This window comes from Mycobacterium sp. DL99 (assembly GCF_004762045.1).
GTDB lineage: Bacteria > Actinomycetota > Actinomycetes > Mycobacteriales > Mycobacteriaceae > Mycobacterium.
The window spans coordinates 934,108-1,141,925 of record NZ_SJOM01000007.1 but is presented as its reverse complement, the minus strand read 5'-3'; the positions used below and the strand labels follow the sequence as shown (position 1 = coordinate 1,141,925).

General features: G+C 66.2%; 222 protein-coding genes, 1 tRNA gene, 4 pseudogenes and 1 riboswitch. Of the genes and pseudogenes, 110 read left to right on the top strand and 117 right to left on the bottom strand.

Going from position 1 to position 207,818, the window contains the following annotated elements; all coding sequences use genetic code 11:
• From EYZ64_RS31985 to EYZ64_RS05585, 23 genes and pseudogenes are all read right to left on the bottom strand, one after another.
• Positions 1-474, bottom strand: a pseudogene (locus tag EYZ64_RS31985) (hypothetical protein); the annotation flags it as partial.
• Positions 474-650 (bottom strand): zinc finger domain-containing protein, encoded by a 177-nt coding sequence (locus EYZ64_RS32730; protein WP_502702937.1) that lies wholly within the window; start codon positions 648-650, stop codon positions 474-476. The gene EYZ64_RS32730 and the pseudogene EYZ64_RS31985, both read right to left, overlap by 1 nt.
• Before the next feature lie 118 nt (positions 651-768).
• Entirely contained in the window at positions 769-1,104 is a 336-nt protein-coding gene (locus EYZ64_RS32610; protein WP_353653664.1) for a YkgJ family cysteine cluster protein, read from the bottom strand.
• 142 nt (positions 1,105-1,246) lie between these two features.
• Positions 1,247-1,894 (bottom strand): hypothetical protein, encoded by a 648-nt coding sequence (locus EYZ64_RS05675; RefSeq protein ID WP_210115469.1) that lies wholly within the window; start codon positions 1,892-1,894, stop codon positions 1,247-1,249.
• A 25-nt stretch (positions 1,895-1,919) separates the two neighbouring features.
• Positions 1,920-3,485, bottom strand: coding sequence for a DNA cytosine methyltransferase (locus tag EYZ64_RS05670; RefSeq protein WP_135452592.1), 1,566 nt, complete (start codon positions 3,483-3,485; stop codon positions 1,920-1,922).
• Positions 3,482-3,655, bottom strand: coding sequence for a hypothetical protein (locus EYZ64_RS31980; protein ID WP_167857719.1), 174 nt, complete (start codon positions 3,653-3,655; stop codon positions 3,482-3,484). Before EYZ64_RS31980 ends, EYZ64_RS05670 begins: the two co-directional genes overlap by 4 nt.
• On the bottom strand, positions 3,652-3,930 hold the full coding sequence (locus tag EYZ64_RS05665) for a hypothetical protein (RefSeq protein ID WP_135452590.1): 279 nt from the start codon (positions 3,928-3,930) through the stop codon (positions 3,652-3,654). Before EYZ64_RS05665 ends, EYZ64_RS31980 begins: the two co-directional genes overlap by 4 nt.
• Before the next feature lie 148 nt (positions 3,931-4,078).
• Positions 4,079-4,606, bottom strand: a complete 528-nt coding sequence (locus EYZ64_RS05660; protein ID WP_135452588.1) for a hypothetical protein — start codon at positions 4,604-4,606, stop codon at positions 4,079-4,081.
• The gene (locus EYZ64_RS05655) at positions 4,603-5,520 is read right to left on the bottom strand and encodes a lambda exonuclease family protein (protein WP_135452586.1); all 918 of its coding nucleotides are present in this window, start codon (positions 5,518-5,520) and stop codon (positions 4,603-4,605) included. Before EYZ64_RS05655 ends, EYZ64_RS05660 begins: the two co-directional genes overlap by 4 nt.
• A gap of 97 nt (positions 5,521-5,617) precedes the next feature.
• Entirely contained in the window at positions 5,618-5,845 is a 228-nt protein-coding gene (locus EYZ64_RS05650) for a hypothetical protein (RefSeq protein WP_135452584.1), read from the bottom strand.
• The gene (locus EYZ64_RS05645; RefSeq protein WP_210115468.1) at positions 5,842-6,099 is read right to left on the bottom strand and encodes a WhiB family transcriptional regulator; all 258 of its coding nucleotides are present in this window, start codon (positions 6,097-6,099) and stop codon (positions 5,842-5,844) included. Before EYZ64_RS05645 ends, EYZ64_RS05650 begins: the two co-directional genes overlap by 4 nt.
• Positions 6,096-6,707 (bottom strand): hypothetical protein, encoded by a 612-nt coding sequence (locus EYZ64_RS05640; protein WP_135452582.1) that lies wholly within the window; start codon positions 6,705-6,707, stop codon positions 6,096-6,098. Before EYZ64_RS05640 ends, EYZ64_RS05645 begins: the two co-directional genes overlap by 4 nt.
• Before the next feature lie 289 nt (positions 6,708-6,996).
• Positions 6,997-7,290 carry a hypothetical protein gene (locus EYZ64_RS05635; protein WP_135452579.1) on the bottom strand — a complete coding sequence of 98 codons (294 nt, stop codon included), beginning with the start codon at positions 7,288-7,290 and terminating at the stop codon, positions 6,997-6,999.
• Positions 7,287-7,676: a hypothetical protein gene (locus EYZ64_RS05630; RefSeq protein WP_135452577.1), complete on the bottom strand. Its 390-nt coding sequence runs from the start codon at positions 7,674-7,676 to the stop codon at positions 7,287-7,289. Before EYZ64_RS05630 ends, EYZ64_RS05635 begins: the two co-directional genes overlap by 4 nt.
• Entirely contained in the window at positions 7,673-8,014 is a 342-nt protein-coding gene (locus tag EYZ64_RS05625) for a hypothetical protein (RefSeq protein WP_286174636.1), read from the bottom strand. Before EYZ64_RS05625 ends, EYZ64_RS05630 begins: the two co-directional genes overlap by 4 nt.
• On the bottom strand, positions 8,011-8,229 hold the full coding sequence (locus EYZ64_RS05620) for a hypothetical protein (RefSeq protein WP_135452574.1): 219 nt from the start codon (positions 8,227-8,229) through the stop codon (positions 8,011-8,013). The genes EYZ64_RS05625 and EYZ64_RS05620 overlap by 4 nt, the downstream gene beginning before the upstream one ends.
• A 57-nt stretch (positions 8,230-8,286) precedes the next feature.
• On the bottom strand, positions 8,287-9,309 hold the full coding sequence (locus EYZ64_RS05615) for a hypothetical protein (RefSeq protein ID WP_135452572.1): 1,023 nt from the start codon (positions 9,307-9,309) through the stop codon (positions 8,287-8,289).
• A gap of 97 nt (positions 9,310-9,406) precedes the next feature.
• Complete coding sequence (locus EYZ64_RS05610; protein WP_135452570.1) at positions 9,407-10,000, bottom strand: hypothetical protein; 594 nt, start codon at positions 9,998-10,000, stop codon at positions 9,407-9,409.
• Between the two features lie 494 nt (positions 10,001-10,494).
• A complete protein-coding gene (locus tag EYZ64_RS05605) occupies positions 10,495-10,689 on the bottom strand; it encodes a helix-turn-helix domain-containing protein (protein ID WP_167857718.1) in 195 nt (64 codons plus the stop codon).
• A gap of 88 nt (positions 10,690-10,777) precedes the next feature.
• Positions 10,778-11,575, bottom strand: a complete 798-nt coding sequence (locus EYZ64_RS05600) for a DUF6551 family protein (protein WP_135452566.1) — start codon at positions 11,573-11,575, stop codon at positions 10,778-10,780.
• Entirely contained in the window at positions 11,562-12,455 is an 894-nt protein-coding gene (locus EYZ64_RS05595; RefSeq protein WP_135452564.1) for a hypothetical protein, read from the bottom strand. Before EYZ64_RS05595 ends, EYZ64_RS05600 begins: the two co-directional genes overlap by 14 nt.
• A gap of 328 nt (positions 12,456-12,783) precedes the next feature.
• A complete protein-coding gene (locus EYZ64_RS05590) occupies positions 12,784-13,686 on the bottom strand; it encodes a hypothetical protein (RefSeq protein WP_135452562.1) in 903 nt (300 codons plus the stop codon).
• A gap of 58 nt (positions 13,687-13,744) precedes the next feature.
• Positions 13,745-14,071 (bottom strand): helix-turn-helix domain-containing protein, encoded by a 327-nt coding sequence (locus EYZ64_RS05585; protein WP_135452560.1) that lies wholly within the window; start codon positions 14,069-14,071, stop codon positions 13,745-13,747.
• Positions 14,072-14,287: 216 nt separating this feature from the next.
• Between EYZ64_RS05585 and EYZ64_RS31975 the strand changes: the two genes are divergently transcribed.
• Positions 14,288-14,857 carry a hypothetical protein gene (locus EYZ64_RS31975; protein WP_167857717.1) on the top strand — a complete coding sequence of 190 codons (570 nt, stop codon included), beginning with the start codon at positions 14,288-14,290 and terminating at the stop codon, positions 14,855-14,857.
• Between the two features lie 625 nt (positions 14,858-15,482).
• Here EYZ64_RS31975 and EYZ64_RS05575 read toward each other — a convergent pair.
• A complete protein-coding gene (locus tag EYZ64_RS05575) occupies positions 15,483-16,739 on the bottom strand; it encodes a tyrosine-type recombinase/integrase (protein WP_135452557.1) in 1,257 nt (418 codons plus the stop codon).
• A 312-nt stretch (positions 16,740-17,051) separates the two neighbouring features.
• Between EYZ64_RS05575 and EYZ64_RS05570 the strand changes: the two genes are divergently transcribed.
• Complete coding sequence (locus tag EYZ64_RS05570; protein ID WP_135452556.1) at positions 17,052-17,408, top strand: DUF732 domain-containing protein; 357 nt, start codon at positions 17,052-17,054, stop codon at positions 17,406-17,408.
• A gap of 30 nt (positions 17,409-17,438) precedes the next feature.
• Here the strand turns inward: EYZ64_RS05570 and EYZ64_RS05565 are convergent, their stop codons facing one another.
• Positions 17,439-18,449 carry an oxygenase MpaB family protein gene (locus EYZ64_RS05565; protein WP_135452555.1) on the bottom strand — a complete coding sequence of 337 codons (1,011 nt, stop codon included), beginning with the start codon at positions 18,447-18,449 and terminating at the stop codon, positions 17,439-17,441.
• Positions 18,450-18,530: 81 nt separating this feature from the next.
• Between EYZ64_RS05565 and EYZ64_RS05560 the strand changes: the two genes are divergently transcribed.
• A complete protein-coding gene (locus tag EYZ64_RS05560; RefSeq protein ID WP_135452554.1) occupies positions 18,531-19,115 on the top strand; it encodes a TetR/AcrR family transcriptional regulator in 585 nt (194 codons plus the stop codon).
• Between the two features lie 15 nt (positions 19,116-19,130).
• On the opposite strand, the gene EYZ64_RS05555 is transcribed toward EYZ64_RS05560, so the two are convergent.
• Positions 19,131-19,571: a hypothetical protein gene (locus EYZ64_RS05555; RefSeq protein WP_135452552.1), complete on the bottom strand. Its 441-nt coding sequence runs from the start codon at positions 19,569-19,571 to the stop codon at positions 19,131-19,133.
• 179 nt (positions 19,572-19,750) lie between these two features.
• Positions 19,751-20,203, bottom strand: a complete 453-nt coding sequence (locus tag EYZ64_RS05550; protein WP_167857715.1) for a hypothetical protein — start codon at positions 20,201-20,203, stop codon at positions 19,751-19,753.
• 193 nt (positions 20,204-20,396) lie between these two features.
• Here EYZ64_RS05550 and EYZ64_RS05545 point away from each other — a divergent pair, with 193 nt between their 5' ends.
• From EYZ64_RS05545 to phoU, 4 genes are all read left to right on the top strand, one after another.
• A complete protein-coding gene (locus tag EYZ64_RS05545) occupies positions 20,397-21,401 on the top strand; it encodes an acyl-ACP desaturase (protein WP_135452548.1) in 1,005 nt (334 codons plus the stop codon).
• Positions 21,398-22,582 (top strand): tRNA dihydrouridine synthase DusB, encoded by a 1,185-nt coding sequence (dusB, locus tag EYZ64_RS05540; RefSeq protein WP_135452546.1) that lies wholly within the window; start codon positions 21,398-21,400, stop codon positions 22,580-22,582. The genes EYZ64_RS05545 and dusB overlap by 4 nt, the downstream gene beginning before the upstream one ends.
• Positions 22,583-22,819: 237 nt before the next feature.
• Positions 22,820-25,132, top strand: coding sequence for an LCP family glycopolymer transferase (locus tag EYZ64_RS05535; RefSeq protein WP_135452544.1), 2,313 nt, complete (start codon positions 22,820-22,822; stop codon positions 25,130-25,132).
• Between the two features lie 85 nt (positions 25,133-25,217).
• Entirely contained in the window at positions 25,218-25,886 is a 669-nt protein-coding gene (phoU, locus tag EYZ64_RS05530) for a phosphate signaling complex protein PhoU (RefSeq protein WP_135452542.1), read from the top strand.
• 1 nt (position 25,887) lies between these two features.
• Here the strand turns inward: phoU and EYZ64_RS05525 are convergent, their stop codons facing one another.
• Positions 25,888-26,406, bottom strand: coding sequence for a MarR family winged helix-turn-helix transcriptional regulator (locus EYZ64_RS05525; protein ID WP_135452539.1), 519 nt, complete (start codon positions 26,404-26,406; stop codon positions 25,888-25,890).
• A gap of 81 nt (positions 26,407-26,487) precedes the next feature.
• Here EYZ64_RS05525 and EYZ64_RS05520 point away from each other — a divergent pair, with 81 nt between their 5' ends.
• The gene (locus tag EYZ64_RS05520) at positions 26,488-27,462 is read left to right on the top strand and encodes a quinone oxidoreductase family protein (protein ID WP_135452537.1); all 975 of its coding nucleotides are present in this window, start codon (positions 26,488-26,490) and stop codon (positions 27,460-27,462) included.
• Between the two features lie 15 nt (positions 27,463-27,477).
• On the opposite strand, the gene pstB is transcribed toward EYZ64_RS05520, so the two are convergent.
• The 6 genes from pstB to EYZ64_RS05490 form a co-directional block, all read right to left on the bottom strand.
• Positions 27,478-28,254, bottom strand: a complete 777-nt coding sequence (gene pstB, locus EYZ64_RS05515; RefSeq protein WP_135452535.1) for a phosphate ABC transporter ATP-binding protein PstB — start codon at positions 28,252-28,254, stop codon at positions 27,478-27,480.
• A gap of 9 nt (positions 28,255-28,263) precedes the next feature.
• A complete protein-coding gene (gene pstA / locus EYZ64_RS05510; RefSeq protein WP_135452532.1) occupies positions 28,264-29,178 on the bottom strand; it encodes a phosphate ABC transporter permease PstA in 915 nt (304 codons plus the stop codon).
• A complete protein-coding gene (pstC, locus tag EYZ64_RS05505; RefSeq protein WP_135452530.1) occupies positions 29,178-30,230 on the bottom strand; it encodes a phosphate ABC transporter permease subunit PstC in 1,053 nt (350 codons plus the stop codon). Before pstC ends, pstA begins: the two co-directional genes overlap by 1 nt.
• 55 nt (positions 30,231-30,285) lie before the next feature.
• Positions 30,286-31,413, bottom strand: a complete 1,128-nt coding sequence (gene pstS / locus EYZ64_RS05500; protein WP_135452528.1) for a phosphate ABC transporter substrate-binding protein PstS — start codon at positions 31,411-31,413, stop codon at positions 30,286-30,288.
• Positions 31,414-31,534: 121 nt separating this feature from the next.
• Positions 31,535-32,413: a mycothiol synthase gene (gene mshD / locus EYZ64_RS05495; protein WP_135452526.1), complete on the bottom strand. Its 879-nt coding sequence runs from the start codon at positions 32,411-32,413 to the stop codon at positions 31,535-31,537.
• On the bottom strand, positions 32,410-33,210 hold the full coding sequence (locus EYZ64_RS05490) for a winged helix-turn-helix transcriptional regulator (RefSeq protein WP_167858081.1): 801 nt from the start codon (positions 33,208-33,210) through the stop codon (positions 32,410-32,412). The genes mshD and EYZ64_RS05490 overlap by 4 nt, the downstream gene beginning before the upstream one ends.
• Positions 33,211-33,370: 160 nt before the next feature.
• Here EYZ64_RS05490 and lmeA point away from each other — a divergent pair, with 160 nt between their 5' ends.
• The 9 genes from lmeA to EYZ64_RS05445 all read left to right on the top strand — a co-directional run bounded on the left by lmeA (position 33,371) and on the right by EYZ64_RS05445 (position 38,299).
• Complete coding sequence (gene lmeA, locus EYZ64_RS05485; RefSeq protein ID WP_135452524.1) at positions 33,371-34,186, top strand: mannan chain length control protein LmeA; 816 nt, start codon at positions 33,371-33,373, stop codon at positions 34,184-34,186.
• A complete protein-coding gene (locus tag EYZ64_RS05480; RefSeq protein ID WP_135452522.1) occupies positions 34,183-34,605 on the top strand; it encodes a thioredoxin family protein in 423 nt (140 codons plus the stop codon). Before lmeA ends, EYZ64_RS05480 begins: the two co-directional genes overlap by 4 nt.
• Positions 34,606-34,634: 29 nt before the next feature.
• A complete protein-coding gene (locus tag EYZ64_RS32605; protein ID WP_350222965.1) occupies positions 34,635-34,724 on the top strand; it encodes an Ms5788A family Cys-rich leader peptide in 90 nt (29 codons plus the stop codon).
• Between the two features lie 91 nt (positions 34,725-34,815).
• Entirely contained in the window at positions 34,816-35,298 is a 483-nt protein-coding gene (locus tag EYZ64_RS05475) for a DUF4395 domain-containing protein (protein ID WP_135452520.1), read from the top strand.
• 47 nt (positions 35,299-35,345) lie between these two features.
• Positions 35,346-36,182 (top strand): sulfurtransferase, encoded by an 837-nt coding sequence (locus EYZ64_RS05470; protein WP_135452518.1) that lies wholly within the window; start codon positions 35,346-35,348, stop codon positions 36,180-36,182.
• Between the two features lies 1 nt (position 36,183).
• The gene (locus tag EYZ64_RS05465) at positions 36,184-36,486 is read left to right on the top strand and encodes a DUF1416 domain-containing protein (RefSeq protein ID WP_003884652.1); all 303 of its coding nucleotides are present in this window, start codon (positions 36,184-36,186) and stop codon (positions 36,484-36,486) included.
• A 234-nt stretch (positions 36,487-36,720) separates the two neighbouring features.
• Positions 36,721-37,392 carry a heme-binding beta-barrel domain-containing protein gene (locus tag EYZ64_RS05455; protein WP_135452516.1) on the top strand — a complete coding sequence of 224 codons (672 nt, stop codon included), beginning with the start codon at positions 36,721-36,723 and terminating at the stop codon, positions 37,390-37,392.
• On the top strand, positions 37,392-37,643 hold the full coding sequence (locus tag EYZ64_RS05450) for a hypothetical protein (RefSeq protein ID WP_135452514.1): 252 nt from the start codon (positions 37,392-37,394) through the stop codon (positions 37,641-37,643). The genes EYZ64_RS05455 and EYZ64_RS05450 overlap by 1 nt, the downstream gene beginning before the upstream one ends.
• A 260-nt stretch (positions 37,644-37,903) precedes the next feature.
• Positions 37,904-38,299, top strand: coding sequence for a hypothetical protein (locus EYZ64_RS05445; RefSeq protein ID WP_167857714.1), 396 nt, complete (start codon positions 37,904-37,906; stop codon positions 38,297-38,299).
• 246 nt (positions 38,300-38,545) lie between these two features.
• Here EYZ64_RS05445 and EYZ64_RS05440 read toward each other — a convergent pair whose 3' ends face one another.
• Positions 38,546-39,424, bottom strand: a complete 879-nt coding sequence (locus EYZ64_RS05440) for an aminodeoxychorismate lyase (protein WP_135452512.1) — start codon at positions 39,422-39,424, stop codon at positions 38,546-38,548.
• A gap of 69 nt (positions 39,425-39,493) precedes the next feature.
• Here EYZ64_RS05440 and ygfZ point away from each other — a divergent pair, with 69 nt between their 5' ends.
• Both ygfZ and EYZ64_RS05430 read left to right on the top strand, forming a co-directional pair.
• The gene (gene ygfZ, locus EYZ64_RS05435) at positions 39,494-40,588 is read left to right on the top strand and encodes a CAF17-like 4Fe-4S cluster assembly/insertion protein YgfZ (RefSeq protein ID WP_135452510.1); all 1,095 of its coding nucleotides are present in this window, start codon (positions 39,494-39,496) and stop codon (positions 40,586-40,588) included.
• Positions 40,589-40,850: 262 nt separating this feature from the next.
• On the top strand, positions 40,851-41,024 hold the full coding sequence (locus EYZ64_RS05430; protein ID WP_082940115.1) for a DUF3073 domain-containing protein: 174 nt from the start codon (positions 40,851-40,853) through the stop codon (positions 41,022-41,024).
• 82 nt (positions 41,025-41,106) lie between these two features.
• On the opposite strand, the gene purM is transcribed toward EYZ64_RS05430, so the two are convergent.
• Positions 41,107-42,198 (bottom strand): phosphoribosylformylglycinamidine cyclo-ligase, encoded by a 1,092-nt coding sequence (gene purM / locus EYZ64_RS05425; RefSeq protein ID WP_135452508.1) that lies wholly within the window; start codon positions 42,196-42,198, stop codon positions 41,107-41,109.
• An 84-nt stretch (positions 42,199-42,282) separates the two neighbouring features.
• Positions 42,283-43,815, bottom strand: coding sequence for an amidophosphoribosyltransferase (gene purF / locus EYZ64_RS05420; RefSeq protein WP_135452505.1), 1,533 nt, complete (start codon positions 43,813-43,815; stop codon positions 42,283-42,285).
• 211 nt (positions 43,816-44,026) lie between these two features.
• Between purF and EYZ64_RS05415 the strand changes: the two genes are divergently transcribed.
• Entirely contained in the window at positions 44,027-45,379 is a 1,353-nt protein-coding gene (locus EYZ64_RS05415; protein WP_135459827.1) for a DoxX family protein, read from the top strand.
• Positions 45,380-45,437: 58 nt separating this feature from the next.
• A complete protein-coding gene (locus tag EYZ64_RS05410; protein WP_135452502.1) occupies positions 45,438-45,821 on the top strand; it encodes a DUF4259 domain-containing protein in 384 nt (127 codons plus the stop codon).
• On the opposite strand, the gene EYZ64_RS05405 is transcribed toward EYZ64_RS05410, so the two are convergent.
• Positions 45,818-46,207, bottom strand: coding sequence for a sterol carrier family protein (locus tag EYZ64_RS05405; protein ID WP_135452499.1), 390 nt, complete (start codon positions 46,205-46,207; stop codon positions 45,818-45,820). The two genes, EYZ64_RS05410 and EYZ64_RS05405, sit on opposite strands and share 4 nt — an antisense overlap.
• An 18-nt stretch (positions 46,208-46,225) precedes the next feature.
• Between EYZ64_RS05405 and EYZ64_RS05400 the strand changes: the two genes are divergently transcribed.
• Both EYZ64_RS05400 and EYZ64_RS05395 read left to right on the top strand, forming a co-directional pair.
• A complete protein-coding gene (locus EYZ64_RS05400; protein WP_135452497.1) occupies positions 46,226-47,434 on the top strand; it encodes an MCE family protein in 1,209 nt (402 codons plus the stop codon).
• Between the two features lie 82 nt (positions 47,435-47,516).
• Positions 47,517-48,785 carry a hypothetical protein gene (locus tag EYZ64_RS05395; RefSeq protein WP_135452495.1) on the top strand — a complete coding sequence of 423 codons (1,269 nt, stop codon included), beginning with the start codon at positions 47,517-47,519 and terminating at the stop codon, positions 48,783-48,785.
• Here EYZ64_RS05395 and EYZ64_RS05390 read toward each other — a convergent pair.
• Genes EYZ64_RS05390 through purL form a run of 3 tightly spaced genes read right to left on the bottom strand, consistent with a single transcriptional unit; the run spans position 48,706 to position 53,374 of the window.
• Complete coding sequence (locus tag EYZ64_RS05390; RefSeq protein WP_135452493.1) at positions 48,706-49,356, bottom strand: Rv0804 family intramembrane glutamic endopeptidase; 651 nt, start codon at positions 49,354-49,356, stop codon at positions 48,706-48,708. The genes EYZ64_RS05395 and EYZ64_RS05390 overlap by 80 nt on opposite strands.
• On the bottom strand, positions 49,356-51,083 hold the full coding sequence (locus EYZ64_RS05385; protein ID WP_135452491.1) for an alpha/beta hydrolase: 1,728 nt from the start codon (positions 51,081-51,083) through the stop codon (positions 49,356-49,358). The genes EYZ64_RS05390 and EYZ64_RS05385 overlap by 1 nt, the downstream gene beginning before the upstream one ends.
• Positions 51,080-53,374, bottom strand: a complete 2,295-nt coding sequence (purL, locus tag EYZ64_RS05380; RefSeq protein WP_167858079.1) for a phosphoribosylformylglycinamidine synthase subunit PurL — start codon at positions 53,372-53,374, stop codon at positions 51,080-51,082. The genes EYZ64_RS05385 and purL overlap by 4 nt, the downstream gene beginning before the upstream one ends.
• Before the next feature lie 114 nt (positions 53,375-53,488).
• Between purL and EYZ64_RS05375 the strand changes: the two genes are divergently transcribed.
• Positions 53,489-54,469, top strand: coding sequence for a hypothetical protein (locus EYZ64_RS05375; RefSeq protein WP_167857713.1), 981 nt, complete (start codon positions 53,489-53,491; stop codon positions 54,467-54,469).
• A gap of 21 nt (positions 54,470-54,490) precedes the next feature.
• Here EYZ64_RS05375 and EYZ64_RS05370 read toward each other — a convergent pair whose 3' ends face one another.
• Both EYZ64_RS05370 and EYZ64_RS05365 read right to left on the bottom strand, forming a co-directional pair.
• Complete coding sequence (locus EYZ64_RS05370) at positions 54,491-54,838, bottom strand: VOC family protein (RefSeq protein ID WP_135452487.1); 348 nt, start codon at positions 54,836-54,838, stop codon at positions 54,491-54,493.
• Positions 54,839-54,853: 15 nt separating this feature from the next.
• Positions 54,854-56,116, bottom strand: coding sequence for a M18 family aminopeptidase (locus tag EYZ64_RS05365; RefSeq protein ID WP_135452485.1), 1,263 nt, complete (start codon positions 56,114-56,116; stop codon positions 54,854-54,856).
• Between the two features lie 50 nt (positions 56,117-56,166).
• Here EYZ64_RS05365 and EYZ64_RS05360 point away from each other — a divergent pair, with 50 nt between their 5' ends.
• Both EYZ64_RS05360 and EYZ64_RS05355 read left to right on the top strand, forming a co-directional pair.
• On the top strand, positions 56,167-57,177 hold the full coding sequence (locus EYZ64_RS05360; RefSeq protein ID WP_135452483.1) for a Dyp-type peroxidase: 1,011 nt from the start codon (positions 56,167-56,169) through the stop codon (positions 57,175-57,177).
• Complete coding sequence (locus tag EYZ64_RS05355) at positions 57,174-57,971, top strand: family 1 encapsulin nanocompartment shell protein (protein WP_135452481.1); 798 nt, start codon at positions 57,174-57,176, stop codon at positions 57,969-57,971. Before EYZ64_RS05360 ends, EYZ64_RS05355 begins: the two co-directional genes overlap by 4 nt.
• A gap of 238 nt (positions 57,972-58,209) precedes the next feature.
• Here the strand turns inward: EYZ64_RS05355 and purQ are convergent, their stop codons facing one another.
• The 3 genes from purQ to EYZ64_RS05340 are packed head-to-tail and all read right to left on the bottom strand — an operon-like array spanning position 58,210 to position 59,766.
• Positions 58,210-58,884 (bottom strand): phosphoribosylformylglycinamidine synthase subunit PurQ, encoded by a 675-nt coding sequence (gene purQ / locus EYZ64_RS05350; RefSeq protein WP_135452478.1) that lies wholly within the window; start codon positions 58,882-58,884, stop codon positions 58,210-58,212.
• Entirely contained in the window at positions 58,881-59,120 is a 240-nt protein-coding gene (gene purS, locus EYZ64_RS05345) for a phosphoribosylformylglycinamidine synthase subunit PurS (RefSeq protein ID WP_075919398.1), read from the bottom strand. The genes purQ and purS overlap by 4 nt, the downstream gene beginning before the upstream one ends.
• 10 nt (positions 59,121-59,130) lie before the next feature.
• Positions 59,131-59,766: an ATPase gene (locus EYZ64_RS05340; protein WP_135452476.1), complete on the bottom strand. Its 636-nt coding sequence runs from the start codon at positions 59,764-59,766 to the stop codon at positions 59,131-59,133.
• A gap of 46 nt (positions 59,767-59,812) precedes the next feature.
• On the opposite strand from EYZ64_RS05340, the gene EYZ64_RS05335 reads away from it, so the two are divergent.
• Positions 59,813-60,451, top strand: coding sequence for an MBL fold metallo-hydrolase (locus EYZ64_RS05335; RefSeq protein ID WP_167857712.1), 639 nt, complete (start codon positions 59,813-59,815; stop codon positions 60,449-60,451).
• 27 nt (positions 60,452-60,478) lie between these two features.
• Here the strand turns inward: EYZ64_RS05335 and EYZ64_RS05330 are convergent, their stop codons facing one another.
• The 4 genes from EYZ64_RS05330 to EYZ64_RS05315 all read right to left on the bottom strand — a co-directional run bounded on the left by EYZ64_RS05330 (position 60,479) and on the right by EYZ64_RS05315 (position 63,982).
• Entirely contained in the window at positions 60,479-62,122 is a 1,644-nt protein-coding gene (locus tag EYZ64_RS05330) for an FAD-binding dehydrogenase (RefSeq protein WP_135452472.1), read from the bottom strand.
• Positions 62,123-62,143: 21 nt separating this feature from the next.
• On the bottom strand, positions 62,144-62,848 hold the full coding sequence (locus EYZ64_RS05325; protein ID WP_135452470.1) for a DUF2334 domain-containing protein: 705 nt from the start codon (positions 62,846-62,848) through the stop codon (positions 62,144-62,146).
• A gap of 80 nt (positions 62,849-62,928) precedes the next feature.
• Positions 62,929-63,417 (bottom strand): glutathione peroxidase, encoded by a 489-nt coding sequence (locus EYZ64_RS05320; protein WP_135452467.1) that lies wholly within the window; start codon positions 63,415-63,417, stop codon positions 62,929-62,931.
• A 10-nt stretch (positions 63,418-63,427) separates the two neighbouring features.
• Complete coding sequence (locus EYZ64_RS05315) at positions 63,428-63,982, bottom strand: TetR/AcrR family transcriptional regulator (protein ID WP_135452465.1); 555 nt, start codon at positions 63,980-63,982, stop codon at positions 63,428-63,430.
• 84 nt (positions 63,983-64,066) lie between these two features.
• Between EYZ64_RS05315 and EYZ64_RS05310 the strand changes: the two genes are divergently transcribed.
• Entirely contained in the window at positions 64,067-64,513 is a 447-nt protein-coding gene (locus EYZ64_RS05310) for a DoxX family protein (protein WP_135452463.1), read from the top strand.
• Here EYZ64_RS05310 and EYZ64_RS05305 read toward each other — a convergent pair.
• Both EYZ64_RS05305 and EYZ64_RS05300 read right to left on the bottom strand, forming a co-directional pair.
• Positions 64,442-66,589: a S9 family peptidase gene (locus tag EYZ64_RS05305; RefSeq protein ID WP_135452461.1), complete on the bottom strand. Its 2,148-nt coding sequence runs from the start codon at positions 66,587-66,589 to the stop codon at positions 64,442-64,444. The two genes, EYZ64_RS05310 and EYZ64_RS05305, sit on opposite strands and share 72 nt — an antisense overlap.
• A complete protein-coding gene (locus tag EYZ64_RS05300; RefSeq protein WP_135452459.1) occupies positions 66,586-67,473 on the bottom strand; it encodes a phosphoribosylaminoimidazolesuccinocarboxamide synthase in 888 nt (295 codons plus the stop codon). Before EYZ64_RS05300 ends, EYZ64_RS05305 begins: the two co-directional genes overlap by 4 nt.
• A gap of 30 nt (positions 67,474-67,503) precedes the next feature.
• Here EYZ64_RS05300 and EYZ64_RS05295 point away from each other — a divergent pair, with 30 nt between their 5' ends.
• Complete coding sequence (locus EYZ64_RS05295; RefSeq protein ID WP_135452457.1) at positions 67,504-68,127, top strand: hypothetical protein; 624 nt, start codon at positions 67,504-67,506, stop codon at positions 68,125-68,127.
• A 103-nt stretch (positions 68,128-68,230) separates the two neighbouring features.
• Positions 68,231-69,130, top strand: a complete 900-nt coding sequence (locus EYZ64_RS05290) for a type IV toxin-antitoxin system AbiEi family antitoxin domain-containing protein (RefSeq protein WP_135452455.1) — start codon at positions 68,231-68,233, stop codon at positions 69,128-69,130.
• On the opposite strand, the gene EYZ64_RS05285 is transcribed toward EYZ64_RS05290, so the two are convergent.
• From EYZ64_RS05285 to purB, 3 genes are read right to left on the bottom strand one after another with little or no spacing between them, the layout of a single operon-like run.
• Entirely contained in the window at positions 69,075-69,674 is a 600-nt protein-coding gene (locus tag EYZ64_RS05285; protein ID WP_135452453.1) for a DUF1707 SHOCT-like domain-containing protein, read from the bottom strand. The two genes, EYZ64_RS05290 and EYZ64_RS05285, sit on opposite strands and share 56 nt — an antisense overlap.
• 32 nt (positions 69,675-69,706) lie before the next feature.
• Positions 69,707-70,918 carry a cytochrome P450 gene (locus tag EYZ64_RS05280; RefSeq protein WP_210115467.1) on the bottom strand — a complete coding sequence of 404 codons (1,212 nt, stop codon included), beginning with the start codon at positions 70,916-70,918 and terminating at the stop codon, positions 69,707-69,709.
• Positions 70,915-72,333, bottom strand: a complete 1,419-nt coding sequence (gene purB, locus EYZ64_RS05275) for an adenylosuccinate lyase (RefSeq protein ID WP_135452449.1) — start codon at positions 72,331-72,333, stop codon at positions 70,915-70,917. Before purB ends, EYZ64_RS05280 begins: the two co-directional genes overlap by 4 nt.
• Before the next feature lie 50 nt (positions 72,334-72,383).
• Between purB and relZ the strand changes: the two genes are divergently transcribed.
• Positions 72,384-74,114 (top strand): bifunctional ribonuclease/(p)ppGpp synthase, encoded by a 1,731-nt coding sequence (gene relZ, locus EYZ64_RS05270; RefSeq protein WP_135452447.1) that lies wholly within the window; start codon positions 72,384-72,386, stop codon positions 74,112-74,114.
• On the opposite strand, the gene EYZ64_RS05265 is transcribed toward relZ, so the two are convergent.
• Both EYZ64_RS05265 and EYZ64_RS05260 read right to left on the bottom strand, forming a co-directional pair.
• The gene (locus EYZ64_RS05265) at positions 74,111-75,550 is read right to left on the bottom strand and encodes an APC family permease (RefSeq protein WP_135452445.1); all 1,440 of its coding nucleotides are present in this window, start codon (positions 75,548-75,550) and stop codon (positions 74,111-74,113) included. The genes relZ and EYZ64_RS05265 overlap by 4 nt on opposite strands.
• A gap of 10 nt (positions 75,551-75,560) precedes the next feature.
• On the bottom strand, positions 75,561-76,199 hold the full coding sequence (locus EYZ64_RS05260; protein WP_135452442.1) for a TetR/AcrR family transcriptional regulator: 639 nt from the start codon (positions 76,197-76,199) through the stop codon (positions 75,561-75,563).
• Positions 76,200-76,324: 125 nt separating this feature from the next.
• On the opposite strand from EYZ64_RS05260, the gene EYZ64_RS05255 reads away from it, so the two are divergent.
• Positions 76,325-77,158, top strand: a complete 834-nt coding sequence (locus tag EYZ64_RS05255; RefSeq protein WP_135459825.1) for an alpha/beta hydrolase — start codon at positions 76,325-76,327, stop codon at positions 77,156-77,158.
• Here the strand turns inward: EYZ64_RS05255 and purD are convergent.
• Positions 77,155-78,423 carry a phosphoribosylamine--glycine ligase gene (purD, locus tag EYZ64_RS05250; protein WP_135452440.1) on the bottom strand — a complete coding sequence of 423 codons (1,269 nt, stop codon included), beginning with the start codon at positions 78,421-78,423 and terminating at the stop codon, positions 77,155-77,157. The two genes, EYZ64_RS05255 and purD, sit on opposite strands and share 4 nt — an antisense overlap.
• Positions 78,424-78,532: 109 nt before the next feature.
• On the opposite strand from purD, the gene EYZ64_RS05245 reads away from it, so the two are divergent.
• Both EYZ64_RS05245 and EYZ64_RS05240 read left to right on the top strand, forming a co-directional pair.
• Entirely contained in the window at positions 78,533-79,759 is a 1,227-nt protein-coding gene (locus EYZ64_RS05245; RefSeq protein WP_210115624.1) for a cytochrome P450, read from the top strand.
• Positions 79,760-79,808: 49 nt separating this feature from the next.
• On the top strand, positions 79,809-80,438 hold the full coding sequence (locus EYZ64_RS05240) for a TetR/AcrR family transcriptional regulator (RefSeq protein ID WP_135452437.1): 630 nt from the start codon (positions 79,809-79,811) through the stop codon (positions 80,436-80,438).
• A gap of 14 nt (positions 80,439-80,452) precedes the next feature.
• On the opposite strand, the gene EYZ64_RS05235 is transcribed toward EYZ64_RS05240, so the two are convergent.
• Positions 80,453-81,148, bottom strand: coding sequence for a M15 family metallopeptidase (locus EYZ64_RS05235; RefSeq protein ID WP_135452435.1), 696 nt, complete (start codon positions 81,146-81,148; stop codon positions 80,453-80,455).
• A gap of 111 nt (positions 81,149-81,259) precedes the next feature.
• On the opposite strand from EYZ64_RS05235, the gene EYZ64_RS05230 reads away from it, so the two are divergent.
• The 4 genes from EYZ64_RS05230 (at position 81,260) to EYZ64_RS05215 (ending at position 84,150) form a co-directional block, all read left to right on the top strand.
• The gene (locus tag EYZ64_RS05230; RefSeq protein WP_135452432.1) at positions 81,260-82,489 is read left to right on the top strand and encodes a DUF6973 domain-containing protein; all 1,230 of its coding nucleotides are present in this window, start codon (positions 81,260-81,262) and stop codon (positions 82,487-82,489) included.
• Positions 82,490-82,589: 100 nt separating this feature from the next.
• Positions 82,590-82,949 carry a hypothetical protein gene (locus EYZ64_RS05225; RefSeq protein WP_135452430.1) on the top strand — a complete coding sequence of 120 codons (360 nt, stop codon included), beginning with the start codon at positions 82,590-82,592 and terminating at the stop codon, positions 82,947-82,949.
• A gap of 10 nt (positions 82,950-82,959) precedes the next feature.
• The gene (locus EYZ64_RS05220) at positions 82,960-83,670 is read left to right on the top strand and encodes a sensor domain-containing protein (protein ID WP_135452428.1); all 711 of its coding nucleotides are present in this window, start codon (positions 82,960-82,962) and stop codon (positions 83,668-83,670) included.
• Positions 83,671-83,697: 27 nt separating this feature from the next.
• The gene (locus EYZ64_RS05215) at positions 83,698-84,150 is read left to right on the top strand and encodes a hypothetical protein (RefSeq protein ID WP_286174632.1); all 453 of its coding nucleotides are present in this window, start codon (positions 83,698-83,700) and stop codon (positions 84,148-84,150) included.
• A gap of 66 nt (positions 84,151-84,216) precedes the next feature.
• On the opposite strand, the gene EYZ64_RS05210 is transcribed toward EYZ64_RS05215, so the two are convergent.
• The 5 genes from EYZ64_RS05210 to EYZ64_RS05190 are packed head-to-tail and all read right to left on the bottom strand — an operon-like array spanning position 84,217 to position 88,973.
• Positions 84,217-85,443, bottom strand: coding sequence for a hypothetical protein (locus EYZ64_RS05210; protein ID WP_135452426.1), 1,227 nt, complete (start codon positions 85,441-85,443; stop codon positions 84,217-84,219).
• Positions 85,433-85,876 (bottom strand): carboxymuconolactone decarboxylase family protein, encoded by a 444-nt coding sequence (locus tag EYZ64_RS05205; RefSeq protein WP_039325318.1) that lies wholly within the window; start codon positions 85,874-85,876, stop codon positions 85,433-85,435. The genes EYZ64_RS05210 and EYZ64_RS05205 overlap by 11 nt, the downstream gene beginning before the upstream one ends.
• Before the next feature lie 11 nt (positions 85,877-85,887).
• Positions 85,888-86,736 (bottom strand): NAD(P)-dependent oxidoreductase, encoded by an 849-nt coding sequence (locus EYZ64_RS05200; protein ID WP_135452424.1) that lies wholly within the window; start codon positions 86,734-86,736, stop codon positions 85,888-85,890.
• Positions 86,733-87,485, bottom strand: coding sequence for an SDR family oxidoreductase (locus EYZ64_RS05195; RefSeq protein WP_135452422.1), 753 nt, complete (start codon positions 87,483-87,485; stop codon positions 86,733-86,735). The genes EYZ64_RS05200 and EYZ64_RS05195 overlap by 4 nt, the downstream gene beginning before the upstream one ends.
• A gap of 18 nt (positions 87,486-87,503) precedes the next feature.
• A complete protein-coding gene (locus EYZ64_RS05190; RefSeq protein WP_135452420.1) occupies positions 87,504-88,973 on the bottom strand; it encodes an aldehyde dehydrogenase in 1,470 nt (489 codons plus the stop codon).
• 188 nt (positions 88,974-89,161) lie between these two features.
• Between EYZ64_RS05190 and EYZ64_RS05185 the strand changes: the two genes are divergently transcribed.
• The 9 genes from EYZ64_RS05185 (at position 89,162) to EYZ64_RS05145 (ending at position 96,518) form a co-directional block, all read left to right on the top strand.
• Positions 89,162-89,773 (top strand): TetR family transcriptional regulator, encoded by a 612-nt coding sequence (locus EYZ64_RS05185; protein WP_135452418.1) that lies wholly within the window; start codon positions 89,162-89,164, stop codon positions 89,771-89,773.
• Positions 89,770-90,972 carry a cytochrome P450 gene (locus EYZ64_RS05180; protein ID WP_135452415.1) on the top strand — a complete coding sequence of 401 codons (1,203 nt, stop codon included), beginning with the start codon at positions 89,770-89,772 and terminating at the stop codon, positions 90,970-90,972. The genes EYZ64_RS05185 and EYZ64_RS05180 overlap by 4 nt, the downstream gene beginning before the upstream one ends.
• Positions 90,973-90,998: 26 nt before the next feature.
• Positions 90,999-91,808 (top strand): SDR family oxidoreductase, encoded by an 810-nt coding sequence (locus EYZ64_RS05175; protein ID WP_135452413.1) that lies wholly within the window; start codon positions 90,999-91,001, stop codon positions 91,806-91,808.
• An 8-nt stretch (positions 91,809-91,816) separates the two neighbouring features.
• Entirely contained in the window at positions 91,817-93,175 is a 1,359-nt protein-coding gene (gene cyp51, locus EYZ64_RS05170; protein WP_135452410.1) for a lanosterol 14-alpha demethylase, read from the top strand.
• A gap of 10 nt (positions 93,176-93,185) precedes the next feature.
• Entirely contained in the window at positions 93,186-93,392 is a 207-nt protein-coding gene (gene fdx / locus EYZ64_RS05165; RefSeq protein ID WP_135452408.1) for a ferredoxin Fdx, read from the top strand.
• A gap of 2 nt (positions 93,393-93,394) precedes the next feature.
• Positions 93,395-93,934 (top strand): nuclear transport factor 2 family protein, encoded by a 540-nt coding sequence (locus tag EYZ64_RS05160; RefSeq protein ID WP_135452405.1) that lies wholly within the window; start codon positions 93,395-93,397, stop codon positions 93,932-93,934.
• A 93-nt stretch (positions 93,935-94,027) separates the two neighbouring features.
• Complete coding sequence (locus EYZ64_RS05155; RefSeq protein WP_135459823.1) at positions 94,028-95,161, top strand: NDMA-dependent alcohol dehydrogenase; 1,134 nt, start codon at positions 94,028-94,030, stop codon at positions 95,159-95,161.
• Between the two features lie 74 nt (positions 95,162-95,235).
• On the top strand, positions 95,236-95,661 hold the full coding sequence (locus EYZ64_RS05150; RefSeq protein WP_135452403.1) for a nuclear transport factor 2 family protein: 426 nt from the start codon (positions 95,236-95,238) through the stop codon (positions 95,659-95,661).
• Positions 95,662-95,690: 29 nt separating this feature from the next.
• Complete coding sequence (locus EYZ64_RS05145; protein WP_135459822.1) at positions 95,691-96,518, top strand: SDR family NAD(P)-dependent oxidoreductase; 828 nt, start codon at positions 95,691-95,693, stop codon at positions 96,516-96,518.
• Between the two features lie 7 nt (positions 96,519-96,525).
• Here EYZ64_RS05145 and EYZ64_RS05140 read toward each other — a convergent pair whose 3' ends face one another.
• Entirely contained in the window at positions 96,526-97,494 is a 969-nt protein-coding gene (locus EYZ64_RS05140; protein WP_135452401.1) for an acyl-ACP desaturase, read from the bottom strand.
• 154 nt (positions 97,495-97,648) lie between these two features.
• On the opposite strand from EYZ64_RS05140, the gene EYZ64_RS05135 reads away from it, so the two are divergent.
• On the top strand, positions 97,649-98,065 hold the full coding sequence (locus EYZ64_RS05135; RefSeq protein WP_167857710.1) for an HIT family protein: 417 nt from the start codon (positions 97,649-97,651) through the stop codon (positions 98,063-98,065).
• Here the strand turns inward: EYZ64_RS05135 and EYZ64_RS05130 are convergent.
• Together EYZ64_RS05130 and EYZ64_RS05125 are read right to left on the bottom strand one after the other, a co-directional pair.
• Positions 98,025-99,458 (bottom strand): sensor histidine kinase, encoded by a 1,434-nt coding sequence (locus EYZ64_RS05130; protein WP_135452396.1) that lies wholly within the window; start codon positions 99,456-99,458, stop codon positions 98,025-98,027. The genes EYZ64_RS05135 and EYZ64_RS05130 overlap by 41 nt on opposite strands.
• A 29-nt stretch (positions 99,459-99,487) precedes the next feature.
• Positions 99,488-100,207: a response regulator transcription factor gene (locus EYZ64_RS05125; protein WP_135452394.1), complete on the bottom strand. Its 720-nt coding sequence runs from the start codon at positions 100,205-100,207 to the stop codon at positions 99,488-99,490.
• 96 nt (positions 100,208-100,303) lie between these two features.
• On the opposite strand from EYZ64_RS05125, the gene EYZ64_RS05120 reads away from it, so the two are divergent.
• The 3 genes and pseudogenes from EYZ64_RS05120 to EYZ64_RS32725 all read left to right on the top strand — a co-directional run.
• Positions 100,304-101,119 (top strand): hypothetical protein, encoded by an 816-nt coding sequence (locus tag EYZ64_RS05120; RefSeq protein ID WP_135452392.1) that lies wholly within the window; start codon positions 100,304-100,306, stop codon positions 101,117-101,119.
• 27 nt (positions 101,120-101,146) lie between these two features.
• A tRNA-Thr gene (locus tag EYZ64_RS05115) sits at positions 101,147-101,221 on the top strand.
• A gap of 126 nt (positions 101,222-101,347) precedes the next feature.
• Positions 101,348-101,431, top strand: a pseudogene (locus EYZ64_RS32725) (HNH endonuclease); the annotation flags it as partial.
• Here EYZ64_RS32725 and EYZ64_RS05110 read toward each other — a convergent pair.
• The gene (locus tag EYZ64_RS05110) at positions 101,428-101,799 is read right to left on the bottom strand and encodes a DoxX family protein (RefSeq protein ID WP_135452389.1); all 372 of its coding nucleotides are present in this window, start codon (positions 101,797-101,799) and stop codon (positions 101,428-101,430) included. The pseudogene EYZ64_RS32725 and the gene EYZ64_RS05110 overlap by 4 nt on opposite strands.
• Before the next feature lie 139 nt (positions 101,800-101,938).
• On the opposite strand from EYZ64_RS05110, the gene EYZ64_RS05105 reads away from it, so the two are divergent.
• A complete protein-coding gene (locus EYZ64_RS05105) occupies positions 101,939-102,742 on the top strand; it encodes an enoyl-CoA hydratase/isomerase family protein (RefSeq protein ID WP_167857709.1) in 804 nt (267 codons plus the stop codon).
• A gap of 7 nt (positions 102,743-102,749) precedes the next feature.
• Here EYZ64_RS05105 and EYZ64_RS05100 read toward each other — a convergent pair whose 3' ends face one another.
• The 3 genes from EYZ64_RS05100 to EYZ64_RS05090 all read right to left on the bottom strand — a co-directional run bounded on the left by EYZ64_RS05100 (position 102,750) and on the right by EYZ64_RS05090 (position 105,430).
• On the bottom strand, positions 102,750-103,829 hold the full coding sequence (locus EYZ64_RS05100; RefSeq protein WP_135459821.1) for a glycoside hydrolase 5 family protein: 1,080 nt from the start codon (positions 103,827-103,829) through the stop codon (positions 102,750-102,752).
• Positions 103,830-103,975: 146 nt separating this feature from the next.
• Entirely contained in the window at positions 103,976-104,677 is a 702-nt protein-coding gene (locus EYZ64_RS05095; RefSeq protein ID WP_135452385.1) for a cutinase family protein, read from the bottom strand.
• Positions 104,678-104,776: 99 nt separating this feature from the next.
• Positions 104,777-105,430, bottom strand: coding sequence for a M15 family metallopeptidase (locus tag EYZ64_RS05090; protein ID WP_286174631.1), 654 nt, complete (start codon positions 105,428-105,430; stop codon positions 104,777-104,779).
• A 101-nt stretch (positions 105,431-105,531) separates the two neighbouring features.
• Between EYZ64_RS05090 and EYZ64_RS05085 the strand changes: the two genes are divergently transcribed.
• The 4 genes from EYZ64_RS05085 to EYZ64_RS05070 are packed head-to-tail and all read left to right on the top strand — an operon-like array spanning position 105,532 to position 109,988.
• A complete protein-coding gene (locus EYZ64_RS05085) occupies positions 105,532-107,901 on the top strand; it encodes a xanthine dehydrogenase family protein molybdopterin-binding subunit (RefSeq protein WP_135452382.1) in 2,370 nt (789 codons plus the stop codon).
• A 2-nt stretch (positions 107,902-107,903) separates the two neighbouring features.
• Entirely contained in the window at positions 107,904-108,608 is a 705-nt protein-coding gene (locus tag EYZ64_RS05080) for an SRPBCC family protein (RefSeq protein ID WP_135452380.1), read from the top strand.
• Positions 108,605-109,489: an FAD binding domain-containing protein gene (locus tag EYZ64_RS05075; RefSeq protein WP_135452378.1), complete on the top strand. Its 885-nt coding sequence runs from the start codon at positions 108,605-108,607 to the stop codon at positions 109,487-109,489. Before EYZ64_RS05080 ends, EYZ64_RS05075 begins: the two co-directional genes overlap by 4 nt.
• Positions 109,482-109,988, top strand: coding sequence for a (2Fe-2S)-binding protein (locus EYZ64_RS05070; RefSeq protein WP_135452376.1), 507 nt, complete (start codon positions 109,482-109,484; stop codon positions 109,986-109,988). The genes EYZ64_RS05075 and EYZ64_RS05070 overlap by 8 nt, the downstream gene beginning before the upstream one ends.
• Here the strand turns inward: EYZ64_RS05070 and EYZ64_RS05065 are convergent.
• Genes EYZ64_RS05065 through EYZ64_RS05055 form a run of 3 tightly spaced genes read right to left on the bottom strand, consistent with a single transcriptional unit; the run spans position 109,974 to position 113,765 of the window.
• Positions 109,974-110,432 carry a hypothetical protein gene (locus EYZ64_RS05065; protein WP_135452374.1) on the bottom strand — a complete coding sequence of 153 codons (459 nt, stop codon included), beginning with the start codon at positions 110,430-110,432 and terminating at the stop codon, positions 109,974-109,976. The genes EYZ64_RS05070 and EYZ64_RS05065 overlap by 15 nt on opposite strands.
• Before the next feature lies 1 nt (position 110,433).
• The gene (locus EYZ64_RS05060; protein WP_135452371.1) at positions 110,434-113,304 is read right to left on the bottom strand and encodes an MMPL/RND family transporter; all 2,871 of its coding nucleotides are present in this window, start codon (positions 113,302-113,304) and stop codon (positions 110,434-110,436) included.
• Entirely contained in the window at positions 113,283-113,765 is a 483-nt protein-coding gene (locus EYZ64_RS05055; RefSeq protein WP_135452369.1) for an MmpS family transport accessory protein, read from the bottom strand. The genes EYZ64_RS05060 and EYZ64_RS05055 overlap by 22 nt, the downstream gene beginning before the upstream one ends.
• A 205-nt stretch (positions 113,766-113,970) precedes the next feature.
• Between EYZ64_RS05055 and EYZ64_RS05050 the strand changes: the two genes are divergently transcribed.
• Both EYZ64_RS05050 and EYZ64_RS05045 read left to right on the top strand, forming a co-directional pair.
• A complete protein-coding gene (locus EYZ64_RS05050) occupies positions 113,971-114,450 on the top strand; it encodes a MarR family winged helix-turn-helix transcriptional regulator (protein ID WP_135452367.1) in 480 nt (159 codons plus the stop codon).
• 64 nt (positions 114,451-114,514) lie between these two features.
• Positions 114,515-115,402: an NAD(P)-dependent oxidoreductase gene (locus tag EYZ64_RS05045; protein ID WP_135452364.1), complete on the top strand. Its 888-nt coding sequence runs from the start codon at positions 114,515-114,517 to the stop codon at positions 115,400-115,402.
• A 65-nt stretch (positions 115,403-115,467) separates the two neighbouring features.
• Here the strand turns inward: EYZ64_RS05045 and EYZ64_RS05040 are convergent, their stop codons facing one another.
• Together EYZ64_RS05040 and EYZ64_RS05035 are read right to left on the bottom strand one after the other, a co-directional pair.
• Complete coding sequence (locus EYZ64_RS05040) at positions 115,468-116,301, bottom strand: SDR family oxidoreductase (protein ID WP_135452362.1); 834 nt, start codon at positions 116,299-116,301, stop codon at positions 115,468-115,470.
• A gap of 2 nt (positions 116,302-116,303) precedes the next feature.
• Positions 116,304-117,212 (bottom strand): enoyl-CoA hydratase, encoded by a 909-nt coding sequence (locus EYZ64_RS05035; RefSeq protein ID WP_135452359.1) that lies wholly within the window; start codon positions 117,210-117,212, stop codon positions 116,304-116,306.
• Positions 117,213-117,479: 267 nt separating this feature from the next.
• On the opposite strand from EYZ64_RS05035, the gene EYZ64_RS05030 reads away from it, so the two are divergent.
• From EYZ64_RS05030 to EYZ64_RS05005, 6 genes are all read left to right on the top strand, one after another.
• Positions 117,480-117,863 carry an intersectin-EH binding protein Ibp1 gene (locus tag EYZ64_RS05030; RefSeq protein WP_135452357.1) on the top strand — a complete coding sequence of 128 codons (384 nt, stop codon included), beginning with the start codon at positions 117,480-117,482 and terminating at the stop codon, positions 117,861-117,863.
• A 56-nt stretch (positions 117,864-117,919) separates the two neighbouring features.
• Complete coding sequence (locus EYZ64_RS05025) at positions 117,920-118,258, top strand: hypothetical protein (protein ID WP_450071180.1); 339 nt, start codon at positions 117,920-117,922, stop codon at positions 118,256-118,258.
• A gap of 95 nt (positions 118,259-118,353) precedes the next feature.
• Positions 118,354-118,743: an intersectin-EH binding protein Ibp1 gene (locus EYZ64_RS05020; RefSeq protein ID WP_135452355.1), complete on the top strand. Its 390-nt coding sequence runs from the start codon at positions 118,354-118,356 to the stop codon at positions 118,741-118,743.
• Between the two features lie 45 nt (positions 118,744-118,788).
• On the top strand, positions 118,789-118,953 hold the full coding sequence (locus tag EYZ64_RS05015) for a hypothetical protein (protein ID WP_090426445.1): 165 nt from the start codon (positions 118,789-118,791) through the stop codon (positions 118,951-118,953).
• The gene (locus tag EYZ64_RS05010) at positions 118,954-120,429 is read left to right on the top strand and encodes an alpha,alpha-trehalose-phosphate synthase (UDP-forming) (RefSeq protein WP_135452353.1); all 1,476 of its coding nucleotides are present in this window, start codon (positions 118,954-118,956) and stop codon (positions 120,427-120,429) included.
• Between the two features lie 155 nt (positions 120,430-120,584).
• Positions 120,585-121,904, top strand: coding sequence for a cytochrome P450 (locus EYZ64_RS05005; protein WP_286175254.1), 1,320 nt, complete (start codon positions 120,585-120,587; stop codon positions 121,902-121,904).
• Here EYZ64_RS05005 and EYZ64_RS05000 read toward each other — a convergent pair.
• Entirely contained in the window at positions 121,901-122,371 is a 471-nt protein-coding gene (locus EYZ64_RS05000; RefSeq protein WP_286174626.1) for a nitroreductase family deazaflavin-dependent oxidoreductase, read from the bottom strand. The genes EYZ64_RS05005 and EYZ64_RS05000 overlap by 4 nt on opposite strands.
• Positions 122,372-122,604: 233 nt before the next feature.
• Between EYZ64_RS05000 and EYZ64_RS04995 the strand changes: the two genes are divergently transcribed.
• Positions 122,605-124,026 (top strand): wax ester/triacylglycerol synthase family O-acyltransferase, encoded by a 1,422-nt coding sequence (locus tag EYZ64_RS04995; RefSeq protein ID WP_135452351.1) that lies wholly within the window; start codon positions 122,605-122,607, stop codon positions 124,024-124,026.
• Here the strand turns inward: EYZ64_RS04995 and EYZ64_RS32600 are convergent.
• The 14 genes and pseudogenes from EYZ64_RS32600 to EYZ64_RS04925 all read right to left on the bottom strand — a co-directional run.
• A pseudogene (locus EYZ64_RS32600) lies at positions 123,931-126,093 on the bottom strand (aminotransferase class III-fold pyridoxal phosphate-dependent enzyme); the annotation flags it as partial. The gene EYZ64_RS04995 and the pseudogene EYZ64_RS32600 overlap by 96 nt on opposite strands.
• Positions 126,090-127,478, bottom strand: coding sequence for a cytochrome P450 (locus EYZ64_RS04985; protein ID WP_135452349.1), 1,389 nt, complete (start codon positions 127,476-127,478; stop codon positions 126,090-126,092). The gene EYZ64_RS04985 and the pseudogene EYZ64_RS32600, both read right to left, overlap by 4 nt.
• 498 nt (positions 127,479-127,976) lie before the next feature.
• The gene (locus EYZ64_RS04980; protein WP_135452347.1) at positions 127,977-128,462 is read right to left on the bottom strand and encodes a mammalian cell entry protein; all 486 of its coding nucleotides are present in this window, start codon (positions 128,460-128,462) and stop codon (positions 127,977-127,979) included.
• Positions 128,462-129,160 (bottom strand): Rv1363c family protein, encoded by a 699-nt coding sequence (locus EYZ64_RS04975; RefSeq protein WP_135452345.1) that lies wholly within the window; start codon positions 129,158-129,160, stop codon positions 128,462-128,464. The genes EYZ64_RS04980 and EYZ64_RS04975 overlap by 1 nt, the downstream gene beginning before the upstream one ends.
• Positions 129,160-130,860: an MCE family protein gene (locus EYZ64_RS04970; protein ID WP_135452343.1), complete on the bottom strand. Its 1,701-nt coding sequence runs from the start codon at positions 130,858-130,860 to the stop codon at positions 129,160-129,162. The genes EYZ64_RS04975 and EYZ64_RS04970 overlap by 1 nt, the downstream gene beginning before the upstream one ends.
• A complete protein-coding gene (locus EYZ64_RS04965) occupies positions 130,860-132,056 on the bottom strand; it encodes an MCE family protein (protein WP_135452341.1) in 1,197 nt (398 codons plus the stop codon). The genes EYZ64_RS04970 and EYZ64_RS04965 overlap by 1 nt, the downstream gene beginning before the upstream one ends.
• The gene (locus EYZ64_RS04960; protein WP_135452338.1) at positions 132,053-133,438 is read right to left on the bottom strand and encodes an MCE family protein; all 1,386 of its coding nucleotides are present in this window, start codon (positions 133,436-133,438) and stop codon (positions 132,053-132,055) included. Before EYZ64_RS04960 ends, EYZ64_RS04965 begins: the two co-directional genes overlap by 4 nt.
• On the bottom strand, positions 133,435-134,493 hold the full coding sequence (locus EYZ64_RS04955) for an MCE family protein (protein ID WP_135452335.1): 1,059 nt from the start codon (positions 134,491-134,493) through the stop codon (positions 133,435-133,437). Before EYZ64_RS04955 ends, EYZ64_RS04960 begins: the two co-directional genes overlap by 4 nt.
• Complete coding sequence (locus EYZ64_RS04950; protein ID WP_135452332.1) at positions 134,486-135,535, bottom strand: MCE family protein; 1,050 nt, start codon at positions 135,533-135,535, stop codon at positions 134,486-134,488. The genes EYZ64_RS04955 and EYZ64_RS04950 overlap by 8 nt, the downstream gene beginning before the upstream one ends.
• Positions 135,535-136,740, bottom strand: a complete 1,206-nt coding sequence (locus EYZ64_RS04945) for an MCE family protein (RefSeq protein WP_135452330.1) — start codon at positions 136,738-136,740, stop codon at positions 135,535-135,537. Before EYZ64_RS04945 ends, EYZ64_RS04950 begins: the two co-directional genes overlap by 1 nt.
• A 15-nt stretch (positions 136,741-136,755) precedes the next feature.
• Complete coding sequence (locus tag EYZ64_RS04940) at positions 136,756-137,598, bottom strand: ABC transporter permease (protein ID WP_135452328.1); 843 nt, start codon at positions 137,596-137,598, stop codon at positions 136,756-136,758.
• Positions 137,595-138,359 carry an MlaE family ABC transporter permease gene (locus EYZ64_RS04935; protein ID WP_135452326.1) on the bottom strand — a complete coding sequence of 255 codons (765 nt, stop codon included), beginning with the start codon at positions 138,357-138,359 and terminating at the stop codon, positions 137,595-137,597. Before EYZ64_RS04935 ends, EYZ64_RS04940 begins: the two co-directional genes overlap by 4 nt.
• 272 nt (positions 138,360-138,631) lie before the next feature.
• On the bottom strand, positions 138,632-139,549 hold the full coding sequence (locus EYZ64_RS04930) for a 3-oxoacyl-ACP reductase (RefSeq protein WP_135452324.1): 918 nt from the start codon (positions 139,547-139,549) through the stop codon (positions 138,632-138,634).
• A gap of 12 nt (positions 139,550-139,561) precedes the next feature.
• On the bottom strand, positions 139,562-139,753 hold the full coding sequence (locus EYZ64_RS04925; protein WP_036391771.1) for a ferredoxin: 192 nt from the start codon (positions 139,751-139,753) through the stop codon (positions 139,562-139,564).
• Positions 139,754-139,918: 165 nt separating this feature from the next.
• On the opposite strand from EYZ64_RS04925, the gene EYZ64_RS04920 reads away from it, so the two are divergent.
• Genes EYZ64_RS04920 through fadD17 form a run of 3 tightly spaced genes read left to right on the top strand, consistent with a single transcriptional unit; the run spans position 139,919 to position 143,722 of the window.
• Positions 139,919-141,097, top strand: coding sequence for an acyl-CoA dehydrogenase family protein (locus tag EYZ64_RS04920; RefSeq protein ID WP_135452322.1), 1,179 nt, complete (start codon positions 139,919-139,921; stop codon positions 141,095-141,097).
• Between the two features lie 13 nt (positions 141,098-141,110).
• Positions 141,111-142,208 (top strand): acyl-CoA dehydrogenase family protein, encoded by a 1,098-nt coding sequence (locus EYZ64_RS04915; RefSeq protein ID WP_135452320.1) that lies wholly within the window; start codon positions 141,111-141,113, stop codon positions 142,206-142,208.
• A 2-nt stretch (positions 142,209-142,210) separates the two neighbouring features.
• The gene (fadD17, locus tag EYZ64_RS04910; RefSeq protein WP_135452318.1) at positions 142,211-143,722 is read left to right on the top strand and encodes a long-chain-fatty-acid--CoA ligase FadD17; all 1,512 of its coding nucleotides are present in this window, start codon (positions 142,211-142,213) and stop codon (positions 143,720-143,722) included.
• Here the strand turns inward: fadD17 and EYZ64_RS04905 are convergent.
• Complete coding sequence (locus EYZ64_RS04905; RefSeq protein ID WP_135459816.1) at positions 143,719-144,882, bottom strand: NADH:flavin oxidoreductase; 1,164 nt, start codon at positions 144,880-144,882, stop codon at positions 143,719-143,721. The genes fadD17 and EYZ64_RS04905 overlap by 4 nt on opposite strands.
• A gap of 37 nt (positions 144,883-144,919) precedes the next feature.
• Between EYZ64_RS04905 and EYZ64_RS04900 the strand changes: the two genes are divergently transcribed.
• Complete coding sequence (locus tag EYZ64_RS04900; protein WP_135452316.1) at positions 144,920-145,894, top strand: NAD-dependent epimerase/dehydratase family protein; 975 nt, start codon at positions 144,920-144,922, stop codon at positions 145,892-145,894.
• On the opposite strand, the gene EYZ64_RS04895 is transcribed toward EYZ64_RS04900, so the two are convergent.
• A complete protein-coding gene (locus EYZ64_RS04895; RefSeq protein WP_135452314.1) occupies positions 145,880-146,434 on the bottom strand; it encodes a helix-turn-helix domain-containing protein in 555 nt (184 codons plus the stop codon). The genes EYZ64_RS04900 and EYZ64_RS04895 overlap by 15 nt on opposite strands.
• Before the next feature lie 42 nt (positions 146,435-146,476).
• Between EYZ64_RS04895 and EYZ64_RS04890 the strand changes: the two genes are divergently transcribed.
• Positions 146,477-147,202, top strand: a complete 726-nt coding sequence (locus EYZ64_RS04890; protein WP_135452311.1) for a helix-turn-helix domain-containing protein — start codon at positions 146,477-146,479, stop codon at positions 147,200-147,202.
• On the opposite strand, the gene EYZ64_RS04885 is transcribed toward EYZ64_RS04890, so the two are convergent.
• The gene (locus EYZ64_RS04885; protein ID WP_135452309.1) at positions 147,139-147,534 is read right to left on the bottom strand and encodes a VOC family protein; all 396 of its coding nucleotides are present in this window, start codon (positions 147,532-147,534) and stop codon (positions 147,139-147,141) included. The two genes, EYZ64_RS04890 and EYZ64_RS04885, sit on opposite strands and share 64 nt — an antisense overlap.
• A 127-nt stretch (positions 147,535-147,661) precedes the next feature.
• Here EYZ64_RS04885 and EYZ64_RS04880 point away from each other — a divergent pair, with 127 nt between their 5' ends.
• A complete protein-coding gene (locus tag EYZ64_RS04880) occupies positions 147,662-149,215 on the top strand; it encodes a succinic semialdehyde dehydrogenase (RefSeq protein WP_135452307.1) in 1,554 nt (517 codons plus the stop codon).
• A 60-nt stretch (positions 149,216-149,275) separates the two neighbouring features.
• Positions 149,276-150,337 carry an agmatine deiminase family protein gene (locus tag EYZ64_RS04875; protein WP_502703006.1) on the top strand — a complete coding sequence of 354 codons (1,062 nt, stop codon included), beginning with the start codon at positions 149,276-149,278 and terminating at the stop codon, positions 150,335-150,337.
• Between the two features lies 1 nt (position 150,338).
• Here EYZ64_RS04875 and EYZ64_RS04870 read toward each other — a convergent pair whose 3' ends face one another.
• Positions 150,339-151,526 carry a PucR family transcriptional regulator gene (locus tag EYZ64_RS04870; protein ID WP_135452303.1) on the bottom strand — a complete coding sequence of 396 codons (1,188 nt, stop codon included), beginning with the start codon at positions 151,524-151,526 and terminating at the stop codon, positions 150,339-150,341.
• 145 nt (positions 151,527-151,671) lie between these two features.
• Here EYZ64_RS04870 and EYZ64_RS04865 point away from each other — a divergent pair, with 145 nt between their 5' ends.
• The 3 genes and pseudogenes from EYZ64_RS04865 (at position 151,672) to phaZ (ending at position 155,687) form a co-directional block, all read left to right on the top strand.
• Positions 151,672-153,189 (top strand): long-chain-fatty-acid--CoA ligase, encoded by a 1,518-nt coding sequence (locus EYZ64_RS04865; protein WP_135452301.1) that lies wholly within the window; start codon positions 151,672-151,674, stop codon positions 153,187-153,189.
• Between the two features lie 2 nt (positions 153,190-153,191).
• Positions 153,192-154,879, top strand: a pseudogene (locus tag EYZ64_RS04860) (PHA/PHB synthase family protein).
• Position 154,880: 1 nt separating this feature from the next.
• Positions 154,881-155,687, top strand: a complete 807-nt coding sequence (gene phaZ, locus EYZ64_RS04855; RefSeq protein WP_135452299.1) for a poly(3-hydroxyalkanoate) depolymerase — start codon at positions 154,881-154,883, stop codon at positions 155,685-155,687.
• Between the two features lie 54 nt (positions 155,688-155,741).
• On the opposite strand, the gene EYZ64_RS04850 is transcribed toward phaZ, so the two are convergent.
• The 3 genes from EYZ64_RS04850 to EYZ64_RS04840 form a co-directional block, all read right to left on the bottom strand.
• The gene (locus EYZ64_RS04850) at positions 155,742-156,578 is read right to left on the bottom strand and encodes a class I SAM-dependent methyltransferase (protein WP_135452297.1); all 837 of its coding nucleotides are present in this window, start codon (positions 156,576-156,578) and stop codon (positions 155,742-155,744) included.
• Positions 156,579-156,686: 108 nt separating this feature from the next.
• Positions 156,687-157,808: an NAD(P)H-dependent flavin oxidoreductase gene (locus EYZ64_RS04845; protein WP_135452295.1), complete on the bottom strand. Its 1,122-nt coding sequence runs from the start codon at positions 157,806-157,808 to the stop codon at positions 156,687-156,689.
• Positions 157,808-159,493, bottom strand: coding sequence for an acyl-CoA synthetase (locus tag EYZ64_RS04840; protein ID WP_210115463.1), 1,686 nt, complete (start codon positions 159,491-159,493; stop codon positions 157,808-157,810). Before EYZ64_RS04840 ends, EYZ64_RS04845 begins: the two co-directional genes overlap by 1 nt.
• Positions 159,494-159,526: 33 nt before the next feature.
• Between EYZ64_RS04840 and EYZ64_RS04835 the strand changes: the two genes are divergently transcribed.
• Positions 159,527-160,327: a crotonase/enoyl-CoA hydratase family protein gene (locus EYZ64_RS04835; RefSeq protein WP_135452291.1), complete on the top strand. Its 801-nt coding sequence runs from the start codon at positions 159,527-159,529 to the stop codon at positions 160,325-160,327.
• A 505-nt stretch (positions 160,328-160,832) separates the two neighbouring features.
• Here the strand turns inward: EYZ64_RS04835 and EYZ64_RS04830 are convergent.
• Both EYZ64_RS04830 and EYZ64_RS04825 read right to left on the bottom strand, forming a co-directional pair.
• Positions 160,833-161,285 (bottom strand): SRPBCC family protein, encoded by a 453-nt coding sequence (locus EYZ64_RS04830; RefSeq protein WP_135452288.1) that lies wholly within the window; start codon positions 161,283-161,285, stop codon positions 160,833-160,835.
• A 179-nt stretch (positions 161,286-161,464) separates the two neighbouring features.
• Positions 161,465-162,046 (bottom strand): TetR/AcrR family transcriptional regulator, encoded by a 582-nt coding sequence (locus tag EYZ64_RS04825; RefSeq protein WP_135452286.1) that lies wholly within the window; start codon positions 162,044-162,046, stop codon positions 161,465-161,467.
• Between the two features lie 21 nt (positions 162,047-162,067).
• Here EYZ64_RS04825 and EYZ64_RS04820 point away from each other — a divergent pair, with 21 nt between their 5' ends.
• From EYZ64_RS04820 to EYZ64_RS04810, 3 genes are read left to right on the top strand one after another with little or no spacing between them, the layout of a single operon-like run.
• A complete protein-coding gene (locus EYZ64_RS04820) occupies positions 162,068-162,457 on the top strand; it encodes a hypothetical protein (RefSeq protein ID WP_135452284.1) in 390 nt (129 codons plus the stop codon).
• Complete coding sequence (locus EYZ64_RS04815) at positions 162,454-162,948, top strand: hypothetical protein (RefSeq protein WP_135452282.1); 495 nt, start codon at positions 162,454-162,456, stop codon at positions 162,946-162,948. Before EYZ64_RS04820 ends, EYZ64_RS04815 begins: the two co-directional genes overlap by 4 nt.
• 60 nt (positions 162,949-163,008) lie before the next feature.
• On the top strand, positions 163,009-163,458 hold the full coding sequence (locus tag EYZ64_RS04810) for a DUF1707 domain-containing protein (protein ID WP_135452280.1): 450 nt from the start codon (positions 163,009-163,011) through the stop codon (positions 163,456-163,458).
• Here EYZ64_RS04810 and EYZ64_RS04805 read toward each other — a convergent pair.
• A complete protein-coding gene (locus tag EYZ64_RS04805; protein ID WP_135452278.1) occupies positions 163,425-164,072 on the bottom strand; it encodes a response regulator in 648 nt (215 codons plus the stop codon). The genes EYZ64_RS04810 and EYZ64_RS04805 overlap by 34 nt on opposite strands.
• Positions 164,073-165,041: a histidine kinase gene (locus tag EYZ64_RS04800; protein WP_135452276.1), complete on the bottom strand. Its 969-nt coding sequence runs from the start codon at positions 165,039-165,041 to the stop codon at positions 164,073-164,075.
• 156 nt (positions 165,042-165,197) lie between these two features.
• On the opposite strand from EYZ64_RS04800, the gene EYZ64_RS04795 reads away from it, so the two are divergent.
• Positions 165,198-165,686, top strand: coding sequence for a CBS domain-containing protein (locus EYZ64_RS04795; RefSeq protein ID WP_235849386.1), 489 nt, complete (start codon positions 165,198-165,200; stop codon positions 165,684-165,686).
• Between the two features lie 12 nt (positions 165,687-165,698).
• Positions 165,699-166,985, top strand: coding sequence for an ArsB/NhaD family transporter (locus tag EYZ64_RS04790; protein ID WP_135452274.1), 1,287 nt, complete (start codon positions 165,699-165,701; stop codon positions 166,983-166,985).
• 36 nt (positions 166,986-167,021) lie between these two features.
• Here the strand turns inward: EYZ64_RS04790 and EYZ64_RS04785 are convergent, their stop codons facing one another.
• Positions 167,022-167,891, bottom strand: coding sequence for a type IV toxin-antitoxin system AbiEi family antitoxin (locus EYZ64_RS04785; RefSeq protein ID WP_135452272.1), 870 nt, complete (start codon positions 167,889-167,891; stop codon positions 167,022-167,024).
• Positions 167,892-168,005: 114 nt separating this feature from the next.
• Complete coding sequence (locus EYZ64_RS04780) at positions 168,006-169,430, bottom strand: FAD-dependent monooxygenase (RefSeq protein ID WP_135452269.1); 1,425 nt, start codon at positions 169,428-169,430, stop codon at positions 168,006-168,008.
• Positions 169,431-169,527: 97 nt separating this feature from the next.
• On the opposite strand from EYZ64_RS04780, the gene EYZ64_RS04775 reads away from it, so the two are divergent.
• Genes EYZ64_RS04775 through EYZ64_RS04745 form a run of 7 tightly spaced genes read left to right on the top strand, consistent with a single transcriptional unit; the run spans position 169,528 to position 176,495 of the window.
• Positions 169,528-172,380, top strand: a complete 2,853-nt coding sequence (locus EYZ64_RS04775; protein ID WP_135452267.1) for a Na+/H+ antiporter subunit A — start codon at positions 169,528-169,530, stop codon at positions 172,378-172,380.
• Positions 172,377-172,838, top strand: coding sequence for a Na(+)/H(+) antiporter subunit C (locus tag EYZ64_RS04770; protein ID WP_135452265.1), 462 nt, complete (start codon positions 172,377-172,379; stop codon positions 172,836-172,838). The genes EYZ64_RS04775 and EYZ64_RS04770 overlap by 4 nt, the downstream gene beginning before the upstream one ends.
• The gene (locus EYZ64_RS04765; protein ID WP_135452263.1) at positions 172,835-174,433 is read left to right on the top strand and encodes a Na+/H+ antiporter subunit D; all 1,599 of its coding nucleotides are present in this window, start codon (positions 172,835-172,837) and stop codon (positions 174,431-174,433) included. The genes EYZ64_RS04770 and EYZ64_RS04765 overlap by 4 nt, the downstream gene beginning before the upstream one ends.
• Positions 174,430-174,963 carry a Na+/H+ antiporter subunit E gene (locus EYZ64_RS04760; protein WP_135452261.1) on the top strand — a complete coding sequence of 178 codons (534 nt, stop codon included), beginning with the start codon at positions 174,430-174,432 and terminating at the stop codon, positions 174,961-174,963. Before EYZ64_RS04765 ends, EYZ64_RS04760 begins: the two co-directional genes overlap by 4 nt.
• Positions 174,960-175,244, top strand: coding sequence for a monovalent cation/H+ antiporter complex subunit F (locus EYZ64_RS04755; protein ID WP_036442168.1), 285 nt, complete (start codon positions 174,960-174,962; stop codon positions 175,242-175,244). The genes EYZ64_RS04760 and EYZ64_RS04755 overlap by 4 nt, the downstream gene beginning before the upstream one ends.
• Entirely contained in the window at positions 175,241-175,594 is a 354-nt protein-coding gene (locus tag EYZ64_RS04750) for a monovalent cation/H(+) antiporter subunit G (RefSeq protein WP_135452259.1), read from the top strand. The genes EYZ64_RS04755 and EYZ64_RS04750 overlap by 4 nt, the downstream gene beginning before the upstream one ends.
• On the top strand, positions 175,581-176,495 hold the full coding sequence (locus EYZ64_RS04745) for an SAM-dependent methyltransferase (RefSeq protein WP_135452257.1): 915 nt from the start codon (positions 175,581-175,583) through the stop codon (positions 176,493-176,495). Before EYZ64_RS04750 ends, EYZ64_RS04745 begins: the two co-directional genes overlap by 14 nt.
• Positions 176,496-176,596: 101 nt before the next feature.
• Here the strand turns inward: EYZ64_RS04745 and EYZ64_RS04740 are convergent, their stop codons facing one another.
• On the bottom strand, positions 176,597-176,818 hold the full coding sequence (locus tag EYZ64_RS04740) for a hypothetical protein (protein ID WP_286174618.1): 222 nt from the start codon (positions 176,816-176,818) through the stop codon (positions 176,597-176,599).
• Positions 176,819-176,970: 152 nt separating this feature from the next.
• On the opposite strand from EYZ64_RS04740, the gene EYZ64_RS04735 reads away from it, so the two are divergent.
• Positions 176,971-177,636: a phosphatase PAP2 family protein gene (locus EYZ64_RS04735; RefSeq protein ID WP_135452255.1), complete on the top strand. Its 666-nt coding sequence runs from the start codon at positions 176,971-176,973 to the stop codon at positions 177,634-177,636.
• Entirely contained in the window at positions 177,633-179,045 is a 1,413-nt protein-coding gene (locus EYZ64_RS04730) for a sensor histidine kinase (protein WP_135452253.1), read from the top strand. Before EYZ64_RS04735 ends, EYZ64_RS04730 begins: the two co-directional genes overlap by 4 nt.
• Here EYZ64_RS04730 and EYZ64_RS04725 read toward each other — a convergent pair.
• Positions 179,009-179,695 (bottom strand): response regulator transcription factor, encoded by a 687-nt coding sequence (locus EYZ64_RS04725; RefSeq protein ID WP_135452251.1) that lies wholly within the window; start codon positions 179,693-179,695, stop codon positions 179,009-179,011. The genes EYZ64_RS04730 and EYZ64_RS04725 overlap by 37 nt on opposite strands.
• Positions 179,696-179,717: 22 nt before the next feature.
• Positions 179,718-180,344: an LON peptidase substrate-binding domain-containing protein gene (locus EYZ64_RS04720; protein WP_135452249.1), complete on the bottom strand. Its 627-nt coding sequence runs from the start codon at positions 180,342-180,344 to the stop codon at positions 179,718-179,720.
• Between the two features lie 61 nt (positions 180,345-180,405).
• Between EYZ64_RS04720 and EYZ64_RS04715 the strand changes: the two genes are divergently transcribed.
• Complete coding sequence (locus tag EYZ64_RS04715) at positions 180,406-181,407, top strand: Lrp/AsnC family transcriptional regulator (RefSeq protein ID WP_135452247.1); 1,002 nt, start codon at positions 180,406-180,408, stop codon at positions 181,405-181,407.
• Here the strand turns inward: EYZ64_RS04715 and EYZ64_RS04710 are convergent.
• From EYZ64_RS04710 to napA, 5 genes are read right to left on the bottom strand one after another with little or no spacing between them, the layout of a single operon-like run.
• Positions 181,385-181,813 (bottom strand): hypothetical protein, encoded by a 429-nt coding sequence (locus tag EYZ64_RS04710; protein ID WP_135452244.1) that lies wholly within the window; start codon positions 181,811-181,813, stop codon positions 181,385-181,387. The two genes, EYZ64_RS04715 and EYZ64_RS04710, sit on opposite strands and share 23 nt — an antisense overlap.
• Positions 181,814-181,824: 11 nt before the next feature.
• Positions 181,825-182,979, bottom strand: coding sequence for a glutamate--cysteine ligase (locus EYZ64_RS04705; protein WP_167857708.1), 1,155 nt, complete (start codon positions 182,977-182,979; stop codon positions 181,825-181,827).
• A complete protein-coding gene (gene sodC / locus EYZ64_RS04700; protein WP_135452242.1) occupies positions 182,936-183,646 on the bottom strand; it encodes a superoxide dismutase[Cu-Zn] in 711 nt (236 codons plus the stop codon). Before sodC ends, EYZ64_RS04705 begins: the two co-directional genes overlap by 44 nt.
• A gap of 10 nt (positions 183,647-183,656) precedes the next feature.
• Positions 183,657-184,127, bottom strand: a complete 471-nt coding sequence (locus tag EYZ64_RS04695) for a LytR C-terminal domain-containing protein (protein ID WP_210115462.1) — start codon at positions 184,125-184,127, stop codon at positions 183,657-183,659.
• Between the two features lie 49 nt (positions 184,128-184,176).
• The gene (gene napA, locus EYZ64_RS04690) at positions 184,177-184,488 is read right to left on the bottom strand and encodes a nucleoid-associated protein NapA (protein ID WP_036442184.1); all 312 of its coding nucleotides are present in this window, start codon (positions 184,486-184,488) and stop codon (positions 184,177-184,179) included.
• A gap of 138 nt (positions 184,489-184,626) precedes the next feature.
• On the opposite strand from napA, the gene EYZ64_RS04685 reads away from it, so the two are divergent.
• From EYZ64_RS04685 to EYZ64_RS04650, 8 genes are read left to right on the top strand one after another with little or no spacing between them, the layout of a single operon-like run.
• Positions 184,627-185,220, top strand: coding sequence for a peptide deformylase (locus EYZ64_RS04685; protein WP_135452237.1), 594 nt, complete (start codon positions 184,627-184,629; stop codon positions 185,218-185,220).
• Positions 185,220-186,125, top strand: coding sequence for an N-acetylglutamate synthase, CG3035 family (locus EYZ64_RS04680; RefSeq protein WP_135452235.1), 906 nt, complete (start codon positions 185,220-185,222; stop codon positions 186,123-186,125). The genes EYZ64_RS04685 and EYZ64_RS04680 overlap by 1 nt, the downstream gene beginning before the upstream one ends.
• A gap of 17 nt (positions 186,126-186,142) precedes the next feature.
• Positions 186,143-186,955: an exodeoxyribonuclease III gene (locus tag EYZ64_RS04675; protein ID WP_135452233.1), complete on the top strand. Its 813-nt coding sequence runs from the start codon at positions 186,143-186,145 to the stop codon at positions 186,953-186,955.
• A 45-nt stretch (positions 186,956-187,000) separates the two neighbouring features.
• A complete protein-coding gene (locus tag EYZ64_RS04670) occupies positions 187,001-188,569 on the top strand; it encodes an AAA family ATPase (protein ID WP_135452231.1) in 1,569 nt (522 codons plus the stop codon).
• A complete protein-coding gene (locus EYZ64_RS04665; protein WP_135452229.1) occupies positions 188,566-189,183 on the top strand; it encodes a potassium transporter Kef in 618 nt (205 codons plus the stop codon). Before EYZ64_RS04670 ends, EYZ64_RS04665 begins: the two co-directional genes overlap by 4 nt.
• The gene (locus EYZ64_RS04660; protein WP_135452227.1) at positions 189,180-191,045 is read left to right on the top strand and encodes a VWA domain-containing protein; all 1,866 of its coding nucleotides are present in this window, start codon (positions 189,180-189,182) and stop codon (positions 191,043-191,045) included. Before EYZ64_RS04665 ends, EYZ64_RS04660 begins: the two co-directional genes overlap by 4 nt.
• Positions 191,035-191,673 (top strand): phosphohydrolase, encoded by a 639-nt coding sequence (locus tag EYZ64_RS04655; RefSeq protein WP_135452225.1) that lies wholly within the window; start codon positions 191,035-191,037, stop codon positions 191,671-191,673. The genes EYZ64_RS04660 and EYZ64_RS04655 overlap by 11 nt, the downstream gene beginning before the upstream one ends.
• Positions 191,666-192,982: a phenylacetate--CoA ligase family protein gene (locus tag EYZ64_RS04650; RefSeq protein WP_135452222.1), complete on the top strand. Its 1,317-nt coding sequence runs from the start codon at positions 191,666-191,668 to the stop codon at positions 192,980-192,982. Before EYZ64_RS04655 ends, EYZ64_RS04650 begins: the two co-directional genes overlap by 8 nt.
• Here the strand turns inward: EYZ64_RS04650 and EYZ64_RS04645 are convergent.
• Genes EYZ64_RS04645 through EYZ64_RS04630 form a run of 4 tightly spaced genes read right to left on the bottom strand, consistent with a single transcriptional unit; the run spans position 192,960 to position 197,071 of the window.
• Positions 192,960-193,697, bottom strand: a complete 738-nt coding sequence (locus EYZ64_RS04645; protein ID WP_135452220.1) for an LOG family protein — start codon at positions 193,695-193,697, stop codon at positions 192,960-192,962. The two genes, EYZ64_RS04650 and EYZ64_RS04645, sit on opposite strands and share 23 nt — an antisense overlap.
• Positions 193,694-194,335 carry a class I SAM-dependent methyltransferase gene (locus tag EYZ64_RS04640; protein WP_135452218.1) on the bottom strand — a complete coding sequence of 214 codons (642 nt, stop codon included), beginning with the start codon at positions 194,333-194,335 and terminating at the stop codon, positions 193,694-193,696. The genes EYZ64_RS04645 and EYZ64_RS04640 overlap by 4 nt, the downstream gene beginning before the upstream one ends.
• A gap of 19 nt (positions 194,336-194,354) precedes the next feature.
• Positions 194,355-195,260: an LppU/SCO3897 family protein gene (locus tag EYZ64_RS32190; RefSeq protein WP_210115461.1), complete on the bottom strand. Its 906-nt coding sequence runs from the start codon at positions 195,258-195,260 to the stop codon at positions 194,355-194,357.
• A 53-nt stretch (positions 195,261-195,313) separates the two neighbouring features.
• Positions 195,314-197,071, bottom strand: a complete 1,758-nt coding sequence (locus EYZ64_RS04630) for an MFS transporter (RefSeq protein WP_167857707.1) — start codon at positions 197,069-197,071, stop codon at positions 195,314-195,316.
• A gap of 205 nt (positions 197,072-197,276) precedes the next feature.
• Positions 197,277-197,386, top strand: a riboswitch (TPP riboswitch).
• Between EYZ64_RS04630 and thiC the strand changes: the two genes are divergently transcribed.
• The 9 genes from thiC to EYZ64_RS04585 all read left to right on the top strand — a co-directional run bounded on the left by thiC (position 197,377) and on the right by EYZ64_RS04585 (position 205,840).
• Entirely contained in the window at positions 197,377-198,999 is a 1,623-nt protein-coding gene (gene thiC / locus EYZ64_RS04625) for a phosphomethylpyrimidine synthase ThiC (protein WP_135452214.1), read from the top strand. (Overlaps the previous riboswitch by 10 nt.)
• Positions 199,000-199,006: 7 nt before the next feature.
• Entirely contained in the window at positions 199,007-199,843 is an 837-nt protein-coding gene (gene thiD / locus EYZ64_RS04620) for a bifunctional hydroxymethylpyrimidine kinase/phosphomethylpyrimidine kinase (protein WP_135452213.1), read from the top strand.
• The gene (locus EYZ64_RS04615) at positions 199,840-200,466 is read left to right on the top strand and encodes an alpha/beta hydrolase family protein (RefSeq protein ID WP_135452212.1); all 627 of its coding nucleotides are present in this window, start codon (positions 199,840-199,842) and stop codon (positions 200,464-200,466) included. The genes thiD and EYZ64_RS04615 overlap by 4 nt, the downstream gene beginning before the upstream one ends.
• Positions 200,463-201,017 (top strand): septum formation family protein, encoded by a 555-nt coding sequence (locus EYZ64_RS04610; protein WP_167857706.1) that lies wholly within the window; start codon positions 200,463-200,465, stop codon positions 201,015-201,017. The genes EYZ64_RS04615 and EYZ64_RS04610 overlap by 4 nt, the downstream gene beginning before the upstream one ends.
• 46 nt (positions 201,018-201,063) lie before the next feature.
• On the top strand, positions 201,064-202,443 hold the full coding sequence (locus tag EYZ64_RS04605; protein ID WP_135452211.1) for a cytochrome P450: 1,380 nt from the start codon (positions 201,064-201,066) through the stop codon (positions 202,441-202,443).
• The gene (locus EYZ64_RS04600) at positions 202,440-202,709 is read left to right on the top strand and encodes a DUF3303 domain-containing protein (RefSeq protein WP_135452210.1); all 270 of its coding nucleotides are present in this window, start codon (positions 202,440-202,442) and stop codon (positions 202,707-202,709) included. Before EYZ64_RS04605 ends, EYZ64_RS04600 begins: the two co-directional genes overlap by 4 nt.
• A 106-nt stretch (positions 202,710-202,815) precedes the next feature.
• A complete protein-coding gene (locus EYZ64_RS04595; protein ID WP_135452209.1) occupies positions 202,816-203,754 on the top strand; it encodes a DUF5996 family protein in 939 nt (312 codons plus the stop codon).
• A gap of 315 nt (positions 203,755-204,069) precedes the next feature.
• The gene (locus EYZ64_RS04590; protein WP_135452208.1) at positions 204,070-205,554 is read left to right on the top strand and encodes a flavin-containing monooxygenase; all 1,485 of its coding nucleotides are present in this window, start codon (positions 204,070-204,072) and stop codon (positions 205,552-205,554) included.
• A 16-nt stretch (positions 205,555-205,570) separates the two neighbouring features.
• Positions 205,571-205,840: a DoxX-related protein gene (locus tag EYZ64_RS04585; protein ID WP_135452207.1), complete on the top strand. Its 270-nt coding sequence runs from the start codon at positions 205,571-205,573 to the stop codon at positions 205,838-205,840.
• On the opposite strand, the gene EYZ64_RS04580 is transcribed toward EYZ64_RS04585, so the two are convergent.
• Positions 205,807-207,054 carry a TetR/AcrR family transcriptional regulator gene (locus EYZ64_RS04580; RefSeq protein ID WP_135452206.1) on the bottom strand — a complete coding sequence of 416 codons (1,248 nt, stop codon included), beginning with the start codon at positions 207,052-207,054 and terminating at the stop codon, positions 205,807-205,809. The two genes, EYZ64_RS04585 and EYZ64_RS04580, sit on opposite strands and share 34 nt — an antisense overlap.
• A 96-nt stretch (positions 207,055-207,150) precedes the next feature.
• On the opposite strand from EYZ64_RS04580, the gene EYZ64_RS04575 reads away from it, so the two are divergent.
• Both EYZ64_RS04575 and EYZ64_RS04570 read left to right on the top strand, forming a co-directional pair.
• A complete protein-coding gene (locus tag EYZ64_RS04575) occupies positions 207,151-207,375 on the top strand; it encodes a hypothetical protein (RefSeq protein WP_135452205.1) in 225 nt (74 codons plus the stop codon).
• A gap of 12 nt (positions 207,376-207,387) precedes the next feature.
• Positions 207,388-207,714, top strand: coding sequence for a hypothetical protein (locus EYZ64_RS04570; RefSeq protein ID WP_135452204.1), 327 nt, complete (start codon positions 207,388-207,390; stop codon positions 207,712-207,714).
• Positions 207,715-207,818 lie beyond the last annotated feature (104 nt).

The window sequence follows — 207,818 nt, the reverse complement described above, 5'->3', positions numbered from 1 at the left end:
TTCGGATGGGATCGGAATGCCATCGGGATCCGGTTCAGGTGGCATTCCAATCAGGACCGCTGCGACCGCCTCAGCGTCCTTGCGGCGAGTCCTCAACAACTCCTCCGCAAGCACCTCACGCAACACCGGCGACTCCGTGTGCTCAGCGCACCGCAACGCGTTCGTCCAGATGTACTTGTGCTTCATCACCCCGTCGTTGCGCATGTACGACCGGATCAACGCCTCTTCGGTGTCCTCGTCGTAGAACACAAACCTGTGCTCCGACAGCTCATCCAAAGCGGCCTGGATGTCGTTGAGGCCGGTCTGCTCGCAGCCCTTGGCCCACTTCGACACCTGCAGAGGCAGAACACCAGCGTTGTTCACGTTGGTTTGGGACAGCAGAAGCATGTACAGGCGTTGCGCGGCGATGCTTCGTTGACGAAAGTCCTTGTCACGCCAGATCGCACATAGGACGCGGCCGTGATCCCTGGCCATCAGACATCACCGCCAGCACGCCTCGACTTGTAACGCTGCAGCGACCCCATCTGGGTCCTTCGGGCATGAGCGTCGGTCGTGCGATTGGTGGTCAGTGACCGGCACCTCTGGTCCGGCTGCGCGCCACAAGTGGGGCACTCGACCCTGGCCCAGTCGTATGGGATTTCAGTCGACATTCAGTCCTCCTCTCGGTTCGGGCAGTCCGGTTTATGTCCCTGCTTCACGGGATGACATCCGCACTTGATGCACCGGCCCATGCGCATCAACTGGTGAGGCTGGTACGGCAACCACATGTCAGCCATCAGCCACGTCCAATCGCAGAGACCGGCCGATAAGCGAATGAGCTCCGGCGTCCATCAGCAGCCCAGGAGTGACCTCGCAGCCATGAGGGCACGGCATGGATTCGACTGCGCCCCATAGTCGGCAGATCAGTGGTCGGTCTTCGTAGACGCTGCAGCGGTCATCGACGAGGGCCGGGCATTCGAGTGACCCGTCGATGAGGACTCCTCGTTTCAAGAGTCGGCGGCGTTCCTCTTCCGACATTCCGATGGGTCCGCACGCCTCGGCGCATAGGCCCTTGCAGGCGACGGTTGGAACTGATCGGTAGATACGTTCGAGGCTGTCGGCCATCAGTTGTTCTCCTCGTCTTCTGGTGGCTCGTATCCGGGGCAATCACAGTCGGAGTGCTCCCATCCCCACTCGAACGCGACGGGTACCTGCGCGGTGCATCGGGGTGTGTGGTCCTCGCGTGGATGCGAGCACAAAGCACACGTCATGCGGGCACCTCCATGAGCCACCTGGGCTGATGAATCCCACACGGGCCCACCTCGCCGCAGAATCCGCACCGTGGAGTCCAGTCCTTCACGTACGCGACCGGGGCATCGCGCCGCAGCGGGTCCCGGTACGCGGTACGAGCGGCAGCCGCCATCAGTGAGATCGTGAGATCCAACGGCGCCGACTCAGGCGACAGGCGTGGCGCCGCAACCTTGGCCCGTAACCCGCTGCCCGACTTAACGAGCAGCCCCCAGCCGTCTGGCAGCTCGTCCCGCTTGACGATCGATACGTCTGGCACGACCAGCCACCAGTGGTGCATGTACCGCTTGAACGCATCAGCCTTCGACGGGTCCCTCAACTCGGTCAGCCAATCCGACCGAGACACCTTGACTTCGTGGCCATGTAGCGCCAACGAGGTGCCGTATGGCTGGCCGGGGTATCGGTCGGCCGCGATGAAGTCCGCCACCCGCTTGGTACCGCCAAGCCCGTATCCCAGCGATGATGAGACGTGCTCTGCTCGCACCCACCGGTCCGCGATGGTTCCCCGGCGAAGGTTGGTGTACCGCTGAAGCAGGAGATCCAACATGTCACGTTCGGTGGCGCTCACCATTTCCTCCAGGCGCTCCGGTGATAGCGGCGACGACACCGAAACCACCCCATCCACTCCGCAGTCATGCGACGACCCCCAACGATTCAGCGACCACCCCGACGAGATCCCGTGCAGCAGGTGGGGTGACAGCGTTGCCGGCCAACCGAACCTGCTCCCGACGGTTGCCGAGCATCCGATACCCGTCCGGGAAGTCCATGGCTCGGGAGTACTCGCGAGGTTCGAGCATCCTGAACCGGACGTCGTCCAGGTTGTTGGTGAAGCCGGTTGCGATGCCGTCGGTTTCGCGTGTAGTCCGGGCGGGGATCGGCTCAGCAGTGGAGGTGGCTCGTTCCCGCCAGGTTCCGCCCGATGGGGTGATCAGGCCATGGCGTTCCACCGTGGTTACTGTCGGCAAAGCCTCACTGGCCGGAACGGTGCCACCGGTGCCGTAGTAGCTGGTGACCAAGCCGTGATGGTTGCCGGATGCGGTGACGGTGGCCAGCGGGTCGGTGACAGCCCGTGCGGTGCTGCCGCCGCCGCGTAGCTCAGCGATGAACGCCAACCCCGTCTCGTTGCGCGCGGTCGCGGTCCGCAGCGGCTCATCGGTCAGCCGAGCAACCTTCCCGTCTCGGCCCTCCACTGGGACAACGAGTGCCTTTCCGCCTGTCGTGTGAACAGTGCGCAACGGATCATCGATGGGCCACGCACGCATGTATCCGCCTGCGCGGCCGTGCGCCGGATGCTTTGGGTCGGCAGAGTCGTAGGTGTTGCCGGCCGCCTCAACGATCAGCGGCACCCAGTAGCGGTCGATGCCAGCACGGATCCGGGCCATCGTCTTGTCCGCCAGGGGACGGGTCCGGTCCCCAATGCGGGTACCTTGCAAGCCCCAATCGATGATCTCGGCGGCCGGACGAGCGTGTGGTTCGACAACCTGGTTGCGGCACTTCACATGCGGGCAGACGTACACGTACTGGCTGCGGTACTTGCCGATTGTGTTGCCGGGTTTCTTCCAGGACTGCATCGCCCGCACCGGCCCACACTCTGGGCACACTGCGTGCGGCCGGGTCAACCGGTGCAGATCCGGCGCCCGGTTGCCTTTACGCCAGAACACGCAATAGAACCGATCCCGCGACTGCGGCGCACCCGGCCCCAACATCTGGGCGTGCATCGAATTCAGCATCACCACCTGATGCGCATAGCCAAGCGAGTCCATAGCGGACAGCCACGCCAAGTACGGCGGCCAGTCGGTCACCTCGACGACGTTCTCCACGATCACCGCTTCGTACTGGTGGTACTCGGTGAACCGGACAACGTCCCACATGGTGGCGCGGGATCGTTCGGCAGCCGCGTCAGGCAGCGTCTCCCCGAACAGATCGGGCTGCTTGTCCAGGCGCTTCTTCCCCTGCGCGATGGAGTGTTTCGTGCAGCTCGGACTGAACCAACCGAGGTCGGAGTGCGGAAACAGTCGCGGTTCGTACTGGCTGATGTCAGCGCAGATGTGTTCGGCGTCGGGGTGGTTAGCTGCGTGGGTGTCGATGGCCAGGTCCCAGTGGTTGGCCGCCGCGACCAGCTTCACCCCGGGCACTTCCAGTGCACCAGTGCTGGATCCGCCGGCGCCGCAGAACATGTCGATGAGCGTCAGGGTCATTGCTGTTCCTCTACCTGCTTGGCCAGCCGCGCCACCAACCGCGACAACTGGATTCCGAACCCGATCGTCAAATCAGGTGTGCGTACCGAGTACTTCGGTATCTGATCCACGACGGCCTGGAGGGTGTCGGCGAGGGTTTCGGCTTCCTCAGATACAGGACGCTCGCTCATGCGCCGGCCTCATCGATCGCACGGACCGTAGCGCAGGGATAGGTCGAATCGATGCCGCAGTGGCGGCAGTACGCCCACCGCGGATCCGCCGGGTTTGTCGGTCGATGCAGTGTCCGAACAGCGTTGAGCGCCCGGGTTTGCCGTTCCGCGAGCTGCTTCGTGGCCAGTACTTCATCGGCAGCGGACAGGATGTTGAGCACTGCGCCTCGTTGGATGGCGTCAAGGGTGTCGACGTGTTCGCCGAGAGGTTCCGATTGGTCCTCGGTTGCGTTCATGCTGCGGGCCTTTCAGTGATTACTGCTCGATGCCCAACCAGGGCGTGATGACGACGAACAAACGCCGCAGCGTCGTCCGAATCGGGGTATTCAGATGCGACTGGCCGACCGAGAATGTCGGCACACGCGCGACACGAAACGGTGAACATCACGACGCCTCCGCCGACAGTTCCGCGACCAGCACCGAGATTTCTTGGCGCCGTTCCTCGCTGGCCGTTTTCCACTCGGCACGCAACGCGGCGATCTGGTCCGCGTTCGGGTTGACCGGCACATCGGGCAGCGGGTCAACCGTGTAGTTGCCTTTCTTGCCCTGCTTCACAGTGATACTCGCGGTCACCGGACCGTCAATGTGTGACAGCGCCTTGATGCGGACACCACCCATCTTCTGTGGCCCGAACTTCACATCAGGGTCTCGGAACAGCAACATTTTTCGGCCGATGTACCGGGTGGACGCATCAACGCCGCCCCACGCCTCATTCAGCACACGGGCCATGGATAGGCATGGCCGATATGGGACGTTGAACTCGTCCAGGGTTAGCTCGATGCGGCTCTTGCCCTTTTCGTTTCGGTACACCTTGACGCCGGTGATGGTCACTACCTTTGGCCCTCCGAGAAGGTGGTCACCTGATACCCGGTCAGCGTCCGGTTCGATGTAGTCGCCGACATTGATGCTCATGAGAACTCCAACTCTGGCTCCTCGGGGATGCGGTCGGTCATCGGCATGTGCGCTGATGCTTCGTCGTAAATGCGTTGCGTCTCTCGGGCGTTGGCCTCGAATCTGCGCGCAGCCTGGGTGATGACGTTCTGCCAATCCGGGATCGGGTAGACCCGTTTGACGAACAGCTTCATGCCGCCCACGAATGACACGAAGTCAATCCACTTGCGGCCCGACACGAGTAGCGCGGCCTGCAACTGTGGCATGTACTCCGCCGGCACCGAGTCGCTATTGAAGGTCCGCATGTGCACGTGCTGGCGCGGGCATTTGACCTCCACAAGCCCGTCAGCACCGACCATGCCGTCCGGGCTGTACCCGATGCGCATGGTGCCGTCGTCGCGAATCAGAATGCCCGTCTCGGTAACTTCGGTGTCCCGATACCGTGCGTAGTACTCGCGGGCGATCGGCTCATGGTCGATGCCGCGCCACATGTCGGGGCCGATGAATGTCGGGTGTGTGTGGCCGGTGATGCGTTCAGCCGCCAAGACCTCGGTCAGCCTGCGCGAGTCGTCGTTGCTGGCCACTTCAAGCACCGTTGACGATGGCTGGTTTCGGGCGTACTCGGCGCGCTCGGGATGCAGAGTCTTGATCGCGCTACCCGAACGTTTCGACAAACACGGACTATCAGCTACGGCACCACATTCCGGGCAATCATGATCGATAGCCGAGAGCCTTCGAACCGTGATGAGCTGCCCAACCGCCGATGCTGTGACGATTCCCCTGCGCAGGGTGTCCCATTCTTCGGAACGTTGCTCACAGTCGTGGACGGTCAGAGTGTCCGGCACGGGCTTCGGCGTGAATTCGTGGTGTCCGAACTGGCCGTGAGGGTCAGCGGATGAGTTGGTGCGGGGCTTGCCGCAGACGGCGCACGTCATGCCGCCTCACCTGCCTGCTGGTACTCGGCGGTGTCGGTGTCACGTGAGGTGTTGATGCCAAGCCACAACAACTCCTCCGCGCTGTACTCAGATAGCCTCATTGGGTGGTCCTGTCTGCGTAACGCTGAAGCCAGCCGGCCACCGCATCGATACGGGACATGGCGCGGTTGAGGATTTGCAGGTTTTGTTCCAACGCCCACCGCTCGGGCTCCGGAATCCGGGGGCCCTCTGTGAGCAGTTCATGGATGAGGCAGCGGGCATCGTCTGCGGCTGCTGCGGCGGCTTTCGCGTCGTTGTGGGCGTTGATAATTCGGGAGTCGATCATGCGGCCAGCTCCTTCTTCATCCGCCTGCGGTCACGTTCGGTCGCGCCGCCGTAGATGCCGAACCGTTCATCGCGGTCCAACGCCCACTGCAAGCACGGCGCTTTCACTGGACACGTGCCGCAGATGGCTTTCGCCTCGCGGGCACTGCCACCCTTCTCCGGGAACCACGCTTCAGGGTCGGACTCTTTGCACGGAGCTTCGTCGGCCCAACCTTCTTGGCCGGTAACCATTTCCGGAATCTTGCCGAGGATCATGCGGCACGCCCCTTGAACATGTCGTAGCGGAATAGTTGGCGTTCAAGGGATTCCAGTTCAATCCCCATCGCGTCTGCGATCTGTTGGTTGTTCAATCCGACGTGGTCCCGCAGCTCCAGGTACCGGTCAGGGAACGACTGTTTGGAGTCGGCGCCGAAGTCTGGGAGCTCGTCGGGGTCATCGAAATGCTCCCAGGCAAGCGGCGGCGCCCAGCCCTGTATTTCCGCCCAGCGCGCGGAAATACGGCTAGGGCCAGGAATCATGTGCAACTCATCGAATAGCTCCGCAAGCTGCGCCGCCCACCTCGATGTGATCCACTTCTGCGCAGCGAAGCGATTCACCACCTGAACCGAAGTCCCGAGCTTCTCGGCGATATGTCCCTGAGACCAGCCCATCGTGCACAGGGCTTCGATACGTCGGGCCGACCCAGTTGCAGGCAGCAGGCCGCTGCCGGCGACGGGACGGGGCGGGATCTGCACGCCCATGATGGCGTTGTGGGCGTGCATCTTGAGGTGCGCGCGACGGCCACGTTCGACGTTGGCGATGGTCGTGTGTGACAGCCCTGTGGCTTCGATCAACGCGGGCCTGTCGTAGCGCGTTCGCAGCATTGAGAGGTGTCGTTGCGCCAGCTCTACGGGTACGTATCCGTGGGGTGCCTTGCGGGCGTGTTTGGTGCAGAGCCCGTTTCGGTGCTTCCTGTTGTCACATTTGGGCCTGGCGCACTTCATTCCTGCCCCCGTTCAGCTGGTTCGAGGAACCCCCAAGCCAAAACAGAGATGGCGGCGAGGAGAAGGCAGGCGGCGAATAGGTATCCGAGACCGGGATGGAAGAGGGCGGCGAGTCCAATCCCGGTTGCGGTGGCACCGAAGATCCATGCGGCCCACCACAATGCGCGGGTCATTCCTCCACCGCTTCAGCGAGTGCGGGGTAACGATCCAGGAGTCCGCGCGCGACGCGAACACACACGCTGGGCACCTGAGCCACCGAGTTAAGGCCGGTCTCGATCAGCCACATCGCCTCGGCCAACTTCTGGATGCGCTTCTCCCGCTTGGCTTCAGCAGCCTGCTCACGCTCAAGTGCATGTAGCCCAGTGAGTACTACGCCCGCAGCGCTACCATTGGGTGCGTCAGGCCACGCAATCCTGATCGTGGCAGCAGCGTCCCGGATCCTTTCGGGTGTCAACTCGCTCATCGGTCAGCCCCGATCTCGGCAGCATGGGCGGCAGCGAGCAGAGCGGCGGCGTAGGAACTGGTCTCAGACACCGACCGGAACCGCGTCCGAGTCATCCCCTTCTCATCGGGGACCTCTTCGGCTACTGGCAGCCCGAAAGCGTCTCCGTGGAGCGGCGTCACGGACAGCCCGTAGTCCTCCATCTCCTCCTGGCTGGCGAGTTCCACGACCGCCACGTCAGGCAGCGACAGCAGGACATCAGCGACGTGGCCGATGTGTTCCATGTGGGTGCCAGTCCAGTCGCAGCCGTCCGGATCGCCACACATCCCCATGGGTTTCCGGGCGACGCCGACGAAGTAGTGCTGATGAATCACGCGCTCAAAGCGCTGCCTCAGTTGATCGCTCATCCGAGTACCCCCGCGCATCCACCCGGACCAGCCAGCGGCGGCATGGGTGAACCGTCGGGGATGATGCAGCGCAGCGGCTGCCACCAGTACCCGATGCGGAATGTGTTGAGTCGGCTGCCGTCGGGGAAGGTGCGGCCTTCGCAGTAGCCGCCGTAGCCACTCGCTGAGAGTCCGGGGCCGTTGCCGGGGCACCAGAACGGTGGGTTGGGCACATACGGATCGGGGAGTGCTTTCGCTTCCGTGGCGGCGGCGATACCCGTACCCGCCACGACCAACACGGCTGCCGATGCTCCGAGGATGCGGCGTGCGGTACGCCAATGCACAGTCCTGCGAATCACGCCGACACCGCCGGCCTGGTGAGCTCCACCAACCGGGCGGGCGCGTTGTGGAACCGAGCCACGATCACGGAACCCACCCGGGCGTCATCGACACGATGCCTGCCCTCGTAGTCGCCGGGGTCGCGGACCACCAATCCGGGCCAGTTGGGGACGACAGACGGCCCGGTCCGCGCGTGCCTCCCATGGACGGATGCTGATACGGTTGATGTGGACATGTTGGTTTCTCCTTCTGTTCATGGCCCTTCCCTGGATGCCCCCGGGGTAGGGCCGATCTACTTCTCTGCTTCTTCGAGGACCGCGAACTGGGCTGCGCGGTTGAGGAGTTCTTCACTGAGCCGCTTCTCCTGCGGCCACAGCAGGCTGTTCGCGGCGAACGTCAGCAGCAGCGAATCGGGCCACAGGTGCATCTCGGCTGGATCCGGGTGGGTGAGGTTCGGTTCCCCCAGGGAGGGCTGGTCTGTGCTCACCCCCCTGGGGGATTCACCCGCAACCACCGGAGGCACGGGAATGAGATCGGCATGCTGCGGACAGTTCGGGTCCCATTCCCATCCGCAGGCAGGTTCGTGGCTGATACCAATGACGCCGCTGCAGCCTCCGCAATCCCCATGCCCTACCCAGCACGGGCAGTCGGTGAAGCGCTCCGGGGGCGGCGACGGAAGAATGTCGCTATCACCCCCGGAGCCTTCGTCACTCACCGCACGGGGGACCGTGAAGGAGTCGGTGGGTGACGGGTCTGCCGCTGCGCTGACGGCGGCAGAGTCTAGGTGTTCCTGAGCGTGCTCACGCGCCCAGTCCTCAACTACAGGCTCCGCACCGGTTGTATAGACGCCGCAAGGGCACTCAGCACGAAACCAGCCTGGAGAGCGCGCGCAGATCTCCTCTGCGATGTCAATGTCGTCCACGGTGTACGCCGATTCGTCCGCACCCTCGGCTTCGTCGCAGATGTCTTCGGCAAGCAGTTCGCACTGCTCAGTCGGGCATGTGCACTCGGCGCGCAACTCCCCCGGCGCAACCACGTCGCGTTGTTCCTCGAACTCGGTCAACCACTGCGCACCAACCGATCCCACAAACTCGCGGCAAGTGCACGGCACACGCTCCGGGCCGATCCGCTTCCCGCACTCCCCCACCAGCTCCACATGATCCGCCCGGGCATGACCACACCCCGCACACAGTGCTGACGCATCCACACGAGCACGCGCCGAAGACTCCAGATGCGAACCCAGCATCGTGAACCCGGTACCGACAGCCACTTTCAACTCATGGGCGAGATCAGACAGATTCTCAAGAATGCTCATCGTTCCCCTTCGTCGTCAGCTTCAGGGATCTCAGTCCCGCAGCCGGGGCATCGAATGTCCGCCTGCCACAGCGGTTCACCACAGATCGCGCAAGTTCTCATGCGTCCACCTCCGGAATCCAGACGAGGCGAGCCGGGAACTGTTCAGGGTCAAAGTCGTAGAAGCTCTGGCATGCGCCACCGAGTGCGTCCACAATGACGATCTCGTGGCCGTACCGGTCAATCGCTTCTGCGAGATAGTCCGGGGTTTCGATGGTGCGGGCTTTCAACCACTCGGACACCTTGGCCTCGGCATCGAGCGCGCGACGCTTCCACTCGATCGCCTTGTTCGCCAGATCGTGGGACTCCTGCCGTTCCCGCAGGCGCTCCACCTCGTCAGCGAGTTCGGCCACGAGCTGCGGTGCGGCAGCGATGAACTCGGCATCGGAATCCGTGGGCGGCCAGCAGCACTCCTTGCTCGCATGAGACGCGCCGCGAACCTTCAGAACATTGATCCGATGAAAGTTCCCGTTGTCCACAGTGATCTCACGGACGAACCACTCGTCCTCCGAATGCCCAGGCATCGAGTGTGTGCGGGTTTCCCATTTCCCCGGCGTGATCCCGGCGAGCAGTTCGCGGGCCTGCTGCGTGATGTCAGAGCCATGGCCGGCCTCCGGTTGCATCGCCGCTGCGAAGTGACGTGTCAGGGGCACCTGGCCCTCCTTGTTGTCACACCGCACGTCGGTGACCTGGCGATATAGGCCATCTGCGCCCGGGCGCGGACTGTTCACGCCTGCCTCGCCGGACCCCTGGACGCCCCACCCGGGCGATAGTTATGTCAACCTCGCCCGGGTGGGGCCGCGAACGAAGCACCAACTCGGAAGCTGGTTCGACCGAGAAGAACTCGCCTTCGTCAACTGCCAAATCCCAGCAGACAGTGATGGATCCCAGCGGCGACACCGAATGGACGGTCCCCGAAAGGGACCGGTACCCCAGGCGGTGAACCCGATCCCCCGCGATGAGGTCGACGGACGCAATTGCGCGGCCACTCACACCGCCACCGCCTTAACCAACGGCGTCCGCTGCGCAAACCCCATGAGAACCCGCTGCGGCACAACCGCATACATGCACGGAGGACAATCAGAAGCGATCAGGGGAGCCCTGAACGGGGTACCGCAACGATCGCACCAGAACGAAAACAGGTTGATCACGAGGCCGGCTCCCACGTCCTCGACCTCATCCAGGCATCAATGTCATCCCGATTCAGCCGGAAATCCCTGCCCGACTTACCAATCGCATACGCGACCAGCTCACCGTTCTTCACAGCGGCACGGATCTGATGCACCGACTGCTTGGCATACTCAGCGGCTTCCTTCTGGTTCAGCCAGGGTGTGAGAGTCATGGTCATGGTCACCTCAGTTTCGACTCGTAGAGCGGCTTTTTCGGCTTCGGCCAGTGTTGAATGCGCGGACGGGGAGCGGAATGAAAGGTCATGCCACCCCGATCACGCCGAGGTTCCACCAGGGGTCAACCCGAACTCCGTTGCCGCGGTTGTAGAACTCGATCATCGTGTGCGCGTGGCACTGGTTGGCGGGGTTGCCGCTGGTCTCCCGCCAGTCCTTCGCCTTTCGGCGTAGCTCAACGATGCCGACCTTCTTCAAGCGCATGATCAACTTCTCTTCGTTGATCGCTTCTCCGTACCGATCCTTGATCAGGCCTAGCGCGGAGATGATGTCTCGGTTGAATCCGTCGTACCCGTAGGAGTCTCGGATGACGCGCAGAGCGAATGCGAGACCTCCGGGTCCAGATTTCTTGTAGGTCGTGATGAGCGCGGTTACGCAAGTGATCTCTTCAAGCTGCTTGCTTGTCCCGATGACGAGGCTTGCAGCTCGCGCGATTCGATCGATGTCTGATTCGATGGGGCGGCCAGCGGTGAGTGCTACCTTGAACTTGGCCATTGGGTTCTGCGCTTTGACACTATTCAGGCGGAGGAAGAGGTTGGCTTCATCTGCGGCCGTGAGGTTCTCGTACACGTGGCACTGCACCTGCTGGTCGGATCCGAGCCACTGAATGGCCGCGGCCCTGCGGTGCTGACCATCCACGACGTAGTACCAACCGTCACGGTGGGATACGTGCAGCATTCCCATCACGTCGGGGTTGAACTCGGCGGCTAGGCGGTCGACCCACGATTGGTTGAGGGCGCGCTGGGCGACTGGGCTGATCTTCATTTGATCCAGTCGGACCCAGCCAAGGTGGGATGTGAACTCGATGCGGTCAGGCGTTGCCATTGCGGATCCCCTTGAGTGATTTACGAATGAGTCCGATGGCGCTGCCGGCTTGGTCGGCCAAGCGGATCGCATCGGATTTGTTGATTTGGTCTGCGCGGATGTAGCGCATGAGGTCTGCGAAGTTGGCGAGGCTGCCGACGATTTCGGCGAGCATCTCGGTGTCAGACTTCTTGAACGGGCGTGGCAAGGCAGGTTCGGGCGTCGGTGCCGGTTCGACTTCGGCGTCGATCAGCGGATCGTCCGCATTGATCGGTTCCTTGCTCTGTGCTTTAGCTTTCGCCTTGCGGGCCACGTTGGCGCGGGACAGGTTGCCCTCGGCCTTAGCCTCGGTGATGACTTCCTCAAACTGCTCATCTGAGACGTTGTCCGTCAGGTCGTAGATGCCGCCGTGGGTATTAGTAAGTTCGTGAACCCCAGCGAAGTCGGTCGGCTTCGGCTTAACCTTCTCGTAAGTTACGACTTGATCCCTTGTGGCCGATCCGCGCGCCTTGCCTTCCGCTGTGGTTTCCACTTCCCCGCGCGCCTGCCCCTCGCGAATGGCTACCCCAAGCCCACGCTCGGCCCGACGCACGAACTCGGCGGCATCCAACTGGATGTCCTTGCCTAGCCGAACCTGCTTGGCGATGTCGTGGATCGCCGTGGCCTTCTGCTTGAACTTCACAATCTCTGGAAGGTCCTGCGCGGCAATAGCAGCCAACAATCCAGTCCGCGCATGGTTCAGCATCGTGGTGACGGCACGCGTCTGCATCTCAGGCGTATCAAGGCGACTGATCGCCACCACCTTGGTATCCACATCCGGGGGCAGCACCTCGGGCGTGCGGGCCGCGTTCCGCTCGATTCGCCGCGAGGTCACAACCTCGCCTTCGATGACCGTCGTCATGACGACACCAACATCCGCATCAGGTTGGACACGATGGCGCGCGTCTGCGACCGGTTGAAATCCCCAGGCCGAGCGGCTAACTGCTCCCCCAGAACGCGCCAAGCCTCATCACGTCCAGCTCCCGTCAGGTACTTGACGGCACAGTCGTGATGCCACCACGTCATAAACAACTTTGTGATCGCTGAACCGTCTCGGGTCACCTCCCCGCATCTCGGGCACGGGCGAGACGGCGGATCGATCACGATCACGCCCTCCGTCTCCTCGTTCTTGAGGACCTTCGGCATACGTCGCCCCGTCGACGAAGTCACAGAAAGGTTTTCGATGGGATTCACTTGGTCAACTCCAACTGGTCCCGGGACACGATGATCAGGCCGGTGCTGTGCTCGTTGACCGGAAGCCCCTCAGCCGCAAGGGCATCACGCAGGGCGATCTCCATCTGAGGACGCACACGGGGCTGGAACCGGCGTCGACCGCCGTAGTTGCCCTGATCGTGGTCATAGATGTATGGCCGGCCCTTGGCTGTCGGCTTGCGGTGGTCGTAGCCATCCCGGATCGACCCGTCCGCCCGAACCCGGGTGTTGTGCTGGTTGATCAGGTACCCGCGGGAGTACAGGTGCTCTTCGAACTTGCGGGCCGGGACCTCGGAGAAGTACTTCTTCCCGAAGTCGGTGAGGTGAATGCCATCCCCAGCTTCGATAGCGCGGCGGTGGCGCTGCTCTACCTCAAGCTTCTTCTCGGCCTTTTCGCGCGCCTCGTGCTCAAGTTCGACTCTCTCTTCGGCACTAACGAGGCGGCGAGCGTATTCCAGCGGCGTGAGTCGGCGAACTTCCCCGGACTGCTCGGCGTTCAACAGGTAGTTGCGAACATCGCGGGCCACTGTGCTGTCACGGAGCAGCATTCCGACTCGGAGCACCGCGCGACGCGGATAGAGCATGAAGGCACTCACACGACCGGGGTTCAAGTTGAACCTCAGTGCAAAGTCGTCACGGTCGACCACAGTCAAGCCGTCGGCGTCGAGCTCTTCGCGGTTGCGCTTGACGACCGTCTTGATGGTGTCGAGAGGCACCTGGTAGAACTCGGCGACCATGTCCGTCGTCACGTGCATGTCGTCAGGCAGCATGCGGAGCACGCCCACCCGATCAATCACGTCGGTCCGGCTGGCCAGGCGGTCACGCTCGGCGCGCGCCGTGGCGTCGGTCAAATCGACCGCGATACTCTGTAGATCTGACATTCGAGCTTTCCTCTCGGTTGTCGCCGCACCCCTCGCCTTGCACGCGGGGGGTGCTTTGTTATGCGGCGGACTGTTGCTTCCGTTTGCCCGCGTGACTCTTTGTCTGGACGCTCTGTCCTGTTTTCTCGGACACCACGGTCAAAAAAAGCATGTCCACGGGCATGCCGAGCTTGTGTGCGATACGGAGCGCGGCCTCGTCGCTCAGGGTCTTCGCTTCCCCCCGAAGTAGTCGGCCGAGGTACGTGTGCGATGACCAGCCCGCGGCTTCTGCGAGCTCCCTCTGGGGTGTGCCCTGAACGAGCACCACTGAGGCGAACTTCTTGTGGTCTCGGACTTCCATATACAGCTCTCCCAGCGGTTTCTTGGGTTTGGTGCGGGATGCCATTGAACTGTACCTCCTAGTTGTACGTGGTGTCCAGTATTTCCGGACAATCATGCGGTTCCGGTGCCCACCGTGTCAAGAACTTTCACGCCTGTAATTCCGCAGGTAGGGGCTGACCTGCAACTATGGGGTGATGAATCTTGGGATCAATTGGTGCCCTAGAGGACAATCTGTCCGGTGCCCTAGGTGCTGGCCAACTTCGTTGACAGGTGGTGATCTGTGGCCATGCACCCACTAGGCCGCCTGATCGCCCAGCGGATGGACCACCCGGACCATCGCTGGAGCGTGCGCGACGTCGAACGTCGCGCACGGGAACAGGGCGAGTCCCTCAACAAGACAACCGTGAGCGATCTTCGCCGTGCGATGTCACCAAGCATCAACCGGTCAAACATCTACGGGCTTGCCGCCGGCCTCGGCGTCACTCCCCTCGCGGTCGCCAACGCGGCTCTCGAATCGTGGGGCATAGAAACCCGACCCGTGGAGGTGACGGATTCGCTGGCGACTATCGCCGTCGATCCGTCACTGAGTGATCGCGACCGGCGTCAGTTGCGAACGATCATCACGGACATGCGGGACCACAACTCCGCGAGAGGAACCGATGATGACGAGCGCCCCGTTCAACCTGCCGATCCGACCCCGGCGGCGGGAGCACCGCATGAAGCGCCCGAAGGCAAGGAGGATGGGCTACAAGACCCGCAGGGGGGTGACCGGCCTTTTGGGCGTCGGGGGTCGGGGCGGCGAAGTCCGGGCCAGGAACCGCGCGAACGTGGGACCAAGAAGGCCAACTAACGCCATCAGCTCGGCTGGCTTGTATTCCGACCTGGGGACCCGCTCCAGGATCTCATCAACCTGCCACTCCAGCCACGGCATCAGCTCCGCGGCCTCTTCTGGATCCGATGGCATGTAGTCGAACGTGGCGCGAATCTGGTACATGATCCTGTGCTGGTCCGCGTCAAGTGGTCGTTCGCCACTGATCTCTTCAGGTGACATAGCAGCTACAGGGGATGGGCAGTGTGGGCGAATATTAACGCGAGCTTCGATTTCAATCGCATTGGGCACCTTACGGTTTCGTGATCAGTATTGGACCCCCCGCCCCACCTGAGAATCTAGGCCCCACCAGCTGTTGATTAGCTGGTAACCGCCAGTTCTTAAACACTCCACAACGCCGATCGGGCGTGTCGTTTCCCGGCGGCGAATCTGCCCGAGTTAGCGACAACAACAAAACTGCGGGGGGGGGGGCTTCAATGCCGTTCTTTTCAACCACCTATTCGCAGTTGCACCGCAGATTCCCAACCCTGGGATACCCTTGCCGGTAATCAGATTCTCCGCACGCCCGTCCACGAGTGACAGGTATTGCCCAGCGCAACGTGGGCGAACCTTGCCTTCGCAAAACTGCCACTGATCAATGGCGCAATCAGGCCATCAGTTCAGCCAGACTCCCCATCGCTTCCAGGTGCCTCGCCTGATCCGCGTGCGCGTAGATCCGTTGCGCGTCAACGGTCGCGTGCCCCACCAACTCCATGCGAGTCTGCTCATCCACCCCCGCCGCGCGCAGCAGCGATGAGGTGGTGTGGCGGGCGATGTGCAGCGGCATCGTCTCACCCTCTTCGATCACACCTGCATCAACCAGAAGTGACTGCCACGCCCGGTGATCGGTCCGTGGCGAGATCGGTCGCCCGTCCGGGTGATGCCACACCAGGCCGTGCGGGTTGTAGCCCTGCCGCTCATGCAGGTAGCGAAACTTGGCCAACAGGGGCGCGATGATCGGCACCACCCGCCCGCCGGCCTCCGTCTTGGGGCGGGTCCACAGCAGAGACAGGTGGCACACCTCGTACTCGAAATCGGCGGGCAGGTCCCATTTGCGTTTCGGGCAGGCCGCGGCTCGGTGCTTCCCGCATGGCCACCCCTTCTCCCCTCGCGTGCCGCAGCCGTGGGCCTGGGTGATGGACTGCAACTGCCAGGAGATATCCATCAGGCCGGTGTCGAGGTCCACGTAGGACCACCTCAGGCCGAGCACTTCACCCTGGCGGGCGCCGGTGAGGAACGCTGCGGCCCATCGAGTCGCCTCCGATTCGTCACGTGTCTCGTACGCGGTGGAGATGACGTGCTTGGCCAGGTCGACTGCGAGGCTGGTGCGCTTGCCCTTGGCGTATTTCGGTGGGTCGATCATGTCGGCCGGGTTGCGGGTCAGCGCTCCCTCGCGCACGGCGTCCTTGAGTGCCTTCTTCAGGATCACGTGCGCCTTCACCGCTGCGCGGCGCCGGCCGATCGCCGTGTGCATGGCCCGGATGTGATTGGTGGTCAGCTTGTCCAGCCGCCTGGAACCGATGGCAGGCACGATGTGCAGCCGGATGGTGGTTTCGTAGTCGCGGCGGGTGGTGGGGCGGATCTTCTCCGGGTGGATCTCGGTGATCCACCGTTGTAGCCACTTCTCGACGGTGGTGGAGCTGGTGTAGGCAACGCGGCCTTCGTCGACGTCGGCGCGGAGTCTCTTCAGTTTGTCGGCGGCCTGAGCGAAGCTGCGCGAGGAAACCTGTTTGCGGCGGCGTTCGCCGTTGGGTCCGTCGGGAAGCTCGACGCGGCCGATCCACATGCCGTCGGCACGTTGGAAGAGTCCGCCGTCCCCTCGTGTTCGGCGGATCTCCCTGCCGTCCGCGCCGAGCTTGGCCATAGCGCCCCCTTGTGTTTCACCAACTGTACCCAATCGCTGTACCCAAGATAGTGCGCTCATGTGAGCGCAAGTGCGCTTTTGTAATGCTATGACCTGCAGGTTTGCGGATGGGTCTTCAGTCAATACTACGTCTGCTGCGGTCTTTTAATCCGCAGGTCGTAGGTTCGAGCCCTACTGGGGGCACCACACACCCGCCGCGAGGCGGGTCCGGTGCGGTTCACAGGTGACGCGTGGCTCAACCCACACGCACCACGGGCCACTCCCGTTTATCGTTGTAGCCGGGGATCGGCAGTTGGAATGAAGGAGTCACCGATGTTGTCCCGGCGCCCGCGCACTCGAGTCATGGCCACCGCGATCGGTGCTGCCGCGCTGGCCGCAAGCGCCGCATTCGGGGTGGCACCGGCCCACGCAGACGCTCAGGATGACCAGTTCTTCACCATCGTCAAAGACCTGAACATCCCCACCACCTCGGCCGAGGAAGCCGGCCAGGTCGGTCGCGGAGTCTGCGACGCGCTCACCAAGGGCAAGATCGAACCCGCACGGACGGTGCGGGGAGTCATCAGCCAGCTGATGAACCAGGCCGGTATCGACAAACACCAGGCCGCGAATCTGGTGCGGGGTGCGGTCAAGGTCTACTGCCCGCAGAACGCCCCGTTCGTCGGGCGCTGAGGCCCACGAACGAGGCTCTGGCGCAAGGCACTAGACCTTGGGGCTGTAGTGCATCCCGTTGTCGCGGTGCCCGATCGGCGGCAGGTTGCGGGCCGGGGTGTGCACCAGCGGAGCGTCGGCCGGGATGCGGCCGGTGACGCGGTCCCACGCGCTGCGGGCCCGTGGATGCATGCGCTGCCGGGCGGGCACCAGTTTGAAAACCTTGCCGATCACCTTGCCCAGCAGTCGATGTATCTTCTCGTCGCGCTCAGACCAGGTGTATCCCATCAGCTCTCGCACTGCCGGGTGGTACAGGCCGATGGTGAACCACACGAACAACGGGTGCACCACATGCTTACGCTGCAGCGCCCACATCCAATCCGGCATCTTCGACGCGAACGGCGGCTTCGGCAGCTCACTCAGATCCAACACATCGCGGGCCGCCTGGTTGTTCTCTAATACGTTGCAGCACATGTGTTCCCAGTAAACCTGGAAGTCCTCCCAGGTTTCCGGCACGGGGCGCATGGTCATCCCGTACATCGAGTACCACTGCTTGTGTTCCTCGAACAGCTGCCGCTTGTCAGCCTCGGAGATCCCGCCCGCGAGCCGGTCCGCGACGATGATCGTGCCGACGAAGAACGTCGAATGCGCCCAGTAGAAGACCTCGGGATTCAACGCGTGGTAGCGGCGCCCCTGAGCGTCGATCCCTTTGATGTTCACGTGGTAGTCGCGCACCTCGGCACCGGTCTGCGGCGCACGGTCTCCGTCGAACACCACGCCACCGATGGGATACAGCGAGCGCAACAGGCGGGGCCAACGTTCCTGGAAGAAGATCGAGTGCTCCGTCACCGCCGCGCCGAGCTGCGGGTGCATGTTCTGCATCGACCCGGCCCACGGCCCCTGGAGCATGCCCCGCCAGTCGCCGAAGTACTTCCACGTGAGCGAATCCGGCCCGAGCGGGATCGGCGGCGCCTCATAGCCACCCGGGGCGGCCGGACAACCCGCCGCCACGGCAGCGGATCCGCTGGTCACGGGGCATGTCTCAGAAGTATCTTGTGTCACAGGTGCGCTTTCTGCCGGCAAGACGATGTCCTGTTGTCAAATGTGACTACAGACGTTGTCATCAAGAGCTTAGGAGTAGATGTGCCATCCGGTCAACGACGCGGCCGATGGTCGGGTGTTCCGCTTCAGGAGCGCGCGGCGCGTCGACGCGACGAACTGATCGCCGCAGGCGTCACCTTGCTGGGCAAAGCCGACGGCCCGGCCCTGACGGTCCGTGCGGTGTGCCGCGCGGCCGAACTCACCGAACGGTACTTCTACGAGAGCTTCACTGACCGCGACACGTTCGTCCGGGCCGTCTACGACGACGTCTGCGCTCGGGCGATGTCAGCCCTGACCACTGCAGTCACTCCCCGCGAGGCGGTGGAACGATTCGTCGCACTCATGGTCGACGACCCCACCCGGGGCCGGGTGTTGCTGCTCGCCCCGGAATCCGAACCGGTGTTGACCCGCTCGGGCGCGGAGTGGATGCCCGACTTCATCGGACTGCTGCAACGCAAACTCACCCGCATCGCCGACCCGGTGCGTCAGGCCATGGTCGCGACCAGCCTGATCGGGGCCCTGACCGCGTTGTTCACCGCATATCTCGACGAGAGACTCCCGGCCAGCCGCGAACAGTTCATCGACTACTGCGTCGACATGCTGCTCGGGCGGGTCGGCAGTTTCTGACGGAACTCCCCGGAACTACTCGTCAGGGGTGCTGGCCTCGGCGATCGGCTCCTGCTGGGCCGCGGCCGCCTCATCTTCGGCGGCCTTGGCCTCACGGCCCGCCGGGCTGGCGACCGACGCGCCCGGATGGGTCTCGGTGGCATGGTCGCCGTCGCAGTTGAGCGCCACCTGCGTCACGTCTTCTTTGTATTCGAAGTAGGTGTCGGACGTCTGCGGCACCAGCGGCCGGACAGTCCAGGCATTGGTGACGATGCACTCGTCGCGCGGCAACCGGCTACCCACGGTGACAGCGACATGCGCCGTACCTCCGCCGCCCTCGATGGCGGTGACAGCGTCGCTGTATTTCTGCCCCACGACGTCCGGCGCCGCCTGGGCCGCCCCCGCACCCACCACCGCGAACGCAAAACCCGCCGCGGATACACCGATGACACTTCCGAACCCGATCGCGATCTTCATCTAGGCCGACCTTCCCCGTCCGGTGATCTCTCCCGGAGAGGTGGGGTGCCAGGGTTCTCGCCCGTGCTTTCAGCTGCCCCTCGTTCCGCGGCAGGGTGCCACAGAAGACTCTTTGGGAGCTGACGTGGATTTTAGTCGGCGGTGGGGCTCACTTCGAGTAATTAACCCCTACTTAACCGCTACTCGTCGGGCGTGCTGACCTCGGCGAGCTCGGCCTGCTCGGCGAGCTGGGCCTGCTGCTCGGCGTACTCCTGCTTCGCAGCCTCCAGATCTTCAGCCGCCTTGGCCTCACGGCCAGCCGGGCTCGCGACCGAGGCGCCCGGGTGGTTGGCGCTGGCGTGGGCGCCGTCGCAGTTCAAAGCAACCATGACCTCGCCGGAGGCGTGATTGCCGTCCCGCACGAACGGGGCGTCCCAGGCGTTGGTGACGATGCACTCGTCCTGCGACAGCTTGCTGCCGACGGTGACCGCAACCTTCGCGCTGGCGCCGCTGTTCTCGATCGCGCTCGAAGCGTCCGAGTAGGTCTGGCCGACCACATCAGGTGCGGCAGCCGCGACACCTGCCCCGAACAGCAGGGACACGACCGCACCGGTGGCGACTGCAGCTCCGGCACCAACGACAAGCTTTTTCACGTGTGCCCAACCTCCGAGCGTGGGTATCCGACAGATGTTCGTGCGGATCCTACAGTCGACACGGGCGCGCCGCAGGGCTCGCGAAAGTACCCGCGGGGCAACTTGATGTCACCGGGTTACACAGATATATTGACTGCAACCAACAGGTACAGATAACTGAGCGTCCGCAGGACGCGAGGAGGGTTGAGGGCACATGACGCAGGAATACACCGACCTGCAGCTCCTGCACGAACTCGAGCCTGTCGTCGAAACCAGCATCAACCGCCACATGCGGATGCGTAAGGACTGGAATCCGCACGACTTCATCCCCTGGTCGGACGGCAAGAACTACTACGCTCTCGGCGGCCAGGATTGGGATCCCGAGCAGTCCAAGCTGTCCGAGGTCGCCAAGACCGCGATGGTGCAGAACCTGCTCACCGAGGACAACCTGCCCTCGTACCACCGCGAGATCGCGATGAACATGGGCATGGACGGCGCCTGGGGCAACTGGGTCAACCGCTGGACCGCCGAGGAGAACCGCCACGGCATCGCCCTGCGCGACTACCTCGTCGTGACCCGCGCCGTCGACCCCGTCGAGCTGGAAGAACTGCGCGTCGAGCAGGTCACCCGCGGCTTCTCCCCCGGCCAGAACCAGCAGGGCGACCTGTTCGCCGAGAGCCTGTTCGACTCGGTGATGTACGTGTCGTTCCAGGAGCTCGCGACCCGCGTCAGCCACCGCAACACCGGCAAGGCCTGCGACGACCCGATCGCCGATCAGCTGCTGCAGCGCATCTCCGCCGACGAGAACCTGCACATGATCTTCTACCGGGACGTCTCGGCGGCCGGTCTGGACATCTCCCCCAACCAGGGCATGGCGTCGCTGCACCGCGTGCTGGACAACTTCAAGATGCCCGGCTACACCGTGCCCGACTTCCGCCGTAAGGCCGTCATCATCGCCGTCGGCGGTGTCTATGACCCGCGCATCCACCTGGACGACGTGGTGATGCCGGTTCTGCGCAAGTGGCGCATCTTCGAGCGTGAGGACTTCACCGGCGAGGGCGCGCGACTGCGCGACGACATCGGCCGCATCATCGAGGAGCTCGAGGATGCCTGCGACAAGTTCGAGGTCGCCAAGGAGCGCCGCCTGGAGCGCGAGCGCAAGGTGGCCGAGAAGAAGGCCATGAAGAACCTGCTGGTTTCGTCCTCGTCGACTGCATGACTCTGACCGCACCGCCGCCCACAACGGCAGCACCGGCCCGATCCCAACTGCGGATCGGGCCGTTCGCGTTGCCCAGTCCCGTCGTCCTGGCTCCCATGGCCGGCGTGACGAACGTGGCGTTCCGCACGCTGTGCCGCGAGCTCGAGATCGCCCGCGCCGGCACCGTCAGCGGCCTCTACGTGTGCGAGATGGTCACCGCGCGGGCCCTGGTCGAGCGCCACCCCGTCACCCTGCACATGACGACCTTCGGCCCCGACGAATCGCCGCGGTCGCTGCAGCTCTACACCGTGGACCCGGAAACCACCTACCTGGCGGCCAAGATGATCGCCGACGAAGGCATGGCCGATCACATCGACATGAACTTCGGCTGCCCCGTGCCCAAGGTCACCAAGCGTGGCGGCGGGTCGGCACTGCCCTACAAACGGCGGCTGTTCGGCCAGATCGTGGCCGCCGCGGTGCGCGGCGTCGAGGGCACCGACATTCCCGTGACGGTGAAGTTCCGGATCGGCATCGACGACGAGCATCACACCCACCTGGACGCCGGGCGGATCGCCGCCGAGGAGGGGGCGGCGGCCGTGGCGCTGCATGCCCGCACCGCGGCGCAGCGCTACTCCGGAACCGCCGACTGGGACCAGATCGCGGCGCTCAAAGCGCATGTCACGAGCATTCCGGTGCTCGGCAACGGCGACATCTTCGAGGCGGACGACGCGCTCGCGATGATGGCTGCGACCGGCTGCGACGGCGTGGTGATCGGCCGTGGCTGTCTGGGCCGGCCATGGCTGTTCGCCGAACTCTCGGCAGCCTTCAACGACCGCCCCGCCGCCACCCCGCCGAACCTGGGCGAGGTCGCCGACATCGTGCGCCGCCACGGCGAACTGCTCAGCGAGCACTTCGGCGAGGACAAGGCCATGCGCGAAATCCGCAAGCACGTGGCTTGGTACATGCACGGATTCCCGGCTGGCGCCGACCTGCGGCGTGGGCTGGCCCTGGTCAAGACCCGTGCCGAACTCGACGCACTGCTCGACCAACTCGACGGCGACGCACCGTTCCCGCCGGCGGCCACCGGTCCCCGCGGGCGCCAGGGGTCGGCCGCCTCGGTGTCGCTGCCCGAGGGGTGGCTCGACGATCCCGACGACTGCGCGGTGCCGGTCGGGGCCGATGTGATGCATTCCGGAGGCTGACCTGCAGTCGCACCGAGATGACATCGAGACGGCACTGTCACCAGGTTGGGTCTAGCTCAGCCTCAGGATGCCTCAGTACGATGAAACCCCTGCCGCGGCTGGCTTCAAGTAGCCAGTCCGGCAGTGTGCTGCTAGAAGAGATGGGGAGAAAACCTCAGCAGCACCCAGATCACACCGCGGGAACGATGCGCACCGACGCGCACGCGCGAGCTCGAAGAGTCGGAGGCCGGTAAGGACATGAGTGACGCTGATAACGCCACTCCCGGCCGTCGACACCGCTCGCCGGAGGAGCCGTCGGACAACCAATGGATTACCCGATCCCGGCAGCCTTTGCCAGGCGCCGCGCCGTGGGAGCGCCAGGATGCGCCGCTACCCGATGATTCACCCCTGGATGAGCCCACCGGCAGTCATGCCGACGGGGTAACTGTCGCCGATCTGATCGCCAAGGTCGCCGGGACCGGGTTCACACCGACGCGCCACCGGCTGGAGCCAGACGAGCCCGACGAGCCAGAGCTGGACGAGTCGGAGGTTGAGCCAGAGCCCGAATTCGACCTGGAACCAGAACCCGAACCCCAACCGCAGCACGCACTGGATCCGGCCCCGGAACCCGAGCCGGCGTACCCACCGGCCTATGTCCGCCCGCAGGTGCCCGACCCGACCGACGTGATTCCGGCGGTGCGGATCGAACCCGAGGCCGATGAACCCCACGATTCCCACGACGCCGAGGATTTCCCGGCGCCGTACGAGGAACCATTCGAGGAACCGTTCGATGACTCGCTGGATCACCGCGAGATCGAGACCGACAACACCGACACCGATGTGCTGCCGGTCCTGCCGGTGTACGACTACGACGCACCCCAGGAGCGCCCGGCGTGGCGGGTCCGCCCGACACCGCCCGACGAGCACGACCCCGAGGACACCGACGAGATCGAGGGACTGCGGCAACCGCTCGACCGCCGGGTCATGCTGGCCGGCCGCGCCGCCGCCGCGATGCTCGCGGTCCTGACCCTGGTGCTCACCGGCGGGGCCTGGCAGTGGCAGTCCTCGAAGAACAACAGCCTCAACAAGGTCGCGGCACTGGATCTCAATTCACGCGACATCCTCGACCCCAACGCCCAGTTCGGTGACGAGAACTTCCTGATCGTCGGCACCGACAGCCGCGCCGGCCAAAACAGTGGCATGGGCGCGGGCAACACTCAGGACGCCGATGGCGTGCGGTCCGACACCGTGATGCTGGTGAACATCCCGGCGAGCCGGAAACGCGTTGTCGCCGTGTCGTTCCCGCGCGACCTGTCGATCACCCCGATGAAATGCGAGCCCTGGAACCCCGAGACGGCGACATACGGTCCCCAATACGACGAAGAATCAGGGACGAACGGCCCCGACGAGGTCTACACCGAGACCAAGCTGAACTCGGCATACGCGTTCGGTGGCCCGAAGTGCCTGGTGAAGGTGATCCAGAAGCTTTCCGGTTTGTCGATCAACCGATTCATGGCCGTCGACTTCGCTGGATTCTCCAAGATGGTCGATGCGCTCGGAGGCATCGAGGTGTGCAGCACCACGCCGTTGGAGGACGAGATTCTCGGCACGGTATTGGCGAACCCCGGCCGTCAGATGGTCGACGGCCACACCGCTCTGAACTACGTCCGGGCCCGGCACGTCACCACCGAGGTCACCAGCGACTACGGCCGGATCAAACGTCAGCAGCTGTTCCTGTCATCACTGCTGCGGTCCCTTATCTCCAAGGACACCTTCTTCTCGCTGCGCAAGCTGAACAGCGTGGTCAACATGTTCATCAGCGACAGCTACGTCGACAACATCAGGACCAAGGACCTCGTCGACCTCGGGCAGTCCGTCCAGGGCGTCAACGCCGGGCGCATCTCGTTCGTCACGGTGCCGACCGTCGGTTACGCCGACGAGTACGGCAACGAGGTCCCGCGCACCGACGACATGCGTTCCCTCTTCGACGCGATCATCAACGACGATCCGCTGCCCGGTGAGAAGAACCCGGACAACACCCCGGTGCCCGGCACCCCGGAATCGACGACGTCGTCCGTCCAGGCGGCCGCCCCGTCGGAGACTCTCCAGTCGACCGTTCCCGCGCCCGCACCGGCGACGACGGACAGCGGTGAGATGGTCAACGCCGTCACCACCGAACCGCAGCAGGTCACGGTGCAGGTGTCGAACTCGACCGGCCAGAGCGGTCTGGCCTCCACGGCGGCCACCGAGCTGCAGGAACACGGCTTCAACGTCAACACCCCTGACGACTATCCGAGCACGCTTCCGGCGACCACGGTGTTCTTCTCGCCCGGTAACGAGGAGGCTGCCGCGACGGTGGCCAGCTCGTTCACCAACCCGACCATCGAGCGGGTGTCGGGCATGGGCAGCGTGGTGCAGGTGGTGCTGGGCTCCGACTTCTACACGGTCAACGCGCCGACCCCGAGCGGGTCGGAGGTGCAGGTGCACGTGCTGAAGGGCACCAGCAGCGCCCCGACACACCTCCCCGAGGATCTGACCGTCACCAACGCCGCCGACACCACCTGCGAATAGTCTCCAGAGCCCGAGCGGACGGCATTCACCGTTCGTTCATCATTGCATCGTGACTCCAGGCCTGCTGACCGCATAATCTTGCATCATGCGTACCCATTACAACGAGCAATTGCGTTCACTGACGGACCAACTCGGCGAGATGTGCGAGTTGGCGGGTACCGCAATGGAGCTAGCTACCCAGGCACTGTTGCAGGCCGATCTCGCACTTGCCGAGCAGGTCATCAGTGACCACGACAAGATGACCACGCTGAGCACCCAGGCTGAGGAGTCTGCGTTCGTGTTGCTCGCGTTGCAGGCGCCCGTGGCCGGCGACCTGCGCTCGGTGGTCGGCTCCATCCAGATCGTCGCTGACGTGGACCGGATGGGCGCGCTGGCGCTGCATGTGGCCAAGATCGCACGCCGTCGCCACCCCCAGCACGTGCTGCCGGAGGAAGTGAATGGGTACTTCGCCGAAATGGGCCGGGTTGCCGTCGAATTAGGACACGCCGCACGCGAGGTATTGCTCACCCAGGACCCGGAGAAGGCCGCCCGGATCCAGGAAGAAGACGATGCGATGGACGATCTGCATCGCCACCTGTTCTCGGTGCTGATGGACCGGGAGTGGAAGCACGGGGTGACCGCTGCCGTCGACGTGACGTTGCTGAGCCGCTTCTACGAGCGCTTCGCCGACCATGCCGTCGAGGTGGCCCGGCGGGTCATCTTCCAGGTCACCGGCTCCTACCCGGACGGGGAATCGGTTACTCCGACGCAGTGACTCAGGGCCGGTCGGTGGGCGGCACCAGACGGACCCCGTCCTTGTGCGCCCCGGCCAGGTCTCCGAGCACCTTGACCAGCACCTGAAGGTCCGCAGCGCTGTAGCGCAGCAGGAAATCGCGGGTTCCGCGGTCCATCTCCTCGTGCAGCTGCCGGTGCACGTCGGCGACGAGTTCTCCGTCGGCGGTCAGGCCGAGCTCGATCTCCTTACGGTTGCCGGGTACCGGCGTGCGGGCCACGAGGCCGGCCTCGACCAGCCTCTGCACGTGCTTGGACACCGTGCCCTTGAGCCGGCCGGCGCGGGCCGCCAGCCCAACCACGCTGACCGGGCCCTCGGCGATCTCCGCCAGCAGGTGCACCGACGACGTCGGCAGGGTACGCACCGCGTCCTGCAACCGCGGCGGGCACCTGTCGGCCATGAAATCACGCTCGGCGTCGCCGTCCCCGTCGTTCTCGAGCCGATCCCCGACCGTGGTCATGAGCCCGGCGATGGACTCGATCAGCTCGAGTTTGGTTTTCATGGAAACCATCTTGCCATCTTGGGCAAGCATAGATAGATTGTTTCCATAGAAACCATATCTCTAGAAACCAAAGGAGCCGCGATGAAGGCCGCACTGGTCACCAAATGGGGCCGGCACCCCGACTACGCCGACGTGCCCGAGCCGGAACCGCGCGACGGCGCCGAGGTGGCGGTCGTCGAGGCATCGGCCCTGACCAACCTGACCCGGGCCCTGGTATCGGGAAAGCACTACGCCAGCAAGGAGATTCAACTGCCGGCCATTCCCGGCGTCGACGGTGTCGCGCGGCTGGCCGACGGCCGTCGCATCTACACCGGGGCGCTGGGATACTCCGGGATGATGGCGCAGCGCGCACTGGTTGACCCGGCCGGAGGTGTCGACGTCCCCGAGCACGTGGATTCGGTGACCGCCGCCGCCCTGCCCAACCCGGGCATCTCCGCCTGGACCGCACTGTCACACGCCGCGGCCGTCAAGCCCGGCGATCACGTCCTGGTGCTGGGCGCCACCGGTGTAACCGGTTCGATGGCAGTGCAATTGGCCGGCGGCATGTTCGGCGCCGAGACCGTGGTGGCCGCCGGCCGCAACACCGAACGGCTGGCCTGGCTACGGTCGGCCGGCGCCCACGACACGGTCCCCCTCGGCGAGGAGGATCTGGGCGCCCGGGTCGCCGAGATGCACGCGGAGCGCCCGTTCGATGCGGTACTCGACTACCTGTGGGGTGACCCGGCCGCACAGGTGCTCACCGCCCTGGCGGCCAGTCACCCGGCCGCGCACTACCACCCGACCCGATTCGTGCAGATCGGGTCGATGACCGGGCCGACACTGTCGCTGGATGCGGGAGTACTGCGCGGCACCGGGATCACCCTGAGCGGGGTCGGCATCGGCAGCGTGCCGCCCGACGTCCTGGCCCGGGCCCGCACCGAGGCATTACCCCGGCTGTTCACCATGGTCTCCGACGGTCAGATCGAATTACGCACCCGGCCAAGGGCATTGGCCGATATCGCCGAGGTGTGGACCGGCGGCGAGCCCTCGGGAACCCGCGTCGTATTGACGCCGTGAGCCGCAGGCGGCCGATCAGCCGAAGCGGCCCGAGATGTAGTCCTCGGTCGCCTTCTGGGTGGGGTTGGAGAAGATCTTCTCGGTGTCATCGATCTCGATCAGCTTGCCGGGCTTGCCGGTGGCCTCGAGATTGAAGAACGCCGTCTGATCACTCACCCGGGCAGCCTGCTGCATGTTGTGGGTGACGATGACGATCGTGAAATCCTGCTTGAGCGTGGAGATCAGATCTTCGATGGCCAGCGTCGAGATCGGGTCGAGCGCCGAGCAGGGCTCATCCATCAACAACACGTCGGGCTGCACCGCGATGGCGCGGGCGATGCACAACCGCTGCTGCTGACCGCCGGACAGACCGCCGCCGGGCTTGTCCAGCCGGTCCTTGACCTCGTTCCACAGGTTGGCACCGCGCAGCGAGCGCTCGGCCACCTCGTCGAGAGTCTTGCGGTTACGCACGCCCTGCAGCTTCAGCCCCGCCACCACGTTGTCACGAATCGACATGGTGGGAAACGGATTCGGACGCTGGAACACCATGCCGATGGTCTTGCGCACACCCACCGGGTCAACACCGGCGCCGTAGATGTCCTCACCGTCGAGCAGCACCGAGCCCTCGACGCGGGCGCCGGGGATCACCTCGTGCATGCGGTTCAGCGTGCGCAGCACGGTCGACTTGCCGCAGCCCGACGGGCCGATGAAGGCCATCACACTGCGCGGCTGCACCGACAGCGAAACCTCGGAAACGGCATGGAACGCGCCGTAGTAGATGTTGACGTCCTTGAGATCCAGCCGCTTGGCCATGGATAACTCCTACACCTTCTTGGGGGAAAAGAATCTGGCGACCGCACGCGCGCCGACATTGAGCAGGGCGACCAGCAGGATCAGCGTCAGCGCCGCACCCCAGAGCCGGTCGGTGGGCACCGGGTTGGCGCCTGCTCCCGCCGAGATCTGGTCGTACATCATGCCCGGCAGCGATCCCATGAACCCGCCGAACATGTCGAAGTTCATCGCCTGGGCGTAGCCGACCAGGATCAGCAGCGGCGCGGTCTCACCCATCACGCGGGCCAGCGCCAGCATGATGCCGGTGACGATGCCCGACAGCGCCGTCGGGATCACGATTCGCACGATGGTCTTCCATTTGGGCACGCCCAGTGCGTAACTCGCTTCACGCAGGTCCATCGGAACGATGCGCAGCATCTCCTCGGTGGCCCGCACGATCACCGGAATCATCAACAGCACCAACGCCAGTGACACCGCGAACCCGGACCGGCCGAACCCGAGCGTGGCCACCCACAACGCGTAGATGAACAGCGCGGCGACGATCGAGGGCACGCCGGTGAGGATGTCGACCATGAACGTGGTGATCTTGCCCAGCCGCGTACCACCGCCGTACTCGACCAGGTACACGCCCACCATCACGCCGATCGGAATGGAGATCAGCGAGCACACGAGGCCCTGCAGCAGGGTGCCGACGATCGCGTGGTAGGCGCCGCCGCCGGCGGTGAACGTCGTCATGCCGGACTGAGAGTTGGTGAACCACGTGGGTGAGCTCAATGCGGCCCACCCCCGGACGATCACCGAGTACAGCACCCACACCAGCGGTACCAGGGCGACCAGCAACGAGGACGTCACCAGCACCGTGGCGAAGTGGTTGGTCAGCTTGCGGCGCAGGCTCACGCCCTGGAACGCGGGCGCCTTGACCGGCCGCTCGAGCGTGGAGGTCATCAGCGTCCCTTTCCGGCGACCGCGGCACGGGCCAGCGAGTTCACCACGAAGGTGAGGATGAACAGCACCAGACCGGCGGCGATGTAAGCGCCTGCCTTGTACTGGTCGTTGAATTCGCTTGCGGTGGCGGCGATCTTGCTGGCGAAGGTGTAGCCGCCGTCGAACAGCGTCCAACTGAACGCGGTCTGGGTGCCGCGCAGGATGATCAGCAGTGCGATGGTCTCACCGAGCGCGCGGCCCAGACCGAGCATCGCGCCGCTGATGTAGCCGGACAGCCCGAAGGGCAGCACCGTCGTGCGTACCACTTCCCAGCGGGTGGCGCCCAGCGCCAGCGCGGCCTCGATCTGGCCGCGCGGGGTCTGGGTGAACACCTCGCGGCTCACCGCGGTGATGATTGGCAGGATCATCACCGCCAACACGATGCCCGCGGTGAAGATGGTGCCGCCGCCGGCCACCGAGGCGTTGCCGGTCTTGAACAGGAACAGCCAGTTCAAGTTCGTATTGAGCCACACCGCAAAGGGTTTGATCGCCGGCGCCAGCACGTACAGGCCCCAGACGCCGTAGACGATCGACGGCACGGCGGCCAGCAGGTCCACCAGATAGGCCAGCGGACCGGCCAATCGCCGCGATGAGTACTGGGTGAGGTAGATCGCGATACCCAACGCCACCGGCATCGCCAGAAGGAGCGCGAACACCGAGACGAACACGGTCACCTGCAGCAGCTCGAAGATGCCGAAGTGCATCGCCGAGGTGTCGGTGGTGATCCAGTTGCCGCCGTAGAGGAAGAAGTTCTCCTCGTTGCGGGTCAGCGCCGGAACCGCGCGCCAGAGCAGGAACACCCCGATCGCCGCGATGAGCGCGACGATCAGGATGCCCGAGCCTTCTGCTAGCCCACGGAAAATTCGGTCGCCGAGGCGAACCTTGGCTCCCTTGGACGGATCGGTGGAGATGGGTTCTGGTTCGGGATGGGGGGAGGCGAGCGTCTCCCCCGACCCCGAATCAGCTGGATTCGGCGATGTCACTGTTGTCCCGTCCGGGCCCCTGTTGGTCATTTTGGTCGGAAAACCCATCCTCGCCCAGATTCGTCCTCTAATGCCAGTCCGGCTACTACGCGATGGCCTCGACCGAGGTCAGCAGGCGCTGCTTGAACTCGTCGGGGAGCGCGATGTATCCGGCCTGAGACAAGCTGGCCTGGCCCTCATTGGCGGCCACGGTCAGGAAGGACTTGACGGCCGAAGCGGTGTCGGCGTCGTAGCCCTTGGAGCAAACAATCTCGTAGGTGGCCAGCACCAGCGGGTAGACGCCGGCCTCCTTCGAGGCGTACAGCGCGTTCAGGTCGAGCACGAGGTCCTTGCCGTCACCCTTGACCTTGGCGGCGCCGACGGCCTTGGTGGTCGACTCGTCGTCCAGCGCGACCGCACCGGCACCGCTGTCGATCTGGGCGTAGGGCAGGCCGGCTGCGGCGGCCGGGCTCTTCTCGACGTAGCCGATCGAGCCGGGGGTGGCCTGGACGGCCTGCACCACACCGGAGGACTTCTGCGCGCCCTCACCGGCGCCGCCCTGGAACTCCTTGCCCGCACCCTTGGTCCAGGTCTGCGGCGCCGCGGCGGCCAGGTACTTCTGGAAGTTGTCGGTGGTGCCCGAGGAATCCGACCGGTAGATCGGCTTGATGTCCAGGTCCGGCAGGGTGGCGCCGGCGTTGAGCGCGGCGATCGCCGGATCGTTCCACTTGGTGATCTGGCCCTGGAAGATCTTGGCCAGCACGTCCGGGCTCACCACGAGCTTGTCGACACCCTCGACGTTGTAGGCCAGCGCGACCGGGCCGAACACCAGCGGGAGGTTCCATGCCTCGTTGCCGCCACAACGCGCGGCGGCCTTGGCGACCTGATCGTCCTTGAGCGGCGAGTCGGAGCCCGCGAAGTCGACCTGCTTGGCGATGAACTGGTCCACGCCCGCGCCCGAGCCGGTCGGGTTGTAGGACAGGTTCTTCCCGGAGCACACCTGGCCCCAGACCTTGTTGAACTCCGCAATGGCGTTCTGCTGCGCGGTCGAGCCCTCGGCCGTCACAGCGGTCTTGCCGCTGCACTCAGCCGACGCGGCCGAGTTGGTGCCCGCGGCCGAGGAGCCGGTGCTGCCGGAGTTGTTGTCGCTACCGCACGCGGTCAGCGTGAGTGCCGCAATCGCCGTCGCGGACAGCGCGACACCGAACGGCTTGCCAATGCTGATGAGCTTCACTTGTCCCACTTTCAGTTGACGGCTTCGAACTCTCCGGCAACGTATTAGGCCGCAGTGGACGGCTCACGGACAGCAGGTGAATCAGCAGTGAATAGGTTCAGCGTGTTCACAGCTAAACGGGTTAACCGACGGCGTACGCCACGTCGACGCTGAACACCTCAAAACCCAAGTTTCGGTAGGTCGCCACGGCCGCCGAGTTATCTGCCTCGACGTAAAGCAGCACGGTCTCCAGCGAGCGGCCCGCCAGGTGGTGCAGACCGACCAGGGTGAGCACCGAACCCAGACCCCGGCCCTGAGCCGACGGGTCGACCCCGACGATGTAAACCTCGCCCAGATCGCCGTCGTGGACTTTCGTCCAGTGGAAGCCCAGCAGCGCCCCGGTCTGTTCGTCGAACGCCTCGAAAAGCCCCTCGGGGTCGAACCACGGCTCGCTGCGCCGCTCCGCGATGTCCTGTTCGGTCCAGCCGCCTTGCTCCGGGTGCCAGGCGAACGCGGCGTTGTTGACCCGCAGGAGCTCTGCATCGTCGCGGGGCCCGGCGTAGGTGGCGATCCGCACGCCCTCGGCGGTGCGCAGCGGCGGCAGGTCCGTCAGCGGACGACGCATCTGCAGCAGCTCGCGGACCGATCGGAGATCCAATGCGGCCGCCAGCACCCGGGCCGCCTCCAGATTGCCGTGGGCCCAGATTCGCGTGCCTGCCGGGCCCTCGGAGAGCCCGGCACGGGCCAGCGCCGCACCGACGCCGCGGCGCCTGGCCTGCGGATGCACCACCAGCTCGGCCATCGCCGGGTCCGCGTCGCCGGCCGGGGCCAGATTCAGGTACCCGACGAGGTCTGCGCCGTCGGTCGCCAGGAGGTGGCGCGTGCGGTCGTGGCCGAGCTCGCGCAGCACCTGATCGCCCACCGGGGCGACGCCGTCGGCCGCGGTGGCTGCGGAGATGAGCGCACGGATCCCGGTCTGCTCGGCTTCGGACAGCCGCGTACGCCAGTCGAGTTCGGTCACTGGCTGGGCAACCGCCCGGCCAACGGCTCGTCCACGTCGTCGGTTGTCGGGTCGAAGTCGTCGTCACCGTGGCCGTCCTGCGCGGCTTCGGCGGCACCGCTCGCCTCGGCGGCGGCGGCGCGGCCGCGCGACGGGCGCACGGCCTTGTATCCGACGTTGCGGACGGTGCCGATCAGCGATTCGTACTCGGGGCCGAGCTTGGCGCGCAGACGACGGACGTGCACGTCGACCGTGCGGGTACCGCCGAAGAAGTCGTAGCCCCACACCTCCTGCAGCAGCTGCGCCCGGGTGAAGACCCGCCCGGCGTGCTGGGCGAGGTATTTGAGCAGCTCGAATTCCTTGTAGGTGAGGTCGAGGGGACGCCCGCGCAGGCGTGCGGTGTAGGTGCCTTCGTCGATGGCGAGCTCACCGAGTGTGATCTTGCCGACGTTCTCCTGGTTGGCGCCGCCTCCGCGCCGGCCCACCAGCAGCCGCAGCCGGGCGTCGATCTCGGCCGGGCCGGTGCCGGGCAGCAGGATCTCGTCCAGGCCCCACTCGTGGTTGACCGCCACCAATCCGCCCTCGTTGATGACCGCCACCACCGGGACCGAGGTACCCGTCGTTCCTAACAGCCGGCACAGGCCGCGAGCAGCCGCGAGATCGGTACGGGCGTCGACGATCGCCACATCCGCACTACCCGCTTCCAGCAGCGAGGACACCTCGGTCGGTGCTGTGCGCACCGTGTGGGCCAGCAGTGCCAGGGAGGGCAGGACCGCCTCGGGGTGCGGGTCGACGGTCAGTAGCAGTAGATCCAACAGGTCCTCCGGCGCGCCGGCAATCACTTCCCACGATCGCCCGGACCCCGATGTCCACACGGTCGGATTCATGACTGACATGTAGCCGTTACCGGCCTTTAGTGATCTAACGATAACGCCTCACCTGCTGATTAGCCGCGCCGAGCGCTTCGACCCGGCGGCTGTGGGCGACAATGTGGCGGTGCGCAAACTGCTGATCGGGCTCGCCGCGACCGTGACCGCGCTCGTCGTCGGGGTTGTCGGGGCCGATTTCGGTTCGGCGATCTACGCCGAGTACCGGCTCGCCCGCAACGTACGCAGTGCGGCCAACCTCAACTGGGACCCGTGGGTGGCCATCCTGGGATTCCCGTTCCTCACCCAGGTCAGCAACCACCGCTACAAGGAGATCGAGATCCGGGCCGCCGGCGTCGACCATCCCGTGGTCGGCAAGGCCTCGCTGGAGGCCACGTTGCACGGCATCGACCTCACCGACTCGTCCTGGCTGATCCGCCCCGACGCGAAACTGCCGGTCAGGAAGACCGAGAGCCGCATCATCATCGACTCCACCCATATCGGCAGGTTCATGGGCATCGATGACCTGCTGGTGGAGGCTCCCTCGCGGGAAACCAACGACGCCACCGGGGGCACCACGGAGTCCGGCATCTCCAGCAGTCAAGGGCTGGTGTTCACCGGAACTCCCAAGGGCTCCGGAATGGACAAGAGGGTCAGTGTCTCGGTCGACCTGTCCTTCGCCGACAGCGACGACACCACCCTGGTGCTGACCGCGACCGGGATCCTGACCGGCCCGGGTACCGCCGACGAGCCCGTGCCCGAGGAGAAGACCGCGGCGGTCCTGTCCGAGTTCAGCCACACGATCACCGGCCAGAAGCTGCCGTTCGGGATCGCCCCGACCACCGCGGGCGCCCGCGGATCCGACGTGATCATCGAAGGCATCGCCACGGGAGTAACGATCGACCTGGCGGGGTTCAGACAATCATGAGCTCTTCGATGGTGCTGGTGATCGTGGTTCTGATCGCCGCGCTCGGGGTGGCCTACGTGATCGGCCGCTTGATCACGCTGCGCGCCGGCATGATCAGGGCGGGCGAAGAGGCCGCCAACATCGACACCAGTGACCTCGGGCTGTCACAGACGGGCCCGACGGTCCTGCATTTCTCGGCCGAATGGTGCGGACCCTGCGCCGGGGTGCGACGAGTCGTCGACCAGGTCTGCGCCGAACTACCCGAAGTCGCTCATGTGGAAATCGACATGGACGCCAATCCCGAAGCCGCCAGGCGGCTTTCGGTCCTGTCGCTGCCCACCACCATCATCTTCGACCGCGACGGCCGGCCCCGGTACCGCACCAGCGGGGTCCCCAAGGCCGCTGACCTGCGCTCGGCGCTGGAACCACTGTTGGCCTGACCCCGCGGTTATTGGGTAAGCTGTCGCTCGTGTCAGCCCGCCTTGAGCTTGTGCTCACGAAGCGCCGCGCAGTTGATCTGTGCCGCGTCGCGGGTTGCTGCTGTTGTTGTTGCTGTTGAGGGCAGCCGCGCGCTTTCGCGCGCCCGCTCGGGCCTTGTGCCCTGAGCCTGCACACCATCAGACCTTCTACAACAACAGGAGTTCGTTCTCATGGCATCGATATCGACCTCACCCATCGCTGACAGTCGGCCTGCCCAGGTCGACGTGCGGGGGCCACGGTTCGCGGCCTGGGTCACCACCGCGGTACTGATCGCGACGCTGCTGGTCGCCGGGGTGAGTGAGCCCGCGGCCGCGGTGCTGCTGGGCGCCCAGGCGGTGGTGTTCGCCATCGGCGCGGTGGGCGGCCCCCGCCGGCATCCGTACGGCCGCGTATTTGCCACGTTCATCGCGCCGCGGCTGGCTCCGGTCACCGAGCGTGAACCGGTGCCGCCACTGAAGTTCGCCCAGTTGGTCGGCTTCGTGTTCGCCGCCGTGGGCACCGCAGGGTTCGCCTTCGGCATCACCGCCCTCGGCCTGACCGCCACCGCTTTCGCGTTGGTGGCGGCCTTCCTCAACGCCGCCTTCGGCATCTGCCTGGGCTGCCAGATCTACCCTCTGGTGGCCCGGCTGCGTCGCGCCCCCAGTCCTGCATGACACCCACCTGACATCTGAAATAGCAAGCAACCGAAAGGAATTCGCACATGGCACGTTCCGACGTCCTGGTCTCGACCGAATGGGCCGGGAACAACCTCGATACCGCTGGCGTGGTGTTTGTCGAGGTCGACGAGAACACCAGCGCCTACGACGACGAGGGGCACATCCCCGGCGCCGTAAAACTGGACTGGCGCGACGATCTGCAGGACGCCGTCAAGCGTGACTTCGTCGACCAGCAGCAGTTCTCGAAGCTGTTGTCCGACAAGGGCATCAGCAACGACGACACCGTCGTCCTGTACGGCGGCAACAACAACTGGTTCGCGGCATACGCCTACTGGTACTTCAAGCTGTACGGCCACGCCGACGTGAAGCTGCTCGACGGTGGCCGCAAGCGCTGGGAACTCGACGCGCGCCCGCTGGTCAAGGACGCCGTCAGCCGTCCGGCCACGTCGTACGCGGCCCAGCCGCTCGACAACAGCATCCGGGCGTACCGCGACGAGGTCATCGCCGCGATCGGCGCCAAGAACCTGGTCGACGTGCGTTCGCCTGACGAGTTCTCCGGCAAGATCCTGGCACCGGCGCACCTGCCGCAGGAGCAGAGCCAGCGGCCCGGGCATATCCCCGGCGCCATCAACGTTCCGTGGAGCAAGGCAGCCAACGAGGACGGCACCTTCAAGTCCGACGAGGATCTGGCCAAGCTGTACGCAGCGGCCGGCCTCGACGGCGAGAAGGAGACCATCGCCTACTGCCGGATCGGTGAGCGTTCCTCGCACACCTGGTTCGTGCTGCAGGAGCTGCTGGGACACCAGAACGTGAAGAACTACGACGGCAGTTGGACGGAATACGGCTCCCTGGTGGGCGCCCCGATCGAGTTGGGAAGTTGATATGTGCTCTGCACCTAAGCAAGGACTGACGTTGCCCGCCGGCGTCGACCTGGAGAAGGAAACCGTCATCACCGGTCGCGTGGTGGACGGCTCCGGCCAGGCGGTCGGCGGGGCCTTCGTGCGCCTGCTGGACTCCAGCGACGAGTTCACCGCTGAGGTCGTGGCCTCGGCAACCGGTGATTTCCGGTTCTTCGCCGCTCCGGGCACCTGGACGCTGCGCGCCCTGTCCCCCGCGGGCAACGGCGACGCCAGCGTGGCCCCGACCGGCGCGGGTATCCACGAGGTCGACGTCAAGGTCGCTTGATCGATCGCTTGATCCCGCTCGAACGTGGGCTTGTGTACGAGGATTTGCACGCATCTCGCACACAAGCCCACGTTCAGCGTGTATAGGGCGTCCCGACCCGGGGCGCCGACACCCTCGACTAGGAACTAGACTCACTCCCGTGGTGCTCTTCTTCGAGATAATGCTCGTCGCGGCCGTCGTGGTCATCACGTGGTTCGCGTTGTACGCGCTGTACCGCCTCGTCACCGACGAGTCGTGACCTCCGGCGGCGATGCCCCGGCCGCCGAGCCGGGCTCCGGTGATCGCGCCGTAGCGGCAGCTGCCGAACGGGCCAAGGCCACGGCCGCCCGGAACATTCCGGCCTTCGACGACCTCCCGATGCCCGCCGACACCGCCAACCTGCGTGACGGCGTGGAACTCAACGATGCGCTGCTGGCGCTGTTGCCTTTGGTCGGCGTCTGGCGCGGAGAAGGCGAAGGTCGCGACACCCACGGCGACTACCGATTCGGCCAACAGATCGTGGTTTCCCATGATGGAGGCGACTACCTGAACTGGGATTCCCGGTCCTGGCGGTTGACCGAATCGGGTGAATACGACTCCCCCGGCCTGCGCGAAACGGGCTTCTGGCGATTCGTGACCGATCCTGACGATCCGGCCGGCCGTGATGAGTCACAGGCCATCGAACTGCTGCTGGCCCATTCGGCCGGCTATGTCGAACTGTTCTACGGAAAGCCGCTCACCCAGGCCTCCTGGGAGCTGGTCACCGATGCGCTGGCCCGCAGCAAGTCCGGGTTGCTCGTCGGCGGCGCCAAGCGGCTCTACGGCATCGTCGACGGCGGCGATCTGGGCTACGTGGAAGAACGTGTGGATGCCGACGGCGGTCTGGTACCGCACCTGTCGGCCCGACTGTCACGGTTTGTCGGCTGATGCGCCGGCCGATCATCGCGGCAGGTCTGCTTGCCGCAGCAGCGTTCCTCGGCGCATGTTCGTCGGAGGGGCCGCAACCGGCCCCCACCTCACCGCCGCCCGAGCACGGCACATATGCGCATTGTCTGTCCGAGCACGGTGTTCCGGCAGCGCCGGGCCCCGTCGTGGGGCCGCCGAGCGGGGTCGACGATCAGACCTGGCAGCAGGCCACCAAGGCGTGTTCGACGCTGGCGCCGGGCCCGAGCAACTAGTGCCCGGCGCTGCGCGTCGCCGCGCAGCGCCATAGCCCGCAAGGGCCAATTACCGATCGCCGCAACAGATTTCGGCGACCTCATGCTGACGGCACGGGGCAACTGCTGCGATTTCGTGGAGTACGCCGCGTCCCGACTACGGCGTCATGGTCTTACACCGTTTCGCAACCAATCACACAGCCGGCTCCCAGTGTGCTGATAACCCGGGCCTAGTCAGCCCAAATAGCGTCAGTCGCGCATCAACCACCGAGGAGGTAAACGTGTCCTTGTTATCGCTGCGCGCCGCTGTTTTCGGCGTCACGGGTGCAGCACTCGTCACCGGCATGGTGGCGTGTTCGTCGGGTTCGAACACAGAGTCGCCCGGTACCTCGACGGCCGCTTCGGCTTCGGAGTCAACGTCGGCCGCAGCATCCGCACCCGCAGCCGCGCCTCATGGCGCGTTCACCGATTGCCTGACCGAGCACGGGATCCCGGCGCCACCGGCGGGTGCGCCACCAGGTCCGCCGCCGGCCGGCGCCACCCCGCCTCCGGGTGCCCCGACGCCACCTCTGGATTCGGACGGCAAGCCGTTGCCTCCGCCCGGAGTCGACCGGGCCCAATGGGACGACGCCATGCAGGCCTGCCATTCACTGGCGCCACAACCGCCGCGGCAGTAACCGTTTCGGCCGACCCCAGATATGGGGCGGCCCCCGAGCCTTGGTACCTGGTTGGACAGACCGGAGGGCTCGGGGGCCGGGTGGCTGCGGGGAATTCGCCAGCGCGCGCAGGCAATACCCCGGCGCTGCTAGCGGGCAGCCACCTCACATGTCCATAAGTCACTCAATTTGACGGACCACCTCCTTCCCTGTGTGCCCACGAAGCTACCCCCGTCCGCGCACCCCGACAAGCGATTTATTCGCTGGTCAGCGATCGCTGACGATCGCGGCGTCGACCAGGCCTGAGATGTCGGCAGCCAGCGGCGCATGAGGTAGCGACCGCCCGTCGAGGGTGTGCACCCGGGCCGCGAGTGTGATGCTGGAAATCAGCCAAACCCCTTGCGCAGTAAGCAGATCCGCTGGCTTGAGCGCGCGGAAGTCGCAGTCATAGCCCTTGTTGCGAGCCACCTCGAACAACGCCTGTTGAGTGGTGCCGCGCAGGATCGGATACCACGGCGGTGGGGTGAGCAGCAGCGGGTGCCCACCGTCGCCTTCGATCGCGATGACCACGGTGGAACGCGGCCCCTCCAGCACGTAGCCGTCGGAGCTGACGAAGATCACGTCGCCTGCGCCGTGACGCTCGGCATGCCGCAGCGCAGCCATGTTCACCGCGTAGGACAGGGTCTTGGCACCCGCGGCCAGCCACGGCATATCGCTGGCGTTCAGCGGCAGCCCGCGGTCCAGGGTGATCGCCGCGAGCCCGTCACGCCGCACCCCGGCCACGCGGTCGGCCAGGGCTCCGATGGTGGCGAACGCGGTCGCCGGCCCGCCGCTCTCCCGCCCACGGCTGTACACCAGTCGCAGCACGCCGTCGCCGTCGTTCTCCGCTGTCCAGCGCTGCGCCCCCAGCGCCACGGCCGACCGCCAGGCGTCCCGATCCGGCTCAGGCAGGTCGAGCATCTTGGCGGACTGAGCCAACCGCCCCAGGTGAGCCTCCAGCAGGCAGGGCCTGCCGTCACGCACCAGCAGCGTCTCGAAGACGCCGTCTCCGCGTACGGCGGCCAGATCGTCGACATGCAGCAGTGGGGCGTTGGGGTCGTGGAGCCGCCCGTCAAGAGTGACCAGTACGGCTGGTTGGCTTGCCATGGGGCCAAAGCGTAGCTGTGACAAACCGTGAGCCGCTGGCGCGAAGAGCGCCGAACGTAGAGTTGGCCTATGACTGCACTTCCGTCACCAGTGCCCACGCCCGAAGGCAGCCCCGACGCCGGGGCCGTATGGCACTACGGTGATCCGCTCGGCGAACAACGGGCCGCAGCGGGCGCCGCGGTTCTGGTCGACCGGTCGCACCGGGCGGTCCTGACACTGACCGGCAAGGATCGGCAGACGTGGCTGCACAGCATCTCCAGCCAGCACGTCAGCGCATTGCCGGACGGCGCGGTCACCGAGAACTTGAGCCTGGATCTCCAGGGCCGTGTCGAAGACCACTGGATCCAGACCGACCTCGGCGGCACCACCTACCTGGACACCGAGCCGTGGCGCGGCGAACCGCTGCTGGCCTATCTGCGCAAGATGGTGTTCTGGGCCGACGTGCAGATCGAGCCCGCGGACATGGCGGTGCTGTCACTCCTGGGGCCCGGGCTTGCCGATGAGCAGGTCATCAAGGCCCTGGGTTGCGGGCAGCTGCCGCAGGAGGCGACGGCGGTGGCGTTGCCCGGCGGCGGGTTCGTGCGCCGGCTACCTGCCTCCGGCATCGAGTTGGACCTGGTGGTGCCGCGCGCGTCGGTAGCCGAATACACCCGGCAGCTCACCGAGTCCGGCGTCCGGCCGGCGGGCGTCTGGGCGTATGAGGCGCACCGGGTGGCGGCCGGGCGACCTCGATTGGGTGTGGACACCGATGAGCGGACCATCCCGCACGAGGTCGGTTGGATCGGTGGCCCCGGTATCGGAGCTGTCCATCTCGACAAGGGTTGCTACCGCGGCCAGGAGACCGTTGCCCGGGTGCACAACCTGGGTAAACCCCCGCGGATGTTGGTGATCCTCCAGCTCGACGGCTCCTCCGACCGGCCGGTGACCGGCGACGCGGTGACTGCCGGCGGGCGCAATGTCGGTCGGATCGGCACAGTCGTCGAGCACGCCGACGAGGGCCCGATCGCGTTGGCGCTGCTCAAACGGGGATTGCCGGTCGAAACCGAGCTGGTCGCCGGGGCCGAGGCGCAGGCACCGGCCGCGATCGACCCGGATTCCATGCCGGAGTCGGACGCCACCGCGGGCGCCGGGCGGGCGGCAGTCGACCGCCTCCGGGGGCGTTGAGCCGTGGAACCGCTCACAGCACGTAAGCTCACTCGGTCACCGAGGACGTGACGACCGTCACTGCGCGGATTCCGCGATCTTGGGGACGGTCGTGTTGCCGTGCAACGACGCACGGCAGCCGGGACCCCAGCCGCGCACCGCGAGGCAGGGCCTGACAGCACTTCTCGGACGGGCACGGTAAAGTGTTGGCAGGAAATAAAGACACACAGATCGGAGCCGCCTAGCTATTGGGCCGCTCCGTTATTGCGCGAGGGGGTCCCCCATGGGCCGCGGCCGGGCTAAGGCAAAGCAGACCAAGGTTGCACGTGACCTTAAGTACAGCTCGCCGAATACCGACTTCAGTCAGCTCCAACGTGAGCTGTCGGGATCTCCCGATTCCGGCGATGTCAACGACGACGCCGAAGACTGGTCGGGCGAGGACGACTGGCGGCGCTGAGCCGCCTGCATTCTGTCGCAGAACTTAGATACAGGTCGCGCTGGTTGCGCACGTCGCTTACCAGCGCGACCTGTCTAACTGCCTAAAACCGCGGATGCTGTCCAACCAGCTGGGCGCGCACGCTGTCCTTGCCGCCCTTCTTGACGGTTCCCAGCGTCCAGCAGTCCAGGTGCCGTGCGGTCAGGATGGCCAGCGCGCGATCGGTGTCCTCGGGGGCCACGACCGCGACCATCCCGATACCCATGTTGAACGTCTTCTCCATCTCGGCACGCTCGATGCGTCCGCGCTGGGCGATCATCTGGAACACGGGTGCCGGGGTCCACGTGCCGCGATCCAGTTCTGCGGTCAGTCCGTGGGGCACCACACGCTCCAGGTTGCCCGCCAGGCCGCCGCCGGTGACATGGCAGAACGTGCGCACCTGCGTCTCGGCAGCCAACGCCAGGCAGTCCTTGGCGTAGATGCGGGTCGGTTCCAGGAGTTCCTCGCCCAGGGTGCGGCCGAATTCCTCGACGTGCCCGGCCAGGTTCATCCGGTCGATATCCAGCAGCACCTTCCGGGCCAGGGAGTAGCCGTTGGAGTGCAGTCCGCTGGATTTCATGGCGATGATCACGTCGCCGGGGCGGACCCGGTCGGGCCCGAGCACGTTGTCGGCCTCGACGACGCCGACGCCGGTCGCGGAGATGTCGTAGTGGTCGGGTTCCATCAGCCCGGGGTGTTCGGCCGTCTCGCCGCCCAGCAGCGCACAGCCGGCCTGGACACAGCCTTCGGCGATGCCGGACACGATCGCGCTGACCCGATCGGGGACGGTGCGCCCGACGGCGATGTAGTCCTGCAGGAACAGCGGCTCGGCGCCACACACCACGAGGTCGTCGACCACCATCGCGACCAGGTCCAGCCCGACGGTGTCGTGCTTGTCCATGGCCTGGGCGACGGCGAGCTTGGTGCCCACGCCGTCGGTCGAGGCGGCCAGCACCGGCTCGCGATACCCGCCGCGTAAGGCGAACATCCCGGCAAAGCCGCCCAGGCCACCCCGGACCTCTGGACGGGTCGCCTTGGCGGCGAGGGGTTTGAAGAGTTCGACAGCGCGGTCACCGGCTTCGATATCCACTCCGGCCGACGCGTACGAAATCATGTTGTCTTCGGCGATGCCGTGCTGTTCGGCGCCCTTAGTCATCGCAAGCAAGGCTACCGCCCCGCTGTTGCGGGGGTACAGCGCAGGAGGTGTTAAGGACCCCTCAAGGACGCCAGGGCGAAGACCTCAGGGCCTGCGCAGCGCCGATGCGTTGTCGTTGTCGGACTGCAGCGGAACGCCGGCGCGGGCCGCGGTGGCCAGCATCTGCTCGATGACGTTCTTGCCGAGTGCGGTCTCGCCGGGCAGTTCGATCGGGTAATTCCCGTCGAAGCAGGCCGAGCACAGCCGGGTGGGCGGCTGCTCGGTGGCCGCGATCATGCCCTGCTGGGAGATGTAGCCCAGGGTGTCGGCACCGATGGCGTGCCGCACCGCCTCCAGCATCTCGCCCGGGTGCTCGGCGGATGCCGCATTGGCGATGAGCTCGGCCGGGGTGGCGAAGTCGATGCCGTAGAAGCAGGGCCATTTCACGGGCGGCGAGGCGATCCGGACGTGGACCTCCAGCGCCCCGGCCTCCCGCAGCATGCGGACCAGCGCGCGCTGGGTGTTGCCGCGGACGATCGAATCGTCGACGACGATGAGCCGCTTACCGCGGATCACCTCGCGCAGCGGGTTGAGCTTGAGCCGGATACCCAGCTGCCGGATGGTCTGCGAGGGCTGGATGAAGGTGCGGCCCACGTAGGCGTTCTTCATCAGGCCCTGCCCGAACGGGATCCCGGATTCCTGGGCGTAGCCGACCGCGGCCGGGGTGCCTGATTCCGGGACGCCGATCACCAGGTCGGCATCGATCGGGTGTTCGCGCGCCAGCCGGCGACCGATGTCGACGCGCGTGGCGTGCACCGAGCGGCCCGCCAGCGTGCTGTCCGGGCGGGCCAGATAGACGTACTCGAAGACGCAGCCCTTGGGTTCGGGGTTGGCGAACCGGGTGGAGCGCACGCCGTCGGCATCGATGGCCAGGAGTTCACCGGGTTCGATGTCGCGGACGAACGAGGCGCCGACGATGTCGAGCGCGGCAGTTTCGGAGGCCACCACCCAGCCCCGGTCGAGCCGACCCAACGCCAGCGGACGCACCCCGTGCGGGTCGCGGGCGGCATAAAGGGTGTTCTCGTCCATGAAGGTCAGGCAGAAGGCGCCGCGCACCGTCGGCAGCAGGTCCAGGGCGGCCTGCTCCAGCGTCGCGTCGGCGGCGCCGTGCGCCAGCAGCGCCCCGAGGATGTCGGAATCGGTGGTGGCGGCCGGGGCGCCCTTCAGGTCGATCAGTCCGGCTTCACGGGCCTGGGCGGCCAGTTCGGCGGTGTTGACCAGGTTGCCGTTGTGGCCGAGGGCGACACCAGTCCCGGCGGCGGTGTTGCGGAACACCGGCTGGGCGTTCTCCCACGTGGTGGATCCGGTCGTGGAGTAACGACAGTGTCCGACGGCGACGTGGCCCGGCATGGCGGCCAGGGTCTGCTCGTCGAATACCTGACTGACCAGCCCGAGGTCTTTGAACACAAGGATCTGGGAGCCGTCGGAAACAGCTATGCCCGCTGCTTCCTGGCCACGGTGCTGCAGCGCGTACAGGCCGTAGTAGGTGAGCTTGGCAACGTCTTCACCCGGGGCCCAGACCCCGAATACGCCGCACTCTTCGCGCGGTTCGTTTTCGTCGAGTTCCTGCACAGTCACGATAGGGCTGCTCCCGGGGCGGCGGTTGGTGACATAACCGAGTCTACGGTCCAGGTGGGCCAACAAAAGAATCGAATGGCCGGTCTGGCACCGGCTTTTGCAACAGCGCGCACCACGATCGCCATTCCCGCGCCCGTCCGCAGCGGTGTGGCCAGCCCTACCCCGATCCGTCGGGATAACCCCATCGACCCACTACATGCCAACGGCAAGGATGGATTTCGTGACCCGCCAACTCTCCGAGAAGCCGGCAACCGATCCCCTCGATTCCGACGCGGAGGCCCGGCCGCAACCGTGGCCGGAGGTGACGAAGATCGCATTCCGGTTCTGCTTCCTGTACTTCGGCCTGTTCTGTCTGTTGTTCGCGCAGATCACGTTCGCCTTCCTGGGGATCGTGGGGCACTGGCTGCCGGATCGGGCGGTGATGTGGCAGATGACGGTGCTGGGCCCGCTGGTGGACTGGGTCGGCCGCCATGTCTTCGGCGTCGAGGCGGTTCTGCATCAGGACTCGGGCAGCGGGGACCAGGCCGCGATCTGGGTGATGGTCTTCTGCCTGTTGGTGTTCGCCGTCGTCGGCACAGCGGTGTGGTCATGGCTGGACCGGCAGCGCCACGACTACTCGAGGCTGTGGGCCTGGTTCCTGACCTTCGTGCGGCTGTGCGTGGCCGGCCAGATGTTGTTCTACGGATTCGCCAAGCTGGTGCCGACGCAGATGCCGGCGCCGCCGCTGGCGGCGTTGTTGCGACCGTACGGCGAGTTCAGCCCGGCGTCGGTGCTGTGGCTGCAGGTCGGCAGCTCCTATCCGTACGAGATGGCGCTCGGCGCGGTCGAGGTGCTCGCCGGGTTGTTGCTGTTCCTGCCGCGGACCGGGACGCTGGGTGCCCTGCTCGGCGTGGCCAGCATGGTGCAGGTGTTCCTGCTGAACATGACCTTCGATGTGCCGGTGAAAATTCTCTCCGGACATCTCTTGTTGATGGGTCTGGTGCTGCTCGCCCCGCAATTCCGGCGGATGGCCGACTTCCTGGTGCTTCAGCGCACCACCGAACCGGCCGTCCAACCCGAACTGTTCGCCGGTGCTCGGGCCAACACCATCGCGGCGCGGATACAGGCCGTCCTCGGCATCTGGATGGTGGCCGGTTGTGTTCTGACCAGTTGGCAGAGCTGGCGCGAGTACGGCGGTGGCCGCGCCAAACCCGAGCTGTACGGGATCTGGACGGTGAGCCGCTTCGACGTCGACGGCTCAGCGGCGCCGCCGCTGACCACCGATCAGTACCGTTGGCAGCGGGTCGTTTTCGACCTGCCCGAGCTACTCACCTACCAACGGATGAGCGGCGAACTGGTGGACGCACCGCTCAAGCTCGACGGGAACAACCTCACGGTGTCGGGCCCGGACGGCGCACCCCTGGCCACGCTCACCGCGTCCCGGCCGACACCTGAGCAGCTGCAACTGACCGGCGAGTTGTCCGGCCGCGACGTCGCGATCTGGCTGGATCGGCTGGATCTCAACCAGTTCACCCTGCGGAACCGGGGCTTTCACTGGGTGCAGGAGTATCCCTACTTCCGGTGAGTCGCGGTGATCCCGGTAGCCTCGTCGAGCACGTCATCTGCCCTGCTAGGAGGATTTTGTGGGAGTTTGGGGTCCGGGGAACTTCGAGAGCGACACCGTGGCCGACGGGCTGGGCGCACTGACGGGTCGGATCATCGACGAAATCGCGGAGCAGTTCGCAGACGCGGACGACGATTCCGCCCTGGAGCCGGACGAGTGGGGCGGAGCGATGGTGCCCGCCTGGCTCGAGATCCTGGTCGAGATCGCCGAGCCGCCAAGGGTCGGTGCAACCTTTCCCTCGGTGGCGGCGCTCAGCGATTGGCGTGATCGATACATGCGCGTATGGGACGAGTACATCGACGAGCTCGATCCGGATGACGACTACAAAGTCGAACGGCGCGCGGTACTCGTCGGCACCTTCGAGCGGGCCATCGCGCTGGCCGCCACGCGCGAACGGGACTAGGCGCTCCCCAACCGCACCAGTGGCAGCCACCGGGCCACCTCACCGGCCCGCGATCCCGACATCTGCACGGCAGCACCTGCCGCCTCGAGATCGAGCAGTCCGGTGGCCAGCAGCAGCCAGGTGCGGGGATCGGTTTCCACGACGTTGGGCGGGTTGCCTCGGGTATGGCGGGGCCCTTCGATGCACTGCACCGCGACGAAGGGCGGCACCCGCACCTCGACACTGGCGCCGGGGGCCGACGCGGCCAGGGTGCGCGCGGTCAGCCGGACCGCCTCGGCCAGTTCCGCGCGCGTGGGCTCGGCATGGGTGGGTTCGCGCAGCCAGTCGGCCACTGCGGCGACCGCCGCCCTGGTCTTTTGTGGATCGACACTGCCTCGCGCGGCCATGCCATAGAGTCTCGCAAAGTGTTTGCCGATCACCGTAATCCGCCGTATCGCACGGCCGGTGCAGTGCTCTTGGCGATCCTGGCGCTGGTACTCGGGTTGATCGTGGCGCAGTTCCGGGGCGCTTTCGAACCCAGGACACCGCTGACCCTGCTGGCCTCGCGGGCCGGCCTGGTTCTCGATCCGGGTTCGAAGGTGACCTACAACGGGGTTCCCATCGGCCGGGTGGGCGCGGTGAGCACCGACGGCGGGGACCCGGTGCGGGCCCTGGTGCGGCTCGACATCAACCCGAAGTACATGGACCTGCTGCCGGCCAACGTGCAGACCTCGATCCAGGCGACCACGGTGTTCGGCAACAAGTACGTGGCCTTCACCTCACCGGAACATCCGAGTTCACAACCGGTTTCGAGCTCAACGCCGATCGACGTCACGGCGGTCACCACCGAGTTCAACAGTTTGTTCGAGACCATCACCGCCATCACCGAACAGGTCGACCCGATCAAGCTGAACCAGACCCTGTCTGCCACCGCCCAGGCGCTGACCGGCCTGGGCAGTGCATTCGGTCAGTCGCTGGCCGACGGCAACACGATCCTCGACGATGTGAACCCGCGCCTGCCCGCGCTGCGCCATGACATCGCGGCCCTGGCCGATCTCGGCGAACGGTATGCGGCGGCCGGGCCCGACCTGTTCGACGGCCTGGCCGACGCCGCCCGCAGTGCTGCCACCTTCAACTCCCAGCGCGCTCACCTCGACGCCGCGCTGATCGCGGCGATCGGCTTCGCCGGGACCGGTTCCGACATCCTCGAGCGCGGCGGCCCGTATCTGCAGCGTGGCGCGCAGGATCTGATCCCGACGTCGAAACTGTTCGACGACTATCAGGGGCAGCTGTTCTGCACCATCCGCAACTACCACGACGTCGCGCCCGCCTTCTATGCGACGTTCGGCGGCGACAACGGATATTCGTTCGACAGCACGGGGACCTTGTCGAGCATCGGTGTGGGCAACGCCTACGTGTATCCGGACAACCTGCCGCGGGTCAATGCCAAGGGCGGGCCCGAGGGCAAGCCCGGCTGCTGGAAGCCGATCACCAAAGACCTGTGGCCTGCGCCGTATCTGGTGATGGACACCGGCCTGTCGATCGCGCCGTACAACCATGTCGAACTCGGCTCGCCGATCTTCACCGACTATGTCTGGGGGCGGCAGATCGGTGAGCCCACGATCAACCCGTGACCGCTCTACGATCTTGCTCGGGAGAGGTCTTTGCGCGAAAAGGGGATTTGTGAACGCGTCGCCGATACAAGAAGTCTGATCGATGCCTAAACGCGCAGTACCGGCTAGCCCGGAGCCGTCCGCAGCCTGGCCCCCTGCGCTTCCCGCGTGGCGTGCCGTCGGCCTGTCGATCGGACCGATCGGTGCCGCGGTCTTCAACGGGGTGGCCGGCCTGTGTGCCGCGGCCATCGCCGCCGTGTTGGTTTTCGCGTTCGCCCGGCTGCACCGCAATGCGCCACAGTCGGTGTCGACGGGTGATCTGGTCGCCTCCACCGTGGGTCCCGCCGCCGGACGGTTCACCAGCCTCGTCCAACTGGCGGCCTACGCGCTGCTGGGCGTGGGTGCCGCGCTCACGCTCGCCCTGCAGCCGTTGACCGGGGCGCCTGACCTGGAGACCGCGCTGGCCGGCTGGTGGTGGCCCGGCTGGTCGGTGGCGGTGGTGGTCATCGCCGGCGCGGTGGTGGCCTACCTGCCCACCCGTGCGGTGGGTGCGACGGCTGCCGCGCTGGCCGGCGCGGGCCTGCTGGTTTTTCTCTACCTGGCGCTGGCGATCATGGCCCGGGTCGCATCAGGTACCCCTCCGATGCAGATCGGCGGGCCCACGCCCGTCGATTCTGTCCTGCTGGTGACGGCGGCCGCCATTCCGCTCGGCCTGGGGCTGGTGGGATTCGAGGCCGCAACCGTGGTCAGCGGCCGCCTGGTGTCGGTCGCGCGTCCGGTGGGCGCTGCGGTGGGGATCACGGCGCTGGGCACAGTCGCCCTACTGCTGGCCGTCAACATCGGTGCGACCGGCGGGTTCCACCCGACCGCCGTGAACCTCTCGCTGATCGTCTCCCAGTTCTTTGCCGACGCCGGGTACTACTGGTTCACCGCCGGGTCGTTGTGCCTGGGGTCGGCGGCGCTGCTGGCCCTGACGTGGGCGGCCACCCGGGTCGCGGGACGGTTGTTCGGTTCCGGTCCGGAAGTCGCGATCCTGGTTCCCGCGGTGATGTGTGTCCTGGCTGTGGCGTTCAGCCGGTTTCAGGGACATATCGGCCGACTGCAGATGGTCGTCCCGGCCCTGCTTCTTCTGGTCGTCTATGTGCTTGTCACGGAGGCCAATTCACGTATCGAGGGTTCCGCGGCGGCGCAGCAGGCGCCCCGCGTGATCCTGACCGTGGTGGCGGTCTGTGTGGTGTTGATCCCCCTGCGGGTCACCAGTTTTGCGTTACCCACGTTGTGGCCGCTGGCCGCTACGGCTGCGATCCTCGCGCTGGCAGGGTTGTTGGCACGGCTTGGTAGGCCAGTGCGGCCAGTGCCCCCGCCTCATTGATCGCCAGGTGCGCCAGCATCGGCGCGGCCAGGCTCGAAGAGCGCTGCGCAAGCCAGCCGAACACCCATCCGGCGATGCCGGTGGCCACGACCGTCGGGATCACGGGTTGCCCTGCGGCACGGGCGTCGGCGATGTGTGACAGCCCGAAAGCGGTGGCCTGCAACACCTGACCACCCGTCGGGCCGAATGCCTCGGCACCGACCTTGCCCAGCGCGCCGCGGAAGCCGGCCTCCTCCGGCCAGACGGTTCCCAGCGGAATCCGCAGCGCCAGCCATCTGCCCGGAGCTACGGGCAGGACCTTTCGGCGCATCCCGGTGCGGACCACCGGCACTGTCGAGGTCGCCGCCACACCCGCGCTCACCGCGGTCGCGGCGGCCGCTCCCAGTCGTAGACCCGACCACACCGCCGGGGGCCGAAAGCCCGGGCGGGCACCCGTTCCGACCATCAGTACGCTGCCCAGTGCCGCCCGCACCAGCGGCTGCCACCGGGCCGGCAACCGGGGATCGACCAGACCGTTCCATGCGACCAGGCCCACAGCCAGCGCCACTGCGCGAATCCGGCTGGCCGGCATCAGTATTCGGGTCCGTTGTTGGCCTCGGCCTTCTCCAGAGCTACCCGGATTCGCTCCGTGTCCTCCGGTGTCCACCCCTCCGGTGGCGCCACCGCCGCCCAGCCGTCGAGCACCGATTCACCGTAGTTGTGCCCGTGTCCGGCCGGGACGCTCGACGCGTTGGTGATGTCGGCGGCCACCTGCCAGAACGTGATGATCGGGTACCAGCGCATCGAGGCGGTGCGGTCCGTCCCGGGCGGTTCGACCAGCCAATCCGGTTCGGAGAACAGCAGATCCGTCGACCACCAGATGATCGGGTCCGACGGGTGCTGCAGGAACAGAACCCGGGTGCCCTCCCACGGAGCACCGGTGTCCTCGGCGATCTCGGCGGCGTTCGCGGCCTCGGAGAACCGCACGGTGCGGCCGTTGTCATAGCTGGGTCGCGCTTGCGGGGTGCCCGGGTCGCGGCGCGCGGTCAGACCGCGCCACAGCGGACTGGCATTGGGCGGGCCCACCCACAGCACCGAGGAGAAGCCCATCCGCGAGATGTCGGGGAGCCAGCTGAATGCGCCCTGCCCGCCCATCGACCCCAGGCTCTCCCCGTAGAGCACCAGCTGGGGGCGGTGATCGGGTGGCAGCTGCGCCCAGCGCGCTTGGATCGCGTCGATCATCAGCCGTCCGGTTTTCATGGACTTCTCCCGGTCCCCCATGAACGAAATCCAGCTCGGCAGATAGGAATACTGCATGCCGACCATCGCGGTGTCGCCGTTGTACATCAGCTCCAGCGCGCGGGCCGCCACCGGATTCACCCAACCGGTGCCGGTGGTGGGGACGATGACCAACAACTTGCGGTCGAAGGCATGGGTGCGCTCAAGCTCGCTGAGCAGCACCGCAATTCGCTGGTCTTCTGTCTCGGCGGTGTGCAGCCCGGCGTACACCCGGATGGGTTCGCGGGCCGGAGCGCCGTTGACCTTTTCGAGCTCGGCGGCACGCGGGCCGGTCGCCACGAAGTTGCGACCCTGAAAGCCCAGGGAGTCCCACGGCGCGAATGAGTCTGGGCTGCCTGATCTTTCAGGTTCGACCGGCCGGCTGATGCCCTCACGGGTGGTGGAGTTCTGCGGCTGGAACACCCGGCTGGCGCCCGCCAGGAACCCGCGGTAGAGCACGCCGTTGACGAGCGTGACGACCAGGACCACCACGATTGCGGTCCCGATGAACTGGGCCACCTCCCGGTGCAGATGCCAGCGCCGGATGAACCACCTGGCCAGCAGTCGCACGATATCGCGGAGCAACCGTGCCGTGGCGATCAGCGCCGCGCCCACCGCGACGGCGATGATCAGGGTGCGCAGATAGCCGAGCGTGGCCGGACCTTCCATGCCCATCAACGCCGAGACCTGCCGTTGCCAGGCCGCCGCGGGAATCAGCATCAGCACTCCGGCCGTGGCCGCACCGGTCACGACGAGCGCCTTCAGCCAGTACAACGTCCGCTTCGACGGTGGCCACCAGGCGCGGTTGCGTAACACGAAGCGGTACAGCGCTTTTCCCAGCAGAACCCCGATGCCGTAGCCGATCGCGGCGTTGATACCGCCGATCAGCCCGGCGAACAACCAGTCGCGCGGCAACAGCGACGGGGTCAGCGAGAGACAGAAGAACAGGGCTCCGACGGCAATGCCGACGAAGTCCAGTCGCACCAGGCTCCAGGCCCAGTGCAGCAGAGGATGACGTTCGTTGAGGGCTTTCGCCGTCACCCGAACAGCCCGGGCAGCACGCCCTCAGACGTACTCCGTAGCTCCGCGAGAGTGATGCTGAACTGTCCCTGGACCTCGATCGAGGGCTCGCCGCCTTCGGGGCCCTGGTCGACGACGCCGACCCGGGTCACCGGCAGGTCCCTGGCCTCACACATCGACCGGAACCGGCTCTCCTCGGTGCGCGGCACGGCCACGAGCACCCGGCCCGCGGACTCGGAGAACAGGAACACGAACGGATCGATGCCCGCCGGGAGATCCTCCGGAAGGATGACCCGGCATCCGGTTTCACCGGTCAGCGCGGCCTCCACCACGGCCTGGATCAGCCCCCCCTCGGACAGGTCGTGCGCCGCGGAGATCAGGCCGTCACGCGATGCCGCAGTCAGCACCTCGGCCAGCAGCTTCTCGCGGGCCAGGTCCACCTTCGGCGGAACGCCGCCCAGGTGATCGCCGGTGACCTGGGCCCAAACCGACCCGTCGAACTCGTCGTGGGTATCGCCGAGCAGCAGCAGCGTCTCGCCCGGTTCGGTGCCGAGGCCGGTCGGAATGCGTCGCTTCACGTCGTCGATCACGCCGAGCACACCGACCACCGGGGTCGGCAGGATCGCCGTGGAACCGGTCTGGTTGTAGAAGCTGACGTTGCCGCCGGTGACCGGGATGCCAAGGGCGGCGCAGCCGTCGGCCAGCCCGCGGACGGCCTGGCTGAACTGCCACATCACACCCGGATCCTCGGGGGACCCGAAGTTGAGGCAGTTGGTCACCGCCACCGGGGTGGCCCCGGTGACCGCGACATTGCGGTAGGCCTCGGCCAGGGCCAACTGCGCGCCCGTGTACGGGTCGAGTTGGGTGTAGCGGCCCGAGGCGTCGGTGGAGACGGCGATGCCGCGGCCGGTGTTCTCGTCGATGCGCAGCACACCGCCATCGGCATTCTCTGCCAGCACGGTGTTGCCGCGCACGTAGCGGTCGTACTGCTCGGTGATGAACGCCCGGCTGCACAGGTGCGGGCTGCCGATCAGCGCCAGCAGGGTGGCCTTGAGTTCATCGCCGGTCTTGGGCCGGGGCAGTTTGGCCGAGGTGTCGGCGACCAAGGCGTCCTGGGTGTCGGGACGGGCCACCGGGCGCTGGTAGACCGGGCCCTCGTGGGCCACGGTGCGCGGCGGGACGTCGACCACGGTTTCGCCGTGCCAGGTGATCTCCAGCCGGTCCCCGTCGGTGACCTCACCGATGACGGTGGCCAGCACTTCCCACTTGCGGCACACCGCCATGAACGCCTCGACGTTCTCCGGCGTCACCACGGCACACATGCGTTCCTGGGACTCGCTGGAGAGCACCTCGGCCGGGGTCATGTCCTTGGCCCGCAGCGGCACCTGATCCAGCTCGATGCGCATGCCACCGTCACCGGCAGACGCGAGTTCAGAGGTGGCACAGGACAATCCGGCACCGCCGAGGTCCTGGATGCCGACCACGAGGCCGGCCGAGTACAGCTCGAGGCAACACTCGATGAGCACCTTCTCGGTGAACGGGTCGCCCACCTGGACACTCGGCAGCTTCTTGCGGCCCGCGCCGCTCTCGTCGCCGCTGAAGGTGTCCGACGCCAGCACCGAGACACCGCCGATGCCGTCCAGGCCGGTGCGCGCGCCGAACAGGATGATCTTGTTGCCGGTGCCCGAGGCGAAGGCCAGGTGCAGGTCTTCCTTGCGCAGGGCACCCACGCACAGCGCGTTGACCAGCGGGTTGCCCGCGTACGACGGGTCGAAGATCGTCTCGCCGCCGATGTTGGGCAGGCCCAGCGAGTTGCCGTAGCCGCCGACACCGCGAACCACACCGTCGAGCACACGGCGGGTGTCCGGTGCATCGGCCGCGCCGAACCGCAGCTGGTCCATGACCGCCACGGGCCGGGCGCCCATCGCCATGATGTCGCGGACGATGCCGCCGACGCCGGTGGCCGCGCCCTGATAGGGCTCGACATAGGACGGGTGGTTGTGGGACTCGACCTTGAAGGTGACGGCCCAGCCGTCGCCGATGTCGACGACGCCGGCGTTCTCACCGATGCCGGCCAGCATGCCGGCGCGCATCTCCTCGGTGGTGGTCTCACCGAAGTAGCGCAGGTGCACCTTCGAGGACTTGTAGGAGCAGTGTTCGCTCCACATCACCGAATACATGGCCAGCTCGGCGTCGGTGGGGCGGCGACCCAGGATCTCGCGAATCCGCTCGTACTCGTCGTCCTTGAGGCCGAGTTCGCGGTACGGCTGGGGCTGATCGGGGGTGGCGGCTGCCCGCTGCACCGTATCCATAGCGTGGGTGAGCTCAGACGTCACGCCCAAGAGTCTATCGTTGCCGATCTCGCACGTCCGACCCGCGATTGCTGAGTGCGCCTGCGCCCGCCCGCGCGGCGGCATACTCAGCGGGTGCGCAAGCTCGGGGCCAAGGGCCGTCTCGCCATTCTCGGCGTCGTACTGGTCCTCGGCTTGACCTGTTGCCAGTTCAGGGGCTCGTGGTCGGCCGGCTTGATCGACAACGTGTTGCGGCGCCAGCCCGGCGTCACGTTTGTCACACACACCGTCACAAGCAACAGCGGGTTCGGGGTGCGCACTGCCGGCTTCGATGTCTACGTCGGTGCCGATACCACCGCGGACCAACTGTCGGCGCTCGGCCGCACCTTTGCCGACCAGATCCACCGATCGATGGTGTACGGCGGGCTGGGGGCCGGCCTCAACGTGAGGCGTTCAGCCCAATCCTTCCCCGCCCAAACGGGCTCCACGATGTACGTCAACTTCGAACCGTTGAAGACCACCCCGGAACCGCCGTGGCGGGACTGGCTGAAACTGTCGCAGGGCGACTACGCGTACGAAATCGTCGGGTCAGCATCTCCCGACGGCGCCTGGCAACCGGCACGCACCAGTCTGACGGTGACCCTGCGCAGTTTCGGCCACCGGGATGATCCGCTCAGCGCTTCGGAGTTCGCAGCCTCGGTCCGGAGGCTGGTCACGGACTTTCCGGACTCGACCGCGGACTGGAGCATCTTCGATGCGGACACCAACGGTGCACCGGGCATCCGTTCAAACCACGGCCTGCCTGACCCGGAGCAACTGGCGCTGTGGGAGGCACTCGATCAGCTGGCACCGACCAAAGGCGAATTCGACCTGAAGCCGCCCCGCTTTTCCATCCAAGATGTGCCCGCCGATCCCGATGCGGATCGCGTTCTGATCGAGCAGCTACAGCTCATCAAGAATTCGGAGCTACCGACGGTCTACGAAGTCGAGGATGCGCAGATCACCGTCCGACCCGGGGGTTGTTCGGCGGACGCCCGGGAACCCCAGCCGCGGACGCCGCCGATGACGGACCTTCAGACCGGGCTGCGCACCCAATTCGAGAGCTGCCCGCCGTGAGCCCCACCACCGGGCTCGGCGCTATGAGCCCGCGATACAGAACGCATTGCCCTCCGGGTCGGCCAGTACCACCCAATTGAACTCCGGGCCAAAACTGTGCCGTCCGGTTTCGGTTGCGCCCAGACCCACGAGCCTGGCCACCTCAGCTTCGGCGTCGGGTGCGGTGAAGTCGAGGTGGATGCGGTTCTTGCCCGGCGTCGGATCCGGAACCTTCTGAAATCCCAGCCGCGGCCCGTCGGGACGTACCAACACCACGAATTCGCCTGGGGCAAAGACGTTTACCTCCCCACCGACGGCTTGGGCCCACCACCGGGCCAGCGCGTCGGGATCGGTGCAGTCGACTGTGATCATCTCCACGGACAGCGTCATGGCGCCGACCCTAGATCAGGCGGGTGACAAGAACGCTCGCAACGCCGCCGAGTAGGCCGCGACGTCCCGGGCTCCCATGAACTCACGGGCGGAATGCATGGCCAACTGCGCTGCGCCCACGTCGACGGTGGGGATCCCGGTGCGCGCCGAGGTCATCGGTCCGATGGTCGACCCGCACGGGAGATCGGCGCGGTGCTCGTAGCGCTGCAGCGGCACCCCGGCCTGATCGCAGGCCAGGGCGAACGCCGCCGCGGTGCGGCCGTCGGTGGCGTAGCGCAGGTTCGGCTGCACCTTGAGCACGGGACCGGCATTGACCTCGATCAGGTGTCCGGGCTCGTGACGGTCCGGGTAGTTCGGATGCGTCGCGTGCGCCATGTCCCCGGAAGCCACCATCGATCCGGCCGCCCGGCGCAGGAAGTCCTCCCGAGTACCGCCGGCGGCGAGCACGATGCGCTCCAGCACGGTCGGCAACAGCTCGGACTGGGCACCATGATCAGAGGTCGAGCCGACCTCCTCGTGGTCGAACAGCGCCAGCACCGGCACATACGAGTCCGCGCCCGCGGCCAGGAACGCCTCCAGACCCGCGTAGCAGGTGGCCTGGTTGTCCAGCCGCGGCGCGCTGACGAACTCCCCCTCGGCGCCGGTGATCGCCGACGGCGTCAGGTCGTGGGTCATCAGGTCGAAGCCCAACACGTCGCCTTCTGTGGTCCCGGCCCGCTCGGCGACGAATCCGATGAAGGACCGCGGCCGCTCCCCCAGGCCCCACACCGCGTTGACGTGGCGTTGTGGGTCGGGGCTGACGCCCTTGCGGTCCTCGGACAGATGGATGGCGAGCTGGGGCACGCGCAGGATCGGATCGTCGATCCGGACCAGCTGGTGTTCGATGCGGTTACCGTCCCGGACCGAGAGCCGGCCGCTGATCCCGAGGTCGCGGTCCAGCCATGAGTTCAGCCAGGCCCCGCCGTAGGGCTGCAGCGCGATCACCTGCCAACCGGCGACGGCTCGATCAGGGTGCTGCTTGACCCGGAGGTTGGGGCTGTCGGTGTGACCGCCGACCACCCGGAACGGCGCGGCCGGGTCGGTCCCCTCGGTATTCCAGGCCACCAGCGATCCTGCCCGCACCGTGAAGAACTTTCCCGCGGTGGCAGGCCAGCTGTCGGTTTCGGCCAACTCGGCGTATCCCGCATCGCGCAGTCGTCGCGCCGCGGTGGTGCATACGTGGAACGGAGTCGGAGATGCGTCGATGAACTCGCACAGGCCCTGGGCGCTAGCTGGCATCTTTTCATCTTGACCGGCGAACCGCCCTCAGGTGTCGGTAGGGTCGGTTTGTGCCCGTTCCGATTCCGCAGCCGGTGCTGAAACCTCTCACGCGGGCGGCCATCTTCCTGGTGCTGACGATCGAGGACGGCGGCGAGCAAGCCGTTCACGACGTGTTTCCCGACATATCAGGCATCGTCCGCTCCATCTGGTTCCGTGATCCGGCCAAAGAGCTGTCGCTGGTAGCCGGCATCGGTTCGGCTGCCTGGGACCGCTTGTTCGCCGGTCCGCGTCCGGCAGACCTACATCCGTTCATCGCTCTGGACGGCGGCCGTCACCGCGCCCCGTCGACCCCGGGCGACGTGTTGTTGCACATCCGTGCCGAGTCCATGGACGTGTGTTTCGAATTGGCCGACCGGATGCTGCAGGAGTTCGGCAGTGCCGTCACGGTCGTCGACGAAGTGCACGGATTCCAGTACTTCGACAATCGCGATCTGCTCGGCTTCGTCGACGGCACCGAGAACCCCAACGGGTCGACCGCGGCGGCCGCCGTTCAGATCGGCGCCGAGGACCCCGATTTCGCCGGGGCCAGTTACGTGCACATCCAGAAGTACGTGCATGCGATGACGGACTGGCGCTCGCTGTCGGTCGAAGAACAGCAGCGCGTGATCGGCCGCACCAAGCTCGACGACATCGAAATGTCGGACGACATCAAGCCTTCCAACTCCCACATCGCGCTGAACGTCATCACCGACGAGGACGGCAACGAGCTGAAGATCGTGCGGCGCAACATGCCGTTCGGCGAACTCGGCAGCAGCGAGTTCGGCACGTACTACATCGGATACTGCGCGGACCCGGCCATCACCGAACGCATGCTGACCAACATGTTCATCGGCGATCCACCCGGCAACACCGACCGGATCCTGGATTTCTCCACCGCCGTGACCGGCTGCGTGTTCTTTGTGCCCACCATCGATTTTCTCGATGATCCACCGCCGCTTCCGGTTCCGGTCGAAGAACCCGCGACAGCCAAGCAAGACACCTCCCTGGCGATCGGCAGCCTGAAAGGAACCCCGCAATGAACAACCTGTACCGCGAGCTTGCCCCGATCACCGAGTCCGCCTGGGCCGAGATCGAACTCGAGGCCAGCCGAACCTTCAAGCGTCACATCGCCGGGCGGCGCGTGGTCGACGTCAGCGAGCCCGGCGGCCCGGTTACCGCGGCGATCAGCACGGGACACCTGCTCGACGTGAAGCCGCCCGGGGACGGCGTGGTCGCCCACCTGCGCGACTCCAAGCCGCTGGTGCGGCTGCGGGTGCCGTTCACGGTGTCGCGCAACGCGATTGACGATGTCGAGCGCGGCGCCCAGGATTCCGATTGGGATCCGGTCAAGGAGGCCGCCAAGAAGCTGGCGTTCGTCGAGGACCGTGCGATCTTCGAGGGCTACCCGGCGGCCTCGATCGAAGGCATCCGCAGCTCCAGCTCCAACCCGGCGCTGGCGCTGCCCGACGACGCCCGAGAGATTCCGGACGTGATCGCCCAGGCGCTGTCGGAGCTGCGGCTGGCCGGTGTCGACGGGCCCTACTCGGTGCTGCTTTCGGCGGCCATCTACACCAAGGTCAGCGAGACCACCGCGCATGGGTATCCGATCCGCGAGCACCTGAGCCGGCTGGTCGACGGGGAGATCATCTGGGCACCCGCGATCGACGGCGCATTCGTATTGTCCACCCGCGGTGGGGACTTCGATCTGCAGCTGGGGACCGACGTCTCGATCGGCTACCTGTCGCACGATGCGGAGAGCGTGCAGCTGTACCTCCAGGAGACCCTGACGTTCCTGGCCTACACCGCCGAGGCCTCGGTCGCGTTGACGGCATAACTGTGACGTTCCCACCGCAGGGCTTCCCGCCACCGGGAAGCCCCAACCCGTGGCCCAACCACGATCCGTTCGGCCCGGGTCAGCCCATGGGTTGGCCCAACCAGGTACCGTTGCCCGCCGCAACACCGCCAGGGGTAAGAACAACTAGACACTGCTGATCCTGCAGAGCGCAACGTCATCGGCGGCACAACACGGTGTTCAGTCCGTCGGAGCCGACGCACCAAATACGCCGCCCGGACTAGACGGAAAGAACCGCGTCCAGCGCGGAGTAGAACAATCCGAGCCCGTCATCGGACGGACCGGTCAACGCCTCGGTGGCGTGTTCGGGGTGCGGCATCAAGCCGACGACGCGGCGGTTGGCCGAGCACACGCCCGCGATGCCGCGCATCGAGCCGTTGAGGTTTTCGCGGTAGCGGAAGACCACACGGTCCTCGCCCTCGAGCTCGTCGAGCACCGCCTCGGAGGCGACGTAACGGCCTTCACCCGACTTGAGCGGGATCAGCAGGTCGGCCCCGGCGTCATAGCGGGTCGTCCAGGCCGTGGTGTTGGAGGCGACCTCCAGCCACACCTCGCGGCAGATGAAATGCAGGCCGGCGTTGCGGGTCAGCGCGCCCGGCAGCAGCCCGGCCTCACACAGCACCTGGAAGCCGTTGCAGATGCCCAGCACGGGCATGCCCCTGCCGGCAGCTTCCACGACCGAACCCATCACCGGGGCGAACTTCGCGATGGCCCCGCAGCGCAGGTAGTCCCCGTAGGAGAATCCGCCGGGCACGACGACCGCGTCGACGCCCTTCAGGTCGGCGTCTGCGTGCCACAGGCTGACCGCCTCGGCCCCGGCCAGCCGGACAGCTCGGGCCGCGTCGACGTCGTCGAGCGTCCCGGGGAAGGTGATCACCCCGACACGGGTGGTCACGCGTCCTCCCGGCTCACCGAGAAGTCCTCGATAACCGTATTGGCCAGCAGAGATTCGGCGATCTCAGCCAGGGTTTCGTCCGCTACGGAGTCATCGACTTCGAGCTCGAAACGCTTGCCCTGACGGACGTCCGAGATACCACCATGTCCTAGCCGACCAAGTGCCCCGACGATCGCCTGACCCTGAGGGTCGAGGATCTCCGCCTTGGGCATGACGTGCACAACCACCTTTGCCACGGCGCACACTCTACCGGCACGACCCTATGTAGGCCGTGCACAGTGGGTCGGCCAGCGCATCCAGCACCCGGTCGTCCGCTGGGGCCGACCATGCGACCTGTGGCGGCGTGCTCGACCACATGGCCAACTCGACCACCGTGCTGTTGGCCGGATCGGCGAGTAGGTACTGGTGTAGGACCCTCCCGCCGTCGCGGCTCACCACTGCCGCCAGGCGTCCGGTCCGCTCAGTGGTGATCGACGGCGGGTTCCCCGGGCAGGTGCGCAACGCGGCAGTGGCGCCCTGCACGACCGCCAGCGCCGTCTGACCGCCCTGCCACGTCTCCCCGCGCCAATGGAGGACCTGCACGCGTAGTTGCCAGTGCCCCTCGGGCCGCCCGACCTCCGACCGCGCCGCCACGGCGTACCCGCGCGGGTCGCCTGGTATCGGAGGCAACGCGCATTCCTCCTCGAAGCGGAAGCGCGGTACCACCGCGGTCACGGCCAACCCGGCCAGCCCGGGCCACTGGTACTCACGGTCCAACGGGATCTTCGACGTGTCCACCCACGCCGAATCGGGGATGCGGTCACACAGCGGCGGGCAATCGGCACTGGGCTCCGACCAAGCCGAAGGGGGCGCTGCGGCCAGCCCGCAGAGCCCGATCGACATCGCCACGATCACCCGCCACAACCCCACCGAGCGCCACAATATAGGGATGCAACTCACGCATTTCGGACATTCGTGCCTACTGGCCAGCATTTCGGACACCACCGTGCTGTTCGACCCGGGCAACTTCTCGCACGGTTTCGAAGGCATCACCGGTCTGTCGGCCATCCTGATCACCCACCAGCACCCAGACCACGCCGATACCGCGCGGTTGCCCGCGCTGATCGACGCCAACCCGCAGGCGGCTCTGTATGCCGATCCGCAGACTGCCGCCCAGTTGGGTGAGCCGTGGCAGGCAGTGCATCCCGGCGACGAGTTCCGGGTCGGCTCACTCAATGTGCGCGGGACCGGCGGCAAACATGCCGTGATCCACCCGGAAATCCCTGTGATCGACAACATTTCGTACCTGCTGGGCGACGACGAACATCCGGCCCGGCTCATGCATCCCGGTGACGCCCTGTTCGTTCCCGGCGAACCGGTCGACGTGCTGGCCACCCCGGCTGCCGCCCCGTGGATGAAAATCTCAGAGGCCGTGGACTTCCTACGCGCGGTGGCGCCGGCGCGGGCGGTGCCGATCCATCAGGGCATCATCGAGCCGAACGCGCGCGGGATCTATTACGGGCGACTGGCGGAGATGACGAACACCGAATTCCAGGTTCTCACCGAGGAAAACGGTACTGAGTTCTGATTTGACGGCTCAGCCGTGGCGTTCTGACTAGGCGATGTCGCCGGCCGCACCGCGCCCGGCCGCTCGGCCGGAGAAGATGCACCCGCCCAGGAAGGTGCCCTCCAGGGACCGGTAGCCGTGCACCCCGCCGCCACCGAATCCGGCCGCCTCGCCCGCGGCGTACAGGCCCGGAAATGCCGTGCCGTCCTCTTTGAGCACCCGGGAATCCAGGTCGGTTTCCAACCCGCCCAGGGACTTTCGGGTCAGGATGTGCAGCTTGACGGCGATCAGCGGACCCGCCTTCGGGTCGGTGAGCCGGTGCGGGGCGACGACGCGGCTGAACCGGTCACCGAGGTAGCTACGGGCCGCCCGGATCGCGGTGATCTGCCCGTCCTTGGTGAATCTGTTGACCACCTCGCGGTCTCGCGCGGTCACCTCGGCCGCCACCGCGGCGTAGTCGAGTTCGAGTACATCCGGCACGTCGTTCATCGCGGCAACCAGTTCGCGCAGCGAGCGCGCGCTGACGAAGTCGACACCACGGTCGACGAACGCCTGCACCGGGGCCGGCGCACCGGGTTTCACCCGCGCCAGGACGTCACGCACGCTGCGCGACGTGAGATCGGGGTTCTGTTCCTGGCCGGACAACGCGAACTCCTTGGCGATGATCCGCGCGTTGAGGATGAACCACGTGTAGTCCTGCCCGGTACGGCAGATGTGTTCGAGCGTGCCCAGGGTGTCGAAGCCGGGATACAGCGGGCCGGGCAGCCGTTTTCCGTTGGCGTCCAACCACAATGACGACGGCCCCGGCAGGATGCGAATCCCGTGGTCGGGCCAGATCGGATCGTAGTTGGTGATGCCTTCGGTGTAGTGCCACATCCGGTCGCTGTTGATGACGTGCGCACCGGCGGCCTCGGAGATGCCGATCATCCGACCGTCTACGTGTGCAGGAACACCGCTGAGCAGTTGCTCGGGTACCCGGCCCATGCGCTCCGGCCAGTTCTTGCGTACGAGGTCGTGGTTGCCGCCGATCCCGCCGCTGGCGACGATCACCGCGGATGCGCGGAACTCGAAGTCGCCGATTACGTTTCGTGACGACGGTGCGCCTCGAGGCGCATCGGAGGGCTCCAGCACCGCACCCCGGACCCCGACGACGGCCCCCTCGGAGACGATGAGTTCATCGACGCGGTGACGGTGGGCGAATCGCACCCGGGGATCCCCCACCAACCGGCGGGCGAAGACGTCGACGATCGCCGGCCCGGTCCCCCACGTGATGTGGAAACGCGGCACCGAATTGCCGTGCCCCAGTGCCCCGTAACCGCCCCGCTCGGCCCACCCGACCAAGGGGAAGGTCTGCAGACCGCGGGCCCGCAACCAACTGCGTTTCTCCCCGGCGGCGAAATCGACGTACGCGTGGGCCCACTCCCGCGGCCAGTGATCCTCGGGCCGGTCGAAGCCCGCGGTGCCCAGCCAGTCCTGCAGGGCCAGCTCCTGGCTGTCGTGGATGCCGAGCCTGCGCTGTTCGGGACTGTCGACGAAGAACAATCCGCCGAAGGACCAGAAGGCCTGCCCACCCAGGTTGGCAGCGTTTTCCTGATCCAGGATGAGCACGCGGCGCCCGGACTCGACGAGCTCGCACGCAGCGACCAACCCGGCGAGACCCGCCCCCACGACAATGACATCGGCGTCTGCCATGAGACGCAAGACTAGCCCTAGTCAGGCGGCCTCGGTCAGGACCGAGAATCCTCGCCACTGGTAGACGGTGGGCACGCACCGGTGCAGCAAAGCCAGGTCGATCGCGTCGAGCATGGCCTGCCGGGGTCCGGGCCTGCGCAGGTGCCGCGCGGCAACCGCGACACGCACCGTACCTTCGCGGCGCGCGGTGCGTTCAGCTGTGAGCACCACGGTGCGGCACCACCACGGCTCGGACAGAAATCCTTCTCCGATGCCCACCACCCGGGCCCGCGTCGTCGTCTGGCGGACGAGGTCGGTGATGCCGTTCAGATCGGCGAGCAAACGAAAGCCATTGCGCGGCAAGACGGTCACCGTGCCCTGCGAGACGGTCCAGCCGGGCGCGGCGAACAACCTGGTGCGCAGTCCCAGGTGTTCGAGCACCCGGTCGGCGCCCATCAACCTCAGGTTGGCCTCATGGGCGGGCAACGAGGCGAATTCACTGCGGCGCTTCTTGGTCGCCGCCTCGTCGTACCCGTGCAGGACGACCGCGTCGCCGCCGCTGCGCCGTTGCGCCACCCATTCGACGGTGTCGGCATCGCGGTCCAACCGATAACCGCCCTTGAACCGCGGCGCCACCATCAACGAGGCGGGAACGCCACGGGTGTCGAGCTCGGCACAGAACGATGCGACATCGGCCAGCGTTCGATCGCTGATCTGCGATATCGAGACGATGAGTTGTCCGGTCACGCCGCCAGTGTGGCAACGTCACATGTCGGGATGGTGTCGAACACTCTGACGCCGAATGTCCATTCGGCGAGACCCTTCGGTCAGGCCGGCAGGATGGCCTCGATGGCCGCGATCACCTCGGGCGCATCCGGCTCGGTGCGGGGCCGGAACCGGCCGGCCACCGCGCCGCCCGGGGCCAGCAGAAACTTCTCGAAGTTCCACTGGATGTCCCCGGCCTCTCCTGCCTCATCGGCGGCCTGGGTCAGCTCGGCGTAGAGCGGGTGGCGCTCGGCCCCGTTGACGTCGGTCTTGGCCAGCAACGGGAACGTCACGCCGTAGGTGTTCGTGCAAAACGCGTGGATCTCCTCGGCGCTGCCCGGCTCCTGGCCCATGAACTGGTTGCACGGCACGCCGACGACGGTCAGCCCACGCTCGGCGTAATCCTTGGCGAGCTTCTCCAGCGCGGTGTACTGCGGCGTCAGACCGCATTTGGAGGCCACGTTGACCACCAGGACTGCGCCGCTTGCCAACTCGGCCAACGTCGTCGGCTTGCCATCGAGGGTGGTCAGCGGGATGTTGTTGAGGCTCATCACTGGGACGCTACCGGACCTGATCATCGAACAAGATCGCGGCCAGACCCTCCACCTGGGCGATCGGATCGCCTGCGGTGTCTACCGCTTCGTTGAGCCACAACATCGAGAAACCATGCACCAGAGACCAGGCGGCCAGCGCGGCGCCGTCCGGGTCAGCGGCCGCCTTGGGGTCGGCCAGGGTGCCGACGCCGCGGTTCAGCTCCGCCCCGGCGGCCGACGCGGCGGCAACCAGTTCAGCGTCGGTGTCGTCGTAGAGGGATTTGTCGAACATCACCTCGTAGTGGCCGGGGTGGTCGAGGGCGAAGCGCACATAGGCCTTGGCGGCGTCGATGAACTGTGGCCTGGCCTCGGTCAGCGAGGCGCCCAGTTGCTGAAACCCTTCGGTGGCCAGTGCGGTGAACAGCCCGCGCCGGTCGGTGAAGTGGTGCGCGGGCGCCGCGTGTGAGACGCCTGCCGCGCGCGCGAGTTCGCGCAGCGAGATGCCGTCTGCGCCGCGCTCGGCCACCAGATCGGCGGCCTGAGCGAGGATCACGGCCCTGAGGTCACCGTGGTGATAGCCCATGCGGGCCATCCTAAACCCATATCTTGACAGCGCCTAGATTGAGCGTAGCGTGGCGATCTAGACACCGACAAGATCGGAGCTTCGATGGCCGTCTTCTTGACCCTGATTCTGGGTAGCGTGGCCGCCCGCCTGATCGGCCTGCTGGGCGTGGACTATCTCGACAGCTGGCCCGAGGCGATCGCGGTCGGACTGGCCGCGATGTTCGTCATGACCGGCGTCGCGCACTTCGTCAATCCGTTGCGGCGCGACATGATCGCCATCGTGCCGCCGGCACTCCCCGCGCCGGCCGCGCTGGTGACGGTCACCGGCGTGCTGGAGCTGGCCGGCGCCGCAGGCCTGCTCTACCCGCCTACCCGCGTCGCGGCGGCAGTCTGCCTGTTCCTGCTCATGCTGGCGATGTTCCCGGCCAATATCTATGCGGCCAGGATGCCCAACCCGCCGAAGTCGATGACTTCGCGGTTAAGCGTTCGGACCGCCGAAGAGGCTGTCTACCTGGCCGCTGCCGTAGTTGTCGCCGTCGGCGGCAGCTAGCAGCCAGGCGTACTGGAACGCGGCTTCCTTCCACCGCTCGTAGCGTCCGGACAGCCCGCCATGGCCGGCCACCATCTCGGTCTTGAGCAGCACGGGATGACCGTCGGTCTTGGTATGACGCAGTGCGGCAACCCATTTGGCCGGTTCGACGTAGTACACCCGGGTGTCGTTGAGCGAGGTCATCGCCAGAATCGCCGGATAGTCCTGTGCCGCCACGTTCTCGTAGGGCGTGTAGGACTTCATGTAGCGGTAGACCTCGGGGTCTTCCAACGGATTTCCCCACTCGTCCCACTCGGTCACGGTCAACGGCAACGACGGATCCAGGATGGTCGTCAGCGCATCGACGAACGGCACCTGAGCCAGAATCCCGGCGAACAACTCCGGTGCCATGTTGGCCACCGCGCCCATCAACAATCCGCCGGCACTACCGCCGAGAGCCACCAGATTCTGCGGACGGGTCACGCCGCCGTCGATGAGATGGCGTGCCGCCGCGATGAAATCGGTGAACGTGTTCGTCTTCTCAAGCAGCTTGCCGTGCTCGTACCACGGCCGGCCCAGCTCACCGCCGCCGCGTACATGCGCGATCACGAACACCATGCCGCGGTCCAGCAATGACAACCGGGCGATCGAGAATCGCGGATCCTCACACGACTCGTAGGCACCGTAGCCGTAGAGCAACGCCGGCGCCGGGAACTGCAACCCGGCCCGGTGAATGATCGAGACCGGGATCCGCGCCCCATCAGGTGCCGTCGCCCAATCCCGGCGCTCCACATAGTCTTCCGGCCGGTAGCCGCCCAGCACCGGCTGCTCGCGCAGCAACGTACGCTCGCCAGTGGCGAGGTCCAGGTCGTAGATCCGCGCCGGTGTGATGAACGAGGTCGCGCCGATCCGCAGCTTCGGCGTGGACCAGTTCGGGTTCCCGCCCATCCCCGCGGCGGTCAGCTCGGAATCGAACGTCAGCTCTTCGCGCGTACCGTAACCGTCCGCGGTGAGCGGCCACAGTGCCATCTTCGGCAATGCCTCACTGCGGTAACTGATCACCAGGAACCCGTCGAACGCGTCGACACCGTCCAGCCGCACATCATCCCGGTGCTCGATCAGGGTGCGGAAATCGCTCGGGTCGCCGACCGGAGCGTCCACCAGCATGAAGTTCTCGGCACCGTCGTTGTGCAGGATCAGGAACCGGTCCTCGCCGCCGACGACGGCGTGCTCGACGGAGTACTCCACCAGGTCGCGACGCTCCCACACCGTGGTGAGCTCGGCGGTCGGGTCATTCGCATCGACATAGGCGACCTCGGTGGTGACGGCACTGCCCGATGCGACGAACAGGTATTTGTCGCTGCGGCTGCGGCCGATCGCGACCCAGAACCGTTCGTCGGGTTCGTGATACACCTTCTCGGCGGCCAGACCGGAAGCCAGCCGATGCCGCCACACGGTGTCGGGCCGCCAGGCGTCGTCGACCGTGGTGTAGTACAGCGTGCGGCTGTCGGCTGCCCAGGTGCCGCCGGCGCCGATCCCAGTGATCGTGTCGTCGTAATGCTCGCCGGTACGTAAATCCTTGAACTTCAAGGTGTATCGCTCGTCGCCGAGGACGTCGACGGAGTAGGCCAGGATATTGCCGTCCAGGCTCACCGTGGCCGCGCCGAGCGAGAAGTACTCGTGGCCGTCGGCCTCGACGTTCTCGTCCAGGAGAACCTGCTCACCGGGGATGTCGGCACCCTCGTCGAGCTCGGGCGGCGTCCAATCGTCAGGATCACCGATCGGGCACCGGCAGTGCACCGCGTACTGCTTGCCCTCGAAGCTGCGCGCGTAGTACCACCAGCCATTGCGGCGCATCGGCACCGACAGGTCGGTTTCCTTGGTGCGGGCTTTGATCTCGTCGAAGATCTTCTGCCGCAACGGCTCCAGATGGGCGGTGGCGACATCGGTGTAGGCGTTCTCGGCCTCCAGGTGCGCGATCACCTCGGGATCGTCCTTGTCGCGCAGCCATTCGTAGGGGTCGATGAACACGTCACCGTGATGCTCGCGACGGTGATTGCCGCGCTTGGCGACCGGGGGTTGCACGGACTCGCTCATGCGCCGATCCAATCGTCGAACCGCAGACCCGAGATCCGTTCGTACGCCTCGATGTACCGGTCCCGGGTGGCCGCCACAATCTCCTCAGGCAAGGGCGGCGGTGGGGTGTCGCTGTGCCGGTCCCAGCCCGAGTCCGGCCCGGTCAGCCAATTGCGGACGAACTGCTTGTCGAAGCTGTCCTGCACCACTCCCTGCTGATACGTCTCGGCGCGCCAGTACCGGGACGAATCCGGGGTGAACACCTCATCGGCCAGCACCACGTTCCCGTGCCCGTCGACACCGAACTCGAACTTGGTGTCGGCGATGATGATGCCCTTGGTCAACGCGTGGTCCGCGCCTTGTATGTAGGTCTGCAGCGTGCGTTCCTTCAACTGGCTGGCCAGCACCGGCCCGACCAGGTCGATCACCGTGTTGTACGAGATGTTCTCGTCGTGCTCGCCGATATCGGCCTTGGTGGCGGGGGTGAACAGCGGTTCGTCGAACTTGCTCGCCTCGCCGAGACCCGGCGGCAGCGGGATGCCGCACACCGAACCCGACGCCTGGTAGTCGAGCAGTCCGGAACCGGTCAGGTAGCCGCGGGCCACGCACTCCACCGGCAGCATCTTCAGTTGCTTCACCACCAGCGCGCGGCCCAGCACCTCGGTGGGAATGCGCTCGTCGTCGGGAGGTCCGGCCAAGTGGTTGGGCGCGCTGATCAGGTCGAAGAAGAACACGCTCATCGCCGTCAGGATCCGGCCCTTGTCCGGGATCTGTGAGTCCAGGACGTAGTCGTAGGCCGAGATGCGGTCGGTCGCCACGAACAGCAGGTGCTCGTCGTCGATGCGGTACAACTCGCGGACTTTGCCGCTGGCCAGGTGCTGGTAGTCGGACAGAGCAGGACGCATTGGGCCAGCCTATGTGTTGGGATCGGTCTCATGAGATCGCGGTACCTGCCCTATGCCAGCAGACCCGGCCGCTTGTTGGCACAGTTGTTCAGCGACGTGGCCGTGATCACTTGGACCGCGGTGTGGATATTGGTCGGGTTGGCCGTGCATTCGGCGGTGTCGACCATCGCCGAGGTCGGCAGGCAGGTCCAGAGCGGCGCCAACGGTGTTGCTGACAACCTGGGCTCCGCCGGTGACAGCACCGACAGCGTTCCCCTGATCGGTGACACGCTGAGCAAGCCGCTGCGCGCCGCCAGTGAGGCGGCCCTCGACATCGCCGGTGCGGGCGCCAACCTGGACAGCACGGCGAGCTGGCTGGCCTGGGTGCTGGCCCTGGCGGTAGCCGCCGCGCCGATCCTGTTCGTGGCGATGCCCTGGCTGTACCTGCGGGTGCGGTTCTTCCGGCGCAAGTGGACCGCGATCACCCTGGCCTCGACCGCCGCCGGAGAACAGCTGCTGGCGCTGCGGGCGCTGGCCAACCGGCCGCTGGCCAAGCTGACGGCGGTGTCCGACGACCCCGTCGGCGCCTGGCGCAGTCAAGATCAGCGCGCGATTCGCGGCCTGGCCGCCCTGGAACTGCGTTCCGCCGGCATGCGCCTGCGCCGCATCGAGTAATTTTCCCGAGCGATTTGTGGAGTCTTAGCCGTCACGCGCACGGTTGAAACTCCACAAATCGCGGGGTGGGAACCAGTTGGCCGGGCAACTCCGTCCAAACTCCGTGCTTGAGGACTATCTGCGTGACCATGACGGCGTCATCACCCTGGCCCAGGCCAAACTGGCAGGGCTCACCCAGGACATGGTCGACTTCCGGGTGAAGACGGGCCGTTGGATCCGCTGTGCCCGCGGTGTGTACTTCGTCGATGACAGGCCGTTCAACGACAGCGCCCGCGTCCGGGTGGGTGTGTGGTCGTACGGCCTGAACGCAGTCGCAACCGGGTTGGCCGCCGCATGGTGGCACGGGATCACCAAGTACCCGCCGGAGACCGTCGAAGCGACCACGCCGCGTGCCAGTCGCCTGCGCGGGCACCCTGGTACCAAGCTGCGCCGCCGCGATCTCGATCCCGCCGACATCGTGGAACGCCGCGGGCTGCGGGTCACCGCGCTGCCGCTGACGGTCGTGGAGGCCGCTGCCCGGCGAGGTGGCGGCGCCAAACTCATGGACAGCGCGCTGCAGCGCCACACCGAACTGCGCGACCTCTGGAGAGCGCATCTGCGCAACAAGGGCCGACACGGCTCGCCCGCTGCCCGCAGGTTGCTGATCGCCGCGTCCGACGGCGCCCGCTCGGAAGCCGAACGGCTGCTGATCAAGCTGCTCAGAGAAGCCCGTATCACCGGGTGGAAGGCCAACTACCGCCTGAGCCGATACGTGATCGACGTGGCCTTTCCCGCCCACAAGGTCGCGATCGAAACCGATGGTTGGGCGTTCCACAGCGATCAGGAGGATTTCCAGAAAGACCGCGTCAAGCAGAACGAGATCGCGCTGATGGGCTGGCAGGTGCTGCGATTCACCTGGCTGGATTTGACCGAGTTTCCGCAGCGCGTGATCGCCGAAATTCGTTTCGCTATGGAGTGCCGCTCAGGCGCCGCAGCCAGCTTCCGAACGAGTGCCGCACGGTGACCGAACCCATCCGCACGCGACCGCGCACGACGAGGTGCAGCTGATCCGACGGCGGGCTGGTGCGCACTCTGACCGTGGCGCTGCCGGCGATGGCGTTGACGCCGTTGACGTCGGCGGTGGCCGAGGCGGGCACGATGAGCTCCGTCGTGCTGCAGTAATCGTCGACGACGATCTCCACCACGGGTCCGGGCAGCACCGCCGAGGTGAAGTCGAGAGTGGTACTGCACAGCCGGCTTTTCACATGCAGGACGCGCGGCACCGTCCACTGCCCGCGCCGCACGATCGAGGACATCCAGCCGCGCAGTTCCTCTGGCGCCGCCGCGGGCAGGTGCGACGCCGGGACCGCCGGGGGCGACGCGATCGGAAGGTCAGCCACCACCGCGCCCAACTCGCCTCGAGTGCGTGCCGCCAGCGCGGCGTCGTAGCGCTCGCCGAACTCGTCGAGTGTGATCATGCCCTCGGCTACCGCGCGTTCGAGCAGTTGTCCCACTGTCGTGCGCTCGGCGTCTGAGACTCGGAGATGGTCATTCGGGCCTGAGTCCATGCCCCGAGGTTAGGCGAACGATGCCTCGGGTTTCACACCCCGAGCTCCACCACCAGATGTCGGATGCCGGTGTGTCGGTTGCTGCGGGTCCACTCGACGGGCTTGACCAGACGAGCCGATGAGAACCGCCCAAGCAGCTCTTCGAACAGGACGCGAAGCTCCAGCCGGGCCAGGTTGGCGCCGAGGCAGTAGTGGATACCGTAGCCGAAGCCCAAGTGCGGGTTGGGCTTACGTGTGATGTCGAAGGTGTCGGGAGCGGAGAACACCAGTGAATCCCGGTTCGCCGACCCTTCCCAGACCTGCACCTTCTGCCCGGCTTCGATGTCGCAGCCGCCCAGCGACACGGCTCGGGTCGCGGTACGGCGTTTGGACGGCGACGGCGAGGTCCAACGCACCATCTCCTCGATCGCGGTGGGCAGTTCCGCGAGATCCTCACGCAACAACGCCATCTGCGAAGGGTTTTCGATCAGCGCCAGCAGCCCACCCGCCACGGAGTTACGGGTGGTCTCAGCGCCGGCGCTGAACAGGAGGCTGAAGAACAGGTACAACTCCAGGTCGCTCAACGCGGCGTCCGTTGCGTTGGCCACCACCGACAGCATGTCGTCGGTGGGATCGGCACGCTTGGCGGCGATGAGTTCCTGCCCATAGGTGTACATCCGTGAGCCGGCCTCCTCCGCCGACATCTGCGCCATGGCCGCGGTACGCGAGCCGCCGAAGTCGAATTGCGGCTCGATCGCATGGAACAGCCAATGCCGTTCGGATTCAGGCACTCCCAGCAGTATGCAGATCATCTGCATGGGTAGTTCGGCGGCCACGTCGACCAGGAAGTCCAGTGGTTCGCCCGGCACCACGTCGTCGAGCAACCGGCGCGTGCGGGCCCGCAGATCGTCTTCGACCCGCCGGATCATCCGTGGGGTGAGCCCGGAGCTGACCAGCCGGCGGATCTCGGAATGCCGCGGGTCGTCCATCATGTTGAGCACCTGCCCGGAGATGGCCAGGTCCTGCAGCAGCGTGCCGCCGTACGGCCGGGCGCCGCCGGTCACCGAGGAGTAGGTCTCCGCATCGCGCAGCACCGCAAGGGTTTCGGCGTGGGTGGCCACCGACCAGAAGCCTTCGCCGTCCGGCGTGTGTTCGGTGGGCTCGTGCCAGTACACCGGGGCTTCGCGGCGATGTGCGGCGAACAACTCGTGAGGGAAGCCGGCAGCGAAGTTGTCCAGGTCGGTGAGATCGGCCGCCAAGCTCACAAGATGGCGCCCGAGGTGTACTTGGCGGCTTCGGGGTAGCGACTGACCAACTCGTCGACGGCGGCGACGACCCCGTCGACCTGGGCTCCGGCGGCCCCGGTGAAGGCCTGCTTGTCGGCCAGTGCGGCTTCCAGGGCCGCCCGGTCCAGCGGCAGCCGCGGGTCGGCGGCCAGCCGGTCCAGCAGGTCGGGCTCCAGACCGCGCTCACGCATGTCCAGTGCGACGGCAACGGCGTGTTCCTTGATCACCTCGTGCGCGGTTTCGCGGCCCACGCCGGCGCGCACCGCGGCGATCAGGATGCGCGTGGTGGCCAGGAACGGCAGGTACCGGTCCAGCTCACGCTGGATCACTGCGGGGTAGGCGCCGAATTCGTCGAGCACGGTCAGGAAGGTCTCGGTCTGCCCGTCGACGGCGAAGAACCCGTCGGGCAGCGCGACGCGACGCACCACCGAGCAGAACACGTCGCCCTCGTTCCACTGCGCACCGGCCAGCTCGGCGGCCATCGAGGCGTAGCCGCGCAGCACCACCTGCAGGCCGTTGACCCGCTCACACGACCGGGTGTTCATCTTGTGCGGCATCGCCGACGAGCCGACCTGACCGGGCGCGAAGCCCTCGGTCACCAGCTCGTGGCCGGCCATCAGCCGGATGGTGTGGGCCAGCGAGGACGGCCCGGCACCCACCTGCACCAGCGCCGAGAGCACGTCGTGGTCCAGCGAGCGCGGGTACACCTGCCCGACGCTGGTGAAAACCTCTGTGAATCCCAGGAATTGGGCGACCCGCCGCTCCAGCTCGGCGAGCTTGGAGGTATCCCCGTCGAACAGGTCGAGCATGTCCTGGGCGGTGCCCATCGGGCCCTTGATGCCGCGTAGCGGGTAGCGGTCGATCAGCTCACGCAGCCGGGTCAGCGCCAGCAGGGTCTCCTCGGCAGCCGAGGCGAACCGCTTGCCGAGCGTGGTGGCCTGGGCCGCCACATTGTGCGACCGGCCGGCCATCACCACGTCGCGGTAGACGACGGAGCGTTCGGCCAGCCGGGCCACCACCGCGACGCCGTGGGCGAACACCAGCTCAAGGGAGCTGCGGATCTGCAGCTGCTCGACGTTCTCGGTGAGGTCGCGGCTGGTCATGCCCTTGTGAACGTGCTCGTGGCCGGCCAGGGCGTTGAACTCTTCGATGCGCGCCTTGACGTCGTGGCGGGTGACGCGCTCGCGCGCCGCGATGGACGCGAGGTCGACGTTCTCCAGGACACGCTCGTAGTCGTCGATCACGCCGTCGGGCACCGGGACACCCAGCTCGGCCTGTGCACGCAGCACGGCGAGCCAGAGTCGGCGTTCGGCGACGATCTTGGCCTCCGGCGACCAGATCGCGACCATTTCGTCGCTGGCGTAGCGGTTGGCCAGAACATTCGGGATCGTCACGAACACACAGCTTACGGCCCGGGCGGGACGACGAATGAGACAGTGGACGGATGTACTTCGTCGGACTCGACCTCGCGTGGGGCGAGAAGAACCAGACGGGTGTGGCTGCCATCGACTCCGGTGGGCGGGTCCTACACGTCGGCGTGGCGCAGGACGACGACGACATCGCGGCGGCCATAGAGCCCTATGTCAGCGGCGACTGCCTGGTCGCCATCGATGCGCCCCTCATCGTGAAGAACCCGACGGGCCACCGGCCGTGCGAGCGGGATCTCAACCGGGACTTCCAGCGGTTCGACGCCGGGGCACGCCCAGCGTTCACCGAGCGACCCGAATTCAAGCATCCGCGTGGGGCGCGTATCGCGTCGTTGCTGGGCCTGGACATGGATCCGTCGTCGCTGTCGAACCGTCGCGCGATCGAGGTCTATCCGCACCCGGCGAGCGTCGTCCTGTTCGGGCTCGACAAGACGCTGAAGTACAAGCGCGGCGCGTTCGGCGACCGTCAGCGCGAACTGCTGAGGTTGATGACGTGCATCGAGGAGCTCGACACGGCAACGCCGAGGCTGCGGGCGAACCGCAATGTCAGCTGGGTCGAACTGCGCAAGCGGATCGAGGCGGCCACCCGGCCGGGCCAGCTCGACCGTGACGAGGACCCCGTCGACGCCATGCTCTGCGCCTACATCGCGCTGTATTGGTATCACCGGCCCGAGGACGTGACGATCTACGGCGACTTCGCGTCGGGCTACATCGTCACGCCGTCCCTGCCCGCTGATCGACTCTCCCGACCGCGCCCGGCACCGGCCCGCGAGGAGGCACCCTCGACGGCTGTGGCCGAATACGCTGCCCGGCGCCCGGATCTGGTGGCCGCCACCGACCAGTACCTCAAGCGGGTGACCGGGCTGCTCGACGAGGCGGGCATCAACTACCTGAGCATCACGGCCCGCACCAAGAGCGTCGACTCGTTCGCCGAGAAAGCCAACCGGCGCGCGGTCGACGGCACGCGGATGTACACCGATCCGCTGGTGGAGATCACCGATCAGGTGGGCCTGCGCGTCATCACCTATCTGCGTGAGGATGTCGACGCGGTGGCCAACCTGCTGGCCGAGGAGATGCGGCTGCTCGACGACCAGGACATGGGTCTGCAGACCGCCCGTCAGGGCCGGTGGGGGTATGCGAGCCGGCATCTACTGTTCGGGGTCGAAGGCGAGCAGTATCCGGCGTCCATCCAGGTACGTACCGTGCTGCAGCACGCGTGGGCCGAGTTCGAGCATGACGTGCGATACAAGGGTTCGATCCCAGCCGAACACGTCAGCGAACTGGACCGCCGGTTCACGTTGGCGGCCGGGCTTCTGGAGTTGGCCGACCGCGAGTTCACCGAGATCCGGGAACGGCTGCGGCTGACCATGACCGAGGAAGAGACCGATTTCCCGGGGTTCGCAGCGTCTTCCTCGGACGCGCGCATCGCCACCCCGGTGCTGGCCACCTACCTGGGCAACCGCTTCCCCGATGCCGGCTGGTCGCGCACGGACCACTACAGCTGGATCTCGGGGTTGTTGCTCGAGCTCGGCATCACCTCGCTGGATGCGCTGACGGGCGTGCTGGATTCGGTGGACACCGACGAGATCAACCGGCTGATGGACTACCGCTACCCGCCGGGCGCGGTCCGCCGCCTGGACGACGCGTTGTTGGCCGTCTTCGACGACCGCTACATCGAGCTGGATGGGAACGCGCACCGGATCGCTCTGCTGCAGAACCGGATTGAAAAGCTGCGTAAAGATTCCTAGGGCGCGTCGCCGAGGTGGGTCGGGTCGGTGATGCCTGCCCCACGAATGCCGAGTTGCCGGTTGATCAGCATGGTGATGCCGAACAGGACGATGCCGGTGACGACGAGTGCCAGTGCCAGGATGTACTGCTCGGACGGTCGTCCGGAGGTGGGCAGCACCAGATAGAGCGAGGCCACGAATCCGATGACGGGTAGCGCAGTCGGAGTCTTGAAGTGCCCGCCCTCTTTTCGCACATCGCGACGCAGCACCAGGACCGCCACGTTGACCATGGCGAACACCGCGAGCAACAGCAGCGACGTGGTACCGCCCAGCACCGCGATGGCGTCCTCGCTGGCGAAGGTCGACACGTAGAAGATCAGGCAGAACGCCAGCAATGTCGTGAACGTGATTGCCACCCAAGGGGTGTGGCGCCGCGGATGCACGACACCCAGCACCGGAGGAAGCACGTGCTGGCGCGACATCCCGTAGATGAGGCGGCTGGCCATCAGCATGTTGATCAACGCGGTGTTGGACACCGCGAACATCGAGATGAACGGCAGGATGTTGTCGATCGGCAGGCCGGGCGCACCGGCGTGAACCACCTCGACCAACGGGGACTTGCTGGCGGCCAGTGTCCCCACCGGCACCAGCGCGACCGCGATGACCGAGACGAGTACGTAGACCAGTCCCGCGATACCCAGACCCGACAGCAGCACCTTGGGGAAGATCCGTACCGGATCCTTTGTCTCCTCAGCCATGTTGACCGAGTCTTCGAAGCCCACCATCGCGAAGAACGCCAGGGACGTGGCGGCGGTGACGGCGAGAAACGCGTTCTTGCCATCGGGAGTCTCGAATGCGACGACCCGGCCGAAGTCGACTTCGGCGCTGCCACCGGTGAAGGCCCACAGCCCGACCAGGATCACCAGAAGCAGGCCGGTGATCTCGACGAATGTGAGAAACACGTTGAGCTTGACGCTTTCGCTGACCCCACGGAGGTTCACCACGGCGATCATGGCCATGAAGAACAATGCGAACGCGATGATGCCGAGCTTCTCCCAACTGGGGGTGTAGTCGAAGTTGACCTCAAGGCCTTTGAAGAAGCTCGCCGCGAAGAAGCGCGAAGCCGTTGAGGCCGAGGTGATTCCGGAACACATCACAATAAACGCCACCAGGAAGGTGACGAACTGGACGCCAAAAGCCTTGTGCGCGTACAGAGCAGCACCGGCTGCCTGAGGGTACTTGGTGACCAGTTCGAGGTAGCTGAACGCGGTGATGGTGGCGATCAGGAACGCCGCAAGGAACGGAAGCCACGCGGCGCCGCCGACCTCCTTGGCGACTTGCCCGGTCAGCGCATAGACGCCCGTGCCGAGGATGTCGCCGACTACGAACAGTAATAACAGTCCGGGCCCCATCACCCGCTTGAGCTGTGGCTCCTTCGAGGTTGCGGGTTGCGACATTCCCCCTCCTTCAGCCGGTCAGACGCGTACCCGCCCGTTCGTCGACGGGCGCCAGCACGTCGATGACGTCGATCAGTGTGGCGCGGGCGCTGGCCCTGGGCCCCTCCCCTTCGTCGACCAACGATGCCACAACGGCCCCGTCGACGGCGCACACCAGCGCGGTGACCAGTTCGGCGCGCACCGAGCGGCCTGAGCGTTCCACCACCTCGACCACGGCGTCGGTGCGCTGCTGCAAGATGCGGCGTTGAATGTCGCGCAGCCCGGGCTGCCGGGCACAGGCGATGTAGCGCTCGTAGCGCGAGATCAGTTCCTCGATTCCGCGACGCTCCGTGGATTCCCCGAGCAACAGATCGACAAGGACGTCGGCGGTCGATTCGGCACCGCGACGCCGCCGTGAGAGCGCGGCCACACCGGCGCTGAGATGTTCGGCTTCCCGGGTTCCGATGTACTCGACAGCCTTCGCGATGAGGTCGTCGAGTGAGGAGAAGTAGTACGTCGTGGAGGCCAGCGGGAGGCCGGCACGACGCGCCACGGCCCGGTGCCGGACGGCGTCGAAACCGCCCTCACAGAGCAACTCAGCGGCCGCCCTGACGAGGGCGTACCGCCGACGCTCCCCTTTAGGAGTGACCGCTGCCGTCACCTTTAGCATCGTGCCAGCCGGGCACCCTCCACATCGGGCTTTCGGCCAATCATCAGGCTCTACTCAGGTTTTCCCGGCCGTAATTACCACCGCAACAATGCCACTGGCCGATGCCATTGTCGGGCGATGGCAAGATGGCCCGCATGCCCAACTTGACCCGTCGCGCAGTCCTGCGCCTCGGCGTCGGTGCGGCTGCCGGCGCCGCCGGTGCTGTAGCCCTCGCCTCTGCCCCTGTCTCATCGGCCGGCCCCGCGCCCGCCCCGACGTTCACCAGCGGCTCGTTCGAATCGTCGGCGCGTGGCGGGACGAGCACCAACTGGGCCATCGCGCGGCCGCCAGGACAGACCGGCAAACTCCGGCCGGTGATCGCCCTGCACGGCAAAGGGCAGGATGCCGCCGGCGTGATGGCCGGCGGAGTCGAACAGGGCTTGGCCGAGGCGGTGGCGGCCGGGCTGCCGCCGTTCGCCGTGGTCGCGGTCGACGGCGGCGGAAGCTATTGGCACAAACGAGCATCCGGTGAGGACTCGGGCGCGATGGTCCTCGACGAGCTGATCCCGATGCTGGCCGATCAGGGCCTGGACACCTCGCGGGTGGGATTCCTGGGCTGGTCCATGGGCGGCTACGGTGCGCTGCTGCTGGGTGCCCGGCTCGGGCCGGCACGCACCGCGGCGATCTGCGCAGTCAGCCCGGCGCTCTGGACGTCATCGGGAGCCGCTGCACCCGGCGCCTTCGACAGCGCAGCCGATTACGCCGCCAACAGTGTCTGGGCCCAGCCCGCGCTGGGATCGATCCCGATCCGGATCGATTGCGGCAACAGTGATCCGTTCCATTCGGCCACCAAGCAGTTCATCGCCGAGCTGCCCAATCCCCCGGCCGGCGGCTTCTCCCCCGGCGGGCATGACGGCAGCTTCTGGAGTTCGCAGCTGCCCGCCGAGATCGCTTGGATGGCACCGCTACTCGTCGCCTAGAGCGTGATCCGCCCTTCAGCGGCGGCCAGACCGATATCGGTGCGGAAGTGGCTACCCGGCAACCGGATCAACTTGGCGAGCGCGTATGCCGCATCGCGCGCGGCGGGCAGGTCCGCTCCGGTGCCGACCACCGAGAGCGCCCGGCCGCCCGAGGACACCACCTCGCCGTCCTCGCGGCGCGCGGTGCCGGCGTGCAGCACCCCGTCGGCTTCCGATCCATGAATGACGTCGCCGACGCGCGGCCGGCCCGGGTAATTCTCCGCGGCCACCACGACCGTCACGGCGTAGCCGTCTTGCCACTGCAGGTCACCGAATGCGGCGAGTTCGCCGGTGGCCGCGGCGTTCAGCAGCTGACCAAGTGGCGAATCAAGCAGGGCCAGAACAGATTGCGTTTCCGGGTCACCGAAGCGGCAGTTGAACTCGACCACAGCCGGGCCGTTCGATGTGATCGCCAAGCCGGCGTAGAGCAGACCCGAGAACGAGCTGCCCCGCGCAACCAGTTCTGCGGCAACGGGTTTGACGACCTCGTCGACGATCTGGTTCTTCACCGAATCCGGCAACCAGGGCAACGGGGCGTAGGCACCCATGCCACCGGTGTTCGGCCCGGTGTCTCCGTCGCCGACCCGCTTGAAGTCTTGCGCCGGCAGCAACGGCACGACGGTGGCGCCGTCGACCACGCAGAACAGTGACACCTCGGGGCCGTCGAGGAACGACTCCAGCAGCACCGGGTGCCCCGAGTCGAGCAGGCTGGCGGCATGCGCCCGGGCGGCGTCGCGATCGGCGCTGACCACCACGCCCTTACCGGCGGCCAGACCGTCGTCCTTGACCACCCAGGCGGCCTGACCGGCAGGCGGGCCGAAGCGGTCCAGCGCGGCGTCGAGGTGGGCCGGGTTGTCGACGATCTCACTGCTCGCGGTACGCACCCCGGCTGCGGCCATGACGTCCTTCGCGAATGCCTTCGAGCCCTCAATGCGGGCAGCGTCCTTGCTGGCGCCGAAGCAGGCGATGCCGGCGGCCCGCACGGCGTCGGCCACGCCGAGCACCAGCGGGACTTCCGGGCCGATCACCACGAGGTCGCTTTCCAGGCGCTCGGCAAGTTTCACCACGGCCTCGCCGGAGGTGATGTCGACGTCGTACTGATCGGCGATGGACTGGGTACCGGCGTTGCCGGGCGCCACCGCCAACTCGTCGACCTGCGGGTCGCGGCGCAGGGCCAGCAGCAGGGCGTGTTCACGGGCACCGGATCCGATAACGAGGACGCGCACGGTCGTAGCGTAGCGGGAAACCTGTGGGCATACACTTGACGCCACAGTGTATGGTCGACAGCAGAAATGTGCTCGCCGTCACACGAGGAGATGATCCGGCTTGACCACCATGAGTGCTTGCCCGTTCGGCGCCGGCTACGACTTCACCGATCCCGATGTCCTGCTCCGCGGAATCCCGGTGCGCGAGTTCGCCGAACTGCGCAAGACCGCGCCGGTGTGGTGGAACGAGCAGGATGAATCGATCTTCAATGACGGCGGCTACTGGGTGATCACCCGCCACGAGGACATCAAGACCATCTCCCGCGACGGCGGTGCGGTGTGGTCGACCAACGCCAAGGGCGCCGTCATGCGCCTGCCCGAAGGGGTGACCTCCGAACAACTCGACCTCACCAAGGCGCTGCTGATCAACCACGACGCGCCCGAGCACACCCGACTGCGCAAGCTGGTGTCGCGTCTGTTCACGCCGCGTTCGGTGGCAGCCCTGGAAGAGAAGCTGGCGGTGGCGGCCCGCGACATCGTGGCGGCGGCGGCCAAGAAGGACAGCGGCAATTTCGTCGATGACATCGCGATGAGCCTGCCGCTGCTGGCCATCGCGGACCTGATCGGCGTGCCCGAGGAAGACCGCGAGAAGCTCTTCCACTGGACGAACGCCATCATGAACACCGACGATCCGGATTTCGACGCCGATCCGACGATGGCCAACGCCGAACTGATGGGCTACGCCTACACCATGGCCGAGCAGCGCCGGCAGTGCCCGGCCGACGACATCGTGACCCGACTCGTGCAGGCCGACGTCGACGGAGACTCGCTCGGCGAGGTGGAATTCGCGTTCTTCGTGATCCTGCTGGCCGTGGCCGGCAACGAGACCACCCGCAATGCCATGACGCACGGCATGAACGCATTCCTCGAAAACCCGGACCAGTGGGAGCTTTTCAAGCGCGAACGCCCGGAGACCGCGGTCGACGAGATCATCCGCTGGGCCACCCCGGTGCACTGCTTCCAGCGCACCGCCCTGGTCGACACCCAGATCGGCGATGTGACGGTGAAAGCCGGGCAGCGCGTCGGCCTGTTCTACAGCTCGGCCAACTACGACGAAGAAGTCTTCGAGTCGCCCTTCACCTTCGACATCCTGCGCAATCCCAACCCGCACCTGGCTTTCGGCGGCAACGGCGCGCACTACTGCATCGGCGCCAACCTGGCACGGATGGAGATCAAGCTGATGTTCAACGAGATCGCCGATCAGATCCCCGACATCGCCAAACTCGGTGAGCCACAACGCCTGCGGTCCGGATGGATCAACGGCGTCAAGGACCTGCCGGTCTCCTACCACCGTTGACCGCTGGTTGACCAGCAGCGTGCTTCATTCGTTGTTCTAGGATTCGCCCATGCGAACGCACGGGTGGTCCGGCTCGGCGCCGGCCACCGACGACGAGGCGATTGCCCGCATCCTGGCCGCGGCCGGGAAGGCGATCGATGAGCGGGGAGCGGACTTCTCGATCGCCGATGTGGCCCGCACCCTCGGCGTCACCCGCCAGACCGTGTACCGCTATTTCCCGAGCACCGACGCCCTGCTGGTGGCGGCCGCGGTCCATGCGGCCGGCGACTTCCTGGACCGGTTGGCCGCCCACATCAAGGGCATGACCGATCCGGTGGAGGCGGTCACCGAGTCCATCGCGACCTCGCTGGCGTGGCTGCCCCAGGACAAGCACATCGGTTTGCTCGTGGCTCCCGGACGCGCGAACGCCCACACCGAGTCGGTGACCTCGGATGTGGCGGTCGACTTTGCCCGCGCCATGCTGCACAAGATGGATGTCGACTGGGCTGAGCTCGGGTACACCGACGCCGAACTCGACGAGCTCGCCGAGCACGTACTGCGGATCATCCAGTCGTTCGTCATCGACCCGGGCCGGCCTCCGCGCACCGGAGCGGCCCTGCGCAGCTACCTGACGCGCTGGGTCGGCTCGGCGGTGGCGAGCGGACACGTGGCATCCGAGAGGCCCTCGAAGGGGGTCTGAACCGGCACGGAGCGTCAGGGCCGTTCGAAATGCTGGTAGTCGACCGGGTCACGCCAATGCCCACCCCACCCCCAGCCGCGCTCGGCGAAGGCCCGCACCACTACGTCACCGTCGCGGATCATCCCCTGATCGGTACGGGTGCGGTCCAGGTACGCGCGCGCGGTGACCGGCTGCAAGTCACCGGAAGCCGAGATGTACGGGTTGACCAGCGGGTTGATGTCGACCGCACGACCGTAGGCGTGCAATGACCACGATCCACTCGGCAACGGCCGGCAATTGAACGCCGAAGTGTTGTTGTCCTCCATCGACAGCTCATCGGCAGCGCCGGGATAGTGGTCCACCGTGCGCATCTTCTCGATCGGGAATCGCGCCGAGTACAGGTCCCCGAAGATCTCGATGACCTCGCTGACCACGTCACGGTTTACCACCAACTCACCGCGATGCGAACGGCCATCAAAGCCGATGTACGACAGGGCGATTCGGCGAAGCTCAGTAGGCAGCACCGGGCATCCCGGCCGCCAGGCGGCACCCAGCACGGTCGCGTCCACCGGCTGAACGCGCGCGGGTTGCTCCGGCTGCGGATTCTGCGGCGCGGTGGCGACAGTCCCCGGCACCGGCACCGCGTCCGGTGCACCGCCGGCACACGCCACCGTGCACCCGGTGAACAGGCCCACCACGAGGGCACATACGCGGACGGTTGCGATGCCCACCCCCGCGACTCTAGATCGCGAAACTGGCAAATCGGTGGCCGGGAAATTGGCGTCCGAGCGGCCCTCTGCCCGGAATTAGACTGGATTTCTCGATCCAGCCGGGGGTGAGCTGTGGGGGCACTCGACACCTTCTACACGACGTGGTCGCAGGCGCGCACCACGTTCGGCGAGGGCGTTCCGCCGACGGGCGAGGCGTTCGACGGCAGCGCACAGCTTCGCCAGATGCAATCCACGATCGAGTCCGCAGCGCCCGACGACCGATGGCAGGGCACGGCCTCACAGGCCTACGCGGCAAAGAACGCGCAGCATGCCGCCGTCTACGGCAAGCTCGCGGATCTCGATCAGCGCATGGCGGCCGAAGTCAGCCGGGCAGCCGGGGTGGTCAGCGCCGGCCGGCAGAATCTTGAGCAAACCCAGAGTTGGGTGAGCAGCATGGACGCGTCTATCCCGCCCGGCAAGACCGGCGACATCATGCGGGCGATCCTCGCCAGCAAGGGCATCGGCCAGATCAGCGACGTCATCACGCAATCGACCGGAGAGATGAATGAGATCGGTCGACGCATCGAGGGCATCCGCAAGGAATACGACGCGATCGCAGCAGAAGGCGACAAAGAAGGAAAGCCGGCACAGCTAGGAGGCTTTCCTGAGGGTGATCCACCGCCGGTAGATCCACTCGACGAGATCAAGCGCAAGTACCAGGTCGACGAGGACCCGGACGGAGCACTCGACTGGGAGCCTGGTTGGCCGTACAACTTGGCTACCAAGCCCATGCATGTCACCGCTACAGAAGCGCGGATGTTGGAAAACCTCAGCCCGGCAGCTCTCTGGGATCTGAACCAGACCAAGAAAGCAGCAGAGGCTGAAGCCAAAGCCCGCTTTCCCCCGCAAAACGGCCCCAACGATACGGCCGACAATCACACCGATGCGTTCCGGCATGCATATTGGAACGCTCTGATGACACAACGATTTGGCGAAGAATGGACACAGGACTTCGCGACGGCTCACGAGCGACTCCCCAGCAACCCCTCGACCGCGGAAGCCATGGACTTGTACAACAACCAAATCGGTAGAGATATCGCCAGGGCCAACCTGAATGCCACCCCCGCGCAGTTGGCAAACCTGGTCGAACAAGCAGTGAACAGAGGAGACACGGTCGTGGTTGCACCGAACAGTGGTGGCGAAAGACTGGCTTGGAGCGATACCGTCCCCGAGGGCGGGGCAGGCACGACGTCGAAGTCAACCATTCCGGGGCAGGCACCGAATCCGACCGGCGCAGGCCCTGGTGGAGTTTATGACCCAGGCGAGCCGGGAGGCTATGGGACATCCGCGGGAGGGTATTGACGTGGCAACGTTGTCGCCGATGCGTACTGCACTCAGCGTATTGATTCTGTGCATTCTCCTGACAAGTTGCGGACTGATACAGCAAGCGATGAGGCAATCGATGGACGTCGACTACAACGATCAGCGTATGAATAAAGGGCTGGCCCATCTTGTCGAGACCAACGCGAAGGCAAAACTCCGCGAATTCACCTCGTGGGACTGGGACGAAGTCCACCTGTTCCACGAATACACTGAGCGCGAGTTCATCGAGGAAACCGTTGGCGCGCCGGTCATCCAAAGTGACTTCTTTGAGTCGAAGGCCAGTCTGCTCGTCTTCGAGGACGGCGGGCAGCCGGTCAAAGCCGTCGGCATTCCCGGAGACTTCCTGAGGGGTGACAACTACCGCGTCAGCTTCCCGGCCGATGCGGTGCTGGATCCGCAAGGTGGCGGATATCTCACACTGACTGTGCCTGCCGGCTAGCTGCCATGCGATGAAACACCAGAGCCGGCCGGACTCGGGAGTGGCATGCCCTGCGCCGCCCGCCCCGTGGCATGTCAGGTCAGAGAAAGCGACCGCGGCGAACCGCACTTTCGCAGTTGTCTTCTGTGGCCTCACACTGCTGGCCGCAGCCTGCACCACGGTCTCGTCGACATCACCGTCGCCGGCACCGAGTGATGTTGCGCCAGCTGTGCTCTCCGTCGAAGAAGTACGAAGTATCTCTGGGGTCGCCGGATTTCATGAAGTACTGGAACTGGCGGCTACCGCCCCGTCTGCGGTCCCGAACACACCTGAAACGTGTCGTCCAGTGTTCGACCCGCCCGCAGTCTTTGGCACTGACTGGAAACAGTTCCGCACCGTCGGCTATGCCACGCTGATTGACGCGCCGACGCTCCCCATCATGGCGGATGTCCGCCAGACAATTGCCGTCTACCCGGACGCGGCGACCGCACAGGAAACATTTGACCGGCTCACAACGGCGGTACCCGGCTGCATCAAGACGGGTACCGGGTACTACCGCCGCACGGCGGACAGCCCCGACCCAAATACCCTGCTACTCAACAGTGAACACGCCGACGGGGCCTACAGCGCGTACCGGCTCACCGGTACTGCGCTGATCAACTCGAGCGCCCTCGGCCTACCAGACAGCGAGCGGGTCGCTCTGGAGATACTCGACCGTCTCGAACAGGCGGAACGGGGTTGAGGTGGCGAACGCGATAGTCGGACTCCCATGCTGAGGTCAAAATTGGCGCGGGCGATGCTGATCGCCCTCTTGCTCTGCGCCTCCCTGACCGGCTGCGATCTGGCCAGACAGGCGATGAGGCAGTCAATGGATATCGACTACAACGACCAGAAGCTCAACGACGGCCTGGAAAGCCTTCTGCACGAGAAGAAGACAGGCCGACTCAACGAGTTCACCAGCTGGGATTGGGACGAGGTGCACCTGTTCCACGAAAACTCCGAACGGAAATTCATCGAAAAGACCGTTGGCGCACCCGTAATCAAGGACCGCTTCTACAACTCGAAAGCCAGCCTGCTGATCTTCGAACTCAACGGAAAACCGGTCAAGGCCGCCGGAATCAGCGGCGACTACCTACGCGGTGAGAACTTCCGGGTGACCTGGCCGACCGACGTGGTGCTGCGACCGGAGGGTGGCGGCTACCTGACGCTGACGCTGCCCTGACAACTGCGATATCGCATGTGATATCGCAGTTGCAGACCGTATCGCTCGGCTAGCGCGGCGATCCACTTACACCACGGTCAACGGCAACGACTTCCGCGGTTCGAACACGAACGACGCGCCACCGCTGAACTTCGTCACCGCGACCTCATCGAATTCCTTTGCCGCGGTCTCGGTTTCGATCACCCGAGCGGTCCATTCCGCATCCGATCCGATAACCTCGACGGACAGATGCGGGTTGACGGCGGCGACGACAGCCTGCAGCGGCCGGGTCTCGGCCGGCCCGGTCAGCGCCACCCAGGACCCGTCCTCGTGCGCCGGCGAGCGCCGCACCGACACCGTGTCCGGACCGAACTCGGCATCGATGTACGCCGAGGGATTGAACAACGGATGCAGCTCGAGGACCCGCATAGCCCCCTCGATGCCGCCGGGCAGATCGAGCGCACGGTGAATACGCTCGGCGCCCAGTCCGGCCACGCCGATCAGCTGCTTGGTGCAGATCTCGGTGGCCAGTTCGGTGTTCGCCCCAGCCCGGGCACCCACCGCGAGAATGAACGACAGGTTCAGCAGGTGCATCTGCAGGCACACCTCGTCGGCGATGCGGACCAGCGCCGAGTGCGAGAACGCCGCGAAGTCGAAGTCCGACAGCAGCGGCCCCGAATAGTCGGACGCCCCCTCATCGGAAGGATCGATCGGGTCCAGAACCGTTTGAGCAGCCCGGGTCCGGCCGATCACCTCGAGCGTCGGGATGTCATCGACCTCCGGATAGGACTCGTCGATGATGACGGTCCAGGCGCAGTGTGGCTGCCGGTCAGCGGGGGTCCGGGGCGGCCGGTGGATGGGACGCACCTGGCATTTGCGGTTGGTGGCCAGCGCGGTGGCATCGAAGGTCGGGTCCTCGATGTCGTGGCACATGCCACGCACGTAATCCTCGCCCATCGGCTCGACGTCGAGCAGCGCACCGCAGTGATCGAGGTGGAACTCGCCGTGCCAGCGGTCATGAACCGTGTAGCGGAAATCCATGAACTGCGGCGGGGCGCCGATGTCGAGCTGCAAGCCCTTGAAGATGGTGATGACGTCGACGCCCTCGTACTTGAGCGCCTTCTGCATCCGCCTGGTGTAGATCGGGCTGGACGCCGCCCACTCCTCGATAGCGATCTGCAGCATTTCCGGTCGGCCGAAATTGCTGATGCACCAGGCCATCCCGGAGCGGTCGATCATCTGGCCCATGAGCAGCAGCTCAGGTACCAGCTTGACCAGCTCATCGCGGGTCAGCGAGGCATACCTACTTGTCATCGAGCTCGCTCCCGGTGTTCATCTTGACCGCGGCGTTCACATTGGCGCGCCGGTCCTCATCAAGCCCCTTCTCGGCGGCCTTGCGGCGCTTGGCCACAACCTTGGACACGGTTCCGTTGAGCCCGGACCCGAGCGGGAAGCCCAGATACTGGGTGAGGAAGATGGCGATGTCCTTGAGCTCTTCCTCGGTGAACTCACCGTTGAGCAGCGCGGCGTTCACCTGGATCTCGGCGAGATCCTGCGAGCCGACGGCGGTCACCGCGGACAACGTCATCAGCCGCTTCTCACGCATCGACAGTCCGGGCTTGGTCCAGATGGTGCCGAACAGGTGGTCGACGGTCAGATCGAAGTACGGATCTCCTTCGATGTTCGGCATCTCCCAGCCGTAGACCTCGTTCATCTTGGCCAGGCCCTTGGCGCGCAACTCGTCCATCGAAAGTTCTCCTAGTCGTTCTTGTGCGGTACGCCGAGGCCCTCTGCGAGCCGCTGCAAGGCCACCTGGGCCAACGGAAGGTCCACTCCCACAACGTCACCCAGTCCGAGGGCCAGGCTCAGATCCTTCTCCCCCAGTCCGCGGGTGTGGGTGAACGCATCGTAGAGCCAATGATCCGGGGTCAGCTCGGCCATGTTGTCGCGCACGATGATGGCGCCCGGCCCGCTGGTCAGCGCATCGGTATGACGCACCACCCGGCCCAGCGCACCCAGGTCCAGCCCGGCCGCCTCGGCCAGCTTCATCGCCTCGCATGCCGCTGCGTACGAGGTGAAGGTCAGCATGTTGCGGGCCAGTTTCATCCGGGTGCCTGCGCCGGGCTCACCGGCGTGGATCACCATCGAGCCGAACTGCTTGAGCGCCGGCTTGATCCGCTCGTAGACGGGCCGCTCGGCGCCCACCATGATGGCCAGCTCACCCTTCTCGGCGGCTACGCCGCCACCGCTGACCGGGGCGTCGACGATATGGATGCCCTGCGGCCGGTAATGCTCGGCGAGCTCGGCCGCGGTGGTGTCGCTGATCGTCGAGTGGATCACGATCACGGTGTCCGGCTTGACCTTTGGTGCCAGGTCCGCGATCACCGAACGCACCTGCTCGTCGTTGAGCACCGTGATACTGATGATGTCCGCATCGGCAACACCAGTGACGTCGTCCGCCAGCGTCGCGCCGAGCTCCGCGAAAGGCTCCATGGATTCGGCGCGCACATCGAATACCGTGAACCCGCCAGGCCATTCGGCCAGGCGCTTGGCCATCGGGGCACCCATGTTGCCCAGGCCGATGTAGCCGTATCGCTGCTGAGTCATGACCGGATGATCTGTCCGCCGTCGACGTTGAAGATCTGGCCGGTGATCCACTTGGCCTGATCGCTCAACAGGAACAGGCACATCCCGACCAGATCCTCCGGCTGGCCCATGCGGGACAACGGGATTCCCTTGACGATGTCGGCGACCATCTCCTGAGGGGTGGTGGTCCGGTTGGCCTCGGTGTCGATCGGACCCGGCGCAATCGCGTTGATGCGGATGTTCTGCCCGCCGAGCTCACGCGACAGCTGCTGGGTGAGACCGTTGATGCCGACCTTGGCCAGGCCGTAGTAGTTGGCGTACAGCCAGGCCGCGGTCGAGGACTGGTTGACGATCGCGCCGCCACCACGCTTGGCCATCTTGCGGTACACCGCGCGGGTGCACACCAGCGCGCCGTCGAGGTTCACGCTCATGAACTTCTTGTAGTAATCCCAGTCGACGGTGAGCAGGAAGTCGAGCTTCATGCCGCCGAAGATCGCGGCGTTGTTGACCAGGTAGTCGATGCCGCCGAACTCCGAAAGGGTCTGCGCCGCCATGTCCTTGGCCGAGTCGATGTCGGAGACGTCGACCCGCACCGCGAGCGCGTTGCCGCCCTCGCCCTTGATGCCGTCGGCGACCTTCTGGGCGCCTTCGGTGTTGATGTCGGCCACCACGACCGCCGCGCCCTCACGCGCCAGCGCCTCGGCGTACGCCTGGCCGATACCGCCACCGGCCCCGGTGACGATGGCCACTTTGTTGTCGAACTGTCCCATCAAGATCTCCTCAGTCGTCTAGTTCGCGAGCGTCGCGACGCACTTGATTTCGGTGTATTCCTCGAAGCCGGCCAGGCCCATCTCGCGGCCGACTCCGGACTGCTTGTAGCCGCCGAACGGTGCATCGGCCGAGTACCAGATGCCACCGTTGACGTTGACGGTGCCGACGCGCATCCGCGAGGCCACCGCCTGGGCGCGGGCGTCGTCGCCGGAGAACACGGTGCCCGACAGGCCGTACGGCGAATCGTTGGCGATCCGCACGGCGTCGTCGTCACCGTCATGCGCGATGACGGTCAGCACCGGCCCGAAGATCTCCTCGCGGGACACCCGGGCGTCGTTGTCCAGGCCGGCGATCACGGTCGGCTCGATGAAGAACCCGGTGTCCAAGTCCGCGGGACGCCCACCGCCGCACGCGAAGCGGCCGCCCTCCTGCAGAGCGAGATCCAGATAGGACTGCACCCGGTCGCGCTGACGGGCAGAGATCAGCGGGCCGCACACCGTGCGCTTGCTGTTCGGGTCACCGGGCTTGATCCTGCCCAATGTTGCTGCCGCGGCCTCGACAGCCTCGTCGTAGCGGGCCCGCGGCACCACCAGCCGCGTGGTGATCGCGCAGCCCTGCCCGGCGTGCATGGCCACCGTGAAGGCCGCCATCGAGCAGGCTCCGGCCAGGTCGGCGTCGTCGAGCACCAGGAACGCCGACTTGCCACCCAGCTCCAGGAACACCTTCTTGAGCGTCAGTGCCGCGTCGGTCATCACCGCACGTCCGGTCGCGGTCGACCCGGTGAACGAAACCATGTCCACCCGCGGATCTTTGGACAGCAACGCGCCCACCGAGTGATCGCTGGAGGTGACGACGTTGATCACCCCGGCCGGGAAGTCGGTCTGCTCGGCGATGATCTGACCGATGGCCGCGGCCGCCCATGGCGTGTCCGGGGCGGGCTTGAGGATCAGGGTGTTGCCTGCTGCCAGCGCCGGGCCGACCTTGGCCAGGTTGATCTGGTGCGGGAAGTTCCACGGGGTGATCGCGCCGACGACACCGACGGCCTCCCGGGCGATCTTGCGGTTGGTCGGGATGCCCTGCGGGGTGGCGTAGCCGAGATCGGTTGTCCACTCGTAGCTCTCGGCAGTGTCGGCCGAGAAGGCCAGATCGTCGATCGGACCTTCCAGCTGCGCGCCGGCCGTGAGCATGCGCGGGGCACCCACCTCGGCGATGGTCAATTCCCGTAATTCCTCGATATTTTCGCGCAACGCATCACGCAACTGCCGCAGACAGCGCACCCGCAGCGCGGTGTTCGTCGACCAGTCGGTGTCATCAAAGGCCCGACGCGCGGCGTTAATGGCATTGCCCATGTCCTCGGTGTTGGCGTCGGCGGCAACGCCGAGCACCTCCTCGGTGGCGGGGTTGACGGTCTCGAATGCTCCGCCACCGCCGGCGACGAGCTTGCCGTCGATCAGCAGTTGACTCTGGCGATCGGCCAGTACCGGCATCGGTGAACTCCACTTCACGAATTCTGGACAACTGTCCGGCTGTCTCGTCTCGAACGATAGCCGCAGACAATGTCGAGCCGCAAGGGCGTACCCCATCGGACCGCAGACGACACCAGAACGCGCAGTTCATTATGGCCTTCCACGGTCCACACTTGCCCAACTGCGGCATCGTCCGATAACTTGGACATGTGTCCAGCGATACGGTGTCCGCAGTCACAGAACCAGCTCCGGAGCCAGGCAAGGAGGCGCCGCGCAACCGCCGGCAGGAGGAGACCTTCCGCAAGGTCCTGACCGCCGGAACCGAGATGCTGCGCGAATCGTCCTACGCCGATCTGACGGTGCGTGCGGTCGCCGCACGCGCCGGGGTCGCACCTGCCACGGCCTACACGTACTTCTCGTCGAAGAACCACCTGATCGCCGAGATGTACCTGGACCTGGTTCGCCAGTGCCCGTACTTCACCGACGTGAACGACTCCATGACCACCCGCGTCGACAAGGCGTTGCGTGCACTGACCCTCGTCGTCGCCGACGAACCCGAGGTCGCGGCCGCCTGCACCACAGCCCTGCTGGGCGGCGGCACCGACCCGGCGGTACGCAAGGTGCGGGACCGCATCGGCGCCGAGATCCACAAACGCATCCGTTCGGCCGTCGGGCCCGATGCCGATTCCCGGATCGTCTCCGCCCTGGAGATGACGTTCTTCGGCGCGCTGGTCAATGCAGGTAGCGGCGCCTTCACCTACCACCAGATCGCCGACCGATTGACCTACGTGGTCGGACTCGTCTTGGGAGAAGACAAATGACCTTGAGAGAAGTCGAGCTGATCCTCGACCCGTACGACTACGACTTCCACGAAGACCCGTACCCGTACTACCGCCGCCTGCGCGACGAGGCCCCGCTTTACCGCAACGACGAGCTGAAGTTCTGGGCCCTGTCCCGGCACAAGGACGTGGTCGCCGGATTCCGTAACAGCGTCGCGCTCTCCAACAAGCACGGTGTCGCCCTGGACCCGATCTCACGCAACGACGAGGCCCACCGGGTCATGTCGTTCCTGGCACTGGACGATCCAGCCCACCTGAGGCTTCGCACCCTGGTGTCCAAGGGCTTCACCCCGCGGCGCATCCGCGAGCTGGAGGGCCGGGTCACCGAGATCGCCGTGCAGCATCTGGATGAGGCGCTGCAGAGCAACAGCTTCGATTACGTCGACGATTTCGCGGGCAAGCTGCCGATGGACGTCATCTCCGAGCTGATGGGCGTGCCCGCTGAGGACCGGGTGCGCATCCGCGCGCTGGCCGACGGTGTCATGCACCGCGAGGACGGTATCGCCGACGTGCCTGAATCGGCCATCACGGCCTCGGGCGAGCTGCTGGTCTACTACGCCGACATGGTCAAACAACGGCGCAAGCGGCTCACCGACGATCTGACCTCGGCGCTGGTGGAGGCCGAGATCGACGGCGACAAGCTCACCGACGACGAGATCATGGCGTTCCTGTTCCTGATGGTGGTCGCCGGCAACGAGACCACCACGAAACTGCTTGCCAATGCCGCATATTGGGGTTTCAAGAACCCCGATCAGCTGGCCCCGGTGTTCGACGACCACGACCTGATCCAGCCGTGGATCGAGGAGACGCTGCGGTACGACACGTCCAGTCAGATCCTGGCCCGGGCGGTCGTCGAGGACATGACGTTCTACGACACCACGGTCCCGGCCGGAGATGTGCTGGTGCTGTTGGCCGGCTCGGCCAACCGCGACGAGCGGGTCTTCGAAAACCCAGACCAGTACCAGATCGGCCGTGACATCGGCTCGAAGCTGGTGAGTTTCGGCAGTGGCGCCCACTTCTGCCTGGGCGCGCACCTGGCCCGCATGGAGGCACGGGTGGCGCTGACCGAGTTGTTCAAGCGAATCCGCGGATACGAAGTGGATGAATCCGCGGCCGTGCGAGTGCATTCCAGTTCCGTACGAGGATTCGCGCACCTGCCCATTGCGGTGTCCCACCGTTGAAGCCCATCACAGTAAAGGCACGTTAAATGGCCCGTTTCGAACCCCATCCCGACCGCCGACCGGCCATCGTGGCCGGCGCGTCGTCCGGCATCGGCGCCGCCACGGCGACCGAACTGGCCGCACACGGTTTCCCGGTCGCCCTCGGTGCACGCCGCGTCGAGAAATGCCAGGAGTTGGTCGAGAAGATCAAAGCCGACGGTGGCGAGGCGATTGCGCTCCCACTCGACGTGACCGACGCCGATTCGGTCAAGTCGTTCGTGCACGGTGCCACCGAGGCGCTCGGGGACATCGAGCTGCTGGTGGCCGGTGCCGGTGACACCTACTTCGGCCAGCTCCACGAGATCAGCACCGACGAGTTCGAGAATCAGATCCAGATTCACCTCATCGGCGCCAACCGCCTTGCCACCGCGGTGCTCCCGGGCATGGTCGAGCGCCGCCGCGGTGACATCATCTTCGTCGGCTCTGATGTGTCCCTGCGGCCGCGGCCGTACATGGGCGGCTACGGCGCCGCCAAAGCCGGCCTGCTGGGCATGGCCAAGACCCTCCAGATGGAACTGGAGGGCACCGGTGTGCGCGCCTCGGTCGTCCATCCCGGGCCCACCAAGACCGCCATGGGCTGGAGCGCGCCGATGGACAAGGTCGGCGAGATGCTGGAGGACTGGGCCAAGTGGGGTCAGGCCCGCCACGACTACTTTTTGCGCGCAGCTGATCTCGCGCGGGCCATCACCTTCGTCGCGGAAACCCCCCGCGGCGGCTTCATCGCCGAACTGGAGATTCAGCCCGAGGCGCCGCTGGCCGACGTCACGGATCGCCAGAAGCTGAGAGTGGAAGGCTGAGAACGCAAATGACGAGCTCCGAACTCAAAGAAGTACAGCGCGTCTCCGGAGGCGCCGAGGAACACGGCCACCTCGAGGAGTTCCGCACCGACCCGATCGGCCTGATGAAGCGCATCCGCGAGGAGTGCGGTGACGTCGGCTGGTTCCAGCTCGCCGACAAGCAGGTCCTGTTGCTGAGCGGCGCCGAGGCCAACGAGTTCTTCTTCCGCTCCAGCGATTCGGACCTCAACCAGGCCGAGGCCTACCCGTTCATGACCCCGATCTTCGGTGAGGGCGTGGTGTTCGACGCTGATCCGGAGCGCCGGGCCGAGATGTTGCACAACACCGCGCTGCGCGGTGAGCAGATGAAGGGCCACGCCGCGACGATCGAGCGGCAGGTCCGCGGGATGATCGAGAACTGGGGCGACAGCGGCGAAATCGACCTGCTCGACTTCTTCGCCGAGCTGACCATCTACACCTCGACGGCCTGCCTGATTGGCGAGAAGTTCCGCAGCCAGCTCGATTCGCGGTTCGCCAACTACTACCACCTGCTCGAGCGCGGCACCGATCCGCTGTGCTACGTCGACCCCTACCTGCCGATCGAGAGCTTCCGCATCCGCGACGAGGCCCGGGCCAACCTGGTGGAGCTGGTGCAGGAGGTGATGAACGGCCGGATCGCCAATCCGCCCACCGACAAGAGCGATCGGGACCTGCTCGACGTGCTGGTGTCCATCAAGGACGAGGAGGGCAATCCGCGCTTCTCGGCCAATGAAGTCACCGGCATGTTCATCTCACTGATGTTCGCCGGCCACCACACCAGCTCTGGGACCTCGTCTTGGACGCTGATCGAACTGCTGCGCCATCCGGACTTCTACGCCAAGGTCCAACAGGAGCTCGACGACCTCTACGCCGACGGCCAAGAGGTGAGTTTCCATGCGCTGCGCCAGATTCCGAACCTGGACAATGCGCTCAAGGAGACCCTGCGGCTGCATCCCCCGCTGATCATCCTGATGCGGGTGGCCCAGGACGAGTTCGAGGTGGCCGGCCACCCGATCCACAAGGGCCAGATGGTGGCGGCCTCACCGGCGATCTCCAACCGAATCCCCGAGGACTTCCCCGACCCGGATGCCTTCGACCCCGACCGGTACGAGAAGCCGCGCCAGGAAGACCTCATCAACCGGTGGACCTGGATCCCGTTCGGGGCCGGCAAGCACCGCTGCGTCGGGGCGGCGTTCGCCCAGATGCAGATCAAGGCGATCTTCTCGGTCTTGTTGCGCGAGTACGAGTTCGAGATGGCACAGGCGCCCGAGACCTACCAGAACGACCATTCGAAGATGGTGGTGCAGCTGGCCCGGCCGGCCAAGGTTCGCTACCGGAAGCGGGTTTAGGAGCGCACCCATGGGTTGCTACCGCGTTGAGGTCGATGAGGATCTGTGCCAGGGCCACGCCATGTGTGAGCTCGAAGCCCCGGACGTGTTCCGGGTTCCCAAACGCGGCACCGTCGAGATCCTCGATCATGAGCCACCCGACGAGCTCCGTGGAGCCGTCGAGATGGCCGTCGAGATGTGTCCCACCCAAGCACTATTCATCAAAGAGAAGGAATGACAATGGCGTCACGCGAAGAATTGGAAGCCTGGTCGGATCGCTGGCTCAAGGCCAACCAGGAGGCCGAGACGGCCGGTGACTGGAAGCCGCTGGCCGACTTCTACACCGAAGATGCCACCTACGGCTGGAACATCGGCCCCAAGGAAGACGTGATGTGCGTCGGCCGCGACGAGATCCGCGACGTGGCGCTGGGGTTGGAGATGGAGGGCCTGGAGAACTGGGTCTACGAGTACCAGCGGGTGCTGATCGACGAGAAGCAGAACGAGATCGTCGGATTCTGGAAACAGATCGCCAACAAGGGCGACGGCACCACGAGCGAGATCTACGGCATCGGAGGCAGCTGGTTCCGGCTCAACGACGAGCTGCTCATCGAGTGGCAGCGGGACTTCTTCGATTTCGGCCACGTCCAGAAGGCGTTCATGGATCTGATCACCTCTGGCGATCTCACCCCCACCATGCAGAAGCGCATCGAGCGTTCGGTGGCCGGCGAGAAACTGCCCGGTTACTACCCGCTCGGCGAAGCCCCGGTGAAGATCTGGTAGTCCCTTGCCAAGCGGTTGCTTGGGGGTGGGTGTGACGCATGCAACTAATGGCTCTAGTCTGTGATCACCGGCTCTAGTGGAAGGCACATGTCGATGAAGACAAAAGGCGCTCTCATCTGGGAGTTCAACCAACCGTGGACGATCGAGGAGATCGAGATCGGTGACCCCGTCAAGGACGAGGTCAAGATTCAGATGGAAGCCTCGGGCATGTGCCATTCCGACCACCACCTGGTGACCGGCGACATCCCGATGGCAGGGTTCCCGGTGCTCGGCGGCCACGAGGGTGCCGGCATCGTGACCGAGGTCGGCCCGGGCGTCGACCACATCCAGCCCGGCGACCACGTCGTGCTGTCGTTCATCCCGTCCTGCGGTGAATGTCCGGCGTGTCAGGAGGGCCTGCGCAACCTGTGCGATCTGGGCGCAGGCCTGCTGGCCGGCACCGCCGTCTCCGACGGCACCCACCGCATCCACTCCGTCAAGACCGGCCAGCCCGTCATCCCGATGACTCTGCTGGGCACGTTCAGCCCGTACATGGTGGTGCACAAGAGCTCGGTCGTGAAGATCGATCCGTCCATCCCGTTCGAGGTGGCCTGCCTCGTGGGTTGTGGTGTCACCACCGGCTACGGCTCGGCCGTGCGCAGCGGTGACGTCCGCCCCGGCGACGACGTCGTGATCGTCGGTGTCGGCGGTGTCGGCACCGGTGCCCTGCAGGGTGCGCTGGCCGCCGGTGCACGCAACGTCTTCGCCGTCGACCCGGTCGAGTTCAAGCGTGACAATGCGCTGAAGTTCGGTGCCACCCACGCCTACCCCGACATCTTCTCGGCGATGGCAGGCGTCGCCGAGGTCACCCACGGCCGGATGGCGCACAAGACCATCGTCACCGTCGGTGAGCTCAAGGGCGAGGACATCGACCACTACATGAACATCACCGCCAAGGGCGGCACCGTGGTCGCCACCGCGGTCGCCAACATGGCCAGCAACGACGTGAAGCTCAACCTGTCGATGCTGACGCTGCTGCAGAAGCGCCTGCAGGGCACCATCTTCGGCGGCGGCAACCCGCACCACGACATCCCGCAGCTGCTGAGCATGTACAAGGCGGGCCGGTTGAACCTCGACGACATGGTCACCCGGCAGTACAAGCTCGAGCAGATCAACGACGGCTACGCCGACATGCTCGAGGGTCGCAACATCCGCGGCGTCATCCGCTACACGGACGCCGATCGGTAACCACTCTGCGTTTTGTGGAGCCGCAGCCGTAGCGAGAACGGCCGCGGCTCCACAACTCGGTGTGAAAGGAACACATGACCGAGACATCCACTGAGACACCTGTCGTCGTCGCTTCGCGGTCGTCGTGGAAATGCGTGCAATCCGGTGACCGCGAGGGCTGGCTGGCCCTCATGGCCGATGACATCCTGGTCGAGGACCCGATCGGCGAGGCCGTCACCAACCCCGACGGCACCGGCGTGCGCGGCAAGGAAGCCCTCGGCGCCTTCTACGACGCCAACATCGGGCCCAACGAGCTGACCGTCACGTGCGAGGAGACGTTCCCGTCCAGCTCGCCGAACGAGATCGCCTACATCCTGGTGCTGCGCACCAAGTTTCCCAACGGGTTCACCGCCACCGTGCGCGGTGTCTTCACCTACAAGGTGAACGACGAAGGCCTGATCACCAACCTGCGCGGCTACTGGAACCTGGAAGCCATGGTCTTCGCGCAGGAAGAGAACTGACCAGCGGCGCGCTCGCCGGCCGCGGCGCGATCGTGGTCGGCGGCACCCGCGGCATCGGCCTGGCCGTTGCCGAACTCCTGTCCGCCCAGGGTGCGGGCGTGGTGGTCAACGGACGCGACGCCGACGCAGCACACGCTGCAGCACAGCGGATTTCCGGCGTCCCCCACGCCGGTTCACCCGCCGACCCGCAGGTGGCCGACGCGCTCGTCGACACCTGTGTGACCGAGTTCGGCCGCGTCGACATCCTGGTCAACTGTGCCGGTACCGCAGAACCGGCCGGGTCTTCCATTCTGAATGTCACCAGCACCGAATTTCGCGAGCTGCTCGACGCGCACCTGGGCACGGTGTTCGAGACCTGCCGTGCGGTCGCACCGAAGATGGTGGCCCAAGGGGGCGGCACCATCGTCAACACCAGTTCCTTCGCCTTCCTCGGCGATTACGGCGGCAGCGGCTATCCGGCGGGCAAGGGTGCGGTCAACGGACTGACGCTGGCCATCGCCGCCGAGCTCAAGGAGCACGGGGTCCGGGCCAACGTGGTGTGCCCGGGAGCCCGCACCCGGCTCTCCACCGGATCGGACTATGAGCAGCACATCGCCGAACTCAACCGGCGCGGCCTGCTCGACGACGTCAGCATGCAGGGCGCGCTGGATGCGGCACCGCCGGAATACGTGGCCCCGACCTACGCGTACCTGGTCAGCGACCAGGCCCAAGACGTGACCGGCCGCATCTTCATCGCGGCGGGCGGGTTCATCGGCGAATTCGCCCGGCCCTCAACCGGTTTCATCGGGTTCCGGGACCACAACAGCACGCCGCCGTGGACGGTCGAGGAACTGCACGAGACCATCTCCGGGACGTGACCGGAGTTCAGGACGCTTCGCGCTCGCGCTTGGCGGCCTCGCGCGCGAGCAGCCGATCACGCTGCTCCTCGAACTTGACCACCTTTGTCTGCAGGTCTTCCAGGAACGCCGCCAGCTGATCGCGACGGGCCTCACCGGCGGCACTGAAGTCATCGCGCTCGAAGATCCGCCACTTGCGCAGGTTCGGCATGACCACTTCTTCGAGGTGCTGGCGCAGGTCGTAGATCCCGTGCTTGGCCATCAACACACCGTTGCGGCGGAAGTCCGGCATCCCCTGTCCCGGCATCCGGAAGTTCTCGACGACAGCGCCGACCGCGTCCAGGGCTTGGTCGGGCGAAAGGTCGAGGGCGGCCTCGCACATGTTCCGGTAGAAGATCATGTGCAGGTTCTCGTCCGCTGCGATGCGCTGCAGGAGCCGGTCGGCGATCGGATCGTCACAGACCTTGCCGGTGTTGCGGTGGCTGACCCGGGTGGCCAGCTCCTGGAAGGTCACGTACGCGACCGACATCAGGAATTCGGAGTTGTGCATCGCCCGCTCTTCGTCCGTGGACGTGAAGCCGTTGGTCACGTGCTCCATGCGGGCCTGCTCCAGCGCGACGAGATCGACGCCGCGGGTGACCACCAGATAGTCCCGAATCGCGATGCCGTGCCGATTCTCCTCGGCGGTCCAGCGATTCACCCAGGCTCCCCAGGGTCCGTCCTGGGAGAAACTTCCGGCAGCTTCACGGTGATACGACGGCAGGTTGTCCTCGGTGAGCAGGTTGGTGATCATCGCCGCCCGGGCCACGTCGCTCAGCTGCGATTGCTCTAGATCCCAGTCCTTGCCACCGGCGGCGGCGAAGCTGCTGCCCGACTCCCACGGGATGTAATCGTGCGGATACCAGTCCTTGGTGGTGGCCAGGTGGCGGTTGAGGTTTACCTCGGCTATCTGCTCCAGCTCAGCCTGCAAAACCGCATCGGTCAGCTCCTGCTGCATGAATCCCCTTAAAGCCGATATGTGACCACATCGGACTAGCTAAAATCCCCCGCCCATCCAGCAAAGATAGAGCACGATCGGCCTCAACGACGACTCCACGGGCAGCGCCAAACTCTCAGCGGGCCCAGATCGGGCGCTCACTATGCTTGCGACCATGGCGTCCGTCTTCACGAAGATCATCAACGGAGAACTGCCCGGGCGATTCGTCTACGAAGACGATGAGATCGTCGCGTTCCTGACCATCGCACCGATGACGCAGGGCCACACGCTGGTGGTTCCCCGGGCCGAGATCGACAACTGGCAGGACGTCGAACCCGCGGTGTTCAGCCGGGTGATGGAGGTGTCACAGCTGATCGGCAAGGCCGTGTGCCAGGCGTTCGGTGCCCAACGTGCCGGCGTGATCATCGCCGGCCTCGAGGTGCCGCACCTGCATGTGCACGTGTTCCCGGCCTACAACCTCGCCGACTTCGGTTTCGCTCACGTCGATCACAACCCGTCGGCCGAATCCCTCGACGCGGCGCAGGCGAAGATCAAAGCCGCACTGGCAGCTCTGCAATCCTCGGCAAGCTGACGGTGAACCGGCAGCCCTGACCGGGCGCCGTGGTGACCTTGACCGTGCCGCCGTGGGCCAGCACCAGGGAATGCACGATCGACAGGCCAAGCCCGGTGCCGCCGCTCGCGCGCGTGCGTGAGGTATCCGCGCGGTAGAACCGTTCGAATACCCGGCGCGCGTCGTCCTGGCTCATGCCGGGCCCTTCGTCGCACACCTCGATGATGGCGTGGTCGTCGTCGGTGCCCACCCGCACCGTGATCCCGGCAGTTTCCGGGGTGTGCTGCACCGCGTTGGCGACCAGATTGCTCAGCACCTGGCGCAACCGGGCCTCGTCGCCGAGCACCTCGGGGGTCCCGGGGCCGTCGAACACCTCCATGCGCACCCGACGGCTCGGGGCGATCGACTGCGTGTCGTGCACGGCATCGGTGGCCAGGGTCAACAGGTCGACCCGATGCTGATCCAGCGGCCGCTGCGCGTCCAGGCGGGCCAGCAGCAGAAGATCCTCGACCAGCAGGCCCATCCGCCGGGACTCGCTTTCGATCCGGCCCATCAGCATCTCGACGTCGCGGGCGGCCCCCTGGCGGTACAGCTCGGCGAATCCGCGGATCGTGGTGAGCGGGGTGCGCAGCTCGTGGCTCGCGTCGGTGATGAAGCGGCGCATCCGTTCCTCGGAGGTGCGCGCCTGCTCGGCGGAGTCTTCCGACGACGCCATCGCCCGTTGGATCTGCGCGAGCATGCCGTTGAGTGCCGAAGACAGCCGCCCCACTTCGGTACGCGGATCCCGTTCGGGGACACGACGATCCAACTGGCCGGCCGCGATGGCCGCGGCGGTGCGTTCCACCTCGACCAGTGGGCGCAGGCTGCGGTGCACGACGGCGTAGCCGACGATGCCGAGGACCACCAGCACCACCGTGCCGATGCCGACCTGCGACCAGATCAACGCGCGTACCGACGACTGCACGTCGGACAGGTCGATCGCGACCGTGGTGAGTTCACCGTTGGGGCCCTCCACGGTCATGGCCCGCCACTGCACGTCGGAATCGCCGACGGATTTGACGGTCACCGGCGCCGGACCGACGTTGTTGTCGTCGGGCAGTGCGGGTTCGGCCTCGCGGTCGTTGATCGCGATCCAGGTCCGGCCGTCCTGATCGACGCCGCGGACGTAGAAGTTCGACGGCGGGCGTGCTGGGTTCGGCCCCTCCAGGGGGGTCATGGGCAGTTGGCGCGGCTCCTGGGCCCAGCTTCCCGCGGCGTCGAGAAGCGTCTGATCGATGCGGCTCACCTCGGTGTGCCGCATGATCGAGGTCACCGCGACGCCGGAGGCCAGCAGTCCGCACGCCACCAGAACCAGTGCGACGGCCACCAGTCCGACCCGCAACGGCACACCGTGCCGCTCTACCCGGTCAAACACTCCAAAAGTATGCCGCCGATGAACGGACCTCAGCGCGGCTCACGCAAAACGTAACCGACCCCGCGCAGCGTGTGCAGCAGGCGCTTGTCGCCGGTGTCGATCTTGCGGCGCAGGTAGGACACGTAGGACTCGACGACATTGACGTCGCCACCGAAGTCGTAACGCCACACGTGGTCGAGAATCTTCGGCTTCGACAGCACCGTGCCCGCGTTGATGATGAAGTAGCGCAGCAGGGTGAACTCGGTCGGCGACAGCGAGACCGGCTCGCCCGCCTTCCACACCTCGTGCGTGTCCTCGTCGAGCTCGATGTCGGCGAACGACAGCTTGGCATTGCGGGGTTCCTCGACGCCCCGGCCGGACCGGCGCAGGATCACCCGCAGCCGAGCGACGACCTCTTCGAGGCTGAACGGCTTGGTCACGTAGTCGTCGCCACCGAGGGTCAGCCCGGCGATCTTGTCCTGCAGGCTGTCGCGGGCGGTGAGGAACAGCGCGGGCGCGTCGATGCCGTCGGCGCGCAGCCGGCGCAGCAGCCCGAAGCCGTCCATGCCGGGCATCATCACGTCCAGGATCACCGCGTCGGGGCGGACTTCCCTCGCTTTGTCGAGGGCAGCGGCGCCATTGGATGCGGTGTGGACCTCGAAACCCTGGAACTTCAGGCTGACGGACAGCAGCTCCACAATGTTGGCCTCGTCGTCGACGACGAGGATCCGGGCTTCGGGGACGCTCTCAGGAACTGCAGGCATGGCCATTCCCTGATGTTGATGGTGCCTCTTGAACTCAACCTGCATGCACGCTGTGCACTTCCTGTGAGTTTAGCTGTGACGCGGGTAACTACACTGACGCCCATGAACCTCGGCAAGACGCTGGTCCAGGTTGCTACCGCGCCCGTGCGAATCGGGCTGGCCGTGGCCGACGCCGGACTCGGCATCGCCAACGAGACCCTCAATGCGGTGCAGCGCAGCTTCACCGATGCGAACCCGCTCAACGGCAGGTCATCGATGGCCTCACTGTTCGGTATCGACGATGCGGTGGAGCGGGCGAACCGGTTGGCGCGGCTGCTGGACGACGACGCGCCGCTGGGTCGGGCACTGGCGCCCGATGGCCCGATCAACCGTTTGCTGCGGCCGGGCGGGCTGGTCGACCAGCTGACGGCCGAGGGCGGCCTGCTGGACCGGCTGACCGCAGACAACGGCGCGGTGGCCCGGGCGGTGGCCCCCGGAGGCCTGGTGGATCAGGTCACCCTGGAAGGCGGCCTGCTGGACCGGCTGACCACCGAGGACGGCGCGGTGTCCAGGGTGATCGCGCCGGGCGGGCTGGCCGATCAACTGCTGGCCAACGACGGACTGTTCGAGCGGGTGCTGCGCGAGGACGGGGTGGCCGACCGCCTGCTGGCCGAGGGCGGCCTGCTCGACACCCTGACCGATCCCGACGGCCCGCTGCTCAAACTCGCCGACGTCGCCGACACCCTGAATCGACTGGCACCCGGGCTCGAGGCCCTGGCCCCCACGATCGACGCACTGCACGACGCCGTTATCACGCTGAGCCAGGTGGTCAATCCACTGAGCAACATCGCCGACCGCATCCCGCTGCCGCGACGCTCGTCCCGGCGGACCTCCCCACGGCCGGTCGCCTCGCAGCGAGTTATCGACGCCGACGACTGACCCGCTAAGCTAGGGCGCGTTCCACCCGCCTCCGTAGCTCAGTGGTAGAGCAACGCTCTTGTAAAGCGTAGGCCGTCAGTTCAATCCTGACCGGGGGCTCCACGCATCGATTTGGTTGTCGGTGCTTGTCAGTAATTTCCCCATGTGAGGCTCTGTCGCGGCTGTGGTTCACCGTTGGAGAAGCGCAGCCAGAAGATCTATTGCAGTAACGGCATGTCAGGCCGCGTCTCGCAGCTCCCGACGTACAAGAGCCGCAACCGTGGCAATGGCCGCCATTTCCGCCGAGAGCGCTACGCCAACGGGCAGTCCTACCAGGAGACCAGGCCGCGGCCGATCATCACGAAGGCCGCCAGGGCGAAGAGCACGGTGTTGGCCAGCACATTCCGGGGTTCGTGTAGTCGGCTGTGCGCCCACGCTGCGCCCACCATCACCACGCACAACCCGGCGGCGGCCAGCGGCGTGAGTACCGCACCGATTCCGGTGAGTCCGGGCGCGATCAGCCCGATCACAGCGAGAAGTTCCATCAAGGCGGTGAAGCGGACCACCGGCATGGGAAACACGGCCACCCCGGTTTGACCGGTGTCCAGCAGTCGCTCGCGTGTCATGGTGAGTTTGGCGGTGCCGGATACGGCGAATACTGCGGCCAAGGTCAACTGGGCGGCCCATAGCGCGATGTTCATGGCGGTGTCCCTTCTGTTTTGGGTATCTAGACCGTTGACGAAGGACGGTGCCCGGATGTGACACCACATGGCCGGTGTCACAAATGAACGCCGCGCATCGTCTAAGGGAGTGAGGACAAACCGCTTTCGGGGAGATGCCATGGCAGACGACACCGGCTACGAGACGATCCGTTACGGCCGCCGAGCGCACGTCGGCACGCTCACGTTGAATCGGCCCGCCAAGCTGAACGCGCTGAATCCGCAAATGCGAACGGAACTCGGTCATCTCGGTACACGGCTGGCCGAAGACGATGAGTTGCACTGCCTGGTGGTGGCGGGCGCGGGCAGGTCGTTCTCGGCGGGGCTCGATCTGGCGGAGGCGATGACGGGCACGCTGGCCCGGTTCGCCGACCGGGACCCCGACGACGAAGAAACCATCGAACTGGGCCTCGAGGTGGCAGGCGTCTTCGAGTTCATCCCAGAACTGCGGTGCCCCAGCGTCGCCGCCGTCCACGGCCACGCCTATGGCGCGGGCCTGCAACTGGCCCTGGCCTGTGACTTCCGGATTTTTGCCGAAGGCGCACGCGTCGGCCTCATCGAGGGGCGCTACGGCCTGCTGCCCGACATGGGTGCCACCTTCCGGTTGCCGCGCATCATCGGTGAGGCTCGAGCGCGGGAATTGATCCTGCTCGGCGAGATCATCGACGCTGCCGAGGCATTCCGGATCGGGTTGGCCAATCGCATTGTCCCCGATGGCCAACTCGATTCTGCGGTGACCGAATTCGCCGAGCGACTGGCCGCCCAACCGCCGACGGCTGTCCGCGGCGCGCGAGCAGCCATCGATGCCGGCTGGCGCCTGGACTCCGCGACGAGTCTGCGAATGGCCGTCGCCGCACAGGCTCGATGCCTCGCCTCGGACGAGTTCAAGGGTGTCCTTCGACCGAGCGGATCGACATCGCGCTGACGGGCGGTCAAACCCGGGTGGTCAGCTTCCGAAGTGTCTGGTATTCGCTTTCCTTGTACGGGCGCCCATCGGGTTGCAGCAGATCGCTGAACCACACGTTCGGAACCTTGGTGTAGGGCTTATCCCACGAATCCCACGGGAAATAGGTCTGGGTCTTTCCGGCCACCAACCCCCAGCTGTAGGCACCGACGTTGTGCCGCTTGGCAACCGGCAGCACGCCTTCGACCGTGCTGCCCTGATCCCGGGCCAGGTACTCGGTGCACAGGATCGGCCGGCCCAGTGGGGCGAGTTCGGCGATGCGGGCCTCGAATTCGTCGGGGCCCGCGTAGGAGTGGAAGGAGATGACGTCGGAGTTGTCGAGCTGGAAGTTGTCCATCTCGCTGCGGCTGCCGCGATCCCAGCTGCCTTGCCACACACCGCTGGTCAACGGCTGCACGGCATTGACCGAACGTGCCCAACCGAACACCTGGGGCAGCAGACCTCCGACGGCGTCGATCTTGTCCTTGCGCTCGACCTTGCGGTATTGCTTCGCAGGATTGTCCGGCTCGTTCCAGAGGTCCCAGCCCAGGACCCGGTTGTCGTTGCGGAACTGGCTCATCACACCGACCACGTAATCACGCAGAGCGGGGCGGTAGCGAGGGTCGTCGATACGTTGTGCGCCCGGGCTCTGCACCCAGCCGGAGTTGTGCACGCCGGGCGTCGGTGCCCGCTGCGCCCCGAGCTGTGGGTGCGGATCCCAGCACGAATCGAAGAAGACGAACAGCGGCTTGATTCCTTGACGCGCCGCGATCCCGACGAATTGGGCGAGCCGGCTTTGGAATCCCGATCGGTCCTGCGCCCACAGCAGGTCGTGCAGGAAGACCCGTACGGTGTTGAACCCGAGGAGTCGGCACGCGCCCAACTCACTGTCGATGCGCCGCGCATCATAGGTGCCCGGCGAGAACATCTCGATCTGGTTGATCGCGTTCGACGTGATGAAGTTGGTGCCGACGAGCCAGCCCTGCGCCTGGTACCACGCGTTGGCACGCTCAACCGGCCACTGGCCCGCTGCTGCGGTCGCGCGAGGAATCACGGGAAGTGTGCTCAAAGCCGCGGATGCTGCCAGTACCAGCGGGATCTTGAGGGCCGTTCGACGGTGCACTCAGTCGAACATAGTGGCGCCCAGCAAATACCCCGGGCTCACGTATCACATTGCAACCATTGAGGTTTCATATCGTTATCAACTCGGCACCCTCAGAGCCGGCCCACCGTGAAATCCGCTGCCTGGCCCGGCATCCCGTTGAACACGTACGCGGTGTGCGCGAAGTTGGGTACCCCGGCGGGTGTTCCGTCGCAGATGGTGTCGCCGGGCTCGCACAACTCGATGGTCTTGTCCTTGTATCGCGGGCCGATCACCATCGGCGGTGCGCCGATATCGCGAATGAACTCGGTTGACGGCGCGCCCAGCAGCACCACCGTGGCCACGTGGTCGGCGATCTCGGGCGCCATGGGCTCTGGAATGTACTGCTTGTATTCGGGCGGGATCCCGTCAGGCACGGTGGCGGCGGTGGCATAGGCCGCTACCGCGGCGCCCTGGGAGTAGCCGCCCAGCACCATCTTCGTCTTGGGGCAGTCCCTGGCCGTGGCCTCGATATGGTCGGTCGCATTCCGGATACCGTCGACGACTGTCCTGGCGAACTCGATCCGGTCGCCGAAGTTCCCGCTGGCCTGATAGTTCACCGGGTAGACCTCGATCGAACGCTCCCCGGCACGCGCACGCAGCGCGTCGACGAAGGTTTGTCCCGGTCCGCCGACCCCCGGTGGCTCGTAGGTGCCGCGGGCGAACACCACCTCGACGTCGGGGCACGGCTGTGCGGATGCGGTGGGCAGTGGTGCGATCGGTACGGCGCAAGCGGCGATCAGCACCGCGCCATGGACCAGTTTCAAGACGTTCATTTGCGACTCCACGCGAACCGGATCGTTCGAACGTTTTCAGTTCCCCATGCTGGCACATCCGAAACCTGGATGACAGGGTCCGCAAATATTGACGGGGACTTATCCCAGCGGCACGTCCAGATAGGGCCGAGGATCGGCCGCTCCCGGGCCGTCGAAGTGCCACCACTCCCCCGGGTATACGGCCAGCCCACCCACGCCCATGACCTCGCGCAACCGGGCCCGGTTGGCCTGGGCCGCCGGGCTCACCCCGTCGGTGGCGTAGGCCAGGCTGCGCGGGGTGAAGTCGTCGAACCCGGTGCCCATGTCAGCCCCGGCGATCGTCACGTCCACAGAGCGGCCTGCCTCGTGGCTGCGTGCATACGCTGACGGCCGGGCCACCCAGTTCGGGTTGGACACCACCTCGAACATCTTGACCTGTACCTCGTGTGGCCGATAGCAGTCCCAGAACACCAGGGTCTGCGGTCGCAGCGCGGCCGCAGCAGCCGCCAACCCGGGGGCCATCGACTCGTGGACCAGGCACGGCGCCCCGGGCGGGTAGAGCCTTTGACCGACGAAGTTGTCGCTGGTCGCGTACCGCAGGTCGATCACCGCGTCGGGGACGATTGAGCGCACGTCGACCAGGCCCGCCTCGGCCGCCGGCCTGGCGGACGACGCCGGCGCCGAGGCGACCGGGACGGCGATGGCGGCGGTCGTCAGCACTGTGAGCGCCAGCAGCCGGGTCCGTGCGGAAATGACACTCTCTTCTTCAGGCATGTTGCTTTCCGATGTACGATAACCACACTCTTATTCAGCGTCGGAGCCTCCGGCGGCCATTTACTTACGCGCAGAAGTAACCGACGGATTGGAGCGATCCTATGGCGTCAGCCGTACCGGAGACCGTCGCAACCCGCTATGCCGGCAGACGGGTCGAGCGGGTCGAAGACACCCGCCTGCTCACCGGACGCGGTACGTACGTCGACGACATCACACGGCCCGGCATGTTGCACGCCTGCTTCGTCCGCAGCCCCTACGCGCATGCGAAGTTCACCGTCATCGATGCCGCCGCAGCCCTGGCGCTGCCCGGCGTATATGCGGTGCTCACCGCCGCCGACCTGAACCCTGAGGTCAAAGAGGCCTGGCATGCCGTCGCGGGCAAGGATGTCGCCGATACCCCACGGCCACCCCTGGCCGAGGGCGAGGTCAAGTTCGTCGGGGATCCGGTGGCGCTCGTCATCGCCGAGAACCGCTACATCGCCGAGGACGCGGTCGATCTGGTCGACGTCGACTACGAGCCACTGCCCGCGATCGCCGACTTCCGGCAGGCCCTCACCTCCGAGGTGTCCGTTCACGAGGCTTTCCCCGACAACAACGCCGGCGGCTTGGCCGGCATGCCGCCCGACGAAGAGGTCTTCGGCTCCGCCGCGCATGTGGTGAAAGAGCACGTCTACCAGCAGATGCACGTGCCGGTGCCGATCGAGACGCGCGGCATGGTCACCGAATGGTCGGCGACCTCCGGCGAGCTGACCATCTGGGCCTCCACCCAGACCCCGCACGAACTGCGAGCCTTCGCGGCCCGGCTGCTCGGCATCCCGGCCCAACATGTGCGGGTCATCATGCGCGACACCGGCGGCGGATTCGGCCAGAAGGTCGTCCCGATGCGCGAGGACATGTGCATCATGCTGGCCGCCCGCAAAGTTCCCACGGCGCTCAAGTGGATCGAGGACCGCCGCGAGAACCTGATGTCGGCCGGTCAGTCCCGCCACGTCGACGGCGACGTGCGCATGGCTTTCGATGACGACGGCACCATCCTGGCGGCCGACATCGACTTCATTCAGGACGTCGGCTCGTACCCGACCCCGTACCCCGTGCTGACCACCGCGGCCATCGGCATGTTCTTCCCCGGCCCGTACCGCGTGCCCAAGGCCAGCTTCAGCTACAAGACGGTGTTCTCTAACACCGCGGGCCTGCACGCCTACCGCGGGCCGTGGCAGTACGAAACCCTCACCCGCGAAATACTTCTCGACATCGCCGCCCGCAAGATGGGCATGGATCCCGTCGACCTGCGGCGCAAGAATCTCCTGCGCCGCGACGAGATGCCGTACTTCAACCCCAACGGCATGCCCTATGACCACGTCGCCCCGATCGAGACCTTCGAGCAGGCCGTCAAGATCCTCGACCACGAGGGCTTCCGAAAGGAGCAGGCCGAGGCGCTGGCCCAGGGCCGCTACCTCGGGCTGGGCTTCTCGGCCTACATCGAGCCGACCGGTGCGGCCACGGGGCACCTGGCCAGCGAGGGATGCACGATCCGGATGGAGCCGACCGGCAAGATCAACGTGTACGTCAACGGCGGGTCCACCGGAAACAGCTTGGAAACCACCGTCATCCAGCTCACCGCCGACGCTCTGGGCGCCGACATCGACGACGTCGCCACCATCCAGGGCGATACCGCGGTGACCCCCTACGGTGCAGGCACCCAGGGCAGCCGCAGCGCCCCGATGACCGCGGGCGCGGTCAACGAGGCCGGCACCATCCTGCGCAACCAACTGGTCGCGATGGCCGCCGCACGCCTGGGCGTCGAGGAATCCGAGATCGAACTCGGCGGGTCGAAGGCGATTGCGCGCAACGATCCCGAAAAGAGTGTCAGCTTCGCCGATCTGGCCTTCCGCGCCCGCTACGAGCCGCAGATGCTGCCGCCGGGCATGTCAGCGTCATTGGAGGCCACCGCCCGCTACACCGCACCGCCGACCGCCCCGATCCACTGGGCCAATGCCACCCACGCCTGTACCTGTGAGGTCGACGTGGTCACCGGGCACGTCACCCTCACGCGCTACATCGTCAGCGAGGATGTCGGCCCGATGATCAACCCCAACGTGGTCGAAGGCCAGATCGCCGGCGGCACCGCCCAGGGCATCGGCGGCGCGCTGCTGGAGAAGCTGTCCTACGACGACGCCGGAAACCCGCTGTCCTCAACATTCGTGGACTATCTGCTACCCACCGCCACCGAGGTCCCGACGATCGAGTACGGCCACGTCGAGATCCCCGGCCCCGGCGTCGGCGGCTACAAGGGTGCGGGCGAGGGCGGTGCCATCGGCTCGACGCCCGCGGTGATCAACGCGGTGAACGACGCGTTGGCCCCGCTCGGCGTCACCCTGACCACCCTGCCCGCCACCCCGTGGGCCATCGTCGAAGCCATCGAGCAGGCGCAGGAACCCCGCTCGCAGGAGAACCAAGGAAGGGATCACTGATCGTGGAGCTCAACAACGAATTCCGGGTCGCGGTACCTGCGGCGAAAACCTGGGAGGTGCTCACCGACGTCGAGCGCGTGGCGCCCTGCCTGCCCGGCGCCACCCTGCTGAGCGTCGACGGCGACGATTTCACCGGCGCGGTCAAGGTGAAGGTCGGCCCGATCACGGTGTCCTACAAGGGCGATGCGACGTTCCAGGAAAAGGACGTGGCCGCGCAGCGGGTGGTCCTCAAGGCCAACGGCAAGGAGACCCGCGGCAACGGCACCGCGTCGGCCGTCGTGACCGCCCAACTCAAAGACGAGGGCGCCGATTCCACGCTCGTGGTCGTCACCACCGATCTGGCCATCTCGGGCAAGGCCGCCCAGTTCGGCCGCGGCGTGCTGGCGGACGTGGCGGGCAGCCTGATCGACCAGTTCGCCCGCAGCCTGGAGGCCGAACTCCTCGGCGGGACGGCCTCGGCGGCCGAAACCGGTTCCACCGCAGGGTCACCCGAGCAGGCACCACAGGAAGCTGCGCCGATCAACGCACTCGCCTTGGCCAAGGTGATGGCGGTGCCGATGGCCAAGCGGTTCGCGCCGGCCATCGGCGCGGTCGCGGCCGCAGGTGTGCTCGGCTTCCTGTTCGGCCGAGCGGGTCGCAACAAGCGTAAGAGCAGCGGGCTGACCACCGAGGATCTGCACGCCGCGCTGCTGCGGTTGGTGTCATGAAGCCCGCACCCTTCGCTTATCACCGGCCCGCCACAGTCACCGAGGCGGTGTCCATGCTCGGCGAGTACGGCGAGGACGCCAAGATCCTGGCGGGCGGGCAGAGCCTGGTGCCGATGCTGGCCATGCGCCTGACGCACTTCGAGAACCTGATCGACATCTCGCGACTGCCAGAGTTGAACGACATCGCACTGCAGGGCAACGAGGTTCGGATCGGCGCGGCCACTCCCCACGTCATGGTCGGTCTGGACGACGAGGTCGCCGATTCGGTGCCGCTGCTGACCCTGGCCACGCCGCACATCGGTCACTTCCAGATCCGCAGCCGCGGCACCCTGGGCGGCGCTATCGCGCACGCGGATCCGGCAGCCGAGTACGCGGCCGTCGCCCTGGCGCTCGATGCGACGATCGAGGCCACCTCGGCGCGTGGCACCCGGCAGATCCCGGCCGCTGAGTTCTTCACCGGCCTGTGGGAGACCGCGCTGGACTCAGACGAGATCCTGACCGCAGTACGCTTCCCGGTCGCATCGAGCCGCAGTGGCTTCGGGATCGCCGAATTCGCCCGACGCCACGGCGATTTCGCGATCGCCGGCGCTGTGGTCGGATTCGAGCTGGATGAGGACGACCGGATCACGCGCTGCGGTATCGGCCTGCTCGGACTCGGCTCTACCCCGCTGCGAGCCACCCCGGCCGAGTCGGCGGTCATCGGTACCCCGATCGGCGGCCTCACCGCCGACGAGATCGGCCGGCTCGCGATGTCCGAGCTCACCGACATTCCTTCCGATCTGCAGGGCACGGCGTCGTACCGGACCCGGGTCGGGGCCGCCATGGTTTCCAGAGCCTGGACCCAGGCAACCACGCACGCCAAGGAGGCCCTCAATGCATGAACTGCCGGTTGCGGTTTCGGTCAACGGGCGCGACTACCAGGGTGTGGTCGAGCCGCGCGTCACGCTGGCCGATTTCCTCCGGGACAACTGCGGTCTCACCGGTACCCACCTCGGCTGCGAGCACGGCGCCTGCGGCGCCTGCACGGTCCTGCTGGACGGGCAGGCGGTCCGGTCATGTCTGGTGTTCGCGGTTCAGGTGGACGGCCAGGAAGTGACCACGGTCGAGGGCATCGCCGGCCCGGACGGGCAGCTGTCCCCGGTACAGGCCGCGCTCAAGGAGTGCCATGGCCTGCAATGTGGCTTCTGCACACCGGGATTCGTCACGTCGATCACCGCGATGCTGCGCGATAACCCGAATCCCAGCGACGAGGAGATCCGCGAGGGGCTTTCGGGCAACTTCTGCCGCTGCACCGGCTACCAGGGCATCGTCAACGCGGTGCACCGGGTCTGCGAACACGCCGACAACGACGCCGAGCTCAAGCCTCTAGCTCAGCAATGACTTTCGCGATGCGCCGGGCCCGGGTCTCGGCAGCCGCCGTTTCAGTCGCACGCTCCTGAGTATCTGGACGGCCATGTTGGTGGAGGTCAGCATCGGAAAGACGCCGAGGAACGTGCGTTCCGACGGGGTATGCCCGTGGAGTTGCTCGAGGCTGCCGAAGACGTAGAAGCATCCGATACAGAACAGGGTGGCCGGAACGGCGAACGCCAGGACGCTGCCACGGACGGAGAGCACCTCACGCGCCAAGGTCAGCTCGTCGTCCGAGAGCGCCTCCCGTTTACGGACCTTGCGCAAAGTCGCCGGCAGGACGCCGATGTCGAGCTTCGACGTGACGTGAGGCTTGCTCATCGACCGCCTCGTGAACACGAACGCGATGATCGCGAACACCCAGATCAATGAGAAGAAGACGATCGACAACAGGCCGAAGAGAGTGGAGGTCGTCATGTCACACCTCTGCTTCCTGCCGCAGCGGACCCGGCTGTGGCGAGCGCTGCCGTAGTGGTCGCTGTCGGATGAAGGTCGGCCACCAGAACCACGGTCCGAGCATTCGTAGCAGGCACGGCACGATGAACGACCGGACGATCAGGGTGTCGAGCAGCAGGCCGATGCAGACCGTCGATCCCACCTGACCGATGGTGCGCAGATCGCTGATCAGCATCGCCAGCATCGTGAACGCGAACACCAGACCCGCGGAGGTCACCACTCCACCCGTGCTGCCGAGCGCCCGGATCAGCCCGGTGTTCAATCCGGCGCCGGTCTCCTCCTTGACCCGGGAGATCAACAGCAGGTTGTAGTCCGAGCCGACCGCGACCAGGATGATGAAGGTCAGCGGCAGCACCAGCCAGTGCAGGTGCAGGCCGATCAGGTGCTGCCACACCAGGATTGACAGCCCGAACGCTCCGGCATACGAGAACGCCACCGTGCCGGGAATGACGAAGGCCGCCACCAGACTTCGGGTCAGATAGAGCATGATCAAGAAGATCAGCACGATCGCGGCGATCGCCACGATGAGCAGATCGGACGCGGCGTAGGCCTTGATGTCCTTGTTGTTCGACCCCGCGCCGCCGATGTAGATCTTGGCGCCGGCCAGTGAGGTTTCCTTGAGTGCCGCCTTGATCGCGTCCGGGAACTGTTCGACGTGGTCGATTCCCTCCGGGCCCATGGCGTTGCCCTCATGGGTGACGATGAACCTGGCGGCCTTGCCGTCCGGCGACATCATCAGCTGCATACCCGTCTTGACGTCCTCGTTGTCGAACGCCTCTCTGGGGATGTAGAAGAAGTCGTCACTTCGGGATTGGTCGAAGTCGTTGCCCACGTTGATCAGATCGGAGAACGTCTGATCGGTCTGCGTGGACTGCAGGTGCGCAGGTCCGTAGTTGTTGGTGATCACGCCGAGCAGGGACCGGGTGTCGCCCAGCATGCGTTCCAACTGCGAGATCATCTGCGGCAGCAGCTGGTCGATGGCCTCGAACGACGTGACGGCGTTGGTGATCTGCGCATCGAGGCTGTCGATGCCGTCCAGCGAGTCGAACAGCGATCGCATTGCCCAGCACGCCGGGATGTCGAAACAATGCGGCTCCCAGTAGAAGTAGCTCTTCAGCGGCCTCAGGAAGTCGTCGAGGTTGGAGATGCCGGCGTTCATGTCATCGGTGACCTGTTTGAGGTTCTCCAACGTGAGCACCGTCGAGTGGAGTTCGTCGGACATCTTCTGGGTCAGCCCGATCACCTGCTGCAGCACCTCGACCGAACGCGCCTGGATCTCGGCCTGCTTGTCGGTGTTCTCGTTCTGTTGCTCGTTGAACGGCAGTTGCTGACCGCTTCCGCTGCCCTGCGTGGTGAACAGGTACGGGATCGTCGCGTGCTCCAACGGCCGGCCCAAGGGACGGGTGATGCTCTGCACCATGGCCACACCGGGCAGGCGGATGAGGCTCTTCGCGACCCGGTCCAGGGAGATGAAGTCCGCCGAGTTACGCATGTCGTGATCGCTCTCGATCATCAGCATCTCACTGAACAGCTTGCTCTGCGAGAAGTGCCGGTCCGACGCCTCGAAACCGAGATTGGCTGAGCCATCGGCAGGTTGGTACAAGCGGTCGTCGTAGCTGACCCGGTACGTGGGAACGAACACCGCTCCGATCATCACGACCGCACAACTGGCGACGAAGACGGGTTTGGGCCACCGCACCACACTCGTCGCGATCCGTCGGTACAGGTGTCCCTTGGCCGCCCGTTTCGGGTCGAACAGGCCGAACATGCTGCCGAGCGTGAGTATCGCCGGTGCGAGCGTCAGTGCGGCGGCGATGGTGAACAGCATGCTGATGGCGACGGCCGGCCCCATGGTGTGGAAGTAGTCGAGACGCGCCAGGCTCAGGCAGTAACAGGCGCCGGCGATGGTCAGCCCGGAGCCGATGATGATCGGGGCGACGCTGCGATAGGCGGTGTAGAACGCGCCTTCCCGGCTTTCGCCGGCCTGCCTCGCCTCCTGATAGCGGCCCAGCAGAAAGATGCCGTAATCGGTTCCGGCGCCCAGGGTCAGCGCCACGACGATGTTCACCGCGAACGACGACAACGGGATGATGCCGAAGTGCCCGAGGGTGGCGATGACGCCCTTGGCGACGAGCATCTCGATCAGGACGCTGACGAGCGGTACCAGCAGGGTGGAGACCGAGCGGTAGACCACCAGGAGCATGATCACGATCAGGATGATCGTCAGGATGGTGATGTCGTTGAGGCTGGAGTTGGCGATCGTCAGTGTGTCGGCGGCCAGTGGTGCGGCCCCGCTGACGTAGACCTTCAGTCCCGGTGGCGGAGTGTCGTTGGCGATGAGGTCGCGGACGGCGTTCACCGACTCGTTCGCCTGGAGCTGGCCGATGTTGCCGGCGAGTCGCAGCAGGACGAACGTCGCCTTACCGTCGACGCTTTGGGCGCCGGCCGCGGTGATCGGCTTGCCCCACAGGTCCATGACGTACTGCACGTGCTCCGGATCCTGCTTGAGCCGGCTCATCAGGTCGTCGTAGTACCGGTGATCGCCGTCGTCGAGCGGCCGGTCGGCTTCCAGCACCAGCATCGTCAGGCTGGTGGAGGTGGACTCCTGAAACTTCTCGCCGATGCGCAGCATCGCGACCTGTGACGGTGCGTAACTCGGGATCATCGAGCCTGCGAGTTGTTCTGCAACGCGTTCCACCTGCGGGATGAACGTGTTGGTGCTGACGGCGAGGAGGGCCCAGAAGACGATGATCGGCACCGCCAGCACGCGTACGGCACGGGCGACGGCCTGCCCCTTCGCCCGGTGTGCGCTCATGCGGACTTCACCCGGCAGGTGACGTCCGCATCCGCATGGGTCGACGATTGTTCATCGCGCACAACGTCGTTGACGAGCATCCGGCAGCCCACGTTGCCGCCGTCGACCTGCGCCGAGATGCTGCCCGACACGACGGTGAGTGTCGTCGTCTCCGTGTGCGTCCACGGCAGCTCGGTGATGTCGACCTTGTGCGGGTGGCCGTTGATGTCGATGTAGCTCAACATCCCACCGTTGCCGACGGTCCCGAACAGCTCGTAGGTGAGCCGCTTGGGGGTGAACTGCTCGGGCGCCTGAGCGGTCAGCACCGACGGGACAGGCCCCGGCTCCGACATCTGATGCACCTTCCACACGGCCACCGATCCGATGCCGACCGCGATGACGGTGACCAAGGGGAGCCAGCCCTTGTTCAGGAAGGTTCCGTCCAGTGGGCGTCGGGCCGCTCGGTCGCCTCGCTCATCCGCCGGCTGGTCAACGATCATGACGGCTAGATATATCGCATATAGGAACTATCTATCAACCCCTTTGACCACCAATCCGCAGCGTACGGCGAGTCTGTGACTTCGCTGTGCGCCGCGAATTACCAATAATGGTCGACCGTTAGCGCGTGAACCCACGCCACATCAGCCCAAGCCCACGCCCCTCAGTTTCCGGCGCATTACTTCCTGAAAGTGATATAAATACCTCGTGAGCGATACGCCGAACAGCAGAGTGGAAGCGATCTCGGCCATGCTCGTCTCGAGCGCTGATCTGATGTGGCGACATCTCGCTGACCGCAAAGGCCTGAGTGCGAGCGCAACACTCGTTCTGGTCCGCCTCAACCGCGAGGGGCCTATGAGGGTCACCGCACTGGCCGAGGCGGAAGGTGCGAGCCAGTCGGGCATGACGCAGCTTGTTCAGCGACTGGAACAGCAGGGACTGGTGGAACGGTGCGACGATCCCGACGACGGACGGGCATGCCTGGTCAAGGTCGGAGAAGGCGGCCGGCAGTTGTGGGATGAGCGGGCCGGCATCCGCAAGCAGCGCATCGCCACGCTCCTGGCCGGACTGTCGGATGACGACCAGGTGACCTTGTGGCTCGCCGCACAGGTCGCGGCGCGACTGGTCGACCAGATGCGCGAGATCGCCGATACGCCGGCAGACGCCGAATCCGAGGGCGTTGCCTGATCGGACGGTCGCCGAGATCTTCGTCTTCCGCCAGAGTTCGAACCAACCCGGTAAGAGTGGAGTCATGAAGATCGGATTCATCGGCCTGGGCAACATGGGTGCGGCCATGGCCGCCAACCTGCTCAAAGCCGGTCACGAGGTCACCGCGTACAACCGCTCCCCCGCCAAGGTGACCGCACTGGCCGCCCAGGGGGCACAACCGGCCGCCTCGGTAGCCGACGCCTGTCAGGGCGACGTCGTCGTCACCATGCTGGCCAACGACGACGCGGTGCAGGCGGTGACATTCGGCGACGACGGCATCCTCGCCTCGCTGTCCGAAGGCGCCGTCCATGTCTCGTCGTCGACTGTCAGCACCGCCCTGGCCGAACGCCTCACCGAAGCCCATGCCGCGGCGGGCCAGGGTTTCGTCGCCGCCCCGGTGTTCGGCAGGCCCGAGGCCGCCGCGGCGGCCAAGTTGTTCGTCGTTGCGGCAGGCGCCCCGGCCACAGTCGAGAAGGTGTCGCCGATTTTCGATGCCATCGGGCAGCGCACATTCGTCCTCGGCGAAGACCCTCAAGCCGCGAACCTCGTCAAGATCAGCGGCAATTTCCTGATCGCCTCGGTGATCGAATCCCTCGGTGAGGCAATGGCACTCGTGGGCAAGGCCGGAGTGGACAGACAGCAGTACGTGGAGCTGCTGACCTCGACGCTGTTCGACGCTCCGGTGTACCGCACCTACGGGGGTTTGCTGGCCCGTGAGGAATTCACCCCGGCCGGATTCGCCGCCACGCTCGGCCTCAAGGACGTGAAGCTGGCACTGAGTGCGGGTGAGGACCTACAGGTACCACTTCCCGTCGCCAGCCTACTGCGGGACCGGTTCCTGACCCTGCTGGCGACCGGCGGCGGAGATCTCGACTGGTCCGCGGTTGGCGCACTCAGCGCGTGGGAGGCCGGCTCAGCGCACCCGGCCTAGATATGACAATGCCGGGGATTGCGGCCAGTACCGACCGCAATCCCCGGCACAATGTCCGTCCTGAGTTACTCGGCGACGACGCCACGCAGGCCGTCGACGCCGTACAGCGGCTCCAGCATTCCCGAGATGTCGGGACCACGGCGCAGGCTGTGCCCACCGTCGACGCCGATGGACTGACCGGTGATCCAGCCCGCGGCGTCACTGAGCAGGAACACCGCCAGGTTGGCGATGTCCTCGACCTCACCGAACCGCGGCATCGGCGTGCAGGCCTTGTAGTCGTCGCGGGCTTCCGGGAGCTCGAAGACCGGGCCGACCATCTCGGTCCGGGTCAAGCCGGGCCGGATGCTGTTGAACCGCACCGAGGACGGCCCGAGCTCGTCGGCTGCCAGCTTGAGCAGATGATCGAACGCCGCCTTGCTCACGCCGTACGCACCGAACCACCGGTGGGTGTTGGTCGAGGCGATCGACGAGATGCCGACGAACGACCCGCCGCCGGCGCGGACCATCTCCCGGCCGGCGTGCTTGATCAGGTACATCGTTCCGTTGACGTTCAAATCGACCGTCTGGCGCCATAGTTCGGAGTCGATCTGGGTGATCGGACCGATGGTCAGCGACCCACCGGCGCTGTGCACCACACCGTGCAGCTGGCCGTTCCAGGCGGTGGCCGCGTCGACCGCGCGGCGGACCTCGTCCTCGTCGGTGACGTCGGCAGGTTCGTAGCGCACCGATCCGGGCCCCTGGGCACCGAGCTCTTCAGCGGCCGCGCTCAGCTTGTCGGCATTGCGCCCGATCAGCAGGGCATTACCGCCGGCGGCGACGATGGCAGCCGCGGCGCCCTTGCCGATGCCGCTACCACCACCGGTGACAAGATAAGTTCGATCCTCTAACGAAATGTGCATGGTCATGGTGTATCACGCCGAGCGGGCTTGGGAGCCCCCAACGTCCGCCAGTCGGGAACATCGGGCGGCATGCCCACCGGCCAGCGGTTCTCGTTGGCCGACGCCCAGTGCGCGTGCCCGAGTTCGTGAATGTGGAAGGCATGGCGCAGCGCTTCGGTGAAGCCCATCGCGTCGCTGGCCGCGTTGACGGAATCCTTGATCAGCAAGGCTGCCATCGTCGGCCGTTCGGCGATGCGCCGCGCGAATTCCAGTGTCTTGTCTTCGAGTTCGTCGCGCGCGAAGACCTTGGACACCATGCCCAATCGGTAGGCCTCATCGGCATCGATCGAATCACCGGTCAGCAGTAGCTCTTTGGCCTTGCGGGCCCCGAACTCCCATGGGTGGGCGTAGTACTCGACGCCCGGCATCCCCATCCGCACCCCGACGACGTCGCTGAACTTGGCGTCATCGGCGGCCACGATCAGGTCGCAGGCCCAGATCAGCATCAGGGCCGCCGAGATCGCGTTGCCCTGCACCTGGGCGATGGTGATCTTGCGCAGATCACGCCACCGCCGGGTGTTCTCGAAGTAGAAGTGCCACTCCTGCAGATAGGTTCGCTCGGTGACGCCGGCCGCGGTGGCACCGTGGGAGCGGAACGTCGGGTGTTGGGTCGGTCCCGGTTGACGCTCGGCCAACGCTTCTTCGGAACCGAGGTCATGGCCCGCCGAGAAGTTCTTGCCACGCGCACCCAGGATCACCACGCGGACCGCGTCATCGGCCTCGGCCCGGCCGAACGCCTCGTCGAGTTGCACCAGCAGTGTCCGGGACTGGGCGTTCTGCGCATCCGGACGGTTCAGCCAGATCCGGGCGATGCGTCCGTCATCGAGTGTCTCGTACTCGACCTGGCGGGCTGTGTCGTCGGCACTGACCATTTCGGACCACCTCTTAGGCAGAGTAAGTACGTTACGGACTGCACATTACGTGTATCGCGCAACCGGGCTCACACCGGGATCACAGCTACTATGCAGCCGCTTCACAGCGGGACGTCCGGCACCGTCGAACCCGGGCTAATTGCACAGCTATTTTCCCTTGTAAAGGGTAGAATGCCGATAGGCGACGACATCATCTACAACCGTCGCCGGACCACTTCGGCCGGGTCATCAGCAAATTCCCTAAGGCCCTCAAGAGAAAGCATGACAATGGCTATCTCCCCATCCAGCATCCGTCGCTTCGCCGTCGCGGCAGGCATCGCAGCAGCCATGGCCGCGGCCCCCACCCTGACGGTGCTGTCGACACCCTCTCAGTCACTGGCCTCGTGCCCCAACGGGGAAACCGAGGACACCTTCACCAACATGTGCGTCCCCGACATCGTGCCGAACTCTCCGAACGCCTTCAGCCCGACCGCAGGCAACCCGAACCTGCCGTCGGTGAACGTGCCCGATGGTGGCGGCTCCATCCCCTGCACCGGTGCCAACTCCGGCCAATGCATCGGCCTGGCCGAAGAGCAGCAGGCCGAGGGGCCTGAACCTGTTCCGCAGTCGACGGTGGGCAGCAGCCCGACCGTGCACGGCTCCATCGGCTGACCCAGCCGTACTGCAGAGATCCCACAGTAAACCCTCAGTAGTCCTAGACTGCTGAGGTGAAATCTCTTGTCGCGCCCGTCGTGCTGACTGCCGCCGGCGCCGGTTACGCACTGTCCCTGTGGCTGGGCGCGCCGATCGCACATGCGACGTGCACGTCCGGTGAGGAAGAGGACGTCTACACGACCACGTGCACCCCTTTTCTGGTGCCGAATTCACCGTCGCCGTTCAGCGCGATCCCCGGCAATCCGGATTTGCCGGCGGTGGACCTCCCCGGCGGAGGCGGAGCCATCCCCTGCACCGGAGGAAATGCCGGTGAGTGCATCGGCCTGGCCGAGGAGGACGAGGCCGAGGGGCCGCGGGCAATTCCCCGGTCGACCATCAGCGCCAGCCCGTAGAACTCCCAGCCAACTGGTAGATCTGATGCAGATCTCTCACAGCCTCCATACAATCCCACCGAACGAACAATCGAATACCTAGAGAAAGAATGATGATGGCGACCTTCCCGATCTCGATGCGACGACTGATCTTTGCCGGCGGATTTGCGGTCGCCGCAGCCACCGCCCCGGCGATCGCAGCCTTCGCCGTACCCATGTCGACCGGCCCGGCGGTGGCCTGCCCGACGGGCGAGGAGGAGGACCTCTACACCGGCAACTGTGTCCCGCACACCGTGCCGAACTCCCCCGGCTCGTTCAGCAGCAACGCGGCCAACCCCGATCTGCCCTCGGTGAACCTGCCCAGCGGCGGCGGCTCCATCCCCTGCACCGGCGCCAACTCCGGCGAGTGCATCGGCCTGGCCGAGGAAGCGCAGTCCGAGGGCCCGCAGCCGGTCCCGGAGTCCACCGTCGACAGCAGCCCGACCGTGCACGGCTCCATCGGCTGACAGCGTGAGGCGACCGGGGATCTCCCGGTCGCCTACAGTTGTGTCATGCCTGCCAAAACTGATACCGCCGAGATCGACGACGTCGAGCCACTCGCCGACAGCACCGCCAGCCAGGCCCGCCGCGTCGTGGCGACCTATGCGACCGACGCCGACGAGTGCCGGATGTTCCTGTCCATGCTCGGCATTGGGCCCTCGAAAACCGAGGCGTAAGTGAGTCCGGAGGGCGGCCCAAAGGCCGCCTCCGGTAACTCCGACTTCGTCGTGGTGGCCAATCGGCTGCCCATCGACATGGAGCGGTTGCCGGATGGCAGCACGACATGGAAGCGCAGCCCCGGCGGACTGGTGACCGCACTGGAACCGCTGCTGCGTAAACGGCGTGGCGCGTGGATCGGCTGGGCCGGCATCCCCGACAGCGGCGAAGAACCCTTCGTTGAAGAGGGCGTGCAGCTCTACCCCGTGGAACTGTCCGCGCAGGACGTCGCGGACTACTACGAGGGATTTTCGAACGCCACCCTGTGGCCGCTGTACCACGACCTCATCGTCAAACCCGTGTACCACCGCAAGTGGTGGGACAGCTACGTCGACGTGAACCGGCGTTTCGCCGAAGCCACGGCCCGGGCCGCCGCACCCGGCGCCACGGTCTGGATCCAGGACTATCAGCTGCAGCTCGTCCCCAAGATGCTGCGCATGCTGCGTCCCGACGTCACCATCGGCTTCTTCCTGCACATCCCGTTCCCGCCGGTCGAACTGTTCATGCAGATGCCGTGGCGCACCGAGATCGTCGAAGGCCTGCTCGGCGCCGATCTGGTCGGATTCCACCTGGCCGGAGGTGCACAGAACTTCCTCGTCCTGGCCCGGCGCCTCGTCGGGGCCAACACCTCACGCGCCTCGATCGGCGTGCGTTCACGCTTCGGTGAGGTCTCCTACGGCTTCCGCACCATCACGGTCGGGGCCTTCCCCATCTCGATCGACTCGGCCGACCTGGACGCCAAGGCCCGCAACCGATCGATCCGGCAACGCGCCCGGCAGATCCGCTCCGAGCTCGGCAACCCGCGCAAGATCCTGCTCGGCGTCGACCGGCTCGACTACACCAAGGGCATCGACGTGCGGCTGCGCGCGTTCTCCGAACTGCTCGAAGAGCAGCGGGTCAAACGCGACGACACCGTCCTGGTTCAGTTGGCCACCCCCAGCCGAGAACGCGTCGAGAGCTACAAGGTGATGCGCGAGGACATCGAGCGTCAGGTCGGGCACATCAACGGCGAGTACGGCGAGGTCGGGCACCCCGTGGTGCACTACATACATCGGCCGGTGCCCCGCGACGAGCTCATCGCGTTCTTCGTCGCCGCAGACGTCATGCTGGTCACCCCGCTGCGGGACGGAATGAACCTGGTGGCCAAGGAGTACGTGGCGTGCCGCAGCGACCTCGGGGGTGCACTGGTGCTCTCCGAGTTCACCGGTGCGGCAGCCGAGCTGCGCCAGGCCTACCTGACCAATCCGCACCATCTCGAGGGTGTCAAGGATGCGATCGAGGCGGCGCTGGAACAGAGCCCCGAGGAGGGCAAGCGCCGGATGCGCGCGCTGCGCCGGCAGGTGCTGGCCCACGACGTCGACCGGTGGGCACGCGCCTTCCTCGACGCGTTGGCCACGGCCAAGACGGCCGAACACACCCTCACGAACAACTCGTAACGCGACACTGACGGCGGCAGTGAGGCATTGCGCCGCCACGGCACCGCTTTTCTTGTCCGCGTGAGGGATTCGTGTAATCGAGCCTCCGAATCCCTGGGTAGGCTGTCGGCGTGGCATCCTACGTGACCCCGAAGCGAATCCGTCTGGCGCGCAAAATGACTGTGATACCACGGATCGGCGACACGCTGGGCATGATGTTCGACCCGACGCATTACCTGGTCGACAAGTACAGGCAGCACGGCCCGGTGTCGCAGCTGAACACGCTGTATCAGACCTACACGGTGCTGGCCGGCGTCGAAGCATCGGCGTTCATGAGCAGTCGCGAGGGCCGGGAGTGCCTCAGCGTCGGTGATTCGTGGCGTTTCGTCGAAGAGCAGTTCGACGCAAGCCAATCGCTGGTCACCGTGGACGGCAAAGAGCACAAGGAACTGCGCGGGATGCTCCAGCGTGGCTACTCGCGCGACGCGATCATGGGCCGTTATCCCGAAGCGGTGGATCTGGTGGACAAGGCGATCGCCAAGGACTGGGCACCAGGGTCACGCGTGCGGGTCCTACCCTCGATGCAGGCCCTGTCGATCTCGCAGGTGGGGGTGTTCGCGGCGGGAGTGCAACCCAACGACGCGTACGTGGCCGACGTCGGGTTCGTCGCCAGCCAGGTACTCAAAATCGCCCCGGTGCAACAGATCCCGAAGACACTGTTGCGCCGGCGCAACTTCCTGACGGCGCGTAACCGGGTGGTCGAGATCGCCAAACACGCGATCGACCACACCCGCAATTCGACCGGACTCCAGGGCTGCGGAGCCAAATCGACTCTCATCGAAGACATCGTGTCGTCGCACGCCGACAATCCTGATCCGGTCAAGCGGAACAACATGGTTTTCAACGCGGTGCTGCCGTACTTCGCCGGTGTGGAGACGACGTCCGCCACCGCGACCTACGCGTTGTACCTCATTCTCAAACATCCAGATGTCCTGGAGCGCATCCGCTCTGAGGTCGACGAGCTGTTCGCCGGTGAGATCACCCATGAGCGGCTGTTCGCCACCACGCCCACCCTGAACGGCGCGATCATGGAGGCGATGCGGCTGCATCCGGTCGCCGCGACGATGGTGCGGGTGGCGGCCAAGGACTTCGAGTTCAACGGACACCGAATCCGCGAGGGCGACAAGGTTTTCGTCGCGACCTCGGTGCCTCATTTCCTCGACGACTGCTTCACCGATCCGACCACGTTCAACGTGGACCGGTACCACGGCCGCAACGCCGAACATCGTGTCGCCGGCGCGTATTCACCGTTCGGGCGCGGGCCCCACATGTGCATCGGGAAGGGTCTGGCCGAAGCCCTCATGCAGATCTCGTTGGCCCGCCTGCTGTATCGGCTGGACCTGCGGCTGACGCCGGGCTACCAGCTCAAGAAGCGGTTGGCGTCGACCACTCCCTCGCAGAGGTTCTCCGTCGAGGTCGTCGGCACCCGCCGCTAGTCCCGGGGGTCGAGGCGAAAGATCCTCAGTTCACGTTGCGCGCGATCCTGGCACTGCCCGTAGTAGGGCGAGATACGCAAGACCCGCTGCCAGATTTCGTCACGCTCGGCGTCCTCGATATGCACTGCGGTGCAGCCGCGCTCGCGGCCGTTGACATTGATTGCGCAATCGCTGTTGCGTAGCAACCAACCGGTCCACAGCGGGTGCTTCGGCTGACCCCAGTTCGTGCCGATCACGTAGATACCGCCGTCGATCGAGACGTACTGCAGAGGCACCACGGCCCGGTCTCCATTGCTCCGCGTGACGAGCAGGGTGAGCGACGGTATGCGCGATACCGACGTGGTGGTCCAACGGCCACCGGTGAGTCGGTAGAGCAACCGATCGGACGCGACCGTCATCCGGCGAACCGGCCAGGCACGCTCGCTGTGGCCCATTGCCCGGACGCGGTCGCGCACGATGCCGATCACGCCCGCGCGGGCACCAACGGCTTCCGTCCATTCGTCGTGAGTTGAAATGCGCGTTCTCCTCTTCCGTTGTCAAACCTGGTCGGGGCCATAGATGTTATCCCCCAACCAAACCCATCAAAGTCGTGCTCGGCAGCGCCCTCCGCGGCCGCAGCTCAACACTTACCTCACCCATTTTCGGTCAGGTTGGTACGTTGGTGTTCCATCGACGGCGGCATCCCAGGTAGGGTCAACCTATGGAACGTCTGACCGGTCATGATGCGAGCTTCCTCTACCTCGAAACACCCACGCATTACCACCAAAGCGTTGGCCTCATCGTCCTCGATCCTTCGCCCATGCCCGGCGGCTACAGCTTCGACACGATCCGGAATTGGCTGGCCGAGCGGATGGCCGGCATCCCGATCTATGCCGAAAAGGCTTATGACCCATGGTATAACCTCGGCCATCCGGTCTGGGCAGCCGATGAATCGTTCGACCTCGACCGCCACGTGCACCACCGGAGCCTGCCGACCCCCGGGTCCAGAGAACAGCTGGCAGAGGTCATCGGTGAGATCTGCGGAAAGCCGTTGGACCCTGCGCTTCCGCTGTGGGAGATGACGATCGTCGACGGGCTGGCCGACGGCAACGTAGCAGTGATCCTCAAGCGCCACAACGCGAGTCTCGATGGTGTGAGCGGCAATTCGCAGCTCGGACAGCTGTGCGGCAATGAAGCCACCGAGTACTCGATAGTCCGCAATGCCGGGCCCGCGCAGCCGGCCGCGATCGCTCGGTCCGGCCTCAAGGAGTTCGCCGCCAAGCCTGTGAAGCTTGCACGGCTCCTTGGCAAATCACTCATGGACGCGGCGATGAAGAAGACGCCGCAATTGCCCGAAGGCGTCCCCAAATCCCTTTCGGCGCCGCGAACCTCGTTCAACACCACCCTGACCGAGAACCGTAATGTCGCCTGGGCCACCTTCCCGATGGCCGAGATGAAGCAGGTCAAGCGCGAACTCGGCGTCACCCTCAACGACGTTATCCTTGCGCTCACCTCCGCTGCCTTGCGCAACTACCTACTGAGCCGAAACGAACTGCCCGACACACCACTTCAGGCCTTTGTCCCCGTCTCCGTGCACGACATGCCCGGTCAGCACGGACGCAACCAGACCACCGGTCTACTGACCAGCCTGGAGACCGGGATGACCGACCCGGTCGATCGCGCGCTGGCGATCGCGGCGAGCACCAACGCAGCCAAGGAACACGCAGCAGCTTTGGGCCCCAGCCTGTTCCACGATTGGTTCGAGTTGGCCGGCCGGTACTGGGGCACCTTTCTGCGGTGGTACTCCCGGCTCCGCCTGGCCGATCGTCATGCCGTGATGCAGAACATCGTGGTGTCCAACATGGGCGGCCGGCACCGTGATTTGAACTTCGCCGGTGCGCGGGTGATCGACTTCTACCCATTCGGCTCCCTGTTCGACGGCGGCGCAATCTTCGTCGGTGTCGCCAGCATCGAAGATCAGCTAAACATCGGCCTGATCGCGTGCCCGGAGATCGTTCCGGACCTCGACGGCATCGCAGACGGGTACCTCGCCGCCTTTGCCGAGCTGCGCGACGCGCTCGACAACCGCGCCAACCTGGCGGCGGATACCGAAGGAAGCGAAGGCAGCTATGTTGCGAACTAGGTTGGCGTAGACGGTAGTAACCGTGAACCCGCCGAATCCGCGTTGCAGGCGGTCCACCACCTCCGCCATTGCACCGGCCGGCGGGAAGATCGGCGGGAAGAATCGCCCGCGGCCGAGGATCACGCCACAGCGGCGGAGTATGAGGTCCTCGATCGACTGATCGATCATCTCGGACAACACGGTGTTCTCGCGGAACGGGAAGTACCGCCGGTCGATGTCGATGCGCACGTGCGCGCCGGTCCCCTCGACCGAACGGATCAGCGGCGACTCGGCAGTCAGTGCCTGCAGGCCACGCAGCAGGGTCTCCCGTTCTGATCGCCGCTGCTCATGCGACGCCGGGTTGTCAACCGCCCGCATGGCATTCACGGCGATGTGAGCGCCCAGGTTGTTGTGGTAGCGGCCGCGCAGCCGCTGCACCGCCGCCATGTTCGTCGCCTCGGCATCGGCGACCACCCCGGCACGGGCGAGCGTGGCCGCTACGGGAATGGTCATGTCCGACAGCGGTTTCGCGAGCGTCACGATGTCAACGACGTCGCCCAGCACACCTTGGTGGTACAGGAAGGTGTCGGCGCTTCGCCACACACCGGTGAGCACCTCGTCGACTCCGACGATGAAGCCCCGCGTGGCCTTGGCCTCCGCGACGAGGCGCAGCAGTTCGGGGGGGATGATCTCGCAGGTGGTGCCCTGAATCAGCTCGCCCCAGAACAATCCGACCTGCGGATCATCCAGCGCGCTGCGCAAGTCGCGGGCGGCGGTGGGCGAGAACGGATCGACGAACACCACGTCGGAGTAGTACGGCTCGAAGGCCCCCGGGAGGCTGGCCGAACGTTGTGGTCCGTATCGGCTGACGTTCAACGTCGCAATGGTCTTACCCGAGAAATTGCCCGAGAAGGTCACGATTCTGGGCCGGTCGGGCCGGGCAAGGCGCGCCAGCACGAGGGCGTTCTCGACGCTCGTGGCGCCGCTTACCGCGGGGAATACATCGTCGAATCCGCTTCGATCACAGAGGAACTCGGCGAGCTGACCGACATAGTCGGTATCGGGGTCGTGGCCTGCCAGCGCGTCGTCGAGATCGGGCAGATTGTGCCCGCGCAGGTTCGCGCCCGTGCCACAGGCGCAGTCCAGCAGTGACCGGCCGTCCCGCAGGCTGATCTGCATGCCATCGGCGCGGTCGAAATCGAAGTCGAGGCCGAACGCCTCCATCATGTCGCCTGCGCTCGGATTCACGTAACGCCGGAAGTACTCGTTGCGGGTCTTGCGGTCGGTCTCGATCCTGGCGAGCACCAGTTCCTGATTGGCGGTGACGTATCCCTTGTCGCGCAACGTGTTGATCACCAACGTCAACGCGGTGGCGCCTGCGGCGAAGGTGGAAGTCTGGGCCATGGCGTCGACGGGGTTATTCCAGACTCGATAAGCGTCGGGCGTCATGACGTAGCAGCCGAACGGCACCTGGTGGTCGGTCATGTTCTCGCCGTAGACGTACACGTCGGCGTCGGCGCGACCTGGCCGCCACTCCCCCGCGGCCGGCAACGGGCGAGTGTCGCAGACGATCCGCATGATTCGGCGGTCCGCAGCGGCCGCCAGCAGTTCGTCGAGGTTCTCGCCACCGTCGGCGAGGACCAGCACCGCAGACCACGGACGATCGTCCAGGGCGGCCAGTGCGTCGGCGGTGGTGGGCACAAAGCTCAGGTGCCGCGCCAGCGCGCGTTCCCCGCCCTCGGCGAGCGGGTCGAAGTAGTGGCTCAGGCGTCCGTCGTTGTCCACCACCAGGATCCAGCTGTCCGCCGAGCGGAAGTCGTCGACCTTGCTGGTCTGGCGCACCAAGCGGATCGCCCCGGACACCGCCTCCTCCAGCGAGTTCCCGAAGTACGTGACGCGGTCAGCCTGCGGCCCGTGCAGTGCGTCCAGCAGATAGCCGACCTGCGCGCACTCGATCGTGATTGCCAACCCCGCGAACAGGATATTGGGCCGCTTGCGCCGGTTCAGATCGCGGATCGTGGCGATCGTGGATTCGCGGGCCGGCGTATAGCGCTGGTAGTCCACTACTGGAGACTCCTCGGTTGTCATTGGTTGGGTTGCCCGGAACTCACCAGGTGGGCGCAGCGCACCCCGTCGACCCCCAGGTTGAGGTTCAACGCCAGGTCCACGCCGTACGCGAAGTTGTCGGTGAGCGAGAAGTTGTCGTCGGACACGGTGAACCGCCGCTGATGGACGATCCGGGCGACCGTCAGCGGGATGATCACCTCGGCGATCCGCTTCCCCATGCACAGGTGATGCCCACGGCCGAAGGGCGAGTACGCGCCGGGCTGCAGGTGTTCCTTGCGGCCATCCAGATAGCGGCCCGGATCGAAGAGGTGAGGGTCGGGAAAGAACGACGGCATGAAGTGCGGCACGCTGGTGGCGATCATGACGCGCTCGCCCGCCCGGATCGGATGACCCTTGTAGACGAAATCTGTTCGGGCATGGCGCATCAGGACGGGGACCGACGGGTACAACCGCATGGTCTCCTTGAGCACCGCATTGAGTACCGGCGTGGCCTCGAACAGCGCTTCCTCGTTGAGTTCGGGGAGTGCGAAAAGCCGGTCCGCCTCCGCCGTCACCGTCTCGTAGAGGTCCGGCCGCTGCGTGAGGAGATACAGGATCGTCGAGATGGTGTTCGATGCGGTGTCCAACCCGGCCATGAACGGAACGAAAAGGTTCAGCGGCAGCTCGTAATCGGTCATCTTTTCCGGATGGGTTCGGTTGGCCTCGACCAGGTCATCGAGCAGTCGACGGCCGAAGTCATCGATCTGGCCATCGTCGGAACGGGCCCGGAACACCGTGAGCAGTTCCTGGGCGATGGCGTGCATCCGCGCCTTCGCCGAGCGGTATCGCGGAAGCTTGAGCATGAAGGTCGGCCACCGCCCGAGCAGACACACATTGGTCGACCAATGCACCAACGTGCGCAACTGGTCCACGTCGTCGAAGAACACCCGGTCCGCGACCGCGATGCTGATCTGCCGAATCACGATCCGCTGCACGGACTTCACCGCGGGCACGACGCTGCCGGGCTGCCAGCCGTCGGCCAGCCAGTCGTCGATGATCTCGATCAACCGGTCATAGCGACCGTCCAGCGCATGCCGCGAATAGCCGTGCCGCATGAGGTCGCGAAACCAGGTGTGCAGATCGCCGTCGTCGCTCACCACCGACTTGTCGGCGCCGTATTCGGCGATCATCCTCGACCAGGACGGTTTGGACTCCAGACACTCCCGGCCCTCGGCCGATCCGACGAACATCGCCGCATCCGGTCCGGCGAGCACCACGTACCGGTTGTTGAGTGCCCGAACCCGGAACACCGGGCCGTATTCGCTATAACAGCGGGTCAGGAACTGGGGTAGCTGGTAGTACATCGGCACGGTGTTCCCCAGCACGGGTAGACCCTTGACCGTCGGTGTGGCGTGCGATTTCTCCATAAGCCTTCCTTGCACAGAACGGCATTACCCGGGCCCAATAGTTGACAGAATTGGCATTCACATCGAGGCGCCGTGTCGTACATCGGTGACCGGTCCCGGCCCGTCCGGAGGCGCACCTTTCCGCAACGCGGCACGCCGGTACGTCGCGCTGGGCCAGCCGCGACTCCGCGAATCAGTACCCGGCACTTCGGCGATCAACCTGCGGTTACCGGCTCAATAATTACGACAACCGCCAATATATACCATCCGGTACGGACACGTACCCATAGCGGACGCATGGCGTGAACCAAACGCAGGAGAAAGCCGAACAAGCCCAGCGACGGCGCGTACATCAGAAGAATCCACGGAAACTTGTACCGGACGACGTCCGGTCACATCGGGAGTGAAGGCGGGGACCAAACTCCCCGTGGCGGCGATGCCGCCTGCGCCGATTCAGTGCAGCGCGAGTTGCACGTCGAGCGGGTGAGCGCCCCGACGTGTCCAGTTACCGTCGAATGTCTAGATCGGGTTGATCGCGTTGATCAGCCAGTCCCCGCCGATCTTGCGGTAGTCGACCTTCAACCGGCTGCCGTCGTACAACGGCTGGCGAGACTGATCCGTCACCGTGCGGTTCATGTACACCAGCACCGATCCCGACTCGCGTTCTGCGGTCATGACGCCGATGCCGACGACGCTGATCTGGACGACGAGCTGACGCTTGCGTGCCTCAGGGATGACCTTGGCGGTCGCGTCCTGTTCGAACTGTTGCCGGAAGTCCGGGGCGAGCAGCGGATAGGTTTCCATCAAGCTGCGCTCGACGGTCTGATAGTCGTAGCCGAACACCTTCGGGATCTGATCGGCCGCCACGGCGGGCAACTCGGCCCGGGTGGCCTCCTGGCCGCGTTGCGTCACGCGGTTCCAGTACAGCGATCCGCCGACTGCTCCCAGCGCGACGAACGCCACCGTCAGAAGGCCGATCAGCAGGCCAAAGAGCTTCGAGCGCATCAGTTTCCACCGTCGGGGTACTTGAGGTCATATCCGGTCATGTGCCCGTTGTCGTCCTCGTGAACGATCACCCGCAGGCGGTACGGCCGGGTCGGAGAATTGACGCCGTCCACGTCGGTGACCGTGACGCGCACCGCCACCAGCACCGAGGCGTTCCCGGCGATCTCGTCGACCTTCTCCAGCGCCGCGGCGTTGATCACCGCCTCCGAGCTCGCATTGGTGTCACGGAACAGCGCCTTGAGGTTGTCGGCGTTGCTCCCCTGGCTCATCATGTCGCGCAGTGGGCCGCTGGTGCCGTCGATGAAGCGGTTGACGCTCTCGTCGATCGTGTCCTGGGTGTAGCTGAACATGTTGATCACGGTCTGCTTACCGGCGGCGACGAAGTTCTCGTCGCGGGCCTGCACGGCATCCACCGCATGCTGCTGATCGCGCATGACGTAGGCCAGCACTCCCAGCGCCGCGGTGGACACCGCGAGGACCAGGACCGTCACCAACGCCACCAGGCTGCCGTGGGCACGTCGCCGGGGCGGCGCCTTGAGTGGCGTCAGTTGCGGCGCCCTGGTCGCCGTGCTGGTCAATGAATCGACCACCACGGTGGGTGCCGTCACCTCTACGGCGGTTGCGGCCCCGGTCGGGCCGGCCGCCCTGGACGCGCGCCTACGCACCGGCCTCTGGTTCGAGGCCGTTTCTTCCGTCATCAAGCCTGCCTTGGATCCAGCATCAGGTCTACCCAGGTCTCCGCGGGTGCCAACTTGTCGGCGCCGGCTGCGTACACACCGGTGCCTCCTTCGGCGTCTGCGAAGACCCCACTGTGCTGATCGTAGGTGCCGATCCCGGGAGCGCTGGCCAGAGGTGGTGCCTCGGCCGGCAAGGGCGCTTCAGGAGCCGGTGCCGGCGCTTCCGGCGCCGGTGCGGCTTCGGGTGCTCCCGGAGGCGTCCGGCCGTACGGCGGCACGATCTGGTCCGGCGGCGCGAAGTACGGCCACGGCGGCGGCGGTGTTCCCGGCTTGTTGGGCGGCACCGGTAGCGGGAACGGCGCGTGCGGCGCCGGGCCCGGCCCTGGTTGAACCCCGGGCGGCAACTGCACCGCCGGCGGGCCCGGGTCCGGATCGACCTGCGGCGGGATGTTCGGGAACTTGTTGGGCGGCAGGATGTTGCGCCCGTCCTCGATCGGTGTCCCGTAGGGCACCGGCGGACCGCGCCAGGGGTTACTGCCCAGTGGCACATAGCCCTTGGGATCGCGGCACAGCTGGATGGTGGGTGCCCGCTTTCCTGGGAACTCCATGCACGGGTAGTTACGCGCACCGCGAACCACTGCCGGATCATTCTGCGCGGTCTTGCAGTACAGATCGGACGGAAGCTCGCGCAGCGTCTCGTCGGCCGGTGACCTGATCGAGGTCGCCGGGATGAAGCCTGTCGAGCACGGCGGCGGGTCCTGCAGGTCGATCTTGAAGTCCAGCTTGGCGCCCTCGTCGGCAGGTGCCCCGCCGGCCACGGTCTGCAGCGCAGCGATCAGCGCCGGGAAGACCACCAGCGCCTGCTCGATCGACTTGCTGTAGATCACGCCGATCCGGCCGACGTTGGCCAGGTTGGCCGCCAGCACCGGGAACGTCGGCCGGATACCAGTGAACGCGGTATTGGCAGCCTCGGTGGCGCCCGGAACAGTCTTGAGGGTGGTGCGCAGCTGCGGATCGGCCTTGTTGACCTCGCCGGTGAAACGGGCCAACCCGTCGGCCAACGACCGGATGTTGTCGCCGCTGCGTATCTGCGCTTCCAGGAACGGCCCGGCCTGGTCGATCAGCTGAGTGGTCTGACCGTAGTTGGCGTTGGCCTCGTCGATCAGCAGCCGTGACGATTCGATCAGCCGAGCCAGCTCCGGCCCCGACCCGTTGAACGCCTTGAATGTCTCACGCAGCAGATCCTGCAAACGGCTGTTGCCGATGCTGCTGACCAGGGTGTCGGCTTCGTGCAGCAACCCGGCGATGTCCTGGCCGACCCGGGTGTTCTGCTGTTCGATGGTGGCGCCATTGCGCAGCTTGTTGGTCGACGGTGACTCCGGCGGGATCAGATCGATGTACTGCTCACCGACGGCCGAGACACTCTTCACTGTCGCGGTCACATTGTCCGGGATCGCCGTGTTGCTGTTCAGCTGCATCCTGGCGACCACGCCATCGGTTGCCAGGCCCACCGAATCCACCCGTCCCACCGTGACACCGCGGTAGGTGACATTGGCGTTCTGGTAGATCCCGCCACCGGCCAGGAAGTTGGCGTTGACGTGATAGGTGCCGATTCCCACCGCAGCGGGCAGGTGCAGATAGAACAGCGAAATCGCACCGACGGTCAGGACGGTGACGACCCCGAAGATCATCAGCTGCATACGGGTGAGCCGGTCGATCATTACGGCTTCTCCTCGTGCTGGGTGGCAGTTCCGGCCGGGATCTTGAACGGATCGGCGGCCTGGCCGGACAGGTTGGCCATCGCCCCGGTCAGGAAGTCCGGCGGATTGATCACCTCACTGAGGTGCTTCATGTTCGGGTCGAAGCCCCCGGTGGTGAAGATCGACTCACCGAACCGGCGCAGGGTCAGGTCAAAGGTGACGTACACGTTCAAGTAGTCGCCTCGCACCGCCTGGCGCAGATACTTGTAGTGGAACGGGAACGTCGGAATGAACTCCAGGTTCTTGATCAAGTCGTCAGCGTTGTCGTTGAGCGCCTTGATCACCGGATAGAGATCCTTCATATCGGCCGCAAAATCGTCCTTGGTCTGCGACAGAATCCGCGAGCCGACCTGGGCGAAGCCGCGCAGCGCGGTGAAGGCTTCGACGATGTTGGACCGGTTGTCATTGAGCACCTTGAGCGCGCCGGGCAGCGTGTCGAGCGTGCGGCCCAGGCTGTCCTGGCTCCGGGCCAGGATCGAAGCAAACCGGTTCAACCCGTCGGCCGCGGCAATAATGTCGTTGGTCTGCCGATCCAACGAGGAAGTCAACTCGGCCAGCCGCGGGATCAGATCGGCGAAGGTGCCGGCCCGCCCGGCGACCGCCGCGTAGGCCTCATCGGTGATGTCCTGCAGCGCACCGAGATTGCCCTTGTTGACCACCATGCCCAGCGATGAGAGCACTTCCTCGGTGGTCGGATAACGATCGCTCTGGGACAGCGAGATGTTGGAACCCTGAACCAGGCGCCCCTCGGCCGGTCGATCGACAGGTTCGGCCAACTCGATGTGCTGGGAGCCGAGCAGCGATGTCTGGGCAACGCGCGCAACGGCATTCGCCGGGAGCTTCACGTCACCATCCAGCGACAGTTGCACCGCCGCATAGAAGGTGCCGTCCGAGCGCTGGATCGCATCCACACCCGACACGCTGCCGACGGTGACGTCGTCGACCATCACCGGCGAGTTCTGCGGCAGGGTCGCCACATCGGGCAACTGCACGGTGATGGTGTAGGAACCGGGCCCGTGCCCGGCGGTACCCGGCATGTTCAGCGAGTTGAGTCCGCCGAACTGGCAGCCGGCCAGCAGCACCGCGCCGCTGCCGATCGCCAGCGTACGGCCACCGATCCGTGATGCCTTGCCCCTCAATGCTTTACCCTTCGTCATCCGCCGGCACCAGCCTCAGCGGGTGCGGACGCGGCAGGCGCCGGCGCGGGTCCAGGTGCGGGCCCCACCCCGGTTCCGGCTGCGGGCGCCGGTGCATCCGGTGGCAGGATCAACGAGCTCAGCGTCGCGTCCGGCGGGATCTGCGGCGGGGTTACGCCAGGAGCGTTCTGCCACTGCAGGTAAGGCACCGGCGTCTCCGACTTTGCTTCAGTTTCGGGGGTGTCATATTGGATCTGCCCCTTGTAGGCAGTGATGCTGTTGATGGGATGGAACAACACCGGCGGATAGTTCATCGTGATGCGGCGCAGCACCGGACCCATCCGCTGCCGGCAGATCTCGGCGCGTTTGTAGTTGTCCGGGGTGGTGCCGGTGTCGAAGTTGCCGCCGCACAGGAACTGCACGGGGTTGGCGAAGTTCGGCAGGGTCAGGAGCCCACCAACGGTGCCCTGCGCCGGGTTGTAGATGTTGTAGAAGTTCGCCAGGCCGTTGGGCGTGACGTGCAGGATCTGTTCGATGTCGTCACTGTGGTCGGTGAGAATCTGGGTGAAGTCGGCCAGCTTGCCCACCTGGGCGATCAGCGCATCGTTGTTCTCGTTCAGGAAACCGCGGACGTCACCGAGGGCCTGATTCAGCGTGCCCAGGGTCTCGTCGAGACCACTGGCACTGTCCGCCAGCACCTGCGACACCGACGCCACGTGATTGGTGAACTGCACGATCTGTTCGTTGCTGTTGGACAGCGCGTCGACGAGGATCTGCAGGTTCTTCACCGTGCCGAACAGATCGGTACGCGAATCTCCCAGCCGCCCAGCGGTTTGGGACAACTCACGCAGCGCATTGCGGAACGAGTCGCCGTTGCCGTCGAACGTCGTCGCGGCCTGGTCGACGAACGCCGCGATCGGGCCCTGCACCGAGTTGGCCTGCGGTCCGAGTTGCGAACTGAGCTGGGTGAGTTGCTCCTTGACCTCGTCCCATTCGACGGGCACGGCGGTGCGATCGAGTCCGATCGACGCGCCGTCGGCGATCACGTCGCCCTCCGTGTAGGCGGGAGTCAGCTGAATGAACCTGGCCGACACCAGGTTCGGCGACAGGATCAGCGCCTTGGCATCGGCAGGCACCTTGACGCCGCGGTCCAGGGTCATCTCGATCTTGACATCCGAAGGCCGCGGTTCGATGGAGTCGATCGTGCCCACCGGCACGCCGACGATCCGCACCTCGTCGCCGGGGTACAACCCGACAGCGTTGGTGAAGTACGCGGTGAGCTTGGGGCCGGTGCGTGACGGCCACACCTGGTACACGCCGACGGCGAGGACCGCCAGCAGCACTGCGGCCAGCGCAATGCGCAACCACCGGTTGCGACCGGATACCGAATTCTGTTGGGTCATGGCGATTTCGGCCTAACGATCGTTCGCTCGGAAATGTAGCCGCGCAACATATCGGACAGGCTGTCGGGCAGTTTGCCCGGCTGGAAGTAGGTGTCCAGCAGCACCTCGGCCATCCCGGCCGGCGGCAGGCCGTACAGGTTGATCTGGAAGCCCGGACCGGAGCCGACGACCTCGCCCAGCGCGGTGGCATACCCCGGCAAGCGCTTGAGCGCCTCGCCGATGTGCTCGCGCCGCTCCAGCAGGTTGTCCATCACCAGATTGAGCTTCTCCAGCGCGGGCTTGAACTCCTTGCGGTTGTCGGCGACGAATCCCGAAAGCTGACGCGACACATCGTCGATACCGGCGATCAGATTGCTCAGCGCCTGTCGGCGTTCATCAAGCGCGGCGAACAGCTGATTGCCGTCGGTCAGCAGCTGGTTCACCTGCCCGGCTCGCTTGGCCAGGAGATCCGACACCCGCTTGGCGTGGGTCAACAACCCCTCGAGGGCCTCGTCCCGCTTGTTGATGGTGCGGGACAGGTTCGTGACGCCGTCCAGTGCACCGCGCAACTGCGGGGTGGCGTCACGCAACGTGTCGGTCAACGTCTGCAGCGCCTGCTCGAACTTCGGCTTGTCCAACTCGCTGACGTTCTGCCCGAGATCCTGCAGCGCAGTGTTCAGCGTGTACGGAGTCGTGGTGCGTCCCAATGGGATAACCGTCGACGTACCGACGCCCTTCGGAGTTACCGAAAGCGACTTCTGGCCGAGCACCGTATCAGTCTTGATCGCCACCAGCGATTGGTCGCCGACCTTGATGTTGCGGTCCACGGTGAACTTGACTTTGGCCGCGTCGCCGGCCAGGGCGATCCCGGTGACCTTGCCGACCGTGATGCCCGAGATGTTGACGTCGTTGCCCGGCGAGATCCCGCCGGCATCGCTGAAATAAGCCTCGAACTGCTTGCCCTGCGGGAAGAACGGCAGGCCGGTATAGCCGAACGACACCAGGACCAGACACGCCACCACGAAGATGCCGAGAATCCCGGTGCGCACGGGATTCGACTCACGCGAACTACTCATTCGTCGGCGCACACCTCCCCTTGGACGGGTCCGGCGGGCCGCCGAACGGAATCAGGATGTCGCTGCCTGCCGGTCCATTGACCTTCAACCGAACCGAGCAGTAGAAGATGTTGAAGAACGAGCCGTAGGCTCCGAGTGCGTTGAGCCGCAGGTAGTTCTCGGCCAGCGGCTCGATGACCTTGTTGACATCGCCCTTCCGCTCGTCCAGGCGCTGCGCAAGCGGGCGGACATTCTCGATGACCCCCTGCAGCGGACGGCGGGACTTCTCCAGCATGTCGGTCAGGTCGTTCTCAGCCGAGGCCAGCGGAGCGATCGCACCGGCGATCGGATCGCGCCCCTCGGCCAGACCGGTGATCAGCTTCTGCAGCTCGTCGACGCTGGTGTCGAACTGAGAGCCCTTCTCGTCCACCGTGCTCAGCACGGTGTTGAGGTTCGTGATCACGTCGCCGATGAGCTGATCGCGGGCGGCCAGGTTCTGGGTGAAAGCGCCGGTGCTGGTCAGCATGTTCGCCAACGCGCCGCCCTGGCCCTGCAGCATCTCGATCACCGCATTGGAGATCTCGTTGACCTTCGCGCCGTCCAGTCCTTTGAGCACCGGCCGCAATCCGCCCAACAGCGCATCGAGGTCCAGGGCCGGCTGGGTGTTCTGGGCCGGGATTGTCCCGCCGGGCGCCAGCTTGCGCAGTTCCCCTGGGCCCGAGGTGATCTCCAGGAAACGATCGCCGACGAGATTCAGGTAGCGCACCTTGGCCTGGCTCGAGGTGTAGAGCTGATACCGCTTGTTGACGTCGAAGCTGACATCAACGGTGTTGTCGGAGTTGAGCTTCACCGCGTTGACCTTGCCCACCGGAACCCCGGCGATGCGGACGTCCTGCCCGGCCTTCAGCCGCGACGCCTCGCTGAACGTGGCGTGGTAATCGTGGGCCGCGGCGAAGCGGAACTCGCCAAAGACCACCACCAGCATGGCCGCCACCAGCAGCATCGCAACCGTGAAGATGCCGACCTTGAGCATGGTCCGATCAGTACCCGCGCCGGACGCCATCAGAATCGGTCCCTTTCTGCGAACGCGCCGTTGAACAAGAACTGCAGCGTCGCGGGTGCGTCGAACTGCACCTCGGTGTTCGGCTGGTACGGAACGTACGCGTTGTCGGTGACCACGAACGGGCTGTGATACCAGGTACCGCCGTACTGCTTGGTAGGCACGTCGGGAAGGCCGCGGCAGTTCGGTCCGCCGGAGGCATTCACCATTGGCAGGCTCTCGGGATAGGTGTAGCCCGGGGACCCCGGCAGGAAGTTGGAGTTGACGAACAGTCCTGGGCGGATACCGCCGATGATCGGGGCGAACCGATCAACGCTGATTGCCATGCCTTTCAGGAGGCAACCCAACTCCGGGGAGTAGTCGCCGAGGACCTTAAGCGGTGCCCGCAACCGCTGGATCGCCGCGATGTAGTCGTCAGCCGCCGGTTCCAGGGTGGCGGTGCCATTGTTGGCCAGCCCGGTGGCCGCCAGCAGAGTGGCGTTGAGATTGGTCTTCTCGTCGACGATCGTCTTGTTCAGCGCCGGCACGTTGTCGACGATCCGGGCCAGGTCCGGTCCGGCGTCGCCGTAGATGTTGGCCACCACCGCGGCCTTGGCAAAGTCCTCCTGCAGCGTCGGCAACTTCGGGTTCAGTTGCTGCAGGTAAGAATTCAAGCCTGACAAGGCCGCGCCCGCATCGTCACCATGGCCGCGCAAGCCCTCGCCGAGTGCGGTGAGGGTGGCGTTCAGGCTGACCGGGTCGATCTTGTTGAGCACATCCGACAGCGTCTGGAAGAGCGTGTTCACCTCGAGCTGCACGTCCTTGGCAGCCACCGTGCTACCCGGGCGCAGCGAGGTCGGCTGCGGCTGCGCAGGCGGCTGGAACTCCACCGACTTCGCACCGAAGATCGTGTTGCCCGCGATCCGCACGGTGGCGTTGGACGGGATGTAGCGCATCTCGCCGCGCTTGATGGACAGCGTCAGCTTCGCCTCATTACCGGCGTAGGCGATGTCGGTGACCTTGCCGATCTGGATGCCGCGGTATTTCACCTTGGCGTCGCGCTCCATCACCAGGCCGGCCCGCGGCGCGGTCAGGCTGACGGTGTCGGTCGGCGTGAAGGCCGCCGTGTAGGACAGGTAGGTGAAGACCACTGCGGCGGCCACGATCGCAGCCAGGATCGCAGCGGCGATTCTGACATGACGACGGTGCTTGGAAGGTGCGTCTGCCATAGGAATTCCTGCCACCTACCCGGAAAGGTTGAAGTTGCCGGACGCGCCGTATACGGCCAGGGAGATGAAGAGCGTGATGGTGACGACGACGATCAGTGAGGTGCGCACGGCCTGACCGACCGCAATGCCCACACCAACCGGACCGCCGGATGCGTTGTAGCCGTAATAGGTATGCACGAGCATCACCGCGATCGCCATCACGATCGCCTGCAGGAACGACCAGAGCAGGTCGCTGGGTATCAGGAACGTATTGAAGTAGTGGTCGTACAGACCCGCCGACTGACCGTTGATGAACACCGTGGTGAACCGCGCGGCGAAGAACGCGGCCAGCACTGACAGCGAGTACAGCGGCACGATCGCGATCAGGCCGGCCAGCAGTCGGGTCGAGACCAGATAGGACACCGCATGGACCGCCATCGCTTCGACGGCGTCGATCTCCTCGGCCACCCGCATCGCGCCGAGCTGAGCGGTGGCGCCCGCGCCGATCGTGGCGGCCAGGGCGATACCGGCGATCACCGGTGCCACGATGCGCACGTTGAGGAACGCCGACAGGAAGCCGGTCAGGGCCTCGATGCCGATGTTGCCGAGCGACGAGTAACCCTGCACCGCGATCACGCCGCCGGAGGCCAGGGTGAGGAACGCCGCAACACCGACGGTTCCGCCGATCATGACCAGGGCGCCTGCGCCCATGGTCATCTCGGCTACCAGCCGGATGGTCTCCTTGCGGTAGCGGTTGACCGCGTTGGGCAGGTACCGCATGGTCTCGCCGTAGAACAGTGCCTGCTCGCCGATGTTGTCGACGGTCTTGGGCACACTGCGGAACAGCCGCCTGAAGCGGAGGGTGGCGTCATAGCTCATCGCACAAGCACCCGGACCCCGATAGCCGTCATGATCACGTTGATCACGAACAGGCAGATGAATGCGTAGACCACCGTTTCGTTCACTGCGTTACCGACACCCTTCGGGCCTCCTTTGACGGTCAACCCGCGGTAGCAGCCGACCAGGCCGGCCACCACGCCGAACAGCAGTGCCTTGATTTCGGCCAACACGAGCTCGCCGAGCCCGGTCAGCACGGTCAGGCCGTTGATGAAGGCGCCGGGGTTCACCCCCTGGAGAAATACCGAGAAGGCGTAGCCGCCGGCGATGCCGATCGCACAGACCAGGCCGTTGAGCAACAGCGCGACGAACATCGACGCCAGCACGCGGGGGACGACGAGCCGTTGGATCGGATCGATGCCAAGCACCCGCATGGCGTCGATCTCTTCGCGGATGGTCCGGGCGCCCAGGTCGGCGCAGATCGCCGTGGCGCCTGCACCGGCCACCACCAGCACGGTCACCACCGGGCCGAGCTGGGTGATGGTGCCGAAGGCGGTGCCCGCGCCGGACAGGTCGGCAGCACCGATCTCGCGAAGGAGGATGTTGAGCGTAAACGCGACCAGGACCGTGAACGGGATGGCGACCAGCAGGGTCGGCACGAGCGAGACCCGGGCGATCATCCAGGTCTGATCCAGGAACTCCCTGAACTGGAACGGTCGACGGAACATCTTGGCGAAGGTGTCCAAGGACATCTCGACGAAGCCGCCCACGGCCCGGGCCGGAACCGCAAGCTGTTCGATCAACCTGGGCTCCGTTCTCGGGGTACTCGGATGGGGGAAAATTTTGCGGAAACTCGCGTTAGCGAAAAATTGACGGCCACATGTCGTGGCTGCCCTCCCACCCCTTGGTCTTATTGCGCTCTTAGTGAGCCGGATCATATTAACTAGAACATGTTCGCACTGTCAAAGAATTCAAATTATTAGCTTCAACAGCGGTTTTCCCAGCTCAGGACACGTTAGATGTACTAGCAACTAGAACTTGTTCCAGTTGCGTTAAACCACCCTCAACGAGACCGTCAGTCTCGTGAGGCCATCAGTTCGGTGGCCGAGAATCCACGTCCCAGGTCACGATCAGCAAAGTAATCGTGCAGTGTCCCGCTGAGGTCTGCCGGGTTCCAGGCATCGGAGTCCGCAGTGAAGTGCTTCTCCGCTGTGGGCGGCGCGACCAACGTGACAGTTGGACCATAGACGATGAACAGCTGAGCGTTGACGGCTTCGGACGCAGGCGAGGCCAGGAATCGAACCAGTGTGACGACGTGGTCGGTCGACAGGGGGTCGACCTGGCCGTCGGCCGCCTCGGGCGCGTCGCCGAAGACGCCGGCGGTCATGGCCGTGCGGGCCCGCGGCGCGATCGCGTTGGCCCGTACGCCGAAGCGCTCCAGGGCCCGGGCCGCCGACACCGTCAGCGCGGTGATGCCCGCCTTGGCGGCACCGTAGTTGGGCTGGCCGACCGGACCCGAGAGTCCGGCCTCCGACGAGGTGTTGATGATCCGGCCGTAGACGGTGCCATCCCCCGCCTTGGCCTTGTTGCGCCAGTAGACCGCGGCATTGCGGGTCAGCAGGAAGTGGCCGCGCAGGTGCACGGCAATGACCGCGTCCCACTCCTCGTCGCTCATGTTGAACAGGATCCGGTCACGGGTGATGCCCGCGTTGTTGACGACGATGCTCAGGCCACCCAGACCGTCGGCGGTCGCGACCAGCTCGTCGGCGGTCGAGCGCTGGCTGATGTCCCCCGCCACCGCGACACCCTTGGAGCCGGCGGCCGCGATCTCGTCGAGGACGTCAGAGGCATCCAGCGCACCGGCCATGTCGTTGACCACCACGGTCGCCCCGGCCTTCGCCAGGCCGATGGCTTCGGCACGGCCCAAGCCCGCAGCCGCGCCGGTGACCACGGCAACTTTTCCGGACAGATCGATCTGAGCGTCGTCGGTCATTTATGAATACCTCTAGTCTTTTCGGATCAGGGCTGCACGGGGGCATTCGGCGATGGACTGCTCGGCCAGATCCTCCTGGTCGGCAGGCACCGGATCGGACTTGACCACGGCATAGTCGTCGTCGTCAAGATCGAACAAATCAGGGGCAATACCCACGCAGACCGCATTGCCTTCGCAGCGATCACGGTCAACTTCTACTCGCATGGCGACCTCCTCACGACGTGCGCGCGCACGGGGCTGCGTGCGTGCAGCCACAGAATACGACCACACCTGACTGATACCCGTCAGGCACCGGCCTGGATCCTAAGACTAGAACGTGTTACAACGAGGTAAGAACTCAGGTCTCTCAAGCAGTAAGGATGCAGCGGAATGCGGATCGGTTACACCCCCGAGCAGGAGGAGCTGCGCCGCGAATTGCGCGCATACTTCTCCAAGTTGATGACGCCCGAGCGGGTAGAGGCACTCAGCTCGTCCGAGGGCGAGATGGGACGCGGCAACGTCTACCGCGAGACCGTCTCCCAACTGGCGCAGGACGGCTGGCTGACGCTGAACTGGCCGAAGGAGTACGGCGGTCAGGGTCGCTCCCCGATGGAGTCGCTGATCTTCGCCGACGAGGCCGCCATCGCGGGCGTACCGGTGCCGTTCCTGACCCTCAACAGCGTGGCGCCGACCATCATGGCGTTCGGCAGCGAGGAACAGAAGAAGTTCTTCCTGCCCAAGATCGCCTCCGGCGAGCTGCACTTCGCCATCGGCTACTCCGAGCCCGGCGCAGGCACCGACCTGGCGGCGCTGCGCACCACCGCGGTGCGCGACGGTGACGACTACGTCATCAACGGCCAGAAGATGTGGACCAGCCTGATCGCCTACGCGGATTACGTATGGCTGGCGGTGCGCACCAATCCCGAGGCCAAGAAGCACCGCGGCATCTCGATGCTGATCGTGCCGACCACGGCCGAAGGTTTCTCCTGGACACCGGTGCACACCATGTCCGGTGTGGACACCAGCGCCACCTACTACCAGGACGTGCGCGTCCCGGTGACCAGTCTGGTCGGCGAGGAGAACGCCGGCTGGAAGCTGGTGACCAACCAGCTCAACCACGAGCGCGTCGCGCTGGTGTCGTCGCAGCCGATCTATGTTGCGCTGGACGGGGTCCGGGAGTGGGCGCAGAACACCAAGGACGTGCACGGCAAGCGGCTGATCGACTCCGAGTGGGTTCAGCTCAATCTGGCCCGGGTGCACGCCAAGGCCGAGGTGCTCAAGCTGATCAACTGGAAACTGTCTTCGGCTACCGAGGCCCCGTCCCCGGCGGATGCGTCGGCGGCCAAGGTGTACGGCACCGAGCTGGCCACCGAGGCCTACCGCCTGCTGATGGAGGTGCTGGGCACATCGGCCACGCTGCGCCCGGACAGCAAGGGCGCGCTGCTGCGCGGCCGCGTCGAGCGGTTCCACCGCTCGGCGCTGATCCTGACCTTCGGCGGCGGCACCAACGAGATTCAGCGTGACATCATCGGCATGGTCGCGCTCGGCCTGCCCCGAGTGAACCGGTAAGGACGGCACACCAATGGATTTCAAGACGACCGAAGCGGCCGCCGATCTGGGTGGCCTGGTGCGCACCATCACCGAGTCGGTGTGCACCCCCGAACGCCAGCGTGAGCTCGACGCGCTGGAGCAGCGTTTCGACGCGGATCTGTGGGCCAAGCTGGCCGAAGCCGACGTGCTGTCGGCCGCGGCGCCGGAGTCGGTGGGCGGCGGTGGATTCGGCGTGCTCGAGCAGGCCGCCGTGCTGACCGCGCTGGGCCGCCAGTTGGCCGCCGTGCCGTACCTGGATTCGGTGGTGCTCGGCGCCGGCGCGCTGGCCGCGTTCGGGTCCGAGGATCTGCGTACCGGGTGGGCGGCACCGGCCGTGGCGGGCGACAAGATCCTGGCGGTGGCCCTGGACGGCGAGATGGGCCAGGGACCGGTTCAGGCTCAGGCCGACGGTTCGGGCTACCGGCTCACCGGCACCCGCACCCAGGTGAGCTACGGACCGATCGCGGACGCGTTCCTGGTGCCGGCCGAAACCGATTCCGGGGTCAGCGTTTTCCTGGTTTCCGGCGATGATCCGGGCGTGACGGTCAGCGTGCTGAGCACCACCGGCAAGGGCAGCGTCGCTCATCTGGAGCTGCAGGGCACCACGGTGGACGCCGCCCGCGTCGTCGGCGGCGCCGATGTTGCTCAGTGGCTGACCACGCATGCGGCGTTGGGCCGCAGCGCCTTCCAGCTCGGCGTGCTGGAGCGGGCACTGGAGCTGACATCCGAATACGCCCGCGAGCGCGAGCAGTTCGACCGGCCGATCGGCAGCTTCCAGGCGGTCTCGTCGCGGCTGGCCGACGGCTACATCGACATCCAGGGCCTGCGCCTGACGCTGACCCAGGCTGCCTGGCGACTGTCGGAGGATCTGCCCGCCGACATCGATGTCGCCAGTGCGGCGTTCTGGGCCGCCGAGGCCGGGCATCGCGTCGCACACACCACGGTGCACGTGCACGGCGGGGTCGGTATCGACATGGATCACCCGATCCATCGGTACTTCCTGACCGCCAAGCAGACCGAGTTCGGTCTCGGTGGGGCGACCGGGCAGTTGCTGCGCATCGGCCGCGAACTCGCGGACACCCCGGTCTAGGGATGTGGGGTCCAACCGCGAGGCCGACCGTCACCGAGCTGCTGGTCCCGCTGGCCGAGGTCACCGATCGTGGCCTTTACCAAGAGGATTCGTTCGTCAGCTGGGCCGACCACATCGCTGCCGGTGCACAACTGGCCGCGGCGCTGCGGGCACGGTTGGACCCCACCAAACCCCCGCACGTCGGGGCGCTACTCGGCAACACCACGTTCTTCTCCAGCCTGCTGGTGGCCGCGGGCCTGAACGGGCTGGTACCCGTCGGGCTCAACCAGACCCGCCGCGGTGAGGCACTCGCCCGCGACATCGCCAAAGCCGATTGTCAGCTGGTGCTGACCGACAATCCCGACGCGGTCCCGCCCGGGGTGGATTTCATCGATGTCGAATCCGCCGACTGGGCAGCCGAACTCGCGTCGTATCGGGACACCCCGGTGACGTTCGCCGAGTTGTCGGCCGACGACCTGTTCATGCTCATCTTCACCTCGGGAACCAGCGGCGACCCCAAGGCCGTTCGGGTCACCCACGACAAGGTGGCGTTTCCCGGCTGGATGCTGGCCGACCGATTCGGATTGGGTCCGGCCGACACCGTGTACCTGTCGATGCCACTGTTCCACTCCAACGCGATCATGGCCGGCTGGGCCGTCGCCGCCGCGGCCGGCGCGTCGATCGCGTTGCGGCGCAAGTTCTCCGCATCCGGTTTCATGCCCGACATCCGGCGCTACGGCGCCACCTACGCCAACTACGTCGGCAAGCCGCTGTCCTACATCCTGGCCACCGAACCGGCCCCCGACGATGCCGACAATCCGCTACGAATCCTCTACGGCAACGAGGGCGCGCAGCGGGATATCGGCCGGTTCGCCGAGCGGTTCGGGGTGACCGTGGTCGACGGATTCGGTTCCAGCGAGGGCGGTGTCGCGATCGCCCGCACCCCCGACACCCCCGAAGGCGCCCTCGGCCCGCTCACCGACCAGGTGGCGATCGTCGATGTGGACACCGGCGAGCCGTGCCCGCCCGGGGTGGTCGGCGAGTTGGTGAACCCGACCGGCGCGGGCTGGTTCCGCGGCTACTACAACGATCCCGACGCCGAGGCGGACCGGATGACCGGCGGCGTCTACCACACCGGAGACCTGGCCTACGTCGACGAGAACGGCTACGCGCACTTCGCCGGGCGCCTCGGCGACTGGATGCGCGTCGACGGCGAGAACTTGGGAACCGCGCCGATCGAACGGATCCTGTTGCGCCACCCCGATGTCGCCGAGGTGGCGGTGTATCCGATTCCTGACCCAAACGTGGGCGATCAGGTGATGGCCGCGCTGGTGCTGGCCGGGGATGCGGTGTTCGACGCAGGCAAGTTCCGGGCGTTCCTGGCCGAGCAATCCGATCTGGGCCCCAAGCAGTGGCCGTCGTATGTCCGGATCGGCCCCGCGTTGCCGCGTACCGAGACGTTCAAGGTGATCAAGCGGCAGTTGACCGCCGAGGGCACCGAGTGCGCCGACCCGGTCTGGCCCATCTCCCGCTAACCACGCACCACGCAGCGGGTGCCGCTGTACACCGTCGGCATGCATTTCATGCAGTGCACACAGAGCCCGGCGGCCGCCGCGCCGTCCTGAAACCGGTTGACCAGAGCGGGATCTCGCAGCAGCGCCCGGGCCATCGCGACGAACTCGAAGCTCTCGTCGAGTGCCGTCTGCACAGTGGCCAGCTCGTTGATGCCGCCCAACAGGATGAGCGGCATGGTCAGCGCCTCACGGAACTGGCGAGCCAGCGGCAGGAAGAACGCCTCTTCGAAGGGATAGGTCTTGAACAGCCGCGGGCCGAGTATCCGCAGGCCCAACCCCACCACCGTGGGCTGGGAGGCGATGAACTCGTCGAGCGGTACATCGCCGCGGAAGTAGTACATCGGGTTCTGCAGCGAGCTGCCACCGGTCAGTTGCAGGGCGTCCAGATGCCCGTCGGCCTGCAACAGTTTCGCAGTGGGCAGGCTGCCGGTGAGCCAGAAGCCGCGGCGCACACCGTCGTCCATGTTGAATTTCGCGGTTACCGCGATGGACTCGCCGACCTCGGCGCGGACCCGCTCGGCGACGCGGCGGGCCAGTTCTGCGCGTCCGGCGGTGCTGCCGCCGTACTCGTCGCGACGTTTGTTGAGGTTGGGGCTGAAGAACGAACTCAGCAGGTAGCCGTGGCCCATGTGGATCTCGACAGCGTCGAACCCCGCCTCGACAGCGTTGCGGGCGGCCACGCCGAACTGGTCGACCACGGTGTCGAGCTGTTCCGGTGCGGCCGCTTTCACCAGCCCCATTGCCGGCGCACTGATCCGGGTACTCGGTGCGAGCGAGCGCGCGCGGTTGGACAGCGTATTGGCGACCAGACCTGCGTGTCCGATCTGGGCACAGACCAGTGCCTTCTCCCGGTGCACCGCTTCGGTCAGCCGCCGCAGCGCGGGCACCGTCTCGACGTTGAGGATGACGGTGTCGCGATGCACCCGGCCGCCGGGCGAGATCGCGCAGTAGGCGACGGTGGTCATCGCCGCGCCGCCGCGGGCCACCTCGGTGTGGAAGTCGATCAGGTCATCGGTTACCTGGCCGCGGGGCATGACGCCCTCGAACGTCGCGGCCTTGATAAACCTGTTCTTGAGGGTCAACGGCCCCAGCCGCATCGGTGTGAACGGTTTCGATACCATTGGCATCGAAATATAGCAGCCAGGCGGGAGACGGATCATGCATATCGCAGTAACCGGGGGCACCGGCTATCTCGGGGCCCACACCGTTCGACGCCTGCTGGAGGTGGGCCATCGCATCCGCCTGTTGGTCGCACCGGGTTGCGGTGACGACGAGGTGATCGGCCACCTCGCCGCACTCGGTGAGATGTCCGTACTCGAGGGCGACATCCGGGACAGCGGCACCGTCGGGGATCTGCTGTCCGGGTGCGACGCCCTGATCCATGCCGCGGGCATCGTCGGGACCGATCGGCGTCGCGAACGCCTGATGTGGGAGATCAATGCACACGCCACCGAAGCGGTGCTGAACCGCGCCGTCGAGGCCGGGCTCGACCCCATTGTCTCGGTCAGCAGCTACAGCTCACTGTTCCCACCGCCGAACGGGGTGATCTCCGCCGACACCCCGCCGGCGCCGGGCCGCAGCCCCTACGCCCAGACCAAGGCCTATGCCGACCGGGTGGCCCGACGACTGCAAGATGCCGGGGCCCCGGTCGTGGTCACCTACCCGTCGAGCGTGGTGGGCCCGGCCTACTTCACCGCCGCGGGGGTCACCGAGCGGGGGTGGGCGCCGATCGTCAAAGCCGGTCTGGCGCCCCGGATGACCGGCGGCATGCAGATGATCGACGTGCGTGATGTCGCGCTGGTGCACGAGCGGCTGATGATGCCGGGACGCGGACCCAAGCGTTATGTGTGCGGCGGCGTGATGGTGTCGTTCAACGAGATGATCGATGTGCTCGAACGAGGCGCCGGGCGCAAGATCCGACGAATCCCGCTGCCGGGAAGCGTTTTCCGCGGCATCGGCTGGTGCTCGGATCTGCTCGGCGGGGTGCTGCCGCTCGGTGACGGGATCAGCCACGAAGCGGCGCTGCTGCTGACCGCAGCCACCCCCACCGACGACAGGAGCACACTCGCCGATCTGGGTATCGAGGCGTGGCGTTCGCCGCAGGAAGCCATCTTGGCCTCATTCGGCCGGTGAGACACCCAGGGCCCGGCTGAGCAACCGCACCAGCTGCTGCTGGAGTTCGGGCGAATCGTCGTCGGTCGCCACCGTGGTGGTGAACAGCGCCGCCCCGGCCGCCATCGACAGCGCAGCCCTGGCTTCGGACTCCGATCCGTATCCCCTGTCGGCGAACATCTCGATAGCCGGCCCACTGAACCCCTCCCACAGCGCCTTTCGCAGCGCGGCGTTCTCCCGCAGCGCCAGCAGCAACCCGGGCACCGCCTCACTCACATCGGGACGGACGAACAGCTGATGACTGCCGCGCACCACCCAGTCGATCCACCCGGCCAAATCGGTACCGGAAAACGGTGACATATCGGGTGATTCGCCGAGTATCGCATGCAGCACCAATTCGGCTTTCGACGCCCACCGCCGGTTCAGGCTGGACCTGCCCACCCCGCAGCGCGCCGCGACCAACCGAACGCTCAAGTCGTCCCAGCCCACCTCGACCAGCAGCTCACGCGTGGCCGCAAGCACCCGCTCGTCGATCGACGTGTCGCGTGGTCGCCCGGCCATTCCCCGATTCAACCGCATGGTCGCGCGGGTAGCGTCGGGGGCGTGGGCTACCGCGAACACAATCCGCCGCCGCGCCTGCGCGAACTCGTGGAGCGCCGGTGGGTCCGTACCGGGCCGGCCGAACCCGGCCGGATTCTGCCCGACGGGTGCATGGACCTGATCCAGATGGACGACACGATCGTCGTCGCCGGCCCCGACACCACGGCGTTCATCGCCGCGGGCGGCAGAAATCCATTGCAGGGGTTGCGGTTTCGGCCGGGGGCCCTGCCTCGCCTGCTCGGCGTCCCGGCGTCCGAACTGTGCGACACTCGGGTCGACCTGCGGGAACTGCACAGCATCGACCAGGGCGGCACACTCGAAGAGATTGCCGAAACGCTGGCATCCCAACCGCCCCGAGGCGAGACCGCGCCGTGGCCGCTGCCGGCGCTTCACGACATCACGCGCCGGCTGGCGGCCGGCGAATCGGTCACCGCGGCAGCACGCCACGTCGGCTGGTCGAACCGGACGGTGCAGCGGCAGTGCGCGGCCGTCTACGGCTACGGGCCGGCGACGCTGCGCCGCATTCTCCGGTTCCGTCGCGCGGTCAGGCTGATCGGCACCGGTCTGAGCGCCGGCACGGTCGCGGCACAGGCCGGGTATGCCGACCAGCCACACCTGCACCGCGAGGTCCGCGCCCTGGCCGGGGTCGGATTAGCCCAGCTCCGTCAGCTTCCCAACGCCGCGAACAGGTCCACCGAGGTCCCGTCGGGATCTTCGACGGTGGCATAACGCTGCCCCCAGGGCGCGTCGAACGGTTTGAGCGTTCCCGGGTACCCGGCACCGGTGAGCCGCTCGTAGAGCTCGTCGACGTCGGCGGGAGCGTCGAGCCCGAAGGCCAACGCAACCCGTCCGGCCCCGGTCGGAGGTGTCCAGCCGGGATGCATTCCGGCGATCACCTCCTCGGTGTCGAACGCGAGCCGGCTTCCGCCGGGCAACGCCACCTCGACGTGCGGCCCGTCCGGCTGGGGAACCGCCAGTCCGAGGAGCCGGTAGAAGTCCAGGGATCGGGGCAGGTCTCCGGTGACGATCTCGATGACGACCGAGTTCAGGTTCAACGACATACCTGCAGGTTAGGACGCTGGACCACCCTGAGTCGTGAACAGATCGGACAAGCTGTGCCTTTGTCGGACCGCCGGTACCGAGTAGGTTGGGCCTGACTGTTAGTTACTTGCCAGTAGGGAGTCCCCGATGCCCGCTCCGTCCGCCGCCGACTTCGCCCGCCTGCGCGCGCTCGTCGCCATCGACGACGTCGAAGCCCGGCAGTCCAAGCCGATCGATGAGGTGTTCACCGGCAAGGAGCTGACCACCATCCCGGTCGGCACCGCCGAGGACGTGACTGCGGCCTTCGCCAAAGCCCGCGCCGCGCAGGCACAGTGGGCGCAGCGCCCGGTCAAGGAGCGCGCGGCCATCATCAAGCGCTTCGGCGCACTGCTGGCCGAGAATCGCGACTTCCTGATGGATGTGGCCCAGGCGGAAACCGGCAAGGCCCGCTCAGCCGCGCAGGAAGAGATCGTCGACATGATCTTGAACGCGGGCTACTACGCCCGCGAGGCGTCCCGGCTGCTGTCCACGAAGCGGGTGCAGGGTCTACTGCCGGGATTCGTCAAGACCGTGGTCAACCACCACCCCAAGGGCGTCATCGGCGTGATCTCGCCCTGGAATTACCCGATGACCCTGTCGATCTCGGACTCGATCCCGGCCCTGCTCGCCGGGAATGCGGTGGTGGTCAAGCCGGACAGCCAGACCCCGTACTGCACGCTGGCCAACGCCGAACTGCTGTATCAGGCCGGGCTGCCGCGCGACCTGTTCGCGGTCGTGCCCGGGCCGGGTTCGGTGGTCGGCACCGCGATCGTCGAGAACTGCGACTACATGATGTTCACGGGTTCGACGGCCACCGGGCGGGCACTCGCCGAGCAGTGCGGCCGCCGGTTGATCGGCTTCTCCGCCGAACTCGGCGGCAAGAACCCGATGATCGTCACCAAGGGCGCCAACCTGAAGGTGGCCGCCAAGGCCGCCACCCGCGCCTGCTTCTCGAATGCCGGTCAGCTGTGCATCTCGATCGAACGGATCTACGTCGAGAAAGACGTCGCCGACGAGTTCACCGCCAAGTTCGCCGAGCAGGTCCGCAACATGAACCTGTCGGCGGCCTACGACTTCACCGCCGACATGGGCAGCCTGATCTCCGAAGATCAGATCAAGACGGTGTCCGGTCATGTCGATGATGCGAAGGCCAAGGGCGCCACCGTGGTTGCCGGCGGCAATGCGCGTCCCGACATCGGCCCGCTGTTCTTCGAGCCGACCGTGCTGACCGGTGTCACCGACGAGATGGAATGCGCGCGCAACGAGACCTTCGGCCCGCTGGTGTCGATCTACCCGGTCGACTCCGTTGCCGAGGCCGTCGAGAAGGCCAACGACACCGAGTACGGCCTCAACGCCAGTGTGTGGGCCGGATCGAAGTCCGAGGGTGAGGCGATCGCTGCCCGGATCAATTCCGGCACGGTCAACGTCGACGAGGGCTACGCCCTGGCGTTCGGCAGCACCGCGGCCCCGATGGGCGGTATGAAGGCCTCCGGTGTCGGACGCCGCCATGGCGCCGACGGGATCCTCAAGTACACCGAATCCCAGACCGTCTCCACCGCGCGGGTGATCAACCTCGATCCGCCGCTGGGGATCTCGCAGACGGTGTGGCAGAAGGCGCTCACCCCGATGATCCGGGCGCTGCAGAAGCTGCCCGGTCGCTAGACGACGCCGGTGCTCAGGCGACAGTTCTTCCGGTCCGGCGCGGCCGTGATCGGTGCGGCCCTGGCGGCGGGGTGCACCGAACCCGCCCGCCAGGAGAGTGACCCCGCCGGCGGGGATCAACGCACCTGGCGGATGCCCGACGAGGGCGACCCGCACAAACGGACCTGGATGGCTTTCGGCGCGAGCGAGGCGATCTGGGGTGCCGCGCTGCTGCCCGAGGTACGCCGCAACCTGGGGACGATCGCCCGGACGATCGCACACTTCGAGCCGGTCACCATGCTGGTCCGCGCCGAGGACCGCGATCTGGCACGCGAGATTGTCGGGCCCACTGTGGAATTGGTGGAGGCACCGCTCGACGATCTGTGGATGCGGGATACCGGACCGGTGTTCGTGAAGGGCAACGGGACGAAGGCCGGCGTCAACTTCAACTTCAACGGCTGGGGCGAGAAGCAGGACTTCGATCACGACGCCGATGTTGCCGACTTCGTGGCGGCCCGGGCCGGTGTCGAGGCGCTACCCACCGACCTCGTCCTCGAGGGCGGTGGCATCGAGGTGGACGGCGACGGCACCGCACTGATCACGGAGAGTTGCGTGCTCAATGCGAACCGGAACCCACGATGGTCGAAAGCCGATGTCGAGGACGAGCTACGGCCGCTGCTCGGGCTCGACAAGATCATCTGGCTGCCCGGCATCGCGGGCAAGGACATCACCGACGGCCACACCGACTTCTATGCGCGCTTCGCCCGGCCCGGGGTGGTCGTTGCCGGATTCGATCCGGACCCGGCATCCTGGGACCACGACGTGACCGCACGCCATCTCGACATCCTCAGGCAAGCGACCGACGCGAAAGGCCGGCCACTCGACGTCGTGGTCATCGATGGCCCCGATACGGTCCGGCCGGAGTTCGAATCCGACGACTTCGCGGCCGGCTACATCAACTTCTACGTCTGCAACAGCGGTGTGATCGCCCCTGAATTCGGCGATCCGGAAGCGGACACCGTGGCCAGGCAGAAATTGGAGCAGCTCTTCCCCGACCGCCGTGTCGTGCAGATCAACATCGACGGCATCGCGGCGGGCGGGGGCGGCATCCACTGCACCACGCAACAAGAGCCTGCCGGCTAGGTCAGGGCAACCGGCGGTACACCTCGAACGCCAGGCACAGTTCGGCGATGTCCCGCGGCCGGTTCAGGTATTTGCCGGTGTGTTCCTCGATGCGGTGCAGCCGGTGCCGCGCGGTGTTGGGGTGGACGAAAAGCTTGGCTGCGGTCTCGTTCGTGGAGCCGCCGGCGTCCAGCCATGCCTCGAACGTCTCGGTCAGCATGGCCCGTTCATCAGCGGGCAGGCTGTCGAGCGCGCCGAGCATGTCACGGCTGATCCGCTGCATGACGTCAGGGGCGGCGACCGCCGCCACGGCCAGCGGCGAATCGTCGAAAACCCGGACCAGGCCGTCATCGGACATCTTGCCTGCGATCGCCAATCGGGCGAACCGCAACGCCTCCCCCGTCTCTGACAGGTCGCGGAACGACGGGCTCACGCCGACCCGTGCCGACGCCAGCCCCCGCAGCACCTCGAGCAGGTCCTCGTGCGCCGCCGGCCTGCGCAGATGCACGATGCCCACCTGCAGATCCGGCAACAGCCGCCAGGCCGATTTGATGTCGCGGGCGTCCAGGCGATTCTCGATCTCGGGCAATCCGGTCCGGCCGATACTCGGAACCTGCGCCGCCACAACGACATACGGCCCAGTCGTGGGAAGGCGCAGGATGTCGGCGGCATCCCACAGATTCTGGGTGTCGGTGATCCGGCCCATGAGGATCGCCTCGACCAACGCCGAGCGCTCCTCTTCCTTGCCGAGCACCTGCCGGGCGAGCTCCTGTCGGTAGGCCCCGGTCATCGCCTGGGTGAAAGTCTCCTGCGCGATGAGGATCTGGGATGCGGCGGCCAAGATGGACTCCGCGGGTATGCCGAGCTTCTTCGCCTCGGCCAGTGACGTCTCCCAGATGAAACGGAAGCCCACCCGGTAGGCCGACATCACCGCGACGAGCGGCACGCCGGCGACGGCGCGCTGCACGCCCACGTCCTCTGCGGCCGACACATCGGCAGCGCCGTCACCGGTGAGCGCTTCCAACATGTAGGACATCTGCAGCAGGCAACTGCGGTGCAGCTCGTCGGACGTCACTATCCCGGCGTTCGTGGCGTAGAAGCTGACTGCTTCGCGGATTGCCTCGCCCATCGCGTCGGCCAGATCGTCGGCACGCGCGACCATGGTCTTGACGAGCAGCGCGATGTGCGGATCGAGCGGCACAACAGCCATAACGCCACGATATGTCCACCGGGCCCGGTGATGTGGGCACTCACACCACAACGACCTCAACGTTGTGGCCGGCCCCATGGAGTTCGCACCTCGCCGGCTCCACGCTTGATCTATCGGAAAAACCGCCAGATCAACGGAGCCAGCCTTGTCCAACCTCAGCCTGAATCTCGTGGCCGCCGCGCAGCGGGTGCCACAACGCCCCGCACTGCGGTGCGGTGAGACCACCGTGAGCTATGCCCAGTTCGCCAGTGCCGCTGCCCGGGTGGCCACCTTCCTCGACCGGGCCGGCATCGAACCCGGCGACCGGGTCGGCATCATGCTGCCGAACACCCCGGCATTCGCGGTGGTCTTCTACGGCATCATGAGCCGCGGCGCCGTCGCCGTGCCGATGAACCCGCTGCTCAAAGCCCGCGAGATCGAGTTCTACCTGTCCAACACCGGCGCCAAGGCATTGTTCGCGACACCGGCCTTCGCCGGGGAGGCGACCACCGGTGCCGCCGCGGCAGCGGCCACCGCCTGGCTGGTCGACGACGCTTCGCTGGCCGAACTGATCGAGGGCCTGCCCGAGCAGGCCGCACCGGTTTCCCGAGAGGTCGACGACACCGCGGTCGTGCTCCACACTTCGGGCACCACCGGAAAGCCCAAGGGCGCCGAACTGACCCACGGCGGGCTGCACCGCAATGCCGAAGTCACGATGCGCACGCTGGTCCAGATCGGCCAGGACGACGTCATCATGGGCGCCCTGCCCCTGTTCCATGTGTTCGGCCTGACGTGCGGTCTGCAGTGCTCGGTCCTGGCCGGCGCGACTCTGGCCCTGATCCCGCGGTTCGACCCGGACGCTGTGATGCAGATGATCGAGCGCTTCGGCGTCACCGTCTTCGAGGGTGTGCCGACGATGTACTCGGCGCTACTCGCGGTGGCACCGAAGTACCCCGAGTCGTCCACCGCGACGCTACGGGTCTGCGCCTCCGGCGGCGCCGCTCTGCCGGTGCAGGTGCTGGCCGATTTCGAGAAGCGGTTCGGCTGCCAGGTTCTGGAGGGCTACGGACTGTCCGAGACCTCTCCGGTCGCGTGCTTCAACCATCCCGACAGGATCCGCAGGGCGGGTTCGATCGGTACCCCGATCGAGGGTGTCGAGATGCGCGTCGTCGACGACGAAGGGCACGAGCTTCCTGTGGGTGAGGCCGGCGAAGTCCAGGTCCGCGGCCACAACGTCATGAAGGGCTACTGGAACCTGCCCGAGGCGACCGCCCAGGCGATCTCGGCCGACGGCTGGTTCTCCACCGGGGACATCGGCAAGACCGATTCCGACGGCCTGTTCTACATCGTCGATCGCAAGAAGCAGTTGATCATCCGCGGCGGGCTCAACATCTATCCGCGCGAGATCGAAGAGGTTCTCTACGAGCACCCGGCGGTCGCCGAGGCCGCCGTCATCGGCATCCCGCACGACACCCTCGGCGAGGAAGTCGGTGCGGCCGTCGCCCTCAAGACCGGTGCCGAGGCCGAACCAGAGGAACTGCGCGACTTCGTCAAGCGACAGGTCGCCGCCTACAAGTACCCCCGCCGCGTCTGGATCGTCGATGCCCTTCCCAAGGGGCCCACCGGAAAGATCCAGCGCCGCGACATCACAGTCCCCGCCACTCCCGAAGAAAGCACACGATAGACATGCCCGAGAACACCCGATTCGACGAACTGGCAGCACCTCTGGACCTGCTGCTGATCAACTCGACCCGCAGCTTCGCCGGCCGGATGATGCCGAACGCATCGTGGGCTCGGATGGGCCGCAGCCTGGCCGGTAAGCCACGCACGGTGGTCGGTCACGTCGGCCTGCTGGCCCGGGAACTGGCCTCGATCGCCGCGGGCAACTCCGACCGCGCCCCGGCCCGCGCCGACAAGCGGTTCAGCGATCCGGCCTGGCAGGGCAATCCACTGATGCAGCGCACCATGCAGTCCTACCTGGCGGCCGCCGAGACCGCCGAAAAGCTTTTCGAGGCAGCCGATCTGGATTGGCGTGACCGCGACAGATGCGTTTCGTGCTGGACAACCTGGTCGAGGGGATCTCCCCGAGCAACAACCCGGTGATGAGCCCGCTGGGCTGGAAGGCCCTGGTCGACACCGGCGGTCTGTCCGCGGTCCGTGGCCTCAAGGCGTTTGCCCGCGACATGTCCGCCAAGCCGCGAGTTCCCGCGATGGTCGACCCGGACGCGTTCGCGGTCGGCGAGACGGTCGCGGTCACCAGCGGCGCCGTGGTGCTCAAGACCCGGATGTTCGAACTGATCCACTACACGCCGCAGACCCCGACCGTGCACAAGATCCCGCTGCTGATGGTGCCGCCGGTGATCAACAAGTACTACATCATGGACATCGCTCCCGGCCGCAGCATGATCGAGTACTTCATCGAGCAAGGCCATCAAGTCTTCACCATCTCGTGGCGCAACCCCTCTGCCCGGCACAAGGATTGGGGATTCGATGCCTACGGTTCCGCCATCATCGAGGCACTGGACGCGGTTCGCATGATTGCCGATACCGACAGCGCCCACCTCTTCGCGACCTGCTCGGGCGGCATCCTCGCTTCGATGGTGGCCGCGCACCTGAACGAGATCGGCGAGGGCGACAAGATCGCCGGGCTGACGTTGGGCGTGACCGTGCTCGACCAGGATCAGGCCGGCTTCGCGTCAGCTGCCATGAGCGAGCGCGCCGCCCACGCCGCCATCCGCGCATCGGAGCGGCAGGGCTACCTCGACGGCCGCGCGATGGCCGAGATGTTCGCGTGGCTGCGCCCCACCGACCTGGTGTGGCGGTACTGGGTGAACAACTACGTCCAGGGCCGCACCCCTGCCGCATTCGACGTGTTGTTCTGGAACGCCGACACCACCCGGATGACCGCCGCACTGCACCGGGACATGGTGTTGATGGGCGTGCACAATTCGCTGACGAAGCCGGGATCGGTCACCATGCTCGGCAGCAAGATCGACCTCGGCAAGATCACCAACGACGCCTACGTGATCGGCGGCCTCGCCGACCACATCTGCCCGTGGCAGGCCACCTACCGCAGTGCCCAATTGCTCGGCAGCAAGGACAACACGTACGTGCTGTCCACCAGCGGACACATCGCGGCCCTCGTCAACCCGCCGGGCAATCCGAAGGCGACGTTCCGCGCCGGACCGGTCGACGAGACCGAGGCCAATGACTGGGCTGCCGACAACGATCCGCACAAAGACTCGTGGTGGCCGCACTATTCGGCCTGGCTGGCCGAGCGCAGCGGAGGACAGGTCGATGCACCACAGGCCCTCGGTGGGCCGGGCTTCCCGCCGCTGTGCCCCGCCCCTGGCACCTACGTCCACGAGAGCTGACATGGCAGAGACATACGTGGCCGCCGGCGGACAACGCATCCGCGTGGACGTCCGGCAAGGTACCGGGGTGCCACTGGTGCTGTGTAACGGCATCGGCGCCAGCCTCGATGTCCTGGAACCGCTTGTCACCCACCTCAACCCGGACAGCACCGTGATCCGGTTCGATGTGCCCGGCACGGGCGGGTCCCCGACTTCGGTGCTGCCGTACGGGTTCCCTTATCTGGCCTGGGTTCTGGGCCGGGTGCTGACAAAGCTGGGCTACAGCGTGGTCGATGTCCTGGGCCTGTCGTGGGGCGGGGCCCTGGCCCAACAGTTCGCCTTCCAGAATCCGCGCCGGTGCCGCAGGCTCGTCCTGGTCTCCACCGGAACCGGGGTGATCATGGTGCCGGCGCACCCACGGGTACTGGCAAAGATGCTGACGCCCAAGCGGTTCACCGATCCCGACTACATCGCCTCGATCGCGGGCGACCTGTACGGCGGCACCGTGCGCGAGCACGGCCAAGATGTCGCCAAGATCTTCGGCAGCCAGCTACATGCCGGCTCCAGGGTGGGCTACCTGCATCAGTTGCTCGCCGGATCGGTGTGGACCAGCTTGTTCGCACTCCCGGCGATCCGCCAGCCCGCCCTCGTGATGGCCGGCACCGATGACCCGATCATCCCGGTGGTCAACGCCCACATCCTGAACCGCCTGCTGGGCCACTCCCGGCTGCACCTGCACTCGGGCGGACACATCGACCTGGTCACCAACGCGGCCGAACTCGCCCCGGTGATCGACACCTTCTTGGCCGAGCCCGGTGAGAGAGCCTGAGACCCCACAAAATGGCCGGCACCACGGTGTAACCCACGGGCCGGGCGGCAGCGGCTACCGGGGACGCCGTGCGACGACCGCGAAGTTCAGCGGGATCCGTGGCACCCCCGGCGGCAGGGCCCAGCCGTGTGTGCAGGGCACGAGAGCCGGAAACGCCGGCCAGTCCATGTACGGCAGTTCGGCCAATGCCTCGATGACGAGCCCGGCCTGCAGCAGGGACGTGACGACTTCGGACAGGTCGTGGCGCCATTCATGATTGCGCACATGGGCAACCTGACCGGCCGAGTCTTCGGTGTATGTCCCTGGGTCGTCGTACGTTCGGACTCCGCCGCCGCTGAGGTAGTCGTCGGTGATATCCCACGGTTCGAAGTCCATCGCACCGATGATCGGATGGTCGTCGCGGATCAGGAACACTCCACCCGGCTGGAGCAGATCGTGGATCGACCGGGCCCAGTTGGCGAGTTCGGGCAGCCACACGATGGTCCCGGCACTGGTCACCACGGTCTCGAAACGTCGCTGGATCAACGCCGACGCGAACCGCGCATCACCCTCGACCCAGGTGATCTCGCGGCCGTCAGCCTCGGCGATTCTGGCCGCATGCCGCAACGAGTTCGGCGACAGATCCACTCCATGGACATCGCGGGCTCCCAGCCGCGCCCACGACACGGTGTCGGTGCCGATGTGACACTGCAGGTGCAGCAGGGACCGACCCTTCACGCCGGTGTCCGGCAGGTGTGGCGCGAGCACCTCGAGGTCGTTGAGCACGACCCGCGAGATATCGGTGGGGTCGGCCAGAAACCCTGCCACGTCGTACATCTGGGACCGGGCGTGGACATCGGCCCGGTCGTCCCAGTTGGCACGGTTCGCGGCAAGCGCGTCCTGATCATTCACCGCCTCGACCCTACCGGCGGACACCAGACACACATCGAGCCTGCGGTCAGATCGCGAAATCGTGAGAAATCGCGATCCGAACGCAGGCTCGGCGCGCTACGCGCAGACTCAGCTTCCGGCGATGCCGTCCAGGCGCTTGGTCGCCGCCTCGAAACCGCTCACCAGCTCGCCGATGATGTCGGCAGCCGGGCGGATCTCGTTCATCCGGCCCACGATCTGGCCGACCGGCATCGCGACCGCGGTCGGGTCATCGGACAGGCTCATCCGCTGATGCGCCTCGCCTACCAGAATGTTCTGCAACGGCATCGGCAGCGCCTCGGGGGCGTCCGGTGCGTCCCAGGCGTCGGTCCAGCGGCTCTTCAGGATCCGGGCGGGCTTGCCGGAGTAGATCTTTCGGCGCACGGTGTCGGCGGAGGTGGCGTTCAGCAATGCCTCCTGGATCACCGAGGCACCCGACTCGCGACGCACGCCCAGGTCGTACTCGGCCGCGGTGAGGAATGCCGAACCCATCCACACACCCTGAGTACCGAGCGCCAGGGCCGCGGCCACCTGCCGGCCGCTGCCGATCCCGCCGGCGGCAAGCACCGCGGCCTTACCGTCGACGGCGTCGACGATCTCCGGCCACAACACCACCGAGCCGATCTCACCGGTGTGCCCGCCGGCCTCCTGCCCCTGGGCGATCACGATGTCGACCCCGTTGGCGACGTGGCTGAGCGCGTGCTTCGCGCTGCCGGCCAGCGCGGCCACCGGAACGCCTGCCGCATGCGCCTGCTCGATGACGTCATTGGGCGGCGAGCCCAGCGCGTTGGCGATCAGCTTGATCGGATGGCGCAACGCCACCTCGACATGGGTTCGCGCCACTGAGTGCAGCCAGCCCAGCACACCGGTGTTGTGCTCACCCTCCGCGGGGAGCGGCGGAACACCAAGATCGGCAAGGGTTTTCGCGACGAAGTCGCGGTGAGCCTGCGGGATGAGCTTGTCGATGTCGACGGCGCTGCCCTCGGTGGGGACCTTGTTGGGCATCACGATGTCGACGCCGTACGGCTTGCCGTCGGTGTTGGCGTCCATCCAGGACAGCACGTTTTCCAACTCGTCGGGATCGTTGAACCGCACACAGCCCAGCACACCCAGGCCGCCGGCGCGGCTGACCGCGGCGGCCACCTTCTCCGACGGCGTGAACGCGAAGATCGGGTATTCGATCCCGAACCGTTCGCACAGATCAGTCTTCATCACTTCGCTCCCACGTGGTTTGCGTGCACCTCGTCAGCGGCCCGCTCCTCGGTGGTGTCCTTGGCCCACCGGTAATCGGGCTTGCCCGCGGGTGAGCGCTTGACCTCGTCGACCAGCCACAGGCTGCGCGGCACCTTGTATCCCGCGATCTCGCTGCGCACGAACGCGTCGAGATCGGCCAGGGTCGGGCGAGCCCCGTCGCGCGGCTGCACGACAGCGGCGACGTGCTGACCGAAGCGCTCGTCGGGCACGCCCACCACGAGCGCGTCGAACACATCCGGGTGGCCCTTGAGCGCGGCCTCGACCTCTTCGGGGTAGATCTTCTCGCCACCGCTGTTGATCGACACCGAGCCGCGGCCCAGCATGGTCACGCTGCCGTCGGCCTCGACCTCGGCGTAGTCGCCGGGGATGGCGTACCGGACACCGTTGTAGGTCCGGAACGTCTCGGCCGTCTTCTTCTCGTCCTTGAAGTAGCCGACCGGAATGTGGCCGCACTTGGCGATGATGCCGCGCACGCCCGAGCCCGGGACGACCTCGTTGCCGTCTTCGTCGAGCACCTTGGTGGTCTTGTCGATGGTGACGCGCGGACCGCCGGTGTGCGACTGGCCCTTGGCCACGATGCTGGTACCGCCGAAACCGGTCTCCGAGGAGCCGATCGAATCGGTGATGATCCGGTTGGGCAGCAGCTCGAGGAACTTCTCCTTGAGGCTCGTCGAGAACAGGGCCGCGGTGCTAGCGAGCAGGAACAGGCTCGACAGGTCGTACTCGTTCCCCGCATCTTGGTGGGCCAACAACGCATCGAGCAGCGGCCGGGCCATCGCGTCACCGGTGAAGAACAGCAGGTTGATCTTGTGCTCGTGGATCATCCGCCACGCGGCGTCGGCGTCGAACTCCGGCATCAGCACCACAGTGTGGCCGGTGAACAAAGCCATCCAGGTGGCCGACTGGGTCGCGCCGTGGATCATCGGCGGGATCGGGAGCCGGATCATCGGCGGGTTGGCGACGGCCTGCTTGGACAGGTCGTATTCGTCGGCGATGGGCTCGCCGGTGGCGAAGTCGGTGCCGCCGAACAGAACCCGGTAGATGTCCTCGTGACGCCACATGACGCCCTTGGGGAAACCGGTGGTGCCGCCGGTGTAGAGCAGGTAGATGTCGTCGGCGCTGCGCGGGCCGAAGTCACGCTCGGGCGAGCTGTCGGCGATCGCCGAGTAGAACTCGACGCCACCGTAGCGCTGGAAGTCGTTGTCGGACCCATCGTCGACAACGAGGATCGTCTTCAGCAACGGCAACTCGGGCAGCACGTTCGCGACGCGGTCGGAGTACTGGCGCTCATGGATCAACGCGACCATGTCCGAGTTCTCGAACAGGTACTTCAGCTCGCCCTCGACGTAGCGGAAGTTGACGTTGACCAGGATCGCGCCGGCCTTCACGATGCCCAGCATTCCGATCACGATCTCGATGCGGTTGCGGCAGTACAGGCCGACCTTGTCGTCCTTCTTGACGCCCTGGGAGATCAGGTAATGGGCCAGGCGGTTGGCCTTCTCCTCCAACTGCGCATAAGTCAGCTGTTCGTCGCCACAAATCAGCGCGACACGGTCAGGCACAGCGTCGATGGCGTGCTCGGCAAGATCGGCAATATTCAGAGCCACAGAACCTAAACTAGAACGTGTTACATTTCGATACAAGTCTGGGTCGAAAATGCAGAGAGGCTGACACCCGTGAGCGATACCGAAAAGGGGCCCGACGCCCTCATTGAGCAGCGCGGACACACCCTGATCCTGACGCTGAACCGGCCCGAGGCGCGCAACGCGCTTTCCACCGAGATGCTCTCGATCATGGTCGAGGCCTGGGACCGCGTCGACAACGATCCGGAGATCCGCACCTGCATCCTCACCGGCGCCGGCGGGTACTTCTGCGCCGGCATGGATCTCAAGGGCGCGACCAAGAAGCCGCCGGGTGATTCCTTCAAGGACGGCAGCTACGACCCGTCACGTATCGACGGCCTACTCAAGGGCCGCCGGCTCACCAAGCCGCTGATCGCCGCGGTCGAAGGCCCCGCCATCGCCGGTGGCACCGAGATCCTGCAGGGCACCGACATCCGCGTCGCCGGCGAGAGTGCCAAGTTCGGCATTTCCGAGGCCAAGTGGAGCCTGTACCCGATGGGCGGTTCGGCCGTGCGCCTCGTGCGCCAGATTCCCTACACCATCGCGTGCGACATGCTACTTACCGGACGGCACATCACAGCCGCCCAGGCGCTCGAGTACGGCCTGATCGGTCACGTCGTCCCGGACGGCACCGCGCTGGAGAAGGCCCTGGAGATCGCCGAGGTGATCAACAACAACGGCCCGCTGGCCGTGCAGGCCATCCTCAAGACCATCCGCGAGACCGAGGGCATGCACGAGAACGACGCATTCAAGCCCGACACCGCCAACGGCATCCCGGTGTTCCTGTCCGCCGACGCCAAGGAGGGCCCGCTGGCCTTCAAGGAGAAGCGCGCGCCGGTGTTCCAGATGAAGTAGTCGTCGCCCCCGAAGGCAAAACTGAGGCCCTGCTCGATGTTTCGAGCAGGGCCTCAGTTCTTTTCGGGCTCTCAGCGCGCTAACGCCAATGCCCGGGAGGCGGCGGCGGTATCAGTCACACTTTTCTCAATGATCACGGCGCGGCGACCGGGTGTCGTTGCGCCCGCCTACGCGCGACAATCGAGCGACAATCGCCTCTTGAGCCGCTCACGCAACACTGTCCACGAATGCGGCAACCTCACCTGGCACTCGTTCCTCTGGAACCACGACAGCCTCACCTGTCCAGCGCCCGACTACGAGCGACACTGTCGCTAATAGGCGGGCAAGCCGAAATCTGTGGCAGGCGAGGTGGAATGGGATCCGCGTGACGCGAGTAATGATCACGTTCGTGACGGAAGGTGCCACCGTGATGCAGGTGGCGATTGTCGCTCGACTGTCGCTCATAGGCGGGCGCAACGACACCCGGTCGCCGCGCCGTGATCATTGAGAAAAGTGTGACTGATAACTACTCGGCGATCGCCGCCAAGCGGTCGATCGATCCCTGCAGCTTGTCCGCGGTGGTCGCACGTGCGCGCACCAGCCGCTTCTCATCGTTGAGCTGCGTCCAGTCGTAGGTGTGGGTGACCAGGGTTCGGTTGTCGCCCAACGGTTCCAGCTCCCAGCGCCAGAGATGGCCGGGCGGCTCTTTGCCGACTTCCGACGGCTGCCATGCGATACGCCGGCCCTCTTCGAACTCCACGACGTGGTTCTCGCGGTCGCCGCCCTGGCTGATCGTCATGACGAATACGTCGCCGGCCGCGCGGACCCGCTGCCCGGAAGGCGCCTCCGCCAAATTGTCATTGCCATCCCAGCGAGGCTGTTGGGACGGGTCGGCGATCAGCTCGAAAATCGCCTCTGCCGGTGCGGCGATCTCGCGACTTGCTGCGACAACCCTTGAAGCGTCGGCCTTGTCATCCATGATCCAGACGATACCCAGTTTCCTAGGTTGCCGGCGGACGGCGAGTTCAGCCTCGACCCTCATGGCGCACCGTGACGAGTGTGCAGCCTGTCGCGACGAAATGCCCGAAATCCCCTCAAGAAAACACACATTCGTCACAGTGGCTGACACAGGCAGTCACCGGCGGAGACGCAAATAATTCACCGAACCAGCAACTTCCGGATCGCCTCGGCCAGGTCCTCCTCCATCCACACCGGCAACTCGGCATCGTTGGCGTGGCGGCGCACCATCGCATAGGGCAGGTCGACGACGGCGCGTGCCATCGCATCCATCGTGCGCGCATCGTCGTTGCCGTAGATGGAGCGCGCCAGCTCACGCAACCGCTCCCCCAGTGGCATGTTCATCGCCGCCAGCGTGGCGGTGAACTCCGCATCGGGGGCGCCGTCGAGCAGGTCACGGGGCCGGATGGTCAGCAGTAAGCGGGCATCTTCGGGGACCTCCCGGGCGAAGTCCACCGCAGCGACGCCCATCGCGACTGCCGCCTCCACCGCGTCGTCCGCGGTGGCCGCCATCGCGCGGGACTGAAACCGCTCCAGCGCCCGCAGCCAGGCCGCGGTCAACACCCCATTGCGATTGCCGAACCGGTGATACAGCGTGCCCGCCGGGGCCCCGCTGACCTTGGCAATCGCCGCAACACTTGCAGCCCTTGGCCCTTCGGCGAGCACCAACGCCCGCGTGGCATCCAAGATTGCGTCGGTTTCATGCTTCCGCGGAGGCGCCATGATCTAGTACAGTCCTTCTATATGGAACGTTTACCCTATATCGACGAGCATGCCATAACCGTCGACGCCGACGCTGCTACGACATGGGCCGCCGTCCTGCGAACGATGTGCGGTGACCCCGCCGAACCGCGCGCCCCATTCGGATTCGCCATCGGTGAGTGCACGCCGCGCCAACGCCTGGTCCTCAAGGGCCGCCACCCCTTCTCGATCTACGAATGGGTCTTCGAGCTGGATGATCTCGGCCCACATCGCACGCGGGTGCGCTCGCAAACCTGGGCAGCCTTTCCGGGTATCCACGGCAAGATCTACCGCGCCCTGGTGATCGGCGCGGGCGGCCACGCGGTGGCGGTCCGCCATATGCTCAAACGCATTGCGGGACAACTGCGCCCGCGCCCGGACGTACTGGCGTGATCCTGAATTGGGGCGCCACGGCCCAAGAGCGCAACGCCACTCTTCCGTGCGACGCCCTGACCCCGGCCACAGCACTCTCCGCCGACCGGGCGATCAGCATCGACGCACCGCCGTCGACCGTGTTCGGCTGGCTCTGCCAGTTGCGCGTCGCGCCGTACAGCTACGACCTCATCGACAACTTCGGCCGGCGCAGTCCGCGCACGCGGAACGCCGAACTGACCCAGCTCCGATCCGGCCAACGCTTCATGCAGATTTTCACGCTGCGCTCATTCGCCGAAGACGAGCACGTGACGTTGCAGTCCGGGAAGGTCGCGGTCACCTATGCCGCGCACCCCGAGGCCGCGGGCACCCGACTGCACGTGCGGGTGCGCTTCGGTGGTCCACGACCCCTGGGTTGGGCGATGGCCGTGGGCGACGTGGTGATGATGCGGAAACAGCTCCTCACCCTGCGCGACCTGGCCGAACAGGAAACAACCGGCATTGCATCTTGACGCTGACAAGTTCCGGTGGGATAGTTCAACTTGTCACTGACTAGATCCACGGGAGTTGAGATGGCCGACACTGCCCTACACACCGTTGACACCGCCCGAGCCGGCGACCGGGAGCGTGAACGGACCGCCAACGACCTCGGCCAGGCCCTCACCCAGGGCTACCTGACCATGCCCGAGTACGAGGATCGGCTGCAGTCGACCTTCCAGGCGCAGACCGCCCATGAACTACGCGCGCTCGTCGCCGACCTACCCGTCAACCGCCTGCGGCGTCATGACCCCCGACGCCGCGCCGCCCAACTGCGGGCCGCCCGGATGAGCGTCGGAATCCACCTGGCCGCCTACCTCGCCGGCTCCCTCCTGATGCTCGGCATCTGGCTGGCCGTCGGACTCGGCGGTGGCGGCTGGTACTTCTGGCCGGTCTGGCCGATCATGGGTTGGGGCATCGGCGTTGTGTCACACGCCATTCCGATCTGGGCTCACGGTTCGATGAGTCCGGCGCGGATCGCATAGCGCGTCAGCGCCAGCCGATCCCGGAGGCCGAGTTTGGCCAGGATGTTGGTCCGGTGCCGATCCACTGTCTTGGCGCTGATGGTCAGTGTCGCGGCGATCTCCCGGGTCGAATAGCCCTCGGCGATCAACTTGAGCACCTCCTCCTCCCGTGGCGTCAGGATGGTTTCGGGCAACTCGCCGCCCTGGCGTGACCGGTGCAGATAGTCGCGGATCAGCGCCGTCACCGCACCGGCGTACAGGAACGGCTCCCCGCGCATGGTCGCCCGGCAGGCCTCCAACAGGTCGCGGTCGGCCACGGACTTCAGCACATACCCGGACGCCCCGGCCTTGAGTGCCTCGAAAAAGTACTGTTCGTTGTCGTACATCGACAGGATCAGAATCCGCACGTGCGAATGTGTTCGGTTGATCTCACGGGCAGCCTGCAACCCGGTCATCCGCGGCATCGCGATGTCAAGGATCGCCAGGTCGACCGGGGTCGCGTCCAGAGCGGTCAGAGCCTCGTACCCGTCGGCAGCCTCGGCCACCACCTTCAGATCGGATTCGGCGTCGATGATCATCCGCAGTCCGCTCCGGACCAGGGCGTGATCGTCGGCCAGCAGGATCCGGGCGGGCATTCAAGTGCCCCGCACCGGAATCACCAGCCGCACTTCGGTGCCACCGTCCTGCGGCGAGGTGATGCTCAATGCGGCGTTCACCAGCAGGGCCCGCTCCCGCATTCCGTTGATGCCGGCCCCCGCGGTATCAACGCCGCCACGCCCGTCATCGGCGATCCGTAGCGTCAACTCCGTTGCGCCAGTGTGCAGATCGAGCCACACCTTGCTCGCCCCGGAATGGCGCGCGACATTTGTCAGGCTCTCCTGGGCGATCCGGTAACACACCAGCTCGACGTCGGGTTTCAGCCGGACCGATTGCGGTGCAATGTGTTTGACCATCGCAATACCGGATGCCTGGGCGAAATCGTTGCACAGGGCGTTCAGCGCGCTGTGCAATCCGAGGTCCTCCAGCGCGTCCGGGCGCAGCCGTCGGGCGATGTCACGGACCTCGTCGAGACTGGATCGCACGATCTCCTGCGCGTCGGCGAGTTCGGCGTGGATCGACTCCGGGGACCGGTCGACGGCGCGTTTGAGAGTCAGCAGCGCGACGGTGAGTGTCTGACCGATCTCGTCGTGCAATTCCCGTGCGATGCGCTGACGTTCGTTCTCCTGCGCGGCCAACGCCGATGCGCTCGCGGTGGTCCGTTCGGTCTCAAGCCGATCGAGCATGGCGTTGAACGACTCGATCAGGTGCTGCAGATCGCCGCTGCCACTGTCGTCGACGCGGTCGCTCCGCCTGGGCGGATCGACTCGCCGCATTGACGCGGCGAGCCGATCCAATGGGGCAAGACTGGATCTCAGGAGCAGCGCGTTGGCCGTCAGGATAATCGCCAAACCTACGAACAAAACTGGTATTTCGGTGAGTTTTATCCGTGAGGACACCGAAGCCGGGGACAGCGCCAGGATCAGGGTGCCCAGCGTGAAGATCAACCCGTTGATCAGGAACAGCCGCCGGAACAACGCGGCCGCCGGAGTGCGCGCCGGTTTCACCCCACCAGGGTGACCCGAGACCGGTGCTGTTGTCCATACAGGCAACAACCCCCGCGGAATGGGTGTCAGCCCCGATGGTCACCGGCCACCGCGCCGCCCACACTGGCAGCCACCGCCGGAGCCGAGCCGTCCCGAATTGATCGGAGAACGAGGACGATGACACTAGCGACGCATTGGAACGAACTCATGCAGGCACATGAAATCGCGGCCCACCTGCCGACGGTGCGGATCGATGACCCCGTCTCGAAGGCCGTCCAGCTGATGGTGGTGAACCGGCTTCCGGGCCTCGTCGTGGTCGACGATGACGACCGTCCGGTGGCAGTGCTGCCGGGCACTCAAGTGCTGCGTCTGGCGATTCCCGAGTCCTACCAAGATGATCCGGCGTTGGTCCGCACCGTCGACGAGATTCACGCCGATCTGTTCTGGCACGGCCCAGGCAAACTCACTGTCGGCGACTGTCTCCCGGGTCCCGCTACCAAGCCGGCGACCGTGACGCCCGACGCGACGTTGTTGGAGATCGCCACGGTGATGGCCAACAAGCGCAGCCCTCTGATCGCCGTCGTCGACCGCAGCGGACGGCTCACCGGGGCCGTCACGCTCGAACGGCTACTGACCAGCCTTGCGGTCGCCGGTCCCGGCGACTGATCGCTCGGGCCCGTGCTGGCTCCGGTTCTGGCGCTGACGATCTTCGTCGTCGCCTTCTGGTTCATCGCCACCGAGCGGGCCGACAAGGTCAAGACCGTCCTGGTCGCCGCCGGCCTGATGGCCCTGCTCGGGTTGATCCCCGGCGCCGAGGTGTTCCACTCAGAGCACCAGGGCATCGACTGGAACGTCATCTTCCTGTTGCTCGGGATGATGGTGATCGTCGGTGTCATCAAGCAGACCGGGCTGTTCGATTTCCTCGCGATCTGGGCCGCCAAGCGTTCCCGCGGCAATCCGTTCCGGCTGATGGTCATGTTGATGGCGATCACCGCCTTCGCCTCGCCGGTGCTCGACAACGTGACCATCATCCTGCTGATCGCGCCGGTCACCCTGGTGATCTGCGACCGACTGCGGATCGCACCCCAGCCCTATCTGATCGCTGAGGTGCTGGCCTCCAACATCGGTGGCGCCGCCACCCTGATCGGAGATCCGCCGAACATCATCATCGGCAGTCGCGCCGGCCTGACCTTCAACGACTTCCTGATCCACATGGCACCGGTCGTGGTCATCATCTTCGCGCTGTTCGTCCTGTTCACCAGGGTGCTGTTCCACTCCGACCTGCGTGCCGACCAGGTGCAGATCGAGGAGGTGATGGCCCTGCAGGAACGGCGCGCGATCAAGGACAAGCGCCTGCTGTTCCGGTCCCTCCTGGTACTCAACGCGGTGATCATCGGGTTCGCGCTGCATTCGGTGTTGCATGTGGCGCCGTCGATCGTTGCGCTGTTGGGCGCTGGGGCGATGCTGTTGGTCACCGACATCGATGTGGCCGAGGTGCTACCCGAGGTCGAGTGGCCCACCTTGGTGTTCTTCATGGGGCTGTTCGTCATGGTGGCCGGGTTGGTCCACACAGGTGTCATCGGAGCGCTCGGGTCGGTGGCCGAATCGGCGTTCGGCGACAACTGGTTCGGGGCGGCGACGGCGCTGCTGTTCGGCTCGGCGATCGTCGGCGCGTTCGTCGACAACATTCCCTACACCGCGACGATGACGCCGGTGGTGGAGGACATGGTGGCCCAGTCCCCGGACGCGCAGACGGGCCAGGCGCTGTGGTGGGCGTTCGCGCTCGGCGCCTGCTTCAGCGGCAACGGCACCGCCATCGCCGCCAGCGCCAACGTGGTCGCGATCGGCATCGCCAAGCGGGCCGGGCATCCGATCAGCTTCTGGCGGTTCACCCGGTACGGCCTCGTGGTCACCGCGCTCAGTACCACCCTGGCCTGGGTATATGTCTGGCTGCGGTACTTCTGAGGTGCGATTTCACCGAGGCTGTAGTCAGGGACAAAATCAGGCCGACTTTTGTCCCTCATTACAGTCTCGATGCCAGCCGCGGCTTCGCAGTGCTCGTTCGACTCGGGCGACGACGTCCGCGATGTTGTCCTCGGCGATCACGCGGATGACGATCCACCCCATGGCCTCCAGCTTGCGCAACGTCTTCTGGTCCTGCACATAGCGTTTGCGATCAGACTGATGGAACTTGCCGTCGTAGTTGACGCCGACTTTGAACTGTTCCCAGCCCATGTCCAAGATCGCGACGATGCGGCCCCGTCCCTCGATCACCATGATCTGGGTTTCGTCGGGCGGCATTTCGGCGTCAGTCAGTTGCAGGCGCAGCCATGTTTCCCGCGGCGAATCGGCACCCCGGTCGACCAGTGGCAGCGCGGCTTTCAACGCTCGAATCCCCCGGACGCTTGGATAGCGCTCGATGAGCGGGGTGACGTCGTCGACGGTAACCCGCAGGGTCCAGGCCAGTGCATCGATCCGTGCGACGGCCTCGTCGCGAGGGAAATGACGGCCCAGGTCGAACACGGTGCGCGCCGGGGTGGTGACCGGCAGGCCCACGACCCGTTTGATCTCGTCGTCGGCAAGGGTCTCGTTGCGCACGACCAAACCCGCCGGAGGCCGGGTGTTGTTCCAGACGAGCTCGATGGGGATATCGGCGTCCACGTACGACGCCCCGTGCAGCGCCGACGCGGCGACGCCGGCAATAACTGCCCGACGGCCCGACCACAGCCACGCACCAATTGTCCGGTCGCGCAGCGTCGGTTCCCCTCGTACATATACGTCCGGAAACAGCCTCTGGTAGTGGTGTCGAAGCTCGTTGCGCGTGACGAGTTGTTTGGCCAACGCCTCACTGCCGATCAGCACCCCACCCATGGCGGAATGTTGGCACGCGGTACCGACACAACACCGATGCTGTACTCAGGGACAAAATCAGGTCGCTTTCTGTCCCTCAATACAGTCTCGGTGCCAGCCCAACCCGTGAGGTGCCTACCCGGCAGCGGACATCCAGTGCGCGATCGCCGTACGCACCTCCGCCGCACGCGGCAACCGCTCACTGGCCCAGGCCACATAGCCGTCGGGCCGGACCAGCACCGCATCGGGCAACTCGGGTCGATTGTCGATCGCCTGCACCACATCGCAGCCGGCGACGTCGACCGGTTCAGCCGTGACGAGAACGAACTTGCCGGCGCGCAGCAGCTCATACAGCCGTGTCCCGCCGCAGTCCACATCTGCCATCCGGCGTCCGACCAACCAGTCCTCGTCCTTCGACCGTGGATAGGCGATACCTATGCCGCTGAGCCGTTCGGCCACAAAGTGTCGGGCGGGAGGTATGCGCAATACCGTCCCCAACAGGAGCACCCGCAGCCGCCGCGACGCCGCCGAACTCAGCACGATCTGGTTGAACGCATCGGTCAGCCGCAGCACGCCTGCGCCGACCGGATGGCGCTCGCGTTCGTAACTGTCCAACAGCCACGACGGCGCCCGCCCGTGTACCGCCAACGCGAGCTTCCAGCCCAGGTTGAACGCGTCGCCCAGCCCGGTGTTCATGCCCTGCCCGCCCAGCGGGGAATGCACATGTGCGGCGTCGCCGGCCAGAAACACCCGGCCCGACCGGTAGTGCAGGGCCTGGCGCCGCTCGCTGAGGAACCGCGAACTCCACCGCATATCGCTCATGCCGAAGTCGTCGCCGGCGATGCGGTCGAACGCGTCGCGCATCTCGTCGAGCGTCACCGGTTCTTCCAGCGGCGCCTGCTCACGCAGCCGGTCCCAGGCGATGGCGCGGAACCAGCCGTCGCCGAACGGGACGAACAACACCACGCCCTCGGTCCCGGTCCGGGCGAACAAGGTCTCCTCGGGCGGCGAGGCGAGCCGGACGTCGGCCAGCAGGATGTGGGTCTCGTACTGTTTGCCGACGAAGTCGATCCCGACCAGTCGTCGCACCGCGCTGTGGGCCCCGTCGCAGCCGACGACGTACTCGGCGCCGAGGCTCTCCCCGTTTGCCAGCTCGACGGTGACACCGTCGCCGTCCTGTCGCAGTCCCACCACCTCGGCACCGCGGCGCACCTGCACGCCCAGTTCGGCGGCCCTGGCCTCCAGCACGTGCTCGGTGCCGCTCTGGGGAACGATCAGCACCATCCCGAACCGGGTCGGCAGTTCCCGCAGGTCGAGCGTCGCACCACCGGGGGGCGCCACTTCGTGCACCTCGACTCCGCGGCTCAGCAACTCATCGACCAGCCCGCGGCCGTCGAGCAGTTCCAGGGTCCGCGCATGCACGGCGAAAGCTCGGGTGATGTTCGGCGTGGAGATCCGTTCCTCCAGCACCGTGACCGGCGCCCCGCCGAGCGCGAGCTCACACGCCAGCATCAATCCGGTCGGACCGGCGCCGACCACCACGACCTCGCCTGGGGCCATCAGCCGATGCTAGCGATGACCCGCCACGTAGACTGCGCGTTAACCCAAAGCCCTAGCCATAAGGCTGACACCCCGACCCCAACCCGATCGGAGTGCCATGCTCGCCGTTCTGCTCGCCCACGCGGTTGCCACCGCGCTGGCGCCACTTCTGGTGGCCAAATGGGGCCGGCGAGCGTTCTACCCGTTGGCCTTGGTGCCGCTCGGCTCCCTGGTCTGGGTCGGCCTGAACTGGCCGAGCGACGACCGCGTCCCGACCGTGAGCATCCCGTGGGTGCACGAGCTGTCGATGGACATCACGCTGCGGTTCGACTCGTTGGCCGCCATCATGAGCGTGCTGGTGCTGGCCATCGGGGCTCTCGTCCTCTTCTATTGCGGCGAGTACTTCCACCACCACGACGGGAAGACCGAGAAGCGGCTGCCCAGCTTCGCGGCCGAGCTCGTCGCCTTCTCCGGGTCCATGTTCGGCCTGGTGGTCAGCGACAACATGCTGGTTCTCTACATCTTCTGGGAAACCACCACGGTCCTGTCCTTCCTGTTGGTCGGCCACTACGCCGAGCGGGCCACCAGCCGGCGGGCGGCCACCCAGGCGCTGCTGGTCACCACGTTCGGCGGCCTGGCGATGCTGGTCGGCATCATCGTGCTGGGCAATCTGGCCGGCACCTATCTGCTGTCGGAGTTGATCGCGACTCCCCCGGGCGGTACAGCGGCCGCGATCGGGGTGGCGCTGATCCTGGTCGGCGCGCTGTCCAAATCGGCGATCGTGCCGATGCACTTTTGGCTGCCCGGCGCGATGGCCGCGCCCACCCCCGTCAGCGCCTATCTGCACGCCGCGGCGATGGTCAAGGCCGGTGTCTATCTGGTGGCGCGGATGACGCCGGGGTTTGCCGACACTCCGCTGTGGCGGCCCATGGTGGTGGGTCTCGGGCTGGCGACCATGTTGCTGGCCGGTTGGCGCGCGGTACGCGAGTACGACCTCAAATTGATCCTGGCGTTCGGCACGGTCAGCCAGCTGGGTCTGATCACCGTGATGGTGGGCGCCGGAGGCAGCGACATGATGCTGGCCGGCCTGGCCATGCTGTGCGCGCACGCGATGTTCAAGGCCGCGTTGTTCATGGTGGTCGGCGTCATCGACCACACCACCGGCACCCGCGACATCCGGCGCCTCGCGGGCTTGGGGCGCCAGAACCGGCCGCTGCTGATCATTGCCGCATGCGCCACCGCGAGCATGGCCGCGCTGCCGCCGTTCTTCGGGTTCGTCGCCAAGGAGGCCGACCTGGAGACCGTGCTGCACAGCCCGGCGCTCGGCTCCGCGGCTCCATGGGTGCTGACCGGCATCGTGGTGGGCTCAGTGTTCACCACCATCTACAGCCTGCGCTTCATGTGGGGCGCGTTCGCCGCCAAGGGGCGACCGCAGCCCAGCACCCGGGTTGCCGAAATGCACCGTCCCTCAATCACTTTCCTGACCGCACCAGCGATCCTCGCCGCCGCGGGTCTGGCCTTCGGACTGTGGCCCGCCGGGATGGATGCGGTGCTCGACGAATACGCCAACACCATGCCAGGCGGGTCGGGCTACCACCTGGCACTGTGGCACGGGTTCGGCCTGCCGCTGCTGCTCTCGGCCGTCGTACTCGCCGTCGGCACCGTGGTGTTCTTCGGCCGGAACAGGTTGCCCCGCACCCGGTTTGCCTATCGGCCGCTGGGCAATGCCGACCGCATGTACGACGCGGTGATCCGCGGCCTGGATATCACCTCGGTGCGGCTGACCGGCGAGACCCAGCGAGGCTCGCTGCCGGCCACCCAATCGGTGATCCTGTCGACGCTGGTGGTGCTGCCCATCGTGATGCTGGCGCTGGGCGCCCGGGACCGCCCGAATTTCGCGCTGTGGGATTCCCCGCTGCAGGTGGTCGTCGGGTTGCTGATGCTGGCCGCCGCGATCGGCGCGACGGTGATGCGTAACCGGCTGGCCGCGGTGCTGCTGGTCGGGGTGACCGGCTACGGCTGCGGCGCGATCTTCGCCTTCCACGGTGCGCCTGATCTGGCGCTCACCCAATTCCTGGTCGAGACACTGGTTTTGGTGATCTTCGTGCTGGTCCTTCGGGTCCTGCCCGCCGAGGCCGACGCCACGAACATCAATCGTCACCGGCTGCCGCGTGCAGCACTGGCGCTGGCGGTGGGCGCCGCGGTCACGACGCTCGCGGTGTTCGCGATGGCCGCGCGCAACGGTGTGGGCATCGCCGAGCTGATCCCCGACGCCGCGTACTACCGCGGGCACGGCGCCAATGCGGTCAACGTGCTGCTGGTCGATATCCGTGCCTGGGACACCCTGGGAGAGGTCATGGTGTTGCTGGTGGCCGCGACGGGTGTGGCGTCGCTGGTGTTCCGGCACCGGCGCTTCGGTGCCGCGCCGCGCGTCAGCACCGCCGTCGGCCAGCCCGACATCGGCCCCATCGGGGCGTACAGCCCCGCCGTCGGCGACGTCACCTGGCTGCGCGGCAGCGAACTGCGCGATCCTCGACACCGCTCTCTGGTGCTGGAGGTGGCGACGCGCGTCATCTTCCCGCTCATCATGGTGCTCTCGGCGTACTTCTTCTTCGCCGGCCACAACACTCCCGGCGGTGGCTTCGCCGGCGGGTTGACCGCTGGCCTGGCGCTCGTGCTGCGGTACCTGGCCGGTGGCCGCTACGAGCTCGGCGAGACGCTGCCGCTGGACGCGGGCAAGATCCTCGGCACCGGGCTCGGCCTCTCGGCGGGAACGGCGGTCGCCTCAATCTTGTTGGGCGCGCCCGCATTGTCCTCGGCTGTCCTGCAGTTCGACGTGCCGGTGCTGGGTTCGGTCAAGATGGTGACAGCGTTGTTCTTCGATCTGGGGGTGTATCTCATCGTTGTCGGTTTGGTGCTCGACATCTTGCGCAGCCTCGGCGCCCGCGTGGATGCGGAGATGGCCCGATGACGACATTCCTGGTCCCGCTGATCATCATCGGCGGGCTCACCAGCACCGGCGTGTACCTGCTGCTCGAACGCAACCTGACCCGGATGTTGTTGGGGCTGTTGCTGATCGGCAATGCGGTCAACCTGTTGATCCTGACCGTCGGCGGCAAGTCGGGCAATCCACCGATCCGCGGGCGCACCAGCAACGGCGCCACCACCGACGCTGATCCGCTGGCCCAGGGCATGATCCTCACCGCGATCGTGATCAGCATGGGGCTCGCGGCATTCGTACTGGCACTGGCCTACCGCTCGTATCGCCTCACCACGGTCGAAGAGGTCAGCAACGATCCCGAAGACACGCGAGTGTCGCAGCAGTCGGGCACCGAGGAAGAAGAAGAGATTCCGCAACCCGACCCCAACCGCGACACCGACGCGCCCGACGAACTCGATGCGCTGCCGGGATTCGAGGGGTCGAAGTGAACGCCCAGGCTCTGATCCCGTTGCCGGTGCTGATCCCGGCGCTCGCCGCGGCGGCAACGCTCGTGGCCGGGCGCCGTCCCCAGTTGCAGCGCTTCATCACCCAATTCGCACTCACGGCGGTGGTCGCGGTGTGTGCAGCGCTGGTGTACCTGGCCGACCGGGACGGCACCCTGGTCCTGCACGTCGGCGGGTGGGGTCAGAGCGTGCCGGGAATGGGGCCGTTGGGCATCACCCTGGTGGTGGACCGGCTTTCGGCGCTGATGCTCGTGGTGTCGGCCATCGTGCTGTTGGCGGTGGTTGCGTACGCCATCGGGCAGGGTATCCGCGACGGCGACGAACGCCAGCCGGTGTCGATCTTCCTGCCCACGTATCTGGTGCTGTCGGCCGGTGTGTGTACCGCGTTCCTGGCGGGTGATCTGTTCAATCTGTTCGTCGGCTTCGAGGTGCTGCTGGCCGCGAGCTTCGTCCTGCTGACCATCGGCGCCAGCGAGGACCGTGTCCGTGCCGGCATCTCCTACGTGCTGGTGTCGATGGTGTCGTCGCTGATCTTCCTGATCGGCATCGCGCTGGTGTATGCGGCGACCGGGACGCTGAACATGGCCGAGCTGGCGTTACGCCTCGACGACATCCCGTCGGGCACCCGCACCGCGTTGTTCGCGGTGCTGCTGGTGGCGTTCGGCATCAAGGCCGCGGTCTTCCCGCTGTCGACGTGGCTGCCCGACTCCTACCCCACCGCGCCCGCGCCGGTCACCGCGGTGTTCGCCGGCTTGCTGACGAAGGTCGGTGTGTACGCGATCATCCGGGCCCATTCGCTGCTGTTCCCGGGCGGGGCGCTGGACAATGTGCTGCTGGTGGCGGGCCTGCTCACCATGATCATCGGCATCCTCGGTGCGATCGCCCAGAGCGACATCAAACGGCTGTTGTCCTTCACCCTCGTCAGCCACATCGGCTACATGGTGTTCGGTGTCGCACTGGCCAACCAGCTCGGCATGTCCGGCGCGATCTACTACGTGGCCCACCACATCGTCGTGCAGACGACGCTGTTCCTCGTCGTCGGTCTGATCGAACGGCAGGCCGGGGCGTCGACGTTGCAACGGCTGGGCGGGCTGGCCGCGGCCAGCCCGGTGCTGGCGTTCGTGTTCGTGGTGCCCGCGCTGAACCTCGGTGGCATCCCGCCGTTCTCGGGCTTCATCGGCAAGGTGGCGCTGCTCGAGGCGGGCGCCGCGAACGGTTCGCCACTGGCCTGGATCCTGGTGGCCGGCAGCGTGGTGACGAGCCTGCTGACGCTTTACGTGGTGGCGCGGGTGTGGACGAAGGCGTTCTGGCGAGCCCGTGCCGACGCACCCGAAGGGCACCTGGCCGGGGCGGCACCGGCGGTGCTGCTCGACGACATCGAGGACATCGAGTTCGCCGATCGCGACAGCGTGGGCCGCATGCCGATGGGAATGTTGGCTCCGACAGGCGCTTTGATCGCGGTTGGGCTGGCGCTGACCGTGGCGGCCGGGCCGATCTTCTCCTACAGCGAGCGCGCCGCGGCCGAAGTGCTGGACCGTGGACAGTACATCTCGGCGGTGCTCGGGGGTGATGGGCGATGAGGTGGCTGCTGCTACGAGCCTGGATCTTGTGCTGGCTGATGCTCGTGTGGGTGCTGCTGTGGGGCAGCATCTCTGCGGCCAACATCGTGTCGGGCCTGGCGGTCGCCGTTGTGATCACGGTGTTGCTGCCGCTGCCCGCCGTCCCGGTGGAGGGGCGGGTACATCTGTTGTCGCTGCTGCGGTTGGTCATTCAGGTCGCCGTTTGGCTGGTGATGTCGTCGTTCCAGATGGCCTGGTTGGCGGTCAGACCGGGGCCGCTGCCGCTCAACGCCGTGTTACGGGCGCATCTGGCGATCAAGTCCGATCTGGTCTTGGCCCTCGGGGTCAACATCATCAACCTGACCCCGGGAACCATCGTGCTGGAGATCGATCAGACCCGGCGGCTGATCTATGTACACGTCGTCGACGTGGGTTCCGACAAGGCGATCAACCGGTTCCACAGCCAGATCACCACCCTGCAGCGGCTTTTGGTGGCGGCTTTCGAGCGCGAGTCGGACTGGCGCCCTGCGGCCAACAAGGAGGGCGCATGACAACCGTGTGGACGATCGCCGCGGTCATGTTGACGGCCGCCGCGGCGATCACGATGTTTCGCCTTTTGGCGGGGCCGAGCACCCTGGATCGGCTGGTCGCGTTGGACACCCTGGTGGCCGTCACGCTGTGCGGTATCGGGACCTGGGCGGCGTACAGCCTTGACACCACGGTGACCTACAGCTTGACGGCGTTGGCGTTGATCAGCTTCGTCGGTTCGGTGAGCGTGGCGCGGTTCCGCGTGCCCGATACCGATGAACCGCGGCGGAAGTGGGTGCCATGAACATCCTCGACATCGTCACCGCCGTCCTGATCCTGGCCGGGTCGACGCTGGCCTTGACCGCCGCGATCGGCATCGTGCGGTTCGGCGACACCATGTCGCGGATGCATTCGGCGACCAAGCCCCAGGTGCTCGGGCTGCTCTTGGTGCTGGCCGGTGCGGCGATCCGGCTCCGGGGCCACGCCGATGTCGGCATGTTGATCCTCACCGGTTTGTTCACGCTGATCACCGCCCCGGTGATCGCCAACCGCGTCGGGCAACTGGCCTACCGGGAGCAGCGCAACCGGGAGAATCTGCTGACCCGCGACGAGATGGCGGAGTTCGGGGAGACTGACAGTGATGGCCAGAACTAACGACGACAGCTGGGAAATCACCGAGAGCGTGGGTGCCACCGCGCTCGGGGTGGCGATGGCCCGAGCCGACGAGACCGCCGCTGAATCTCCGTTGTTCACCGACCCGTATGCGCAGATGTTTCTCGACGCCGCGGCCGCACGGGGCTGGCGCCCGCCCACCGGCGCGATGGCCCAGCGGATTCGCTCCATCGGCAATTACGCCGCGTCCCGGACCAAATGGTTCGACGAGTTCTTCCTCGCCGCGGGCGCGTCGGGTATCCGCCAGTCGGTGATCCTGGCGGCCGGCCTGGATGCCCGAGCCTGGCGGTTGCCCTGGATCCACGACAGCGTGGTGTTCGAGATCGACCAACCGCAGGTGCTGCAGTTCAAGGAGGAAGTCCTGGCGGCGCACCGGGCTGCGCCCAAGGCCCGGCATGTCGCCGTCGGGGTCGACCTGCGCCAGGATTGGCCGAAGGCATTGCGGGATGCGGGTTTCGACGCCACCGAGCCGACGGCGTGGTCGGTCGAAGGCTTGCTCCCCTACCTGCCGGCCGAAGCGCAGGACCTGCTGTTCGAGCGCATCACCGAACTGTCGGCACGGGACAGCCGGATCGCGGTCGAGTCGTTCAGCGCCGGGTTCTTCTCCGAAGATCAGCTGGCCCGCCGCCGTGAGCTCATCGAGACGATGCGTGCCGAGGCCGCCGAGGCCGGCGACGACATGCCGGATCCGGAGCAGCTGTGGTTCATCGAGGATCGCGCCCACGTCCCCGATTGGCTCAGCGAACACTGCTGGGACGTGGCGGCCCTGCCGGCCGACGACCTGATGGCGCGCTACCACCGCACCCTGCCCGCCGATACCACCGAGGGCACCATGTCCACGGAGTTCGTCGAGGGCATCCTGGCCGAAACCTATTCTGGATGACGGAGATTCGACAACCGGAGAACCGGATCGAGCTGATCGACGGCCGTGCGCTGGACCGGCTCGACATCGAGGCCTTCGTTCCGGAGTAGCCCCCGACAGCGCTACTTGTGCGGAGCCTTCACCTTCGGGGAGGCGAATGGAGTCTCCGGTGCGGTCGGCGGGGTGGTCACTGTCGTGGTACTGCTGAACTGCAAGGCGGAGTCAGTTGTACCCGTCTTGGCGCCGTCGATGACGGCTACCGCGCCGAGCAGCGCCATGGCACTTATCCCGGTGACGGCGGCCAACAACTTCATCCGGTGATACGGCTTCTGTAGCGGGGGCATCGAACATCTCCTCGTACGGTCCGCGGCGTGATCACCGCAGCGATGCCACAGAGTGACAGGTCGTCGATGAGAAAACGCTGATAAAGATCGTGATCACCGTGCTTCTCAGCGCCGCCTCAGCAACGCCTGGGCACCGTGGAACGGTGAATGCGATGCGGCGCGTGACCTGGCAGGTCCAGATGGCGGTTGTTCTGCTCAGCGGATTCGTCGGATTGGGGTTCATCTCCTGGTCGTCCCACTCCGGCACCGCAGTAGACCATCGTGTCCTCGACTGGGTCGTTACGCAGCGCAATGCATGGCTGACCAGCGTTGCCGCGGTGATCACCGATCTGGGTAGTCCCGCCGCTGTCGCGCTGATCGCGGTCGGTGCCGCGGCGCTGATCTGGTTCCGGACGCGCCTGGCCCGACCCGCGATCGTGGTGGTGGCCACCGTTGGCCTCGCATCGGTGGCAAGCACCTTGGGCAAAGCAGTGGTGAGGTCCAACCGGCCGCCGTCCGCAGTTCAACTGCTGGCCGAGACCGACCATTCGTTCCCCTCCGGACACGTCACCGGAACGGCGGCACTCCTCGGCATCCTCGCGGTTGTCGTCGGCGCACGTACTGGGCACACAGTCGGGTTACTCGTGTGCGGCGCTTTCGCAACGCTCGTGGTCGCGGCGACGCGGCTCTACCTGGGCGTGCACTGGCTCGCCGATGTCAGCGGCGGGTTTCTGCTGGGTTCGGCGGCCGTACTGCTCGGCTGGGCTTTCCTGGCGAGGCCGGCCGACGACACCCCGGAGATCGGAGAGGACGCGGTGCAGCTCAGACTGTCGAGATGACGTCGGCTTCGGGTACAGGCCGTCAGCGGCTGCGGATCCGGCCGTGGCCACGACAGTGGGGTATCGCGACCCGGTCGGCCCTCGTCGCGGCCACGGTGGTGCTGATGGCGCTCGTGGTCGCGGGCGCGGGCCTGACGGTGCTGCTGTACCGCTACCTGATCTCGGGGATCGACGAGGCTGCGGCGACGCAGCTGCATGACATCACCACCGCACTCAGGGCCGAGTCCCCCGCCGCCTTCGACAGCTCCCTGCTCGATACCGATCAGCGGGTTGTCGCGATCCAGATAATCGCCAACGACAACACCGTCGTCCTCAGTTCCACCGATGCACCGAGCACGCCGCTGGTGCCGGTGACCGCCGTCGGCGCCAAGCCGACCCGGCTGGCCGGCAATTCGGTTCCCAACGACGATCTCAGGATCATCGGCCGGACGGTCGATACGCCCCACGGGCGTTACACGATCTTGGTTGCCGGCAGCAGTGAACTCGCCGAATCCACGGTCCAGACCGTCGCGCTGCTGTTGTGCGGATCAGCGCCGCTGGTCATCGCCGTCGTGGCGGTGGCCACCTACCTGCTGGTGAAGCGGTCGCTGCGATCGGTCGACGCGATCCGCGCCCGGGTCGCCGAGATCAGCACATCCGACCTGGCCGAGCGCGTGCCTCGACCCGACAGCCACGATGAGATCGCCGCGCTCGCCGACACGATGAATGCCATGCTGGCCCGCCTGGAAACCGGCCACAACGCGCAGCGCCAGTTCGTCGGGGATGCGTCCCATGAGCTGCGTAGCCCGTTGACCACGATCATCTCCGCGCTGGATGTCGCCCAGGTACACCCCGGGTTGCTCGACCAGGACCTGCTCGAAACCACACTGATGCCCGAGGCTCAGCGGATGCAGTCGCTGATCGATGATCTGTTGCTGCTGGCCCGAGCCGATGAGCGCGGTCTGAAACTCCGTCTGGAAGAGCTGGACCTCCGGCCGGTCATCCAGGCCGAGGCCGACCGGTTACGGCGCGGAACCCACCTGACCGTGCACACCGACGTTGGTGAAGCCCGGATGTCAGGTGACACCCAGGCTCTCTCACGGGTGCTGCGAAATCTGACCGACAACGCCGCGCGTCATGCGCGTTCATGCATCGACATCGACCTGCACCAGGTGGACAGCACCGTCATGCTGACTGTCGCTGACGACGGGCCGGGCATCCCAGAGGCCGACCGCCTGCGGGTGTTCGCCCGGTTCGTCCGGCTGGACTCCGATCGTTCCCGCAATGGCGGCGGGACGGGACTCGGCTTGGCGATCGTTTCTGAAATCGTTGCCGCACATGGCGGTACGGTCACCGTGGACGACCGGGCCGGAGGCGGCACCGTCGTCCGTGTTCAATTGCCTCGGCTCTCTTCCGATTCGAGCCGGTAGCCGACTCCCCGCACAGTGTGAATGCTGTTGGTACCGAACGGTGCATCGATCTTGAGGCGAACGTATCGCACATAGACTTCGACGACGTTGTGTGGCCCCACGTAGTGGGCATCCCATACGTTCCGCAGGATGTCAGCCTTGGTCACCACCGTGTCCTTGTTCCGCATCAGGTACTGCAGCAGGCAGAATTCCTTGGGCGTCAGTCCAATTGGAACATCGCCGCGGGCGACGGTCTTGCGGGCCGGATCGAGCGACAGCGATCCCGCGGTGATGACGGCCGGCCGCTGAGGTGCGCCCCGGCGCTGCAGTGCCCGCATCCTGGCCGCCAGCACGTTGAACTTGAACGGTTTGGTGAGGTAGTCGTCGGCTCCCAGGTCGAACGCGTCGGTCTCGTCGAATTCACCGTCTTTGGCGGTCAGCATCAGCACCGGAGTCCACACCTGCTGCGCCCGGATCCGCCGCAGCACCTCGTAGCCGCTCATGCCCGGGAGCATGATGTCGAGCAGGATCACATCGAAGTCGTCCTCCACGGCCAGGTGCGCCCCGTCCACACCGTTGTCGGCCACCACGACCACGCAGCCCTCGGCCCGCAACCCCAGGCTCAGCGTCTTGGTGAGCCTGGGCTCATCGTCGACGATCAACACTCTCATCTCGTGACCAATTGTCCGCTCGCTACTGCGAAAGCTGGAACTCGACCATCGCGGTGACGGTGTCCACGGCCTCGCTGAGCACCTCGAGCCGGGCCGCTTCCGACGGCGCGGCCAGCAGTGAATAACGGTCGGCCTGTCCCATGGGTAACCGGCTGGCCAGGGCGTACAAGCGGTTCTCCGGATCGACGCCGGCCGACTCCACGATCTCGCGGCTGCGGATCGACGTGCCGCGAGCCTCCCCGATCCGGTCGAGCAGTGCCACCATCCGGTCTTCGACGTCGCTGATGCGGGCGGCATCCGCCTGGCCGCCGGGTTCGTCGGGCCAGAGTTCGATCTCGGCACGTGGATACGGATCGTCGTCGAGCCAGCGCTGCACCCGGATTCGATCACTCATCACGCACAGCAGCCGGTACTTGCCGACACCGAATTCCTGGCAGTCCACGATCAAGGCCCGCGCCCCGACGTCGCACCGGCGGTCACCGCCGCCCACCTCGCGGCCGGCCGAGATCAGCACCACCCCGAACGACGGCTCCGACATGGCCAAACAGTCGCCCACCATCGCCACGTAGCGCGGTTCGAAAATCCGCAGCGGCAGTTCCTGGCCGGGCAGCATGGCCACTTCGAGAGGAAACATCGGTGAGACCGTCATGAGGCCAGGATCGTCCTCGCCCTTTGGTTGGTCAATGCGCATCAGCCGGTAGCCTCGGATGATGCCACCGTCAGCGGAGCTTGAGGCAGCCCGCACGCTGCTGTCCGACCCGGGCTACACCGACCTCGACGCGGTCGACCGCCAACTGATCGAATTGCTGCAGGCCGATGGCCGTATTCCCTACGCGGAGCTGGCCCGTCGCGCCGGCATCACGGAAAAGGCTGCGCGCCGCCGTGTTTCGCGACTGTTGGATGAGGGCTACATCACCATCGCCGCCGTCACCGATCCGGCGGTGCTGGGGTTCGGCTCGCTGGGGCTGGCTCTGCTGACCGTCGACGGATCCCGCACACCGGTCGAGCTCGCCGCCGAGCTCGCCTTGTTGGGCGAAGCCGATTACGTGACGGCGACGACGGGCCCGTACGGGGTGGTGCTGGAGTTGGTCTGCACCGATGCCCGTGAACTTCATGATGTCGCCTTCGGCAAGATCGCGACGCTGCCCGGGGTGCGTTCGGTCGAACTGCTCCCTTACCTGCGGCTGCACTATCAGCAGGCCCGGCTGTCCGGCGTGCTCGCCGACGGCGCGGTGCGGCCGCGCCCGCTCGATGACATCGACCGCTCGATCCTGACGCGCCTCGCCGTCGACGGCCGCGCGGCCTTCCGCGACTTCGCTTCTGCGCTGGGCTTGTCCGAGACCACCATCCGGGTCCGGTACAACCGGATGGTGGAGACGGGCGCGGCCCGGGTGATGTGCATCGCCAATCCGTTGCGGCTCGGCTACCGCCACAGCAGCTGGGTGGCGATCCGTACCGACGGACGGGCCGGCGCCCAGAAGGTGGCCGAGGCGCTGACCCGCGTGGAAACGGTGTCGTACGTGGCGCTGACCGCCGGTCGTTGGGATGTCCTGGCCGAGGTGGTGACCGCCCGCGGCGAGGACCTGCTCGACGTGCTCGACGAGAGCATCCGCGGCCTGGACGGTGTCACCGCGATGCAGGCCTGGCCTTATATCGCAGTGCACTACAAGGCAATTCACCCCAGAGATGTCAGCCAGGCACCTTTTTGTTGATCGCCTCGACCACGGTCGAATTCCGATCGGCCAGCACGCACATGGCTCCGATGAACGAGGTCCACAGGAACGGATTCTTCTTCATTCCCGCATAGCCGTTCTTCGCCAGCAGCTCGACCATGCCGAGCTGGGTGGCCTCGTCCATCGACGCGTACTCCCGGCAGGTGGTCGACATCCCGTTTGGTGGCGGGGTGCTGACCCCGCCACTGGTCCCGCCACCGGTCCCGGGGGACGGGAAAGCCGGGGACGGGGGCGCCGCCGTGTAGCTGGGCCGGGGCCTGGTGGTCGTCGTGGTGGAGATCCCGGTCTGATCGGGATCACCCATCGGCGTTCCGGCGGTGACGGTGCTGCAGCCCGAGAGAGCGAGGCCCGCCACCACAATCCCCGCCATGATCCGCAGTCGCATAGCGCTCATCCTCACAGTTGGAGTTCGCCGACCAGGGCGTCGACGACTTCGCGGAGGTCGCCGTCGTTCTCCTCGGCCACCCGGCGCTGCCGTTGATACGAGGCGCCGCCGCGGTAGATGTCGGTGACAGAGGCGAGCTCGTCCGAGCATCCCAGTGACTTTGCCACCGGCTCAAGGTGATTCAGCAATTCGTCGAGATCTTCGGTGACCAGCCGCTCGTTGCTGTCCGCGTCCAGGATGATCACGGCGTCCAGTCCGTAGCGGGCCGCACGCCATTTGTTCTCCTGCACATGCCAGGGCGGCATGGTCGGCAACTGCTCGCCCGCATCGAGCCTGCGGTCCAGATCGACGATCAGGCAGTGGGTCAGCGCGACGAGCGCACCGAGCTCACGGACGTTGGACACCCCGTCGAAGATCCGCACCTCGACGGTGCCGAGGTGCGGCGACGGCCTGATGTCCCAACGAATCTCGTTGAGATGATCGATGATGCCGGTCTTCTTCTGATCGTGGACGAAACCCTCGAACTCCGGCCAGGTCTGGAATTGGAACGGCAGGCCGGCAGTGGGCAACTGCTGGAACATCATCGCCCGGTTGCTCGCGTACCCGGTGTCCTCACCGTCCCAGAACGGTGAGGATGCCGACAGCGCCAACAGATGCGGGTACTGGTTGAGCAGCGACGAGATGATCGGCATGACCTTGTGCGCCGAGGAGATCCCGACGTGCACGTGCACACCCCAGATCAGCATCTGGCGGCCCCACCATTGGGTGCGTTTGATCAGCTCGGCGTACCGCGGCGCGTCGGTGAGCTGTTGCGCGGACCATTTCGCAAACGGATGGGTACCCGCGCAGAACAGTTCCATGCCGCGGTCGTGCACGATCTTGCGCACGGGACCGAGCGTGCCGCGCAGGTCGTCCATCGCCTCACCGGTGTTCTCACAGATCCCGGTGACGATCTCGATGGTGTTGCGCAGCAACTCCTTGTGCACGTGTGGGCTCTCGCCGACCTCGGCGATCACCTCGGCGGCGCCGTTGCTCAGATCACGACTGTCGGCGTCGACGAGAGCGAACTCCCATTCGACGCCGACAGTTGGCCGGGGCGACCCGGCGAAATCGATACGGCTGTCAGCCGGCGCCGATAACACCGCATGCCACTCGACTGCCGGCATCGCCGGTGGCCAAGGTCGCGGGGTCGGGGCCGGGTGCGCCGCCGATCACCTGCTGGTACTTCTCCGGCGGGATGTTGGCGAAGTTGTCCGACTTCTCATGGATCATGATGGCGGTCTTCGAGCCGGCCAACAGATCCTCGGCGGTGAACGCGTCGGTGGTGGTCACCAGCTTGCCCGAGCCGTCGGCGCGGATCTGCAACGAGCTCAGGTCACCGCTGGAGGGGTGACCGGAGTGACCGGGCACCTGGAAATGGCCCCCGGCGGAGTTGAAGTCGCCGGGCGCGCCACCGGTCGGGGCCACCGAGTTGGCCTCACACTTGCCGACCGAGTGGATGTGGAGACCATGGAATCCCGGAGCCAGCTTGCCCGGGGTGGTGGTCTCGACGGTGACGGTGGCGAAACCGTCGGCGAACTGGAATTCGGCGGTTGCCACGGCAGTCCCGTCGGCGGTCTTGAGATCCGCGGTGAGGGTCTCTCCGCCGCTGGTGGCCGGTGCACCGTGCCCGCCGCCCTGCTCACCGGGAGCGGCCGAGGGCGACGGCGATCCGGTCCAGATCGCCGGGGTGGTGCCGGGCGTGTCGGACGGCACCTGTCCGGGCGGACTGCAGGCGCTCAGCGCGACAACGGGGGCAGCGAACAGTATGGCAACACTGACGGGCTTCAGCATGGCCCAAAGCCTAGCCGGTGACTACCACGATCACGCCCGGTGGTTGCTCCAGAAGTTCTGGGCGCCGGGGTTCGACGGGCGCCTGGATCGCCTTGCCCACGGCGTCGGCGGCTTCCTTCTCACCCGGAGTCTCACCGAAGAACACCGTGGTGCCGGCAACACCTTCCAACGCCAGGTTGCCGGTCTCGGTGACATTCCAGTGCGCCTCGCGCAGCCGGTTGGCCGTGGTCTCGGCCGCACCGGGGACTTCGGAGATGTTGTACACGCGCACGTCGGCCTTGACCTCTGGTGCGGGTGCGGCCTTTGCCGAGGTCTTCGTCGTGGTCGTCGCGGTGGTCGTGGCCACGGACGACGACTGATCCGAAGAGTCGTCGCCTGAGCCGATCGCCTGGAAACCGACCAGCAGGAACACGACCCCGAGGAACAACAGCACCATCACCATGGCACGCAGGGGCAACCCGGAGGAGTCTCGCTGATTCATCGCCACCACTGTATCGAGCGAACCGCCCGATCCCTCACCCCGTGACCTTTTAGGTGCTGATATCGAAGCCGAGCCGCCGCGCAGCCCGCGCCTTCTGACGGCTGGCCCGCATCCGCCGCAGCCGCTTGACCAGCATCGGGTCGGCAGCCAGCGCCTCGGGACGGTCCACCAACGCGTTCAGCACCTGGTAGTACCGCGTAGCCGACATCGAGAAGAGCTCTTTGATCGCGTCTTCCTTGCTTCCGGCGTACTTCCACCATTGGCGTTCGAAGGCCAAAATATCGTGCTCGCGCCGGGTGAGCCCATCGCTCAGATCAGAGTCGTCCCCGGATTGCTCAGTCCGCGCCATGGCGCCGTCCATATTGCTCCCTGGACCCTTCCGACACGTGAGAAATAACATCGCTGTGGTTCGGCGATTATTCAACCACGGCTTGCTGGGTCTGGGTGACACATAAACCCGCGAGTCGGCTCCGGAAGGACTTCCGCCTAAGATTCCCCGGTGGCTGTCGTACCAATTTGCATCGTCGGGGATCCCGTTCTGCACACGCCGACCGAGCCGGTGCCGGTCGGCCCGGACGGTTCGCTGCCTGCGGACCTGCCCGAACTCATCCAGACCATGTTCGACACCATGGACGCTGCGAACGGGGTTGGCTTGGCCGCCAACCAGATCGGCGTGGCCAAGCGGTTGTTCGTCTATGACTGTGCCCCGACGCGGGGCCAAGTCACGCGCCGCCGCGGGGTCGTCATCAACCCGGTGCTGGAGACGTCCGAGGTTCCCGAGACGATGCCCGACCCCGACGATGACGAGGAAGGCTGCCTGTCGGTGCCGGGCGAGAATTTCCCGACCGGCCGGGCCGACTGGGCGCGGGTCACCGGGCTGGACGCCGACGGTTCACCGGTCACTCTCGAGGGCACCGACTTGTTTGCCCGGATGCTCCAGCACGAGACCGGACACCTCGACGGATTTCTCTACATCGACCGGCTGGTGGGCCGCTACGCGAGGGCGGCCAAGAAGTCCGTCAAGCGCAACGGATGGGGTGTACCCGGCCTGTCCTGGATGCCCGGCGAGGTTCCCGACCCGTTCGGTCACTGATGCCGGCATTGCCCGCGCTCGGGTCCCGGGTCAGCCTGCGTTACCAGCTGCCCGCCGGGTCGGCCAAGCCACTGACCGACGTCATCGGCCATGTGGAGCGCCTGGAGCCGACGGTGCTGATCCGCACCAAGGACGGCGAGCTCGTCGAAATCTCTCCTGCCGACATCGTGAGCGTGCGTGAGTTGTCGCACGCACCGGTGCGGGCCTCCGAAATCCGCGCGCTCGAACACGCGGCGGCGCTGGCCTGGCCCGGCGTCGAACAGCAATGGCTGGGCGGTTGGCTGCTGCGTGCCGGGCGCGGTGTCACCAGCCGCGCCAATTCGGCGATCCCACTGGGCGTGTCGGCGCAGATCGCCGATCTGTCCGCGGTGCGCGACTGGTACCGCGAACGTGACCTGCCGGCCTGGCTGGCCCTGCCGGAGCGGCTACTGCCGATACGCACCCCCGGCATCAAGCCGGCACGGGTCATGGTGCGTGAGTTGCCGGGTGCACAGCCCCCGGCGTCGGGTGTCACGCTGGCACAGCAACCGGACGCACAGTGGCTGCGGATCTATGAACGCGAGGTCCCCGGCGACGTGCTGACCGCCGTGGTCGACGGAGAGCTGATCTTCGCGACGGTGCCCGACCGCGCGGTCGGTCGCGGCGCGGTGACGAGCGCTCCGGACGGCACGGCCTGGCTGGGCATCTCGTCGGTGCGCGTCTCCCCCGCCCATCGCAGGCAGGGCCATGCCCGGGCAGTGTGTGAAGCACTGTTGGGCTGGGGCGCCGAGGCAGGTGCCCGGCGGGCCTACGTCCAGGTGGAGGTGGACAACCACCCGGCCATCGCGCTGTACACCGCACTGGGATTCCGGCTGCATCACCAAACCCGCTATGTCGCGGCCGAGGACATCCTCGGTTCGCGCTGACCGTAACCTCTAACCTCATGCGCCTGGCCACCTGGAACGTCAATTCGATCCGAACCCGAGTGGACCGCGTGGTCGACTGGCTGGAGCGCGCCGACGTCGACGTGCTGGCCATGCAGGAAACCAAGTGCACCGACGCACAGTTCCCGATGATGCCGTTCGCGGCGCTCGGCTACGAGGTCGCACACATCGGGCTCAGCCAGTGGAACGGCGTGGCCATCGCCTCCCGGGTCGGCCTCGACGATATCGAGATCGGGTTCCCGGGACAGCCGGCGTGGAGCAGCAAACCCGAGGAGGAGGCCACGGCCGAGGCTCGCGCACTGGGAGCGACCTGCGGCGGCGTGCGGGTGTGGAGCCTGTATGTGCCCAACGGTCGTACGCTGGCCGATCCGCACTACGCCTACAAGCTGGATTGGCTTGCCGCGCTGCGGGATACCGCCGCCGGCTGGCTGCAAGCGGATCCGGAGCAGCCCATCGCGCTGGTCGGAGACTGGAACATCGCCCCCCAGGATGAGGACGTCTGGGACATGGCCGCCTTCGACGGCAGCACGCACGTGTCCGAGCCCGAGCGCGCGGCCTTCCAGGCCATGAACGACGCCCAATTCACCGATGTGGTGCGGTCTTTCACACCAGGTCCCGGGACCTACACCTACTGGGATTACACCCAGCTGGCTTTCCAGAAACGCCGCGGCATGCGCATCGATTTCATCCTCGGCTCCCCCGGCCTCGCCTCGCGGGTCACGAACGCCGAGATCGTGAAGGATGAACGCCGCCCCAAGAAGGGCACCACCGCACCCAGCGACCATGCGCCGGTACTGATCGACCTCAGCTGAGCAGCCGCCGGGGCGGTTAGCATTGGCGCGACGGGGAGGGGCCAGATGACGACTAGGTGGAGCGCGGTATCCAAATCGCCGACGTTGCCCGTGGACCACGCGCCGGCCGCCGGCCTCACTGCCGCAGACCTGTTCACCCCGCCCGCCGCTCCTGCGGTCACTCTCGACGAGAAGCTGCGCCGCGCCTACTTCTGGCTGATCAACAAGGCCGTCATCTCCCCGTTCTACGACGTCGAATTCGGCTCGGACACCACGGTCAACTATCCGCTCGGTGATGCGGGCGCTTCCCTGAGCCTGCCGAAACAACCCGCCTATTCCTCCAATGTTCTTGTCCCGCTGCTGACTTTCGCTGTGGGCGGAAGGTGCCTGCTGATCGGCGGTCCGGGCCGCGGCAAGACCACCCTGGCGGTGCTGATGGGGGTTCTCGCGGGGGCGGCGCCCGCCGATGTGCGCCGCCACGTCCAGCAGGGCCAGCCGCAGTTGACCGTGGGTGACCTGGTCGGGATTCCGCTGCCACGCGATCTGGTGCAGGCCGGGAGCCTGGCCGAGATCACCATCGCCTGGAAGAGCTGGCTGACCGCGCCGGTCAAGATCGTCGACGAATACAACCGGATTCCGACCAAGACCCAGTCCGCGCTGCTGACCATGGTCGCCGAGGGATACGTCGAAAGCCATGACCAGATGCACCTGACCACACCCGAACACGGTGTGCAGAGCTGGTTTTTCACCGCCAACGACGACGGCGGCGGTGGCACCTTCCCGGTGATCCAGGCCCTGCGCGATCGGATCGACGTGACAGTGCAGGCGTTCGGGTTCAACAGCCGGTTCCTCGACGAGCTGGTGAGCCGGGTGGAGGCCGGTGACCGCCCGGAGGACAACGTGCCCGCCGAGTTGGTGTTCGCCACGGCCGAGCAGGCAGCGATGGTCGAGAAGATCCGTGCCATCCCGGTGCCCACCGATGTGCGCCGCCAATTGGAGTTCTTCGTCAGCCATTTCGAGTTCGTCCAGCATGGCGGCCGGCGCTTCGAGTACCGGACCAAGGATGTGGTGGCCACCGCCGGCATCGAGGTCGAACAGATCATCGACGCCAACTCCGGCGCCGATCTGCAGGTGGACCTCGGCGCACAGACCGTCAACGGGGTGTCGGTGCGCTCACTGCAGAACCTGGTGCTCTACGCCAAGGCGCTGGCCTGGTTCCGCGGCAACGCTTCCGTCACGCTCGAGGATGTGCGGGCCATGGTGCCGTTCGCCTTGCGCGGCAAGCTGTTACCGAACACCGCCCATCCTCGGTTCGACACCGGCGCGGACCGGGAACTGGCGTCAGACCCGGCAAGTTGGCTGACCGACCTGTTCGACACCTCGTGCCGCCAGTTCGTCGCGCTGGCACGCGAGGGCGAGGACCCGGTGGCCGAGCTGCTCGCCGAGTTCGGCCGCGGGCTCGACGGCTTGGAGACACTCGAGGTGTCGCGGCGCCTCACCACGATCGAGGCCCGGATCTCGGCGGTCTCCGCCGTCGGCAAGATCTACGGCCGGGATTTCGATGATCTGGTCGCGTTGAAGTATCTCTACCAACGGTATTCGAACTATCTGCACTGGCTGGAGAGAGGCCGGTGATTGCCCGGGTGTATCACCAGGTCAACCTCGACCTACCCGCGGCGGATACCGACCTTCCGGTGATGGCCGGTCTCGATCTGGCCCTGTCGGCCGACAATGTGGCCCGCTTCGGCGGGGATCCACGCCGGTACCGCCGTGCACTGAGCGGCATCTCCGCGGTGCCGGAGGCGATGTTCAACGTCGCCGCGGTGGCTGCCTGGCGGGCCGGGGTGCTGGGGATCCGCGCCGACGCATTGTCCCGATTGGAGCTGTTGGGAACCGATCTCGCGGCGTCGGTGCTGGGTCTGCCGGTCGACGCGGTCGTCCCCTTTGCCGAAGGGCAAGCGGTCGACCGCTTCTACTGGCCGCTGCGCGGACCGGGCCAATTGATCGCGCGGATCGGCGGTTTCACCGGGCTCGGCGGCAGGTGGGATCATCCGCCCACCGCTCCCGCGCCGCGTGGACCGGGCCGTTGGACGGTGGACGTCGGCGTGCAGCGCTGGCAGATCGACGCCGACGTATTCGGCCACGTACTGTCCTCCGCACCGGTCGACGGTCCCTCGGCCGACGGATCACGCACGGCGCAGCTGGTGGTGCGCCCGACTTCCTATCTGGCCGAGATCTGGCCGGCATGACCGGACGGGCACCGACCGACACCGAGCTGGTCGCCTGGGGGGCCGCCCTTGAGTTGTGGGGCGTGCAACTGCATCCGCCGGATATGGTGCAGGACAGCGCAACCGGTACGTTCGCCTGGTTCTCCTTCCCACCGTCGATCTCGATCGACCTCGACGAGTTGACTCGTCAGGGCGCGCAGCACCACCTGGTGAGCGTCTTCGCTCACGAGATCGGTCATCACGTGTTGTCCCCGAGCACCCGCATCGTGTCGTTCAAGCTGATGCAACAGATGGCCCGCGCGATTGTGGCGAGCGATCCGCGCCGGGCCATTCCCGTCACCAGCACGGCCCAGCGGCTGTCCAATCTGTGGTCGGATCTACTCATCAACGACCGGGTGGTCCGGATGCAGCGCCGCCGGCACCCTGGTGCCGAACCGGACATGATCGCGTTGTGGCGCACACTGACCGCGCGGGAGCCGGTGTCGAACGCGGCCTGGTGGGTACTCATGCGGGCCTACGAATTGTTGTGGTCACTGCCGTCGAACACGTTGTGCCCCAATGACCCTCCTGCGGTTCCCGAATCGGTGCGGGAGGAGGCCCGGGCCCGCCAGCACATCGACCCCGCCACACTCGACGTATCGATGGTCCGCGAGGATCTGCAGGAGAAGGAACGCATCCACCGGGCCGCGGCGCTGCGGGTACGCGCCATCCAGGACGAACTGCTGCTGAGCCAGCCGGTGCAACCCGTCGCCGACGCCGAGTACGTGGCGCAGGCGGTCCGCACCTTCGGGGCGGACCCAGTGGGTGGGGCTCTGACCTTCGGCATGGTGCTGGTGCCCTACCTGGTGCTGGAATCCATGGTCTCCGACGGCGCCGGCCTGCCCGGCGGTGGATGCGCCGAACAGGGTGGGCCGCCGGCCACCGCAGCCGAACTCGCGCAGGTGCTGGCCGATCCGCGGCTCGACGAGACCCCGGTGCACCCCGCAGCGGCCGCCATCGGTGCACCGTCGCAGGACGCGCCGCCGGGCCAACAGTACGGCGTCGCACAGACATTGGCCCTCTTCGCCGGATCCGATCCGAACGCCGTGATGCTCTCCTGGTACGAGGCGCAGGCCCGGCCCTGGGTCCAATCGCTTCGGCAGTCCGGCCGAGGCGTCGCCGACCAGGGGATCCCTGGACCGTTGGAGACGTGGGAGCTCGGCGACGACATCGCCGAACTCGACTGGCCGGCAACCCTTGCCGCCAACCCCGTGGTGGTTCCCGGGGTGACGACGCGGCGCCGCACGTACCTGCCCGACGATCCGGTCGCCACCACCGAAGCGGTGACACTGGATCTCTACATCGACTCGTCCGGTTCGATGCCGCGCCCAGAGCGGGGATCCCCGGCCGTGCTGGCCGGCATGATTCTCGTGCTGTCGGTGCTCAAAGGCGGTGGGCGGGTTCGGGTCACGTCATGGTCGGGCCGCGGCCAGGTCGCCGGCGACAGCGTGTACACCCGCGATCGGTTGGAGATCATGCGCCAGCTGACGACGTTCTTCGGCGGCAGCACGGTGTTTCCCCTCGATCTGCTGGCGCACCGGTATCCGCCCGGTGACGATGCCCGCGATGAGCAGCGCCACCTGGTGGTGTTGTCCGACGACGGCTTGAGGTCGCTGTTCGGCGCCGGCCAGGAAGAGCACGCCTGGGTTGCCGCCGCGGTGCGGCGCCAACTCGATACCGCCACCCTGCTGGTCCAGGACCGGCGGCGTTCGGTGGCCGGCCCGGCCGCCGAGGCCGGCTACTCGGTGGACTATCTGGACAACATGTCCGACGCGCCGGCGGTCTGCGCGCGGCTGGCCGCGCACATCGCCGGGTATCGGCGGGAGGTGTCGCATGGCCGATGAAGCAAGTCGGGAATCCGGCAGAGAACTGGCGGACTGGTTCGCCGAGGGATTGGACGAGCAGGCGGTGTGGTCGAGCCTGCGGCCCGGCCCGACGGTGGATGAGGTCGCCGCACGGCTGGCGAGCACACCCCAACCGTTTCTCGCCGATACCGTCGACGTGGTGGCACTCGCCTGCGACGTGTTCAACCACACCGGCTGCGCAGCCGCCGCTCAACGCATCGCCGAACGGGGGTCGCCGGCCTCCCGGCGCGGCGCTGCCATCGGATTGTGGTTGTTCGCCAGTACGGATCTCACCGGCCCGTTCAGCACGCCACTCGATGAACGGAGGGCTACGACCGCCTTGTTGGCGTTGGCATTTCGGGTGGCGCCCCTGGTGGACCCCGGCCGCTGGCTCAGCGATGCGGAACGCCGGGACGAAGCGGTGCGGACGTTCCTGCTCTGGGACGGCCTGCTGCCGCACGGCGAGGACGCGGCACAGGCCCGCTCACTGTTCGAGATGCGTGATTCGGTGCGCCGCGAAGGTGCGCTGGCTCAGGCGCTGGCCGATCACGGACATCGAATGGCGGTGCAACGCCGCCTGGCTGACGCCAAGGCCAAAGAAGCTGCGGCACGGTACAACAGTGAGTGACGATCCGCTGCGGCTCGACGACTACGTTCCGTTCGGCCAGGTGGCGCTGACTGACGAACAGCGCTGGCCGGGCCTGTCGGCGGCCGGGCGGGTGCGGCTGGCCGGTCTCGAGCAGCATCGTCTCGCGCCGGCCTGGTGTCACCGGGTGGGGCACCGGCTCTCCCCCGCCCAACAGCAGGCCGCCACGCGGCAACTGCCCCTTGATGATTGGCTGCCACGGCATCTCGCGCTGGCCCGCACCCTGCCGGCCTACCGTCACCGGACGGGCCCGCTGGACACCCTCGCCGACTTCCCGTTGATCGGCCGCGAAGACCTCGTCGATGACATCGCGGCGTTCGTCCCGCCCGGCGCCGACCTGAGCCGGATGTTGCACGGCACGAGTTCGGGCAGCACCGGCGCCGCCCTGGTCATGCCGGACGACCCGGACGAGCTCGCTCGCGGTTTCCACTGGCTACGAGGGCTGGTGGGCGCGGACTGGGAACCCGTGGAGCATCGGGTGGCATTGGCACAGACGGTGTTTCAGCGGCAGGCGTTCACCTATGCGTCGGTGATCCCGGGCTTCGGTGAGGCCCTGATGGCGCGGCTGAACCTGCATCCCGCCGCGTGGGCAGGCGGCGGGATGCAGCGGGATGCGTATCTGCGGCACACCGATCCGCAGGTGATCAGCGGGACGCCCACCTCACTGGAGGTGCTGCTGGAGCCTGCGCTCGCGGCCACATTGCGGCCATTGGCGCTGATCTCCGGGGCGATGACCCTGACCCTCCCGCTGCGCCGGGCACTTGAGGCGGCCTACGACTGCCCGGTCCTGGACGTCTACGGCTTGCACGAGACCCGGCCCATCGCGGTCAGCGATGACGGCGGGCCGTTCGTGGTGGCCGAACGGCGCGTGCATGTCGAGGTCTTGGCGGGCGAGGTCGTGGTGACATGCGGGGAGAACCAGTTTCTGCCACTGGTCCGCTACCGCACCGGCGACTACGCGCGGCTCGTCACCCATCATGGCCGTCGGGCGCTGACCGATCTGGAAGGCAGAGAGGCAACGGTTTTCGTGTCGGCGACGGGCGATGCGGTGCCCTGCGTCGATCTCACCCAGCAGTTGCAGGCCGCCGGGGCCCGCGGGTGGAGCGTCGACCAGGACGCGGAGGGCCGCGTCGCGGCGGTGATCGCGTCCGGTGACCGGCAGCGGGTCACCGAGTCGCTGGCCCTGCTGTTGGGACGCCCCGTCGAGGTCACCCGGGTGACGACGCTGGCCGAGTTGGGGCCCGGCAAGCCGCGTCGCTACTCTTCGGCTATCGCGCCGACGCGGCGATGAGTTCGACGGCTTCGGCCACACTGTCGGTGCAATGGAGCAGGGCCAAGTCGGGTTCGGAGATCTTTCCCTCGCGCAGAACCGTGTTGCGGATCCAGTCGATCAGGCCCGACCAGTAGTCGACGCCCAGCAGGATGATCGGAAACTCGGTCACCTTGCGGGTCTGCACCAGCGTCAGCGCCTCGAACAGTTCGTCGAGGGTGCCGAATCCGCCCGGCAGGCACACGAACGCCTGCGCGTATTTGACGAACATGGTCTTGCGGACGAAGAAATAGCGGAAGTTGATGCCGAGGTCGACCCAGTGGTTGAGGCGCTGCTCGAAGGGCAGTTCGATACCGAGTCCGACGGAGTAGCCGCCGGACTCGCTGGCGCCGCGGTTGACCGCCTCCATCGAGCCCGGACCGCCCCCGGTGATCACCGCGTAGCCCGCTTCCACCAGCGCGATGCCCAGTTCCTCGCCCAACCGGTACTCCGGCGAATGCGGTTCCGTCCGCGCCGATCCGAAAACTGTGACAGCCCTCGGCATCTCGGCGAGGGCGTCAAAACCCTCGACGAACTCGCCCTGGATGCGCATCACTCGCCACGGATCGGTGTGCACCCAATCGGTGTGGCCGTGCCGGTCCAGCAGGCGCTGGTCGGCGGTCGAGGTGGCACAGCGGTCACGACGCAGTTGCACCGAACCACGAATTTGGAACTGGGTGTCGTCGTTCTCGCTCACCTCGGCTTGACCCCCACGGTGATGACGTCGGAGATCGGCGTCCACACCGGCCGGTGCACCCGGTGCTGTTCGGCGACGGTGAATCCGGCCGCCTCGAACAGCGCGCGCATCTCCTTCTCGGTGGGGCTGTGGGCGGGCGCACCCAGGTCGGCCGACAGCGCGTGCAGCGGCAGGAACTCCCGACGGGGACTCATCGTCGTCACCGCCACCATGCCGCCGGGTGCGATTACGCGATAGAACTCCGCGAGCGCGGCGGGCTGGTCGAAGAAGTGGAATGCCGATGTCGTCACCACCGCGTCCAGGAAGCCGTCTTGGAAGGGCAACTCCTCGGCAGGGGCCGACTTCCACCGCACGCGGTCCGAACGCCTGCGCGCCTGGGCGAGCATGCCGTCGGACATGTCCAGGCCGTACACCTCATCAGGTTGCAGTTCTCGCTGGATGCGGTCGGCCAGGATGCCGGTACCGCAGGCGATGTCGGCGATCTCCCTGGCGCCGTGCTGCTGCAGTTGCGCGATCACCTCGTCCTGAGCGGGCCGGTACACCCACCGCTGGAGGCAGCCCTGGTCGTACGCCGGGGCGGCGAAGCTCCAGAATCGCGTGATGGCGTCGTTGAATCCGCGGCGCTGCGTGGTGGTCACGCGCCCGAGTCTAGGTCGGCTACGACGGCGCCTCCACGCAGTAGACCCGCGCCGGCTCGGGGAAGGCCACCGCCCGCCCGGCGGAACCGCACACGGCGGTGTCCGTTGACCCGTCAACCCGCTTGACGATCTTGATGGCAGCGTCCGGGTCGGAGCATTCCACCGGGGTGACGAGCTTGGTCTCTTCGTTGATGTCGAAGCACTGGCCCTTGTCGACGTCCAGGATGAAGCAGTAGGTGAGGGACTCGTTCATCAGCACGGAGTAGTCCGAGTCGGCCCGTTTGCCGTCCGGGCATGTCGCGGATCCGCCACCTTTGGACACCAACTCATAGACGGCCTCCGGGCTGCTGCAGCCGACCGGGGTGAGATTCATGTCCGCCACGGCGTACTGATCGCCGGAGATGCAATCCCCCACCGCCAAGCCACCAGAGCCGCCCGACTTCGAGGACCCGGAACTTGAGCCGGAGCTCGACGTGCGCGACCCCGAACTCGAATCTGACCCCGACGTGCGTGCCGCCATCCGCGCCGCGAATCCCAACAGGCCGAGCACCAGCAGGATCACACCGATCACGATCATCACCGTGCCGGACTTCTTGGGTGGCGCACCGTAGACCTGCGGCGGGGCCGGTGGATAGCCCGGCTGCTGTGGATAGCCCTGTTGCGGATAACCCGGTTGCGGGTACCCCTGTTGCGGATAGCCCGGCTGTGGATAGCCCGGCTGTGGATAGCCCGGTTGCGGATAACCCTGTTGCGGATATGCGCCCGGCGGGTACCCGGGCTGGTCGCTCGGCTTCGACGATGACGAACGCCGAACCAGGCCGAGGATGAGCAGCAGCAGCCCCAACCCAGGGATCAGCAGCGCGCCGAGGAGATAGCCCGCGGAATACGCGGCGCTTCCGGCGGCGGCCAACGTGTGAACGACCATGGCGGGGAGTATTCCATGACCAGCGGCCAAAAAACGTTTGCCGAGAGGGCCCCTCAGGCCTCGTTGTCGGCCCCGGCCTCGGTCCCATAGCGGCCCGCGCTGAACATCGACGCCACGGCACCGATCACCATCATCACCGCCGCGGCGGTGAACACCACCGTCAGGCCGGAATGGAACGGCTCGGTGATCAGCTGCGGGAAGAACGTCTGCCCGGTGATCACGTCCGCGTTCACGCCCGGCTGGTGCAGCGCGTCGGACGGCGCGAGCAGTTCGGCCATCGGGTTGTAGCCCAGGAAGGCCGCGAACAGGCTGCCGACCGGGGGCAGGTTCGCCACATCATGGGCCACGGAGGCCGAAACCCCTTGCTGCGTCAGGCCGCTGGTCAACGCCGCAGGCAACGTGTTGGCCAGCCCGACGATCATCAGCGAGAAGAAGATGCCGATCGACAGCGAGTTGCCGGCGTTGAAGAAGGTGGACCGCACGCCGGAGGCCGCACCGCGCTGATCGGCCGGCACGCTCGACATGATGGCCGCGGTGTTGGGGGCGGTGAAGATGCCGCCGCCCAGGCCGTTGAGGAACACCAGGATGGCGAACACCCAGTAGTCGAAGTTGACCGGAATCATCAGCAGCGCCACGAAGGTCGCCGCCATCAGCAGCATGCCGCCGACGGTCAGCGGCCGCGCACCGATGCGGTCGGAGAGCGATCCGGCGATCGGCGCGGCGACCAGGAACCCGATGGTGACCGGCAACAGGTAGATGCCGGCCCACAGCGGGGTGGACTCGAAGCTGTAGCCGTGCAGCGGCAGCCAGATGCCCTGCAACCAGATGATGAGCATGAACTGCAGCCCGCCGCGGCCCACCGAGGACATCAGCCCGGCGAGGTTGCCCATCCCGAACGCGGCCGATTTGAACAGCCGGACGTCGACCATGGGCGACGACACCTTGAGCTCGACGATGCAGAACGCGACGAGCAGCAGCAGTCCGATCGCGATGGAGCCCAGCACCCACGGGCTGGTCCAGCCCGTGGTCGAGTCATCGTAGGGCTGGATGCCGTAGGTGATGCCGATCAGCAGCACCGTCAGGCCCAGCCCGAAGGTCAGCGTGCCGGCCCAGTCGAGCCGTCCGGCGGTGCGGACACCGAGTTCTTTGAGTGAGCGGTAGCTCCAGATGGTGCCGATGATGCCGATCGGGACACCCACCCAGAAGATGGCCTTCCAGTGCCACTCGGACAGGAAGCCGCCGATCAGCAGGCCGAGGAACGACCCGGCAACGGCGGCCACCATGTTCGTGCCCAGCGCCATCCCGCGCTGGTTGGCCGGGAAGGCATCGGTGAGGATGGCCGACGACGACGCCATCAGCATGGCACCGCCGACACCCTGAACGACGCGCCAGCCGATCAGCCAGACCGCGCCGCCACCGAGCTGGAACGGGTCGAAGGACAGCGCGATCGCGGCCAGGGTGAAGACCACGAAGCCGAGGTTGTAGATGCGGACCCGGCCGTACATGTCACCCAGACGCCCGAACGGCACGACGAGCACCGCGGTCACCACCAGGTAGCCCATCAACATCCACAGCAGGTAGCTGACGTTGCCGGGGGCGAGCGGGTTCAGCCCGATGCCGCGGAAGATCGCCGGCAGCGAGATCAACACGATCGAGGCGTTGATGGAGGCCAGCAGGATGCCCAACGTGGTGTTGGACAGCACCACCCACTTGTAGAACGGGTGATCGTGGTCCATCCGTTTGCGCCGGTCGGCGGTCTCGGCCTGTGCGGCGTCGACGTCGCCCGACGCGTTCGTCATCTCAGTCGTCATTCCGTCTTCGCTCTAGTAGCAATCGAGGGGGCTGCGAGGCCCAACATGTTCAAAACATATATATTAGCTATGCAAATCAAGCGGGGGCAACCCGAAGGCGCCCAGCCTGGTGGACTCGCCGGTTTCCACCCCAGCGTCGCGCCGCCACGCTCAACACGGCCCAGACGTAGAAAGCGGCACCCGGTCTGCGCTAGGTTGGGCCCTGCAAACCACACGCGGGAGTGCGCACGAGCGCACTGAGAGGACGGGTAGGCCCGTCGACCGTACGAACCTGACCGGGTAATGCCGGCGTAGGGAGATGAAAAATGAGTGATGTTCTTGTCGACCCTTCTGTGACCACCGGTCCGATCACCGGAAGCACCAAGGTCCATCGCGAGATCAACCATGACGGCACGACGATGCGCGTGCCGTTTCGCCGGGTGAACCTCACCAACGGCGAGCATCTGGACCTGTACGACACCTCGGGTCCGTACACCGACGACGCCGCGGTGATCGACCTGAACGCCGGCCTAGCGGCCCGGCCCGCGGTGCACAGAGACCGCGGCACCCAGCTGCAGCGGGCCCGCGCCGGGGAGATCACCGCCGAAATGGCGTATATCGCTGAGCGCGAAGGCGTTTCGGCTGATCTGGTGCGTGACGAGGTGGCCCGGGGCCGCGCGGTCATCCCGGCCAACCACAACCACCCCGAGGCCGAGCCGATGATCATCGGCAAGGCGTTCGGCGTGAAAGTCAATGCCAATATCGGCAATTCGGCTGTCACCTCATCGATCGGCGAGGAGGTCGACAAGATGGTGTGGGCGACCCGGTGGGGTGCTGACACCATCATGGACCTGTCCACCGGCAAGGACATCCACCAGACACGGGAGTGGATCCTGCGCAACTCCCCGGTCCCGGTCGGGACCGTGCCGATCTACCAAGCCCTGGAAAAGGTCAACGGCGACCCCACCAAGTTGACGTGGGAGATGTACCGCGACACCGTGATCGAGCAGTGCGAGCAGGGTGTCGACTACATGACCGTGCACGCCGGGGTGCTGCTGCGCTACATCCCGCTGACGGTCAAGCGCGTCACCGGCATCGTGTCCCGAGGCGGGTCGATCATGGCCGCCTGGTGCCTGGCACATCACACCGAGTCGTTCCTGTACACCCACTTCGATGAACTCTGCGAGATCCTGGCCCGCTACGACGTGACGTTCTCGCTCGGCGACGGGCTGCGGCCCGGGTCGATCGCCGACGCCAACGACGAGGCCCAGTTCGCCGAGCTGCGCACCCTGGGTGAGCTCACCAAGATCGCGAAATCCCATGGCGTGCAGGTGATGATCGAGGGGCCGGGCCACGTTCCGATGCACAAGATCGTGGAGAACGTGCGGCTCGAAGAGGAATGGTGCGAGGAGGCGCCGTTCTACACGCTGGGACCGCTGACCACCGACATCGCCCCGGCCTACGACCACATCACCTCGGCGATCGGCGCGGCCATGATTGCCCAGGCCGGCACCGCGATGCTGTGTTACGTCACCCCCAAGGAACACCTGGGCCTGCCCGACCGCAAGGACGTAAAGGACGGCGTGATCGCCTACAAGATCGCCGCGCACGCCGGCGACCTCGCCAAGGGGCACCCGCGCGCCCAGCAACGCGACGACGCGCTCTCGAAGGCGCGCTTCGAGTTCCGCTGGCACGACCAGTTCGCTCTGTCTCTCGATCCCGACACCGCGCGTGAGTTCCACGACGAGACGCTGCCCGCCGAACCGGCCAAGACCGCACACTTCTGCTCGATGTGTGGCCCCAAGTTCTGTTCGATGCGCATCACGCAGGACATCCGGGATGCCTACCCGGACGGGGTCGCCCCCGAGGACGTCCAGCGCGGCATGGCCGAGAAATCCCAGGAGTTCGCCGACCACGGCAACCGCGTCTATCTACCCTTGACCACGTGAGGCCGAAGTGAACTTCCTGCCCTTGACGCCCGCGGGTGACACCCCGCTGCGGGTGATGACCATCGCCGGGTCCGATTCCGGCGGTGGTGCCGGGATCCAGGCCGACATGCGGACCTTCGCCATGCTCGGCCTGCACGGCTGCGTCGCGGTCACCGCGGTGACCGTGCAGAACTCGGTCGGTGTCAAGGGTTTCCACGAGATCCCGCTCGACATCGTCTCCGATCAGATCTCGGCGGTGACCTCCGATATCGGCATCCAGGCCGCCAAGACCGGGATGTTGGCCTCCTCGGAGATCATCACCACGATCGCCGAGACCTGGCGCATGGAGGGGCTAGCCGGAACCGTGCCGTTGGTCGTCGACCCGGTGTGCGCATCGATGCACGGTGATCCCCTGCTGCATCACAGTGCACTGGACGCGCTGCGAACGGAGCTGTTCCCGCTGGCCACGCTGGTCACCCCGAACCTCGACGAGGTGCGATTGCTGGTGGGCGTCGAGGTCGTCGACCAGGCATCGCAACGGGACGCGGCGCGCGCCCTGCACGCGCTGGGTCCGCAGTGGGCACTGGTCAAGGGTGGGCACCTACGCTCGTCGGCAGCCAGCCCGGATCTGCTGTTCGACGGCACGGAGTTCCACGAGTTCGCCGCGCCGCGGATCGACACCGGAAATGACCACGGCGCCGGCGATACCCTCGCCGCTGCGACGGCTTGCGCTCTGGCACATGGTTATTCAGTTCCCCAGGCTGTGGAGTTCGGCAAGGCCTGGGTGACCGAGTGCATCCGCGCGGCATATCCGCTGGGGCACGGCCACGGCCCGGTGAACGCGCTGTTCCGGTTGCAGCGATGAACCTGGAGGCGATCGCGGGCGTCGCACACGAGCCCGAAGGGCAGGCGCAGGGCGTCGTCGTCCTCACCCACGGGGCGGGCGGTAATCGCGACTCGGCGATGCTGGTCAAGCTCTGCGACGAGTGGGCCTCCCGCGGCTGGCTGGCCGTCCGCTACAACCTGCCCTACCGCCGTCGCCGACCCAAGGGACCGCCGTCGGGATCGGCAGCGGGAGACCAGGAAGGCATCGTCGAGGCGATCGCCCTGGCCCGCAGCCTCACCGACGGCCCCGTGATCGCAGGTGGACATTCCTACGGCGGGCGCATGACCTCGATGGTGGCCGCCGACGGGGCCGGTCCGGACGTCTTGACGCTGTTCTCCTACCCACTGCATCCGCCGGGCAAGCCGGAACGCGCCCGCACCGAGCATCTGTCCCGCATCACGGTGCCGACGGTATTCACCCACGGCACGTCCGATCCGTTCGGCACGATCGACGAGCTCACCGCCGCCGCGGCGTTGGTGAGTGGACCGACCGAACTCGTCGTCATCGACGGTGCCCGCCACGACCTCGGATCCAAGCGCCTGGATGTACCCGCCCTTGCGGTGGATGCGGCGTTACGCGCTGTCGATATCGTCGAGCCATGACCTTCGCTCCTGGTCCGCCCGGTCCCTCCGGCCCGCAGGGCCACAACTACCCGCCACCGCCTCCGCAGCCGTATTCCACCGGTCCCGACCAGTTCTCGGCTCAGCCGAAGAAATCCTCGGCGCCCAAGTGGGCGCTGTTGGGTGCCGTGCTGCTGGTGGCCGTCATGGTCGCCGCGGGTGCGGTGTTCTACCTCGCGCGGGACCGCGGCGCCACCGAGGCCAGTCAGGTCCGCTCGGGTGATTGTCTGACCGAGATCCCCGACAGCAGCCGCGTGCTGTACGTCAAGACGGTGAATTGCGACCAGCCGCACAAGGGTGAGGTGTTCGCCGTGCTGCCGCTGCCCGACGGGGATTTCCCCGGCGATGCCACGGTGGTCACGTACGCCGACAAGTGCGCGCCGGCACTGACCCAGCACGCCCCCGACGCAAGCGCGGAATCCGGTATCCAACTGTTCGTCCTGTACCCGACCGCGGACTCCTGGCAACGCGGCGACCGCACCGTGACGTGCATTGCTACCAGCAAGAATCCCCGCAGCGGCAAAATAGAGTAACGCGCTACTCTAGGCCGCTCACCCCGTGCGGTCGGACACTCGACACATGGTCGAGATCGATACGCGGGCCGCCACGGCCACCCTGCCGCTCGCACCGCGCAATCCCCTGTCCTATCGACAAACGATCAAGGCGATGCGGTCCTTCATCGAAGGACATCAGCGGCTCCGCGACGCGGGCGGACCCGTAAGCCGGATGGTGCTGGGCCCGCGGTGGCTGATCCCCCCGGTCCTGTTGGTCACGTCCCCACAGGGAGCGCGCGACGTTCTCGGCCGCCGCGATTCGGTCGCCGATCGCGGCGGCGCCCTCAACATGGTCGAGCTACGTCGACTGATGGGCGGCAACCTGCTGAATCTGCCGCATGAGCGCTGGCTGCCGCGACGGCGAACGCTCCAGCCGGTGTTCACCAAGCACAGCGTTCCGCGGTATGCGGGGCATATGGCCGCCGCAGCACACACGATCGCGGACGGCTGGCGCGACGGGGAGACGGTCGATCTGGATGTCGCGTGCCGGGCACTCACGCTGCGGGCGCTGGGCCGCTCGGTGTTCGGGCTTGATCTCGACGAGCGCGCCGACGATGTGGGCCCGTCGCTGCGTACCGCGTTGTCCTGGATTTCCGATCGGGCGGTTCGGCCGGTCAACTTCCCGCAGTGGGTGCCCACCGGCGGACAGCGTCGCGCCAAGGCGGCCAATGCCCGCCTGCACCGGCTGGCCGCCGAGATCCTCGCCGCGGTGCGCGACGATCCCGATCGGGACGCACCGCTCGTGCGCGCGCTCATCGAGGCCCGTGACCCGGATACCGGCCGACAGCTGACCGACGACGAAATCTGCGATGAACTGGTGCTTTTCATGCTTGCCGGGCATGACACCACGTCGACGGCGCTGTGCTACTCGCTGTGGGCGCTGGGCCGCGATCCCGACCTGCAGTCCCGGCTGTACGACGAAGTCGCCGCGCTGGGTGATCGCACGCTGGCGCCCGACGACGTGCCGCAACTCGAACGCACCGTGCGGGTGCTGCACGAAGCGCTGCGGCTGTGCTCGCCCGGCGCCGGCACGCCCCGGATGCTCAACGAGGAGATGAGCGTCGACGGCTACCGCGCCGAGGCCGGCACGATGGCGATGGTCAATTTCTATGTCATGCACCGTGACCCGGCATTGTGGGACGATCCGCTGACCTTCGACCCGGAGCGGTTCACGCCCGAACGCTCGGCAGGCAGAAACCGTTGGCAATACCTGCCTTTCGGCGGCGGCCCGCGGTCCTGCGTCGGCGATCACTTCGCCATGCTGGAGGCCACGCTGGCACTGGCGACCATCGTGCGCGAGGTTTCCGTGACCTCGCTGAATGACAACTTCCCGGTGGAGACCCCCTTCACCGTCATCGCCGCCGAGCCGATCCCGGCCCGCATCACAAGAAGGAGTACGCCATGAAGTTCATCGTGCACTGGACCCAGTCGCAGGCGAACTATCGAGATGCGGTCGAGAAGTTCAAGAAGACCGCCGGCCAGGTTCCCGAAGGAGCGACCATGCTCGGCCGTTGGTGGGGCATGAACGGCCAAGGCTTCGCCATCGTGGAGACCAACGACGCCAAGACCATGTTCGAGTCCGTCGCGGAGTGGAGCGAGTACCTCACGTTCGACGTCACTCCCTGCGTGGAGGACGCCGAGGCCGGCGAGGTGATCGCCAAGCTGTTCTGACGGCTTCGCCAGTACTGCCTTTCCGCCGGTGCGCCGACCGGCACGCAGCTATGCTCGCGGTGCCGCATGCCGGCGGCGGTGCGGCGGGAAGGCAGGTGGCTGGCCCATGAGCACTCTGACCGATGATCCCTGGCCCGCGCTGCGGGTGTCGGACTGGGAATCCACCCGCGACACCCTTCACATGTGGACGCAGATCGTCGGAAAGATTCGCCTGACGTACTCGCCATTGCTCAACCACTGGTGGGAGGTGACCCTGTATGTGAGTCCGCGCGGCCTGACCACGTCGTCGATTCCGTATCGAGACCGGTTGTTCGACATGGAGTTCGATTTCATCGACCATGTGCTTGCCATCCGCACCAGCGACGGCGCACGGGGCACAGTCGCGCTGGCCCCGAAATCGGTCGCGGAGTTCTACACCGAAACCCTTTCCGCACTGGAACAATTGGGCATCGAGGCGCGCATCCACGCCCGGCCCAACGAGGTCGATCCCGCCATCCCGTTCGCCGAAGATCACCAGCACGCGTCCTACGACCCGCATGCCGCCAATCTGTTCTGGCGCCAACTGGTGCAGGCGCACCGGGTGATCAGCGACTTCCGGGCACATTTCATCGGCAAGGTGAGCCCCGTGCACTTCTTCTGGGGCTCATTCGACCTGGCGTGCACCAGATTCTCCGGGCGTCGCGCGCCCGAGCACCCAGGCGGCGCCCCCAACTGCCCCAATAGCGTGATGGTGGAAGGTTATTCGCACGAGTTGAGCAGTTGCGGTTTCTGGCCGGGCGGTGGCGAAGAAGGCGCGTTCTACGCCTACGCCTATCCCGAACCGGAAGGATTCGCCGCCCACCCCGTCGGCCCCGATGCCGCGTACTACAACAAGGACTTCCGGCAATTCCTGCTGCCCTACGAGGCGGTGCGGACGTCCGCCGATCCCGACCGTGCGCTGATGGAGTTCCTCCAGACCACCTACGTCGCCGCGGCCGACCTTGCCGACTGGGACCGCGCGAGCCTCGAGTGTGATCCGTTGCGCTGGAGCGTATCCCGGCGCTGAAGACACCGTCGCCAGGCCGCGCGCGTAGCGCTGTGGCGGTCGGGGACGCGATTTTTCGCCATGGTGCTACGCACGCGATGAACCAGCGGCTTTGGTGACCGATTCAGCCTCTCGACAAAGTACCCGGTACCTGCGGTGAAGCGCTGGAGCGTATCCCGGCGCTGAAGACACCGTCGCCAGGCCGCGCGCGTAGCGCTGCGGCGGTCGGGGACGCGATTTTTCGCCATGGTGCTACGCACGCGATGAACCAGCGGCTTTGGTGACCGATTCAGCCTCTCGACAAAGTACCCGGTACCTGCGGTACTGTCTTCCAGTATGAGCCCGGGGGAATACGAGGCAATCATCGTCGGCGCCGGCTTCGCCGGCATCGGCGCTGCCATCCAGCTCAAACGGCTGGGCATCGATGACTTCGTGATCCTGGATCGCGAGGACGACCTCGGCGGCACCTGGTACGTCAACCACTACCCCGGCCTGGCCGTCGACGTGCCCACCACCACCTACTCGTACTTCTTCGAACCGAATCCGAACTGGTCACGACTGTTCTCCACCGGCGCCGAGATCAAGCGCTACGCCGATGACGTCGCCGACAAGTACGACGTGCGCCGCCACATCCGGTTCAACACAACCGTCGAAGGTGCTCGCTGGGACGACGAGGCTTCCCGTTGGCGGGTCGCCCTGGCCGGCGGCGAAGCGATCAGCGCGCGGTTCCTGTTCACCGCCACCGGCTTCCTGTCCCAGCCACACACTCCCGACATCCCGGGCATCGCCGACTTCACCGGCAAGGTCATCCACACCACGGACTGGGATGAGAGCTACCGGCCCGACGACCGCCGCATCGCGATCATCGGCACGGGCGCCACCGCGGTGCAGCTCATCCCCGAGCTGGCCCGCCACGCCGCAGACCTGACCGTCTACCAGCGCACCCCGATCTGGGTCGTGCCCAAGATCGACCTGAAGTTCCCGCCGCGGGTACGCCGTCTGTTCGCCCGCGTGCCGGCCGCCCAACGGGCGATCCGCGCCGTCACCGACGCCATCTACGCGTTCATGGTCGACACCGCGGTGCTCAAGCACCGGTACTTCCGCCGGTTCAACATCGCCGCGGCCGACCTGGCCAAGCTGCACCGGTTCGCCTCGATCCGCGACCCGGAACTGCGCCGCAAACTGACCCCGGACTACGACTTCGGCTGCAAGCGCCCGACGTTCTCCAACGGCTACTACCGCACATTCACCAAACCGCACGTGCACCTGCAGGCCGATGGCATCGAACGTATCGAAGCCGACGGCATCGTCAACGCCGACGGCAGCAGGACGAACATCGACACGCTGGTGCTGGCCACCGGGTTCGATCTGTGGGACGCCAACTTCCCGGCCATCGAGGTGATCGGGCGCGACGGCCGCAACCTCGGAAAGTGGTGGCGGGAGACCCGGTTCCAGGCCTACCAGGGTGTCTCGATGCCGTACTTCCCGAACTACCTGAGCCTGGCCAGTCCGTATGCCTTCCTGGGGCTGAACTTCTTCAACACGATGGAGTATCAGATGCGCCTGATGGACCGCCTGTTCGGCGAGGTCAAGCGCCGCAAGGCAGCCACATTCGAGGTCACCGAGGAGGCCAACAGCCTGTATCTGGACCGGATGACCGAAGCGCTGGGCGACTCGTTGTTCACCCTCGGAAACTGCGCATCGGCACGGTCGTACTATTTCAACCCGAGCGGCGAGGCAACGCTGCTCCGGCCGATGACGACCCGCCGGGCCGTCGCCGAAGCTTCACGATTCCCGTTGAGCGACTACACATTTGCCTGATCAGAGAGGATCACACATGGCAGAGGGCAAGAACTCCAAGCTGGTCAAGCTGGTCGGCCTCAGCGTGGCCGGCGCCGGTGTCTCACATTTCGTGAAGCCGCAGCTGTTCGAGTCGATCACCAAGCCGGCGTTCCCCAAGGACACGCAGAAGCACATCTACACCAACGGCGGCATCGAGACCGCGATCGGCCTGGGCCTGCTGCTGCCCAAGACCCGCAAGCTGGCGAAGATCGGCACGCTCGGCTACGTGGCCTACCTGGCCGGCAACGCCGTCCGTAACCGGTAGCGGCCCAGCAGAGTCAGATCGATCAGGACGGCGACGACGGCTCGGGCCTGCTCTGAATTCTGATAGTTCATGAGCCGGCCCAAGTCGATCACCAAGGCCATCGCCGCATGAACCGCGAAGCGCGCCTGCCCCGCACTCCACCCAGGGCGTACCGGCATGACGATCTCGACCCACGATTCCACGGCCGCACGTTGCAGGTCGCGCAGGATCTTCTGGTCGGCGGGCGTCATGTTCAGTCGCTCGGTGTAGTAGACGTAGTCGAGCTCCGGGCGGTCGAACGATCGGGCCACATAGTCGTCGATGAGGGTGCCCAGCGCTTGTTCGGGGTCCGACACCGCGCCGAGGACCTCCGACATGTCCGCCGACAACCGGTCGGCGGCACGCCGGAACCCGGCGGCCAGGATGTCGGATTTGCCGGAGAAATACCGGTAGATCCCCGAGGCGGGCATGCCGACGGCGGCAGCGATGTCCTCCATCGTGGTGTCGCGGTAGCCGTTCTGGTTGAACAACCGCATCGATTCGGTCAGCAGCGCTTCGTATTTCGTCGTGTTCGCAGCCGCGGGGGGCGTCGGCACCGGGTCGGCCGGGTTCGGACACTCGGGCAGCTCGGCCGCCAGCACGGTGTCGCAGATATCGGCGAGCAGCTCGCGGATCTGACCGGCGGGCAGTTTGGACCGATGATCAACGACGCTGCCGATCACACCGAGCACCGCGGTCGACAGGGTCCAGCGGGCCCGCGAGCTGAGTTCAGGCCGCAGTTCCATCAGCGGCCGGTGGATCCGGCGGTGCACCGCATGTACCTGCGCATCCAGGGTGCTCTGATCGTCGCCGCGCAGATAACGCGCCTCCCAGCGGTACAGCCCACCGGATTCGCGGTTGACCAACGCGGTGTCGCTGAGCGCCGCGACGAGCCTGCGCAACTGCTCACGCGGGTCCCCGTCGGCCTCTTCGGCGAACGCCGTCGCGTCGACGAGTTGCTGGCCGAGGTTGAGTACGGCGTCGCGAAACAATTCGTACTTGCTCGAATAGTGCCGGTACAACGCGGCCGCCGAGATCCCGACCCGCGAGGCAATGGCCTCCATGCTCACGCCGTGGTATCCGAGCGCGCTGAAGGACTCCGCCGAGGCCCGCGCTATCTGGGCCTTTCGGTCTTTCGGACGGCGTCGCACACCACTGGCACCGCTGTCGATCGACCGGGGCGAGATGCGCGCCATTCCGTCACACTAACGGACCGAACAGCCGGGTCAAAATGGTAGTTCGGCAGAGAATAGCCATTAACATAGACGGCAATAAGTTCGAACGGGGGTTGCGTGCTTGCCAGGTTGCGGAGGTTGCTGGCCTACCGCGTCGCGCTCGGCGAACTGATCGTCGTAGCTGTGGTGCTGGGTGTGCCATATCTGCTGATCGGTACCTTCTGGTCCGGCACGCACACCGACCACCTGAAAGAGATGGGCGGCCTCGACGCAGTGGCGTCCTTTCTGGGGGCGATCGTCTCGTGGCCGGTGTTGTTGTTCACCGACGTATGCATGACATGAAGGGGGGGAACGGTGAGTTTTCGCGCCGTCTACATCGGAATCGCCGGAGCAGTGGTGTTAGGCATCGGGCTGTACCTGTTGAGCCTGCCGGTTTACCTCGACGACTTCGACAAGTTCGGCATGCAGATCCCCTGCGGCTCCGGGTACGGCGCACACCTCGTTCAGGCCACTGCCGCCGGCCAGGAGTATGTGGACAAGTGCGGGTCGGCCCTGACGATGCGCCGGTTGTGGACCATCCCGGTCGCCGCGCTCGGCGCCCTGGCCTTGGTCGCGGTGTTGTTCCGCGCCGCAACGTCTTCGGCCCACGAGACGCTGCTGCCCAATCGCGACACGGCCTAGCGCCCTGGTAGTCACCGTTCGGCCGGATTTGTCGGTGATCGAATGTATGTTCGAATCATGGAGACGGGTGCGGTCCAGGCGATAGCGGCATTGCGGGCCGCCTA

Coding starts and splice junctions, on each gene's coding strand:
- EYZ64_RS04975 (WP_135452345.1), bottom strand. CDS start 129,160: ATGACGGAAGAAACGGCCTCGAACCAGAGGCCGGTGCGTAGGCGCGCG.
- EYZ64_RS05175 (WP_135452413.1), top strand. CDS start 90,999: ATGGCCCGTTTCGAACCCCATCCCGACCGCCGACCGGCCATCGTGGCC.
- EYZ64_RS04630 (WP_167857707.1), bottom strand. CDS start 197,071: ATGACGACTGAGATGACGAACGCGTCGGGCGACGTCGACGCCGCACAG.
- EYZ64_RS05600 (WP_135452566.1), bottom strand. CDS start 11,575: ATGGCAACGCCTGACCGCATCGAGTTCACATCCCACCTTGGCTGGGTC.
- EYZ64_RS04750 (WP_135452259.1), top strand. CDS start 175,241: ATGAACATCCTCGACATCGTCACCGCCGTCCTGATCCTGGCCGGGTCG.
- EYZ64_RS04670 (WP_135452231.1), top strand. CDS start 187,001: ATGACGACTAGGTGGAGCGCGGTATCCAAATCGCCGACGTTGCCCGTG.
- EYZ64_RS05475 (WP_135452520.1), top strand. CDS start 34,816: ATGGCATCGATATCGACCTCACCCATCGCTGACAGTCGGCCTGCCCAG.
- EYZ64_RS04725 (WP_135452251.1), bottom strand. CDS start 179,695: ATGAGAGTGTTGATCGTCGACGATGAGCCCAGGCTCACCAAGACGCTG.
- EYZ64_RS05630 (WP_135452577.1), bottom strand. CDS start 7,676: ATGAGCGATCAACTGAGGCAGCGCTTTGAGCGCGTGATTCATCAGCAC.
- EYZ64_RS05655 (WP_135452586.1), bottom strand. CDS start 5,520: ATGACGTGCGCCGTCTGCGGCAAGCCCCGCACCAACTCATCCGCTGAC.
- EYZ64_RS04730 (WP_135452253.1), top strand. CDS start 177,633: ATGACGTCGGCTTCGGGTACAGGCCGTCAGCGGCTGCGGATCCGGCCG.
- EYZ64_RS04600 (WP_135452210.1), top strand. CDS start 202,440: ATGAAGTTCATCGTGCACTGGACCCAGTCGCAGGCGAACTATCGAGAT.
- EYZ64_RS04925 (WP_036391771.1), bottom strand. CDS start 139,753: ATGCGAGTAGAAGTTGACCGTGATCGCTGCGAAGGCAATGCGGTCTGC.
- EYZ64_RS05330 (WP_135452472.1), bottom strand. CDS start 62,122: ATGGCAGACGCCGATGTCATTGTCGTGGGGGCGGGTCTCGCCGGGTTG.
- EYZ64_RS04900 (WP_135452316.1), top strand. CDS start 144,920: ATGCATATCGCAGTAACCGGGGGCACCGGCTATCTCGGGGCCCACACC.
- EYZ64_RS04705 (WP_167857708.1), bottom strand. CDS start 182,979: ATGCCGGCAGTCGAGTGGCATGCGGTGTTATCGGCGCCGGCTGACAGC.
- relZ (WP_135452447.1), top strand. CDS start 72,384: ATGTACTTCGTCGGACTCGACCTCGCGTGGGGCGAGAAGAACCAGACG.
- pstC (WP_135452530.1), bottom strand. CDS start 30,230: ATGACCAACAGGGGCCCGGACGGGACAACAGTGACATCGCCGAATCCA.
- EYZ64_RS05190 (WP_135452420.1), bottom strand. CDS start 88,973: ATGCCGGTACTGGCCGATCGCCAGAGTCAACTGCTGATCGACGGCAAG.
- EYZ64_RS05150 (WP_135452403.1), top strand. CDS start 95,236: ATGACCGAGACATCCACTGAGACACCTGTCGTCGTCGCTTCGCGGTCG.
- EYZ64_RS05015 (WP_090426445.1), top strand. CDS start 118,789: ATGCCTGCCAAAACTGATACCGCCGAGATCGACGACGTCGAGCCACTC.
- EYZ64_RS04660 (WP_135452227.1), top strand. CDS start 189,180: ATGACCGGACGGGCACCGACCGACACCGAGCTGGTCGCCTGGGGGGCC.
- EYZ64_RS05040 (WP_135452362.1), bottom strand. CDS start 116,301: ATGCACATTTCGTTAGAGGATCGAACTTATCTTGTCACCGGTGGTGGT.
- EYZ64_RS04795 (WP_235849386.1), top strand. CDS start 165,198: ATGACACTAGCGACGCATTGGAACGAACTCATGCAGGCACATGAAATC.
- EYZ64_RS05355 (WP_135452481.1), top strand. CDS start 57,174: ATGAACAACCTGTACCGCGAGCTTGCCCCGATCACCGAGTCCGCCTGG.
- dusB (WP_135452546.1), top strand. CDS start 21,398: ATGACTCTGACCGCACCGCCGCCCACAACGGCAGCACCGGCCCGATCC.
- EYZ64_RS04740 (WP_286174618.1), bottom strand. CDS start 176,818: ATGCCCCCGCTACAGAAGCCGTATCACCGGATGAAGTTGTTGGCCGCC.
- EYZ64_RS05215 (WP_286174632.1), top strand. CDS start 83,698: ATGCTGAGGTCAAAATTGGCGCGGGCGATGCTGATCGCCCTCTTGCTC.
- EYZ64_RS05480 (WP_135452522.1), top strand. CDS start 34,183: ATGAGCTCTTCGATGGTGCTGGTGATCGTGGTTCTGATCGCCGCGCTC.
- EYZ64_RS04695 (WP_210115462.1), bottom strand. CDS start 184,127: ATGAATCAGCGAGACTCCTCCGGGTTGCCCCTGCGTGCCATGGTGATG.
- EYZ64_RS04605 (WP_135452211.1), top strand. CDS start 201,064: ATGGTCGAGATCGATACGCGGGCCGCCACGGCCACCCTGCCGCTCGCA.
- EYZ64_RS04915 (WP_135452320.1), top strand. CDS start 141,111: ATGGATTTCAAGACGACCGAAGCGGCCGCCGATCTGGGTGGCCTGGTG.
- EYZ64_RS05240 (WP_135452437.1), top strand. CDS start 79,809: ATGCGAACGCACGGGTGGTCCGGCTCGGCGCCGGCCACCGACGACGAG.
- EYZ64_RS05635 (WP_135452579.1), bottom strand. CDS start 7,290: ATGAGCGAGTTGACACCCGAAAGGATCCGGGACGCTGCTGCCACGATC.
- phoU (WP_135452542.1), top strand. CDS start 25,218: ATGCGTACCCATTACAACGAGCAATTGCGTTCACTGACGGACCAACTC.
- thiC (WP_135452214.1), top strand. CDS start 197,377: ATGAGTGATGTTCTTGTCGACCCTTCTGTGACCACCGGTCCGATCACC.
- EYZ64_RS32190 (WP_210115461.1), bottom strand. CDS start 195,260: ATGGTCGTTCACACGTTGGCCGCCGCCGGAAGCGCCGCGTATTCCGCG.
- sodC (WP_135452242.1), bottom strand. CDS start 183,646: ATGCTGAAGCCCGTCAGTGTTGCCATACTGTTCGCTGCCCCCGTTGTC.
- EYZ64_RS04920 (WP_135452322.1), top strand. CDS start 139,919: ATGCGGATCGGTTACACCCCCGAGCAGGAGGAGCTGCGCCGCGAATTG.
- EYZ64_RS04745 (WP_135452257.1), top strand. CDS start 175,581: ATGGCCAGAACTAACGACGACAGCTGGGAAATCACCGAGAGCGTGGGT.
- EYZ64_RS04945 (WP_135452330.1), bottom strand. CDS start 136,740: ATGGCAGACGCACCTTCCAAGCACCGTCGTCATGTCAGAATCGCCGCT.
- EYZ64_RS05035 (WP_135452359.1), bottom strand. CDS start 117,212: ATGGTCAGTGCCGACGACACAGCCCGCCAGGTCGAGTACGAGACACTC.
- EYZ64_RS05395 (WP_135452495.1), top strand. CDS start 47,517: ATGCCTAAACGCGCAGTACCGGCTAGCCCGGAGCCGTCCGCAGCCTGG.
- EYZ64_RS04885 (WP_135452309.1), bottom strand. CDS start 147,534: ATGTCGTTGAACCTGAACTCGGTCGTCATCGAGATCGTCACCGGAGAC.
- EYZ64_RS05030 (WP_135452357.1), top strand. CDS start 117,480: ATGGCTATCTCCCCATCCAGCATCCGTCGCTTCGCCGTCGCGGCAGGC.
- EYZ64_RS05615 (WP_135452572.1), bottom strand. CDS start 9,309: ATGAGCATTCTTGAGAATCTGTCTGATCTCGCCCATGAGTTGAAAGTG.
- EYZ64_RS04905 (WP_135459816.1), bottom strand. CDS start 144,882: ATGGTATCGAAACCGTTCACACCGATGCGGCTGGGGCCGTTGACCCTC.
- EYZ64_RS05195 (WP_135452422.1), bottom strand. CDS start 87,485: ATGGGACAGTTCGACAACAAAGTGGCCATCGTCACCGGGGCCGGTGGC.
- EYZ64_RS04805 (WP_135452278.1), bottom strand. CDS start 164,072: ATGCCCGCCCGGATCCTGCTGGCCGACGATCACGCCCTGGTCCGGAGC.
- EYZ64_RS04810 (WP_135452280.1), top strand. CDS start 163,009: ATGGCCGACACTGCCCTACACACCGTTGACACCGCCCGAGCCGGCGAC.
- EYZ64_RS05650 (WP_135452584.1), bottom strand. CDS start 5,845: ATGATCGACTCCCGAATTATCAACGCCCACAACGACGCGAAAGCCGCC.
- EYZ64_RS04955 (WP_135452335.1), bottom strand. CDS start 134,493: ATGAGTAGTTCGCGTGAGTCGAATCCCGTGCGCACCGGGATTCTCGGC.
- EYZ64_RS05470 (WP_135452518.1), top strand. CDS start 35,346: ATGGCACGTTCCGACGTCCTGGTCTCGACCGAATGGGCCGGGAACAAC.
- EYZ64_RS05590 (WP_135452562.1), bottom strand. CDS start 13,686: ATGTCAGATCTACAGAGTATCGCGGTCGATTTGACCGACGCCACGGCG.
- EYZ64_RS05570 (WP_135452556.1), top strand. CDS start 17,052: ATGTTGTCCCGGCGCCCGCGCACTCGAGTCATGGCCACCGCGATCGGT.
- EYZ64_RS05320 (WP_135452467.1), bottom strand. CDS start 63,417: ATGAGCCTCAACAACATCCCGCTGACCACCCTCGATGGCAAGCCGACG.
- EYZ64_RS05390 (WP_135452493.1), bottom strand. CDS start 49,356: ATGCCGGCCAGCCGGATTCGCGCAGTGGCGCTGGCTGTGGGCCTGGTC.
- EYZ64_RS05265 (WP_135452445.1), bottom strand. CDS start 75,550: ATGTCGCAACCCGCAACCTCGAAGGAGCCACAGCTCAAGCGGGTGATG.
- EYZ64_RS05110 (WP_135452389.1), bottom strand. CDS start 101,799: ATGAACATCGCGCTATGGGCCGCCCAGTTGACCTTGGCCGCAGTATTC.
- EYZ64_RS05245 (WP_210115624.1), top strand. CDS start 78,533: ATGAGTGCTTGCCCGTTCGGCGCCGGCTACGACTTCACCGATCCCGAT.
- EYZ64_RS05180 (WP_135452415.1), top strand. CDS start 89,770: ATGACCTTGAGAGAAGTCGAGCTGATCCTCGACCCGTACGACTACGAC.
- EYZ64_RS32730 (WP_502702937.1), bottom strand. CDS start 650: ATGTCGACTGAAATCCCATACGACTGGGCCAGGGTCGAGTGCCCCACT.
- EYZ64_RS05205 (WP_039325318.1), bottom strand. CDS start 85,876: ATGGACGAGTTGCGCGCCAAGGGCCTGGCCAAGATGAACGAGGTCTAC.
- EYZ64_RS04715 (WP_135452247.1), top strand. CDS start 180,406: ATGCCACCGTCAGCGGAGCTTGAGGCAGCCCGCACGCTGCTGTCCGAC.
- EYZ64_RS04985 (WP_135452349.1), bottom strand. CDS start 127,478: ATGGAGAAATCGCACGCCACACCGACGGTCAAGGGTCTACCCGTGCTG.
- napA (WP_036442184.1), bottom strand. CDS start 184,488: ATGGACGGCGCCATGGCGCGGACTGAGCAATCCGGGGACGACTCTGAT.
- EYZ64_RS05285 (WP_135452453.1), bottom strand. CDS start 69,674: ATGGACTCAGGCCCGAATGACCATCTCCGAGTCTCAGACGCCGAGCGC.
- EYZ64_RS04960 (WP_135452338.1), bottom strand. CDS start 133,438: ATGACCCAACAGAATTCGGTATCCGGTCGCAACCGGTGGTTGCGCATT.
- EYZ64_RS05020 (WP_135452355.1), top strand. CDS start 118,354: ATGGCGACCTTCCCGATCTCGATGCGACGACTGATCTTTGCCGGCGGA.
- EYZ64_RS04595 (WP_135452209.1), top strand. CDS start 202,816: ATGAGCACTCTGACCGATGATCCCTGGCCCGCGCTGCGGGTGTCGGAC.
- purM (WP_135452508.1), bottom strand. CDS start 42,198: ATGACTAAGGGCGCCGAACAGCACGGCATCGCCGAAGACAACATGATT.
- EYZ64_RS31980 (WP_167857719.1), bottom strand. CDS start 3,655: ATGAGCGAGCGTCCTGTATCTGAGGAAGCCGAAACCCTCGCCGACACC.
- EYZ64_RS04880 (WP_135452307.1), top strand. CDS start 147,662: ATGCCCGCTCCGTCCGCCGCCGACTTCGCCCGCCTGCGCGCGCTCGTC.
- EYZ64_RS04655 (WP_135452225.1), top strand. CDS start 191,035: ATGGCCGATGAAGCAAGTCGGGAATCCGGCAGAGAACTGGCGGACTGG.
- pstA (WP_135452532.1), bottom strand. CDS start 29,178: ATGACCTCCACGCTCGAGCGGCCGGTCAAGGCGCCCGCGTTCCAGGGC.
- EYZ64_RS04820 (WP_135452284.1), top strand. CDS start 162,068: ATGGAACGTTTACCCTATATCGACGAGCATGCCATAACCGTCGACGCC.
- EYZ64_RS04710 (WP_135452244.1), bottom strand. CDS start 181,813: ATGCGACTGCGGATCATGGCGGGGATTGTGGTGGCGGGCCTCGCTCTC.
- EYZ64_RS04675 (WP_135452233.1), top strand. CDS start 186,143: ATGCGCCTGGCCACCTGGAACGTCAATTCGATCCGAACCCGAGTGGAC.
- EYZ64_RS05640 (WP_135452582.1), bottom strand. CDS start 6,707: ATGCTGCGAACGCGCTACGACAGGCCCGCGTTGATCGAAGCCACAGGG.
- phaZ (WP_135452299.1), top strand. CDS start 154,881: ATGGCAGAGACATACGTGGCCGCCGGCGGACAACGCATCCGCGTGGAC.
- EYZ64_RS05120 (WP_135452392.1), top strand. CDS start 100,304: ATGAACCTCGGCAAGACGCTGGTCCAGGTTGCTACCGCGCCCGTGCGA.
- cyp51 (WP_135452410.1), top strand. CDS start 91,817: ATGACGAGCTCCGAACTCAAAGAAGTACAGCGCGTCTCCGGAGGCGCC.
- EYZ64_RS05605 (WP_167857718.1), bottom strand. CDS start 10,689: ATGACTCTCACACCCTGGCTGAACCAGAAGGAAGCCGCTGAGTATGCC.
- EYZ64_RS05575 (WP_135452557.1), bottom strand. CDS start 16,739: ATGGCCAAGCTCGGCGCGGACGGCAGGGAGATCCGCCGAACACGAGGG.
- EYZ64_RS05295 (WP_135452457.1), top strand. CDS start 67,504: ATGAGATCGCGGTACCTGCCCTATGCCAGCAGACCCGGCCGCTTGTTG.
- EYZ64_RS05045 (WP_135452364.1), top strand. CDS start 114,515: ATGAAGATCGGATTCATCGGCCTGGGCAACATGGGTGCGGCCATGGCC.
- EYZ64_RS05220 (WP_135452428.1), top strand. CDS start 82,960: ATGAAACACCAGAGCCGGCCGGACTCGGGAGTGGCATGCCCTGCGCCG.
- EYZ64_RS05140 (WP_135452401.1), bottom strand. CDS start 97,494: ATGCAGCAGGAGCTGACCGATGCGGTTTTGCAGGCTGAGCTGGAGCAG.
- EYZ64_RS04980 (WP_135452347.1), bottom strand. CDS start 128,462: ATGCGCTCGAAGCTCTTTGGCCTGCTGATCGGCCTTCTGACGGTGGCG.
- EYZ64_RS05665 (WP_135452590.1), bottom strand. CDS start 3,930: ATGAACGCAACCGAGGACCAATCGGAACCTCTCGGCGAACACGTCGAC.
- fdx (WP_135452408.1), top strand. CDS start 93,186: ATGGGTTGCTACCGCGTTGAGGTCGATGAGGATCTGTGCCAGGGCCAC.
- EYZ64_RS05055 (WP_135452369.1), bottom strand. CDS start 113,765: ATGATCGTTGACCAGCCGGCGGATGAGCGAGGCGACCGAGCGGCCCGA.
- EYZ64_RS04965 (WP_135452341.1), bottom strand. CDS start 132,056: ATGACGAAGGGTAAAGCATTGAGGGGCAAGGCATCACGGATCGGTGGC.
- EYZ64_RS05070 (WP_135452376.1), top strand. CDS start 109,482: ATGCATGAACTGCCGGTTGCGGTTTCGGTCAACGGGCGCGACTACCAG.
- EYZ64_RS05440 (WP_135452512.1), bottom strand. CDS start 39,424: ATGGCAAGCCAACCAGCCGTACTGGTCACTCTTGACGGGCGGCTCCAC.
- EYZ64_RS05305 (WP_135452461.1), bottom strand. CDS start 66,589: ATGAGCGAGTCCGTGCAACCCCCGGTCGCCAAGCGCGGCAATCACCGT.
- EYZ64_RS05595 (WP_135452564.1), bottom strand. CDS start 12,455: ATGACGACGGTCATCGAAGGCGAGGTTGTGACCTCGCGGCGAATCGAG.
- EYZ64_RS05155 (WP_135459823.1), top strand. CDS start 94,028: ATGAAGACAAAAGGCGCTCTCATCTGGGAGTTCAACCAACCGTGGACG.
- EYZ64_RS04995 (WP_135452351.1), top strand. CDS start 122,605: ATGGAACGTCTGACCGGTCATGATGCGAGCTTCCTCTACCTCGAAACA.
- EYZ64_RS05255 (WP_135459825.1), top strand. CDS start 76,325: ATGGCCCGCATGCCCAACTTGACCCGTCGCGCAGTCCTGCGCCTCGGC.
- EYZ64_RS04825 (WP_135452286.1), bottom strand. CDS start 162,046: ATGGCGCCTCCGCGGAAGCATGAAACCGACGCAATCTTGGATGCCACG.
- EYZ64_RS05090 (WP_286174631.1), bottom strand. CDS start 105,430: ATGCCTGAAGAAGAGAGTGTCATTTCCGCACGGACCCGGCTGCTGGCG.
- EYZ64_RS05450 (WP_135452514.1), top strand. CDS start 37,392: ATGCGCCGGCCGATCATCGCGGCAGGTCTGCTTGCCGCAGCAGCGTTC.
- EYZ64_RS05585 (WP_135452560.1), bottom strand. CDS start 14,071: ATGGCATCCCGCACCAAACCCAAGAAACCGCTGGGAGAGCTGTATATG.
- EYZ64_RS04590 (WP_135452208.1), top strand. CDS start 204,070: ATGAGCCCGGGGGAATACGAGGCAATCATCGTCGGCGCCGGCTTCGCC.
- EYZ64_RS04845 (WP_135452295.1), bottom strand. CDS start 157,808: ATGAAGACTGATCTGTGCGAACGGTTCGGGATCGAATACCCGATCTTC.
- EYZ64_RS05555 (WP_135452552.1), bottom strand. CDS start 19,571: ATGAAGATCGCGATCGGGTTCGGAAGTGTCATCGGTGTATCCGCGGCG.
- EYZ64_RS04785 (WP_135452272.1), bottom strand. CDS start 167,891: ATGGGTGGGGTGCTGATCGGCAGTGAGGCGTTGGCCAAACAACTCGTC.
- EYZ64_RS05065 (WP_135452374.1), bottom strand. CDS start 110,432: ATGACGACCTCCACTCTCTTCGGCCTGTTGTCGATCGTCTTCTTCTCA.
- EYZ64_RS05415 (WP_135459827.1), top strand. CDS start 44,027: ATGGATTTCGTGACCCGCCAACTCTCCGAGAAGCCGGCAACCGATCCC.
- pstB (WP_135452535.1), bottom strand. CDS start 28,254: ATGGCCAAGCGGCTGGATCTCAAGGACGTCAACATCTACTACGGCGCG.
- EYZ64_RS05405 (WP_135452499.1), bottom strand. CDS start 46,207: ATGGCCGCGCGAGGCAGTGTCGATCCACAAAAGACCAGGGCGGCGGTC.
- EYZ64_RS05430 (WP_082940115.1), top strand. CDS start 40,851: ATGGGCCGCGGCCGGGCTAAGGCAAAGCAGACCAAGGTTGCACGTGAC.
- EYZ64_RS04970 (WP_135452343.1), bottom strand. CDS start 130,860: ATGATCGACCGGCTCACCCGTATGCAGCTGATGATCTTCGGGGTCGTC.
- EYZ64_RS04610 (WP_167857706.1), top strand. CDS start 200,463: ATGACCTTCGCTCCTGGTCCGCCCGGTCCCTCCGGCCCGCAGGGCCAC.
- EYZ64_RS05670 (WP_135452592.1), bottom strand. CDS start 3,485: ATGACCCTGACGCTCATCGACATGTTCTGCGGCGCCGGCGGATCCAGC.
- EYZ64_RS05005 (WP_286175254.1), top strand. CDS start 120,585: ATGACTGTGATACCACGGATCGGCGACACGCTGGGCATGATGTTCGAC.
- EYZ64_RS05135 (WP_167857710.1), top strand. CDS start 97,649: ATGGCGTCCGTCTTCACGAAGATCATCAACGGAGAACTGCCCGGGCGA.
- fadD17 (WP_135452318.1), top strand. CDS start 142,211: ATGTGGGGTCCAACCGCGAGGCCGACCGTCACCGAGCTGCTGGTCCCG.
- EYZ64_RS04760 (WP_135452261.1), top strand. CDS start 174,430: ATGAGGTGGCTGCTGCTACGAGCCTGGATCTTGTGCTGGCTGATGCTC.
- EYZ64_RS04930 (WP_135452324.1), bottom strand. CDS start 139,549: ATGACCGACGACGCTCAGATCGATCTGTCCGGAAAAGTTGCCGTGGTC.
- EYZ64_RS32610 (WP_353653664.1), bottom strand. CDS start 1,104: ATGGCCGACAGCCTCGAACGTATCTACCGATCAGTTCCAACCGTCGCC.
- EYZ64_RS05300 (WP_135452459.1), bottom strand. CDS start 67,473: ATGCGTCCTGCTCTGTCCGACTACCAGCACCTGGCCAGCGGCAAAGTC.
- EYZ64_RS05310 (WP_135452463.1), top strand. CDS start 64,067: ATGGCCGTCTTCTTGACCCTGATTCTGGGTAGCGTGGCCGCCCGCCTG.
- EYZ64_RS05370 (WP_135452487.1), bottom strand. CDS start 54,838: ATGACGCTGTCCGTGGAGATGATCACAGTCGACTGCACCGATCCCGAC.
- EYZ64_RS05525 (WP_135452539.1), bottom strand. CDS start 26,406: ATGAAAACCAAACTCGAGCTGATCGAGTCCATCGCCGGGCTCATGACC.
- EYZ64_RS05260 (WP_135452442.1), bottom strand. CDS start 76,199: ATGCTAAAGGTGACGGCAGCGGTCACTCCTAAAGGGGAGCGTCGGCGG.
- EYZ64_RS05085 (WP_135452382.1), top strand. CDS start 105,532: ATGGCGTCAGCCGTACCGGAGACCGTCGCAACCCGCTATGCCGGCAGA.
- ygfZ (WP_135452510.1), top strand. CDS start 39,494: ATGACTGCACTTCCGTCACCAGTGCCCACGCCCGAAGGCAGCCCCGAC.
- EYZ64_RS05315 (WP_135452465.1), bottom strand. CDS start 63,982: ATGGGCTATCACCACGGTGACCTCAGGGCCGTGATCCTCGCTCAGGCC.
- EYZ64_RS04585 (WP_135452207.1), top strand. CDS start 205,571: ATGGCAGAGGGCAAGAACTCCAAGCTGGTCAAGCTGGTCGGCCTCAGC.
- EYZ64_RS05105 (WP_167857709.1), top strand. CDS start 101,939: ATGGCAGACGACACCGGCTACGAGACGATCCGTTACGGCCGCCGAGCG.
- EYZ64_RS04735 (WP_135452255.1), top strand. CDS start 176,971: ATGCGGCGCGTGACCTGGCAGGTCCAGATGGCGGTTGTTCTGCTCAGC.
- EYZ64_RS04615 (WP_135452212.1), top strand. CDS start 199,840: ATGAACCTGGAGGCGATCGCGGGCGTCGCACACGAGCCCGAAGGGCAG.
- EYZ64_RS05645 (WP_210115468.1), bottom strand. CDS start 6,099: ATGATCCTCGGCAAGATTCCGGAAATGGTTACCGGCCAAGAAGGTTGG.
- EYZ64_RS05125 (WP_135452394.1), bottom strand. CDS start 100,207: ATGGCCATGCCTGCAGTTCCTGAGAGCGTCCCCGAAGCCCGGATCCTC.
- EYZ64_RS05340 (WP_135452476.1), bottom strand. CDS start 59,766: ATGTCGATCGGGCTCTGCGGGCTGGCCGCAGCGCCCCCTTCGGCTTGG.
- EYZ64_RS04680 (WP_135452235.1), top strand. CDS start 185,220: ATGCCGGCATTGCCCGCGCTCGGGTCCCGGGTCAGCCTGCGTTACCAG.
- EYZ64_RS05075 (WP_135452378.1), top strand. CDS start 108,605: ATGAAGCCCGCACCCTTCGCTTATCACCGGCCCGCCACAGTCACCGAG.
- EYZ64_RS04720 (WP_135452249.1), bottom strand. CDS start 180,344: ATGACGGTCTCACCGATGTTTCCTCTCGAAGTGGCCATGCTGCCCGGC.
- EYZ64_RS04580 (WP_135452206.1), bottom strand. CDS start 207,054: ATGGCGCGCATCTCGCCCCGGTCGATCGACAGCGGTGCCAGTGGTGTG.
- EYZ64_RS04895 (WP_135452314.1), bottom strand. CDS start 146,434: ATGGCCGGGCGACCACGCGACACGTCGATCGACGAGCGGGTGCTTGCG.
- EYZ64_RS05335 (WP_167857712.1), top strand. CDS start 59,813: ATGCAACTCACGCATTTCGGACATTCGTGCCTACTGGCCAGCATTTCG.
- EYZ64_RS05535 (WP_135452544.1), top strand. CDS start 22,820: ATGAGTGACGCTGATAACGCCACTCCCGGCCGTCGACACCGCTCGCCG.
- EYZ64_RS05545 (WP_135452548.1), top strand. CDS start 20,397: ATGACGCAGGAATACACCGACCTGCAGCTCCTGCACGAACTCGAGCCT.
- EYZ64_RS04830 (WP_135452288.1), bottom strand. CDS start 161,285: ATGGATGACAAGGCCGACGCTTCAAGGGTTGTCGCAGCAAGTCGCGAG.
- EYZ64_RS04870 (WP_135452303.1), bottom strand. CDS start 151,526: ATGGCTGTTGTGCCGCTCGATCCGCACATCGCGCTGCTCGTCAAGACC.
- EYZ64_RS05095 (WP_135452385.1), bottom strand. CDS start 104,677: ATGAACGTCTTGAAACTGGTCCATGGCGCGGTGCTGATCGCCGCTTGC.
- EYZ64_RS05210 (WP_135452426.1), bottom strand. CDS start 85,443: ATGACAAGTAGGTATGCCTCGCTGACCCGCGATGAGCTGGTCAAGCTG.
- EYZ64_RS04950 (WP_135452332.1), bottom strand. CDS start 135,535: ATGGCGTCCGGCGCGGGTACTGATCGGACCATGCTCAAGGTCGGCATC.
- EYZ64_RS04755 (WP_036442168.1), top strand. CDS start 174,960: ATGACAACCGTGTGGACGATCGCCGCGGTCATGTTGACGGCCGCCGCG.
- EYZ64_RS05200 (WP_135452424.1), bottom strand. CDS start 86,736: ATGACTCAGCAGCGATACGGCTACATCGGCCTGGGCAACATGGGTGCC.
- EYZ64_RS05160 (WP_135452405.1), top strand. CDS start 93,395: ATGGCGTCACGCGAAGAATTGGAAGCCTGGTCGGATCGCTGGCTCAAG.
- purL (WP_167858079.1), bottom strand. CDS start 53,374: ATGGATACGGTGCAGCGGGCAGCCGCCACCCCCGATCAGCCCCAGCCG.
- EYZ64_RS05365 (WP_135452485.1), bottom strand. CDS start 56,116: ATGCCAGCTAGCGCCCAGGGCCTGTGCGAGTTCATCGACGCATCTCCG.
- EYZ64_RS05465 (WP_003884652.1), top strand. CDS start 36,184: ATGTGCTCTGCACCTAAGCAAGGACTGACGTTGCCCGCCGGCGTCGAC.
- EYZ64_RS05520 (WP_135452537.1), top strand. CDS start 26,488: ATGAAGGCCGCACTGGTCACCAAATGGGGCCGGCACCCCGACTACGCC.
- EYZ64_RS05660 (WP_135452588.1), bottom strand. CDS start 4,606: ATGAGCATCAATGTCGGCGACTACATCGAACCGGACGCTGACCGGGTA.
- EYZ64_RS04770 (WP_135452265.1), top strand. CDS start 172,377: ATGACGACATTCCTGGTCCCGCTGATCATCATCGGCGGGCTCACCAGC.
- EYZ64_RS04780 (WP_135452269.1), bottom strand. CDS start 169,430: ATGGCCCCAGGCGAGGTCGTGGTGGTCGGCGCCGGTCCGACCGGATTG.
- EYZ64_RS04940 (WP_135452328.1), bottom strand. CDS start 137,598: ATGAGCTATGACGCCACCCTCCGCTTCAGGCGGCTGTTCCGCAGTGTG.
- EYZ64_RS05620 (WP_135452574.1), bottom strand. CDS start 8,229: ATGTCCACATCAACCGTATCAGCATCCGTCCATGGGAGGCACGCGCGG.
- EYZ64_RS05225 (WP_135452430.1), top strand. CDS start 82,590: ATGGACGTCGACTACAACGATCAGCGTATGAATAAAGGGCTGGCCCAT.
- EYZ64_RS04775 (WP_135452267.1), top strand. CDS start 169,528: ATGCTCGCCGTTCTGCTCGCCCACGCGGTTGCCACCGCGCTGGCGCCA.